The sequence below is a fragment of the Sphingomonas chungangi genome, assembly GCF_013778325.1.
Classification (GTDB): Bacteria; Pseudomonadota; Alphaproteobacteria; order Sphingomonadales; family Sphingomonadaceae; genus Solisphingomonas; species Solisphingomonas chungangi.
The window spans coordinates 222,705-451,583 of record NZ_JACEIB010000003.1 but is presented as its reverse complement, the minus strand read 5'-3'; the positions used below and the strand labels follow the sequence as shown (position 1 = coordinate 451,583).

Genomic DNA, 228,879 nt, shown 5'->3' with positions numbered 1-228,879 from the left:
GATCGCCCTGGCGCAGGACGTCACGGACGAGGCGGGATGGGAGGCGGTGATGCGCGCCGCCGCCGGGGCGTTCGGGCGGGTCGACGGCCTGGTGAACAATGCCGGCATCGTCGTGCTGGCGCTGGTCGAGCAATTGTCGATCGCCGACTGGCGGCGCCAGATCGACGTCAACCTGACGAGCTGTTTCCTCGGCTGCCGCGCGGCGTTCGCGCATTTTGGCGAGGGCGGCGGCGCGATCGTCAACGTCTCGTCGATCAGCGGCCTGATCGGATCGAACCGCACCACCGCCTACGGGGCGAGCAAGGGCGGCATGCGACTGATGACCAAGTCGCTGGCGATCGAGGGCGGCCCGCGCGGTATCCGGGTCAACACCGTTCATCCCGGCGTGACCGAGACGGACATGCAGGCCACCGCCCGCGCAGACGCCAGCGGCGATTCCGCCTCGATCGCCGCCGCGATCCCGTTGCGCCGCACGACCGGGCCGGACGCGATCGCCGCCGGCATCGCCTTCCTGCTGTCGTACGACGCCGATTACGTCACCGGCACCGAGCTGGTGATCGACGGCGGCCTGACCGCCCAGTAAGGAATCAGGCCTTCAGTCGGATCGCGCCTTCCGGCACCGCCGCATAGACCGCCCGCAGATCGCGCTTCAGGATCTTGCCCGAGACGGTGCGCGGCAGCGGCTTGCCATGCTCCACGACATAATGGGGCCGCTTGTAGTCGGCCAGCTCCTCCGTGCAGCGCAGGCGCAGCCCGGCGAGATCGAGCGCCCGCGCACCGTGGGCGACGATCATCGGCACCTCGCCCCAGCGCGTATCGCCGATGCCGATGACGGCGAACTCCTCCAGCCCGGGAACGCCCGCCAGCACGCGCTCCAGCTCGGCCGGATAGACGTTGAGCCCGCCCGATTTCAGCATGTCCTTGGTGCGATCGACGACGCGCAGAAAACCCTCCTCGTCGACCACGCCGGTGTCGCCAGTGCGCAGCCAGCCGTCCTGGATGGCCTTGGCGGTCTCCGCCGGGTCGTTGATATAGCCCTTCATCACGCCGGGGCCGCGCAGCAGTATCTCGCCCGCCTCGCCCGCCGGCAGCGCCGCGCCCCGATCGTCGGCGATGCGCAGTTCCATGCCCATGATCGCGCGACCCGACGAGCCGAGCTTGCGGATCGCATCTTCCTGGAACAACAGCGTGGCATGGCCGCCCGTCTCGGTGAGGCCATAGGCCTGCGTCACCCGCACGCCGATCGACTGCCAGGTCTGGAGCAGGTGCGCGGACGCCGCGCCCGTCACCGCCTCACGCAGCGCGGAGAAATCGGCGGTGCGGAAGCGCGGGCTCTGCGCGATCTTCTCGAACAGCACGACGACGGCGGACCAGACGCTGATCCGTTCCCGCTCCAGCACGTCGATCATCCGGTCGGGATCCGAGGTCGGCTCGATCACGACGGTGGTCGCCCCCATCGCCAGCCCCTCGCGCAGATACTGGCAGCTGCCCCAGGTGTAGGCGAGCGGCAGCGAGACGAGGATGCGGTCCTCGAAGGTCAGGCCCGACGGCACCGCGCAGGCGATGCCCGATTCGCGCAGATTGCCGTGGGTCAGCATCGCGCCCTTGGGGAAGCCGGTGGTGCCCGACGTGTAGCAGACCAAAGCCACGTCGTCGGCGCCGACCGCCACGTCCGGCACAGGCGCGTCGCTGTCGCCGAGCACATCGAAGGTCGGCCAGTCGTCGAACGGTTCGGTGCTGATCACGTCCAGCCCCGCCACCTCGACGACGGCGGCGGAGAGCGCGGGCGCGAGGCGCGGCTCGGTGACGATCAAGCGGATGCCGGCGTCGCGGATCGGGTGCAGCATCTCGCGCGGGGTGAAGCGGATGTTGAGCAGGGTCACCGCCGCGCCCGCCTTCATCGCGCCCAGCATCGTGTAGAGGAATTCGGGCCGGTTGCGCATCAGGATGCCGATGCGATCGCCCTTGGCGACGTCCCTCCCGGCCAAGCCGGCAGCGACGCGGTCGCTCAGGCGATCGAGCTCGCCCCAGCTGATGTCCGTGCCCGTGCAGCGCACCGCCAGCCGATCCGGCCAGCGCTTCGCCCAGAAACGCAGGATTTCGTGCAGGGTCACGCGTCGAGATCCTTCGCCAACTGGCGATGCAGGTGCTGGGCCGACTTCTCGTTGCGCCCGTAGCGGAAATGGCCCTGCGGCCGGGCCAGCGCATTCTCCTGGATCCAGACCTCCATCGGCCAGTCCTCCTCGGTCGCCGCCTCGCGCAGCACGTCCCAGCTCAGGTTGATCCGCGCCTCCATCTCGGGCGTCAGGATCTCGGGCCGCACGAAGAAGCGGATGCGGATCGTGCTCTCGCCCGGATTGGTGAGCGAGGGCCACACCGTCCACGCCTCGGTATGGTCGGGCGCGCCGATGAACATGGCGTTGGGATAGACCATCAGCAGGGACGAGACATATTTGCTGCTCGATGCCGGCGGATCGCCCGCCTTGATCAGCGTGCGCAGCTTGGCGCGGGGCTGGAAGAGCTTGCCGTGGCGGCCGAACTCCTTGAACACCGCGACGTTGGTGACGACCCGCGAGCCGACCCCGCCGGGCTTGGGATGCAGGAACTGCGGGTGGAGGCTGTCGATCGCGCCGTCCATCACCAGCTTCCAGTTCACCGGCAGGGTGAACGTCTTGTCGAGGTAGATGATCGTGTCCTCGAGCTTCCACGGATCGAGCTGGGCATCGACCTCGGCGCCGAGATAGTCGGCGATCGGCGTGCCGTCCCCGTCCGCGAGGCGCACATAGATCATGCCGTGGCGCACCTCGGCGCGGAAGCGGTGGAGGCCGTTGCAGGCATAATCGATCGGCCCGAAGGTCGCCTCGTAGGGCACGCTGTGCAGCGCGCCGTCCTCGGCCTTGTAGGACCAGCCGTGATAGCGGCACATGAAGATCGGCTTGCGGCCGCCCTCGCGCTGCTCGACCCGACCGCCGCGATGGCGGCACATATTGTGATAGGCGGCGATCGATCCATCCGCCTTGCGCACCAGCAGCAGCGCGATGCCGAGCACTTCGCGGGTGAGGAAGTCGCCCGGCTCCTTGAGTTCGGAAACGTGGGCGACGATCAGCGGCATGCGCTTCAGCAGCGCGATCTCGGCCGCCGCGCGATCGGGATCGATGAAATGCGCGATCGGCACATGCAGCTCGCTCTCCGCCTGATCGGTGCCGTCCGCGCGGATATAGTCGACCAGCCGATCGGCCACGTCGGAGTCGAGTGCCACCTTGCTGTCCGCGATATCCATGAGTCCCTCCAGTTGCCATAACCAAACACCGTTGGGTTGTTCGAGTCAATATCCAAACAGTGTTTGATTTTTGATCGAAAGCGCGCCAGACGATCGCCATGGCGAGGCCGAAAGAAGCGTTGATAGCGAAGGAGACGGTGGTCGAAACGGCCGCGCGGATCATGGCGCGCGACGGGTTCGAGGCGCTCAGCCTGCGCCGGCTGGGCGCGGAGCTGAAGGTCAATTCCGCCTCGCTCTATCACCATTTCGAGGGCAAGGACGATATCCTGCGCGCCGTCGCGCGCGCCGCCTTGAAGGCGATCGACCTGCCGCCGCCGAGCGCAGACTGGCGCGGCTGGATCGGCCGGGCGGCGGTCGGCTTCCGTCATCTCCTGATCGACCGGCCCTATCTGGTGCCGCTGATGCTCGGCCAGCCGCGCCCGCGCACGCTGGCGATCGCGGTGACCGACGAGCGGCTGGCGGAGGCCGGCGTCTCGCCCGCGATGCGCGCCGAATTCCTGCAGGCGCTCGACATGACGGTGATCGGCTCTGCGCTGGTGGCGATCGCGAGTGCCAAGGCGGCCGCCGCGCAGGGCGAGGAGGAACGTCCGGCCGCCATCGATCACGACGAACTGCTGCGCACCACGATCGGCATGTTGCTCGATCGCTTCGTGTCGACCAGCGCCGACGGCGCCTGACGGAGACATCATGACCCTATTGCTTCGTTCGATCGCGCTCGTCCTGCTGGCGCTCGGCCTCGCGCTCGGCGGAGGCGGCGTGCTGCTGCTGATCGCGGGCGGATCGCCAGCCTATATCTTCTTTGGGCTCGCGCTCTGCGCGACCGGCGTGCTGCTGTGGCGACGTTCGGGCTGGTCGCCGTGGGTGGCGGCCGCCCTGCTGCTGGGGGTCGATCTCTGGGCGCTGGGCGAGGGCGGCATGAACATCTGGGCCTATGCGCCGCGCCTGCCGATGTTCGCAGTCATTGCGGCCGTGCTCGCCCTCCCCGCGATCCGCAGGCGCCTGACCGGTGGCCCGGCGATCGGCATCGATGTCGGCCGCACATTGGCCGCAGCCGTCGCGCTCGTGACGCTGGCGATCCCGTGCGCCTCCGTGATCTGGCCCAATGCGGATTCCGCGACGCTGATCGCCACCGCGGCGCCCGGCGGCGGCACGGCCGGCGATGCGGCGGGCACCGAATGGACGAGCTGGGGTGGCACCCCCGCCGGCACCCGCTTCAGCGCGCTCGACCAGATCACGCCCGCCAACGTGAACAGGCTCAAGCTCGCCTGGCGCTACGATTTCCACGACAGTCAGCCCTACGGCCTGCAGGTGACCGCGACCGCTGCGGCAGGGCGGCTCTATATTTGCAACAGCACCGACGTCGTCGTCGCGCTCGATCCCGACACGGGCCGTGAATTGTGGAAGTTCGATCCGAAGATCGATCTCTTCCACGCCCCGTTCCGCGCCTGCCGGGGCGTGGGCTATTATGCCGTGCCGAACGCCATCGGCCCCTGCGCGACTCGCGTCTTCGTCACCACCGTCGATGCCCGGCTGATCGCGCTCGACGCCGTCACCGGCCGCCGCTGCAAGGGCTTTGGCGCAGGCGGCGACGTCGAGCTCACCGAAGGCCTCGGCAAGGTGCGGCCCGGTTATTACTGGTTCAACGGCGCCACCACGATCGCGCGCGACCGCATCGTGCTCGGCGCGACCATCGTCGACAACCAGATCTGGGGCGAGCCCTCGGGCGTGATCCGCGCCTTCGATCCGGTAACCGGCAAGCTCGACTGGGCCTATGACGTCGGCCACCCTGATCGCCACGGCGCGCCGCCGCCGGGGGAGACCTACACGCCCGCCACGCCCAACAGCTGGGGCCAGATGTCGTACGACGACGCGCTGGGCCTGATCTACGTGCCCACCGGCAACGCCACGCCCGATTATTTCGGCGGCCGCCGCCGCCCGATCGACGACGAGATCAGCAGTTCGGTGATGGCGCTCGATATCGAGACCGGGGAGCGGCGCTGGATCTTCCAGACCACGCACCACGATGTCTGGGATTACGACGTCGGCGCCCAACCCACCCTGTTCGATCTCCAGCAGAACGGCCGCACCGTCCACGCGCTCGCGCAGGCGACCAAGCGCGGCGAGATATTCCTGCTCGATCGCGTCACCGGCAAGCCGATCGCCCCGGTGGTCGAACGGCCCGCCCCCCAGGGTGGCGCGTCGGGCGAGCGACTCTCCCCCACCCAGCCCTTCTCGGTCGGCATGCCCTCGATGGCCGGCCCGCCGCTCACCGAGGCGCGGATGTGGGGCCTCACCCCGTTCGACCAATTGTGGTGCCGCATCACCTTCCGGCAGTCGCGCTACGACGGGCCGATGACCCCGCCGGGCCTCAAGCCGACGCTCGAATATCCGGGCTATCTCGGCGGCATGGACTGGGGCGGCGTCTCGGTCGACACGCAGCGCGGGCTGATGGTGATGGTCCACAATTACGTCGCCAACCGGGTGCGGCTGGTGCCCCGCGCGCAAGCCAACGCCGCCGGCGCCTTCCCGATGGGCGAAGGCCGCGACGGCGGCGCCGCGCTCACCGGCTATCTGGCGCAGGGCCGCACGCCCTATGCAGTGGACATCAAGGGCTTCCTCTCGCCCCTCACCGTACCCTGTCAGCAGCCGCCGTGGAGCCGGATCAGCGCGATCGACCTCGCCAGCCGCAAGGTCGTCTGGTCGCGCCCGCTCGGCACCGGCAAGGACAATGGCCCGCACGGCCTCGCCTCCCATCTGCCGCTGCCGATGGGCGTGCCCTCGCTCGGCGGCACGCTGCTGACGAGGAGCGGCCTCACCTTCGTCGGCGCCAGCACCGACAAGACCTTCCGCGCCTTCGACACCGCCAGCGGCCGATTGCTCTGGCAAAGCGCCTTGCCCGAATCGGGAAACGCGATACCTATGACCTTTAGGTCGCCGGCCAGCGGCCGCCAGTTCGTGACCATCGCGGCGGGCGGGCACAAGGCACTCGGCTCGCACGGCGGAGACAGTTTCGTCGCCTACACGCTCCCGTGAGAGGGGCTTCACATTCCAGGAGACCGGACATGGACATGCCGACCCTCGCCACCCAGACCGCCCAGCGCTTCACCACCCGCCAGCTGCTCCTGATCGACGGCGAACGCGTCGATTCGATCGACGGCGGCACGATCGAGGTGATCGATCCCGCCACCGAGCGGGTCATCGCCCATGTCGCCGAGGCGCGCGCCGCCGATATCGACCGCGCCGTCGCCGCCGCGCGCAAGAGCTTCGCCGACGCGCGCTGGCGCGGGCTGACCGGCGATGCCCGCGCGCGCGTCCTGCTGCGCTTCGCCGAGCTGATCGAGGCCCATGCCGAGGAGCTCGCCCATATCGACACGCTGGACAACGGGATGCCGCTCTACATGTCGCGCGGCGCGGTCGCCGGTGCGGCGCTGCAGCTGCGCGCCTTCGCCGGCGCCACGACGCGGATCGTCGGGCGCGCGGTGTCGAACGCGATTTCGCTGCCCGGCGAGTATCATGCCTATACCCGCCGCGAGCCGGTCGGTGTCGTCGGCCTGATCACGCCCTGGAACGGACCACTGCCGACGCTGATCACCAAGCTCGCCCCAGCGCTCGCCTCGGGCTGTAGCCTGGTGGTGAAACCGTCCGAGATCACCCCGCTCAGCGCCTTGCGCGTCGGCGAGCTGGCGCTGGAGGCCGGCGTGCCCGCCGGCGTTCTCAACGTCGTACCGGGCGTCGGCGGCGACGCCGGCGCGGCGATGGCAAACCATGGGGACATCAACAAGATTTCCTTCACCGGATCGACCGCGGTCGGCAAGGAACTGGTCCGCGCGTCCGCCGGCAACCTCAAGCGGATCACGCTGGAGTTGGGCGGCAAATCTCCCTGCATCGTGTTCGACGATGCCGACATGGCGAAGGCGATCCCCGGCGCCGCGATGTCGGTTTTCATGAACAGCGGCCAGGCTTGCATCGCGGGCTCCCGTTTGTTCGTGGAGCGCAAGGCGTTCGACAAGGTGGTGGACGGCGTCGCACAGGTCGCGAAGAACCTGAAGGTCGGCAATGGTTTCGAGGAGGGGATCGATCTCGGCCCGCTGATCTCGGCCCGTCAGCGCGACCGCGTCGCCTCCTATATCGAGGCCGGGCGCAAGGAAGGTGGCGAGGTGGTAACCGGCGGCGACAGCGCGGGAACCAGTGGCTTCTTTCTCAACCCCACCGTCTTCGCCAATGTCGGCCGCGATGCGACGATCATGCGCGAGGAGATTTTCGGCCCCGTCATCGTCGCGACCCCATTCGACGATGTGGAGGAGTTGGTCGAAGTTGCCAACGACACAAGCTATGGCCTGGCCGCCGGCATCTTCTCGACCAACGTCAACACCGTCCACAAGTTGGCGGCGCGGCTGGAGGCGGGCAACGTCTACGTCAACGGCTATGCGATGTTCGATCCGACGATGCCGTTCGGCGGCATGAAGCAGTCCGGCTGGGGCCGCGAGCTCGGCGAAGAGGGTATGGACGCCTTCTTGGAGACCAAATCGGTGTGGCTTGCACTCTAGAGCGAGTACATCCGGCATTCCGATCGCGTAAAAGGGCGGCGTGCATGTTCGCGATTGCCGTCTTGCCGACATTTCTGCATATATCGCTCGAACGTGCGAAATTGGAACTTTTAGGAGAAACCCGTGCCCGCTATCGATCCCGGTCGCTATGAGTGGATCAAGGTTGCGGTGGCGGACGGCGTCGCCACGCTGATGCTCAACAATCCGACGAAGAAGAACGCCGTCAGCCGCCCGATGCACCGCGAGATCGAGCGGATCTGGGACGATGTCGACGCCGACAACAACATCCGTGTGGCGGTGCTGACCGGTGAGGGCAACGCCTTTTGTGCCGGCACCGATCTCAGCGTGCAGGACGAGGACAATGCGCAGGGCCGGCCCAGCAGGCCACCCACGCGCTCGGCCCGGCGACTGTTCTGGAACATGCTCGATTGCGAAAAGCCGATCATCGCCAAGGTGCGGGGGCCGGCCTACGGGGTCGGCGTCAACATCGCGATGGCCGCGGATATCGTGATCGCCGCAGAGGGCGCGCGCTTCTGCGACAGCCACGTGAAGATGGGAATCGCGGCGGGCGACGGCGGCGCCGCGCTGTGGCCATTGCTGATCGGTTTCCATCGCGCCAAAGAACTGCTGATGACCGGCGATCCTGTCGACGCCAAGCGCGCTGCAGAGATCGGGCTGATCAACCATTGCCTACCCGAGGCGGAGCTCGATCCGTTCGTCGATGCGCTCGCCGCCCGTCTCGCCGCGGGCGCGCCGCTTGCCATCTCCTATACCAAGATGGCCGTCAACATGATGCTCAAGCAGCTTACCGCCGGTGCCTTCGAGACGTCTTTGGCCTACGACCAGATGACGCTCTTTACCGACGATTTCAGGGAAGGGACACGCGCGTTTCTTGAAAAGCGCGCCCCGAAATTCTCTGGCAAATGAGCAAACGGCAAACTCGATCAGCACAAGGATGGCGTGATGGGCTTGTCGAACGCCGATCCGACGATCACCGTCTGTTTCCCGACGGATGACTGGAGATCGGGTTTGAAGGAGCATGCGGATGTCCATCGACGAAACCATCATCGAGACGCCGGACGGACCGATGACCTGGGCCGAATGGAAGAAGAAGAACCCCGTTCAGGTTCCGTCGCGCCGGACCAAGGGGAAGGATCTACCCAACAAGGTGAAAATCCGGACGGACGAAAAGTGAGGTGAAGACGCCTTTGACGACCTCGTCCGGATCGATGGCATAGAGTCTGGAGAAGTCGGCCCGCGCGTACTCGCCGCCGATGCGGATGGATCGCCCTTCCCAGGGGCATGTACGGTCGGTCCACTGCCGGCTGCTGCTGGCGACGTGACGCCCGCGCATCGCAATCGTCGCATTGGTCATCCCCGCTCGCGTCAAGGGCGCTCGGGCCACGCAGTCATCGCGGTCTCCATGATTCCGCGCAAATCTTCACCGCTCGCGCCGTCCCGGGCTTGGTTCGCCATTCCCTGAAATACGCCGAAGTAAAATCGGCCCAGTTGCTCGACGTCCACCATCGCCGGCAATTCGCCGTCAGAGGCGGCCATCTCCAATCGCGAGATCAGATGGCCGAGGCACGAGGATCTGATTTCCCGCGCAACCCGCGCAATCGCGTCGGGCCATTCGTCGCCGAGCCCCGCGAGTGTCGACATGCAGCCAGCGGGTATCCCATCCGTGGCCGGCAGCGCTTCGGTGGCGGCCAGAAGAAAGGCCTCGACACCGGCACGCGCCGTCTTTGCGCCCTCAAGCTCTCCCCAAACGGCGTTTCCAATGGTCACGACATAGTGGTCGAGAGCTTCGAGATAGAGCCCCTCCTTGCTGCCGAACGCCGCATAAAGGCTCGGCGAGCGGATCCGCATGGCCGTGCAAAGATCGTTCATCGAGGTCGATGCGTAGCCCTTCGACCAAAACACACGCATCGCGTCGGCGAGCGCCGCCTCGCGATCGAACTCACGCGGTCTCCCCACGGACGTCATCAGCAACCTTTCTGTGCCGGACGACACATAATGCCGTTGACGGCGCGATCAACCCTCCTATCTAATTCTGTGTCGATTGGCACAGAAAAGGATTGACCATGGTTCTGACCGGCAAGCGCGCTCTCGTAACGGGCGCAAGCAGAGGCATTGGCGCCGCGATCGCGGGGGCGCTCGCCGCCGAGGGCGCGGACGTCGCCATTACCTACGAGAAATCCGCCGATCTGGCCGGGCGGGTGGTGGGTGAAATCCGCTCAAAAGGCCGCAACGCGGTCGCGATCCGGGCCGACAGCGCCGACGTGGCGCAGGTGCGGGCGTCCATCGCCGGAGCGGCCGACGCACTCGGCGGGCTCGACATCCTCGTCAACAATGCAGGCATCCTGCGCCTCGCGGGCGTGGCGGACATCGCGATCGACGACCTGCAGGCTCTCCTCGACGTCAACGTCCGCAGCCCGATCGTCGCCACCCAGGCGGCACTCCAACACATCGGCGAGGGTGGCCGCATCATCACCATCGGCAGCTATTTCGCGGATAGAATCCCTTCGCATCTCGTCGGCGTGTACGCCGCCACGAAATCGGCGCTGACCGCCTTCAACAAGGCTCTGGCACGCGAGATCGGCAGCAGGGGAATTACCGCGAATGTGGTCCAACCGGGCTCCATCGCGACGGACATGAACCCGACAGAGGGTCCCTTCTACGAACCGCTCCGCGCCCTCGCCGTCAACGGCCGCTATGGCACGCCCGACGAGATCGGCGATGCGGTGGCGTTCCTCGCCAGCGACAGGGCCCGCTACATCACCGGCACGACACTGACCGTGGACGGGGGCGCCAACGCCTGAGGCAGGACTTCGCCTAGGGCCTGGATCGCGTAGCACGGGAGCGGCGACAGGCCGGGCGCTGGACCGCCTCACCTCGCTCCAGCGCCCGGGCCGCTTTCTCTGAACGGAGCCCGATCGGTGCCGTCGAACGACAGGGCACGCCATCCCAACTGCCCACGTCCCAGGGGCGATAACCGGCGGTGATCTCGGCAAGCTCCGCCTTCAGCTCCTGCGAAAGATCGTGACCGGCCGCCGCGAGCGTTGGCTGGCGCGGCTGGCCCCGAGGATCACCGACGAGACCGCCGGATTCGCGAGAATCCAGGCAACGATCAACGATCAGAGTCGGCAGGGTCATGTCGGCCGTCCGGACTACCTCCTCGAGCCGCCGATCGTCTAGAACTCGCGCTGTTGCCAGTAGCCTGCCTTGCACATGGCGTCGAACTCGCCCCGGAAAACGCCGCCTGTCCGGATTTCGTCGAGCCGGCACTTGCCCTGGGCGTTCGGGGCCCCGTCCAACCTTCGCGGAGCACAGGCCTGCCTGCCGGCAGGTGAAATCATGCCTCCGCTGCCGCTATATCGGGTCATGACAGAAGATCGCCGACCACATATCGCCGCGATGCTGGGCGGTGGAGACTACAACCTCAATTCAGCGCTTCAGTCCTCCAATCTGCTATCGGCGGTCCCGCTGCTCGTCGAGGCCGCCCGGTCGATCGCAACCGGGCCAAGCCGGCCCATCGTGCTGGCAGATTATGGCGCATCGCAAGGCCGCAACTCGATGCTTCCCGTCTCGGCCGCGATCGATGCAATGCGGGCCGGATGGGAATCCGCCGGCCCGATCACGATCGTGCACACCGATCTGCCGTCGAACGATTTTGCCTCGTTGTTCGCGATGCTCGAAGAGGACGATGCCAGCTACCTGCGGGGTCGCGCAGGACTATATCCGGCGGCGATCGGCCGATCCTATTTCGACACGATCCTCCCGCCGGACAGCGTCGATCTCGGCTGGAGCTCCAACGCGCTGCACTGGCTGAGCCATAATCCGGTCGATGTGCCGGATCACGGATGGGCCATTCTCAGTGCGGACAAGGGCGCACGCGATGCGGTGGATGTCCTACTCGCGGAAGACTGGGAACGTTTCCTGCGGGCGCGGGCCGTCGAGCTGCGTTCCGGGGCGAAACTGGTCTGCCAGTTCATGGGACGCGGGCCCGACGGTCACGGCTTCGAATGGATGGCGTCCGCCTTCTGGGAGAGCTGGATGGATCTGGCGCGGGACGGCCTGCTGTCACCCGAAGAATTGCTCGCTATGACGGCACCCTCCGCGGGGCGATCGACGGCGCAGATCGAGCAGCCTTTCGCCGGCGGGTCGTTCGAGGGGTTGAGGCTGGAGTTCATCACGACGATCCAGGCGCCCGATCCCTATTGGGATGCCTATCAGGACGACGGTGACGCGGAGCAGCTCGGGCGATCCTGGGCGAGCATGATGCGCGCCGCGAACGGCCCGAACTTCGTATCGGGCCTGTCTCCGACGCGCGACAAGGCCGCCTTGCTGGACGCGATGAGCGACCGCCTGGCCCGGCGTATCGCGCAGGCGCCGCAGCGCAGCCGGTCCTACAACGTCATGCTGGTCCTGGCGAAGGATTGACGGCTCTGACCGGGCTCACTCCTGCTTGATCATCCCCGCTCCGCCCGACATCTTCAGTACGTCAGCGAACGGGGCTGCATGCGCCGTCATCCCGCCATCAACAGCCAGCGTGGCGCCCGTGATGAAACGCGCCGCATCCGACGCGAGAAACGCGACCGGCTCCGCAATATCCTGCGGATCGGCGACGTAGGGCGTCAGATGGTGGCCGGTGAACAGTTCCAGCATGGCGGGCTCGGTGGAAGCGGCGACGGGCGGCGTCATCACCATTCCCACGATCAGGGAATTGGCGCGAATGCCCTGCTTGCCATATTGCGTCGCGACGTTGAGCGCGAGGTTGATCAGCGCAGCTTTGGAAGCGCCATAAGCCGGCAGCCCGAGGTCCCCCTGCACGCCCCGGCCGGACGCGATCATGACGATCGATCCGCCACCGCCCTCGATCATGTGGGGAATCGCCGCCTTGCAGAGCAGCGCGGGCGCGATGGTGTTGATCTTCAGCACGCGCTCCCAGGTCGGGCCGTCCATCTCGGTGATGTTGGCATCCTTGGCGAGCGTCGCGGCGTCCGTAACGGCCGCGTTGTTCACGAGAACGTCGATCCGGCCGAACGCCGCGATCGCGGCCTCCACGATCTTCTGCGGGGTCGCGGTATCGGCGAGATCTCCGAATACCGGAGCGACATCGCCGCCTGCGGCCCGGATGGCGTCCGTCGTGCCCTGGGCGCTGGCCTCCCGGCTGGCCGAGACCACCACCTTGGCCCCACGCTCCGCCAGCACGTGCGCGATCCGCTGGCCGATGCCCGAACCCGCGCCCGTGACGATCGCGACCTTGCCTCTCAGAGACTCCATATCCCGCTCCATTCGTGATGATGGACCCTCGCTATCGTCGTCGGGCGCAAGCGTACCTCCCCGAAGATGGGTGGCACCTGGCCCCAGCGACCTTCAGATCGATCCGAAACGACGGGAGAGAGACGATGACGCGGGCGTTGGAAGGCAAGGTCGCGATCGTCACCGGTGCCGGGCAAGGGATCGGCACCGTCGTCGCGACGCTCCTCGCGCAACGGGGCGCGACCGTCATTCTCGCCGATATCGATGCCGATCGCGTCGAATCCTCCGCTTCCGCAATTCGAGAGGCTGGGCTCAAGGCGGTCGGTCTTTCTTTCGATCTCGCTCAGGAAGACGAGATCGCCGATGCCGTTCGCCGCATCGCCGCCGACCATGGCCGCATCGACATCATCCACAACAATGCCGCACTACAAACAGAGAGTCAGCGCAACAGGGATCTGGACGTCGTCCAGCTCGATACGCATGCGTGGGACATGGCCTTCGCCGTGAACGCGCGCGGCCCGATGTTGCTGTGCAAATATGCTCTGCCGACGATGATCGACGGCGGAGGCGGCTCGATCATCCATTCCGCCTCCGGTTTCGGTCTGCTCGGCGAGACGACGTTGACCGCTTATGGATCGAGCAAGGCCGCGCTGATCAACCTCAGCCGCTTCATAGCCACCCAATATGGCAAGCGCAGGGTTCGTTCGAACGTGATCGCGATCGGCTTCGTGCTGAGCGAGACCGCGATCGAGACGACGCCGCAGGCGGTCAAGGACATCCTGCTCGCGCATCACCTGAGCCCCGAGCTTGGCGCACCAATCGACATCGCCAACGTGGTCGCGTTTCTCGCGTCGGACGAAGCGCGTTTCATCAACGGCGCGATGATCCCGGTCGACGGCGGCTTCACCGCACACCAGCCGTCCATGGTGGATTTCGAGCGGCTGTTCGCGGCGGCGGGCAGCAGCAAGCTCTAGCGCGGTCGAAGAGGCACGCCCTATCCGTTCCCGCCCAGCAGGCCGGCGAGCAGGAAGTCGGCAAGCTCGCGGACCTGCCGCTGCGTCTGCCCAGGATCGCGCTCCCATTCCTCGCCGATCTTTTCGAGCATCGGCCGCGCGGCGAAGTAGAAGCCGGCCCCCTGCACCAGCATCACCATGAAGGCCGTCGACGAAATGCGGCGCATCGGATGCGACGCCGCAACGCTCTCGAACAAGGCGTCGAGCTGCTGCTTGAACGGGCGGATGTACGATTCGACCAGATAGTCTAGTCGCCAAGTGGCGCGTCGCCCCTCGGCATAGGCGATACCGACGAAATCCGGATTTTCTGCCGTCCAGCCGCAAAAACGTTCGACGACCAGCCGCAACCGCGCCTCGTCGTCGAGCGCTTGCTCGTCGAACGCGGCGAAGACCGGGCTACCAAATCGGGCGACCCGCGCATCGACCGCGCGGCGCCAGAGATCCGCCTTCGAGCCGAAGCGGACATTGAGCAGATTGTGGCTGACGCCGAGCTGCTTGGCGAGTTCGCGGACCGTCGTCCCCTCATAGCCCAGCGCGGCGAACGCCGAGAAGGCAGCGTCGAGCACGCGCTGCTCGGGAACGGCATGCGCCGCGTTGCTGGCCGGGCGGCCGCGCCGACGCACGACGTCGGGCTCTGGCGGAGCGGACGACGATGGACGCGATACGGGCGATGCGGCGACGGTCATATCTCCTCTTGACGATTAAATTGTCGTATGTCAATTTTGATCGATAGGAAGAGGGATGTTCATGGCGACTCGCGTCTCAGGTACATGGTGGACCGTCGCGCTGAGCGAGGAAGTCACCTCGAAGAAGCCGCTAGCGGTCGATATCGACGACCAGCCGGTGGTGCTGTGGCGCGACAATCAAGGCATGGCGCGCGCGCTGGAGGATCGCTGCCCGCACCGGCGCGCGCCGCTGTCGCTGGGCTGCATCCGGGACAATGGCTGGATCCAGTGCGGCTATCATGGCTGGAGCTACGACGGCGAGAGCGGCCGGCTCAAGGAAATCCCCAACATGAAGGACGACCAGCGCTTTCCGCCGGTCTATCGCGCCCGCGCCTTTGCGGTGGCGGAAAGCGGCGGCTTCGTGCGGGTGAGCCTGGATACCGATACGGTGCCGCCCGCCGCGACGGATCATGCGATGCCGCTGTCCGGCACGTCGCACGTCGCGCTGGGGCAATCGGCCTATCTCGATGCGCTCTACGATGCGCCGGGCCTGCTAATCGACATCAAGGGCGTGCAGTTCACGCCCTATCTGATGTCCGAGCTTCATGAGGAAGATGGGCTTCTGGTGATGGAGCGCAATTGCCAATGGGGCAAGCTGCACTGGCCGTCCTTCGCCAGCGCCGAATTCCCGATCACCGTTCTTACCCGCACGCACCCTGCGACCGGCGAGACCGAACTGACGCTGCGGGACGATGCGTTCAACACGCTGCTGACGGCATGTCTTGCTCCCGTCCCCGCCGCGCGGGGTGTGACGCAGGTGCGCTGGCGGGCCGAGATCGGCAAGACGCTGAAGGGCTATCATGCCAGGCGGCTCGGCCGGGGCACCCCCTTCGCCGTGCGCGAAGCGATCGATGCCACCGCGCTACGAGTCGTGAAGCCGTCCGTGTCGCTGCACGGCCATCAGTTGGTCGGTGCGATGGCTACCGCCGCAGACATATCCGCCGCCGCCTGAACCGCCGAGGAGAAGATGATGCTCGAAGCTGCTGATCGCCCGATCGAGGCCGACAACGATCCGGCTGGAGGCCCTGCCCGCCCGGCCGCGCCCAAGCTCAACGCGGTCAACAACTGGGTCCCGCACGACATCGTCATGCGCGACACCTGGTTCCCGATCGCGCATGCTCCGCATGTCGGCAAGAAGCCGCTGCGCCGGGCGGTCTACTCGCATCCTTATTTCGTATGGCGCGAGAATGGCGTCGCGGTGGCCTCCGAATTCCACCCCAACGAGATCGCGACCCGCGAGAAGAGCTCCTATACCGACGCCGCCGGCCGTTATCCGGTGATGGAGCATTATGGCGTGATCTGGGCCTGGTTCGGCAATCCCAAGGCAGCCGACCCCGCCCATCTGCCGAGCCTCCCCTTCCTCCCTCCCAAAGGTGGTCTGCCCGGCTACATGACCGCGACCGTGCGCTTCGATTGCTCGGCGCCGATCAGCCTGGAAAACCTGATCGACCTCACCCATGCCGATTTCCTCCACGCCGATGTCGTCGGCGACGAGAAGTCGGACAGCGAGACGATCGAGACCTTCTACGACAGCGAGACGATCACGATGGTGCGCACCTGCATCAACAAGTCGGTCGCGCCTGTGATGAAGTTCTTCTCGGGCATCCGCCAGCCGACCCAGAATATCCGGCAGGTCATCCGTATCTATCTGCGGAGCCATGCCGCAATCGCCTATGGCCGCTTCACGCCCGGCGACGATGTGCCGCTGTTCCACCCCTGCACGCCCGAGACGCGCGATCGGACGCGGATGGAGATGGTGATGAACACCTCCAACGCCGGTTTCATGTTCCGTCACGTCATGCCCAAGGCCGGCTACAAGGTATCGCGGCAGGACAGTTCGATGACCTCGCCCCAAAGCCCGCGCTACATGCTGCCGACGCCGCGCAAGGATCTCCATTCGAAGTTCGACCAGGCGGGGCAGCGTTACCGTCTGCTGATGATGGATCTGGCCGAGCGGCAAAAGGGCGGCGATTTCGACTATCGCGACAATGTCAGTGCCGATTGCAGCGACATCATCGGGCTGCGCAAGGAGCTCTTCCAGTTCTGAGCATGGTTCACCGCTGACCTTCGAGATGCCCTCCGTCGCAAATGGAGGGCATCTTCATATCATCTTTCCGCCGCCGATCGAAAGGCAGGGTCGCCGCGCGCCCGGTTCCGGCAGATCAGCCCCGCAGCAGCGGCGGTGTCGCAAGCACAGCCCACCAGGGAGAGGAACTCCATGTCCACCAAGGCCAATGCCGTCGGTGCCCCCCGCCGCTTCTGGGGCACCATGCCCGTGCTTCCCGGCCCGATGCTCACGCAGACGGTGCAGCAGATGGAGGCCAGCGGCTTCGAGGGCGTGTTCGTCCTGCAGATCTACGGCCCGCCCTTCGTGCCGCTCGCCGCCGCGTCCACCGTCACCGAAGCGCTGAAGCTCGGCACCGGCATCGCGGTCGCCGGCACACGCAGCCCGCTCGAGACCGCCTATGCGGCGATCGAGCTCGACCGGATCAGCGGCGGCCGTTTCATCCTCGGCCTCGGCAGCAGCATTCCTTCGATGGTCGAAGGCTCCTACGGCATGCCCAAGGCCAAACCGCTCGGCCATATCCGCGAGACTGTGGATGTGATCCGCTACATCATCGCCAACGGCCACAAGGGGCTTGATCCCTACCACGGCACCTATTTCAAGGCCGATTTCGCCGAGATGATGAAGACCGAGCCGCCGGTGCGCGAGCGCATCCCGATCTGGATCGCGGCGCTCCAGGAGAAGATGACCGATCTCGCCATCGAGATAGGCGACGGGTTGATGGTCCACGCGCTCTGGTCCGCCAATTTCACCGCCAAGGTGCAGAAGCCGGTGATCGAGGCGGCGCTCGCCAAACATGGCCGCAAGCGCGAGGACATCGAGATCAACGCCTGGCCGTGGATCGCGATCAATCCAGACAAGCAGCAGGCGATCGACGACGCGCGCGCAACCGTCGCAGCCTATTCGGGCTACAAGCAATACGAACCCTTCTTCGAGAAGCAGGGTTTCGGCGATCAGGCGCGGGCGTGCCAGCTCGCGCTCGGCGATCATGGCGACGTGTCTTCGGTGATCGGCAACGTACCCGACGAGATGGTGCTGGCCTTCTGCGCCTGCGGCCCCGTCGAGGAGGTGGTGGAACAGATCGAGCCCTATTGGGACGTGGTCGATTCACTCGCGCCGATGACGCCCTATCGCAACCTCTCGATGGAGAAGCTGCATTATTATTATGGCGGCCTGTTCGAGCTGGTCGCCGCCGCGCGGGCTTCGGCTCAATAGTAGATTTCCAGCCGTCCGCCGTCGACCAGCATATACTGGCCGGTGATGTAGCTTGCGAGCCTGGAACAGAGGAACACGCATAGCGCGGCGACCTCTTCCGGCCGGCCGAAGCGCTTCATCGGAATGCGGTCGATCAGTCCGGCCAGGAATTCCTCATAGCTTTGATTGACCGCCGCCGCACATACCCGAAAGAAATCCTCATAGCTCGCGCCGGTGTCGATGAAGCCCGGCGGCACCGTGTTGACCGTGATGCCAAACGGGGCAAGCTCGTCGGCCACGCTGCGGCTTAGACCGAGCCCGGACGGCCGCACCGTGTTCGCGAGCACATAGTCGAAGCCCAACGTCGCGCGGCGGCCGGGCAGCCGGCCGTGGCCGGAACCGACGGTGACGATCCGGCCCCATTGCCGATCCTTCATCGCCGGCGTGACCGCGCGGACGAAATGCGCGAAGCTGGTGACGACGTTGTGGAACGCCTCGGCGAAATCCGCGTCGGTCTTCTCGCTGAACTTGCCGGATGCCGGGCCGACCGGCGAGAAGATCGCGATGTCGGGTGCGTCGAACGCAGCCGTCGCCTGCTCGACCATATAAGGATAAGCCCCGGTTTCGGTCAGGTCGGCGGAGACGCCGGCCGCTTCGCCTCCTGCCGCCCGGATCGCGGCCACTGTCGCGTCGATCCGCTCCCGTCCGCGCGCGACCACCACGACACGGGCGCCGTTCCTGCCCAGTTCCTCCGCGATCGCACGTCCGATCCCGTTCGAGCCGCCGGTAACCAGTGCGGTCTTGCCTGCTATGCCGAGATCCATCTGCCTCACCTCTCTGCGTGGCGTGTCGTGGGCCGCCTTCCCGCCATCTCGAAGCAAGGTGATCGGGCCTCACCTGCCGTCGGTTAGGCGCGTGCGGGGCAACGCCGTGATCCCGTGGCGCAGGGAGAGCAAAATGACCGCGTTGCAGCTCGATCACGTCAATATCCGCACCGCGCGGCTGGCTGATTGCGTCCATTTCTACGGCTCCGTGCTGGGCCTGCGCGTCCAACCTCCGCCGATGGCGGATGATACGAGCAACGGCGCCTATGTCTGCGACGCAACCGGCCATCCGGTCGTGCACCTGGTGGGCACCGATATCGTCGTGGACGGGAACGGAACTGTTCGAGGCGCCGCGCAGCGAGGCATGATCGACCATTTCGCGCTGCGTTGTTCTGGCGATCCCGCACCATATGCGGAACGTCTCGTGGCCGCCGGCGAGACGTTCGATCGAATGGATGTGACGCAGATCGGCATGCATCTCATTTTCGTGCGCGATCCCAATGGCGTGATGGTGGAGCTCGGCTTCCCGCTGGCCGACTGATGCGCGCAGGCAGCATTTCCGAAACGAGGACCGACATGACCGACGCCTACGCCCAAGTCGCCGACAAGCAGGCGATCGCGGACCAGCTCTGCAACTATGCCCGCGCCATGGACCGCATCGATCGCGACCTCGGCTACGCCGTCTGGCACGATGACGGCACGGCGCGCTATGGTGAGATGTTCGAAGGCTCGGGCCGCGATTTCGTGGATTGGGTGTGCGGCACCCACGCGCAGATGATCGCGCATGTGCACCGCATCACCAATATCCTCATCATGCTCGACGGCGATAGCGCCGCGAGCGAGGCCTATGTTCATGCGACGCTGCGTTTCGAGCAGGATGGCGCATTGATGCAGGGAACTGTCTTCGGTCGGTATCTGGATCGATGGTCGCGCCGCGACGGGCGATGGGCGATCGACCATCGCGACTACCTCCAGGATATCGACGAGTTGCGCCGGGTGGAGGCGCCGCTCGTCGGCGCGTTCGGCGGGCGGCGCGACGGCGGGGACCCCTCCTATGCGGTACTCCGGCGCTAGACCGTCATGGCCCGCATCCGCGCCACCCTGTCGCCCCAGCTCTGGATATGCTCCCAGAACAACAGGCGCGTGCTGGCGAAATTGTGCATGTGCGCCATGCGCGGGCAGACGTAGACGCCGATATCGATCGCGCTCTTATAGGCTTTGGGCTCGGCCCATGGATCGGGCACCACGTCGCGCTCGCCCACCGCCACCAGCACCGGCACGAGGATCGATGCCGCTTCCAGCGCGACCGCCCCGGGGGCAACCATATATACGCCGCAAGGCGGAGTCGTGGCCGAGCGCCAGATCGGCAGCGGATCGACGGTGCCGGCCGAAGCCGCCATGTCGAGCGCGACGATGTCCGCCGGCTCGTCGTCATAATGGAACGACCATTGGAAGGGATGCTCGCCGCACTGCGCCGCCTTGCGGAGCGCTTCCCCGTCGCCCAGCTTGGCACCTTCCGCGGATGCCATGGCCGCCGCGTTCATCACCCTCGGGCTGTCGAGCGACTGCCGCCGCGAAATCCAGGGCCAGGCGGCCTCCGGCTGGCCCGGCCGCGTCGGCACGACGGTGTGGATGCCGCTATAACCGAGGATGCCCACCGCATCGAACGTCTCGTGGTTGCCCTGGGCGACGATCGTGAAGCACCCGCCCATCGACTGGCCGATGCCGATCTTCGTCGCCCCCGTGACGGGCTCGAGCCCCGGCGCCAAAGTACCCTTCTCGAGCCGCGTTATCACTTCGCGCACCGCAGCGTCGTTGGCCGCCGCGACATTGTCGAGATCGAGCGCATTGCCTTCCGGGATCGTCGATTCTCCGAAGCCGAGATGGTCGCACGCGACGACGATCCAGCCGCGATCGCAGTGATAGGCCGCCTCGCCGCCAGCCGAGCCGTCGAGCATGTCGTGCGTGTAGTAGCGACGATTATAGCCGCCGCCGGGATAGGCGAAGCAGATCACCGGCGGATCGGCAAGCGCGCCATCGTCCGGCAGGCACACGGTGACCGCGGTGTGCGCCGGCGTGCCGAGCCCTGCCGCCTCGGTCACGTCGATGGTCAGCTCGATTGGCGCCTTCATGTGTCATCTCCCATCATCGTTCAGCGCACCGCATCGACCAGCTTCGCGGTGTCGTGATCTTCATAGGCCGTGGTCAGACGAAGATGGTTCATCACGTTGATTTCCCACCCGTAATTCACCACTGGCGTGGTCAGCCAGCCGATATATACGCCCCACACGAGCGCGCGCCGATACTCAAGCCAGGACTCTTCGAAACCGGGCGCCGATGCGACGCCGGCCTGCGCCAGCCTGTCCAGATAATATGCGAGCAATTCCTGCTCGTGATTGCGCCGGTCCTCGATCGAAAGGCCGGTCGTGACGAAGTAATTGACGTCGTGCATGGGATACCCGCGCACCATCAGCTGCCAGTCGAGCAGACCGGCCTTGCCGCCCGGCAATTGGTATGTGTTGCCGAGATGAGTGTCGCCGTGCAGCAGCGTCTGCGGCAGACGCGACTGATGACGCTGGACCGCCTGCGTACCGGTGAGCAGATCGGCGGCGCTGGTCCGCAATCGCTGCACCATCTCGCGCTTGAAGTTCTCGGCCTCGACCTCGTGCGCGATATGGTGGGGCGCGAGGTTGTTCATGAGATGCGCGACATCGCCGCTCAGATGCGTCTCCACCCAGGCGAGATCGCCCGAGAAACGCGGAGATTCCCAGAAGCGGGCGTGCAGCGCGGCCAATGTGTCGAGCAATGCGCGGATGTCGTCCGGAGTGGTCCGGACGGTGGTATTGGGGAAGGTTGCGCCGCGCGCGGTCAGGTCCTCAAGGATCAGTCCGAAGCATGTCGTTTCGGGATCATAGCCGCCGCCGAAGCAGCGCGGCGCTTCGAGCGTCAGTTCCGGGCGGATGCGGCGATAGAAGGCGACCTCGTTGGCGTAGAACGGGCCCATGATCCTGTCGACGGCGCGCGTGAGCTTGACGACGAGGCGCGTCGGAAGATCGATCGGAGAGCCTGCGGCGTAACGAACGTCGATCACCACGCGGCCGGCCGTCGACACCATCTGTTCGCCATAGGTCTTGGCTTCGACGATCTCGACCGTTTCGATCACGGCACCGGGCGTCGCCTCGGCCAGCAGCCCGTTCAGGTAGCTGGGCGTTATACCCTCGTTAGATGTGGGATGCGCGTGCATCACGGCCATCATGCGCCTCTCTCCGTCGTTCGAGCAGATTGCAGCGCCCAGCCCGTTCGCCGCCTACCGAAGGATAGAGCCGCCGCGATCGGCACGGCGGATCAGCCGCTCGCGCCGCAACCGTCTGATCCGGCCGACAACGCTATCGACCCTATCATCGCAGCCGGCTAAGCCCGCCTCAGGTGACAGCCGCTGGTGGGAAGGTCGGCGTCGCCGCCAGCATGTTTGCGTAGAGTTCGGGCGCGAGCCAGACATGCTCGACATAGTGACCGAGCGTTGCGCGTTCGTCGGTATAGAAGAACCGCAGCTGATCGCCCAGCGCGCCCTCGAACACGATCGGATGTCGATCGAAATCGATCGAGGCCAAATGCGCGTCCCAATTGGCGAGCGGGCCGTCGATGCGGATCGCGACATGGTGGAAGCGGATCGCCAGCCCGGGGCCATCGGGCAGCACGTCCTTGAACAACGGCGCGGTATCCCCGATCGGTTCGATCAGTTCGATCTCGATCCCGCCGACGCGCGCGAGCCCGATCTTGAGCTGCGGGCCCCCCGCATCGGCACCGGTGCCGACGTTGGTGAACTGGTAGAAGCCGGGCGCGTCATATTCCTTCTGAAAGGCATCGGACGCGGCCTCGATGTCGTTGGTCACATAGGCGACCTGGCAATGCTGTGCATTGGGGCGAGCGAACATCTCGATCCTTTCGTTCTGCCGTTCCGGCTGGTCGTGCCGTCAGTTCGCCGTCATCTTGCCGCCGTCCACGACAAGCGTATCGCCGGTGTGATAGGAAGAGGCATCGCTGGCGAGATAGACGCAGGCGCCCTCCAGGTCGGCCGGCTTGCCGATGCGACCGAGCGGCGCCTTCGCGGAGACGGCCGCGGCAATCATTTCGCCGACCTCCTTGTTCGCGAAGGTCATCTCGGTCTCGATGAAGCCCGGCGCGATCACGTTGCAGCGTATGGCGTGCGGACCGAGCTCGGCGGCGAGGGTCTTGGCGAGCGAGTTGAGCGCGCCCTTCGCGATGGCATAGTGGGCCAGCGTCGGCACACCCTGGAAAATCGATCCGCTGCCGCAGACGATCAACGAGCCGCCGGGGTCGCCGGCTGCGGCACGATCTACCATGTGCTTTGCACCGGCGCGCAATGTGAACACCGCGCCATCGAGATTGATGTCGATCAGTTCGCGATAGGTGGTGCGATCCATCTCGACGAACGGCACCTGGGTTGCGATACCGGCATTGGCCACCACGACGTCGAGCCGGCCCATCTCGGCGACGATACGGTCGACCCCGGCGTCGATTGCGGCATTGTCCCGGACGTCGATCGCATCGGTCATCACGCGGACGCCATATGCGCGCAGCTTGGCGGCGGCTTCCTCGTTCTTGTCGGCGCGCCGGCCCCAGACGACGACGTCGCTGCCGGATCGGGCGAGGCCTCGCGCAAATCCGAAACCAAGCCCGGAATTGGCCCCCGTCACGAGCGACACCTTGCCCGTCAGATCGAAGATATTCTCAGGCACGCCGTCCTCCAAAACTCTGTCACCACCGTGGCCGGCGGATGCTGCCTGACGGTGTAGTGTGCGAGCAATGCGACAGTCTTGCTGCACTCCGCCATTGCCATCGCGCGACGGCCTCGCAGCTAGTGCTTGCGCGACTGGCGGAACTCCATCGGGGTAATCCCTACCGAGCGGCGAAAAGCCGCAGAGAAGGCGGCCGGGGTCTCGAAGCCGCACCGCCACGCGACTTCCTTGACGGCCGGCCGGGGCGAGGACAGCAATTGCTTGGCGCGATCGATCCGCTTCTCGGTCGCATATCCCGCCAGCGTGCGGCCAGTCGATGCCCGGAAGATGCGGAAGAAATGGCGCGTGCTGACATCGCACAGCTTGGCAAGTTCCGCGATCGTCGGAAGCCGGCCCGGCCGATCGATCATCTCGTCTATGCGGCGAAGCTGCGTCGTCGACAGACGCGACAGGCTGCCGGGCGAAGCCTCTCGCGGCCGCATGAGATATCGGTGGAGCTCGATCGCCAATTCGGTCCAGATCGCCTCGGCGAGAAGCGCGCTGCATAGCCCCGGATTCTCGATCTCGCGCGCGAGCCGCTGCAGCGCGTCGCGCACATAAACGTTACGGACGTCGAGCGAGGCCTCCAATGCGGCCGAATCCAGGATATGCCCCTCGCCGTCGACGTCGACCCGATCGAACGCGCAACAGACGGAGGTCTGCTCGCCTTCACCCCATTCGGTTTCCAGTTCCTGGTTGGCGGGGATGAAGATGATGTCGCCCAGCGGCTGCGGTGCGCTGCCGGCTATCGCCGGATACGCGCCCTGCGGCGTCCCGGGGCGCGGCGACAGCGCCAGATCGAGAAACCCCCGTCGCGATCGGAACACCCCGCCTTGCGGACCGCGGAAGCGGTAGTGATGGATTTCGACCGTCGCTCGCTCGAGCGCGATCCTCCCCGACACGCGGCATTCCATCGCCGTCGTTTCCGGGACATCGTACACATTCGAAATCTGGCCCATGGCGAAGCTCTCCGAATATTTTCGCCGATCTCCGCCGGCCGACGTCGAGCGCGACCATATCGCGCCAATTGCGGCAGCCGCAAGCGATGCGCGTGCCGTTTCACTCATCTTTAGAAAGGTTCGAGGGCATTCCGAACCTGCCATGCGTCGGGATCGTCGAGAGGAGAGAAAATATGCCGGAGCTTGTGGTCGTCACCCGGGAAGGCGAGGAAAAGACGCTTGATGCTGCTGCGGGCATCAGCGTCATGGAGGCGATCCGCGACAATGGCATCGACGAACTCCTCGCGCTGTGCGGGGGATGTTGCTCCTGCGCCACCTGTCACGTGCATATCGATCCGTCTTTCGCCGGCAAGCTTCCGGCGATGACGCCGGACGAGAGCGACCTGCTCGACGGTTCTGCTCACCGCGATGCCTATTCCCGCCTGTCCTGCCAGATCACCATGACCGATGCGCTGACAGGCATGCGCGTCGTCATTGCCGAGGAGGATTGACGCAGCGTCGAACCGCCACACATTTTTCCATGTACCTTCGTGTGGTTTATGCATAATGTCAGCGCAGCGGCGGCAGACCGCGGTGACAACTAGGGCCCGAGGATGCGTCGATGAGTATCGAGCAGAACAAGCAGGCGGTGCAAAGCTGGTTCGATGCGGTCAATCGCGGGGACGAAGCGGCCATCCTGGCGTTGACCGCCGAGGATTTCGGCTTTCGCACCATGGCCCGCCAGCCCGAATGGCTGCTCTATCACTGGACGCGCGAGGAATTCGCCAAGGTGCCGACGACGATGTCGCAGGTGCTGACCACGCCGATCCAACTCTCCGTCGTAGCAATGACCGCCGAGGGTGATCGCGTCGCGGTGGAGGCGGAGACGGACAGCGAGATGCTCAACGGCAAGCGATACAACAACGCCTATCATTTCGTGTTCACGCTGCGCGACGGCAAGTTCACCGAAGTGCGTGAATATAGCTGCAGCTACCTCGCGCAGAGCTGTTTCGGCGCGGTGGTGCCGGGCGACCCTGCCTCGACGGCGATGGCCGAAGCCTGAATGCTCTTGCCGGGTAGCCGGCTGCCCGTCCCGCAGCCGACAATTGTTGGAGATCAGCGATGACCGACCAGACGCTCACCCTCATTCACGAGACGATGGATGCCCAGCTCGGGCGCAAGGGCTATCCGGATGCCTTTCCCACCCTCCCCGAGGTACCGGCGTCCCGTTACTTCGATCCTGCTTTCGCCCAGCTGGAACGGGATCATCTCTGGAGCAAGTCCTGGCTGCTCGCGGGACTGGCGACCGATCTTCCCGGCGCGGGCTCCTATCTGCTGTTCGAGAAGCTGGATCGATCGGTCATCGTCAGCCGCGGCAAGGACGGTGAGATCCGGGCCTTCCACAATGTCTGTCGCCACCGCGCTTCGGCGCTGCTGCTCGAGCCCAAGGGCAAGGCGATGCGCTTCGTATGCCCCTACCATGCCTGGGGCTACGATCTCGAAGGCAAGCTGAAGTCCGTGCCCGACCAGCATGATTTCGCATGCCTCGACAAGAGCGAGCGCGGCCTCATCCCGGTTCGCTGTGAAACGTGGCGCGGCATGATCTTCATCAATTTCGATGACGCCGCCCAGCCGCTTGCCGAATTCATGGCCCCGGTCGCCCCGGAAACGGACGGTTACCCGCTCGAGAAGCTGGTCGTGAAGGATCATTTCCTCGTCCCGATGGAGACGAACTGGAAAACGGCCTATCACAACTTTCTAGAAATCTATCACGTGTCGATCGTTCACGCGAAATCACTCGCGCCTTATCTGGATTCACAGAGCTTCGTCGTCGCGCTTTACGAAGGCGGCCATTCGCGGTTCGCCACCCGCAAGCGCAAGGGCGACTCGATCTTCAAAAGCGGCATCGGCTTTCCGGAGGAGATGGGCGAGCTCTTCAAGGAATGCACCATCGCGCGGCCGACATTTCCCAACACCTTCTTCGCGCTCGATCCGATCGGCTTCACGCTGCAATGTTTCTGGCCGCACCCGACCGATCCGGACAAGTCGATCATGGAGGTGCGTCTCGTCGGATGGGAGTCCGATGCGGAAGAGGATCGCGCCTATTGGGCGGCGATGCGCCCCAATGTGGAGAGCATCCTCGCCGAGGATCTCCAGCTCTTCGCGAGCATCCAGCGCGGGTTGAAGAGCGGGCAGATGCCCAAGGTCATGATGGGCTACCAGGAGCGCGCGCTCTACTGGTTCGAGGAGGAAATCGATCGCCGCATCGGTGTCGAGAACATTCCCGAACAGCAGCGTGTGGTGCCGGTGCTGAGTGACTACGTCACGCGGTGAGTGTGCGAATTTGCGAGTGCCACGGACATGGCACTCGCCCACCCTGATCGCTCAGGCGAGTTCACGTTCGAACAGGCCGATCATCTCGGCATCGGCGCTTTCCGGGTACAGCGTGATCGGCAGGCCCTGAACCGTCGGGCCGAAGAAGTAGGCGTGACCGCCCGATTGCAGCGCGCGCGCGTGGCGGACCTTGAAGCCTGCCGCCTCGAACCCTCTCCTCGCCGATTCGACATCGCCATGCATGACGTCGATCGCGGCAAGCGGCAGCTCGAGATCATCGAGCAGCGCAGTAGGGCCTTCGATCAGCTTCACGCGATGGGATCCGGCCAAAGCACGTCGCCCGAGGCCGGCGGGATCGGTCTCGATGAAGTCCATGTCGTAGAATTTCTTGAGATCGGCGGCGAGTGCGTCGGCATCCGCGACCACGAGTTCCACGCAACCGATCTTCGGAGGGGCGGCCTCGGCCAGCGCATCGAACGGCGCTTCCGATCGGAGCTGGGCCTCGTTGACCCCCTCGGTGCAGGCGAGAAACGGAATGCCATGGAAATCGCGACCGAATAGATATTCGTTCACCGCCGGTACCGGCAGATAGCTGATCGCGGCGGGCTCGAACCCGGCGTCTCCCAGGCGCGCGCGCACCGCTTCCGCATCCGCCACGTCGATGGCGATCTCGATCAGACGCTCACCGCCGCCGAAGGGCAGGCCGCCGGGCCCGGGCTCGATCGGCTCGATGCCATGCTCGCCGAACATCACCTTGAAGCCGGCATCGGGGTAGAGTTCGGCGATGAGGCCCGGCGTGCGGAATCTGGCGCCGAGCAGATCCCCCATCTCGGCCGTGAAGCTTGTCATGTCATCGACGAGCCACGCCATCCGGCAAAATTTAGGCACCACGGTTCTCTCCGTCTCTCGGGTTCCGCGCCACATTCATAGGCGGCTGTGGCGCTATGCGACGCTCAGTTCGGCGTTGCGCAGCCTGGCATACACCTCTTCGCCCACCGGAAGCTGACAGACGCTGCCGATGCCGAGCGCCTTCAGGCCATGCCCCACCCCCAGCCAGATTCCGGCGAGGTTGACGATGTCGCCGATCTCGACGTCGGAGAAATTCGCATGCATGCGTTTCCAGAACGCGTCGTCGCCGTTCAGGCCATCGACCGCATTCGCAAACCGATCGACGAACTCGAGCGCAAGCGCCTCCCTGGCCGAAAATCCGGGCCACGCGATATTGCGTGCTTCCGCCTGCCGATAGAATTCCTCTTCGATCGGCTCGTCGCTGAAGCCGGGCCAGTCGCGCCACATGCGCATCGAATTGCAGATCGGGCAGCCCATCATCGCCGTCATCGGAAAGCGCATCGCCTCGCGCTCGCGCGGGCTGAGCGTGGTTTCCGGCGCGTCGTAAACAAGCCGGAACATGCGCTTGCGCGCATCGACCAGCATCGGCGTGCCCAGGTGGTTGAGGATATGCTCCAGGGCCTCGCTGTCGTCCGGAATTGCGACACGGTATGGCATCCGCACTCTCCTGTTCGACCTTTGTAAGGCTGTGAGGAGGCTACGTCCGATCCATACCTGCGTCAAGTTTATGCATGATATCCGTGGCAATGCATAAGCCGTCGGATGCGATCGGGAGAGTTACGCAGATGCGAGGGTCTGCGGACCGACGGATGTCTCTTCGAGGTGATGCAACATCGCTTGCTCAATATAGGCGACCGACTCCGCGTAATTGGCGATCGCCATCGCCTCGACCTTGGCAATGTCCCGTCGCAGCACCGCGTCCAGCACTTCGCGATGCATCGACAGATGCTCCAGATCCCAGCGCGCGAGCGCCAGGTACATATGACGATAGCGCATGTTCTGGGCGTAAAGCAGTTCCCACGACCACAGCAGCCACTTGTTCTCGCAGGCGCTCAGCAGGGCGTCGTAAAATCCCTTTCGCTCATTCGAGTAGGCATCAATTCCCACTGCGCCTGTGGAGAGTTGCTCGAGCGTAAGCACGCAACGGTGATAGGCTGCGGTTATCCGCCGTTCCCATTCAGGGTCGCCATTGGCGATCGACGAGCGGATACATGGCAGCTCGACGGTCATGCAGGCTTCGATCAACTCGCGAAAGCCGGTTGCCGAAACCGGGCTCACGCGAAATCCGCGATGCTGGTCGCTTTCGACGAGACCCTCCGCCGTCAGCCGCGAGAGCGCTTCCCGGACAGAAGCCTGGCTGAGTTCCAGCGTCGCTTGCAGTGAAGAGATGTTCAGGCGCGCGCCGGGTTTCAGTTCGCACCCGATGATCTGGGCGCGCAGGGTCTGATAGGCTCGTCTCGTGATGCTCATTTCGTTCACGGGAATGCCCTATCGAAGCGCCGGATGAACGACAAGACGTCGCGCGTCGCGCGGGCGCTCCGGATCCGATACCGGATCGGGCTTTTTGCAACACCGGATCCGACTTCGAACGCCGCCCTGCATTAAGATAGGTTTCGAAACTGCGTGTCACCGCAAGAGACGCGCCAGACGAGCATCACTCGATACAGAATACAGAACAAGCGTAAGGGAGGTAAAAATGCCGCTAGAACCGATCATCCGGAAAGCCCTGCTCGGCACAGTCGCGCTCGCGGTGCTGGCTCCCGCGGCGGCATTCGCGCAGGCCAGTGGCGCACCGGTCGCAGCCCCTGCCTCGCCGCCCCCGACACCCGGATCGCCAGCTCCCTCTGCGTCCGCCGCGACAGACAGCGGCACGTCGCAGAACGTCGGAGCGCCCTCCGCGGGGCCGGGCGATATCATCGTGACCGCGCGCCGGCGTGACGAGAAGCTCCAGAACGTGCCGATCTCGGTCGCGGCGTTCAGCGGCGCGACGTTGACCCGCAGCAGCGTCCAGACCATCGCCGATATCCGCACGATCTCCCCTGGCCTGACCTTCTCGTCGGAAGGCGGCAAGGACAACACCGCCGTCACCCTGCGCGGCATCGGCCAGATCCCGACCGGCGAAGTGACGCCCGGCGTGGTCACCTATTTCGCCAACGTACCGCTCGCGTCGCTCGGCTCGAACGTGCCAACCTTCGACATCGCGAACGTGCAGGTGCTCAAAGGCCCGCAGGGAACGTTGTTCGGCCGCAACACGCTTGGTGGCGCCATTCTGATCACCCCCCAGTCCGCATCGACGCGCGATTTCACCGGCTATCTCGAAGGCACCTACGGCAATTACGACTACAAGGAAGTCCAGGGAGCGGTGAACGTGCCGCTCATCAAGGACATCCTGGCCGTGCGCGTTGCCGGCCAGATCCGTCGCCGCGATCCGGAAATCTACGCCATCAACGGCGGCAACGGTTTCAACAACGTCCACCAGGATAGCGGCCGCGTATCCGTACTCTTCACCCCGACCGACTGGCTGAAGAGCACCACCACCGCCGATTATTTCAAGGCGCGTGAATATGGCTCGGGCTACTATCTGCTCCGCCAGAACTTCTCCTTCGGCGCGCTGTTCGGCCCGGGCGCGATCGCGGATTCGCTCGATCAGCAGATCCAAGGCTATCTGGGCCAGCAGAAGGCCAATTTCTATGGATCGTTTGAAGATAGCTCGGGCAGCGGTCGCGCCAATCGCCGCAACGAGGGCATCAGCAACGATACAAGCGCAACCTTCGGCAACTTCACGCTGCGCAACATCTTCGGCTATCGCAAGAACAAGAGCGACCAGCTGATCAATACGGCGGCGGTAGGCCCCACCTTCCTGCCCGGCGCGGCGGTCGGGAGTCCGGTCGACGTGCCGTTCACGATCTTCCACGCCGCCGCACTGATCGAGCGCCAGTATCTGACGAACGAGACGCAATTCCTGGGCACGTTCAATCGCTTCAACTTCATCGTCGGCGCCTTCTACAGCCACGATACGCCGGACGGCCCTTCCGGCTCGACCTTCGATGCCTTCACGACGCCCGGCGCGCCGGCATCGGTGGTGACGGCGAACGTCCGCAACACCAACTATGCGTTCTTCGGCCAGGCGACCTACAAGGTCACCGACACGCTGAACTTCACCGGCGGCATCCGCTACAGCTGGGACAAGGTCTCGGCTTGCGGCGGCGCGATCGGTACCACCTACGCCAGCGATGCGACGTGCCGGAGCATCGCCAATGACGGCAACACAACCGACGGCGTGGGCATCGTCAGCAACCGTGGCTCGGCGCCGAGCTGGACCGTTGGGCTCGACTGGAAGGCGCGGCCCAACCTGCTGCTCTATGTCGTCAGCCGCCGCGGCTATCGCGGCGTGAACGTCAACACGCCGTTGTTCGAGACACCCTTTACCACCACGAACAGCGCCAACAGCGTCGATCTGCGGCCTTTCCAGAAGACCGGAGAGGAGAAGCTGACGGACGTCGAGATCGGTGAGAAGTGGGACTTCAATGTCGCCGGCGCGCGGGGCCGTATCAACACGGCCGCCTACTATACCAAGTACAAGAACGCGCTGCAGTTCCTGAACGTCCAGGGTATCGTACCGTCGAACGCGCCGGACAATCCGACCAACGCCTCGATCGGCGTGAACGCGGCCGATCTCTCGATCTATGGCGTCGAGCTGGAGGCATCGGTCAGCCCGACGCGAAACCTCACGCTGTCGTTCAACGGCGCCTATACACATGTGACCGTCGACAGCGTCTCGCTGCCGCCGATCCAGGGAATCGTGTTCACCAAGGACAGCGTCAACAAATATGCACCGAGCTTCTCGGGCACGCTGAGCGGCAGCTGGACGCTTCCGTTCCGGCCGCTCGACAGCAACCTGACGCTGAGCGGCGACCTGTTCATGACCGCGGACTTCGGCGGCCAATATGGCGAGAAGCTGCCCGGCTACAATCTCGTCAATATGCGGCTCGATTGGGAGAAGATCGGCGGCACCGGCCTGGATCTCAGCGTCTTCGTCCGCAACCTGACCAAGGAGCGCTACTTCGCCGCGGCGGACGTGCTGCTGAACAGCTTCCCGGTCAATTCAGTCGCCGTCGGCGATCCGCGCACCTACGGTGTGACGGCCCGCTACAGCTTCTGATCCGATGCCCGCCGATGGCACCGTGCCATCGGCGGGCCCTCATGCCTTAGCACCGTCGCAGCTGGATCGTCCGTCCCGCGGTCAAGGCCTGCCGGATCAGCGGCGCGGACAGGAAGTCGTGGGGGAAGCCTAGATCGAAACGGCTGGCCTCTGCCAGCCGCGCGAGATGCTCCGGCTCGAGCTTCACGTCGAGTGCACCCAGGTTGTCTTCGAGCTGACGCTGCGTACGGGCGCCGATCTGCGGCGACACGACCGCGGGGTTGGCCAGCGTCCACGCGATCGCGACCTGCGCGGAGGTGACGCCGATCTCGTCGGCGACGGCCTTCACGACATCGGCGATCGCCGTCGCCCGTTCGGTGATCCGGCCGCCGGCGACGAGCATCGCTCCCCTTCCGCCAGCTTCATCCGGCGACGCGCCGGACGCATATTTGCCGGAGAGACGCCCGCTCGCCAGCGGCGACCAGGGCAGCACGCCGATTCCCAAGGACTGCGCCGCCGGAATCAGCTCGCGCTCGGCGGTACGCTCGATGAGGTTGTACTCAACCTGGAGGCCGGCCAGCTGTGTCCAGCCACGCAGCTCCGCCATCGTCTGTAGCCGCGCGATCTGCCAGGCGGGCGTGTCCGAAATGCCCAGATACAAGATCTTGCCCTGCGTCACGAGGTCGTCGAACGCCCGCAGGATCTCGTCGGCGGGGGTGGTATCGTCCCAGACGTGCAGGAAGAAGAGGTCGATGCGATCGGTGCGCAGCCGTCTCAGGCTCGTCTCGACCGTTCGCATCATGTTGCGCCGCCCGTTGCCGGCGCTGTTGGGATCACCGACACCCCGGACGAGCGAGTATTTGGTCGCCAGGACGAGCTGTTCGCGCTTCGACTCGGCGAATTTGCCGGTCAGCTCTTCCGATCTACCGTCCGCGTAGAATCCCGCCGTGTCGATGAAATTGCCGCCGCGATCGACATAGGCATCGAAGATACGGCGCGATTCCTGCTCCTCGGCACCCCATTCCTCACCAAACGTCATGCTGCCCAGTGCCAGCGGCGAGACGCGCAGGCCCGAGCGCCCCAGCAAGCGATAGGTTTCAAGCGAAAGCGGTGTCGTCATCATCCCTGTCCTCATCCGGTTTCGACCCGACATTGGAGTTCCCGCCGCGCGTTTTCCCCCTACCTGCGACAGGCACGCTAGTTTCCCTCAGCCCATACGGAGTGGCCATGCGCACCGCCAACATCGCCCGCGACGGCAGCTTTACGCTGGCCGAACGGCCAGCGCCGGAGGCGCGCGACGGTCACAGCATCGTCATCGTCGAAGCGGCCGGAATCGGCCCGACAGACCTGATGCGCGCGAAAGGCTTCTTCGGCCCGGTGGAGGCGGACTATGTGCCGGGCGGCGAAGGGGTAGGCCGGCTGGCAAGCGGCGAGCGCGTCTATTTCGGGCATAGCCTCCCGCCGTTCGGCGCGATGGCGGAGCAGACCCTCGTGGCGGACAGCGAAATCTGGCCCGTCCCTGCCGGGCTGGAGCATGATCAGGTCATCGCCCTCGCCATTTCGGGGACGGGCGCGCTGATCCCGCTTGAGGAAGCGCGCATCCGGCCGGGCGACGAAGTCCTGATCCTCGGCGCGACCGGGCCGGTCGGCCAGTTCGCGCTCCAGATCGCACGGATAGTCGGCGCCGGCCGCGTCGTGGCGGCGTCGCGCAATGCCGCCAAGCTCGCCGCGCTACAGGAACGCGGCCTTGCGGATGCCGTGGCGGTGATCGGTGGGGACGACGATGAAGCCGCGCTCAAAGCGGCCTGCAAACGGGGGTTCGATGTCGTGCTCGACGTGATCTACGGCCCGCCCGCCGAGGCGGCCATGCGTGCGACCGCGCCGGGCGCGCGGATGATGAGCATTGGGGTCCAGGCCGGTTCCACCGTCACCCTGTCGCTGCGCGATCTCGTCTTCCGAAGCCATGTCGGGGTCGGTACGGGCCAACGCCCCGCAACCGAGCGCCGCGCCGCCTACGACAGGTTGATGGGCATGGCGCTCGACCACGGCCTGCGTGCCGACACCGTACGTTTTCCTTTCTCGTCGGCGGCCGAGGCCTGGGCCGCGCAGGCGGGCAGTCCCTACGGCAAGATCGTGATCGATTTCTGAAGGCGAAACCTCGGCGTCGGGACCACTGAGTAGCTTTGTCGCAGCTAGGAGCATGACGATGGACGAGCGTGGCGATGTCGAACTGTTCGTGGTCGGCGATCTGCAATTGATGACGCGCGAGCCGCCCGCCAAACTGTTCGACCAGTCGACCCCGACACTATCCCGCGCGGACATCACCTTCGGAAACTGCGAATGGCCTTATGCCGAGGAAGCGGGCGATACGCATCCGGTCGAAGCGCATATCAACGACGATTTCGACAAGGGCGACCTGTTCGCGCCGGGCGCCCCGGAATCGATCCGGATGATGGGCCGCGCCGGCTTCGACGTGATGTCGGTCGCCAACAATCACACCATGCACGGCGGCTACCGCGCCTTTCTGCGGACGATCGCGCTGCTTCGGGAAAACGACATTGCGCCGGTGGGCGGCGGGATTGATATCGCGGCCGCGCGGGAACCCGCGATCGTCGAGCGCAATGGCCACCGGATCGGTTTCCTCGCCTGCACGTCCGGCTTCCTGCCCGGCGCCCATGCCGGCCGGCGCACCCCCGGCATCGTGCCATTGCGCCGCCACACCTATGCAGAGAATGCATCTTGGGACAATTGGGGGACCGAGCCGGACATCCGCACGCTGGTCAACCGCGAGGATCTCGGCGCGGTGATAGAGAGCGTCAGGGCGCTCAAAGCCGAGACCGACATCGTCGTACTGAGCTGCCACTGGGGCATCCTCGAGCATCCGTCGGCCATCGCAGACTATCAGCGCGAGGCGGCCCACGCCTTCATTGACGCAGGCGTGGACCTGATCGTCAGCCAGGGACCGCTGCCGATCAAGGGGGTGGAGGTCTATCGCGGCAAGGCGATCCTCTATTGCATGGGCAAGTTCGCGATGATCTCGCCCTGGTCGCGTGACGAGACCCCATCGGGCATATCGGCACCGCTGCTCGACGAGACGAGCCGAGGGCTTGCCGCATCGGTCACCATCTCGGGCGGCGCGATCACGGGCATAAGAATCGTGCCCGTCTATCTCGGCTCCGGCGGCTGGCCCCGGTTGCTTGCGCCCGGAGATGCCTATCATGACGACATCCTCGCGCTAGTCCGGGAGCGGACGGAGGCCGCCAAGCTGAACGGGCACATCGGCCCGGACGGCGCGATCGCGCTCACGTGACGGCCGAGCCCGCCTTCCCGGCCGACCGCTTGGCCGACTGGCTGTCGGCGCGTCTCGCGGGCCGGCCGCCCGTCGTCATTCGCGACGTCACCGAGCCCGCGCAGGGATTTTCCAGCCGCACCGTGCTGTTCACCGCCGCCTGGACAGACGACGGCGTAAAGCGCGAGCGCCCACTCGTCGCGCGGCTCCAGCGGGACGTCGCAGTGCCGATGCTCGCCGACGTGTTCCATCAGTGTCGCGTGATGCGGGCGATCACCGCCCATTCATCGGTCAAGGTGCCGACCGTCGAGTTCAAGGAAGAAGACCCGGCGGTTCTCGGCGCGCCCTTCTTCCTGATGGATCGGATCGACGGGCGTGTGCCGCCGGATTTTCCAAGCTACCATGCGCAAGGCTGGTTCGCGGAAGAGCTCGGCGCGGCGGATCGCGCGCGGCACTGGTGGAACGGCGTGCGCGAAATGCACAGGCTCCACGCGATCGACTGGCAGGCCTTTCCGTTTCTTGCCGACGGCGTGGACTCTGCACCCGGCGCGATATTCTATCTCACCAGGTTCGTCAGTCGCTGGTACGACTGGGCATCGGCCGGGCGGCCTTTCCCGATCATCGAAACCGCACTTCGCTTCCTCATCGCCAATCCCCCGCCCCTGCAGCGATCGGGACTCGTCTGGAACGACGCCCGGCTCGGCAACACGATGTTCCGGCGCGACGGCGAGGTTGCCTCGCTGTTCGATTTCGAAGTCGCGTCGCTCGGCCCGCCCGAAGCCGATCTGGCGCACTGGATGTACCTTGACGACGTGTTCAGCCTCAACTTCGGGGTCCAGCGAATCGACGGCATCCCCGACGAAGCAGCCGCGATTGCGGGGTTCGAGCGTATCTATGGCTGGCCGATGCCCTATTTCAGTTATTATCTGGCCGTTGCCGCGCTGAAGATCCTCATCCTGTCGATCCGCAGCTACGGCAACGAGAAGGCGATGCCGGCGCCGGATGCGCTACCCGATTTTCTGGTCGGCCGGGTCAGGCACTATGTCGATCGCTACGCGGATTATCTGCGGAGTTGAACCGGTCGGAGCCTCCACCCGGCCCCAGTTTCACCAGACCAGCGGCAGCGCGACGGGCTGGATCATGCCCATGTGGCAGACGACGGTATGGTCAGGCTTCAGCTTGAAAGCCGGAACACGCGCGAGAAATTCCTCCATCGCGATGCGCAACTCGCGGCGGGCGAGATGCATACCGATGCAGGTGTGGATTCCGAACCCGAAGCCGACATGGCGCGGCTTGCGATCCAGCCGCACGTCGGCCGGGTTGTCGAATTCCGCCGGATCGCGACCGGCAAGCGTCGTCGACATCGCCACCTTGTCCCCCGGCATGAAGCGGATGCCGGCGATCTCGGTTTCCTTCCTGCACGTGCGGAAGGTGGTCACCGCGCCATAGGCCCGCATCAGCTCGTCGATCGCGTGCGGTATCTCGGACGGATGGGCGCGCAGCCGGGCCTGATCGTCGGCATGGGTCGCGAGGTGCCAGAATTGCAGCCCCATGTTGGTCGAAACCGTGTCGAGGCCGCCGATGAACAGGTTGAACATGAAGCCGATCAGCTCGTCCTGGGTCAAAGGGCGATCGCCGATCTTGTTGTTGACGCCGAAGGTGATGAGATCGTCCCGCGGGTTCTGGCGCCGGTCCTCGATCTCCTCCGCGAGATAATCGACCACTTTCTGCGTCGCAGCCGCGATCTTGGACAGATCGTGATTGTGGAGCAGGTTCATTTCCCAGTCCATGAACTCGGCGACGCGATCGTGCGGCAGGCCCATGAGGTCCATGAACACCTTGATCGGGAACTCGAAGGCGAAGTCGGCCATGAACTCGCATTCGCCCTTCGCCGCGAAGGCATCGACATACTCCGCGGCATAAACGCGGATCTTGTCCTCCAGCGCGGCCATCGCCTTGGGCGTGAAGGCCGGGTTGACCATCTGACGGAACGGGCCGTGCGCGGGCGGATCGAGCTCGGCCGGCGAGTTGATCCAGTTGGCGCCGATCAGCTTCGAGAAGGGCGAGAAATCGGTCGACGAGAAATGCTCGGTATCCAGGTAGATGGTGCGCAGCGTCTCCATGCGGCGCGGCACCCACGCGGGCTGGCCGCCGGGATAGGCGAAGGGCGCATAGATGATATCCGGCCCTTCGTGGATCGATGCGGCGAGATCGTTGAACGGGTCCCTGTCGGTCGTCAGGCCGAAGATGAACGGGAAATCGGGCTTCACCAGTTCAGGCGGCACGTGGGCCGGAATGACCGGCTCGGGGAACATCATGTTCATCGGCATCTCTCCGCTAATCGTTCGGGACTCCCGCGATACTCCTGCGCGCGCACCTATCTTTAGAAGGAACGGGGCAGGCCCAAGCTCTCTGCAATGCCGTTACGCACCATCTCGTTGGTGATCGGCCCGATCCGCCACAGCCGGGAGTCGCGCCAGTAGCGCTGCATGTCGGTCTCGGCGGAATAGCCCATGCCGCCGAGGATCTGGATGCCCAGATCGGCAGCGGCGTTCGCGTTTTCGGAAGCCATCAGCTTGAGCATGTTCGCCTCTTGCCCGACATTCTCGCCACGGCTCTGCTTGTCGGCGCAATAATGCAGCATCAGCTCCGTCGTCTTCTGCATCGTCGCGATGTCGGCGACGTAATGCTGCAAGATCTGGAAACGACCGATGATGCCGCCGAAGGCCTTGCGCTGCTTCATATAGTCGAGCGCGTCCTCGAGCACGCCGTCGATGACCCCGAGGCAGAAGGCGCCGACCATGATGCGCTCATTGTTGAGTGTCGGAAGCAGCATGTACCAGGCCTTGTGCGGTTCACCCAACACAGCTTCGTCAGGCACGAAAGCGTCGTCGAAATGAATCGAGCACGAGCCCATGGAGCGCATGCCGAGCTTGGCGAGTGGCGTGATCGTGATGCCGGCGGTCTTGGTCGGAACCCAGAACAGGGTGAGGCCCTGATGCTTCTTTTCGGCATTCCTGTCGCTGCGCGCGATGACGAGGAGATAGTCGGCGACATGCGCCGACGAGCTCCAGATCTTCTCGCCGTTCAGCTTCCATCCGCCGGAAATCTTCTCCGCGGTCGTCGCCATCGCACCGAGCAGATCGGTGCCGCCAGCCGGCTCGGTGAAGGCGATCGCGGCCTTGAGCCGGCCGGTGGCGATCAGCGGCAGATATTCCCGCTTCTGTTCCGGCGAGCCATAGAGGCCAATCGACTTGGAACCGGCGAACGAGGTGATGCCCCAGATCCAGGCGAGGCCGCCGAGCGAGCGCGCCAGCTCGCGGGCGAGCAGCATCTGCATGACGACGTCGCCGCCCTGACCGTCATAGTCCTCGGAGATACCGATCCCGTGGAAGCCGGCTTCAGTGAACTTGTCCCACAAGGCGAACGGGTAATTGTGCTCGTCCTTCTCTAAGGATCGCGCCCACTCCTTGGGGACTTCCTTGTCGATCCACCGGCGGACCATATCCTGGAACGCGCGATATTCTTCCGGGAGCTCGAAATCCATCAGGCCACTTTCTTTGATTGGGGCTTGGCGGTGCTTCCGGCAGCCGTGGCGAGCTGGAACAGTCGCCTTGTCAGCCGGTCGAGATGGGAAAGCACCTCGGGATAGGCGCCTTCGCGGAAGGCGCCGAGCATGGCTTCATGCAATTGCAGCCCGTTCTCGGAGAGCGTCTCGCGCCCATGAAGCAGAATGAACCGCGCGATCAGGGAGCGGCGATCGAGCGTCGAGCGCAGCAGCTCGCCATTGCCGGACGCGGTGATGAACACGGTATGGAAGGCGTGCCCCGCCCGGATCGCGCCCAGAGCGTCGTCTTTGGAAAGCGCGACGCGATAGTGGCTGATCGCCGCTTCGAGCTCGGACTGTCCGGCCCGCCCTACCTTGGGCATTCCCCAGACGTATCCCAATCGCCAAAGCTCTCCCTGGACGAGGAACAGGTCCGCCATCGCCTTGCTGTCGATCGGCGTGACCCGCTTCAGACGGCGGGCTTCGATCTCGATCAGCCCTTCGGCCGCCAGATCGCCGAGCGCCTCGCGGATCGGCGTCGCGCTCACGCCCAGCCGGTTTGCCAGCGCGGTGTCACGCAAAAGCTCACCCGGCTTCAGCATACCGAGAATGATGGCATCGCGCAGACGCTCGATGACGGCCTGTCTCAACGTCAGGGGAGATGCACCCCATCCAGCAAACTCACCATCGCCGATCTGGTCCAACATCCATCCCCCCATCTGCGGCCCATGGAGCAGAACTCTGCTTTTCACAAGTATATTCTATAGAATATTTAATTTTGACGTGGTGCAGCGATCCGTCGGCCGCCAATCGGGCCGAACGCCCGTTCGGTCTCACGCAGATCCAGATATTCGCGGACGGCGACGACCCGGTCGGCCGTCAATGTGTACAGATGGTGATAGTGGTTCCGGTAGGCTCGGCCGTCCGCGAACACGAAGTTGCCGTGCGCCTCGACGGCGACGCGATCGTCTTCGGCGGTGGTGCCGATGATGTGCGTTTCCGCAACCTGGGCATCGCCCAGCAGGTGCTGCAGCTGCTGAATCACGTTTTCGCGGTCGAGCACGCCGACGCCGAGCACCCACCACGTCGCGGTCGGCGCGATGATCTCCCTGATCGTATCGGCGTCGCAGACGTCCATCGCGCGCATGAGCCGCAGGATGGTCGCCCGATTGCGATCGGCCAGCTCCTGCCCTCCATTTACGATCCCGTCATCAGTCATGCCGCTCTCCCTGTCGCCTAGCCTCGTAAAGCGCTTGCTGGAAAAGCCGCCTGCCCGACGTTAAGATCGGCTTGTGAGCCAAGCCACCTTCGTCGCGCGCCCTCGCGGTCGGCGCCCGTCGTCCGAAGGCCCCGCGCTCGATCGGGATCGTCTCGTGCGCGTCTTGCTGGACATGGCGCGAAGCGGCGGAATCGATGCGCTGAACATCCGTTCGGTCGCGCTGGCGCTCTGTGTGTCGCCGCGACTGATCTACAACCATGTCCGCGACAAGGAGGACATGCTCGCGCTGCTGACCGACGAAATCCTGCGGGATCGCATGCCCGACCTCAGCGCCACGGACTGGCGGACAAGGCTTCGCAATATCGCCGCCGCAGTCCAAAGTGCCTATCGCGACTATCCTGGTTCCGCTGCGTTCATCCTGTCGCGCAGCGCCAACCGCCTCGGGCAGCCCAACGCCCTTCGTGTGCGGACAGCGATCTTCGGCGCGCTCGAGGAGGCGGGGCTCGATAGGCATCGCCAGGAAGAAATACTGGTCCTGTTCTCGGTGATCGTGCTCGGTAGTGTCGTGGTCGCGGAGAGCCTGCCATCCGACGAGCGCGACATGGCGATTGCGCGCGCACGGGCGGAGATGGCGTTCGGACGCGGCACGGACATGCTGATCCAGGCAATCGAGCTCGAATCGATCGCCTGCCCGGGCTGACATCAGGTGATTTCGCCGAGGCGATCCATTCCGCGCACCGGATCGGTCGCCCCGTCCCATGAAAGATGCGCGCGGTGCATTCGACCCAGCGAATCCTCCATCGCTGGCGAAATCTCCATCAGCTCCACGTAGCTGCCGTCGGACGAGCGCGTATCAAAGAGGCAGAATCGTTCTCCGCTCGGCATCCGGCCGCTGAACGCGATCTCGTGGCCCTGACCGGACAGGCGCTCGACGCCCTCGTCGTAAGGCACGCGCAGCATGACATGATGATAGCCACGACCTCGCGCCTCGAGCATCTCTGTGAAGACCGATGGCGTATCGTTGGTCTGCTGGAGCAGCTCGATCAGCAGCCCGCCGGTGAAGCCGAAGGCGACGCGCATCGAGACTTCGGTGGGTCGTCCACGATATATCTGCCCAGGCAGAACCGGCACGTCGAACACGAAGAACGGTCCTGCCCCGATGGTCCGTGTCCAGTGATCCAGCGCCGCGTCGATGTCGTCGACGACTTGGCACAGTTCGAGCACGGTTCCTTTGGGCTGCATCGTCGTTCCTCCCCCGATCGAACCCCTATGGCAACCATTGGCCGGCGCGCGTCCGCGTACCGTGCGATCGGGCGCGCCGCGCAAGCTGTCGTCGTCGGCCCGCGATATCGATGCGCGGGACGGCGGCGTGAACGTCCGCCTCGATGCGGTCGAGTGCCACGACACGCGTTTCTCGCAGAAAACGCGCGGGATCGGCGGAGGCCGGCACGCCTTGCCAGCGGATCAGCATCCAGCCCTCGGCCAGGTTGGTCGTATCGATCCAGTTGGCGAGGCCCGGATCGACGGCGGCGAGCGCGAAGGTCAGCGTCCCGTCCGGATTCGGCTCGACCTGGCTCGTGTTGAGGCTCACCAGCCGTACCATCGGGTCCGGCGAGACGGTCCAGGGATCCGAAATCTGGAAGCCCGTGTAATAGGAGCCGGCCGGATCGGTGGTGACGATCAGCGCTTCGTCCGCCGCGAGCCGGAATCGACCGCCGGCAAGATAGCCCCAACCCCCGTCGCGCCCGTTCGGCCCGGCGAAGCTGTTGAAGGGAGGCGGACCGAGTAAATCGTCCTTGAAATGGCTCCAGAACGTCACCCATGCGGGCATGTCGGCAACCACCGTTGCGGCGATCTCGTCCTCCGTTCGCGGGGTGTGGTCTGTCGGCGGATCGAGGCGGCGCACCGAAACCTCCGCGGGCACTTGGTCCCAATCGCGCTGGCTGTCACGGGTATAGACCTGGATACGCGCTCCGGGCTCGGTCTTCAGGTGGAAGCGACCGCCCTCGCCCGGCCCGACGGTTATGATCACAGGCTCTCCCGGCGCCGAGCCCTCGGTCAACTGCTGGAGGGTGTAGGCCCCCAGGTTGCGACCCAGCCCGGCATGATGTTCGGGCTCGACCTCGCAGACGATGCTGAATTGCGGTGGATCGGCCGAAAAACGAATCGTGATCTCATACGTCCCGTCACCGTCGATCGGGATCTCGCGGTTGAAATTGTCGGGATTGTCGATCGCCACTGCGGCACCGAGATAGACATGGCCGTACCAGTCACGCGGCGCGTTGCTGATGTTCCACACAACCCTGGGATCGATCGTGTCGCCGTTGGCCTCCCGCATGACCAGCCCCAGAACCCACTGGTCGAGCGAGCGATCGAGGCCGGCGATGCCGTCGAGCGTTGCGGCGAGCGGGTCTTCGAGCATCGCGCGCCGCGCCGTTTCGCGCGCCGCGCGCACGTCCTCGCGCTTGATCAGTCGCAGGGCGAGTTTCTCGGCCGCCGCCTGATCGTCGGTCCAGAGCGGGTTCGCGGTCACGAGATCGTCCCCACGCGCCCGCCCTCGGTGAACACGGTGCTGCCGGTCGTGTAGCTCGATCCGTCGCCCGCCAGCAGGATCGCGGCGCCAACCGCCTCATCGGCCGCGCCGAAGCGCTTGATCGCATTGCGCTCGGCGAGGCCAAGGCCCTTGTGAATCTCGGCCTCCTGCCCGTCCGGACTCATCGAACCGACGCACAGCGCATTGACGCGGGTGTGCGGCGCCAGGGCCTTGGCGAGCGAGCGGGTGAGGAACGCGAGCGCCGCCTTGCTCACGCCATAGGCCACCGCAGGCGGGATCGGCGTGAAACCTCCGCAGCTTTGCACCGAGATGATGCTGCCCTTGCCGTGGGCCTGCATGTCGTCCGTGGTCATCTCCGCCAGCCGCCAGGTGGCCATCAGGTTGACGTCGAGCGCGGTCTTCCACACGTCGTCGGTGTTCGCCCACAGGCCGCCGTCCCTCGCATAGACGACACCGGCGGCAGCATTGTTAAAGACGATGTGGATCGGCCCGAAATGTTCGTGCGCGGCATCGACGAGCCTTTGCAGGGCCGTCCTCTCGCCCGCGTCGACCGCCACCGCGCGGGCCCGGCCGCCGTCGAGTGCGTTGATCTCGGCAGCGATGCGATCGAGCTTGTCCTGCGAGCGTGCCGAGATGACGACGTTTGCGCCGAGCTCGGCGTAGGCCTTGGCGACATGCTCGCCAACGCCCGGGCCGACGCCGGTCAGGATCGCAGTGCGACCGTCGAGCCGGAAGCGGTCAAGTGCGCTCATGCCGTCAATCCTTTTGGGCGGGCGTCAGGAAATGGCCGAAGCGCTCGTAATAATCGGCCAGGCGTTCGTGGACCTCGTCGGGGTCGATGCCATATTCGGCGGGGCTGTGCTTATGACGACCGAGCCGGCCGGCGCTGGCGCTCTCCGAGCGGAAGCGGACGATCCGCGCGCGATGCTCGTCGGTGAAAGCCAGGCCGAAGCGATCGTAGATGCGCTCGATCGCTCCCACCGGATCGGCGACGATCTCCGCATGGCCGAGGTCGATGATGCGGCTCTCGATGTCCGGATGGTCGAGCCGCGCCCGCGTGCCGCGCGCAAGCCCGGCGCTCCACATGTCGAAAACGCCGCGCCCTATCGCCGTCTTGTCCTTGTCCGCTCCGAAAGCAGCAAGGAAGCCGGCGATCATGCTGGAAAGCGACGAGAGCGTGAGCACCGGATCACGATGCGTCCACACCAGCATGGCGCCGGGATACGCCTCGACCAGCCCCGGCAGATCGAACAGATGCTGCGGCGATTTCAGGGTCCAGCGACCCTTCGGGCCTTTCCACTGGAATTGCTGGAGCAGCCGCTTGTGACTGACATACTGCCCCTCGGCCACCGTCTCCCGCAGCCATTTGGCGAAATCGGGAACACCGAACTCGGCCGGGAAATTGCTGCTGGCGAAATGATACATCATGCCGTGATTGCACTCGCCCGGCTGCGTGCAATCCATCCGCTGGATGTCGGCGAGCTGCGGCGCGTGTTTCAGCCAATTCTCGTAGATCGCCTGCACCTGCGCGATCCGCGGATCGCTGTCGAAGGTCGCGATCTCCGGTGCGGGCCAAGGAACGTACCATTCCCATTCGGTCGGCGCGCGCGCGGCGGGATCGAGGCAGAGCAGATCGTAGGTGATCGTCGTGCCCGTGCGGGGCAGGCCGCAGACGACCAGCGGAACCCCGACATCCTGCCGCGCGATCTCGGGATGAAGGCGATCGTCCTCGGCGAAACGCAGCCGCGTTTCGAGCAGCGCGAGAATGCGGTGATGCGCGGACGCCCGCAGTTGTGGCGGCGGGTCCATCGCCTCCACGGCTTCCACCAGCTTGCGATAGCCGGTCAGGAAACTTCGATCCGCGCCGAAATCGTCGAGCGCGGTATTCGCCCTCGCCTCCGCGATCAGCGCGTCGGCGTCGAGCGCCGTCGACGGCTCCGCCGTTTCAGCATCCGCCATGCAGCATCCTCTCCATCGCTCGGCCGATCCTTCGCCCGGCTCTTTATCAACAGCGTTTATTTATGACCCGCCACCGCTGGTCAAGCAACGGCAGAGTCCCGAATCAGAGACCCTTCGCCGCCAGGGCGCGTTTGAGCTCGCCGACCAGCGGACCCATGTCCTTGGGGGAGGATCCGTGCAGCAGGATTTCGTCGGCACCGGCGTCGAGATAGGTCATGAGCTGGTCGGCGCATTGCGCGGCGGTGCCGACGGCGGCGCCTTCGTCGATCCACTTCTGCGGGAGTATTTTGCCGACTTCGACCAGTTCCTGACGGGTATAGGCCTGGTCCGCCGGCTTGCCGTTGAGCGAGGCGATCTGCGGGTGCGCGCGGATCTGATCCAGCACCGCCTTGTCCCAGCCGTTGATGTCGACGATCATGTCGCCGAAGCCGGGCAGCTCGAAATAAGTGATCGCGCGGCCGCGCACGACCGCGGCCTCCTCTTCCGGCGGGAGATCGGGCGCGACGATGATATTGTGATAGATCCGCACCGACATCGGGTCTCGGCCGGCCTTTTCGGCGGCATCGCGCACGATCCTGGTGCTGTTGCGTACGCCGTCGGGTGATACGAACGGGTGCAGCAGAACGCCGTCGCAATGCGTGCCGGCAAATTCTAGGGACTTAGGGCCGATCGCGGTGAAGATGATCGGCGGCGTCGACCCATCATGCTTGTCGGTCAGCTTGATCGCCGGGAATTTGCCGAGGATGCCCTCGTAGTTCACCGTCTCGCCCGCCCACAACCGGCGGATGATCGAGATGGCGTCGGCCAGCCGCTCCATCGTCACCGCGGGGGCGCCCAGCATCTTCATGTAGGCCGGCACGGCGCGCGCGAACATCAGACGGAAGCGATCGCCGCTCATCGCCTGCATCATGTTGGCGACGCTGGCGGTGACAAGCGGGTGACGCATGGTCGCATAGAAGGTGCCGGTGATGCGGATCTTGGAGGTCGCCTCGCTGACCGCACCCGCGAGCACGGCCGGCTCCTTCAGGGCATAGCGTTCGGATATCCACACGCAGCCGAGGCCGATGCGCTCGGCCTCGATCGCCTCTTCGATGCCACGGCGGGGATCGTTGACCCGGCCGGGCAGGATATAGGTGCCGAACTTGTCGAACAGCGCCCGGGCGCCGGCTTCCTCGCTCATCATAGATCCTCACAGCTTCTCATCGCCGCGCGATGGGCGCACCGCCGCCCGCGCGCGCCTATCCCGCGGCAGGCTCGGGGTGGACTTCTACATGAAGGCGCGTCAGCTGGAGATGCGCGATCTTCCAGGCGCCATCCCGCTTCACGTAGCGTTCGCGATAGTGGCCGTAGCCGGTGATCGAGGCGACGCCGGGCACGGGGCATTTGCCCGGTGCCCAGACGACCCGGTCCTGCATCGGGGTGATCACATCGGCAGCATCCTCGCCGTCCAACGTGATTTCCGAAAAGTGGATCTGGTGCGCGGACTTGGCATCGGCGACCGACCAGCGAATGCAGTCGATCGCGGCTTCCCGCCCCTCGAAGGGGGGCTTTCCGGTATCCTCGGACACATCGAGCACGATGTCTGGCGCAAAGATGCTTTCCAAGCCCTGCCAGTCCTTGCTGTCGAGGAAGCGGCAATATTTGGCCTTCACGGTGCGGATCGCGTCATATGCTTCCAGCTTTGTCAGGACGTCCATTTGCCTCTCCTACCAGAGCGTGCGCATGTGCCCGTTGATGCGCCGCCGGCGGAGCATCGCATCGCGCTCTTCGGTCGATACCTTTCTTGTGCCGGGCGGCAGGTGCGACAGGACCTCGTCGACCTTGACCTTCTTGATCGCCGGCGTCGGCCGCTGGTCGGTATCGAACCAGCGTCCCTGTATTGCACCGCGCGGATAGCCGGCGGTGTCCAGCCAGTTGTGCACCCCCGGATCACGCGCGGAGATCACCGCGCGGAAGACCCGATCGCTGTCGACCACGGCCTGCGCGTCGTTAAGGCTGGACTGGTTGTTGTACCAGTCGGTCGTCTCGTACAGTTCGTTGGTGAGGATCAGCGACCAGTAACCCACCTCGTCGGGGATCGCGACCTCGGTGATCAGCGCCTCGTCCTCGGCGAGATCATAGGCACCTTCGTAATAGGATTGGCGCTGCAGCCCGCTCATCTGCGAGAAATCGACGACCTGGAGCTGGTTGAGCAGCGTCTCGCGCATCTTCTCGACCTTGTCAGGGAAGGCGAGCGCGCATGTGCGCGTGGTGAAGGGAATCTCGGCGAAGCGCGCGGCGAGCTGGGCGAGGCTGGGACGCCCCTTGGGAGCCGGTGTGTCCAGCCGGTCGATGCCGAAGCGCGGCTCGCGCTCGTCGCCCCAGCGGCACCCGACGATGCGCAGCATGAACTTCTCGCACTCGGGGTGCAGCGGCCACCACGCGCCGTCCCAGTCAGTGGGCTTTTCCGGCGAGATGACGACATCGAAGCGGCCGTCGGAATCGAGCGGAAGCGTCTTGAAATCGTTGGTGTCGAGCGCGGGATGATGCTGCCCAGTGCGCAGCGTGTCGGGGCCGAGTTGCGCGAGCACCATGAGCCGCACGTCACCACGCTCACCGTGCAGGCGATAGCTCCCGCCCTTGCCGATCAGCGCGGCCTTGTAGATCGTGTCCGAGTTCGGCTGGAAGATGTTCTGCACGATGTTGAGCTCGGGCACGAACATCGGATGCTCGCGATCGTGGATGATCGCATCGTTGGTCGTCCGCAGCAGGCCCATCAGCAGGAGCCGGACGGACTCCTGGCGGACATGGGGATCGGCCCGCAGCCGTTCGGGCAGGCGTTGGCGCATCTGCTCGCCCAGCGGACGGAGATCGTCCAGCAGCTGCTCCCATTCATAGACGCCCTGCTCGTCGCTCATCGCTGCCTCCGACCGAATCTGAAACGTCAAACCTCTAAGGCGGCCTCGCCGGCGACCCAACCGCCAACGAACGCCCCAACCTGCCACCTCTGTCGCAATGCTGCCCGCCGGCCTAGCCGACGTAGATAAAGGGGCCGCCCTTTTCGATCGTGGCGCGGAATGCGGGGCGGGCCTCGAGCCGCTCCAGCCAGGCGACTATGTTGGGATAAGCGGCGATGGAGCCCAGGAACCGTGCCAGCGCGGGAACGAAGCTGGCCTGGATGTCCGCCGCCGAAAACCGATTGCCGAGCAACCAGGGCCCGTGCGCGAGGATGCTTTCGAGATAGCCGAGCACCAAAGCATATTCGCGCTCGGCTGCTGCATCGAGCTCACCTGTCGGCAGGCCCGCCATGCGGGCATAGACGCTCAGCAGCACGGGCGTCATGCCGCTCGCGACACCGATCTCGAGCAGTTCGAGATAGCGCATATAGTCCTCGCCGGTCGGTGCCGGCGCGAGGCCTCCGTCCCCATAGCGGGACAGTATGTATTGCGTGATCGCGCCGGATTCGACCATCCGCCGTCCTTCGTCTTCCAGGATCGGCGCCTTCCCTATCGGATGCAGCGCCTTCATTTCCGGCGGCGCCGCCATCGTCTCAGGAACGCGCTGGTAGCGGACGAGGCGATAAGGCAGACCAAGTTCCTCCAGCAGCCACAGGGTCCGTTGCGACCGGGAATCGCTGAGATGATGGAGCGTGAGCATGGTCGGGCGTCCTCGGCAAAGAGTGAACGTATCGTGATGCAGCGCATTCTTTGGCGAGCGAGCCGCCTTTCCAAAGGCAGGTACTCCATGCACGGGCCTGACTAGCGTGCACGATCGAGAAGAGCGGCCGACCACGGCTGCCAAACGACGGAGACCCTATGAGCGCGCAATGGGATGCCATCATCGTCGGTTCGGGCGCGGCCGGGCTGACCGCCGCCGTCACGGCCGCGCGCAAGGGCCTCAAGGTTCTGGTGCTGGAGAAAACCGACCTGTTCGGCGGCACCACCGCCATCTCCGGCGGTGGCATCTGGATCCCCGGCAACCATCACCAGATCGCGGCGGGCATTCCCGAGCCAGCCGGCGCGGCGCGCAACTATGTCGCGACCCTCGTCGGCGAGGGCCTGGAGGGCGAGGTGCTCGACGCCTATCTGCAGGCCGGGCCGGAGATGGTGCGTTTTCTCGAGGACAAGACCGAGGTTCGGTTCGCGCTGGCCGATCACTCGCCCGACTGGCATCCCGAGATCGAGGGCGCGAGCATGGAAGGCCGCCTGCTGCGCCCGCTCGAATATCGCACCCAGAAGCTCAACGGCTATCTCGACGAATTGCGCGATCCGCGCAGCGAGTTCAACGCGCCGGTCGGTTTCATGGTCGATCTGCCCGATCTGCCGCATCTCGATCAGATGAAGTCCTCGCCCAAATCGATGATCTACATGATGAAGATCGTCGCCCAATATGCCTGGGACAAGATGCGCGGGCGGCGGCGCGGATCGCGCATCACGATGGGCAATGCCCTCGCCGCGCGGCTGTTGCGCTCGGCCCACGACGCAGGCGTGACGCTCTGGCGCAATACCTCCGTTCTCTCGCTCGATACCGGCCCGAACGGCGTTACCGGCGTCACCGTGAGCCGTAATGGCAAGACTGAGACCCTGAAGGCGACGCGCGGCGTCGTGCTGGCGACCGGCGGCTTCTCCAGCAACGAGCAGTTGCGCCGCGCCTACATGCCCTATCCCGATCAGCACATCTCGATCATGGCCGGCTGCAATACCGGCGACGGCATGAACATGGGGCTGGAAGCCGGCGGCGTGACCGGCGGCGAGAATGTCGCCAACGGCGTCTGGTCGGTGGTCTCGACGATGAAGAAGCCGGACGGCTCGACCGCCATCTATGCCCACCTCATCGACATGTCGAAACCCGGCTGCGTCGCCGTCGACAAGAGCGGCCAGCGCTTCGGCAACGAGGCGTCGAACACCTTCGTCGACTATATGCACAAAGCCGGCGCGGTGCCGGCGCATCTCGTCGCCGATGCCGCGTTCGTCAAGAAATACGGTTTCGGCCTGTCCCTGCCGGGCGGCGGCGCGATCAAGAAGCTGGTCGCCGCCAGCTATCTGATCGAGGCGCCGACGCTGGCCGAGTTGGCCCGCAAGATCGGTGTCGACGCGGCGGGGCTCGAAGCGACCGTCGCCAAGATGAACGGCTATGCCGTGACCGGGATCGATCCGGACTTCCACAAGGGCGACAGCGCTCTCGATCGCGATCTGGGCGATTATCGCCACGCGCCGAACCCCTGCCTCGGCCCGATCGCGAACGCTCCCTTCTACGCCATCCGGATTTTCCCGGGTGACGGATCGACCACCGTGGGGTTGCGCATCGATGGCGAGGCGCGCGTGCTCGATGCGCAGGGCGAGGCCATTCCCGGGTTGCGCGCAGCGGGTCTGGATGTCCATTCAATCTGGCGGGGCAAGGCGCCTGCCCACGGCTGCAATGTCGGGCCGGCGATGACGCTGGGCTATATCGCGGCGAGAGGGCTCGCCGCCTGAGGGGCCGCCCGTCACGGGATCGTGTCGAGCCGAGCCACCTTCAACCGGCGCGAAACGACGGCGCGCCCCCGACAGGACTTACTTCCCCTTGGTGACCTGTGCGTAAGTCAGGCTGGTCACGAAGCTCGTTCCATTGGTCGAAGAGAGAGTGGACACGGGAACGTAGAGAATCCCTTGGTCGCTGAACAACTCGGCCGTGATCAGAGTGCCGTCCGGGCCCTTGTCCAGCTGATCGATCCGCCCAAGCCGGTGACCGTCGGAAGAAGACAGCATTCGACCAACCTTGACGACCGCCGCAGTCGCGGGTGCTTGCGCGATGGCGGCCGCAGGATAGGCAAGGGCAAAGCCGAGGAAAGCCACTTTCAGCACGTTATGCATAATTTGTCTCCATGTTCATTTGTCGCGATGCACAAACAAACATCGAGATGCAATGAAAAAGCCATGCGTCAGTCGCGTGCGACCGGGTCATCTGTTCTGCGGGATCAGGCCGCTGATTCCATGAAGGCCCTCAGATCGGCATAATGAGGCTGATGAACCAGGCCGCCGCCGGAGATCGAGATGTTTTCGCCGGTAATGTAGCGAGATTCATCCGATGCGAGGAAAACCACGAGCGCGGCGATATCGTCCGGCGTGCCGAATTCCGGCGTCAGGATATGACGCTTGATGATGTCCTTGAGACCCGGCACCGTCTTTTCGAGCGCTTCGGTCAGCACCACACCGGGCGCCACGCTGTTGCAGCGGACGTTCTGCGCACCGTGCTGCGTTGCGACATAGCGGGTGAGCGTGATGATCGCACCCTTGGTGGCGCCATAAGCGATGCGCGCGAGATCGCCGGCGCTTCCCGAGTTCGAGGCGGTGTTGACGATCGAGCCGCCGCCGCCCGCGACCATGTGCGGGATCGCGTATTTGCAGCCGAGCATGTAGCCGGTGAGGTTGATGTCGAGGATCTCCTGCCAGATCGGCAGAGGGATATCGACGGTCGTCGTGTCCTGCGGAGATTTGACCGGATCGGTCATCGCGGCATTGTTGTGAAGGATGTCGAGCCTGCCGAAATGCGAGACCGTCTTCTCGACCATCGCCTTCACCGACTCGGCGCTGGCCGCGTCGAACTGCACGGCGAGCGCGCTGTCGCCGAGCGGCTCCGCGACCCGGCGGGCGGATTCCTCGAACACGTCGGCCACCGCGACCCGCGCGCCTTCCGACACCATGCGCCGCACCACGGCACCGCCGATCCCGCCACCGCCGCCCGTGACGATTGCGACCTTGCCTTCCAGCCTCTTCATATCATCCGCTCCTTTGCTCGAGCATGTGCGCGCCCGCCGATGGCGGCCCACGCCCGCTTCGCCACCGACGTCCGCATCCTGGTAACTGGAGGCGAGCCCGGTCGATCCGCGCCCGCCGACCGACAGGCTTCAGCCTTCCTTTTTCTTGGCGACGTTGGCCTTGGCCGCCTCGATGCCCCGGTACAGCGCCGTGGTGTTGCCGGCGCCGGCGTAGAACAGCATGAACAACGGGATCAGCGCGAGCTGCTCGGGCGTGAACTCCTCGTTGATGAGCGCGCCGGTCATCTGCACCTCGATCAGGTCGGCGCGGCCCAGCATCGTGGTCGCGCCCAGCACCATCAGGCGCTTGTCGCGAACCGACATCGCCGGATCCGCCCACAGATTGCCGAACTGGTTGGCGACGATCTCCTGATTGAAGCGCACGTCCTTCAGCGGCTCCATCATCTTGTTGAAGCCGGGACCATAGACCTCGTCGACGACCGCGAGGCCCTTCTGCCACTGCTCTTCCGTCATCGTCATGCTTTCTCTCCCATCACGTCGGCGAGCCCGACGACCGCCATATCGGTCGCCTTGGTAAGCTCGATCAAAGGAACGCTGAAACCGAAATCCGCGGCTGCGGCGATCGCCGCGTCGAGATCCTTGATCATCAGTCCGCGGGTGTATTCGCGCAGCCCCGCCTCCTGCTCGCTCGCGGCGGGATCGGGGCGCGTCATGAGCATGAGCGGGCCGCCCACGCCTTCGCTGCTCGCATCGATCGCGTCGCTCAGCCGGTGGATATCGACGCCGGTGTTGCGGCACATCACCGCCGCTTCGTAGCCCGCGCGAAGGCAGCCGAACACGATCATGTTGCGCGCGATCTTGGCGGCCATGCCCGCGCCCGGTCCTCCCATGACGGCAACGAGCTTGGCAAAGCCTTCGAGCACGGGCCGCACGGCCTCCACCTCCGCGTCGGCGCCGCCGACCAGGCAGACGAGGCCGTTCTCGCGTGCCTTCTGGCCGCCGGTGACGCCGCAATCGATCAGCGCCACCCCGACAGCGTCGGTGATCTTGCGGATTTCGACCAGATCGTTGAGCGCGACGGTCGCGACCAGCACGATCTTGAGCCCGGGCCGCGCCTTGGCCAGCACGCCATCCGGGCCGGACAGGACATCGAGCGTCTGCTTCGCGCTGACAACCGCGATGATCACGACGTCCGCCGCCTCGGCCACCGCCGCCGGCGAAGCGGCGACCGTCGGAACGCCGTCGAGGCTTTCGGCCGCGTCCGGCCGGATATCGAAGACCGCGGCCAGATGTCCGCTGCGTGCAAGACAGAGGGCGACGCCGCTGCCGATCATGCCCAAGCCGATTACGCCCGCTGTCGTCATCAATGCCTCGTCCTTCATCGCTGCGTTCCGCATAGCGCCTGTCGAGAATCCGTCGCGGCCTGATTCGATCGCCACAACGGCAAATGTCGTTCATGGCTGCCATGCTCGCGACCATCTGCTCCCGCTGCATGCAGGACCGGGCGGCGCGCACGGCACCTTCCATCGGGCAGGTCTATCCGGATCAAGCCTTCTGAATGCTGTGGCCGAAGGAGAGATCATATGGCTGAAACATTGGCGGCAAGACCCGCGGCGATCGACCCGAACGTCGTTCCCCGGCCGTATCCGAGCCGCACCGATCCGCTGCCGAAGGGACGCTTCACCCCGAGCGCGGAATGGCTCGGCGGGCTCATGGCGAACAAATATCCCGACATCGTGGCGCACTCGATGGAGGTCGTGGAACTGTTCGACAGCCACACGACGAAGCTGCGCGTCGCGGTCGACTGGAATGGCGCCGGCAAGGCCGCGGGGCTGCCGCGCAACCTGTGCATCAAGTCGAACTGGTCGGGCCTTTTCGGCAACGTCGATATTCATGCGCTCGAAGCGCGCTTCTATCATTTCCTGACCGACAAGATGACCGCCACCACGGCGACCTGCTATTATGCCGACTGGGACGACGATGGCACCGGCCAGGGCGTGATCGTCCTGGAAGACCTGATCGATCGCGGCGGCAAGTTCGGGCACAGCACCCAGCATGCGGGAATTGACGGCGTCGCCAGCGGCCTCGCCGACGTGGCGAAACTGCACGCCGGCCTTTGGGACAGCCCGCTGATCACGCCCGAAGCGGCACCCTGGCTGCCGACCTCGATGGACGTGCCCGTCGATTACGATCAGGTGCGCATCATGTGGGAGTGGATCGAGAAGAATCTCGAAGATCCCAATTTCCGCGCGATCGCGCCGAAACATTATCTCGACGATCCACGCCGGGTCGAGCGGGCCTACGATCGGCTCGTGACGTTTGAACGCAACTTCCAGTCGCCTTATTGCGTGATCCTTGGCGATTGCCATCAGGGCAACACCTACATCCTTCCCGACGGCGAGCGCATGTGGCTTGATTGGCAGCTCGGCCGGCGCGGCCATCCGTGGCGCGACCTCACCTATTTCACCGTCGGCTCGCTGACAATCGAGGAGCGGCGCCAGAGCCACCGCGATCTCCTGGCGCATTATCGCGATTGCCTGATCAAGGAAGGCGCGACCAACGTCATCGGCCTTGACGAGATCTGGGATCAGATGCGGCGCTGGGTGATGTACGGCATCCAGGCATGGGTGGCGAACATGGATCATTGGGGCCAGAACGGCCTGCCGATGAACGAGCGGTTCTTTACGGCCGGCGAGGACCTCGGCACCTGGGCGCTGCTGGGCGAATGAGCGAGGCGACCGGTGCGAAGCCCGGCCGCTTCTTCGTCGGGCAAATAAAAAGGGCGCGCCCAACGGCGCGCCCTTGGCGTTTCCCGGAAGAATGAAGCGTCTTACTTGTAGGGATCTACCGGCTGCGGGACCTGGATCACCTCGAGGTCCTTGAGCATCGTCAGCACGTCCGAGATCGAATAGATGTGATCGATCTTATCGCCGCGGAAGCGCAGCCACGAGAACCAAACCACGTTGAGCTCGTTGCCGGTCGGCTGGACGCCCATGTAGGGGCCGCCGGTGTGCTTGCCATGGTGGTGGCACAGCACGCAAATCTCGTCCTCGCCACGGCCCCACGCCTTCAGCGTGCGATAGATCGATGGCGGGAATGTCTTGTAGAGGCCTTGCGGCGAAGTCTTCCAGACCTTGTACGTGCCCAGATCCGGACGGTTCGGGTTGTCGTAGGTCATGGTATCGACGTTGAAATACTCGTCCATCCCGTCCCAGTCGCCACGGTTGATGACCTCGTGCAGGTTCATCCAATGCTCGACCATGAACTTCTGGCGTGGCGTCAGCCCCGCGGTGATCTCGTCACGCTTTTCCTGGGACAGGACGAAATCGGCTTCGGTGAAGGCGGGAAGGCCCATCATGATCTCCTTGAAGCGCCGGGCTGGCGCGGCTTTGACGCGGCAGATCGCCGACGAACCGGATTTCTTTGAACAGTGGGCAAGGTCGGGCAACCTACCTTTGGAAAGGCCTCCCGGGCTTAGCTGCGTGCGACCTATACTCCCACAATATACCGACAAGCGGGAAAGGGTGCGGGATGAGCCTCAGCGTGCAGGAAATGTCCGATCGCTTCGAGATTCAGGATCTGCTCGTGGGTTATTGCTACGCCGTCGATTCGCGCGATTTTGACGCGCTGGATCGCTATTTCACCCCCGATGCCGTGATTGACTACAGCGAGATGGTCGGGTTCAGGGGCAGCCTCGCCGAAACCAAGGATTTCCTGCGCGGCAGCTTCGCCATCGTCACCGCCGCGCAGCATGCCGTATCGACGACGCGCTACGAATTCGACGGCGACATGTGCCGCACGAAGACGGTCTGCTACAACCCGATGACGGTCAGCAACGGCGCGCAGGAAGACACCGTGACGTTCGGCCTGTGGTACGTTCACGATCTCGTGCGCACCATTGATGGGTGGCGCATCGCGCGGCTCTATGAAGAAAAATGCTACCGGCTGAACATTCCTGAATGGCTGAGCGAAAAGGTCGCCTGATTTCCGTGGCCTCCATGGTCCGCTTTGCTCTCAACGCGGCTTTCCTCCTGATCCTCGCGGCGAGCGGGGCCGCCCTGCTTTGGATCGGGGGCAAGCTCGCCTTGTTGGACGGTTCGCCCTGGTATCTTGTTACCGGAGCGGTGATGGTCGCCACGGCGATCCTCGGCGCGATGCGCCGCCGCGCGGCGATCTGGCTGTTCTGGGTGTTCCTCGCAGCCAATCTTGTCTGGGCGCTGCAGGAGGTCGGGCTCGACGGATGGGCATTGGCCCCGCGACTGGCCATGCCGGTGTGTCTCGGGTTGTGGATGCTGACACCGTGGTTTCGCCGTCACATTGGCCTTGTCGCGCCACTTCCGGGGGGAAGGCTGCTGTGGCCGTCCCTTGCTCTGGCGATCCTGCTGATGGTCGGCACCACATTCTGGCTCGACCGAGATCCCGCCGCGACGACCACCGCCTATGGTCTGCCCCCCGCCACCACCGCCGATGGCGACTGGATCGCCTACGGCAACGATCGCGGCGGCTCGCGCTGGTCCCCGCTCCGGCAGATCACGCCGGCCAATGCCGCCGGCCTCAGGGTCGCCTGGACCTACCACACAGGACCGATGCCGCAGGGCGCGCATTCCGCCTTCGAGGCCAATCCTCTCAAGATCGGAGAGCGGCTCTATTTCTGCACCGGCTATAACGATGTCGTCGCGCTCGATGCCGAAACCGGGAAACAGCTTTGGCGCCATGCCGCGAAAGCCGACATTCGCGGCGTTTACGGTCTCTCCTGTCGCGGCGTAACCTACTACAAGGTGCCGAACGCGACCGGCTCGTGCGCCGAGCGTATCTATATGGCCACGGTGGACGCCCGGCTGCTCGCGATGGATGCCGCCACCGGAGCATCATGTCCCCAGTTCGGACAAGACGGTGCGGTCTCACTGCTCTCCGGCATGGGGCGGGTCGACAAGGGCTATTATTTCGTCACCTCGCCGCCAGCGCTGGTGCGCGGCAAGCTGGTGCTCGGCGGCTGGGTGACTGACGGCCAACGCGTCGGTGAGCCCGCCGGTGTGATCCGCGCCTACGACGCCGTGTCGGGCGCATTTGCCTGGGCCTATGATCCGGGCAAGCCGGATGATCATGCCGAGCCTTCCGCAGGCTCAAGCTACACGCGCGGCACGCCCAACAGCTGGGCGCCGATGAGCTCGGACGAGGCGCTGGGGCTGGTCTACGCGCCGATGGGCAACGCCACCCCCGATTATTACGGCGGCCATCGGACGCCGCTCGACGACCGCTTCTCGAGCGCCGTCGTCGCGCTCGACGCGAACACGGGCGCGGTGCGCTGGTCGTTCCAGACAACGCACCACGATCTGTGGGATTATGACGTACCGGCCCAGCCGACCCTGGTCGATCTTCCCGGCGGTGTGCCGGGGCTGATCCAGCCGACCAAGCGCGGCGAGATTTTCGTGCTCGATCGTCGCACCGGTCGCCCCGTCTTCCCGGTGAAGGAGCGCGCGGTGCCGCAGGGTGGCGTTCCCGGGGAGCGGCTGGCCGCGACGCAACCCTATTCCGTCGGCCTCCCCTCCTTCGGCGGCCCGAAGCCGAGCGAGGCAGGCATGTGGGGCCTCACGCCGATCGATCAGGCGCTGTGTCGCCTCCGGTTCCGCGAGGCACGTTTCGAGGGCGACATGACGCCGCTCGGCACGCACCAGCCGACGATCGTGTGGCCGGGCTATCTCGGCGGTGTCGACTGGGGCGGCATATCGGTCGACAAGGCGCGCGGCCTCATGATCGTCAACAACAACCAGGTCGCCAACTACGATCGGCTGATCACGCGCGCCGACGCCGATCGGATGGGCGTAAAGCCGATGAACGCCGAGCATATGAGCGACGTCGGTGGCCCGGTGGCGCAGCTGGGCGTGCCTTATGCGGCGCACATCATGCCCTTCCTGTCACCGTTGGCGATACCCTGCCAGCAACCGCCTTACGGCCGGATCAGCGCGGTCGATTTGCGAACCGGGAGGATCGCGTGGAGCCACGTTTTCGGCACCTCACGCGACAGCGGCCCGATCGCGCTGCCCACCTTCCTGCCGATCCCGATGGGCGTTCCGAACATCGGTGGCTCGGTGGTGACAGCGAGCGGCCTGATCTTCGTCGGAGCCACGCAGGAGCATGCCTTCCGCGCCTATGACGTGAGGACGGGCCGTGAGCTATGGAAGGCTCGCTTGCCGGCCGGGGGCAATGCTTCCCCGTCGACCTACTGGTCACCGAAAAGCGGGCGACAGTTCGTCGTGATCGCTGCCGGCGGACATGGCGCGATGCTGTCGGGCTACAGCGACGAGATCGTCGCCTACGCACTGCCGAAACACTAGCCAGGTCAGAAGGCGAGCGGCAGCCCCGGCGTATCCCAATCGAGCATGGCGACGCGTCCGCTGCTGCCGAGCGTGACATAGGCAGTCGTCAGGTCCGCCCCGCCGAAGCAGATGTTGGTGGTCAGGAAGTCGGGCATGTCGATCGCCATCGGCGCGCCTCCCCCCGCCGGAAAGACCAGAATCGCGCCGATGCCGGGCGAGGCGACGCATATTCGGCCCTGGCGATCGATGGCCAGGCTGTCGAGATACTGGCCCGCACCGGCCCGCCCGACGATCGTCGCCCCGCCCGGCATCTGCCCTGCCGATCGATCGACCACGCCGGGGGCCGAGAGCCGGAAGCTCAGCAGGTGCGCTTCGTAGGTCGTCGCGACGTACAGCGTCCGCCCGTCGGGCGAGAGGCCGATGCCGTTGGGCGCGTCGATCGGCGCGATCACTTCGCGAATGCCGCTGCCATCAGCCCGCGCATAATAGACCGCGCCGCGCATCCGGACGCGTCCGCGATCACGGCCGAAGTCGGTGAACCAGAAGCCGCCATCACGATCGAACACGATGTCGTTCGGGCCCCAGAAGGGTGTCGCCTCGCCATGCGCATAGAGCATCTCGAAAGCGCCCGTCGCCAGATCGACGACCTGGATCGATCCGGGCGGCGTGTCGATCGGCGCCTCCTGCGGCACGAGCGCACCGCCTTCGAGCTCGATATGGTCGAGGCCGCCATTGTTGCAGACGTAGCAGCGGCCGTCCGGGCCGATCGCGGCGCCGTTCGGCCCTCCGCCCAGCTCCGCGACGACCGATCGTGCACCGTCGGGCGCAATCCGGGTCAGACGGCCACCCAAGACCTCGACCACCATCAAAGACCCGTCCGCGAGCGCGATCGGGCCTTCCGGCAGCATCAATCCGTCGGTCAGGAACCGCATGCCTCTCGCCTCCGCATCGTCCGGCACCGTTCGCTACCAGCGGCGGCGCAGTTGCACCCCGGTCCGCCGCGCGCGAAGCCTGCGATCGCGTTCCTCCGCGCCGATGGTCGGCGTGTCAGTGGGCAGGTGGTCGCGAAGCGAGCCGATCGGGATCAACGTCAAAGTCGGCGCCGGCCCGCTCGACGCCTCGGTCCAGCGCAGCATGATCGCGCCCTCGCGCCAGCCGCCGGGATCGAGCCAGTTGGGGACGCCGGGATCGTCGGTCGCGATCACCGCGCGGAACTTGCCATCGCTGTCGATCGTCGCCTGGCCGCCGTTGAGGCTCGACTGGCGGTTCATCCAGTCGATCGTGTTCCAGACGAGATCACCCAGCTGCACGTTCCAGTAGCGCACGGTCTCCGGCAATTCGCTCTCGAGCAGCAGCACATGGCCCGGTTCGATGCGAAACAGGCCTTGGTAATAATGCTGCCCGGCGACCCCGCCCCGACCCGCCCAATCGTCATGCTCGAAGCGGTTCCACAACCCCTTGGCCGCCTGATCCTTGACGACGTTCATCCAAAGCCCCGCATAGCGCCGCGGATAGCCGGCGAGCGCCGTCAGCCGCTCCGCGATCTCGGCGGCCGTCCTTCGGCGCGGCGCGATCGGCTTGTCGATCCGCTCGATCGCGAAGCGCCCGTCGCGCCCGTCCCCCCAATCGTAGGCGGCCTGGCGCAGGTTCAAGGTCACGGCACGTGGATCGAGCGCGCGCCAGTTGCCCGTGCATCCGTCCGGCCGCTCCTGGCTCAGTACGAGTTCGAAGCGGCCGTCAGGCTCGATATCGATCGAGTCGAGGTCGATCGTGCCGCAGGACGGCCCGAGCTTGTCCATCACGCCTAGACCGCCTGCGGCGATGTCGATCAGCACGAACAGGCCATCGCCGCGCTCGCCGCTGATACGATACGCGCCAGCCCCGTCGATCGATGCCGTCGCATAGACGAAATCGGGATTGGTCATGCTGCCGTTGAGCACGGTGTTCACCGCCGGCACGAAATCGGGCAGGTCGGGATCGGCGAAGGCCGTGAAGAAACCGCCGGACAGGCCAAGAAACAGCAGCCGCAACGCCTCCTGCGACAGATCGGCGTCGACGCGATCCTGAAGCAGGTCGAGCACCTCGCCCGCACCTTCCATCGTGGCCAGATAGTCCAGCCAGCCGGGAAAATCCGCCATCAGATATACTCCCGGTAGGCGTCGATATAATCGCCATACACGGCGCGGACGTCGTCCTCCGTCAGCCCATAGTCGCTCAAGGCATAGACGTGCTTGCCATGCTTGCCCGCCGGGTTGTCGGCCAGCCAGCCGCGCACGCCGCGCTCGGTCTCCGGAGTGAACGGAATATCGGCAAAGGCGTAAACATCCTGCACTGCCCGCACCGGATCGGCGACGAGATCCTTGTAGCGCATGTCATAGACCGGCTTGTAAGGATGGGCCTTGCGATAGGCCATCATCCGCACCTGCCCGTCATGCCAGAGATGGAGCAGTTCCTGCCCGAGCGCGGCGCGATCCTGATCGGGGATGGCGACGCTGCGCAGCACCTCGAACAGACGGCAAATCGACGCCTGCACGGTCACCGGGTCGCGATGCGGCTGCACCAGCATCGCGTCAGGATAGATCGCGAACAGCGACGGCAGATGATTGGCATGCTCCTGCACCTTGAGCACCCAGCGATCCCGCGGATTGCGCCATGCGAGATGTTGCAGGAACATCTTGTGGACCGTGTAGGCGAACCGCGAATCCTGCTCGAGATACCAAGGGTAATAGTCCGGAATGCGGAACATGGTCAGCGGGTTGAGGCTCTGGAACGAGGTTTCCAGGATCATCCCGCATTCCTGCGGGATCCATGCCCCGATCGGATGCGCCTTCAGCATGTCCGCCCATTTACCGACGAAGGTGGCCGCGACATAATCGTCGAACGCCTGCGCGCGCGGGTCGTTGGCGAAGGTCGCGGCCTCCGGCGGGGGTGACGGGTTGGCGACCTCCCACGACATCGGCGTGCGCACCCCCGGATCGGCGCCGATCAGCGCATGGAGCAGGCTGGTGCCGCAACGGGGCAGGCCGAGGATGAACACCGGCCGGTCGATCACGACCTCGGCGATCTCGGGATGGCGGTGGCGATCGCCGTCGATCGCGGCGAGGCGGCGGAGATTGTCGCGAAACAGGCCGATCGCGGCGGCACGCCCTTCGGGGCTCAGCCCCGGCTCCGCATCGAGCGCGCGGAGCATCGCGTCGACACCCGGCATCACGCCTTCGCGCAACGGCTCGGACAGATCGAACTCGTCGACCAGCGCCATGGTCGCCACCGACGTCGCCAACATCCGTTCCTCCCTAGTCTTTCAAGCCATCTATCTCCGGCTTGGCGCCATGCGACCCACCTTCGGGCAGGTGAGTCAGCGGGTCGGCCACGGGCTTCTTGCGGTCGCGGCCGGAACATGCGGCGGCCCCTCTTGGACGTCCTGCTCCTGCAACATCGCAACGCTATCGCAGTCGAAAACGGAGAGACGAACAATGACCGAAGCTCTTTCCAGACTGAACTTCCGCGATGTCGGCGGCATACCGACGGCATCGGGCGGGATCGTCCGCCCGGCCATTCTGTATCGATCCGAAGGGCCGGCGAGCTTCGACGACGATCACCGCTCCGAATTGGCGGCGCTCGGCATCAAGCTCGTCTGCGATCTGCGGTCGGACTCGGAACGCGACAAGGATCCCAACGACTGGGCGACCGCCGCGCTATTGCTCAACATGGACATCACGGCCGATCTGCGGGTGATTACCAATGCCGGCTGGGCCACGTTGAAGGACAACCCCACGCTAGAGGCTGGCAAGCGTGCGCTCGCCACCAACTATTCGGAGATGCCGGCACAGATCCTGCCCAATCTCAAGATGCTGGTCGATGCAATCGTGGGCGGGGGCACCCCCATTCTGGTCCATTGCACCGCGGGCAAGGACCGTACCGGCGTCATGGTCGCGATCTTGCTCGCGGCGCTTGGCGTGCCGCGCGACCTGATCGTCGCTGACTATCAGCGATCGGAGGTGTTCGCGCTGAATATGCGCGCACGCGGTGGCGTGCCCGAGAAGTTCGAGGAGCATTTCGGCTTCCGCCCGAGCGAGGAGCTGATGGACGCGATGATCGGCGTCGATCTGGAATTTCTCGACGCCGCGCTCGACGCGGTCACGGCCAAATGGGGCTCGATCGAAAGCTTCTTTGCCGCCGGTGGCGTCGATGAGGCACAGCTCGATCGCTTCCGCGCCGTCTTCGTCGCCTAGACGGACGGCCGTCCTTACCGCCCGATCGGATAGAAGATCGACTTCTCGTTCTGATACTCGCGCAGCCAGTCGGGGCCATATTCCCGTCCGATCCCCGATCGCTTGTAGCCGCCGATCGGGGCATAGGTCATTTTGCCGGTACCGCCGTTGATGGCGACCGAGCCGGCACGGATCTGGAGCGCCATCTCATAGGCCCTGGCCGCGTCGGTCGTCAGGATGCCCCCGTTTAGGCCGAAGCGGCTGTCGTTGGTGATCGCGATCGCCTCCGCGTCGGTATCGAAGCCGATGATCGCGCCGACCGGCCCGAATATCTCTTCCTGCGCGATCGTCATGTCGTTGGTGACGTCATCGAACAGCGTGAGATCGGTGAAGAAGCCTTTGGGCAAGCCTGCCGGACGGCCGCCGCCATGAACCAGGCGCGCACCCTCGTCGCGCCCCTTCTGGACGAAATGCTCGACCTTGGAGCGTTGCTGCTCGCGGATCAGCGGGCCCATCAGCACCGACGGGTCGGCCGGATCGCCGATCTTCCATTGCGCGGCGATGGCGGTCGCCGCCTCCACGAATTGCGCGCGGATGGAGTTGTGGATCAGCAATCGTGTGAGCAGCGCACAGCCCTGCCCGCAATTGACCGACAGCACCGCGACCGCGCTCATCGCGGCGCGCTGGATATCGGCGTCGGCACGCACGATCAGCGCGGATTTCCCGCCGAGCTCGAGATGCACGCGCTTCAACGTCGGGGCTGCCTGCGCCATGATCGCGGCGCCCACGCCTTCGGAGCCCGTGAAGCTGACGAGATCGACGCGCGGATCCGTGGTCAGCAGCGTGCCGACATCGGGGCCACCCGTAATGACGTTGAGCACGCCTTTCGGCAGGCCCGCCTCCTGCACGACCTCGCCGAACAACAATGCGGAAAAGGGCGTGAACGGCGATGGCTTGAGCACCAGCGTGTTGCCGGCCAGCAGCGCCGGAATGATCTTGGCGAGATTGAGCAGGAACGGGAAATTGTATCCCGTGATGCCGGAGACGACGCCGACCGGCTCGCGCACCACGGTCGTGCCGCCGATGATCCTCGGTCCGCTCGGGTCCATCGGGTTGGGAACGGTCTCGATCGGAAGGCGCACGCTGTCGTCGCGGTCGGCGTGGGTGATCGCGGAGAAGAGATGGCCGAGCGGCGCGTCGACCTGCATCGCGTTGGTGATGCCCTGCGCGCAGCCGACCTCGGCGACGATCAACTGCACGATGCGGTCGCGACGTGCCAGCAGCGCCGCGTGCACCCGGCGCATCGCATCGCACCGTTCCGCCATCGTCAGGCGCGGCCAGGGGCCATGATCGAACGCATGTCGCGCGGCCGCGATCGCGGCATCGGCAGCGGCGGCATTCCCGACGGGCGCCTCACCGATCACCGCCTCGGTCGCGGGATTGATCACGGCCTCCCGCCCACCGCCGGCGGAAGACCATTCTCCATCGATAAAGAGCTGGTCGATGTCGGTGAAGGGAACGTCCATGATATTGGTCCTTTATCGGCCAAAGCGGATCAGGTCTGCCGCGCGCAGCCCGATCGCCATCGCCGGCGCATTGGTGTTTCCGGAAACGATCGTCGGCATGATCGAGGTATCGACCACCCGCAGGCGATCCACGCCGCGCACGCGCAATTGGGGATCGAGCACGGATTCGGCGTCCGATCCCATCCGCGCGGTGCCGCAGATATGGAAGGACGTGCCGCCCAGCGACGTCAGATGGGCGAGGACGTCCTCGTCGGTCCGGATCGAGGGGCCGGGCAGCGTCTCGCGAACGATCCACTTCGCCAGCGCGGGTGCCTCGCCGAGCCTGCGCAGCCAGCGGAACAGCGAGACGGCCGAGACCCGGTCGATCTCGGCGGAGAAGTGGTTGGCATCGATATAGGGTTTGGCGTCCGGGTCGGCGGACTGGATGCGCAGCTCGCCCTGGCTCTCGGGACGAGCGAAATAGCCGAGGATGGTGAGGCCCGGGAAACTGTCGATGGCAACCCCCTTAGGTGTCGCGTTGATCGAATAGAGGCCCATGCCGATCTGCGCGTCGGTGTGATCGAGGCCCGGCCTCGTCTTCACGAAGCCGCCGACCTCGTGCGCGCTGTGGGTCAGCGGGCCCTTCGATCGCAGGAAATAGGCCAGCACCGAACGCAGCAGGCCAAGCCCCTGGAAGCTGGAGTTCAGGCTTGCGCCCTTCACCTGGTATTGCGTCGAAAGATAGCGGTGCTCGCGAAGGTTGCGGCCCACGTTCGGCGAATCGAAGACGACCGGAACGCCAAGCGAACTCAGCAGCGCCGCCGGCCCGATCCCCGACAACTGGAGCAGCTTGGGCGACTGTATCGCGCCGGCCGCGAGAATGACCTCGCGCCGCGCCGATACGGAGCGCATGCCGCTCTTGTTGCGGATCGCCACGCCGGTCGCGATGCGATCGGTGATCTCCACGCGCAGCACGTCGGTCTCGGGCAGCACGTCGAGATTGGGCCGGTTGCGCACCGGCGTGAGGAAGGCGCGCGCGGCACTGAAACGCTTGCCACGGTAGGTCGTGGTCGGCTGATACGCCATTCCGCCGTCCCGAACGGTGGCGACATCATTCTCGTCGGCAACGCGCGGCGTGCCGATCTCCTCCGCGGCATCGAGCACCGCCTCGCACAGCGGGTTGCCCGAAGGATGGATGGTGATCTTGAGCGGGCCGCCCGTCCCGCGCCACTCGCCCGCGCCGAGCGGATGATCCTCGAGCTCGACGAAGCGGCGCCCCATCTCGGACCATCCCCAGCCGTCGCAGCCGAGTTCCTCCCAATGGTCGTAGTCGCGCGGCGCGCCGCGGACATAGACCATGCCGTTGATCGAGCTCGAGCCGCCCACGGCGCGGCCCTTCAGCCATGTCTCCGCCGGCGCGTTGCCGCCAGGGGAAACCTGATAGTCCCATACGTGGGGATTGCCGGGCGCGAGCAGCTTGCCGATGCCGCGTGGCATATGGACGAGCGGGCTGGTGTCGTCAGGCCCGCTCTCGAGCAGCAGCACCGTGGTCGCCGGATCCTCGGACAGGCGGTTCGCCAGCACGCAGCCCGACGAACCGGCCCCCACGATGATATAGTCGTATGCGTCGCGCATGCCTTGTCCCGATACCGATTGCCGGTCTGCTAAAGCGGGCCGAGGCGCGCGAAACCGCCCTCGATCCAGCCGAGGGGATCGCCGCTGTCGCCGCCGGAGATCACCTCGAACACTTCGCCCACGAAAAGCTCGTGCGTGCCGAACAGAAGGGTCTTGCTGATCGTGCAGAAGAGATTTGAACAGGCGCCCGCGAGATACGGCAAGTCGCCCGATCGCAGCCATTCCGGGCCGGAAAAGCGCCTTTCGCGCATATCGCTGCTGGAAAACAGTCCGACAAGAGCCGTCTGCTCGGTGCCGAGCAGATTCACGCAGAACTTACCGGCCCGCTCGATCGCCGCATGCGCGCTCGCATTGCGATTGATCGATATGAGCATCGACGGCGGCTCCATCGACACGGGGATCACTGCGGATGCGGCCAGCCCGGCCGGCTGACCCGTCTCCGGATCGATCGTGCTGATGAGCGCTACGGCGCCTGGCATGCGGCGCATCGCCGATTTGAGACCCGCCGCAATCTCCGCCACCCCCATCGCTACGCCGTCCGCCTCACCCATCGATAGTCACCCGTAAGACCTTCCCTCGTCCCGTCGCGATAGCGTGCCGCCATTGTTGAAGGGCCTATCATCGGGTGGGCGCTGCGGCGTCGATCACGTCGCCCGGCCGGCAGACCAGCGCGCGATCACCTGCTCGACGCCCGTTTCGTAAGGCTCGGAGATGGCGGGAGGCGTCCCGGTCATGCGCGGTGCCGCGGCGGGTTGTGCGATCGCGCCGCGACAGATGAACGAGCCCCGTGCCCGGTTATGGGGATGATCGGGCGCCTCCGCCATCGAAAGGACGGGCGATACACAGGCGTCCGTCCCGGCGAACAGCGCCGCCCAGTGATCGCGCGGCTGCTTCGCGAAGGCACTCGCAAAGTCGACCTCCATCGCCGCCCAGCCGGCCCGGTCGTTCTGATCGTAGCTGCGATCCTCGAGGCCGAGTCCTTTGATCATCTGAGCAAAGAATTGCGGTTCCAGGCAGCCAACCGCGACGTCCTTGCCATCCGCGCAGCGATAGCAGCGATAGAAGGGCGCCGCGCCATCGAGCAGATTGGACGCCGGAGCATCGCGCCAGAGCCCCTTCGGCTCCCAGGCGTAGAACAGGCTCATGAGCGACGGCACGCCGTCGGTTATGCAGGCATCGACGACCTGGCCCCTGCCCGTCACCTTCGCAGAGAGCAGGGCCGCGAGCAGGCCCGCGATCAGGAACATGGCGCCGCCGCCATAGTCACCGACCAGATTGAGCGGGACGGGCGGCGGGCTCTTGCCGTCCCCCATGGCATGCAGCGCGCCGGTGATCGACAGATAGTTGATATCGTGCCCCGCGCGCAGCGCCATCGGCCCGTCCTGGCCCCACCCGGTCATCCGCCCGAAGACGAGACGGGGGTTGCGCGCAAGGCAGGCGTCTGGCCCAATACCGAGGCGCTCCATCACGCCCGGGCGATAGCCCTCGATCAGCGCGTCCGCCGCACCGACCAGCGCCAACAGCTGGTCCCGATCGCCGGGATCCTTGAGATTGAGATAGGCGACGCCCCGGCTGCGGTGGAGCACGTCGCCACCGACATCGTCCCACGCGCCGACGCCTGCACTCGGCGGGCGGGCGATGCGAATGATGTCGGCGCCCATGTCGGCGAGCAGCATGGCGGCCAGCGGAACCGGACCGATCGCGTCGATCTCGACCATACGGACGCCCGCGAGCGGCCCGCCGCGCTCCGTCATCGGATATTGGTCCGGTCAGCGCCCTTCAGGTCGAGGATCGCTCGCGCTTCCTCGGGCGTCGCGATCTCCAGTCCCATGCCTTCGAGAATCTGCCGTGCCAGCGTCACCTGCTGCGCGTTGGTTTCGGCAAGCTTGCCCCGGCCGGCCCACAGGGAGTCTTCCAGCCCGACGCGGACATTGCCGCCCATCGAAGCGGCCATCGCGACCACGCTCAGCTGGCGCGCGCCCGCGCCCAGCACAGACCATTCATATTGATCGCCGAACAAGCGGTCCGCCGTCCGCTTCATGTGCATGATGTCATCCGGATGGCTGCCGATGCCACCGAGGATGCCGAAGCACGTCTGGATGAACAACGGCGCCTTCACCAGGCCTCGATCCAGAAAGTACTTTAGGTTGTAGAGATGGCTGGTGTCGTAGCACTCGAACTCGAAGCGCGTGCCGAGCGGCGAGAGGATGCCGAGCAGCTTCTCGATATCGGCATAGGTGTTCTTGAACACCAGATCGCGCGAGGCCTCGAGCGCGGCCGGCTCCCAGGCATGCTTGAACTCCTTGAAGCGGTCGAGCATCGGGAACAGGCCGAAGCCCATCGTGCCCATGTTGAGCGAGGCAACCTCTGGCGCAAAGGTTTGCGCGGGCCGAATCCGCTCCTCGACCGGCATCGAGGGATGGCCGCCGGTGGTGAGGTTGATCACCGCGTCGCTGCGTTGCTTGATGACCTTTAGGAAGGGCTCGAACAGATCCGGATTCTGATCCGGCCGGCCATCGATCGGGTTGCGCGCGTGGAGATGGATGATCGCGGCGCCCGCCTCCGCCGCGCCGATCGCGGATTCGGCGATTTCTTCGGCCGTGACCGGCAGGTAGGGCGACATGGATGGGGTGTGGATCGCGCCGGTGACGGCGCAACTTATGATGACCTTGCCTTTTGCCATGAAATCCCTGCCTTATCTCCGGAGCGGAACGCCGCGCGAAGCTGGACGTGGCAAGCTCCGGCGCTGCGTGGACCTGACCTGCGGTAGGTTCACACGGATCGGCCGAACGGGACTGGAAGGCCAGCCTCAGGCCAACAGCCCGAACTGCCTCGCGCGCAACACAGCCTGGGGCCGTCGCCGAACCCCAAGCTTGTCGTAGATCTGCTGCATGTACCATTTGACGGTGCCTTCGGTGAGACCGAGGCGTTCGCCGATTTCCCGATTGCGCAAGCCACCGCCGACCATGGTGAGAATGTCGATCTCACGGTTGGCGAGGCGGCTGGAGAGGCCGAAGCTCTCGTCATCCTCCTCTTCCTCCGCGCCAACCGCAGGGCCACCGTTGACAAGGGAGACGAGACGAGCGGCGAATTTGTCGGCCGGCGTGTCAAGCAATGGCCCATGAGCGTAGGCCTCCGACAATAGGGAGGAGATCACTTCGCCCTCGTCCAGGAACAGTCGGACCCAGCCCGCCGATTCGGCCATTTCGACCGCCGAGCGAACGGCTCTGCGAGCTTTGGAACGATTGCCCTGCAACACGGAAATCTCTGCGAGCAGCAATTCGAAGGTGACTGCTGACCGGATCGCGCCCGTCCGCTTCAGCAAATCGAGCCAGCGCGACGCGACCTTCCGTGCGCGCACCAGGCGATGTCGCTGCATCTCGATGCGGATCCACGCGATCGCGACACTCTCGTTCTGCCTGGTGGGATTGAGCGTCGGCACGGGCTCGCAGTCCGTGCCGACATCGCCTGCCACCATCGCGGCCTCTGCTTCCGAAAGCTGGCCGCTCTTGATGAAAATGCGAACCTGCTCGGCGACGACAAAAGCACGCAGCCGGTCCAATCCGCATTCGATCGCGATGAGATGCGCCTCGTCAAGCCCCACGAGCGCCGCGTTCGTATCCCCGCGGGCGAATGCCAGCTTTGCGCGCACCAGGAATCCGGATGCCAGCTGATCGACGAAGCCCCATTGCCGCACCGCCGGCAGATAGCGCTCCACCAACTCACTCGCCTGATCCAGCTCGCCGGCTTCGTAGAGCAGCTCCGCCAGCGGCAGGGCAGGCAGAGCGGCAAGGCCAAAGCCGAGATCGTCGCGCTGCTGCGCCGCTGCAAATGCCTCATCGAGACAGCGGCGCGCGACGGCGGTGTTACCGCGCGCCATCAGCGTCGGCGCGATCGACGATTTCAGCGCGATCGCGGCGAAGCGCGTGTTCGCACGATCCAACGCGCGGCGTGTCTCCGCTTCCAGCTTCAGGATGTCCTGGAAGTGATAAAGCTCACGTCGGGCCGCCATAAGCTGCGCCAGCAGCGTGCAGCTGAGATAGGGGTGCTCGTCGCCCAGATCGTAGAGCAACTGCTCGGCGTCCTGTTCGATCGCGGCCATATTGTCCCGCGCCGCCTCAAGCATGAGCCGGCGATGGCGCAACAGCAGATCGAACGTCTCGGCCGCATGCGCGTCCAACAAGCCTTCGACGAGCCTTTCGTCACGCACGGCGACCGCAGCATCCAGCAGGCGCGAGGCAGAGGCAAAGGAGAGCCGCCGGATACGCCGCCACGCGAGCGCGAGCAGGAGCGTCGGGCGACTGCGCATCACGGACCAGGGGATATCGGCGCTCAGTTCCTCGATGCGGTACAGGTAACCCGTATAGATAAGATCGTTGGCGACGGCATCGAGCTGATCGGCCAGAAAATCCTTGTCGGCGCTCGCCTGCGCATGGTGGAGCGCCGTCAGATTATCACCTTGGCCGGCGAAATAACGGCTCGCCCTGCGATGCAACTCGGCCGCGCGCGCGGGTGCCCTTTCGGCGAGCCGGCCCAGCACCATCTCCTTGAACAGCGGATGATAGGCATAGCGGCTGCGCTCTTCGTCGATCGCGTTGAGGAACAGCCCGGCGCGGTACACATCGTCCAGCATGGCGCGGGCATCGTCGTCGTCGGTCACGGCAGCGCAGGCAGGCGCGGTAAGTTCGGCCAAGATGCTCGTGTTGACGAGGAAATCGCGGATCGCCGGAGTCTGGAGGCTGAGCACCTCCTCGTGAAAATAGCTGGTGAATTCGGAGCATAGGTTACCGAGCAGCGGCTTCCATGCGGAACCTCGCATGGCGTCGCGTCGATACAGTTCTCCCGCGATCACCAGCCCGGATGCCCAGCCGTGTGCATCCTCGATGATCTGCTGCATCTCTTGGGCATCGAGCGGCGCACCGACCGTGCGGGACACCAGCTCGATCGCTTCCTGACGATCGAAGCGCAAGTCGGCGGCGCCAACCTCGACGAGAAAGCCCAACGCCCGGGTGCGAGCGACCGGGATCGCCAAAGCCCCCCGCGAGACGATGATCATCGTCACGGCATCACGTGCGCTGGCGACGGCCTGGGCAAGGAACTCAATCGCCACGGGCGGCAACAGCTGCGCATCATCGATCACGAGGACGGGACGCGCATCCCCGGCCCGGGCTTCCGCCAGCGCCGCGAGCCAGGCATCGTCAGGGCCGTGCGGATCGAGGTCCTGCCAGGGAAGGCCAGCCTCGACGCCCGCCGACCGGAACGCGAGCAGAAAGGAGGGCAGATCACGAATGCCAGCACGCACCGCGAGCCACATTCCCGGGCGGCCCGCCCCCTTCAGCCGATGGAACCACGAAAGTGCGGCGGTGGTCTTGCCACTGCCGGCAGGCGCAGTGACCATGGTCAGCCGCGACCGGTCGATGGCCTCGAAAAAAGCATCGAGCGTCGGGCGCGCGACGATGATGTGACTGGAACGCGGCGGCACGATCGTCGTGGGAACAAGGCCCATGGTCGTCAACCTCTCCTGGTCGCCCCTTTTTTGGAGCGATTCTGTTGAATGCAGAGATAGTTTCACGGAATTGGGCAAGAACGCAATATGTTTTCCTATCGCACGATAGGCTGTCATGCCAACTTGCATCTTCCCCCCCTGCCCGTTGACAGGTTGCGCGCGCTCCGTAAGCAGCCATTCACGACGAAAATCAGGGTTTCCGGCCGTCTAACGGCCTACCAAGGAAGGCTTTCATGAAGGCTTTGTATCTCGAACAGGCCAACGGCTTCGACAGCGTCTCGGTCAAGGATGTTCCCACGCCGACCGCGGGCCCTGGCGAAGTGCGCGTGGCCATCAAGGCCGGCTCGCTCAACCATCGCGAACTGTTCATCGTGCACGGCCAATATCCGGGAATGACTGTGCCGACCATCATGGGCTGTGATGGTGCGGGTATCGTCGATCAGGTCGGCGAAGGTGTCACGGGGGCGAAGGTCGGCGACGAGGTCGTCCTCTATCCCGCGCGCAATTGGGGTGCCGATCGGCACGCGCCCGCCGCGGATTTCGGCCTGCTGGGCATGCCCTTCCCCGGCACCATTGCGGAGCACGTCTGCGTGCCGGTCGAAAACCTCGCTCCGAAACCTGCCTTCATGTCCTTCGAGGAAGCGGGCGCGATGCCGCTGACCGCGCTGACATCCTGGCGGGCGCTGATGTTCAAAGGTCAGCTGAAGGCCGGCGAGACCGTACTGATCAGCGGCGTCGGCGGTGGCGTGGCGACCTTCGGCCTCGCCTTCGCCGTCGCCAAGGGCGCCAACGTCTATGTGACGGGTGAGAGCGATGAGGTCCTCAAGCGCGCCTACGATATGGGGGCCAAGGGCGGCCTGCTGTTCACCGATCCGGAATGGCGTCGACAGATCGGCAAGCTGACCGGCGGCATCGACGTCGTGCTGGACGGTGCGCCGAGCCCGAGCCTTCCCAACTATATCCGCGCGATCAATCCCGGCGCGCGGATCGTGATCTACGGATCGACGGCAGGCAACGAGATCAAGTTCAACGCCACCGACCTCTTCCTGAAGAGCGCGAGCATCGTCGGCAGTCAGGTGGGCGATCCGCAGGATTTCAGGGACATGCTGGCGTTCGCCGGGGAGCACAGGATCAAGCCGGTGATCGAGCGGACGTTTCCGCTCGCGGACGCCAAGGAGGCCCTGCTGCACCTGCGCGACGCGCACAGCTTCGGCAAGACAGTGGTGGTCATGTGAGCGGGGACCTGTTCGACCTGACCGGGAAGTCGGCGCTAGTCACAGGCGGCGCCCAGGGGCTCGGGCGGATGATCGCGGAAGGATTGTTGCGCGCGGGAGCAACCGTCGCGATCACATCCCGCAAGACCGACGTCTGTGAGGGTGCAGCCGCCGAAATGGCACCGCTCGGCCGCTGTGTCGCGCTGCCTGCCGACCTCTCTACACCGGAAGCCGCGGTCGATCTCGTCGCGCGCTATCGCGAAGCCGTCGGCCCCTGCCACATCCTGGTGAACAACGCCGGCAAGACCTGGGGCGGCGCGATCGACAGCTTCCCCGACAAGGCCTGGCCGGGTGTCATGGCCGTCAACGTGCAGACGCCCTTCACGATGGTGCGCGAGTTGCTGCCCGAGCTGGCGGGGGCGGGCACGGAGGACGATCCGGCGCGCGTGATCAACATAGGCTCGGTGGCCGGCGTCAAGACCGAGCGCCTGAATGCCTACAGCTATGCCGCGTCCAAGGCGGCGGTCCACATGATGACCCGCGATCTGGCGGGCGATCTGGCTGAGCGCAACATCACGGTCAACGCCGTCATTCCCGGGTTTTTCCCGACCAAGATGACGGCGCATTTCCTCGACGAGGAGAAGGTCGATCCAGCCCTGCTCGCGCACATCCCGTTGAAACGTCTCGGGAAGCCGGACGATATCGCGGGCCTCGTCGTCTTCCTGTGCTCCCGCGCCGGTGCCTATATCACAGGCGCGCAGATACCGGTCGATGGCGGCATTGTCGGCTGCGGCTGATCGGCCGCAGCTCGATTTCACCAGGCGAGTTGGAGCTCGTCGATATGGATGACGTTCCCCAGGAAGAAGGGGACCGAAAAACCGGGCGCGATGCCGAAGGTCGGGACAGACGCAAGAAACTCCTGCAGGGCGATCTGCAGCTCCCGACGCGCGAGATGCTGGCCCAAGCACCGATGGATGCCGTAGCCGAGCGTGACATGGGCAGGCTTCCGGTCCAGCCGCACCTCCTGGGGCGCATCGTAATATTCGGGATCGCGGCCGGCGAGCGGGGTCGACATGGCGATATAATCCCCCGGCATGAAGGTGGCGTCGCCCAGCGTGTAGGGATTTCGGCAAAGCCGCGCGGTGGTGACCGCAGGGTAAGCGCGAAGAAACTCCTCGATCGCGATCACCATCTGCTTCGGGTTTTCCCTCAGATAGGTCTGATGATCGGGCCTGGTCGCAAGATGATGCATATGGAGCCCGATATTGGCGGTCACCGTGTCGAGGCCGCCGAGATAGAGGTTGAAGCAGTGGCCGAACACTTCCTCGTCGGTCCACTTGCGGCCGTCCACCTCCAGAGTCAGCGCCACGCTGATCAGATCGGTCCCGGGGTTCTTCTTGCGATCGGCGATGGCGCGCAGCAGATAGTCTTTGACCGCGTGCACGCTCGTGATCCGGTCGCCGTTGGTGGGCGATCGTAACAATGTCGTCTCCCACTCCAGGAACTGATTCATCTCCTCCTGCGGGAATCCGAGCAGATCCAGGAAGATCGTGACCGGAAACGGGATCGCGAATTCACCGATGAATTCGCACGAACCGCGATCCTTGAAACGATCGATGAAGACACGCGCCCGCTCGCGCACCCGGCTGTCGAGCTTGGCCATGTTGCTCGGCGAGTAGACCGGGTTCAGCGCGGCCCGGAAACCGGCGTGACGCGGCGGGTCGAGCTCGGTCGGGATGATGTCCCAATCTTCGCCGATCATCGCGGCGAACTGGGTGTTTCCCTGCTTGTAAAAATTTTCGGTGTCGTTGTAGATCGCCCGCAAATCCTCGGCCCGGCGAACCACCCAGCCCGGCACCGGCCCCGGAGTGACGTTGGCCGCATAGAAGACCCGCGGGCCTTGATGGATGGCAGGCAAGATAGTCTCGTACGGGTTTTCGGTGACTGTCATGCGATCGAAGATGCGGCACGGCAGCACCAGATCCGGCGGGACGTGGCTCGGAATAACGGGCTGCGTCTGCACGTGTCTCTCCTTATCTGTCTTGCTCGGCGATATGGGCGTTCCGGCACGGTAGGTCCCTCGCGGCATCCGGCATCTATCGCCCGGCAGGTGGGTGAAAGCCTCAATCCGGGTCCCGCACGATGTACGTCCAAATGGTCGTCTCGTTGGATGCGCTCGCGCCGTTGACGTGCCGGTTCCAGCAGATCCGCCGAGCCGTCCCTATGCTGCCGGCAGGCCGGATCGGGAAGCTGGGAAAACAGCGATCATGCAGGGCACAACTCAAAAACGATTGCCGCCGAACTCGGCCTACCACGGGATAGGCCGCGCCTCGCATCGGGCCAACTAGTGTCCGCTTGCCACACAGAAGGCGGCATTTCACGAGTTGCCTTGCTAAGCAGAAGGACATCACGATGGCTTGGAAAGAAGCGATCCGCGAGCAGATCGACCCTCAGACCCTCTCCGACCTGACGGATCGCCAGAAGTTTCTCGCACAGATCTGGGTCGACAATCAGGAAACGCTGAACCGCGGCGAGTTCGACAAGATGGACCGCTATTTCCACAAGGACTTCCGGTACGGCAATCCCAACCGGCCCGATCTCGGCACGTACGACGAGTGGAAGACGTCCCCCGTCGCTTTGTACAAGACGTTTTTTCCCGCCGCGTACAAGACGATCGACATCGTCGGCAAAGGCGACGACGAAATCTGGATCTACGCGACGCATTACTGCAAGCATGTCGGCGGCCCCTATATGGGCATCCAGCCGACGGGCAACGAATTCCAGGTGAACTGGTTCTCGATCGTCAAGTTCAAGGACGACAAGATCGTCCATATCTTCAGCATTTCGGACGTGCTGTCGATGCTGATCGACATCGGCGTGCTGCCCGAGCGCCAGCCCGTCGACCCCTACAAGTGAAAGCCTCGCAGCATGATCGCCTTGGAGGCGGACATGCTGCGAAATCGCCGAACCGGCGATCGCAAGCATGAGGGCGGCTGCCCCAAACCTGCCATTTGCAAATCCTGGTGGATCGCATCGCCAAGTGTGAAGGACTCAACCTCCATGCCCGTTATATCGATCGGGGCGCGTGCATGAGTGGCCGATGCTGCCGCCGACCAAGCAAAGCACGCCTCACAGGGACCAGCCACCTCCGGCGACGATGACCTGGCCCGTGATATAGTCGGCTTCGGGCAGACACATCAGGTAAACGGCACCCGCCGCCTCCTCGGGGGTGCCGGCACGACCGAGCGGAATGCCCCTTTCCATTGCGTCGAGGATTTCCTGGCTGACCCCGGCCTTGATTTCCTTGCCCTTCATCGTAATCGTCGACTTGCCCGCCTCGCCGGCCGTCATCCGGGTCATGATCGCACCGAACGCGATTGCATTGACGGTGACGTTGTAGCGGCCCCACTCCTTCATCAGCGTCTTGGTGAGGCCAACGATGCCCGCTTTGCCGGCAGCATAGCCGGCTTGCCCGGCATTGCCGCCCAGACCGGCGACCGAGGATATATTGACGATGGTGCGGCGGGTGGCCCGCCCGCCGTGCGCAATCTCATCCTTTGCGGCAGCGGCGATGACGGGCTGCGCGGCGCGAAGAATGCGGAACGGTGCGCTGAGATGCACCTCGATCATCGCCGCCCACTGCTCGTCCGTCGTTTTCTGGACCACCGAATCCCAGGCGTAGCCGGCATTGTTGATGATGATATCGATGGTCCCGAAGGCATTGACGGCGGCCTCGACGAACGTCTCACCGAAGCTCGGTGCGGTGACGTCGCCGACGCATACCACCGCGCGGACGCCCAGTGCGCCGATCTCGTCGGCCGTTGCCTGCGCGACTTCCGCATCCAGATCGTTGACGACGATGTTGGCCCCCGCCCCAGCGAGCTTCAACGCGATAGCCTTGCCGATCCCCCGCCCAGAACCCGAAACAAGCGCGACCTTGCCTTCCAGAACCTTCAACGATCATTCCCTTCGTAAGCGTCACCATCCGCCCGACACGCGAAAAGCGCCCTTGCCGGTATTGGGTTCGGGCCGTGCCTTTCCTAAGATAGGCATTGGGCGGCGGGGCGAAGTGCCTCCCGTCAGCCCTCCCCAGTCGTCGTCGCCGACCAACCCGCAAGGCGAGCTTTGCCGACGATGATGCCAAAGCGACGGAGCAGCCTGCAGAAGGATAGGCCTCGGCACATCGGCTGGCTCTATCCTCTGGCGCCCGTACGGCCCGACGCCGTTCGAAAACCATGGAGTCGAAGCTCACCATGACACATTCCCGAAGGCGTCGATTCCATGGCGATGGCGTCATGCTTTGCGCCGACGAGCACGGCCCGCCCAATGGATTGCCGGTCCTCTTCTTCCATGGTGGCGGGCAAAGCCGTCGATCGTGGAACAGCGCGGCGCGCATGGTCGGCGCGGCAGGATATCGCGGGCTCAGCTTCGATCTGCGCGGGCATGGCGAAAGCGGCTGGGCGGAAGACGGCGACTATATGCTGGACGCATTCGCCCGCGATGTCGCAGCCCTGATCGACGGGTTCGACGAACCGGTCGTGCTGGTCGGCGCATCGCGCGGCGGACAAGCCGCTCTGGTCGGCGCATCGCGGCGCCCGGGGCGGGTGGCGATGGTGATGCTCGCGGATGTCGCCCCGCTGCTTCGCGATTCGGGTGTCGATGAGTTTCGTGGTTTCTTCCGGGCCAGCATGGGCGGCTTCTCAACCCTTGACGAAGCTGCCGATGCCCTCGCCACCCATCTCGATCGCCCCCGGACGGCCGACGCATCGCGCCTGGCCAAGACGATGCGCACCGGAGAGGATGGCCGGCTGTACTGGCAGTGGGACCCGAAAACAGTTTCGCCCGAATTTCTCAATCCGCCTTCGGAGACGATCGCACTCGAAGAGGCAGCAGCGCGGATCAAAGACCCGGTAATCCTCGTGCGCGCGGAATTCAGCAATATCGTCAGCGACGCGAGCGTGGACCTTTTCCGCAGGCTTACGCCGCAGCTGGAAGTGATCGAAGCGAAGGGCGTCGGGCATATGATCACCGGAGACCGCAACGATGCGTTTGCCGAAACGCTTTTGGATCGCCTCGGCCGCCACGCGCAAATCGGAGGCCGACCCGATCCGCGCTGACTGTTCGACGTTGCCATGCACCACGCGCCGCTTTATGCATTTTGTATCGGCTGAACGCATCGTCGAACAGCGAACCATCGGCCTCGAGAGCCGAGTACCAATGAGAGGACACCCATAGCGATGAGCACGTCGAGCGAGACCGCGACCCCGGCAGAGAGCGCAGACCAGTATGCGCGCATCACGAAATGGGCGGAGACGAATTTGGGTGGCAGGGTGACGAAGATCGAGCGGCAACGCCGCTGGCGGCCGGTGTGGCGCGTCACCATGGACGATGCCGGCGCGACCAAGGATTATGTCTTCAAGGCCGATCGGGCCTGGGCTGCGCACCCCTACCCTCATATCCACGAAATGCACCTTCTCAACGTGCTGGCCGCGAACGATATTCCCGTTCCGCCCCAGCGCGGATTCTGCAGCGATCCCGAAACCATCGTAATGGATTGGGTGAAGGGCGGTCGCGATCCGGGCCTGGTGATGGAGGCGGTGGAGAGCGCCTCAACCATGACACCGGACCGCTGGTCCGCCTCCCTGCAATATATGGAAGTGCTGGCGGCGATGCATCGCATCCCGGCCGACCAGATCGAGGCGATCGGCTGTTACCGCCCCCGGAATGCGAACGAGATCGCGTTGCAGCATTATGAACGCTTCTACGACATGCAGAAGGCGCATGGCATCGTCGATCCGCTGATGGACTTCGTGACGCTGTGGCTTCGCCGCAATGTGCCCCAGCATCGCGACCGGATATCGCTCGTCACCGGCGATTGCGGCCAATTCCTGTCGGACGGCCCTGACCTGACCTGCGTGCTCGATGTCGAGATCGGCCATCTGGGCGACCATCTCCACGATCTCGCCTGCTTCCGCGGTCGCCATCCGGTCGAGAATATGGGCGATCTGCCGGCGCTGTTCGCGCATTACGAGCGCGCGCTCGGCGAACCGCTCGATCTGCGCGTGATTTCCTATCACACCGTCGCATTTCTGGGCGTCGGCTATTTCGGCCCCTTGTTCGCGCTCGCACGCACCGATCCCGGTGGCGACTGGGTGGAAGCCGCCGTGCAATGCGCGTTCATCGGCCGGCGTTGCATCGAGGCGCTGGCGGAGTTCATCGGTGTCGAACTCGAGGATTTCGACCTGCCGGCGCCTCGCCCTTCGCCGATGGAGGAGATGGCGCTCGAGAAGCTCGGCGCCGATCTTCAGCGCCTGCCGCTCACCGACACCTTCGCAGGGTGGCAGCGTGGCGTGCTCGCCTCGGTGCCAGACTATCTTCTGGCCCAGACCCGCCACCGTCGCTGGGCGGAAGACGCCGACCTCGACGATCAGGAAAGGCTGCTGGGCAACCGCCCCCGGGACATGGCGGACGCGGATCGGCAACTTGCGGCTTTCGTCGCCAACGCCGGGCCGGAACATGACGAGGCACTGACCCGCTTGCTCTATCGCCGCTTCCTCCGGCAGTGCCTGATCATCTCCAACGGCGACGTCGATCATCTGGCCATGGCCAAGGTCGAGCCGATACTCGATGGCCGCATGGACAGAGCACGCGAGAGCATGGCGGTCGCGGTGCAATAGCGCCGCGATCCGTGGCGCAATTCCTATCGGCTTTCCAAAGGGCATCTCATGGATCTTGGCATAAAGGGAAAAGTCGCGCTGGTGACGGGCGGAACGCATGGCATGGGGCGGGTCGTCGCCGAAAAGCTCGGTGAAAACGGTGCGAGGGTCGTCGTCGTGGCCCGAGGCCGTGCCGGGCTTGACGACACGGTCAGGGCAATACGCGCCGGTGGCGGCGAAGCCATCGGCGTGTCTGCCGATCTCACGGATTTGGGCGCCTACCCCTTCATGGTCGAGGAAGCGCGCAAGGCGTTCGACGCGCCGGACATTGCGATCTTTACGCCGGTCGCGCCCCCATCCGGCAGCTTCGACGAGTTCGACGACGAGGCCTTCGATCGGGCCTATGCATATATCGTCAAGGCCTTCGCGCACTTCGCCCGCGCGGTGAAGCCCGCCATGAAGGAACGCGGCTGGGGCCGGATCGTGACGATCGGTTCCGGAGCAGCCAAATCGCCCGCGCGCGCCTCGATCCTCAATTTCGACTACGTGCTTGCCAACACCGTTCGCCCCGCCGGCCTCGGCCTTAGCCGCAGCCTTGCCGACGAACTGGGTCCTTTCGGGATAACCGTCAATACGGTGCCGCCCGGCTTCATCGACACCGGCGAGGCCTACAAGGCATTCTTCGAGAAGTGCGCGCGGGATGCCAGCATGGACTACGACGCATTCATGACCGCTTTCATGCGGCGCATTCCGGCCAATCGCTTCGGCCGCCCGGAAGAGGTCGGTTCACTGGTCGCTTTTCTGTGCTCGCAGGATGCCGGCTACATTACCGGCCAATATATAGTGGTCGATGGCGGCTACATGCAGATATACCACTGACGGCCCTTCGCGCGACGGCCTGTCATCGAAAAAGAGGGGGACGGCGGCCATGGCGACCGCCGTCCCCCAATCGTTTCTGGAGATGGCTATCAGAAGTGGATCGCGGCCGTACCACCGTAGGTGCGCGGGGCGCCCTGGAACTGGGTGGTGGCGCCTAGACCCGTATAGCTGTTGAACACGTTGGTGTACCAAGGCTTGTTGGTCAGGTTCTTGCCCCAGATGCTGAACTCGAGGCCACCGCGGAAGGCGAACGTGATCGTCCCGTTGACCAAGCCGTATGCCTTGATCTTGGACGCCTCGTTCTCGATCGCAACGACGGGCTCCTGCGCAGCGTCGGCCGCCGTCGCGGAATCGAAGTAGCGAGACGAAATGTATGAGTAATCGGCATGCAGGGACAGCTTGCCGGACTCGAACTCGAACGTCTGCGTCGCTCCAATACTGGCCGTCCACTTCGGCGCCTGGGTGATCGGCTCGCCCGAACGATCGACCTCGACCAACGCTCCGGCGGAGTTCAGCTCGCTTTCGATCCGGCTGCCCTTGACGTAGCGTGCATGCAGGTAGGCGAAGCTGCCATCGATGGCCATGCCCTTCCAGGGAATGACCGTGCCCTCGAACTCCACACCGTAGGTATGCACCTTGCCGTCGTTGCTGACATATTGCGACAGCGTCGGCGGCGTCCCGAACACGGTGTTGACGATACGCTGAACATCCTTCTGCCACGCATAGAAAACGGCGACGTTGGTGCGCAGGTGGCGATTGAAGAACTCGCCCTTGAAACCGCCTTCCACGTCACGCACCGCTTCCGGCTTGAAGGAAATCGACGCGAACGATGGTACCGGCCGAGCGTTGAAACCACCCGATAGCGAGGCGCCGCTGGTCTTCACGTAAGCGAACACGTCCGAGCTCAGCTTGTAGTCTGCGCCGGCAGTCCATGCGGGATAATGGAACTTCGCCTTGGACGGCGCCGTGCATTCGGCGACGCTCGCGGGTTTCCCCGAATTTGCGCCGACGGCGCAGATCGGATCCGGGACTGTGAAGTCCACGACGCCATGTCGATCGATGAAGCGGCTATCCCAGGTGTAGCGGATACCTCCAGTCAATCGCAAAGCATCGGTGACGTGATAATTGACCTGCGCATAGGCGCCCTTCGAGGACGATACGAAGTCCGCGAAGTTGCGGTTCCTAGTGCCGAACGGCGTATTATAGAAGATGTACGAGTCCGAACGCTCGTTACCCGCCTCCCGGAAATAATATAGACCGCCAATATAGTCCAACCTTCCGATTTTCCCGGATACTTGCAGCTCTTCAGAAAACTGATGCTGTTTGTACTCGCTGGCGAATGCACCGCCACTCGTAGGCGTGCCGGTCAAATCGAGACTGTCCCCGGTATCCGACAGGCGATAGCCGGTGATCGACTTGACCGTCACCGAACCGAGATCGACGACGAGGTTGGCCGTTGCCGAGCCGGCGCTGTTGAAGTTGGCGAGATTATCGATTTCCGGGTCACCTGTCGTCGGGTGACCGTAGGTGTCGCGCCAGCTGTTCGACGCGATGGGATCGGTGTGCGGGAATTGCGTGCCGATGAACTGCGTGATCGGAGCAGCACCGGGTTGGTTGACGCCCGTGAAGCCCGGAACGCCGGCGGCGCTAAGCCCGGAGAAGGTCGCCAGTGGGCCGGTCGGATTGATGGCGGCGACCGAATTGGCGTTTCCGTGGTCCCGATAATGGGTGTAGTCGCCACTGACCGTCAGCGTCACCGGCAGCGAATTGGGCGCCCACTTGATCGTCCCGCGGCCGTAATATTCACCGGCTACGTCACCCTGCGCGTGACCCAGATAGGGGTTCGGAAAGTAGCCGCCATGCTTGTCGTACCGGCCGGCGAAACGCGCTGAAAGGTCGCTGGTCATCGGCACGTTGACCACGGCCTCCGCGACGCGCTGGTCGAAATTGCCGACACCGGCCTTCACATACCCTTCAAACTTGTCGGTCGGCTGCGCGGTGGTGAGATTGAGCGCGCCGGCCGTCGTGTTGCGGCCGAACAGCGTGCCCTGGGGGCCACGCAGGATTTCGGCGCTCGCCATGTCAAGGAAACCGAGGTTGCCCACCAGGGGACGCCCCACATAGACACCGTCGATATAAATGCCAACCGCGTTATCCGAGAAGGAGTTCGGGCTGTTCTGGGCTTCGCCGCGAATGGCGAGATATACGATCGAGGCCGGTCCGGTACCACCGGTGCCGATGCTGAGCGCGGGTGTCGAACGAGCGAGGTCGGTCACTGCCGCGATCTGCTTGGTCAGCAGCATCTGATTGTTCAGCGCGGTCACCGCGACCGGCGTCGTCTGAAGCTTTTCGTTGGTCCGGCGTGCCGTGACGATGATATCCTGAAGACCGCCCGCCCCCTTCCCCGCAGGTTGCTGGGCAGTAGTCGTATCGGCTGGAGCAACGGCTGTCGGCGGCTCCATCGTCGTTCCCGAAGCGGGGCCACCCGTCTGAGCAAGCGCCGGCGAAATAAAGCCAACCGCAAGAAACGGAGCAACGCTAGACAAAAGGCGGATTTTACGGACTGAGGCCGTCATAGATGTTCCCCTCCCTATGAGCCGCAGGTTCTTTGCCCCTTGGTCTCTCGGTGAAGCCGTGACTTCGAGTGGTAACAACCTCTCTCGATGCCCATCAGCTTCGACTATCATGGCGAGGGAAGACTCCCGTGCTACCTATCGAAGTGCAGGGTATCGCGCCGAACAAAGCAATCTCGGGAGTGCGACAAATTTACATCGGCATGCGTGCGCTTGGGCGTCGTCAATCAAGCGATGCAAGAACGTCGGCGGTATAGGGAGTGTGATGAACGATCCCTCCATCGACCGAAATGATCTGGCCGGTGATGAAACTCGCAGCATCCGAGGCGAGGAACACGACGGCGCCTGCAATATCATCCGGGCGACTGAAACGCGGCAGCAATACATGCCGCTGAATCATGTCGATCTGATCGGCCGTCATCATTTCACGAGCCAATGGCGAAAGGACGAGGCCGGGGGTTATCGCGTTGCAGCGGATGTTGAAGCGGCCAAACTGCACCGCCGCGTTGCGGGTAAGCGCATTAACCGCTGCCTTCGACGACGAATAGGACGGGTTGAAAATGTCGCCAGTCAACGAAACGCCGGTCGATGTATTGATGATGCTGCCTCCGCCGGCGGCGATCATGTGGGGCGCCGCATGCTTGATCATCAGCATCGTGCCTCGTGCATTGATCCGGAACGCTCTGTCCCAGACCGCGGCATCGAGCGCCGCGATCGATCCGTCGGCGTGCATCTGCGCCAGGCTGGTGTCGGCCGCATTGTTGTGGAGGATATCGAGCCGCCCGAAACGTGCGATGGCGACATCGATCAATTCTTCGATGCTGGCTTCCTCGGCAAGGTCGAGCGCCTGCGCCATCGCCATGCCGCCGTCGGCGACGATCTCCCCGGCCACCCGCTCCGCGCCGACAATATTGATGTCGCCCAGAACGACGGAGGCGCCCGCCGCTGCCAATGCGCGGGCACAGGCCTCGCCGATATTGGCGCCCGAGCCGGTGATGATGGCCACGCGCCCCGTCAGATTCTTGTCCAAGTGGATGTCCTTCCACACTTTCGCGATTGCGCACCCCTCTGCGGTGCCACGATCGGGCGTGATGCCTCCATGCGCGCCTGTCGGCAGGCAGGCGGGAGCCGGGGCATGAGGCGCCTGCACTTGGATAGGTGTAGAAACGGCCGGTGCCGCAAAAGGCTTGCCGAGATAGCATCCCGGGGAGTGGCATGGATTTTTCGTTGAGTGAGGAGCAGGCGTCTTTCCAGGAAATCGTGCGCCGCTGGGTGAATGCGGAAGCGCCGAAGGACTGGATGCGCCAGCTGGAGGCCGACGAGGAGAATTACCCCTACGCCCTGTGGGACAAAATCGCCGAACAGGGTTTTTTCGGGATCGGGATTCCCGAAGAATATGACGGCCTCGGCGGCGACGTGACGATGCAGATGATCTTCGCGCGCGAGTTCGCGAGGACGGCTGGTGGATTGCTGTGGGTATGGGGGCTGACGTCATTCGGCGGCGCCAAGACGATCGCGTCGGTCGGCAGCCCCGAGCAGAAGGAGCGCTGGCTGCGGCCGATGGCCCAGGGCAAGCTGCGCGTCTCGCTCAGCATGACTGAGCCGGATGGCGGCACCGATGTACTCGGCGCTATGAAGACGCATGCCGAGAAGGTCGATGGCGGGTGGATTCTCAACGGCGCGAAGATGTGGACAACGGCCGCCAAGGCCGCCGACCGTCTGTTGGTGCTGGCGCGTACCGACAAGGATGTCGAGAAGAAGCATCAGGGTCTGACGATGTTCTTCGTCGATGCCAAGGCGAAGGGTATCACCGCCTCCTTGCTGCCCAAACTCGGAATGCGCGCGATGGGATCGTGCGAGGTCCATTACGAGGATGTGTTCGTCCCCGACGAGGACGTGCTCGGTGAGCCCGGCAAGGCCTGGTACGCGATGCTGCCGACGCTCAACAACGAGCGGATCATGGTGGGTGCACAATGTCTCGGCGCGATCGACGGCGTGCTGGAGGATGCGGTCGCCTACATGCTCCAACGCAAGGCGTTCGGCGGTATCATCGGTCGATTCCAGGCCCTACAGCATTACGTTGCCGACATCGCGACCTGGCAGAAGACCACCGAATTGCTGCTCTATAACGTGGCGTGGATGCAATCGAACGGGATGCCATGCGGCGTCGAGGCCAATATGCTGAAAATGGTCGCCACGGAAAATGCCGTGAAGGCTGCCGATCTGGGGATCCAGATCCTCGGTGGCATGGGTTATTCGGCAGAGACGGACATGCAGCGCTACTGGCGCGATCACCGCATCCTGCGCATGACACCGATCTCCAACGAAATGGTCCGCAACTCGATCGCCGAAAGCCTCGGCCTGCCAAGGTCCTACTGATGAGCGACGAAGCCACCCTGCCCCCCGCCCCGGACGTCGCTGGCGTTTCGCTGGACGGCACCAAGGTGTTCACCATCACCGCGGAGGAGAACGCCCGGCTCTGCGCCTCGACCGGGACGACACCCGCGACGGACGGAACTGCGCACCCCATATATTATTATATCGCCACCCAGGTCGCGATGGGGAAAACCGTGGCCGGAGTATGCGAGGCGTGCGAGTTCGACGTCGAGGACGGCCCGATGATGGGAAGCTCGGGCGTCCGCTTCGCCCACCCGCTCATGATCGGCGAGAGCTACAGGGTCACCGGCGAAATCCTCTCGCTCGTCCGCAAGCGCAGCCGCAAGCTCGGCGTGATGGACGTGCTGACCTATCGGCTGAGGCTCCTCACGCTCGACGGCACGCAGGTGCTGGAAACCGACAATGTCTGGGTATTGCCGCGCAAGGAGTTGGCATGAGCTACGCCGTTGGAGATGCGCTGCCATCGTTCGCGATCCCGAGCGTCAGCCCGGAGGCGATGAAGGACTGGGCCGTGTTCCTCGCCGATCCCAACCCGATCCACCTCGATGTTGAAGTGGTGAAGGCGAAGGGGCTCGGCGACAAGGTGATCAATCAGGGGCCGATCAACGTGGCCTACATGATGAACATGCTAATGGCCGCATTTCCGGGTGCGACGATCGAGGCGATGGATTCTCGCTTCTTGGATAACGTCTACGCAGGCGATAAGGTGATTGCCAGCGGCAGCATCGTCGCGATCGATGGCGCACGGATCGACTGCGAGTTCAGCCTCGATGCCGAAGGGCGCGGTACGGTCAATTCCGGCACCGCCACCATCCGGCTCGCTTACTAAGGAGATTTGATATGCCGAGCGGTCCTTTTTCCCACGTTTGCATGGTGGTTCGCGATCTCGACAAGGCTATCGAGGACTGGACCAAGATCCTGCGAGTGCTCGATCCCAAGAGCCTCGAGAAGCGCATCGTGAAATATGACGAATTCTCGTCCGGCGCCGATGCCGGGATGAAGTGGGCGACCTTCGTCAACGAGGAGTCGACCGAAATCCAGTTCATCCAGCCCGCCCCGGGCACGCCTCTGGGCGACCGGCTCGACAAGGTCGGCGAGCACGTCCATCATCTGTGCTACACGACGGACGACGTGCCCGGCGCGATGGAGAAGCTGAAGGCCGAAGGGCTGCATCTGCCCGGGGGCGGACAGACCTTCAACGACCCCGACATGACCTGGCAGAAATGGAGCTGGGTCGGCCCGAAGAGCACGCATGGTTGCCTGATCGAGGTCGCTTCGCCCTATGAAAGCCGCAACGATGGCCGCTGGCATCATGCGCCGGGCAAGTTCGCCTATGCGGGGCCGGGGGAGCATCCCGTCTTCGCCGAGATCGTGCCGCCGACCGCCGTCGCCGCCGAATAATATCGTCATGAGCGAGGCGGAGCGCGCAAGACGGTGAGCGCCGCCTTCGTCATCGGCGGAAGCGGAGGGCTCGGCAGCGCGATCTGCCGGGCGCTCGCCGCCGAATGGGACCATGTCGTCGTCGGCTATCGCAACGGGCAGGACGCGGCCAAGGAGACGGCCGCTGCGATCGACGGTGGTGTCGCGATGCGCTGCGACGTGACCGACGCCGACAGCGTCTCGTCCTCCATCGCGGACGCGGCGGCGCGCTTCGGCGGTATCGGCACCGTGATTTTCGCCGGCGGCGTTGCCATCGGCCAGCCCTTCGTGAGCCGGATCGACGAGGCCAGCTGGCGCGAAGTCATCGAGACCGAACTGATCGGCTTTACCAGGGTGGTCGCCGCCGCCCTGCCTGTCTTCCGCAGACAGCAGGGGGGCAACTTCGTCTCGGTCGTCTCGGTAGCCAATTACAGCTATCCGCCCGGCGATTCTCTCTCCTCGGTGCCCAAGGCGGGGATCGAGGCTTTGGGTCGCGCAATCGCCAAGGAAGAGGGGCGCTACGGCATCCGGGCGAATATGGTCGCGCCAGGCATCATCGATGCGGGACTGGGCGCCGCCTTCCTGCAGACGCTCTATTCACCCGAGATATGGGAAGCGCAGAAGCAGCGCATTGCGCTGCGCCGGTTCGGCAGCGGCGATGAGATCGCCGAGGCGGTTTCCTTCCTGGCCTCCGATCGCGCACTCTACATAACCGGGCAGACGCTGATCGTGGACGGCGGCTTCAGCCTCTGATCATGGCCGTCGTCCCCCTCGCCCGGCAGGTGAGGTGGCTGGCGAACCCGCGTCCCCTTGAGCTCGCGACCGCACGGCGTCGCGGACGAGGAGGCGAATGTGCTGATCGATCTCGATAAATTGTTCCGTCTCGACGGGCGCTCCGCTATCGTCACCGGCGCCGCGCAGGGCATGGGCGAGGCGATCGCCCGCTATCTGGCGGGCATGGGTGCCCGCGTCGCCGTGGCGGACATCAACGGCGAAGGTGCGCGTGCCGTCGCGGGCGCGATCGTGGCCGAGGGTGGCCAGGCGCGAAGCTGGACGATCGACATGGCGAGCGAAGCAGCGATCCTCGCGCTGGTCGAGGAGGTGCATGATGCGTTCGGCCGCATCGATATCCTGGTCAACAATGCGGGCGTGCAGAACCGTAACTATCTGGAGGATACGACCGGCGATTTCTGGGACAGCGTGCTCGACGTCAACCTGCGCGGCCCAGCTATCGCGATTCGCGAGGTCGTCAAAAGGATGCGTGCCGATAGGATCGACGGTCGGATCGTCAATATCGCATCGAACAGCGCCTTCCACGCGACCACGCCCAGCCTCTACGCCTACTCGACGTCCAAGGCCGGTGTCGCGGGCCTTACGCGCGCTGCGGCGATGGAGGTGGTGAAGGACGGCATCCGCGTCAACGCCATATGCCCCGGAAACACCGCGACGCCCGGCCAGATGACCTCGACCGGCCCGGGCTTCAGCCCGGAGACCATCGCCAGGTTCGCGCCGCCGATCGGTCGCCAGGGTCGTCCAGACGACATCGCCGCCGCCGTGCTGTTCGCCACTTCGGATGCTTCTGCCTACATGACGGGCCAGACGATCGTCGTCGATGGCGGATGGCTGACTTGTTGAGCGTTGCCGCGCTTCAGCCTCGTTCGACCAATGTTTCGCGAAGGGTTGCGCGTCTAGCCGCGTCGATTCCGGCAGCCTCGAAATATCCCTCGATCGAGCCCCAGCGCCCCGTCACGGCATCGAATGCGGCATCGAGGAAGTCCCTATCCACGCCGGTCATTGCCTCAATCGTGTCCTCGCTGGGCGTGAAACCAAATGTCTCTTCGAAAGCATGCGCGATGGCACCGCCGAGCCGGAGGTTTCGGGCAAAGACGTCCGAGCGAAGATAATCCTCGACGACCTGATCCTTCGGAACTCCCAGCAAGAGCAGAAGCAGCGCCACCAGAACGCCGGTCCGGTCCTTACCGGCCGTGCAGTGAATGAGCACCGGCGTCTCGCCGGCAAGAATCGCATCGGCGAATGGTCGCAGATGGGGCAACAACGCGCCGGGAATAGCGGCGTAGTTCGTCCGCATGGCCTTGCGTGCACCGGCAGGGCTTGGATCATCCTTGAGCGCAGCCCACCCCTCGTTGGTCTCGGCGCGAAGATCGTTGGTGATGTCCAGATTGAACAAACGGGCGGTGGTCCAGTCGTTCGGCGCCTTGTCCCGTTCGACTTCGGAACGCAGATCGCAGACCAGCCTGATGTCTAGCGCGACCAGTTCCCGCCGATGGTCATCGGACAGGCTGGCGGGCCCTTCGTTGCGGTAGAGCAGCAAGCGCCGTACGACGCCGCCGTCTCCTGCCGGAAGGCCCCCGAGATCGCGAAAATTGAGCTTCGACAAAGCCTGAGTCATTCCTGTCTCCGTGGGTTGGCAGGGCATGGATCGTCATGCCTTTGCGCCCCGGCAAGGCCTCAACCAAGAGCCAACAGCCTTGCCCTGTCTTCGGTCGGGTGGTCCATCGAGCTACCTCTCGAACGGCGATTCCGAGGACCTGGCAGGCGATCCAGTCTTTTGGCGCATCTGCGACATCGCCCGCAATTGCCACGATCGGCATTCTGCCGTTTGCTCCATGCGAACATAAGGCAGAAGAGACATGAGCATGACCGCGCGACGGCAACAGAAGATCGACATCACCGATCTGCACGATCCGGTGCTGACCGAGCTCCAGGCCGGTGCGCGCGCCGCCGCCGCGGCTCACCCGGTTTCCTTCGAGATCGAGACGATCTTCGCGGACGCCCGGGCGCAGACCGGCCTTTCGGATTTCGGCGAAATGGACTTCGTCGAGCGGCTCAAGGTCTGGCTGCAGGCGATTGACGAGGATACCAACGCGTCCGCCGTCACCCGCCACAACCTCTACACGATGACGGTTCGCTTCGCGGCGACGCGGCTGCGGCTGGAGGACCTGATCCGGCGGCATCCGGAGATCCTCGATATCGAGATCGATCGCCCGATCATCGTGGCCGGCCTACCGCGCTCGGGCACCACGCATCTGCTCGGTCTGCTCAGCGCCGACACGCGGCTGCGTTCTCTGCCCTGGTGGGAGGCGATCGCGCCGGTGCCCGCTCCCGGCGACGAACCGACGCCGAACGACGCCAATCCCCGCCGCACCCGCGCCGAGGAAGGCTGGAAAGGCATGGCGGCGGTGCTGCCGTACATGGCGATCATGCACGAATTCTCGGCGGACCACATCAGCGAGGACATCGAGCTCCAGGCGCTCGATTTCTCGTCCTACCTGATCGAATGGCTGGCCCATGTGCCGCGCTGGCGGGACTATTATCTGGCGGAGGATCAGACCGGCCCCTATGCCTATCTCAAGAAGGCTCTGCAGGCGCTGACCTTCCTGAACGGCCCGAACCGCTGGGTCATCAAGTGCCCACAGCATATGGAACAGTTGCCCGTCCTCTATAAAACATTCCCGGATGCGACCTTCGTCATCACCCATCGTGATCCCGTCGGCTCCGTTCAATCACAGCTTACCATGTACCATTATGCGGCGCGTATGCTGCGCGAGAAGATCGATCCCAAAGAGGCGCTGAACTACTGGCCCGACCGCTACCGCCGCCTGCTGGAGCGTTGCGTCCGTGACCATGACATTCTGCCCAAGGCGCAGACGCTCGACGTCTACTTCCACGAATGGATCCGCGACCCCGATCCGATCCTGCGGAAGATCTATGCGCTCGCCGATATTCCGCTGACCGACGCGGCGCTCGCTCAGCTTCACGCCTATCTGGCGGCGCACGAAGAGAAGCGGGACGCCAAGATCGCCTATAATCTGGAGCGCGATTTCGGCGTCACGGCGGAAGAGCTGCGAATCCCCTTCCAGTTCTATTTCGATCGCTTCCCGGTTCAGATCGAGGTCAAATAGCCCGCGTCAATGGCCGAACAGCGACGCGGTGATCGCCTGCACCGCCAGGATGCGATCGCGCCTGATGTCACTCTGACGCAAGGCCTCCTCGGGCGTGGGATCGAGCGGGTAAACATGGCAGGGCGCGCCCGCCCGCATACGTTCGAGCGCGGTGCGCGCCACTTCGTCGGCAGAGAGCATGCCGGGTATCTGCATATCGCCGAGCAACTCGCGGAGGGTGGGCGTGTCCATGATCGGCGCGGCGATCCCGATCACATCGACACCGCTCGCCCGCCACTCGCCCCACAACGACTCCGCAAGGTTGAGCACGAACGCCTTCACGCCCGAGTAGGTCGCGACACCCGGTTGCCCGCCGAGGCCGGCGCCCGATCCCATCAGAACCATCCCGCCCCGGCCTCTCGCCACCATCGGCGCGCCGAACAGCTGGCAGGCATCGACGACGGTCACGACATTGCGCGCGATCAGGTTGTGGATCGTCTCGGTCGATTGATCGAGGAAGTAACTCCCGCCCTTCTCCGCCCCGGCGTTCGAGATGTAGAGGCCGACTTCCTTGCCCTCGGCGGCCTGCGCCATGCGTTGAGCTGCGTCAGGCGCGTTGAGGTCGAGTGACAGCGTCTGCACCTCGACACCGTGGGCCTGTCGCAATTCCTGGGCGAGTCCCTCCAGCGGGCCCGGCCGACGGGCGACGAGGAGAAGGTTGATACCCGAAGCGGCGATGTCGCGGGCGAACGCCGCGCCGGTGCCGTCCGATCCTCCCGCGATGACCGCCCAAGGCCCATATTTGTCGCGATCCAGCACGGGGCTCGCCGCCATCATCCTTATCCTTTCGCCATTTTGCCTCTCATCGCGCGGGTGCCCGGCATCCGGCCCTACCGTCGGCTAGGAACGCGCCTCACCAGGGAGCGCGCGTGCGGCCAGAAGATAGTGGGCGATCGCCCAGAGCAGCACGATCCCGGCCAACAGCATCGCATGCTGGAGCCCGGCGGCCGAAGCCTGCAGGCATCCGGCCGAGATCGGCTGGGCGCCTTTGCCGATACAGGTCGCGCGATAATCGCCGTGATACGCGAGCCGCGCGAAGCGATCGCTGAGCGAACCGAGCAGCACGGAGCCGATGCCGAGGCCCGCCACGGTCTGCCCGAAGGCGTGAATCGCGGCGGCCGAAGCGCGCATCCGCGGCTCGACGAGCCGCTGCGTCACGGTCATGATTGCCGGGAGGAATGCGTAGAGCGCCGCGCTCGCCAGAAACATCAGCGCCATGAAGGCGCGCCAGTCCGACTGCAGCAGAGCGACCCAATAGAGCGGCAGCGCGATCGCCATCAGCAGGGCCGGCGTCCAGCCGAACCAGCGAATGTCCCGCCGCCCGAGCGCATCCGCGACGAGGCCGCCGAGCAGCGAGCCGATCGCAATGGCAAGGCTGGACGAGAAGGCGAATATCCCGCCCGCCTGTGGAAGGTCGAGCCCGTAGCGCCGCACGAGCAGCGGAATCATGAACAGATTGAGCCCGTAGCCGACCATTCCCACCAGGCCGCTGCCGACGGTGAGATGAACGAAGGCGCTGGATCGCGACACCCGCCGCAGCACGGCGCCGAAAGGCGGAGCTGCGGAATCTCCGGCATCGTGGCGCGGTGGTTCCGGAATCGTCGCAATGACGAGCAGAGCGAGCAGCAGCCCGGGCACACCCAGCGCCAGGAACGCCATCCGCCAGCCGTAGAGCTTGGCGATCAGGCCGCCCGCCGTCGCCGCGATCGCCGCGCCGGTCGGCACACCCAGGGCGATGATCGAGAACGCCGCCGCTCGACGCTCGGGAGGGAAACGATCCGACAGCATCGACACCAGCGCGGGCGTGAAACCGGCCTCTCCAATTCCCACACCCATGCGGCACACCAGCAACTGCACGAAGCTTCCGGCCATTCCCGAAAGGGCCGTCATTACCGACCAGATCGCTGTCACGGCGGAGATGATGCCGATGCGGCTCCGGCGCTCCGCCAGCCGCGCCAGCGGGATACCAAGCGCGGCGTAGAAGAGCGAGAAGCTGAGGCCGCCGAGCATGCCGAGCTGAAGGTCGCTCAGGTGCAGCTCGCGACGGATCGCTTCGCCGACCACGGAGATGGCGGTGCGATCGACGAAGTTGAACATGTAAACCAAGCCGAGGACCAGCAGGAACCACCAGCCACGCCCCGTCCGTGTCGCCCCCGGCCCCACCGCGTTACTCAACAGGATCCTCGACGGGTACGAGGTTGCGCATGAAGGCTCGGAAATCGTCGCCCAGTTCGGGCAAAGGCAGGCCGAGCCGTTCGGCAAGATAGAGGGTCATCAGATTGTTATCGAGCGACGTGTTGGTGGCCGGGATGTTGCCCAGCGCAACCTGCCGCTCGAACGCGCCGGCGGCCACCAGCGCCATGCGCAGGGCCGCTACGACATCGTAATAGTCCATGTGGCGGACCGTGCGACCCGATGCCTTTTCGTAAATCGCGATGCTCTCTTCGCGGGTCGGCAGGCCCTTCAGGCGCGTCACGCCGAAGCGGCGGCTGAACAGGTCGTCGAAATAAAGCCACCACGCGAGATCCAGCTCGGGCGGCCCCATCGCCGCGAGCTCCCAATCGATCAGCGCGGCAACGCTGCCGTCGGGCGTCCACATCGTGTTGGACGGCGTCGGATCGCCCCACAGCACGCAGACTTCGGCATCGGACGGGCGATTGGCCAGCACATAGGCCATGCCCGCATCGAGGATCGGCTTGTCGCGGCCGACTGCCGTCTTGCTGTGCCATTCGACGAGGTAGCCGAGATACTGGTCCAGCCCCGGCGCCCCCCATTGCGGCCGATCGAGAAACTGGAACCCCTCCCGCCAGTCGATCGCGTGCAGCTTGGCCAGCGCCTCGAACGCGGTCGTGAAGGCATGGCAGCGCTGATCGGGCGCATAGTCGAACAACCAGCCTTCGAGATTGTAGTTCGGTCGCTGGGTTGCGGCCTGGCCGTCGACCTTGCCCATCACCAGGAACGGCGCACCCAGCACCGACGGGTCCATCTCGATACCGACCCAGGCCGGCACCGGCACGTCGCCTCGCGCATCGAGCGCGGCCATCATGTTCGCCTGCAGCGTCAGGTCGCTGCCGAACACCACTTCGAACGTCTGCGGCTGGCGGCGGACGACCAGCGTGCGCTGTTGGTGACCGTCGGCATCTACATAGCTCACGTCGACGAAAAAGATCTCGGCGGAGAATCCCGATCCGAGCTGCACGTTCAACGGCGCCAGCCGCAGATCGCGCCAGTCGGGCCTGGCACTCTCGAGCCAGGTCGTCAGCCGATCGTGAATGTCGAGCGATCCGAGCATTTCCGCCATTCCGGGTTCCATTATATCCGATGACGGCGACCCAAGCCGCACATAACGGCTGAGCCACCTATCCAAGTGGAGGCCGTCAGGCGCGACGTACGAGACTGACGCTGCGATAGGCAAGCACGGGTTCGCCGCCGTCGCGCATCAAAAGATAGTCGTGGCCGACGATTCCGCGTCCGGCGTCCTTTTCGGACGGACGGAGCATCACGATCTCCGAGGAGAGCGACAGGCGATCGCCGGGAAGACCCGGCCGCAGGAACCGCACGTCCTCGAACGCGACACCGCAGATGTAGGCGATCTCTCCGTTCATCGCATGATCGAGCGCGCGGGCGATGGCGAGCAGGTGCATGCCGCTTGCGATCAGCATACCGAATGGCGAGGCTCGGGCCGCGATGGGATCGACGTGGAAATATTGCGGATCGAACTGCCTGCCGAAAGCGATGATCTGAGATTCATCGAGCTGCCATTCATCGGAGTGGCGACGCTCGCCCAGCTCCAGCATGTCGTAGGTCCGCATGGCGACGTCCATGCCGAAATCCGGTTGTCGGCGGAAGGACAAAGCGCCGCGCCGCCGACATAAGGCGCCTGCCTTCCGGCAGGCGGCGCGACGTGTGTATCCGACGATAAGCGGCGCGATCAAAGGGGAGGACTATGAGCGACGAGTTCGATGTCGTGATCGTGGGCGCCGGCCACAACGGCATGGCGGCCGCAGGCTATCTCAGCCGCGCGGGCAAGCGCGTCGTGGTGGTCGAGCGGCTTGGCAAGGTCGGCGGCATGACCAGTTCCGGCTATCTCATCCCCGAAGCACCGGAGCATCTCGTCACGCCCTGCGCGGTGGAGCTGCTGTTCGTGCGGGGCACAGGCCTGATCGAGGATCTGGAGCTTCCCAAATATGGCCTGCGCACCATCGATCCCGATCCCAGCTATGCCTATCTTCACCCCGACGGCAGCTCGATCGCCATATTCCGCGACGCCAGACGGACCGCCGAGGACATGGCGCGGCTCAACCGAAACGACGGCAAGGCCTATCTGAAGTTCGTGGAGTTGCTCGACGCGCTGATGGACATCGGCTTCCCGATGATGAAGGCCGAGCCCGGTCGCCCCGACCGAGCCAACCTTGGCAAGATGATCGGCGCGCTCGTCCGCAACCGCAAGCTGCGCGAGGAGCTCACCATCCTGGCGAACGGCACGTCCGATCAGATCGCCTGCGAATGGTTCGAGCATCCGGCGTCGATCGCGTTGCTGACGGGCATCGCCGCCGGCGCCGGGCCGATCGACGAGGACGGCAACTCGGCCGCCTACATGATCCTCTCCGTGCTCCATCGTCTCGGCACCGGCAAGCCGGTCGGCAGCCTCCAGACCTTCGCCGATGCCATGAAGAACAGCATCGAAGCGTCCGGCGCGACGATCATGCTCAATACGCCGGTAGCCGAAATCATCATCGATGACGGTGCGGCGCGCGGCATCAGGCTGGAAGACGGCCGGGTTTTGCGCGCGCCCGCCGTGATCGCCACCTGCGACCCGCAGACGATGATCGAGCTCACGACTCCGGGCCAGGTCGAGCGGCGACTGGTACAGCGGATCGAGCATGCTCCCGTCAGTCGCTGGGGCGGCGCGCCGCTGCTCGCCAACATCGCCATGTCGGGCCAGCTGACACTGAAGAAGCATCAGGACCTGCGCCACGACGACGCCGATCTCAACAAGGCGGTCGGCTTGATCGGGACGCCCGAGGAGGTGCGCGAGGCCTTCGCTGCAACGCGGCGCGGCGACATTCCCGTTCGTCATGCCGTTTCGGTCACGCCGATGTCCAACATCGATCCGAGCCAGGCACCGTCCGGCGGATCGGTCGCCTACGTCTATCTGCCCTCGATGGTGGTCGATGCGCGCGAGGGCTGGTCGCCCGCGCTGAAGGACGAGACGATGGCCAGCATCATCGACCACATGTCCGAATTCTACGACGGCTTACAGACCGAGATCGGCCGATGGGTGGAGACGCCGCGCGAGCGGGAGATTCGGCTGAACGCGACCAACGGCTGCGTGACGCACATCGATTTCGGCTCGATGCGATCGGGGACCAAGCGCCCGGCAGTTGGCTTCGGCGGTCCCAAGCCCGCCATCCCCGGGCTGTTCATCGGCGGTGCCGGAGCCCATCCTGGCGGCGGCATCTCGGGCATTCCCGGCAAGGTTGCAGCCACGCGCGCCCAGCGCCTCCTCAAGAAAATCAAGCGCTAGTCGCACGAAACGGGCGGCATCGGAGATTCTCTCCCATGTCTCCTGCTCTCGCCGACCCAAGCCCCGATCGGGCGAAGCGAAGCCTCGCCGATCAGGACTCGCACACGTCCAGCACCGTCCGCTTGACCAGCGAGCGGACGTAGCTGGTGATCGGTGCGGCAACGCCGGCATCGCTGGCCAGGCGCTCGGCAAGCGTGAGATCCTTCTCGCCGATACCCGCCTGCACCGCCATGAGCCCGCGACTCTTCTCGTCCCCGGGGTTGCGCGCGAACGCCATGAAGCCGGCCATCGGCGGGCTCATCACGCCGTTGCGGTTCATCACCGTCAGCAGTTTCTCGATCGGCACGCCGGCGGCAGTCGCCAGTTTCTGGCATTCGAGGCCGAGCATGATCTCGCACCACGAAACAAGATTGTTGGAGATCTTCAGGGCCATCGCCGACCCGAGCGGACCGACATACATGGTGTTGGTCGAATAGGCATCGAGCACCGGCTGGACCCGCGCCATCTCCGCTTCGTCGCCGCCGATCATGCAGAAGACGAAGGGGCCATCCTGGGTCATCTCGGTCCGGGTGACCGACGCTTCGAGCAACTTGATGCCACTCGCTTCGGCCTTCGCGGCTACCGATTTTGACGTGGCCGGGCTGATCGTGCTGTGGACTAGGATCGTCGATCCCGGCTTCATGGTCGGCAAGAGCTGATCGACGCAGTCGTTCACCTGTGCGTCGTCCTGGACGCAGATGCCGACAACGTCGCTCACTCGGCCGAGATTGCCGATCGAGCCCGCCAGCTCGGCCCGCCCCTCGAACGTGCGCATCGCGGCGTCCGACACGTCATAGACGGTGAGCGGCGTCGCAAGCTTCGCCAGCTCGCGGGCCTGCGCCCCGCCCATGCTGCCCAGGCCGATGAAGCCGATCCTGTTAATCTCGTTCGACATGCGTGTACTCCGTCAACGGGGGTCTGCCGGCCGGGGGCCGGCATGGACCGGGGCTACCGATCCTGATTACGAGCGGCGATCCGCTTTTTTCACCACTGCAGCTCGAGCTCGGGAACATGCTGGATGTTGCCGACGAAATAGGAGACATCGAACCCGTCCTTGATGCGGAATTCGGGCAGCGACTTCATGAACTCCTCGACCGCGATCTGCAGTTCCAGGCGCGCAAGATGCATGCCGAGGCATTTGTGGATGCCACCGCCCAGCGAGATGTGTGGCGCCTTGCGATCGAAACGGATTTCCTGAGGATTTTCGTAATAGGTCGGATCGTAGCCCGTTACGGGCGTGGCGACCGAAATATACTCTCCCGGCATGACCTTCTGCCCGCAGATCTCTATCTCCTTCGCAGCGATCCGGAAGGCGGTGACCGGTGCGAACGCGCGCAGGAACTCCTCGACCGCGAGGACGATCTTGCCAGGATTCTCGCGCAGTTCCGCCTGGCGCTCGGGATAGCGGGCAAGGAAACAGAAGATGTTGCCGAGCAGCGACGTGACCGTGTCCAGCCCGCCGAGATACAGATTGAAGCAGTGGCCGAAGACCTCGTCCTCGTTCCATTTGCGGCCGTCCACCTCGAAATCGAAGATGCGGGTGATGTAATCGTCACGAGGATTCTTGCGGCGATCCTCGATCTCTTCGAGAAGATAGTTCTTCACCTGCCGAACGGCGTTGCCGCGCACCTCCCAATCGTTGGTGTGCAGCATCTCCTTTTCCCAGACGAGGAATTGCTCCATCCGCTCCTGCGGCAGGCCGAGCAGATCGAGCACGATGTTGATCGGATACTTCTCCGAAAACTCGTCCACGAAGTCGCACGACCCGCGATCCTTGAACTTGGCTATCAGCGTCTGCGCGCGCTCGCGAACCTGATCGCGCAGGGCGGACATCTTCTGGGGCGCGAAGCTCGGGTTCAGCGCCTTGCGATAATCGGTGTGGATGGGCGGATCGGCTTCGGTCGGAATGACGAGCCAGTTCTCGTTGATGTTCTGGGCCCATTTGCCCATCCCGTTCTTGGTGAAGTTGTCGGGATCGCGCAGCATCTCCATCGTATCTTCATAGCTCTTGACGAGCCAGCCCGGCTGATCGCCCGGAAAGATATTGGTGACGTAGCAGATCGGCGGCAGCGTCGCGTGCATTTCGGGGATCAGCGTCTCCTGCGGGCACTCCGAAACGCGCTTGCGGGCATAGAGCGGCAAAGCGACGGCGAGTTCCGGCGGGACGTGCGACGGCAAAGTCGAAGCGGGTGCGGTAGCCATGATACAACTCCTCGGTTTGCCCGCACATCGCATGCGCGGACTGGCTCGCCCCCTAACCAACGACAGGGCCGGCAGCACTTCAGCCAACCGTCGCCACAGGGAGCTGGTTGAAATCGCGCCGCATCCGGGCGGCATTGCCCGTATCCCGAGATTCGCGGCAGGCGACGAGAGGCCATCGTCGTTCGTCAGGCGGCGCCGAGCTTGTCGGCACCGCCGGTCTTCACACGGTCGCCCATATGCGCCCGCGCGCGCTCTTCCTCGGCAAGCGCGGCAGCGGTGGGATGCTGGACAGCATCCTTGGTGATCCTGTCGGTGACGCGATCCCAGTGGGTGAGGACGGCCCCGCCCTCCGTCAGCAGGCCGGAGTTGAACAGCGTGGCAGGCGCGCCGCGCCACGCATCGACCGCATCGGGGCCGCTGACCCGGTAGATGCCGATGTAGCGATGATCGGGCCGCGAAGGGATCATCTGCCCTTCCGGTCGGTACATCAGGAAGGCGCCCGACTTCACGCCCGGCCGACGCATCGCCTGCGACAGATATTCTGCGCCATACCATTCGCGGAACTCGGCCTCGCGGCCGTCGACGGGGCGGAGCTGCTCAAGGATCACGCCTTCCGCATGTGCCACCGCCGGATCGCGATCGACGAAATTCAGCGGGTAGTAATGATAGTCATACAGCACGCTGTCATCTATCGCCTCGGTGACCTTCATGCGGCTGGTCAGCGCATTTTCCCAGTGCTCGCTGCTGAAGCGCTGGGGATCGAAGACGTCGTAAAGGGCCAGATATTGCCAATCGAAATCGGGCGGCGGCGCGGGCTGGCTGGCGCTCCATCGAAAACGCTGCGCGGTGACCGACCCGCGAAACCGCAAGGCGTCGCGGATATGGATATTAGTGTACCAGTCGTCCATGTCGCTCTCGAGGCCGGGAACGGCCTTGGTCAGCACGACCAACACGGCTTCGATCATATGCCCTCTCCGATCATTATTGTCTGATTGGCCGTCCGATCATCCCGCAGGAGGCCCGACGAATTCCAAGGGCGAGCCCATCGTCGCTCGATAGGAGACCGGCTGCTTCCCGTCCCTGTCCCGGATGCCGTAGCGTTCGCCGAGTTCGGCACCGATCACCGCCTTTCCCGACATCGCGGCAAGATCGGGATCGCGCGCCAGGGCGTCGATGACGAGCGCCGAAAATTCGGGCGTTTCCCAGAGCGGCAGCATCGCGCGGAGCTGTTCGGGGATCATCTCGGTCGGCATCGCCTTGATCGCATCGGTGAGGATGAATCCCGGCCAGAAGGACACTGCCGAAACTCCATGCGGCGCGAGATCGACGGCCATGTCGGCGGTCATCTTGTCGGTGCCGGCCTTGGCGGCGCCATAGGCCGGCCCGTGGAAATAGGAAACGGCGCCATAGAAGGAGATGCTTGCGATCAGCCCGCGCCTCGCCCCGACCATCAGCGGGGCCGCATGATAGGCCGCAACATAGTTGGAGCGAAGCCCGACATCGAGCATATCGACCAGCTTGAGCGGTTTCTCCCAGAAAGGGCCTGGCGCAACGAGGTCCTGACCGTAAACGGCAGCAGCGTTGTTGACGAGGATATCGAGCCGCCCGCCGGTCTCGGCGGCCAGTCGATCGAAAGCGGCCTTCGCCTGCGCATCGTCGCGATGATCGCATGCCAACGCCATGCCACGGCCGCCGCATTCGGCGATTTCGGTGACGACACTCGCCAGCGCACCCTCGTCGCGCCCGGTGACGAAGATGGTTGCTCCGGTCGACGCGAAGCCCCGTGCGATACCACGCCCGAGGCCGCGCGTCGCACCGGTGACCATCACCACCCTGTCCGCCATCCGATCGACTCCTTTCGCGCTCTCTTTGATCCCGATCTTGCGGGGTCCGTGCTGCGACAACCCTATCCGAAGGTAAGCAAAAGGCCTTCGAGGGGATGCGCGGGGAGATTCGCCATCGCATGCCGCGGCTGATAGGTTCTCGGATAGAACCGCACAGCGGGCACGGAGAGGAACTGGAGCGACGATGACGTCGGGATTTACCGCCAAACCGACCTTGGGGCACGCCGCCGCTGATAGTGAATTGACCATGTGTCGCCCGAGGACGGTGTCGCATTTCGAGATCGAACATGCGCTGCTGGCCAATGGCATTCATGCCGATATCCGCAGGTTCGGCTGGGATCGCAGCTGCAAGGGGCGTTTCAACGCCGAATCCTACTATATCGACTACTCGCTGACACCCCGCGCGCAAGGTTCGCGACTGCTCCACGATGGGCACCGGGCGATGCCGCCGCCGGGCGAGATCGTCTTCCTTCCGCGCGGCAGCGCATTCGAAGCGGAGTGCAATCCGTGCGAGCAGCACCTTCTTTGCCTCACCTTCGACAATGACCGGGCGAACGACCTGTTCGAGAGCGATGCGGCCGTCAGCGATCTTGCACCCTGTTTCGACGTGCGCGCGCCGCGCGTGCGCCAGATACTCGCCAGACTGGTCGAAGAAGTACGGGCGCCGGGCTTCGGGGCCGACGTGTTGATCGAGTCCGCCTCGTTGATGCTCGTCGTCGAACTCTGTCGCCACCTGCAGGAGCGGCAATCGGCCGATCACGCCTGGCGCGGGCGGATCGCCGACTGGCGCCTGCACCGCTTGAAGGACCGGATCGAGGCCGGGCTGGGCGAGCCGATGTCGGTGGCGGACCTGGCCGCCGAATGCGGGATGAGCGCGCGCCACCTGATCCGCACGTTCAAGAACACCGTGGGCATGACGCTGACGGAATATATCGCCGCCGCCCGCATCCGCCGCGCCCAGGAGGAACTGGCGAAAGAGGATGCGCTGATCAAGATCGTCGCGTTCAATTGCGGCTATCAGAGCGCTGCCGCCTTCTCGGCATCCTTCCGCAAGGCGACCGGCTTGTCGCCGAAGCAATATCGCCAGGAGCGGTTCCGCTACGCCACCTGATCGCTTTGTGGCGATCTGGCGACAGAAGGGCGGGGCCTCGGGCACCACCACGATGTACCTCCCCCTCCCCGCCGCTCTAGGAATCGGGCCGGACGGCAGGGAATGGGGTGTTAATGAGCGACTATTACCAACGGCTGCTGGCCGATCCGACCTCGTTTCACGATGCCTGCTACGATGATGGCTTCCGGCTCAGCATCGAGCAGATCGAGCGCCTGCATCTGGAAGGCGCGCGCAAGCGGTTCGCCGAACTCCGGCCGGGCCTTTCGGTTCTCGACAAGCTGGCGCGCGAACAGGGCATCGACGCGATCGGCACGATCGACGATATCGCACCCCTTCTGTTTCCGCACACGGTCTACAAATCCTATCCGATCAGCTATCTGGAGCGCGCACGCTTCGACAAGCTGACCAAGTGGCTGGCCGGCCTCACCACCACCGACATCTCGAATGTCGATGCCAGCGGGATCGTCTCGATCGACGATTGGCTCGACCTGCTCGATGCCGAGACTCCGCTGACCGTCGCGCACACCTCAGGCACCACCGGCAAGCTGTCCTTCGTGCCGCGCACCAAGGTCCAGTGGCGCCAGACCATCGTCCACAGCGCGATCATCCTGCGCGACTGGTGGGGCCCCGGCACCGGGCCGGACATCCTGGCGGACAAGATGCCGATCATCATTCCCGGCTATCGCTACGGCGCGGCGGCACAGCAGCGCGGTAACGGTATCCAGATCGAACTGTATGCGGGCGGGCCGGACAATGCGCTGTTCATGTACCCGGACAGCCGCTTCAGCGCCGACGTCGCCTCATTGGCCGGGCGCCTGCGCGCGGCCGAGGCGCGGGGCGAAGCCGGTATCGGCGACATCCCGCCCGTTCTGCTCGAACGGCGCGACGCGCTGCTGGCGCTGGAGCAACGTCGGCCGGAGGATGTCCGTCACTTCTTCGCGGAAGCGCAGCGGCGCTTCGGCGGCAGGGATGTCTATGTCACCGCGATGTGGGCGATCCTGTTCGACTGGGCGGAGGAAGGCCTGAAGCGGGGGATCAAGGGCATTTTCGGGCCCGGCAGCGTGCTCCTCACCGGCGGCGGCAAGAAGGGCAAGGAGATGCCCGACGACTGGCGCGATCAGGTGCTCGAATTCCTCGGCTTCGACAATTTCTACGAAATGTACGCGACCAGCGAGATGATGGGCCTCTGCATGATGTGCAAGAATGGCAATTATCACGTCCCGCCAATCATCGTGCCCTTCCTGCTCGATCCCGAGACCGGCCGCCCCCTCCCGCGCAAGGACGGCACGACCGGACGCTTCGCCGGGCTGGACCTGATGCCGCAGACCTATTGGGCGGGGCTCATCACCGGCGACGAGGTGACGCTCTCGGGCTGGCAGACGCCCTGCGCCTGCGGGCGGACCGGGCCGCATGTCGTGCCGCCCGTTCGCCGCTACAGCGAGAAGGAAGGTGGCGATGATCGCATCGTCTGTGCAGGCGCACCGGAAGCGCACGACCGCGCGCTGGAATTCCTTGCCGAACTGTCGATGTGAGGCCTGCAGATGAGCACAGAATTCGACGTGCCGCTGATCATCCGCGGCGAGATCATCGAGAGCGACGGGATCGAATATGGCGGTCGTCGCGGCGGCGTCGCCTTCCGCACGCCAGACGTCGCGGCGCATATCGCCAAGCTGCCGTTGCGCACGCCTTCGATGATGGCCGATCTCTATGCGCTCCGCTTCGAGGATATCCTCGATTTCCTGGTGGCGCTCGGCGATCGTCTCGATGTCGCGCAGAACCGGCACATCCAGCAGGCGTTCGCGCTCTCCTGCCGGACATCCGGATTGTCGGAAAGCATTCTGCGCCACCATTATGCCCATATCGGCGCCATGTTCGATCGCACCGAGATGCGCGCGATGATGGAGCGATCCTGCGGCGTCGATTATCTCGAAGGCTGGGTCGATCAGGGGCCGAGCCGGTTTCCGGGCCTGCAGGCGCGAACCCGCGCGTTCGGATCGCGCTGCGTCCACGTCATCGCGGGTAATGCGCCGATCGTCAGCATCCTGACGGTGATCCGCAACGCACTCACCCGATCCGATGCGATCATCAAGACGCCGTCCAACGATCCGCTCACCGCCGCGGCTATCGTGCGGACGATGGCCGAGATGGCACCGGACCATCCGGTTACCAAGCACATCACCGTCGCCTATTGGAAGGGCGGCGACGAGCGGATCGAGCAGGCGCTCTACGATCCTCGCGGCGTCGAGAAGATCGTCGCCTGGGGCGGCTTCGATTCGGTGAAGCACATCACCCGCTACCTCCAGCCCGGCATCGATCTGATCACGCAGGACCCCAAACTGAGCGGCACGATCATCGGCAAGGAAGCGTTCGCCGACGACGCGACCTTGGCGTCCGTCGCCCGCCGGCTGGCGCTCGATATCGGCGCGCAGAACCAGGAAGGCTGCGTTTCGGCGCGGGTCATCTATGTGGAATCGGGGACGGACGAAGAGGGACTGGAGCGTGCCAATCGCCTCGGCCAGCTCACCTTCACGGCGTTGCAGGCATTGCCCGAGCACCTGAGCACGCCGCACAAGGCCTTCGATCAGGCGCTCAAGTCCGAGATCGACGCGATCCGCCTGCAGGACGAAGATTTCCGCGTGTTCGGCGGCCGCGGCAACGAAGGGGCGGTGATCGTCAGCCAGGAGGATTATCCGGTCGATTTCTCGCGGACGCTCGCCTGCCGGGTCGGCAACATCGTGCCCATCGATTCGGTGGAAACGGCGGTCCGCTCGGTCAACGCCTACACGCAGACGGTCGGCATCTATCCCGAAGCCTTGAAGACCGCGCTGCGCGACAGGCTCGCTTTCCAGGGTGCGCAGCGCATCGTCTCGCTCGGCGGAGCGGCGACGATGCAGCACAATATGGAGCGACAGGATGCGATCGAGCCGGTGCGCCGCATGTGCAAGTGGGTCACCGAGGAAGAGGCCGATGGGCGCCAGCTCGAGACGCTGGCCGGCTGAAGGTCAGCCGCGCGGCACAACCGTCGTTCCGGCGGTCAGCGCGTCCCGGATGAACGGGAATTTCAGGAAATCGTGGGGAAAGCCGAGATCGATGCGGCTGGCCTCGTCGAGAGCCGCGAGATGCTCTCCGTCGAGCCGGAGATCCAGCGCACCGATATTGTCCACGAACTGGCGCAGCGTGCGGGCGCCGACCAGCGGTGCCACCACTGCCGGATTTGCCAGCGTCCATGCCAGCGCCACCTGGGCCGAGCTTGCCCCGATCGCATCCGCAACGTCCTTCACCGCGTCGGCGATCGCCACGGTGGCCGGGTTGACCCTGCCGATCGCGGTCATCATCTGGGCACGCCCGCCCTCGGGATCGTCTGGCTGCAAGGCGCCGGTCGCATATTTGCCGGAGAGCAGCCCGTTGCCGAGCGGCGACCACGGCATGACGCCGATACCGAGAGCCCGGGCGGCCGGAATCAGATCGCGTTCGCCCGTTCGCTGGAGCAGACTATATTCGACCTGGAGCGCGGCGAACTGGGTCCAGCCACGCAACTCCGCCATCACCTGCAGCCACGCGATCCGCCACGCGGGCGTGTCCGAGATGCCTATGTAGAGGATCTTGCCCTGCCGCACGAGATCGTCGAACCCGCGCAGGATCTCGTCGGCCGGCACCATATCGTCCCAGACATGGAGGAAGAGCAAATCGATCCGATCCGTCCGCAGACGCCGCAGGCTGTCCTCCACGGCGCGGACCATACTCCTTCGGCTGTTGCCGCCCGCATTGGGATCGCCGGGTTCGACCGCGAGCGAATATTTGGTCGAGAGCACGACCCCATCGCGTTTCCCGGCAGCGAACTTGCCGGTCAGCTCTTCCGATCGGCCCTTGGCGTAATATCCGGCGGTATCGACGAAGTTTCCGCCCCGATCGACATAGGCGTCGAAGATGCGACGGGATTCCACCTCTTCCGCGCCCCAGGTCTCTCCGAAGGTCATCGTGCCGAGCGCGAGCGGCGACACACGCAGGCCCGAACGGCCGAGCAGGCGATAATGATCGAGTGGCATGGTTACCCTTCAGCTCCAGCTTCCGCGACGACCCAATGCATCATGCGATGGACCGGCCATCCGCCATCGTGCGGCAGACCGCCAAAACGCCCGGCATGGATCCCGCCGAGCGCGGTGATCCGCTGAACCCCGGCGCTGGCAAGACCGTCCCTCAGCTCCGCAATCCGTGCCGGTGGATAGATCCCGACCGACTGGGTCGCGACCGTGACATGCGCGATCGCATCGGCCAGCACTGGGACTTCCACGACGTTGACCAGCTTGCCGCCGGGATTGAAAGCGACGGGCTCGCTCGAACGGACGACCATGCCGCTGCCATCGGGCGATCCGAACACGCGATAGATGGGCTCCAGCATTCCCAGCATGTCAAGCTCTTCGAGCACGGGCGCGGGCGGTGTCGGCCCGTCCGGGCCGGCGCCGTAGCGGCTTTCGCGGCCCATCGCATCGACCAGCTTCCGGCAATAGGCATCGACGTCCTCGGTGCTGCCCTCGACGAACTGGAAGCGCGCGCAACTGCACGCATCCTGGTTGAACGCCACCACGTCGGCCGCGCCGGCTGCGGCAACCCTGCCCAGCGCTTCGTCGGATGCGAACGCCTCGCGTCCGATCAGCGAGATCGAGACCTTGGGATCGAACGAGATCACCTCGAACCCTGGCGCCACATATTTCATCGCGTGACGGACCGCCGCGTCGCCGCCCCACACCACCAGCTTGTCGTAATATTGCGAGCGGAAGATATTGCCCTCGATCCGATCGTCGCCGCCGCGCCAATAGGCTGCAGAGAAAGAGCGCGTCACCGGATGGTTGGGGCCGACATCGGCCAGCGTGCGCAACAGTGCCGTCGCGGTGAACAGGTCGTTGGACGGCATCTTGAGCAAATGCACGCCCTTGCTGATCGCGCCCCGCACGATCGAGATCGGCGGCACGATCGGCGCGTTGCCTGCAAGGATGTGAACGATGCGCGGCGGGAACGCGCGGACATGAACGGTGCGCCCGCGCACGGCGCGCGCGCGCCAGCCGTCAACCGCGTCCAGCGAGCCGAGCGCCTCGGTGGCTTCCGCCTCGATCGCGTCGCGATCGAAGAAGCGGGCGATATCGCGGTAGCAATTCTCCAGAATGCGGGCGCCCAGCGTTCCGAAGCGCGCGTTGTGGGCGGCCGCCTCCTGAAGATGCGGGTTGCGATCGAAATCGAGCGCCTTGCCGACCTCGACCAGGAAATCCACGATCTCGGCGATGGGTGTGTCGAACGCCGGGCCGGGCGCGTTGCGCGGCCAGATCAGCGTGTCGAGATCGATTTGCGGCGTCATCACCACATCGCCAGTGGCGCGGCTGCGATGTTCCACCTGGGCTTCGATGATCGTCTCGCCCTTGATCACGTGGGGCACGAGGACGTTGCGGCTGTCGTCGAGAATGTCGTGAAGCATCTCGGGTCCTCGTGGTCAGGCGGCGATCGCGCCGCGGACGTAGGAGTCGATCGATCCGGCGCAGGTCAGCTTGTCCTCGCCCTCGGCGAGGTCCTGGTAGCGCGCGACCGAACGGACGATCGGCGTCTTCACGCCATCGAGGCCCGAGCCGAACTCGACCTGCACCTTGTCGCCTGAGATGATACCGCCCCACCGCGCATCGGCCAGGATATCGAAAAAGGCCATCCGTCCTTCGGCGATGCCTCTGCCGTCGGCCGGATTGAGCAGCTTCTCACCGGTTTTGTCGAGCACCAGCGGCACGATCCACGGCGGGATCGCATACACGCCGTGCGGCTGGATGAGCGCGCAGAAGCCGCTCATCTCCACCATCGCATAGCTGTTGGGCAGCCGATCCTCGGTGAGGCCGAAGAAGCGCATGATCTGATCGCGATAATCGTCGGGCAGCACCGCACCCTTGGTGCCGCCGCCGACGGACATGATCATCTCGGGATGGAAATCTCCATCCCTGATACCCCGCGCACGGAGCTTCTCCACCACCTGCCAGGCGACGCCCCACATCATGCCGACATAGAGCGGCCCGTGCCGGCGACTGATCAGCTTGTCGAGCCAGACCTCCATCGCCTCGGCACGGCGATGCCGCTTCGCCACCATCTGCTCTTCGTATGCGGCGATCTCTCCGGGGCCGACCTTGCCGGCCGCGAGCATCCGGCGCAGCTGCGCCGGGCGCATCGAGTCCATCGCGAGGATCGGCTCGTCACTCAGCCGGTGCAGTTCTCCCGGCGCCGCCCAGCGGCTGAAATGCGCCGTGCTCACCTCGGTCATCTTGTGCGTGCCGCGCGACGGCATCATCGTGAAAACAGAGCGATCGTGGTTCGGCCTATAGTTGGGCGTCGAAAGATCGAACGCGTTGAGGCAGGCCGGGATCGCGGCATCGCGGTCCTTCTGCGACTGATCGAGAAAGGACGATTTGCCCGAGGTGCCGCTCGAGGCGAACAGGTAATGGCCGGCCGCTCTGGCGCGGTCGAGCCAATCGTCCACGTCGCGCACGCCGTTCACGTCGATGTCGTCGGTCGGATAGGTGCACAACGTCCTGAGCCAGGCGTTCATGTGCTTCCATCGGCCGGTATCGATGAACGCCTCGGGATAGCTCTTGTAGTTGGTGTGGGCGAACAGCAGCGGCACGACATCGGCCAACGTGCGGATCTCGGTGACACCCGTCTCCTCGGCCCGCTTGTCGAGCGTGCGGATCTGCTGGCGTCGCTCCGCGAAACGCTCCCGAATGGCGGCCATCTGTAGCTCGGCCAGATCGTCCGGCGCGGTGCGGAACGGATCTGGCTTGGTGGCGTAGGCGATGAGTTGGTCTGCAGCGGTCACCGGGCGTTCCTGTCGTCGGTCGCGGCGACTGTAGGTCGGCGACCGAACGGCGGGGGCGTCGTTTGTTCATTTCCCCGGCCAAACTGTCTGTGTCGCGCCGCGATCGGTCCCGCACGCTTCTCAACTTGCGCGTGCCGGCCGCCTCGGCACCTCACCGCCGTCTCCGGAAATCTGCCGGATGAACCGTCCCACGGTATCCTCGAGCGAGCGAATGGTGCCCGATAGGGCTCCGAAAGCCGATTCCGCCTCGATCATCTTTTCGGCGGCGATGGCGCTGACGGCGCCCATGCTCTTCGTTGTCGAGGCCGTCCGGGTCGCGGAACGAGCGGTATTGTCGATCAGATGGCTGATTTGAGACGCCGTCTCCACCTGCTTGTTCATCGCCAGATGGATGAACTCGCTCGATTGCTGGACGGTCGCCACGGCACCGCTGATCGATGCCATCGCGTCGATGGACGCGCTTGCGGCCACCTGGATGGAATGGATCTGCGCGGCGATCTCACCGGTCGCGCTCGCCGTCTGGGCGGCCAACGACTTCACTTCGGAGGCGACGATGGCAAAGCCGCGGCCTGCTTCGCCGGCGCGGGCCGCCTCAATGGTCGCGTTGAGCGCCAGCAGATTGGTCTGCGCGGCGATCCGGCCGATCAGGCCCAAAATCGAATCGATGGCAATCGCGTGGGTCGACAGGCTCGATGTGCTTTCGGCGGCGGTCTCGACCTGTCGGGCAGCCCTGTCGGCGACCGCGGCAGCTTTCTCCGCGCTGTCGCGTGCGTCGACGATGTTGGCCAGCAATTCCGCGGTGGTCTCCGCAGCGCTGCTCATGAGGTCGGTGGTTTCGCTTGCGGCAAGCGCGATGTCACGGTTGCCGTCGAGGATGGTCTTCGTGCAATCGGTGATGACCTGCACCCGATCACGGACGTCCTCGCTTTTAGCGCCCGCAGAATAGACGGTCTCCGCGACATCCGTGCGCAGGGTCTTGATCTGCGCGCTCAGCTGGTCGGCGGCCAGGCGTTTCACATAGCTCAGATGGGCGTGCGAGATCATGAGATCCTGCACCGCTGCGAGTTTCATCAGCACTGCCATCAGGCGCCCATATTCCGATGGATCGCCGCACCGTTGATGCAGGATCTCGGCAAGGAACAGGTTTCCCTTGGTCTTCATCGCGCTGAGCGGCAACGTCGGCGCCCCGATGCCGACGTGACGTACGATCAGACCGTGGCAGCGATCGATCCAGGCCTGCCCTATGCCGTCGCACAGCCAGATGCGAAACGAGCGCGCCATTTCGCTTTCGCCGGGCGCCTGAGGCTCGTCAGCATCGGTCGGCCCGGCCGCGCGTATCTTCGCGACACCATCCGTCATGAACTGGTGTATTTCGGACAGGTCGTCGCACACCAAAGCATAGATTTCATTGCGACCGCGATCGAAGACATCGTCAAGATCGAAGGCGTCTTTGACCGCGATGAAATCGAGCCCGGCATCCGGATTCAGTGCATCGGTCTGCACGTGCGTGCCTTTCCTCAATCCATATTGTTTTTTCGATTATATCGTGCCGGTGGTTAACGCTCGGCCACACAAATTCCCCGCCCCCTTGATGTGAACGGCGCTTCAGTACGTCTGCGGTAGAACGACATGCTCGGCCGCCTCGCCGATCGATGTCGGCCCGTGGACCTGCATGCGGCGGCCCTCGATCCGGCCGAACAGGGTGATGAGATCGGAATCCCGTTCGGGGGGGGCGCGCCGCACGAAATCTTCGAGCGCAGCCTCTGCGGAGGCCCAGTCCGGGAACGGACGACCGAGCAATGCTGCGACATCAGCGATATCCTGTGCGACTATGCCCGCGCCGAAGTCATCGGCGCGCGACACCCATTCGATCAGCTCGATCGCCTGTGCTTTCTGCGCCTCCGCGCCGGGATCGGCGGCGGCAATGCCGGATACGGTATCGCGCAGCTTTGCGATCAACGCCGCGTTGTCGCCAACCCGCGCAGGCAGGGGCGAAAGCTCCGGCAACGGCACGCCGGAGAGTCTCGACAGAGCGAGCAGGACCGATCGCCGCAGCGATAGGTCGAACTGGAGGTAGACGGAATGCGGATCGCCGGGACGCGGCTCGGCCACGGTGCCGGCGAACTGCATGGTCCCGAGCGTGGAGAATTGCAGGACGTGAAACAGGATCGCGTCGTGATCCACCGGCTTGCCCGTCGCCTCTTCGTAATAACGCACGAGCTCGGGGAGCGGCGCGCCGAGCGGCTCGTAGCTGTTGCGCATCCCCATCGTCGCCAGATCGAACAGCGGATCGCCGATCATGCTGAACTCGAAATCGTAGAGCTGTGTCATGCGGCCGTCCTCGACGAGGAACTGGCCGGAATCGAACTGGATGAAGGAGGCTTCGGTGCGATGCCGGGGCACGTTGCGCTGGATCCAGCCAATCACGAAATCGAGCATCGGCTCGGCCTTGCGGCGGGTGCGCAGGTAATGGGGCAGATAGGCCCGCAGGCCGACCAGCGCGATATCCTCCGCCCCCTCCGGTCGCTCCACACCCTTCTCGACGAACGGCGCGAGCGGGACGGCATGCATCGCCGCGACCGCTCTCATATATTCGCGCCCTACCAAGCCCAACGTCTCGGGATCGAGCCCGGACAGGTCGCGCGTTCCCCTGATCGATTCCATCACGATGCAGGGAGGGTCCGCGAGATAGCCGTAGATCCGCGGCACCGGCAGACCCTGCCGATGCAAGATGGCGATGATGTCGGCCTCGCGCCTCAGCTCGGGGAAGATCGCGACATCCCCCGCCCTGTCCCCTCGCAGGTGCAGCGGAATGATCGCACCATCCTTCTCGACATCGGCGAACCATGCCGGGCGCCAGCGCACCTGCCGCTCCATGCGGACGATCCGGCCGCCCGTAACCTCTTCTACGAAAGCGCGTATGCGCGCGACGGCCGCATCGTCGTAATCGGGAACCCCGAAGCCCGTATCCGTCATCGTGGCTCTCCTATCGGCCGGTTATCCGAAGGTCGCCGCGGCCAGGCGGGTGTCCATATATTCCCGCCCCTCGACGATCTGGCCGTCACGGATGACGAGCAGGTTGTGATATTCGTTGCGATATGTTCGATCGGGAAAGGTCATCTCGCTGACCGCCTCGACCGCGACGCGATCGCCTTCGGCCGTCAGGGTGATGATCTCGACATGGCGGCGCTCGGCCGTCAGCAAGCCGCTCTTCACCGAGGCGATGAAATCCGCGCGCGACATGTCGCCGTAGCCGAGGATCCACCACGTCACGTCGGGATGCTGGAGGCTCTCGATCGTCTCGGCATCGCCATCGACCACCGCCTGCATGTATCGGCGCGCGACGGCCTTGTTGGCCTCGATATCTGCCATGTCACTTGCCTCCCGAATAGAAGAGATCGGCGATGCCGGCCGAGTAGAAATCGATCTTGTCCTGCGCGAGACCATAATGGGGGATCACGGGCGTGCAGGCATCGGCATACTCAGTGCGCGCTCGGAAACGGCGCAAAACCTCGTCCTTGCTCCCGACCAGCGCGATGCTCTCCACCATCTCGTCAGTGCAGGCGGCGATCATGCCGGGAATATCTCCGACAGCAAAGCGCTCCTGTAGCGCGCGGGCCGGCGCGCCCATCCCGATCGCGTCGAAATAGCGCAGATATTGCGGGGACTGGCTGTAGAAGGCGATGTTCGCACGCGCGTCCTCGATCGCCTCGCGTCGATCGTCGTTGACGGCGACGAACATCTGAAGGTTGAGCGTCACCGCGCCGCGGGGCCGGCCCGCCTTGTCGAGCCCCCTCTTCATTGCGGGCAGGGCCTCGTTTGCGATCCACTGCTCGTTCCATAGCGGATGACCTAGCAGGCCGTCGGTGATCTCGCCGGCCATCGCGCAGGCATTCTGGAACACTGCCGGCAGAAAGATCGGGATCGCGGTGCGCACCGGCGGCGACAGTGTTCGGAAATTTCGCAGGTCGAGTGTGTGATACTCGCCCTCCAGCAGCCCGAGCTCACCGGTATGACCCTTCGCGACGATCGCGCGGACGAGGCCGATCACCTCGCGCATGTGGGCGAGCGGCTTGCCGTACGTCGCGCCGAACGCCCCCTCGGTCAGGCTCGCCGCGCTCGATCCCAGGCCCAGCACCGCACGGCCGTCGCTGATCAGGTCGAGGTCCATGATGTTGCACGCCGTCTCCAGCGGACTGCGCACGAAGGCGAGCGCGATGCCCGTGCCGAGCTTCAGCCTCTCGCTGACCGCGGCCGCGGCCGACAGAGGGAGAAACGGCGCGCCGAAGGTCTGCGAAGACCATATCCCCTCGAGCCCGGCCGATTCATACGCCGCCACCGCGGCGACCAGCCGCTCGCGCGGCATCGGGGGCAGTTGCGCCCAGACCTGCGTTTCGGCACCCATCGGTCGCCTCCCCTGCTGCATTCCGGCTTTACGGCATTGATGCGTCCGTATCTGCCGCCACCCAGCCGGAACCTGTCGGGCGATATGGCTGGCGCCTGTTTGGCGACGTGGTGCGGATGCTCAAGCCGTGCCCGGATGCGTCGTCTGCGCACGCGCAGTCATCGCATCGACATGGTCCTGCATGTCCATCACATGCGCGTGATGCGCGGACATGCCACCGTCGATGGTGATCACCTGGCCGTTGACGTAGCCGGATTCGTCTGCCGCCAAATAGGCGGCCAGCGCCGCGACATCCTCGGGCTTGCCCGGCTCGCCCATGGGGTTGTGGCGCGCGATGATCGCGAACTCCTTGGCGAAAGCCTTCGAGTTCGGAGTGACGATCGGCCCGGGGGCGATGGCGTTGCAGCGTATCCGCTGGCGCCCATGCTGGGTCGCGATATATTTGGTCAGTGCGATCACCGCCGCTTTCGACGTTCCATAGGCGATGCGCGCGTGATCCCCCGCCACGCCGGCCCCGGACGCCATGTTGACGATCGCGCCGCCGCCCGCCGCCGCCATATGGGGGATGGCGTGCCGGCAGCCGTAGAGGAAACCGTTGACGTTGACCTGCATGGTCCGCTCCCAGACGCGATTGGGGATATCGACCACGTTGGAATCGTATTGAAGGGACTCGGCGTCGACGAGCGCAGCATTGTTGAACAGGATGTCGAGCTTGCCGAAATGCGCGACGGTCGCGTCGATCGCGGCCTTGAACGCCGGCTCGTCGCCGATATCCAGCGTGAACGCGATCGTCGCCGGGCCTATCTCTTCGGCCAGCGCCCGGGCGCGGGCGCCGTCGATGTCGGCGATCGCCACGCGCGCGCCTTCCGAGACGAACCTGCGCACCGTCGCCGACCCGATGCCGCCTGCGGCGCCGGTCATGAATGCGACCTTGTCTTCCAGCCTTCTCATCGACATCCATCCTCTATCTGTCCGACTCTCGGCGTACGCCGGTTCAGATCTTCGGCATGATCTCCTCAGCCACCCATTGCAGGCGATCGAGATATTCCTGCTTGCCGCCGATGCCCGGCGGCAGGGGAACGATCGTCTCCGTCACGCCGAGTTCCTTCAGCCAGCCGATCTGGTCGAAGATCGTCTGCAGGCTGCGCGTGCCCGGCGCGCGCGGATCGTCGAGCACCTCGTGGTGAGCGCCGACGTTGAGCATCTCGAGCGCGAAGAACACCTCGATCTTCCGCCCGTCATATTCGGGCCGGCTCTTGATGAAATCGATGCATTCCGGAAACTTCTCGGGCGCCGTCCTGAACGGAGACCAGCCGTCGCCGAACTTCGCCACGCGCTCCAGGACGGGCGCGGCATCGCCACCGAACCAGATGGGAAGGCCCGGCTTCTGCACCGGCTTCGGCGCGAACCCGATGTTGCTGAACTTGACGAACTCGCCGTCGAATTCCGGCGTGTCGGACGTCCAGAGCTCCTTCATCGCCGCGACATATTCGTCCGCCATGCGCCCGCGCTTGTGGAAGTCCACGCCGAGCAGATCGAACTCCTCCTTAAGCCAGCCGACGCCGAACAGCGCCTCGGCGCGGCCTCCGGTCAGCCAGTCCATCGTCGACCACGCCTTCGCCTGGACGATCGGGTTCTGCAGCGGCAGGATCGAGACCGACGAGGACAGACGCAGCCGCTTGGTCCGCCCGCCCAGATAGCCGAGCGCGACGACGACGTGGAAATAGTGATCGCCGGAAAGCTGGATATGCTCGTTGGGGATCACGAAATGCTCGCCCAGCATGCACTTGTTGAAGCCGAGCGCGTCGGCGGCGGCGGCAAGATCGCCAACATCGCCGCCGGAGAGATCATGTTCCCACGGCTGAGTCATCGCCGCGACATGCATGCTGTTCGGCACGCCCACGTTCAGCTTCATCGTCCCTCCTCCATCCGGCGCACCCGAATGTGTTTGTTCGCGGAGCCGACAATGCGGGATCTCGGATGGGTTCCACCTTCCCTAGGGAAGGCGATGCACGACGGCCGCGAAAAGCAGCGTCAGCCCTGAGGCGCGACGAGCTCCCCCGTGATCCGGATGCCGGCGCCATCGACCTGATAGGTCTTGTTCATGAAGATCAGGATCGAGGTGAGCGCTTCCGCCGCCGCCGAATTCACCAGCGCCCCGGCATGAAGCCCGCGAAGGCCCATCGCGTCGGCCAGGGCGACGACCTTGCCGCGCGCCGCCTTGTCGTCACCGAAGACGAGCACGTCGCAGCCCACGTCGATATCCTTCGCCAGCTTGTGCGCGGCGACATTGTGGAAGGCCGACACCATCGTCACGCCTTCCCCCAACAGCGCCTCGGCCCGCACGGCAGCGCTGCCCTCCCCAGGCAATTGCACGCGCATAACCTTCGGCGGCACCAGCGGCACGGTCGTGTCGACGACGATCTTGCCGGCGACATGCGGCCTGATGTCGGCGAGCGTGGCCTCTTGCGCGGCAAACGGCACGGTGACGATGATCAGCCCCGCCGCCGCCGCCGCATCCGCATTGGCCATGCCCTTCAGGCCATGGCCGAGTTCCGTCGCCTTCTCACGGGCAGCTTCCGCCTTGCGCGAACCAATGACGACGTCGTAGCCGGCGCGCGCCAGCCGCCAGGCGATCGCGGCGCCGAGGTTGCCGGTGCCGCCGACGACGGCGATCGTATCCCCACTCATACTCTGACTCCGTCAATCGCCGGACTGTCCGGCACCCGATCGTAAAGCGTCGTCCTCTGCCGCACGGGACGGCCGATCGAGGCGCCTAGCACCTGCATCTCCGCAGGTCCGAACTCCTGGCCGTTTACGCCGCCCGCCGCGCGCGTGATCGATTCATCCATCAGCGTACCGCCAAGGTCGTTGGCGCCAGCGCGCAGGATCGCACGTGCCCCCTCGGTGCCCATCTTCACCCAGGACACCTGAATGTTGCGCACGACGGGATGCAACACGATGCGCGCGACGGCATGCATCAGCACCGCTTCGCGGTAGCTCGGTCCGGAACGGGCGCGTCCCTTGCGCCAGATCGGCGCTTCCATATGGACGAAGGGAAGCGGCACGAATTCGGTGAACCCGCCGGTCTCCTCCTGCAGCGCGCGCACGCGCTCGAGGTGGCGCGCCCAGTGCCGATAGCCCTCGACATGGCCGAACATGATCGTCGCGGTCGAGCGAAGGCCGATGCCATGAGCGGTCCGCATCACCTCCAGCCATTCGTCGGCGCTGACCTTGTCCGGGCAGATGATCGCCCGGATTTCGGGATCGAGGATCTCGGCCGCCGTACCGGGCAACGTCGAAAGCCCCGCCGCCTTCAGGCGCCCGAGAAAATCCTCCAGCGACAGCCCGAGCGTGCGGGCGCCGTGCGTCACTTCGAGCGGCGAGAAGGCGTGGATATGGATGCCGGGCGCGGCAGCCTTCACCGCAGCCAGAACCCCCAGATAGGTGTTCCCGTCATATTCGGGATGAATGCCCCCCTGCAGGCAGACCTCGGTGGCGCCGCGCTCGACCGCTTCGGCCGCGCGCCGCCCGATCTCGTCGAAATCGATCCGGTAGGCGGGCCCGCGCATCGCCTTGGTGCTGCCCTTCGAGAAGGCGCAGAAACCGCATTTGTAGAGGCAGATGTTGGTGTAATTGATGTTGCGGTTGACCGCAAAGGTCACGGTCTCGCCCACCGCTGCCTGCCGTAATCGATCGGCGAGCGCGACGATGCCGTCGAAATCCTGACCTTCGGCCTCGAACAGCCGCGCAATATCGGCCTCGGGCAGCCGGTCGCCCTTCGCTGCCCGCGCAAGGATCGCTCCGATCTCAGCCGTGGATGCGGCGGCCCGGAGAACCGGAAGATCGTCACCATGTCCCGCCGACCAGCCGTCCTCGTCCTTCGGCAGGCCGACCCCGTCGATCGCGCGCAGCACGAGTGGTGTGATGGCAGCGTCCGTCCACTCGACCGCAGCGAGCGCATGGCGCGGCCCGATCGCCAGCCGCTGCTTCAGCACGCGGCCCGCAGCGGCCGTCTGCTGGTCGAGCATGTCGAGATGCGGCCACGGCGCCTCGGGATTCACATGATCGGGCGTGACCGGTGACACACCACCCCAATCGTTGACGCCGGCGCGGATCAGCGCATCGAGTTCCTCGGGCGCATGCAGGTTGGGCGGCGCCTGGATCGTCATTTCCGGCCCAAGGATCAGGCGCGAGACCGCGATCGTCCAGAGATGCTCGTCGAGCGAAGGTTCGGCCAGATTGGCCATCCGCGTGCCGGGCTTGGCCCGGAAATTCTGGACGATGACTTCCTGGATATGGCCGTAGCGTGCGTGCAGATCGCGGATCGCGAGGAGCGCTTCGATCCGTTCCAATCGGGTCTCGCCGATGCCGATCAGCAGCCCGGTCGTGAACGGCACCCGGGCGCGGCCGGCAGCCTCGATCGAGGCAAGACGCGCGGCCGGCACCTTGTCCGGCGAGCCGTAATGCGGCCCGCCCTTTGCGCACAGGCGTTCCGAGCTACTTTCCAGCATGATGCCCATCGAAGCGGAGTGCGGGCGCAGCATCGAATAGTCGGCGTCGCCCACCAAACCCGGATTGAGATGCGGCAGAAGCCCGGTCTCGCCGAGCACGACCTGCGCCATCTCGGCGAGGTAGGACAGCGTGGTGTCGTGGCCGAGTGCAGCCAGCGCGTCCCTCGCCGCAGCGTAACGCCTCTCCGGCTGATCGCCGAGCGTGAACAGCGCCTCCCGGCACCCGGCGGCCGCCCCGGCACGCGCGATCGCCAGAACCTCGTCACGCGACAGATAGGCGGTGGCGACATTCGCCGGCGTCGTCGCGAAGGTGCAATAGTGACAGACATCGCGACAGAGTTGCGTCAGCGGGATGAACACCTTGCGCGAGTAGGTGACCCGCACGCCGTGGCCAGCGAAGGTGAGGGCTTCGGCCTGCGCCATCAGGTCGGCGAGATCGATCCTCTCGTATCGCGCGAGCAGATCGAGCGACTCGGCCGTGTCGGGAACCATGGCTTTCCTCACATCGCGTTCCGTGCGTCCGCCAAGCCGCGAATCGTCTCCAGTGGCGCCGCATGACCCGGTAGCGCGGCGATGAAGGTGGAGACACCCATTTCATCGAGCGCACGCAGCATGGCGGTGGCATTCTCCACCGGGCCGGCCAGCGTGTCGAACTCGGATAGAAACTCGGTCAGCCCCAGCTCCTGCATCAAGGCGACATTGCGCCCGCCTACGACGACATGTTCGGTCGGGTCGTAGCGCGCCTGAAACTCGCGGACCTTCGCCTGAAACTGCGTCGGTATGGTCGCGAACGTCTCGGGCGTGCGGAACGCCATCGCATTGACCGCGATAAAAGCGCCGAGATCGTCGATCGCCTGCTGCCGGGTCGAGCGAACCGAAGCGTAGGAGACGACCCAGATGTCGACCTCCTCGGGATCGCGCCCCGCATCGGACGCCGCCTTGCGGAGCGCTGCGATCCGCTCCGCCAGACCATCGAGATGTTGCTCGCCCGCAAACAGGATCGCGCCGTCCGCCTGCTCTCCGGCAAGCTGGATCGCCTTCGGCCCGAAAGCGGAATAATAGATCGGGATCGGCCGGGGAAAGCGCAGGGGCTTCACCGGCGCGCCGTTGAACTCGGTCGGCTGGCCGGCGAACAGATCCTTGAGCGCCTTCAGCTCCGCGCGCATCTCCACTTGCGTGGCGGGCATCCGCCCGATCGCCATGATCGTGCTGCCGCCGGTCGCCGCGCCCAGCGCCACCCGGCCGCCGGACAGCTCATCGAGCGTGCACAGCGCGTTCGCCGTGACGATGGGGTGACGCATGAACGGCGACGTCACCAGCGGCGCAAGCACGGCGTCGGGCGCCTCATGGCTGGCAATTGTCAGCGAAATATAGAGTTCGTGCCATCCCGCAGGCGAATCCCCGACCGTCACCAGCTCGTACCCGAGATCGGATGCGAGCCTGACCTGCTCGCGGAACGCCTCCAGGCTTGGCCCCCAAAGGCTGCAGATGCCAAGCTTCACAGGGCCCGTCCCGTCATCCCACCCTCATCGAGTTTACCGTCGCTGCGGCTTGCGTGTCTTGTGGGACAGCAGAACCCATCCCAAGATAGGTGGCCCGGACGCACTGGCGCACGAGCCTCCCGGATGATCCGACAGCCCGATGATTGCGCAGCCTCTTGCCTGGCGAACCAGTATCCGTAGCGGAGGCAGACCGCATAATGGTACGAAAACCACCCGATCTCCATTCGATCCTGCGCGTTCTTGCCGAGCCTCGACCACCTCTGCCGGTGGGAGAGAGCTGGTTTGTGGGGTGCCAGAATCAGGGAAATGCGTATGGCACTTTGTTCGGCGGCCAGCTGTTGGGCCAAGCCGTCCTGGCGGCGTCGGAAACGGTGCCGGATCGGCTGATCCATTCCGTGCATGCCTATTTCCTGGCGCCAGGCGTCATCGATCGCCCTGTCCGATATCAGGTCGAGAACGGTAGAGAGGGTCGCTCGTTCGCGCATCGCCGCGTAACGGCCTCGCAAGACACGGCCATATTTTCGATGAATTGCTCTTTCCGATCCGCCGAGATCGGGTGGCAGCATCAAACTCCGATGCCCGATGTCCCTCCCCCCGAAGATCTGGAAGAAATTACCGCGATCGTGGCGAGACGGGACCCTGGACTGCTCGACCAGTGGATTTCCCATTTCGCGGGAAACAATCCGATCGATCTCCGTCCAGTGCGAAGCGATCTCGCGTTGGAGCGTCAATCCACGACCCGGCGACAGACCTGGGTGCGAATCCCCCTGCTCTCCGGCACCGACGATCAGGCGATCCACCGTGCGGGGCTGGCATGGCTGTCGGATTATTGGGTCAGCAGCGCCGGGCTGGTCCTCCATCGACACCCTTTGCCCGGCCCGGACGTCCTGCTCGCGAGCATCGATCACGCTCTATGGATCCACCGCCCGGTGCGCGTCGACGACTGGCTGCTCTTCGATGCGGACAGCCCGGTCGCTCAGGACGGCACGGCTCTGGTACGAGGACAGATCTACGACAGGAGCGGTGCACTGATCGCCAACGTCGCCCAGGAATTGCTTCAGCGGCTTCGGTAGCGTCGGGGCGCGCCGAGCTTCAGACTTCGATGCAGGCCTGCTCGAAGCCGAGACGCGGATTGCGTGGAAACAGGCCTCCGTCGGTGCCGTATCCAATATTGCACAGGAAATTGGCTTTCCAGCGCCCGTTCGGAAAGAAATCCGCGTCGAGCGTCGCCGCATTGAACCCCGACATCGGCCCGGTATCGAGTCCAAGGGCGCGGGCGGCCATGATCAGATAGGCACCCTCCAGCGTCGAGCTGCGCCGGGCGACCTCGTCGATCAGCGCCGGCTTGCCGGCGAAGGTGCCGCTCATGTCCCGGGACGGGAAAAGCTGCGGCATGAATTCGTAGAAGCGGGTGTCGTAGGCTATGATCACGCAGCAGGGCGCGCTCATCGTCTTGTCGAGATTGCCCGGGCTGAGGTGCACAGCGAGTCGCTCGCGCCCGGCGTCGCTTCGCACGAAGACGAAGCGTGCCGGGCTGGAATTGGCTGTTGTCGGCCCCAGCGACGCAAGCTCGTACAGGCGCCGAACGGTGGCATCATCGAGCCGCTGGTCCGACCAGCTATTGTAGCTGCGCGCGTCGAGAAACAATTGCGCGATCGCATGCTCGTCCAATGGTTCGCGTTGCATCGTCATCCTCTTTCAGATTCCGCCGAACCGCTTCGTGATCTCGATGCCGAACGTCCTCGGCTCGCCGGGCACGACATAATTGTAACCCAAGGCACTCTCCAGACTGATCGCCGACGCGAGATAATGCTTATCGGTGACGTTCTTACCGAACAGGGCGATCTGTGCGTTCCAGCGGTCGAGATCGAGCGTGGCCCGGAGATCGAGCAATCCATATTCGTCCTGCGTAACCTGCGACAAGGTGGGCGCACTGGGCACCAGATAGACCTTGCTCTGCCAATGCAGGTCCGCCTGCAGAGCCGCTTCGCCCCATCCTGTCGGCTGGGTCAACCGGGCGCCCGCGCTGGCGGTCCATTTCGGAACGTCGAAATGCTCGCCCGAGCGGTCGCCGGTGAGATCGACGAACTTCTTGTACTTGGCGTCGGTCAGCCCGGCGCTGCCGTTGAGCGTAAATTGGTGCGAAACGCGCAGCGTCGCTTCGGTCTCGAACCCGTTGATGCGGGCCTTGGCCGCGTTGGTGACGATGGTCGCCGGCGCGCCGCCCGATGTCGGCACGGTGATCGATCGCTGGATGTCACGGTAATCGTCGTGATAGGCGGCGACATTGAAGCGCAGATGCCGATCGAACAGCTCCGTCTTCGCGCCGACCTCATATTCGGTGACGATTTCCGGCTGGAACGACGCGAAGGTCTCCGCCTCGTTGGCACCGCGATAGTTGAATCCGCCGGTGCGGTATCCGCGCGAAACCTTGGCGTAGCCCAATATGTCGCGCGTGAACTGGTGATCGATCGACGCCAGCCACGACGGTTTCGAGAAGGTCTTCTTGAACGTGCGCGGGCATTGCGAATCGCCGGGTGGCGTGGATTCGACGCCGGGCGCCGGCACGACGCAAACGCCGGCATTGGTGTTGAGCGAGATGATCTCCCGTCGATCGGAGGAATAGCGGGCACCGCCGGTCAGGCGCCATCCATCGATGAACTCCCAATTGGCCTGGGCGAAGACGGCGCCGCTGCGATTGCGGACGAAGGCGTCGAAATCATTGGGGTTTCCGGGATTGATGTCGGCCAGGATGGTGTTGACCGAATATTCCTTGCCGCGCTCATCGCCGCCGTAGAGGCCGACGACCCAGTTGAACCGCTTGTTGCCGCCGAGAAGCTGGACCTCCTCGCTCAGATAGCGATCGTAGGTGCCGAGCAGCGAGGTCAGGATATTGACAGGCGTGCCATCGAGATCGCCACCCGCCGTTCTACGGAAGTGTTGGTAGCCGGTAATCGATCGCAGCGTGATGCCGCCACCCAGATCGGCCTTCACGTCCAGTCCGGCCTTCTCGCCTTCGTAGCGGGATGCGCCGCGCGCGGTGCCGTTGGTGTCGTAGAAACCGTTCGTACGGGTATAGCTTTGCAGCTGGCCAATAGCGGCCCCGATACCGGCGTTGGACAAATCGCCATTTTCGGCTGCCGCCTCGATCGTCGCCGCGCCGCCCGGCGGCGAGCCTTGTGAAATGCCGGCAAACTTGGCGATCAGGCCGCCGGTCTTGTTCTTCGAATAATCCCCCCACAAGGTCGCCGTGACGCGCGATCCGATCCGGCTCTTCAGCGTGGCGCGCAGATACGTGCTGGCCTCGTCATCGAGATCGCGGCCGAGCGCGTCATGGCCGTAACCGTCATGTTCGCCGCGCTGGCCAACGATCCGCAGTCCGATGCCGTCGCCCAACGGCGCGTTGAGAATGCCCACGACGTTCCAGGCGCCGTAATTGCCGCCCGTCACATCCACGGAGGCGCCCAGCTTGTCGGTGGGATCCTTGCCGAAGAAGCTGATGGCGCCGCCGGTCGTGTTGCGTCCGTAGAGCGTGCCCTGCGGCCCGCGCAGGACCTCGACCCGGTCGAGATCGACCAGCGCACTGGCCAGCCCGTAGGTGCGTGGCACGTACATGCCGTTCACATAGATGCCCACGGACGGATCGAGCGTGAGCGGAAGATCGTCCTGCTTCTGCCCCCGGATCGCGACGTAGAAAGCCTGCGGATCGTTCGAACTCTTCTGGATGTAGAGGTTCGGCACCTGGCTCTGCAGATCGTTGGTCGTGCGGATCGATGCATTGGCCAGCGCCGCACCGTTCAATGCGGTGACGGCGACGGGCACCGACTGCAGATTCTCGCTGACCTTGCGCGCCGTCACCACGATGTCCTCGACAGTGTCCGACGCGGCAGGTCGGGCCGACGGAGGCATATTCGCCTGCGCGAAGGCGGCATCCGTGCCGAACACCAAGGTCGATGCGGTAACGAGAAAAGCGAGCCTGTTCATCATTCCCTCCCGAGCGGCTTCTATCGAGCCAGAGCATATCTATCGCGTATCAAGCATACTCTCGATAATCCTTATTCCTATCGCCAGATAGGGCATCCGGCGATATGGTCACGCAACCTGGGCGTTCCGATCATTGGGAGCAGTAAATTGATGACGAACGTAGAGGCTCAGCTGGACGACCGCCCAGGGCCGCCGACGGCGGAGGCGAACGTGACCAACATGGCCTATGAAGCGATCCGCCAGGATCTGCTCGTTTGTCGTCTGGCGCCAGGCGCGCGTGTCAGCGTGCTGGGCCTCAGCAAGGTCCTGGGGGCGAGCCAAAGCGCCATCCGCGAAGCCTTGTCGCGCTTGACGGCCGAAGGCCTCGTGGTGATCGAGCCCAACCGCGGCTTCATCGTCACACCTATGTCCGTCGGTCGCTTCGCCAGTCTTTCCAAGGCGCGCACTGCGATCGACGCCCTGTGCCTGCGCGACTCGATCGCAGCCTACGACGTCGAATTTGAGGTTGAATTGGTCGCAGCCTCGCATCGCGTGCTGCGGCGATTGGAACAGATGGACGACAGCGAGGCCGCGATCGCTCATTACGTGAGCGCGCATGCGCGATTCCATGAGGCGATGGTCAGCCGCTGCAGCAATCCCTGGCTACTCTGGATGCGCGGACTGCTGTTCGCCCAATCCGTTCGCTATCGAAATTTCTGCCTGCCCTTCGCACGCGACAAAAGCGACTTCTACTCCGCCGAAGGGCCGTTCCTTCGAGCGATTTTTTGCAAGGACAGCGACACCGCCGAACGATTGCTCATCGAGCAATATGAGCGCGTCTGCGCCCTGATCTGTAAGCGATTGGCAAAATTGCTGCCCGACTGAGACCGCTCCAGCCGGTCGGCGTGAAAGCCGCGATTACCCTGTCGCACGATAGGGGTGAGGGGCGCACAAAACATGCTGCACCTTGGCGGCATTCGTGAACGACACGCTGTCGAGAGCGAGACCATCATGTACAGGATATCGCCGGACGTCTGGAAATCTGGGTTTCGGCATGTCTGCTTGCTCAACGGCTGCGCGTTGTTGATCACGGGCGCCATCGTGGTCTTGATCTGGTAGCAAACTTGTTCTGCAAGCGACGATCCGCCATTTCTCATATTCATCAGGCGACGAAGCCCTATCGGCGGGTAGGGTGAATTTTCATGCCACACCTTATCGATGCTCAGAAAATGAAGAGGTCGGATGAGGATGAGCTCGAGAACAAGTACGTTTCGCTGGTCATGGCTCGTGGCAGGCTCCTTGCTATGGATCTTTGCTGCCTATCCCCTATGCCTGCTGGCATTTGGGCGCAATCTCCGACACGGCTGGGAGATCGCCGCCTCGCAATGCGGTCTGCTGCAAAGTTATAACGGCTATGCTTACGCCCAGTGCATGCACGACGCTGCAGACGCCAACGCCGCTCAAGGCGGCAGTATTTCGGCAATGGCCGCGCTCATTGCCATCGGCCCGGTGCTACTCCTCTGGCTCGCCATCATTCTGGGTCTTTTCGTGCGGAGTTGCAGGACGGTTGACGAAACGTGCGCGACGCCCGCCAGCTTCTACAGAAATGCGCAACGTCGCCGCTGGAAAGGTTCTTGAAAATTCGCGTGCGGCGCAAATGGCTTGAGATACCCGAGTAGTCGTCTGATCCGAAGTAACAGGTCGGCTCACACGGCAGATCGACGCGACCTGCTGAGGTCAGGTCAGGTCTCTCGCTCGAACGGCACAACCGGTCGGTATCTGCGTGGTCACCATGCTCGAAGGGTACGAAGGCCAATGGGTCGGCCACTGACCCGATCTTGCTTGGCACGGCCGCAAGCTCATTATGGCGTAAATGGAGCATTTCGAGCCGAACCTTGCACATCCGGCATGACATTGCGTTCCCGCCCCGATGGCAGGGGCGGCGTTGGAGGAATTTGACGTGGATCAACCCGACGTGTTTCGGCAACGCTACGGCAGGTGGGCGCTGATCATCGGCGGGTCAGATGGTCTGGGTGCGGATTTTGCACGAGACATTGCCAGACGGGGAGTCAATTGCGTGCTGGTTGCACGTCGGCTTCCCGTGCTCGAAGCGATGGCCGCGGAACTGAGGGCAGAGACGGGAGTAGATGTTCGCACCGCTGCCATCGACATCGCGCAGAGCGATGTCGTGAACCAATTGGCGGCATTGGTCGAAGACATCGACCTCGGCCTGGTAGTGTTCAATGCCGGTGCAGATTCCTCCGGAAGCACCTTCCTCGGCTCGCCGCTCTCGATGTGGCAAGATATCGTGCGTCGGAACGTCAACGTGCTGACCGAAGGACTCTACCATTTTGCCGGTCGCTTCGTCCGCCAGCGTCGCGGCGGCCTTCTGATCGTGGGCTCGGCCGCCGCTTTCGGAGGCGGCGCCCGTGCGGGCATCTACACCGCCACCAAAGGCTTCGGTCTCAATCTGGGCGAATCGCTGTGGGCGGAACTGAAGCCACATGGTGTCGACGTGCTGACACTCTGCTTTCTGGTCGGCGACACCCCAGTGCTCCGGTCAGCACTCGCGCGAAATGCGATCCCGGTCGAGGCGGTGGGCGCAGCGTCGACCAGAGATCTCGCGAAGGCGGCGCTCGACGCCCTGCCCGATGGCCCGATGCTGAATTTCGACGAGGATCTGGCTGCGCCCAATCCCCTCACGTCGGCTGCGGCACGGCGCGAGCACGTCCTCCAGGTCAGTGCCGGCTTGGAGCAATTTTATGGCGCGCCGGAGCCCATATGAGTCAATACTGGGTCAGCTTCGGCGCATAAAGCGAAGGCGAGGGTGCCGCAATCTGCTCGCTTGGTTGTGTTCGCTGGCGCTTTCATCGCATCTTGGCGTTTACGCCGTGAACGACCGCGATGCGCGGCGGCCGGCATGACCCAAGTCCCAGCGGAGAACCCCCGATGAGCGTTACCGACACCGCCCCGCCCGGCATGCACGATTGGCAGGAACGACATCTGCGTCGCTATCTCCAGTCCGGCGGCACGGAAGGCCATATTTTCGATTTCGGTCCGATCAACGGCGAGGGCTATCAACCGATCTGTCTGATCAAACATGTCGGCCGCAAGACCGGCCGCACCCTGATCCTGCCGCTCATCTATGGAATGGTCGAAGGCGAGATCGTGATCGTCGCCTCGAAAGGTGGCGCGCCGTCGCATCCAGCCTGGTATCTCAACATAACAGCTTCGAATGACATCGAGGTCCAGGTCGCCACACAAGCCTTCCGTGCCACCTGGCGCGAGCCCGCCGCCGCCGAGCGGCAGCGGATTTGGGATCAGATGGTCGCAATCTATCCGCCTTACGCCGAATATCAAGAGAGTACGCAGCGGCTGATCCCGCTCGTGCTGATGAAGCCGGTGGCCGCCACACCGGTCTTCAAGGACACCGAACTCGATCGCTGAAAACTGCCACGGCCGCCGAGACGCGACGGGCGCCTCGCCTTCCGACCGCCGACGATCCCGGTTTTCAGGCCCGCCTAGGATCAGCCGAGGCACAGGATCGCCGGAAGGACCGGTTGCCATTGCGAGAGTTTGCGTGCGATGACTGCGCGACAGACATGGTTCCCTCGCTCGAAAGCTACGCCCCTGGAGCGCGCAAGATCATCCTCGCCGCCGAGGAGTTGATCGCGGCACGTGGCTATGAGGGAACGTCTCAACGCGAAATTCTCAGGACCGCGGGGCAGGCCAATAAATCGGCTATTCGCCATCACTTTGGAACGAAACATGATCTCGTGCGGGAGATCTTCTATATCCGGCAGGGGGAAATAGACGAACACCGGCGACGACGGACGGCAAAGATCGAACTTGCCCTTGCAGAGCGCAATACACTCATGGGCTTTATGCTGTTCCCCATACTCGATGCCTTCCAAGGGCGTGCACGCGAGGTTTTTGCGAATTTCGTTCTACAATTGATGCTTTCCGCGCGGCAGACGTCGATGTTTGCGATGGAATACGAAGCACCGGTTACCCGCGAAATCCGCTTGGCACTTCGCCTAAAGTACGATCATCTTCCGGACGATATTTTTACCATGCGGCTTTCGCTGGCTGTCGTGCTGTTCTTGCAGGGGATCGTACAGCACGAGCGATTATCGCACGACCCCCACGGCAGCTACGTTTCGAATCCCTACTTCTGGGATGAACTCTTTAGCGCAGCACTAGCCGTGCTTGATCGAGACTTTCCCCCGCAACATCTTGACTGACGGCGGGACCACGCAGAAATCTTGCATCGTCTGATCGATATCGGGTAGCGATTCTATCGACTTGCTCACGCCGCCTTTTGCATCACTCTTGTTGCCGTGACCGAACCATTGGACATTGGTCTTACCACCGCAAATTTTATAAGCCGTTCATCCAAGTCGGATAGCGGGAGCCGTTACCAAAATACGGCAGAAAAGATATGTTTAGTATCGGGTTTGATGCCTCACGCGCGCTCGTTCGTGCCAAAATGTGGGGATTCATGGACATCGGCGAGGTCGCTGAATTCTCCCGGCTGGAGCAGCAGACGGTCGTGGAAGCGGGTCTCGGGTCCGGCGAATTTCTTCTCCTGATCGATACCGAGGGTGCCGTCATTCAATCCCAGGAGGTGGTCTCCGCGTTCATGGGCATCGTCGCCAATTCCGCCTTGAAAGCGCGCAGGATCGCCGTGGTCAGGGGCGGTTCGCTCACCCGGATGCAGACCCAGCGCATTCTCATGATCCGCGAGGGCACCGCCATGTTCCAGACGCTCGCGGCGGCGGAGCAGTGGCTCTTCGCGCCCGAATTACCGTCTCACGATCAACTCTGATCGCCGACGACGGTCATCCAGGCCTGCCGACCGGCGTCAGGGTGGCACCGCGCCGGGCGGTGATGACGAAACCGATCGCGAGCGCGAAACCTGCGGCTGCAAATAAGCGGAACACTGCGGCCGGCCCCGCGAAATGCATGATGAGCTGCGCGACGAAGGGGAAAACGGCCTGCGCCCCGTACATCGCGGCGCTCGCCACTCCAAGCGCACGCCCCTTGGCCTTGCCCGAGATCTGGGCCACCGCCGCGCTCAGGTTGGGCGAGAATAGCGAGGCCCCGATCGCGGAGCCCGCCATCGCCACGCACATCATCGCAACCGAATCCACGCTCCCGGCCAGCATGTTTCCCGCCGCGCCGATGGCAATGGCGAGGGCAAAGGTCCACCGGATGCCTACCCATCGATTGATGGTGCTGAACAGGGCGCTCGCGACGAGCGCCGTGGCGCCCATGGTCGTGAGCGGCAGCGATTGCTCCGCTGGATTTGTGATGCCGATACTGCCGAGGAAAAAGGGCGAGAAGATAGGCCCTACGATGCCCGCCATGCCCATGAACGCCGCGACGAGGAGCAGCGACACCGGCAGCCGCGAAGCGGGCAGGATGGTGTCTTCCTTGTGGTCCACGGTCCGCTTGGGATGCTTGGGGAGGACGGCGAACAGCGGCACGAGCACCAGGCCGACGATATGCAGGGCAAAGGGCCATCGCCAGCCAAGCGAGGCCAGCGCACCAACCGCAGGATAGACGGCCATCGCAAGCGCGCCGCCGACAAAAGTCTGCATGCCGTACAGCCGCACCCGCTGAGCATGATTGAGCAAGCCGATGCCGGTCAGCCCCGACACGAGCGTGCCCGCGACGGTGAAGCCCAGCAGCACACGCGTCGCGAGGATCAGATACAGGTTGTCGACCAGCCCCCCGGCCCCGCCAATCACCGCAAAGGCGACCGATGACAGCATCAACACCCGCCGATAGCCCAATCGATCGATCATCCGTCCGACGATCGGCGATCCCAACGCGAACGCGAGTCCCACGATGGCGCCGATCAGCTGGCTGACGAGCACTGCTCCGGGCTCTGCGGCAAAGGCCTTGGCGATGACCGGCAACGCGACCCCGAAACCGTATAGCGCCAGAACCGGGAAGATTGCCGTCGACAGCAACGCGACGCTCGCGATCCAGGTGATCGGCGCTGCGGTCTCCGCCTCGGACGGAGGGGCGCCATCCATGTCGATGCCCAAGGCGGCCATTCTACTCTCCTCGACGGCCTTGCCTTGTATCCGGCGAGCCATTTGCCCTGATGCCAGTGCGGGCAGCGATGCAGACCTGCCTAGCGGCAGGTTGATCGAGTGAATGCGATCATATGTCTCACGAGACGGCCTGGGCCTCCCAAAAGCGGGCTCGGTTGCCAGATCAGCCGCCGGCCGAAATAGCCGGGCCGGCTTCAGGGAGAAGAATATGCGCCTGACAGCTATGCTCGCCCCGGCAACCGTCATCGCCACCTGCATGATTCTCGCGGCGAGCGGAAAGGCCTCCGGCGCCGGTCCGTCCTTCAATGCGCCGAAAGACGTGGCTGCGATCAAAGCGCTCGAAAACTATATCCAGACCGAAACCGACATGGACAAGCTCGCGCCCTACTACGCGCCGGATGCCCTCGTGCTCGATATCTACGCGCCCGGCATCTATAAGGGACGCGAGCAGATCAAGGCCGGGTTCGCGCCGCAGCTCGCGACGATCCGCAGCATGAAGCACGACATGGCGGAAATGAACGTGGCGACGAACGGGCGCTTCGCCTGTGCCGCCATGCAGATCCATTTCGACACGGTCCTGAAAAGCGGCCAAGCGCTCAAGATGAGCGTCCGCGAGATCGACGCCTTCAAGAAGATCGGCGGCAAATGGCAGATCGTCCAGCAGCATGTCTCGCTACCCGTCGATGCGAAGACCGGAATGGCGGTGGTGGACGGGCCGATCAAGGCGCAAGGCCCGATCACGTGGTCCGCCCACCCCCTCCCCACGCCTTCCACCACGCCGGAGCAGGCCAAGCGCGAGATCCGCCGGTTCATGGACGTGGGCGGCGTTTCGACCAGCCTTGCCCAGCTCATGCAGTATTACGGGCCGGGCGACGACACGCTGGTTTACGACACATTCTATCCGGGCGAGCTACGCGGGCTGAAGCAGATCAGCGGCTATTACGCTGGGATGATGGGCGGAATCGCCCACAGCACGCTTACCATGCCGGAATTCGTCGCAGATTCCGACGGCGGCTTCGGTATCCAGGCCGACACGCAGGATCTCAAGCTGACGCTGAAGGATGGCAGTACCAAGCGGATCTCGATCCGGCAGAGTGACTGCATGCGTCGCGTCGGCGGCAAGTGGTACAGCTTCTTCGAGATGATCTCGTTCCCGATCGATATGGCATCGGGGAAGGGCATCATGAGCAACCCGGCCCTGGCGCGCTGAGCAAGGACGCGGAGGCAACAGTGGCGACATTGACCGGCAAAGTGGCGGTGATCACGGGCGCGTCGGCAGGCATCGGCGCAGCGACGGCGCGGGAGCTGGCATCCGCCGGTGCGCGTCTGGTGCTGACTGCGCGAAGGACGGAGCGCCTGGAGGCGCTCGCCGCGGAACTGGAGACCGAAGTCGCCGTCCTGGCGGCCGATATCGCCGACCCGGCGACTCCCGAAGCCCTGCTTGCGCTGGCGCACGAACGGTTCGGGAGCGCGGATATTCTCGTCAACAACGCCGGCATCCTGCGGGTCGGGGACCTCGACGCCTTCGATCTCGACGGGCTCGAAGGCATGGTTGCTGTGAACTTCAATGCCCCGGTGCGCGCCAGCTACGTTTTCGCGCGCGCGATGAAGGCGGCCGGATCGGGTGCCATCGTCAACGTCTCGAGCATCGGTGCACATGTGAATGCCGCCGGCATGGGGGTCTATGGCGGGCTCAAGCGCGCGCTGGAGGGGTTCACCGACTCGCTGCGCGTGGAACTCGCCGGATCTGGTGTGCGCGTCGGCCTGGTCGCACCGGGCACGACCAGCACAGAGATTTTCGACGACATGAAGGCGCACGGCCGCCAGGGCTGGGACGAATATCTCGTTCCCCTTCAGCCGGAAGACCTCGCCCGCGCCGTGCGCTTCATGCTGGAACAGCCCCCTCGCGCCAACGTCCCGCGCATCCACGTTTATTCCAGCGCGGATGCCTTCTAGGAGAGACCATGCTCGATATCGCCGATCAACTCGCCATACAGGATCTGTTCGCGAACTACTGCCACCGCGTCGATCATGGCGATGCGGCGGGATGGGTCGCGCTGTTCGCGCCGGACGGAAGCTTCGAAGTGGCGGGAGCACTGAAGCTCGAAGGCGCGGACCGGTTGACGGCGATGCCGGGTATTGTTGCGCAGCAAGGCAACGGAAAATGGCGTCACCAGATTACCAATATTGTCGCACGGCCAGGCGACGACGAGAGAACGGCCCATGTCGTCGCGTACGGCTTGGTGACCGATTGGCAGGATGGCGGAAAGCCCGCCAGCTTCACCGACTACGATATCATGCTGCGCCGCATGGACGGCGAATGGAGGATCGCACGACTCGTAGCCACGTTGGTCTGACGCGCGCTTTTCGCGGTTCGGTACCGCAAGCGACAGCTCAGATTTCCTCGACCGCCAGAGCGGATTGCGGACACGCTTCGGCGCCTTCGCGTGCCGAGTCTTCCAGGCCTTCGGGCACGATCGGATCGTCCACATAGACGATCCCGTTGGCGTCCAGCTTGTAGACGTCGGGACAGATTTCGGCGCAGAGGCCGTAGCCGCAGCATGCGGGCTTGTCGATGACGACGCGAAGACGGGTCATGGCTCTCCTCGGGGTTTTGCCTCAAATACATCTTGAACAGATTATGGTCAATCTGTATTGCTCGTTTCACGCCGACTACGACTCGGGAGAGGAATATCATGCTCCAGAAATCGCGCCTCGTGCTGCGGGATGGCACGACCCTAGACGAGCTTATCGACGTCGACATGAACGAGGTGTCGATGCGGGTGATGAGCGACGAAGAGCTCTACGCCCACGAGATGGAGCGGATCTTCGCGAAGACCTGGCTGCTGCTCGCCCACGAGACGGAGATACCCAATCCCGGCGACTTCGTAATGCGCGACATGGCGGAGGACAATGTGATCGTCAGCCGCGATCGCGCCGGCGAGATCCACGTGATGCTCAACGTCTGCCCACATCGCGGCATGAAGGTCTGCCTCGCCGAGGCCGGCAACGCGGCATCGCATCGCTGCATCTATCATGGCTGGGCGTTCAAGTCGGACGGCAGCTTCCTCGGCGCTCCGGTCGAGCGCGAGCGGATGCACGGCGACAAGCGCGGCAAGGAAGAGCTCGGCCTGAAGAAGGCGCGCGTCCATGTCTATGGCGGCCTGATCTTCGCCACCTGGAATTACGAGGGACCCACCTTCGAAGAATTCCTCGGCGACACCAAATTCTACTTCGATCAGCTCTTCTGCCGCACCGACGGCGGGCTGGAGATGCTCGGGCCGCCGCAGCGTTTTGTCCTTCCGTGCAACTGGAAGATTCCCGGCGAGCAATCGGGCTCGGATGGTTTCCACACGCTCACGCTTCATCGCTCGCTGATGGAAGGCGGAATCATGGGCGGTACTGCGGAATCGATCTACGATAACGCGCCCGGCATGTACGGTGTCGATATCAGCTGCAAGCAGGGCCACTCCCTGCGCTGCCTCGAGGCCGCCCTCACCTTCAAGATGTTCTCGAACATGAGTTTCGAGGGCAAGACCGTCGACGAGCGGCTTCACATGCTGCCCCCGCCCGGCATCACGCCCGAGCTGATCCCGCAGCTCTACAAGCATCTGTCGCCGACGCAGATCGAGCAACTGGCGACCTGCCCGCCGCAGGTCGGCGGCATGTTCCCGAACATCCTGTTCGCTTTCATCTTCGCTCCCCGCACCGATGGTGGCGCGTCGGGTGCGCTGGCCCTGCACACCTACGTGCCGAAGGGACCGAACCACGTGGAGTTCGTGAACTTCATCTTCGCCGAGAAGGATGCGCCGGAGCAGGTCAAGCGCGACATGCTGCAGAATTCGATTCAGCAGACCGGCACCTCGGGCACGATCGAGCAGGACGACGCGGATACCTGGCCGCAGATCATGCGCAACGCGCGTGGCGTGATGGGCAAGGGCATGACGCTGAAATATCAGGCGCTGACGGGACATCAGAAGCCCGAGGGTTGGTATGGCGACGGTCTGATCTATCCGGGCTTCACCAAGGACGACACTCAGTGGAACTGGTGGCTGGCCTATCGCGACCTGATGTCGGACGCTTGAGCCCTGCCCTTCGACCGAGAGGATAGACGATGACGAATTATGCGACGGCGGCGGTCGACAAGAGCGCCGTGATGAGGGGTCTCACGTCCAAGACCAGGGTCCCGCTGGGCTCGGAAATCTACAATCGCATCCTGGAGACGCTGTACGACGAGGCGGCCGCGCTCGACGAGCGTCGCTTCGACGACTGGGTCGCCATGTTGCACCCCGAGCTGATCTACACCGCGCCGATCCGGCTCACCCGGACGGGGCCGAACCGAGATCGCGATGTCGTCCGCACGATGAAGCATTTCGACGACGACTATAATTCGATCCTGATGCGCACCGGGCGCCTCGGCAAGAGCGCCTGGGCGGAGGACCCGCCCTCGCGCTGCCGCCGTTTCGTCACCAACGTCCGCGTCGCCGAGACCGAGACGCCGGACGATTACGAGGTGGTGAGCTATCTCTTCGTGGAGCGCAGCCGCGGCGACAACTGGGTCAACGAGCGCCTGACCGCCGAGCGTCGCGATCTGTGGCGATTTGCCGACGGCGGATACAAATTGGTCCGCCGGGAAATCATCGTCGATCAATCGACGCTCTCGATGTCAAACTTCGCGATCTTCTTCTGATCCGATGAGCGGACCTGCCCCGATCCACGTCGTGGTCGTCGGCAGCGGACTGGCGGGGTATGGCGTGCTCAGGGAGCTGCGAAAGCTGGCTCCGGATGCCACGCTGACCCTCGTCACCGCCGACGATGGCCATTTCTATTCGAAGCCCGCTTTGTCGACGGCGCTCGCGAAGGGCAAGCATGCCGACACGCTGGTGACCACGCCGGCCGCGAAAATGGCGGCGCAGCTTCGCCTCGATCTTCGCGCCGGTCGAGGCGTCGAGGCGCTCGATGCCGGGGAGCGCGTGCTCCTCACCACGGGCGGGCCGATCCCCTACGACAAGCTGGTGCTCGCAATGGGCGCCGATCCCGTCAAGGTGACGATCGAGGGCGAAGGCGCGACCCGTGCCCGCCCGGTCAACAATCTCGACGACTATCGGGCTTTTCGCGAGAACCTGCCGAACGGCGCGCGCGTGCTGGTCATGGGGGGCGGTCTCGTCGGCAGCGAGTTTGCCAACGACCTGTCCGGTGCGGGCTACAAGGCCGTCGTCGTCGACATGCTCTCCCATCCGCTCGCCCAGCTGGTGCCCCAGCAGGTCGGCGATGCGATCCGCGACGCGCTCGCCGCCCAGGGGGTGGAATGGCATCTTGGCCGCAAGGTCGTCTCGCTCGATCGCGCCGACGCGGCGACGATCGCGACGCTCGACGATGGGACGCGGATCGAGGCCGACGCGGTTCTTTCGGCTGTCGGCCTGCGCCCGCATATCTGGCTGGCGCGCGATGCCGGCTTGGAAACGGCACGGGGTATCAAGGTGGATGCCACGGGCCGAACGAGCGATCCACACATCTATGCGATCGGCGATTGCGCCGAATATCCGCGCGGACTCGCCGCTTACGTCACGCCGATCATGGCGGCGGCGCGGGCGATAGCACCGAGCGCGCTCGGCACACCCACGGAGATCCGCTTCCCGCCGCTGTCGGTGCAGGTGAAGACCACGGCCTATCCGGTCGTGCTGCTGCCGGCGCCGATAGGGGTAAAGGGTGGCTGGCGAAAAGTCTCGGACGGCTCCGACGGACTGAAATATCTGTTCGAGGACGAAACCGGCCGGACGCGCGGCTACGTACTGACCGGATCGCTGTGCGAAGAGCGAATGGACATGGACCGCTCGCTCAGCGCGGCCGAAGCCGAGCGGGAGGCTGCATGATGGGTTTGTTGGACGGCAAGGTTGCGATCGTTACCGGCGGTGCCAAGGGGCTCGGCGCCGGCATCTCGCGGCGCATGGCGCGCGAAGGTGCGAAGGTCGTGATCACCGGTCGGGATGGTGTTGCTGCCGAGGCTGCCGCCGAAGCCATCACCCGCGATCACGGAGTCGAGGCGCTCGGTTTTTCCTGCGACATGGGCGTGAAGGACGAAGTGGAGGCGATGGTTGCCCGCGCCGTCGAACGGTTCGGCCGGCTCGATTCACTCGTCACGAACGCGTCGTTGCTCTCGCCCAACGTCCTGCTCGAGCACAAGACCGACGAGATGCTCAAGCAGACTTTGGAGATCGGCACCTGGGGCACCTGGTGGGCGATGCGGGCCGCGTTTCCGCACCTGAAGGAGCGTGGCGGCACGATCGTCAACTTCTATTCGATCGACGCGCAGACCGGCGCCTGGCTGCACAGCGACTACAATATGAACAAGGGCGCGATCCTCGCCCTGACGCGCAGCGCCGCGGTCGAATGGGGCCGCTTCAACATTCGGGTGAACGCCATCGCGCCGACCGGTATGGGCCAGGTCTTTGCCCAGCTCGCCAAGGATGTGCCGGGTTTTCTCGATATGGCCACCGCCAACAACCCGCTGCTGCGCGCCGGTGATCCGGACGACGATATCGGGCCGGTGGTCGTGTTCCTCGCTTCCGAAATGTCGCGCTTCGTCACGGGCGAGCTGATCAATGTCGATGGCGGGCAGAACCTGCCCGGCTATGTCAGCAAGCCGCACAACCTCGCCGAGCTCGAGGGGTCTGCATGAACATCTTCACGCCGCTGTCGACGACCACCGATAGCCCGCCGTCGCGGGATGGCGGGCGGTTGCCGACCAGCGTCGTGAAAATCCTCGAAGGAGCCTTGCGCGGTATCGCCAGCCGTGGGGCCAGGCGGCTCTCGATGAGCGACATCAGCGACGCGAGCGGCGTCTCCCGTGGCACCCTGTATCGCTATTTCTCCACCAAGGAGGAAGTCATGGCGGCTGTCGCGGAGTTCGTCTGCACGAATTTCGAGACGGGCGTGCTGGAAGCCGCCGAGCAACATGACGACCCGATAGAGCGCTTCCGAGCGGTGATGAAATTTTTCTCGCGGTTCACCGTCGAGCGGTCGCCCGAGCGCATGCTCGAGATCGAGCCGAGCTTCTATCTCGAGTTTTTCAACAGTCATTTCGCCCGTCACAAGGCCGCCGTCGAGGCCGCACTCGGGCGGACCTTCGATTATTTTGACGAGCAGTGGGGCCACCCGATCAATCGGCAGGCGACGGCGGAAGCGCTCGTGCGCATGCAGCTCAGTTCGCTGATCGTGCAGACCGACGCTCGCTGGGCCGAGCTATGGGAAAACGCGCCCGATCACGTGCATCACTGGATCAGCCAATTCGCGGGCAAGATTGCCCCATGCAAGGAGAAGTAGCCATGGCGACCGCAGCCAAGATCAGTTCGGAGCCCGCGAACTTCGGCGATGCCGAACAGTTCATCGCGGCCGCCCGCGATCTGCGTCCGCTCCTGAAGGCCGAGGCCGCGGAGGGCGAGCGACTTCGGGCGCCGACCGCAAAGGTCGACAAGGCGCTGAAGGATGCCAATCTCCTCACCGTGCTCCTCCCGAAGCGCTGGGGAGGCGGCGGTATCTCGTTCAGCGATTTCGCCCGCATGGAGATCGAGCTCGCCAAGGGCGATCCGGCGATCGCGTGGGTCTCGCAGATCGTCAACGGCACCACCTGGGTGGCCAGCCTCACGTCGGACGCCACGCAGGAAGCGTTGTTCGGCCAGGGGCCCAAGCTCGTCTGCGGCGCCTATAACCCGCCCGGCAAGGCGAAGCGCGTCGATGGCGGCTGGATCGTCAACGGCGCGTGGCCCTACACATCGGGCTCACGTCAGGCGGACTGGGCGCAGGCGGGTTGCATCCTGGAAGGCTATGAAGGCCCCGTCGTGCCCGGCATCAACATGGTCTACATCCCGTTCAGCGCGATCGAGATGCAGGACACCTGGTACATGACAGGGATGCAGGGCACCGGCTCGGACACCAGCGTGGCGAAGGACGTGTTCGTCCCCGATCACCTGATGGTGATGATGGACAAGCCGTTCGGGCATGTCGAGCCCAACAAGCGGCACTGGGGCGCTCCCTCCGACAATCTGCCGGTGGTGCCGGTGGTGCGCGCCACGGGCCTCGCCCAGCTGGTTGGCGCGGCGGAGGCGATGCTGGAGATCGTGGAAGCGGACTCGCAGAAGAAGCCGATCATCACCACCTTCTTCAAGACGCGGACCGAATCCGGCGCCGCCATGCAAGAGCTCGGCCGGATCGCGGCGACGCTCGACACCGCGCGCGTGCTGCTGTTCCAGGCGACCGGCCTGATCGACGAGATCGCGCTGACGGGACGCGAGTTCCCCTTCTCCGAGCGTGCGAAGCACAAGGCGCAGTGCGCTCAGATCGTGAATCTCATTCACGATGTGATCGAATCGCTGATGTTCGTGGCCGGATCGTCCGCGTTCGCGCTGTCGAACCCGCTCAGCCGCTACTGGAAGGACGTCCACGTCGGTCTGCGCCACGTCACCAACATCCCGATGCTCGGGTACGAGATCTACGGACGCGATCGCATGGACGTGAACCCCAACATCTCGCCCCCGGGCGCCTACTGATCCGACGCACGACGGCTCGGCGATCGGACCCTTGATCGCCGGACGTCGTGTCGGGTGTCAGCCGGCCCGGGTCGCGGCTTGCATCCGAAGCATATCGGCATAGACCGGGGAATGGCTGGTAAAGCCACCGTCCACCGGAATCGTCGCGCCGGTGATGAAGCTTGCCTCCTCGGACAGCAGAAACGCGACGACGCGCGCGACGTCCTCGGCACGTCCGAGCGTCGGAGTCAGGTGATGCTCCAGCATCAGGGCCTGCGCCTCGGCCGGCATGTTGGCATCGAGCGCTTCGGTCATCACCAGGCCGATCCCGGCGACGTTGGCGCGAATGCCCTGTTTTCCATATTGCGCGGCGATATAGCGGGCGAGGCTGGCAAGCCCCGCCTTGGACGCGCCATAGGCCGGAAAATCGACATCGCCCTGTGCGCCCTTGCCCGAACCGCTGAACACGATCGCCCCGCCACCGGCCTTGAGCATTTCGGGAATGGCGTGCTTGGCGAGTAGCGCGTTGCCACGCAGGTTCACCGCCATCGCCTTGTCCCAGGTCGCGGGATCGAGATCGGCGATCAGCATGTCGCCCCCAAGCGCCGACGGATCGGTCGCGCCGGCATTGCCATGGACGAGATGGAGACCGCCGAACGCCGCGACGGTCTCCGCCACCAGATCCGCGATCGCGGCTTCATCCAATACATCCGTTTCAACGGCGATCGCCTTACCCCCAGCATCGCCGATCGCGGCCGCGACCTGGCCAAGCATATCCGCCCCGAGTCCGGCGACCACGACCTTCGCGCCTCGCGCAGCGAGCAGGCGAGCGCTCTGCGCACCGATACCGGAACCACCTCCCGTGACGATCGCAACCTTGCCGTCGAGCCGAAACAGATCCTTCACGTCATTCTCCGTCGAAACCATCTCGCGTGCCGGAGCCGCCATCGATCACCGTCACGCCCCGCGCAGGCACGCTTGCCCGGAAACGCAGCGCCGTACCCTCTGACCACATTTCGGTCAGGATGACATCACCGGGAAATGCCGGGGCGGTGAAGCGCAGCCTCATGGCGGACAATCGGCCCGGATCTCCATCGCAGGCAAGATGCACAAGTGCGCGCGCCGCCACCCCCATCGTCGCCAGGCCGTGCAGGATCGGCCTTTCAAAGCCGCCGGCCGCGGCCGTTCCGGAATCGACATGGAGCGGGTTGCGATCTCCGGTCAGGCGGTAAAGCATGGCCTGATTGCGATGGGTCGGGAGAGCAAGCGCCGCATCCGCCGCGCGATCGGGCATAGGCGGCAGGGCCGGCGCGAGGGCGATATCGTCGCCGCCAAATCCCCCTGCGCCGCGCAAGACCCAGATCTCCTCGAGCAAAGCGATCTTCGCGCCCGTCACACCATCTGAAAGCTCTCTCGTACAACGAAGCATGGCCGGTCTGCCCCGGCCCTTGTCGGAGAGCTCGCCAATCGTCGTACGCCCGATGATGTCGCCTTCCGGCGGCAGGGGACGGAACAGCCTGAACGACTGCTCGCCATGCAGGATACGCGGCCAATCCAGGCCCGTCGCGCGGTCCATCAGCCAGAAGCCTGGCGTTCCCAGCACCAGTGCCATCGTCGGCAGCGCCAGCAGGTCGCGCTCGAAAACCAGATGGGTCTCGTCGACATCGGACAGGCCGGCCCCGACGCCCAAAGCATAGAGGATCGTGTCGCGTCGATCATAGCGATCTCGGGTCTCAGGAACGCGGTAGGCCCGCAGCCTCGCCTCGTCGAGCGGCCCGCTGGCATTCGATAGCGCCGTGTTCACGATATGCGCCTTCACGCCGAAGGGGATGGAACCGCCACCGCAAGGCAGCCTAGCTGAGCTTGCGCTCGTCGAGGCCGAGGCTCCGCCCGATGATCTCCTTCATGATCTCCGAGGTGCCGGCGAAGATGCGGCTGACACGTGCATCGGTGTACATCCGGCTGATGCGATATTCCTCCATGTAACCCGCACCTCCGTGAAACTGGACGCATTCGTCCATCACGCGCCCTTCCAGCTCGCTGGTCAAGAGCTTGGCGGCAGATGCATCCTCGGCGGCCAGCTCGCCGGCGTTGAGCAGCAGCACGCACTGATCGACATAGGTCTGCGCCATATCGAGCTGGGCACGCATCTCGGCCATCTTGAAGCGCGTGTTCTGGAACGCGCCGATCGGCTTGCCGAACGCGCGACGCTCCTTCACATAATCGAGAGTCAAGTCGAACGCGGTCTGCGCCGTCGCCAGGAAGCCGATCGCGGCCACCAGCCTCTCCTGCGCGAGGAACTGGGCAAGATAGCGGAAACCCGATGCCGGATCTCCCAGCACGTTCGCCTTGGGCACCTTCACGTCGTTGAAGAACAGTTCTGCGGTGTCCTGCGCCTTCAGCCCCATCTTGGCGAGCTTGCGCCCGCGCTCGAAGCCTTCCATACCGCGCTCGACGAGGAACAGCCCCAGCCCATGCCGCGCATTGGGATCGGTGCGCGCCGCCACCACCACGACATCGGCAAGCAGGCCATTGGAGATATAGGTCTTGGCGCCGTTGAGCACCCAGTGATCGCCCTTGTCGATCGCCGCGGTCCGCATCCCCGCCAGGTCCGAGCCGGTCGAGGGTTCGGTCATCGCCACGGCGAGGATTTTCTCGCCCGAAACGATGCCCGGCATCAGCCGGTCCTTCTGCTCGTCCGTGCCCAGCTTGGCGATGTAGGGCGCAACCAGATCGTTGTGCAGGTTGATGTAGAAGCCCACGTCGCCGTGGCGCATATTCTCTTCGATGATGATCTGCTCGAAGCGGAAATCATCGATGCCGGCGCCGCCATATTTCTCGTCCGCCCAGGTGCAGAGCAGGCCCTGCGCCCCGGCCTTCAGATACAGTTCGCGCGGCACCACGCCCTCGGCACGCCACCGCTCCGCGTGCGCGCCGACCTCGGTCTGCATGAACCTGACAACAGTGTCGCGGAACTGCTCGTGCTCCGGCTCGAAGATCAGCCGTTTCATGCAGTGACTAGCTCTTCGACCGGCGCGGGCTCGGAACCCGGATAGAAGCTCTCGCCCTTCGCGGCCTTGTCGCGCAGCCAGGCCGAAGGCAGAAAGCGCGGGCCATATTTCTGGGCGAGACTGTCGGCATGCGCAACGAACGTCTCTATCCCGACCGTGTCGATGTAGCTGATCGTGCCGCCGGTCCAGCTCGGGAACCCCCAGCCGTAGATCGAACCCAGATCGGCATCCTCGGCCGTCTCCAGCACGCCCTCTTCCAGGCACCGCGCCGTTTCCATCGCCTGCGCGTAGAGGAAGCGCTGCTTCAGTTCCTCGACGTCCCAGCCCGCCTTGACCGGAAACTGTTCGGCGAGCCCCTTCCAGAGGTGCTTCTTGCCACCTTCCGGATAGTCGTAGAAGCCGCCTCCTTCCTTGCGGCTCGGCCGCTTGATCTCGTCCTTCATACGGCGCATCACCGCGGTGCCCGCCGGCGGCGTGTAGCGATCGCCCTCCTCCGCGATCGCCTGATCGACGATCTTGAGCGGCAGATCGACGGTCAGCTCGTCGAGCAGCGCCAGCGGGCCGACCGGCATGCCGACTGCCTTCGCGGCATTCTCGATGACGGCGGCGGGCACCCCTTCCGCCAGCATCGCCGCGCCTTCGTGGATCAGCATCTGGAACACGCGGCTGGTGTAGAAACCCCGGCTATCGTTGACGACGATCGGCGTCTTGCGAAGCTGGGCGATATAGTCGAGCGCGCGCGCCAGCGCCTCCCTGCCGGTCTGCTTGCCCATGATGACCTCGACGAGGCCCATGCGATCGACCGGCGAGAAGAAGTGGATGCCGATGAACTGGTCCGGTCGCTGACTTGCCTCGGCGAGTTGGCTGATCGGCAGAGTCGAGGTGTTCGACGCGAACACCGCGCTCGCGGGGATCACCGCTTCGGCCTTTCTCGTCGTCTCGGCCTTGATGCCCGTGTCCTCGAACACGGCCTCGACGATCAGATCCACGCCTTCGAGGAGGGCGAAATCATCCGTGGGCGTGATCCGTGCGAGCAGGGCATCGGCCTTGTCCTGGGCGATCTTGCCCTTTTCGATCAACTTGCCGAGTACCTTGTCGGAATAGGCCTTGCCCTTCTCCGCCGTCGGCACGTCGCGATCGAGCAACACCACTTCGATGCCGGCATTGGCCGACACATAGGCGATCCCCGCACCCATCATGCCGGCACCCAGCACGCCGACTTTCTTGACTTCCGATTTCGGCACGCCGGCCGGGCGGCGCGCGCCCTTCTCGGCCGCCTGCTTCGAGATGAAAGTGGTGCGGATGATGTTGCGCGCGATCGGATCGGTCAGCAGCTTGGCGAAATATTTGCCTTCGACCGCGAGCGCCTTGTCGAACGGAAGCTGAAGACCCTCGAACACCGATGACAGGATCGCTTGGGGTGCCGGCGAATTGTAGCCCTTCAGTGCGAGGCTGCCGGTTGCCATCATGTAACCCATGGAGTCCTCGGGCACGGTCATGCCCTTCTTCTGCGGCGGCACCCAGCCCTTTACGTCCCAGCGCTTGACGGGATCGGGACTGGTCGAGAGCCACGCCCGCGCGCGATCGATCAACGCGTCGGCAGGCGCCACCTCGTCGACGATCTTGAGCTTCAACGCTTCGGCGGGGCCGACCGAACGGCCGCTCAGCAGCAGGTCGAGCGCGGTCTTGGCGCCCGCGATCAGGCCCAGGCGCACCGTGCCGCCTGAACCCGGCAGCAGCCCCACATTGACCTCTGGCAGCCCGACCACCGCCTTCGGGTCATCGACCAGGATGCGATAATGACAGGCCAGCGCCAGCTCGAAACCGCCGCCCAGTGCCAGCCCGTTGATCGCCGCGACCCACGGCTTGCCCGATTGCTCGATCGCCCGGTGCATCGCGGTCGCGCGCTGGGAAAAAGCGAACGCCTCCTTCTTGCTGAGCTTTCCGTAGCCCTGGACCAGCTGCTTGAGGTCCGCGCCCGCCATGAACGCTTTCTTGGCGGAGGTCAGGATAACCCCCTTGATGCCCTCGTCGGCGGCGATCGTCTTCGTCGCTTCTTCCATGTCGGCGATGAAGGCGTCCGACACGACGTTCATCGACTCGTCGGCATTGTCGAGAATGAGGGTGGCAAAGCCGTCGGCCGCCGCTTCCAGTTTCAGATGGCGCATGGTGTTCCCGCTGTTCGGTGTGTGCTTAGACGCGTTCGATGATGGCGGCGGTGCCGAGGCCGTTTGCGGCGCACAAGGTGATGAGCCCGGTCTCCAGATCGCGGCGCTCTAGTTCATCGAGCACGGTGCCGAGGATCATCGCACCCGTCGCGCCCAGCGGATGGCCCATCGCGATCGCGCCACCGTTCACGTTGATCTTGTCGTCCGGGATGTTCATTTCCCGCTGATAGCGCAGCACGACGCTGGCGAACGCCTCGTTGAGTTCCCAGAGATCGATATCCTTGTCGGTCATGCCGCCGGCCTTGATCGCCTTGCGGGACACCGCGGCCGGCGCCGTCAGCATGATCGTCGGTTCGGAGCCGATGTTCGCGTAGGAGCGGATCCTGCCCCGCGCCTTGAGGCCGGCTTTCTGGCCGAACTCCTTGGATCCCACCAGCACGATGCCCGAGCCGTCGACGATGCCCGAGCTGTTGCCGCCGTGGTGAACGTAGCTCAAATCCTCGATCTCGGGGTATTTCGCTTTGGCGACCGCTTCGAAACCGGCCTTGCCGAAGCCCTCGAAGGCGGGCTTCAGCTTGGCCAGGCTCTCGACCGTGGTGCCCGGCCGCATATGCTCGTCATGGTCGAGCACGACCTCACCGAGCGCGTCGACGACCGGCACGATCGATCGCCTGAAATACCCATTTTCCCAGGCGTTGGCAGCCTTGCGCTGGCTCTCGACCGCAAACTGGTCGACATCGTCACGGGTGATGCCATCGAGCGTGGCGATGATGTCCGCGCCGATACCCTGGGGGGCGTAGTAGTTGCCGAACGCGACCTTGGGATCGGATGTCCACGCTCCGGAATCATAGCCCATCACGGTGCGGCTCATCGATTCCACGCCTCCGCCGATACCCGCCTGGATCATGCCGGAATGGACCTGCGCTGCGATCAGGCTGACGGCATCGAGGCCGGTTGCGCAGAACCGGTGGATCTGCTGGCCGGCGACGGTCTGCGCATAGCCGGCCTGGAGCACGGCCGCGCGCGCCAGCACACCGCCCTGCTCGCCGACTGGCTGAGCCATGCCGATGATCACGTCGTCGAGCAGCGAGGTGTCGAGATCGTTGCGATCGCGCAGCGCCGTCAGCAGCTGCGTGACCATTTCAACGGACGTGATCTCGTGCAACGCGCCATCCGGGCGGCCCTTGCCGCGGGGGGTGCGGACATGATCGTAGATATAGGCTTCCATCGAGCGTGTCCCGTCAGGAGAGATTGACCAACAAAATATGGGTCGGCTTTTCGACCGCACGCCCCTCTCTGCACCTATCCGACGAAAGGCGCCGCAGCGGCGACGGACTGCGATCAGCTGCATCACAGTGACTAAGAACAGGGAGCGGGACCAAGGTGTGTAAACAGGGCGAGGATTATGCGTCCCTACGCATCACGGCTACGACGCTCGGCGATCTGCTGCTCAATGCATGGGACAAGGTCCCGGACAAGGAAGCGCTGGTCTTTCCCGAAGGGCGCAAGACCTACGATGAGATCGTCCAGGCGGTTTTTCATAAGGCGCGAGGCTTGATCGCACTTGGCGTCAAGCCTGGCGAGCATATCGGCATCCTGCTGCCATCCGGTATCGCATTCGTGGAAACGCTGTTCGCCTCTGCGATGATCGGTGCAGTCTCGGTGCTGATGAACGCGCGCTACAAAGCGCCCGAAATGACCTATGTGGCGGAGAATGCCGATCTCGTCGCGATCGTGACCGACGACACGGTTTCCGAGCATGTCAATTTCATGGTCCGTCTCGGTGAGGCCCTGCCCGGACTGGCGGAATCTCCCGATCCCAAGACGCTCGCGCTCGACGTCGCTCCGCTGCTCCGGCGGATCGTCCTGCTCGGCGGCGGGGAGGTGCCTGGTTTTGTTTCGCAGGCCGCATTCGACGAGGTCGCGGCATCGATCAGTGATGAAGAGCTGCATCGCCGCCGCCTCGGGGTCCGTATTCGCAGCACGGCGATGATCCTCTACACTTCGGGCACTTCGGCCAACCCCAAGGGCTGCCTGCTGAGCCATGAGGCGGTCGTGCGCGAATCGATCAACCTCACGCAGCAGCGGTGGCGCTTCACAGAAGACGAGCGCGCTTGGTCGCCGATGCCCTTGTTTCACGTCGCGGCGATGCTCGCGATGCTCGGCGCCGTCAGCGTCGGCGGCACCTTCATCGGCCAACCCCATTTCGATCCGGGCGAGAGCCTTCGCCAGATCGAAGCGGAGAAGGTGACGATGATGTTCCTGCCGTTCGTCACCTTCCATCAGGCGATGATCGCGCATCCCGATTGGGACAAGACCGATATGAGCTCGGTCCGCCTTCAGAACAGCTGCTTCGCCTTCATGCCCGATCGCGTCGGTCAGGCCTATGCCGAGAAGGCGCCGAACATGTTGCAGGTCGGCACGATGGGCATGACCGAAGCCACCGGCATCGTCACCACCGGCGGCTACGAAATGGATCGTCAGCTCGGCCTCACCAAACTCGGCTACCCGCTGGCGGGCATCGAACTGCGCATCGTCGATACCGAAACGGGCCGAGATCTCGGTGCGGATGAGCGTGGCGAGATTCTGTTCCGCGGCTACAACCTGTTCGACGGCTATTACAAAGATCCCGAAAAGACGGCTTCCGCGATCGACGCAGATGGCTGGTATCATTCCGGCGACATCGGCTCGCTGGACGCAAATGGGCACGTCATGTTCCACGGCCGCTTCAAGGACATGCTCAAAGTGGGTGGCGAGAACGTCGCGGCTGCGGAGGTGGAGGCGGTGCTCGCCAGCCATCCCGCCGTCCGCCTCGCTCAGGTCGTGGGACTGCCCGACGAGCGGCTCGCGGAGATACCCGCCGCGTTCATCGAGCCGAGCGGTGACGGCGAGGTCGATTTCGAGGAGCTGATCGCTTACACCAAGGCGCGGCTCGCCTCGTTCAAGGTGCCCCGCCATGTCCGCTTGATCGAAGAGTGGCCGATGTCGGCGTCCAAGATCCAGAAATTCAAACTCCGCGTCCAGCTGATGGACGAGCTCGGCCTTAAAGACTGACGGGAGCCTTTCGATGCGTGTCGTCATTACCGGCGCAGCGAGCGGCATAGGCCGCGCCTGTGCAGAGCTGCTCGTCAAGGGCGAGATCATTCCCGGCGAGCACAAGATGCTTCTCGTCGATCGCGATGCCGCCAATCTCGGTCAGGTCGCAGAGGCCGTCGGGCCGTCGGCAGGGCGCGCGGTGGTCGATTTGTCCGATCGGGATTGCGGGGATCGCATCGCCGAGGCGGCGATCGCGCATATGGGCGGGATCGATGCGGTGATCAGCAATGCCGGCATCATCATGGGCGGTGCACTGGTCGATCTCGGCCCGGACGATTTCGACAGGATCTATGCGATCAACACGCGCGCGTCTTGGGCCGTCGCCAAGGCATGCTATCCTCACTTGAAAGAAAGCCGTGGCGCGTTCGTGGCGACGGCCTCGATGTCCGCGACGCAGCCGACCCCTGCGCTCGGTTTCTATTCGTCGAGCAAGGCGGCGCTGCTGATGCTGGTCCGTCAATTGTGTATCGAGTGGGGTCCCGACGGGATACGCTGCAACACCGTGTCTCCCGGCCCCACATACACGCCAATGACGGCCGCCGGTTATTCGGATCCCGCACGTCGCGACCAGCGCGAGGCCAACATCGCGCTGCGCAAGCTCGGCCTGGCGGAAGATGTCGCCGGCGCCATCCTCTTCCTGATCGGCCCGCATGCCGGTCACATCAGCGGCATAGACGTCCTCGTCGATGGCGGCATGTCGAACATGCTGATGCCGGCATCGGGGGGCGGCACCGGCCAGACGAAACAGAAGTGATGATGTCAGGCCAGCAACGGTCAGGCCGATGACTGAACGAACGGGCGACCGTTGGGATATGGGCTTATTTGCCGGTTATTGAGGAGATTTGAGATGCGTGTTGCGAAAGTTTCCAGGGGTGACCGGATCGGCGTGGCGGTGCGGACGGGTGCCGGCATCAAGGCCGTTTTCGGCGAAGCAACCCTGTCCGATCTCGATGCCCTGATATCCTCGGGCACGGGTCTGGCGAAGGCTGCCGAGGCGGCGTCCGGTGGCGAAATCGTTTCCGAAGACGATCTCACCTTCCTTCCGCCCCTGGTGAAGGCGCCGAAGATCATCTGCCTGGGCCTCAACTACAAGGATCATGCTGCCGAGGGCGGCTTCCAGGTTCCCGAATTCCCGACCATCTTCGCGCGGTTCAGTTCCAGCCTGATCGGTCACGGCGCGCCGATCATCAAGCCGCCTTTCTCGGAGCAGCTCGATTATGAAGGCGAACTCGTGGCGGTGATCGGCAAGGGCGGCAAGAACATCGCCAAGGATGCAGCGCTCGACCATGTCGCCGCCTATTCCGTGTTCAACGACGGATCGGTGCGCGATTATCAGATGAAGACGCCACAGTGGACGGCGGGCAAGAATTTCGACGACACCGGCGCCTTCGGCCCCTGGCTCGTCACCCCGGACGAGCTTCCCGCCGGCGCGACCGGGCTCAAGATCGAGACCCGGCTGAATGGCCAGACCGTCCAGAGCGCATCGACGTCGGACATGGTCTTCGACGTCGCCGACACCATCTCGCTGCTCTCGACCTTCCTGACGCTGGAGGCCGGTGATGTACTGGTGATGGGAACGCCCTCGGGCATCGGCCTCGCCCGCAAGCCACCGCTGTTCATGAAGGACGGCGACATCTGCGAGGTCGAGATCGAGAAGGTCGGCCTGCTGGTGAACCCGATCAAGGCGGCCTGAGAGCGGCAACGGAAGAGGAGACGAGAAAATGGACGCGAACGGCAAGGGAGGACGGCGACCGAACGTGCTGGGCGTCCATTCCATCGACCACTTCGCCCTCGAAGTTCCCGATCTCGAGGAAGCGAGGCGCTTCTACGCGCTGTTCGGCCTCGACGTGCGGGACAAGGATGGCACGGTCGAGCTCTACACCAAGGGAAACCCGCACCGCTGGGCGATCCTGTCCCAGGGCAATGGCCCCAAGCGCCTGCGCTACCTGAGCTTCGGCGTTTTCGACGATGAGATGGACGCCTTTCGCGCCCGCCTCGATGCGCAGGGCGTCCGCTACATCGATGCGCCGGCCGGCGCGGAATCGAACGGCTTGTGGTTCGAGGGCTTCGACGGCCTGCCCGTGAACGTCCGCGTCGCGGACAAGAGCACGCCGGACGAGAAGAGCCAGTTCGGCTTCACCAGCGCGGCGCCCGGCACCTCCGGTGCGGTTCCCAACTCGAAGGCGCCGAAGGTCTATCCGCGCCGGCTGTCGCATTTCGCGCTGTTCGCATCCGACGTACCCGCCGCGATCAGCTATTACGAGAAGACGCTGGGCCTGCGCCTGTCCGACAAGAGCGGTCCCGCGGTGGCGTTCCTCCACGGCGTTCATGGCAGCGATCATCATCTGCTTGCGCTGGTGATGTCCGATCGGCGCGGCATGCACCACAACAGCTGGGATGTCGGCTCCGTGGTCGAGGTCGGCCTAGGCGGCGCGACGATGGAGCGTGCGGGCTACGGCCCCGGCTGGGGCCTCGGCCAGCACGTGCTCGGTGCGAACTATTTCTATTACGTGCGCGATCCCTGGGGCAGCTACAGCGAATATTCCGCCGACATGGATTTCATTCCGCACGACGTCGATTGGCCGGCGGGCGATCACCCCCCGGAAGACAGCATGTTCCTGTGGGGCCCCAACCCGCAGCCCGAATTTATCCAGAATTTCGAACCCGCCCCCGGCACGGAGACCGCAGCATGACCACCTTCGTTCTTCTCCACGGCGGCGGCATGGGCGGCTGGACCTGGAAATATGTCCGCGAGCTGCTCGAGGCCAAGGGCCACAAGGTCTATACGCCGACCTTCACCGGCTTCGGCGAGCGGGAGCATCTTATGAGCCGCGATGTCGATAACGCGACCAATGTCGCCGACATTGTCAATGTCCTCAAATATGAGGACCTGCACGATGTCGTGCTGGTGGCGCACAGCTATGCCGGCACGGTGGCACCTGGGATCGTCGCTGCTGCGGGCGACCGCATCCGCAGGATCATCTACCTCGACGCCATCGTACCCAAATCGGGCGAGCGCATCGCCGCGCTGATGGGATATGCCAAGGAGGAGGAGATGGCCGGGCTCGACGCGATGCTCGCCGCCGGCGAGGGGCCGATCGGTTCCGGCGTCCACGAGATGCAGCGGGCCGCCGCCAAGGAGCATCCGCACATCATGGCGCCCGAGCGCCAGGATTGGCTGCTCGCCAACCTCTCCGACCAGCCGATGCGGGTCACGGCCTGCGCGATCCCGGTCGGCGCCGAGACGATCGACAAGCCGGTCGACTATATCGCCGCCCAGCACACGGTGATGACCGCGATGCACGATCGCGCGCGCGCGCTCGGCTGGCCCGTGCACGATCATCCCGGCGACCACGCATTGCTCGTCGGCGACCCCGAAGGCACGGTCGATCTCATCCTCGCCATCGCGGGCGACAAATGATGGACGTCTCCGATCTCTTCTCGATCAAGGATCGCGTCGCGGTGGTCACCGGCGGCAGCGCCGGCATCGGCCGGCACATCGCGCTCGGCCTCGCCGCCGCGGGCGCCAAGGTCTATATCTGCGCGCGAACCGAGGCGAAAGTGAAGGCCACCGCCGAGCAGCTTGCCGCCGAGACGGGCGGCACCGTTATCGGCCTGCCCGCCGATCTCTCCTCGACCGCCGGCATCGCGGCGTTGGTCGCTGCGGTCACCCAACGCGAGGGCGCGCTGCACATCCTCGTCAACAATGCGGGCACGATCTCGGAAGCACCGATCGACGACTATACCGAGGAAGGCTGGGATCAGGTGATGGACCTGAACCTGAAGGCGCCCTTCTTCACAACGCAGAGGTTTCTCCCGCTGCTGCGCGCCGGCGGCACCGCGGATCATCCCGCCGCGGTGATCCACATCGGATCGGTCGGCGCGCTCAAGATCGGGCCGAAGGAGGTCTACGCCTATCAGGCCTCGAAAGCGGCGATCCACTGGCTCGCCAAGTCGATGGCCAAGCGGCTCGGGCGCGACGCCATCACGGTCAACGCCATCGCGCCCGGCTTCTTCGAATCCGACATGACGGTGATCTCCTCGGACGAGATGCGCAAGATGGTGGTGGGTATGGTCCCCCGCGGCCGGACGGGCGCCGCCGAAGATGTAGCCGGCGCGGCAATCTACCTGGCCTCGAAGGCGGGCTCCTACGTCACGGGTTCGGTCATCCCGGTCGAGGGCGGCCTCTCGATCTGACGTTTTTCAGGTTGCCGGACACGAGGCCGCCTCCGGCATCCATTCCCAGAAAGACCGTCTCCAGGGAGTGTGACGCATGAATTCGACAAGAGCACAGCCAATTACCGATCGCGCCGGCACGGATCTCGCCCCTCTTTTCCGACCGCTCAAGCTCGGCGCGCTGTCCCTCCCCAACCGCTTCGTGATGTCGCCCATGACGCGGCAACACTCGCCGGACGGCGTGCCCGGCGAAAATGTCGCCGGATATTATCGCAGGCGCGCCGAAGCCGGGGTTGGCCTGATCGTCACGGAGGGCATCGGCGTGGATCAGCCCGCGGCGATCGGCGCGGGCAGCATGGGCGAAGACAATATTCCGTTGCTGCATGGCGATGCAGCGCTCGCAGGCTGGCGCCGCGTGACCGATGATGTCCATGCCGCGGGCGGGCTCATCGTGCCGCAACTCTGGCACATGGGCGTGATCCGCATTCCGGGGACCGGCCCGGTTCCGGACGCGCCGAGCCTCCGCCCGTCCGGAATCTGGGGGCCACGCGACAAGGCGATGATGCCGCCGCCCTATCTCGAGGCGATGGCCGAGCCCACGGCGCCGATGAGCGAAGAGGACATAGCCGACGTCATCGCCGGCTTCGCCCGGAGCGCGGCCAATGCGAAGGCGGTGGGTTTCGACGGCATCGCGATCCACGGCGCCCACGGCTATCTGCTCGACAGCTTCCTGTGGGCTGCCACCAACCACCGCGCGGATCGCTGGGGTGGGGATATCGCCGGCCGCACGCGCCTTGCAGCAGAGGTGATCCGTGCGATCCGGCAGGCCCTGGGGCCAGAGTTGCCGATCTTCTACCGCTGGTCGCAATGGAAGCTCCACGACTACGATGCCGCGAACGCGACCAGCCCGGAGGAGATGGAGGCGCATCTCGCGCCGCTGGCCGAGGCGGGCGTCGATTGCTTCGACATCAGCACGCGCGTCTTCTCGAAGCCGGGTTTCCCGGGTTCGAACCTGACGCTGGCCGGCTGGGCAAAGAAGCTGACCGGCAAGACGGTGATGGCGGTCGGCGGCGTCGGGCTCAGCAAGGATCTGCAGACCTCGTTCGGCGGCGGCACTGTCGCGATCGACAATCTCGGCGAGGTGGCTTCGCGTGTCGAAGCCGGCGAATTCGATCTCATCGCGGTCGGCCGCTCGCTGCTCGTCGATCCGCGCTGGGTCGAGAAGGCACGCGCCGGCGAGCCGTTCGAACCCTTCTCGCTCGCGGCGTACGGCGGCCTTTCGTAGCTGGGCGAGTCCGCCGCCCTTCGGGGCGGCTGGTCAAAAAGACGGTAGGGACGATACGCCGGGCTCCGGCGCATCGTCCCCGATATGATGTTAGCTGCCGAAGTGGTAGCGGAGCTGGACACCATATTGCCGGGGCGCGCCATAGATGTCGCCGACGAAGCCGATGCCACGGCCAGATGCGCCACCGATCGCCAGGTATTTCTTGTCGAACAGGTTGGTCGCGAACACGCTCAGGTCGACCGGTTTACCCATGACATTGTTCCAGGACACCCTGGCGTTGAATAGATCATAGGAAGGTTCCGCAAAATCCGCCTCGGAAACCTTGCTCGAATAATAATAATCGAGATTGAAGTCGAGGCTGCCACGATCCGCGAGATCGTGATGGTAGGCGGCACCCGCGGTGACGGTTTGCTTGGCAACCTTGTAGAACGGAATGCCGCCGGTCGGGATGTAGTTCAGAACCGCTGGATTGACGTCGAGCTTGCGTTGCTTGGGATCGATGATCGTCGCACCGAACGTCACCGAGAAGTCGTGGTAGGCGATGCGGCCATCGAGATCGACGCCGGGCACCTTGGTCTTGCCGGCATTGACGAGCAACGTGCCGCTGGCGGGATCGTTCTGCGGATTGCAGTCGCCATCGGGCGTGTATGGCGAGCCTGGTGCACCGAAGACCGGATCGCCCGCGATGCAGCCGGGCGCCGTGACCTGCACGCCGGTCAGGACGACCTGGACCTTGTTGTACCAGCCGATGAACCCGGACGCGTTGAGACGAACCTTGACGTCGCCGACATTCCAGTCCGAGCGGATGCCGGCCTCCACGTCCGTGACCGTTTCCGGATCGAACACCTGGACGGAGGCCAGGGTGCCGCCGAGCGTCGGCGAGTTGACACCACCCGAGCGATAGCCGCGCCGTGTGGTGACGTACGCGAAGAGATCGCGGGTCGCCTGCCATTCGAGCCCAAATTGCCACGTCGGCGCGGAAGACTTGGCGCGCGTTGTCGCGGGGTTGATGAGATTGGGATTGCCGGCGACGCAGTCATCCGGGTTCTGCGTGCCCAGCTGATGAATGTCGGCGGCAGTGCAGGATTTCACATTGTCCCAGGTATAGCGGAAGCCGGCATTGGCCCGCAGGCCCGTTACCAGCCAGCCGAGATCGTAGTTGAGGTTAGCGAAAAGCGCCTTGCTGCGCTCCGAATAGAAGGAATAGTTGAAGTTGCCCTCGGTGAAGCCGGGGACCGTCCCGATCCCGGCGAAGGTGCCGGTCGGGCCGATCGGGTCGCTCTTCAGCCAGAATCCGCCGATCAGCCAGCGCAGCTTGTCGCCGCCGATCCTGCCCTTCAACTGCACCTCGTCGGTGAACTGCTCGACATTCTGCGTGGCACCGGCGTCGAGCAGGTTGAGCGGCGTGCCCGCTGGAATGCCCGGCACGCTGCCATCACTCGGCAACGGCCCGACCGCGTCGACATTGGCATCATACGATACGCGCGTGCGCCGATAGCCGAAGATGTTGACCAATTGAACCGGATCGCTGATGTCGATGTCGGTCTTGTTGGTGACACCCATCCGCTTGACCCGTTCGGGTCGCGTCATGTCGTCATCGACAACGCGCGGTCCGTTCTTCTTCTGCTCAGCCAGCGCCGCCTCGAGGGCCGGGCGCAATCCGAGCGCATCGACCAGGCTCGGATTGTCGTAAACCTGGATGAGCGCGAAGGCATCGCCGTTATAATAATTGCGATAATAATCGTAGGTCGTGACGTTGTGCAGCCAGTCGGTCGGCTCGACCTTCAGGCCGATGCGGAAGGCGCGCGAATTGGCGTCGTCCAGCGTCGAGAAACCGGTGCCGATATTCTTGGTCCAGCCATCCCGCTTTTCGTACTGGCCCGACACCCGAAGCGCGACATGCTGATCGATGATCGGAACGTTGACGGCGCCCTCGAGAACCCGGTCGTCATAATTGCCGTAGGTCCCCTGAAGATATCCGTTGAGCTTGTAGGTCGGTGCGGTCGAGTAATAGAGCACCGCGCCGCCGGTCGTGTTGCGACCGAACAGCGTGCCCTGCGGACCCTTCAGAACCTGGACCGACGACAGGTCGAACGTCGCGACGCCGCTGCCGAACGTGGGCATGGGCACGTCGTTGAAATAACTGACGACGGCTGCGGCGCCCGGGCCGCTCAATGCCTTCGACTGGCCGCGGATCGAGAAGATCGAGTTCTCGCGACCACCGGAACCGCTCAGGAAGACGCCGGGAGTCTTCATCATCAAATCCGCCGTCTTGGTAATGCTGGCAGCGCGCAGCGTGGTCGGGCTGAACGCCGTCACCGAAACCGGAACCGACTGGATGTTCTCGCCGCTGCGGCGGGCGGTGACGATGATGGCATCGGATGGCGCGGTGCTGGGTGCTGCCGGTGTCGCGGCGGCAGGCGAAGGCGCGGTCTGAGCCATCGCAGCCGAAGCCAAGCCGACAGCGAGTGGCGCAAACGCGATCGACAAACGGAGACTTACTTTCATCATTCCGCCCCTTTGCAATTCGCTTTCGGGATCGCCCGTCGCGATTTTTCTGGTGTTCTCGTAGGAGCGACATAAGGCATTAGCCTTATGTCGCTCCTATCGATGGGTGGGTGGGTGATCATTTCCGTGATCCGACGGATCGGAAGAGCCGCGTTGCAATCCTGCCGCGGGCCTGTCGGGTTGACGGGACAGGATCGGCGTCACAGGAGGCCGCTCGAACAATGGGCACGAGGGTCGCGCACCGGTCATGATCGAAATCCTGCCGCTTACCGACATCGGCGAGGTCTTGCCGGGGAGTGATCTCGCTGCTGTCCTGATTGCGGCGCTCAACGAGGCCCGCATCGAACCGACGGCCGGCGACGTGCTCGTGGTCACTCAGAAAATCGTGTCCAAGGCGGAAAACCGCTTCGCCGACCTGTCAGCCGTGGTGCCAGGCGAACGGGCGGTCGCGCTTGCGAAGCAGACAGGGAAGGATCCCAGACTCGTCGAGCTCGTGCTGAGCGAATCGAGCGAAGTGCTGCGCTCGGTGCCCAACGTGCTGATCACGCGGCAACGCGCTGGCCATGTCATGGCCAATGCCGGCATCGACCGTTCGAACATTGGCAGCGCGACAGGCGAACAGGCGCTCTTGCTGCCGGAGGACAGCGACGCTTCGGCCGAGAGACTGTGGGTATCACTCGGAAAGCGCTGTGCTGTGGTCATCTCGGACAGTTTTGGACGACCTTGGCGCCACGGCGTGGTCAATGTCGCCATCGGTGTGGCGGGCATGCCATCGCTGATCGATCGCCGCGGCGACCTCGACCGCGACGGGCGGCGGCTCGAGGTGACGCAGATCGCGCTTGGCGACATGATCGCAACCGCTGCCGGGCTCGCCATGGGCGAAGGCGCGGAGGGAGTGCCCGCCGCGCTCATCCGCGGCGTCCGATGGAGCGGCCCCAACTCGCCGGCAAGCGCGCTCGTTCGCCCGCTCGAAGAGGATCTGTTCCGATGAGCCGTGTCGTCGTCCTGACCGGCGGTGTGGGCGGAGCCAAGCTGGTTCTCGGACTGTCGCGCATGATGCCGCCGGAAGACATCGTCGCGGTGGTCAATACGGGCGATGATTTCGTCCATCTCGGCCTGTCGATCTCGCCGGATATCGACACCTTGCTGTACACGCTCTCCGGAAAGGCCAACACCGCCCAGGGGTGGGGCCGTGAGAACGAGAGCTGGGGCTTTCTGGCCGCGCTTCGCGAATTGGGCGGCGAAGACTGGTTCGCGCTCGGCGACGGCGATCTGGCCTTGCATGTGCTGCGTAGCCATGCGCTGCGGCACGGTGAGCCGCTGTCCGCGATCGTCGGCCGATTGGCGCGCGCGTGGGATATCGGCACGACTATCCTGCCGATGAGCGACCATCCTGTCGCAACGATGGTGGATACGGACGAAGGCACCCTCCCCTTCCAGCGCTATTTCGTAGCTCGGCGATGCGAGCCGATTGTGAAAGCCGTGCGTTTCGAAGGAGCGCAAGCAGCCGTGCCGGCGCCGGGTGTTCTGGAAGCGATCACCGATCCGACAAACAAGGCCGTGCTGATCGCTCCGTCAAACCCGTTTCTGAGCGTCGATCCGGTGTTGGCGGTGCCCGGTATCCGCGAGGCGCTGGTACAGACGACCGTTCCTGTCGTCGCTGTGTCGCCGATCATCGGCGGAGAGGCCGTAAAGGGGCCGACGGCCAAGCTAATGCGCGAGCTCGGCATCGCAGTGAACCATCGATCGATCGCCGACCACTATCGAGACGTGATCGATGGGCTCCTCGTCGACGAGCGCGATACGCCGATCGATCTGCCGGTGGCGCACGCTTTTGCGGACACACTGATGCAGAGCCTCAACGATCGGATCAGGGTCGCCCGTGCGGCCATTGCGCTGGCGGACGCGCTACGCGCTTGACCTGGGCCGCGCTCGTCCCGCTCAAGGCGGAAGTTGCCCGCAAGAGCCGCCTGGCGGCGCGGCTTGCGCTAAACGACCGGATCGCGTTGAGCCATGCGCTGCTCGGGAGGTTGACAACAGCGTTGCACGCGGTGCCGCGGATCGGTTCGATCGCCCTGCTGACGGACGCGCCGCCCGTGGGCTGGAACGAACGCTGGATCCCGGATCGCAATCGCGGTCTCAATGCCGAGCTTGAGGCGGCGCGCTCCCTTTTGGAAACGCCGCTCGTGGTCATCCACCCCGATCTGCCGCTCGTGGAGCCGGGCGATTTGGAATTCCTGCTCGATATGGCCGAGGAAACCGGTTGCTCCATCGCGCCCGATCGCCATGGCGAAGGCACGAACGCTCTGGCGATGGCTCGGCCGGCTCCCCTGACTTTTCAGTTCGGCGCCCACAGCTTCGCCCGCCACTGTGCAACGCCGGGCATCAAGCTCACGAGCGTCGGGCGGCTCGGACTGTCGCTGGACTGCGATACGCCGGACGATCTCGATCGTGCGATCGCCGGAGGGTTCGTCCTCCCGTAGATCGGCGTTGAACGCAGGGCCTGATTTTCCGGCCTGCAGGTGCTGCAGCTCCTGCCGACGTCAACGCTTGGGCTCTCTTTGTCGAACGGCCGGTTTCAGCCTGCGGCCCCGGCCTGCTCGAGCTCCAGCTTCGCGGCATCGAATTCCGATCGGAATGACGGCTGCTCCATCAATCGCTCCGCAACCATGAGCCCGTAAGCCTCGCCTGCAGTCACATCGCCCGGAAAGTGGACCTCGCACACCAGGCGATTGTGCGCATAGTCCGCAGCGCGGGCCATGATCGCCGGGGCTTTGGCCGGCACGAGGCGAGCCAGGATCGCAGCCATCGAGAAGCCCATAGTGACGTGCCCGCTCGGATAGCTGCTCTGTGGCTCGTCGTCGGTGGCGCACGGATGCAGCGACGGATCGGTGACCCACGGGCGATTGCGCTTGAAGTGGTCCTTGGCCCGGTCGGCTGCGGCCTTTTCTTCTTCCCTGACGGTGTGGAAAAGAGCCTTCGTCGCCGGCAATTTCTCGAGATCGAAGCGCGCCCCCATGACCGCCGTGAAGATCGAGACGCTCTTTACGGCGTCGTCCGCCTTGGCGCGTGCCAACTCGTCGGGCGTGCGCATCCTGTCGATGACATGAAGCTGGGCGAGTTCCGCCTTGCCAAGCGCGGTATCGTCCTTTGGCGGCTCAGGAAGCAGCAGCGCCGGATCGAAATTGCCGGGATTGAGCAGCAGCGGGCCTTGCGGCGCGTGCTTGGCCGCCACGAGCATCGTGGCGGCGGCGAGAAGCATGAGACGGCGCATCAGAAGCGCACCGTCAGGTCGCCGGTGATCTGCCGGCCGGGCTGGAAGTAGAATTGGTCGCCCGTCTGGTTGTAGGCGCTGCCCGGATCGGCGGCGCCCGACAGGCCGAGATTGGTGATCTTAGTCGTGTTGAACAGATCGGTCACTTCCACACCTACTCTCAGGTTACGCCACTCGTAGCTCGCCGCGACGATCGTCGTGTTGTAGGATGCGATGCGCACGACACGGCCGCCGTCTTTCGCCGCAACCGAATTGAGGCCGGTGACGGGATCGAAAGTTTCGTTGATCGCATATTGGGGGCCGGTCCACTTGTCGATCAGCGAGAGGCGGATGGGGCCAGACTTGTAGAGGATGCCGCCCGCCGCCGTAGCCTTGGGTGCGTTGGCGACCTGGATATGCGTGGTTTTCTCCTTGGCATAGTTCAGGGAGCCGTTGGCGAAGACCGCGAGGCCGTGACCGACCACATAGGTCGCCTGCCCCTCCACGCCCTTGTAGATCACGCCACCCTGATTGTACCAGGCGGTGTCCGTGCTCCCGTCATCGAGCGTCACTGTCCTGCTCTGGAACTTGTTGTTGAAGTCGATGTAATAGGCGTCCGCATCGAGGCTGAGACGCGAGCCGTGGTAGACGGCGCCGGCCTGATAGTTGGTCGATGTCTGCGGCTTCACGGTCGAGTTGTTCGGGCTGGCAACATAGAGAACAGTCAATGACGGCGCGAGAAAGCCCTTGGCATATTGGCCATAGACCGAAACCTGCGGCGTGATCGCGTAGTTGATCGTCGCGAACGGCAGGTTCTTCTGATAGTCATGGCTGAACGCCTCGGCGTAGCGTGTCGTCTGGTTATAGAGCGCATTCACCTTTCGCTCGAAATCGACATGCTTGAAACCCGGCGTGATCGTGAGCCCAGCGATCGGGCGCAGCTCCAGTTCGACGAACTCCTCGGTATGGTTGCCCTCGGAATTCTGGTTGAACTTCACATATTGCGGTGTCTTGGCGCCCGTCACCGGATTGGTCTTCGCCTTCTCGGAATAGTTGAAGCCACCGGTCAGCAGGTTGACGTCGGTCTGCTGGCGGAAGGTGTCGCTATGCTCCAGCCAGAGGCCGGCGGTCAGCGCACCAAGGCCGAAGTCGACCCTGATCTTCGGGATGTCGCCCCAGACGCGATATTTGTTGGTCTTCGTATAGCCCGGGACGCCCGGCGCCGACGTGCCGTCGGCGAGCTTCACGCCCTTGGGATTTACTACGCCCGTCGGCATCGTCGTCGCGTTGGCGCCGCTCAGCGTCTCGTTGTCGTAATAATATGTATAGGCGGTGTTGGTGAATACCGAATTGGGTGCGATCTCCGCATCGAGCTTGGCGATCTCGAAGTCGGTCGTCTTCGTCGTGACATTGTACTTGTAATAGCTCAGGCTGGTCGGATCGTTGTTCAAGCTGTAATCCTTGCCGAACGCATTGACCTCCTGCAGCGTCGAGCCGTCCTTGTCGGGCTGGTTGAAGTGGTTCTTGTTGTAGGTCGACAGCAGGGTCAGCTTCACGCTCGATCCGATCGGGATCATCACCTTGCCGAAGAGATTCTTCTGGTTGTAGCCCGAATAGGTTAGGCGCCCGTCGGTCTTGATATACTGGCCGGACAGGGCGAACTCCGTGCCACCGAGCTTGTCGATCGCGCCCGACTGGGCGACGCCCCGGAACATGTAGGTATTGAAGCTGCCGTAGGTGCCCTTGAGCTCGACCGAGGGATCGGCGCGGGTCTCGCGCGAGAACATGTTGATATTGCCGCCGAACGTTGCCTGGCCGAGCTGGCTGGCATTGCCGGGGCCTCGATCCACCACCAGCGTCTCGATCGTGTTCGAGGGGAAGAAGGTGTTGGAATGGTGGGTGGGGTCGTTGGTGTCGCCGAACGGGACGCCATCATAGGTGATGTTGTACTCCCCGTCCTGGAAACCCCGGATCTGGGTCTTGGATTCGTTCAGGCCGACGCCATTGGTGGCACCCGAATTGCTCACCGATGGCGAGATCAGCGCGATCTGGTTGAAATCAGCACTTGCCGGCAGCGAATCTTCGATAAACGAGCGGGATACGATCGAGGCCGGCTGGGTTTCCTTGAGCGACGCCGTCACCGGCGCGATCTCGTTCGCCTTGGTAGCGGTCACCAGAATGTCCGAGCCCTCGGCGATGCCGTTGTCGGGAGTGCCCGGCGGCGCGTCGGCGGCGCGCGCGCCCTGGCTCGCGAGAGCGATCGTCAATGCGAAGACCGACGCAAATCGGGAGGTATGCGGTCGCCAGCGGAAAGCGGTCATGTCGTGTTGTCCCCGAGCAGTTGGTGCAGTGTTGGGCTGCGGGGTAGGAACGGTCCGTGACAGTTCGGCACGAATTCGGCCTCGAACCTTGCACATCTGCAACCTTGTAAATTTGCAATCCTATACGAGGAAGTGACGATATCCGCCGAATGCGCGGGCGCGTTCAGGAAGCGCGTGGCATTCCGCCCCGAACCGAGGCGTTCTGATCGTCGTTCGCCGGGATCCTTACCCTCACCTCAAGACCAGGCGATGCGTCGACAAGTTCGAGACTGCCGCGATGGAAGCGGGCGATGGCGCTCGCGATCGCCAGGCCGAGGCCGCTGCCCGTCCGCGCCGACGCGGCGCTGCCCCGCTCGAACGGCTTGGTGATCCGCACGAAGTCTCCCGTCGCGAGACCGGGTCCGTCATCGCACACGGTGATCATCGCACCGGATTCACCGCTCTCGAGCGCCAGGGTGACGTTTGTTCCTCGAGGCGTATGGGTCGCGACGTTTTCGATGAGGTTGATCATGAGCTGGTTGATCAGGTCCGGGTCGCCCGTGATCGTGACATCGTCGAGCTGACGGACCGCGAGGGTGCCGCCGCAATCGTTGATCACGGGCTCCATCGTGTCCGCGATGTCCTCCAGCAAAGGCCGCAACGAGACCTGAGCCATCGCGGTCGGATGCTGTCCGGTCTCGATTTCGGCGAGCCGAAGAAGCGCATCGAAGATGTTGATGATCGAAGTGCATTCGCGCTCGGCGCGCTCCAGGAGCGAGGGAAAGGTCACCTGATCATCCCGAGACGCGGTTTCGAGCAGGCTGCGCAGGCGCATCAGCGGCGTTCGCAGGTCGTGTGCCAGATTGCTGGAGAAGAGCTGCTGCGCCCGAACCAGCTCCTCCATGTGATCGAGCATCTGGTTGAGGCTCTCGCCCTGCTCGGCGAACATCCCGTCGAGCCGATCCATCGGAATCCGGCGGCTCAGGTCGCCGGCTGCGATGGCGGCTGCGATATGCTGTGTTTCGGACAGACGTTCGGCGGTCAGCTTGGCGAAGAGAAACGTCGCCGACACGCCGAGCACCAAGGCTACCAGACAGATCGCCAGCACCGCCCAGGGGAGGATCGCGTGCAACCCTTCGGCCGCTTCGCTGTGCTGGACGACGACGAACAGTCCGCCTCTTGGCAGCCGCTTCGCGAGCGCGCGTCCCTCCTCGACGTGCCGTCCGCCGCCCGTGAAATGAACGTAGGAGAAGCCGGCGGGCGGCGGCCTGATATCGAGACGGCCGGCGATCCGCCTGTCGTTCCGGTCGAACAGGATGTAGGTCCGCTCGCTGAGTACCTTGCGGTGCTGCCATTCCAGGATCGCTGCCTGGAGATGCATTTCGGCGGAAGGGTCACCCTCCACCTTCGCGACATATTTGTCCGCATGGTAGGTGAGGGACTGGTCGATGCGACTCGACACCCAGTGGTCCGCAAGCCCGAATCCGATTACCCCGATCGCGATCATGGCGATGGCGAAGGCCAGGCCAAACTGTATTGCGAGCCGGCCGAGGCGTGCGGGTCGCGCCAACGCGTCGCTGATCAAGCGCACCGTTCGGACCGCAAGATATAGCCGGCGCCGCGCTGCGTCTCGATCGGGTCGCACCCGATCTCCTGCAACCCGGTCCGCAGCCGACTCATGTTGCTCTCGATGATGTTGGTCGCGGTCGAAAAGGAATAGGACCAGACGGCTTCGAGCAGCATCGCCTTCGTGACGATGCGGTCTGCATTGCTCATGAGGTGCGCGAGCAGGGAATATTGCTTGCGGTTGAGCGCTGCGGTCTTGCCGCGAAAGGATGCGCGATGGCTGCTCGCATCGAGCTGGAGGCTTCCCACTTCGAGGCCGATCTTTCCAGGCCTCGACGTGCCCCGCCGGACCAGCGCATCGAGCCTGGCGGCAAGCTCGTCGAGGCTGAAAGGCTTGGCGAGGTAGTCGTCCGCGCCCCTCTGCAATCCCTCGATCCGGTTCTTCACCGATCCGAGCGCGCTCAGCATCAGGACCGGCGTGGTACTGCCGCTGCTGCGCATGTGGTCGATGACCGACATGCCGTCGATGTCCGGCAGCATCCGGTCAAGCACCACGGCGTGATGCGATCGCTCGGTCCATGCCTTGATCGCCTCCGCGCCCGTCCGGGCGAGCGTGGCGCTATGCCCGATATGGCCGAGTCCGGACACGATGTGATCCGCGATGACATGATCGTCTTCGACAATGAGAAGATGCATGGCGTACCCCTACGCGCGCATCTCATCGACAGCTTGTATGACGGATTGATGTCACGCCAGGCGTGCGGCCTCCGTGCACATTGGTGCGACCTCGTTCAACGCCCCTCCCCCCGAGATCGCTGGGCGAAGCGCTTGGGGGTCGCGCCGATCGAGCGCCGCGCCTGCTGAACGTATTTGGTGCGGTTGACGACGGCGATCGTCGCACGTGTCAGCAGTCGGCCGCGCCAGCGCATCGGCCGCATGACTTGGATGAAAAGCACTGCACGCGGCCTGTCGCTGTCGTTCCAGACTTCATGGTGGAAGCTTTCATCGAACATCAGCAGGTCGCCTTCCCCCCATCCGTGATTTTGATCGGCGACCTGGATACGGCAATCGCCGGCCTTGCCGGGAATGCGCAACCCGAGATGGATGTTGAGCAGTCCCTTGCTGAAGCCCCGATGACGGGGAACATGGGTCCCGGCGTCCATCACCGAATAGAAGGCGGTGACCAGATCCGGGATCGTGTCGAGCAGCGCCGCCGTGGCGGGGCAACGCGCCCGGTTCGAGACGACCTCGTAACCGTGCGCCTCGAAGAAGAAGCTGCGCCATTTGTCGTCGGGCGCGATGCGGCGGTGGTAGGACGCGATCCGGCCCAGCGAGGGAATCGCGTCGCGCTCGCCGAGCAGCAGGTCGCACTCGGCCTGGATCGTCCGCCACTCCGACGCCAATCGCTCGGTCCATGCGAGCAGCGATGGATCGAGGATGGGCGTCGTCGGGATCAACGACGCTGCTTCGATCCAGCTGTTCAACGTCGGGCGTAATTTCTTGCCAAACCGGAGGAATGCGGAGCCAGATCGCTTGACGGAAACGTCGGTCATAAGGTTCTGCCATGTCCCCGGAATGTTTCGGCGCCATCGTGCCATATCGAGCCATACCGGGCATCGAGCGGAATCAGTGTATCTGGCGGAGGTGACCGCCATTTGCCAGCCCCTGCAATCGCTTTGATCAGGAAATCAGATCGAACACCAGCAACTTGAGCGTACCGGGCCGCACTTTCGGCCTGCCGCGGCCTGATCCTATCTGGTCAGACGGCTCACTCGGCGTCGTGGACAGCCGAGCGTGTCTTCCAGGGATCGTCGGCTCTCAGGACGCAATTCCGGAAGACATGGTCCCACGGCACGACGAAGGGGAATATAGCGGCCATCAGGATGGCGCTTGCCATGGCGGCGCTGGCAGCAAGCGTGAGAAAGCCAAAGCGGTAGCGCAACGCGGATCAGCCAGATCGCTTTCCAGGTCATTCCGAAGAAAAGCAGCGGCAGCGTTTGCAGTGGGTAGCGCAGCCCAAGCAGTACCACGATGCCGACCGCTCCGAGCATACTGATGATCACACCCCGCATCAGCGCCAGCATATAGCTGAGATCGAGAATCTCCGGCCAGATTGTCAGCCGAGCCCGATGGTCAGCAGGAGGTAGCCCGCGCGTAACAGGTTGATTCCTCCTATATCGTCCAGGCGCTGTTCGGCATTCCGGGGCCGCTTGCGACCTCACCCTTCACGCCGACGACTTTGCCCAAGATCAAGGGGAGCCGCCCGTCCTTCGAGGCGAGCGTCTCGTTCAAGCCGAGCAATCAGATAACGACCTACGCCACGATATCGACCGGATATCGCGCGCCCTACCAGAACGCTAATGTCGGGTATGTCAGCCAGGTCAATCCGAACGACATCGCCATTCCGGCCGGCGCGACGTCCGACAAGCTGACCAACTACGAGGTTGGCGCCAAGGGTCGCTTCTTCAACGGACCGCTCAACGCCGCCGTTTCACTCTACTACATCACCTGGAACAATATCGAGGTCAACGCGAACCGGGTGTCGGACCAGATCCAGTTTGCGACTAATATCGGCGGCGCCAGGAGCCGCGGCATCGAATTCGACCTGGCATCGAACCCGAACAAGCTGTTCTCGTTCGGCGCCAACGGCTCCTATGGCGGCACGGAGATCACCAAGCTTACTGCCGAGCAGGCTTCGATCTCCGGCGCGGTGAAGGGCGATCGCCTTTCGGCGTCGAAATTCTAGGGGGCTGCCTACGCCCCGGTGAATTTCGACCTGCACGACATCCACGGAGATTTCCGCGCGACGATCGAGCATGTCAGCGCCTTTCCGAACGCTCTGCGAAATATCCTCGGGCAACCCGGCGTACAGAATCCGGCCTACGGCTTCACCGATACGTACAACAACGTGAACCTCGCGGTCGAGCTCAAGAAGGGCCTATACTCGGCAACTCGATCATCTATTTGCACCCTGTAGAGTTCATCAATGCGCGGGCGACAACGCTCAGGCCGCGGACGATTGGTGTTCGGCTGGGGTACAATTTTAAAAAATAGGCGATACCCATTATCGGAGATCACGAGCTACCCTCCGACCATTGCGCTTGGAGGGTAGTTCGCGTCTTAAACCGCCTTTCCCTCTTCGATCCATCCGCTCAACCGAATTGATCGAAGATGAGCACGGCCTTGTTCGGTTCGACAGGCTGCGTACCCCCGGCTAGAGGCGTCCAGTAGTAGTAGGCCTGATTTGAGATCAATCGTTTCGATTTCCGACACCACCAACCTGCCTACTTAAAACGAACGGATTAAGAGGACGGCCGGCCGTAGCTGCCTTTCCCGAAAAGGTTGGTTGACGGGATACGATGGCCGGATCGAACTTCGCCAACCGGCTCGCCTGGTTGGGCCTATGGACAATTAGGACGTTGATCGTGCGGTTCTCCCCGAGTTATCCGCTGAACACCTCGCGCGCTGTTAAGGCGTAATGGCGGGGTGTTCGGCCGGTTGTTCGCTTGAACGCGGCCCTGAACGCGCTCGGAGATTTGTAACCCAGCGAATAGGCCACGTTGTCCAGAGGCTCGCCGCGTGTCAGCCTCCGCCCGGCCAGGATCATCCGCCAGCGTGTCAGGTATTCGATCGGACCATCACCGACGAGTTGCACGAAGCGCGCCGCGAAGCTGGATCGTGACATACCCGCCTCGAGCGCCAGACTCGCCACCGTCCACCGCCGCGCAGGCTCGCGATGGATCGCCGCGATGGCGGCGCCCGTGCACGGGTCTGAAAGAGCAGAAAACCATCCGACCCCGTTCGACCTGTCCAGGTGCAGGCGGAGCGCCTGGATGAGGATCATGGCGGCGAGTTGTTGCGCCATCAGAAAGCCCCCCGGCTTACGATCCTTCAGTTCCTGGCGCAGGCGGTCGAACACCCAGCGCAGGGCTTCGCGCTCTCCGGGTCGGTGCAGATGAACGATGGGCGGCAGGATACCGTAGAGCATCTCCACCTGTGGCCCGACGAGGTTGAAATGCCCTCCAAGGACGGTCACTTCGCTGCCGCCGTTCAAAGTGACGAGGGACCCGTCCTCCGCGGTGCAGAAGTGACGTTTCCAATCGTCGGATGGATCATCCAGATCGCTGCCGATCCGAAACGGCTGCCCACGAGGAAGCAGGAAGCAATCCCCCTCCTCCAGCCGAACCGCTCTCTCTGCGCCATCGACCATGATCCAGCATCCGCCCGAGGCGACGGCGTAGCATTTGACACCCTCGTGAGCCTCGAAGCTGACCGACCATCGACCGCCGGCGGCGAACCCTCCGACAAGGTGGTTCCGAAGCTCCAAGGCTGAAATGACGTCCGATAGAGGATCCATGCTGGACGACCTCATACAAAAGACGGACGTTGACGCATAGATCGTCTGTCGAACCTCGGCTAGCCTCAGTCCATAATCGGCAGCGATCGAAGGGCGTGACCTCGTTTCGCGAGCGGGTGGAGTTGAGCGATGGCGGATGAAGCGGTGTTCGTGGTGGTCGAGGTTCTTTCTGTTGAAGATCCGGCCGGATTTCAACGCTACGTCCGGGAGGCCAGTGCGCTGATCGGGGCGCGAGGCGGCGAGCTCGTCGGCCGAGGGAGCAAGCCGGTCGATGACGAGCCGGGCTTCGGCCCGCTCGTCATCCAACGTTGGCGCTCGGAAATTGCCCTTCGCGCATGGTTCGAAAGCGACGCGTATCAACCGCTCAACGCATTGCGGCAGGCGAGCGCAAAGATGCGGGTCACGATCGTACCGAGCCTTGCTGTTTCGGGAAGCTGATCCGGGAGGAATAGCTGTCTTAGATAGGGCGTTCAGTCTCTTTTGTCGAAGGCCGTTCGGGCCCGCTCGACCTCCAAAAGATTCTCGCTTGCCCATATCCACACGCCGCAGAAGGCCGCCCCCAGTGTCACCCCGAGATCGGTGAGCGCATATTCGACCTTCGGCGGTACGACGGGGTAGACGGTCCGGTTGACGAGGCCATCCCGCTCCATGGCGCGCAATGTCTGCGTCAGCATCTTCTGGCTGATATTGCCGACAGCTTCACGGAGGCGGCTGAAGCGAAGCGTTCCTTGATCCGCAAGGGCCTCCAGGATCAACATGGTCCATTTGTCGGCCACCCGGCCGATCAGGTCGGTCACCAGCGCTTCTATGCGCGGATCGATTTCCACCGGCGGGGTCATCGCCGCGTATCGTTTTGCCGCCTCAATCTGCTTCACCGTGAACTTGGCGTTGCCCACCATCTCACTGTCTCCCTCAGGTAAGTATGGCACAAATTTGTGCCTTCTTTCCAAAGGAGAGTATGCCGATCACATGTGTGCCGACAGTCTCTCTTGAAAGACAGGCATCATGAAACTCTCTGGCAGAACGATCCTGATCACGGGCGGCAGCAGCGGTATCGGATTTGAATTGGCGGTTCAGCTGCTCGCCCGCTCCAATGTGATCATCATAACCGGGCGGGACGAGCAGGCTTTGAACGACGCCAAGCGCCGCTTTCCGGAAATCGAGACGATCCAGAGCGACGTCAGCGATCCCGACGCCATACGCGCACTGTTCAAAACCGTGATCGAGCGCTTTCCCCGCCTCGACACGCTGGTGAACAACGCGGGCATCATGCGTAATCTGAAACTCGGCGAAGAGCGCTCGATAGAGAACGTCACGCTTGAGATCGACGTCGATCTGAACGGCCCGATCCGCATGGTGCAGCAATTCCTGCCGCATCTCTTGAACCAGCGCGATGCGCTGATCCTCAACGTGTCCTCGGGATTGGCGTTCGTGCCCATGCCAATCTCGCCCGTTTACTCGGCCGCCAAAGCCGCGATCCACGCCTACACGCGCTGCCTGCGGGTCCAATTGGAGAAGAGCACCGTCTCGGTGGTCGAACTAGCGCCGCCCGCGACCGAGACGCCACTCTTCCGGGATGAGTTCGCCGAAGAGATGAAGGGACAGAAGGGTATGCCCGTGGATGTTCTCGTTCGCCGCGCAATCGACAGCGTGGAGGCTGGCAAGGTGGAAATCCGGCCGGGGCTGAGCAATATCCTCAAGATCGCCAGCAGGATCGCCCCAGGCGTCATCTTCAGGCAACTCGGCAAGGTTGGACGGCCGTAACTCGGCAGCTCCGCCCAGCATCCGAATGAGCGCCAGCCAAGCATCACGTTACGTCGCGGACAAGGTTGACGGCCGCAGGTGGCGCAACGTCGCCAGGCCGTGAAATCATAAGCGGCGGGCGAATACGCGTCGTGTGCCTCGAGGCACGACGCTAAGCGAGCATACCACCGTCGATCAGAATCTGAGCGCCCGTGATGTACGCTGCAGCCGCCGAAGCGAGGAAGGCGACGAGTTCGGCGACTTCCGCCGGCTGTCCGTAGCGCCCTAGCGGGACCGCAGCCTTGATCGCTGCAGCGCGCGCGCCTTCGTCAGGGTTCGCGTCCGTTTCGATAGGGCCCGGTTCCACGCAATTCACCGTGATCTGTCTCGACGCCAGGTCCCGCGCCCATCCCCTGGTCATCCCAGCGACGGCATGCTTGGTCATCCCGTATGCGCTGGCGCCGGGATACGGCACCCGCTCGCTGAAGAAGCTGCCGATATTGATGATCCGTCCGCCGTCGCGGAAATGATCGAGCGCCGCCGCGGTCGTGTGCCATACGCCACGCAGATTGACGTCGATCTGCCGATCGAGCGACTGGTCGGACAAGACTCCGATGGCCCCGTGTTCGGCGAGCCCGGCATTGTTGACGAGGATGTCGAGCGCACCGCCGAGCTGATCGACCGCGTTGCGCACCCCGGCCTTTACGGTTTTCGCATCCCCGGCATCCACGTTCAGGGCAAATGCGGTTCCCCCGGCGTTTAGGATCGCGTTCACGAGCGAGTCAGCCGGCTCGGCGCTTTTGGAATAGGTCAAAGCAACGGCCGCGCCGCGTTCCGCAAGCAGCCTCGCACAAGCCGCGCCGATGCCGCGGCTGCCGCCGGTCACGAGCGCCGTTTTACCCGCCAGGTCGAGCTTCTGCATGGTCACGTCGCAATCCTTCGTTTTCTGTCCGAACTCCGCTGCGTTGCTGCTCGCGCCCCAGGCACGCGCAGTCGAAGCGGTATGCCTGCCAATATACGGATCATTGTTCCGTTTTCAACATCGAAAGTGGATCGACGTTGTTCAGGCGCTCATTTGTCCAGGATTCGGGCGGATGCGCTCTCAGCATCGATCATCTGCTGGAGCTTGCGCCTGACCCTGACGGAGCCTTCGTCGATCCGCAGCATCAGCGGCTGCAGATCCGCGAGATCGCGCTCTCCGATCCGATCCTGCTGCGCGGCGATCATCGGTTCGTCCTCGGTCGTGAAGATCCGATAGCGCGTCTCGGCGAAGCGGGCGTTGAATTCCGCATCGTCGACCGCGAAGTCACGGGTACTGGCGAAGAAATAATGGGTGGAGCGGGCAGTCTCGGGCGTGAAGATGTGCACGTTCATCGTGGCCATGGCGTCGAGCGTCCCATCGCGCGGAGCGCCAGCCGGCAGGTTGCCCCCGCGGAGGGTAAGGATCGCGGGCGCGAACCACTCGACCGTGTTCCAATAGTCGACACGATCCTCCTCGGTAATGCCCCGGAACACGCGCATCAGGGGCGTGGGCACCTCGTTCCGGCAATCGCGCAGGACGGTGATCCGATCCGCCGCCTCGGTGATCCTGGCCCGCGTGCGCGTGAAGGCGCCCGAGCCAAGCGTGTCGGCGTGGAGATAATCCGCATGGGTGAGATCGAGAATGTTGTCGACGAACAGCTGATAATGTCCCTCGCCGTGCAGATAGCCCTTGCTGAACGCCGTGTCAGGGGCTTCATCTAGGAAGCCCAGATCGCATAGACGATCCACCCGCGCGTCGTCCGCATCGCCCATCCAGATCCAGATCGCGCGATAGGCCTCGACCAGCGCATAGCGCCTGACCGCCATCGATCCGACGACGGGTCCGTGCGGGTTGCGCACGCATCGACCCGAGCCGTCAAAGGCGAGCCCGTGATAGCCGCAGGACAGAACGCCATCCCCAAGCCTGCCCCGGCTGAGCGGCGCGAAGCGGTGCGGGCAGCGATCGTTCAGCGCCTGAACCCGGCCCTCGCCGTCGCGGAAAATTACGATGGGTTCGTCGAGAAAGCGTCGCGCGAGCAAGGCGCCCGCCGCGACTTCATCGGACCAGGCCGCGAGATACCAGCAATTGCGAAGATAGGACATCAGGGGCGTCCAGACGCGAATGCTTCGGGACGGATCGAACCCGTGGCATCGCCATCCGCCGCAGCATGGCGCGATCGCTCGCCGATCGCCCGGCCAAGGCCCAGCAGGACAATGCCCGTCACCAACCCCGGCACGGCCGCCGCCATGAATACCTCACCCGGGTTCCAGCCCCTGGCGAGCGCGAGCCCCGCGAGCACCGGCGCACCGCTCGCGCCGATCCGGCCGACACCGAATGCCCAGCCATAGCCCGTGCTTTTGATCGTCTCGGGATAGGTCTCGAGCACGAGGAACATCATGCCCGCATTGTAGGCGCAGATCGCCGCCGCCACGACGAAGATCAGGATCGGCGCAACGCCCGCCGCGAGCAATGCGGGCAGGAGCAGCATCGCCGCTATATATAGGGCGATCTCGGCGGTCATCACTTTGTAGATGTTGAACCGCGTGGCGAGCCAGCCTTGGCCCAGCGTGCCGAGCGCGCCGCCGATGCCGAACATCGCGGCGGCGTTGAGGCCGGCACTCGACGAAAGGCCCGATTTCAGCAGTAGCGACGGCGTCCAGTTCATCACGAAATAGAGGATCGCCTGGTTCATGATGAAGCCGAGCCAGAACAGCAGCGTGAGCCGCCACAAGGGTGCGCCGAACAGGCTGGCGACTGGTTGCTTGCTGTTGCGCTGCGCGCCGACATCATCCGCATCGACGATGACGCTCGTCACGCTGCGATCGGCGAACAATCGCGCTACGGCAGCCACCGCGCGCCGCTGATCGCAGCCCGTTCGGACCAGGAAATAGATAGACTCCGGCACCATGATCGCGGCAAGCAGCGTGAGAGCTAGCGTTCCGCCTCCGGCCAGCGCCAGCACGACGCGCCAGCCGGCGCTTGCTTCCGCCGCTCTCGCCAGCACACTACCAAGCAACGAACCGAGCGGCACGAAGGCCACCATCAGCGAGACGACGCGACGGGATACGCGTCGGGGCGAGAATTCGGAGGCCAGCGAGATCAGGTTGGGGAGCGCCGCCCCCAGACCCGCCCCCGTGACGAGCCGGATGGCGACCAGCCCGTCCAGCGTCTCGGCGCGCGCCGTCAGCATCGTGCAGAGACCGGCAAGCCCCATGCCGATCAGGACGACCCGCTTGCGGCCGAGCCACCGGTCGGCAAGCGCGCTCATCGTGAGCGAGCCGATGATCGCCCCGACGAGCGCGGCGGAGAAGACCAGGCCGAATCGCTCGATCGAGATGCCGAGATCGTGGCTCATGTCGTGGGCGATCAGTCCGAGCAGTTGGTTGTCCATTCCGTCGAACAGGACCAGCACGCCCAGCATCAGGATGACGAGCAGCTGTCGGCGGTTGAGGCCGCCGTCGCGCAACTGCCGCGAATAATCGAACACCGTACTCATCGGCCGCCTCTTCCCAACGCCCCGCGTCGCACCCTCGTGACATCCCCGTCGGATCTGCGTGGCGCGCCACAGACCGTCAAAACTTGGTCGATACCTGGACCGCGATCGAACGCGGCCGATCGACGATCGCCGTCACGGCGTTCGATGCCGTCGAACTCGCACGATAGGATGCCGTCACCTTGTCCGTCACGTTCTTCGCGATCACCGCGATCTCCCAACGATCGCGCTCGTCGCTGATCGCCGCCCGCAGATCGAGTTTACCGTAGCCGGACTGGTAATAGAGCGGATCGTGAATCGGCTGCTGGTAATAGCCGCTGGTAAAATAGACCCAGGCAGCGAGATCGGCCTTGAGATTGCCCGTCAGCGCGAAGCTATAATCGACGTTGACGCTGCCGCTCCAGTCGGGCGCATAATCCTTGCGCTTGCCCGCGAGATTCTGGGTGCAGCTTTTCCCGAGCGCAACGACCTGGAGCTGTGTGCAGGGCGCGTTCGGATAAGCGAGATAGCGCGCATCGAGATAACCGAGGCTCGCGGTGATCGACAGGCCCCGCAGCGGCACGGCTCGGACGTCGAGATCGACACCGCGCGACCGCGCCTTGCCGACATTGGCGATCGTCGAGACGGGCACGCCGGCGGCACTGTAAACCGTCGTCGATTCCTGCAGATCCTTGTAACGCGCATCGTAGAGCGCAATATCTGTGGTGAGCAGCTTGTCGAACCAGGAGGCCTTGAGGCCGAGCTCGTAGGACTTGACCGATTCCGGCCCGAACGAGTCGACGCCGTTGCCGATCGCCCAGCCGCCGGCCTTGAAGCCCGTCGTGTAGGAGGCATAGGCCATCACGTTGCGGGTGAGGTCATATTGCGCGTTGATCGACGGCATGAACTTGTCGTCGGTGCGATGTTTGACGAGGTAGTCGCCCGCCGGGAAGCCGATCGCGGTGAAGGCCGTGGTTGCGGCCGGCGACAGTTCGGTGCCGGGGATGACGCGGCCGTAGTCATCGCCCTCGCCGACGATCGTGGTGCGGTCGTTGGTCTTGTGGATCGAGCTGTAGCGCGCGCCGAGGTTGAGCCGCAGCTTGTGCGTCAGATGCAGCGTCGCTGCAGCGAACACCGAGCGGTTCTGCTGGTGCTGGTTGGCCGTCACCAGTTGAGCGATCGGCTCGGTCGGGCTGACGCCCGGCAGGCGCGCACCGAACGGCGCGAAATAGAAGCCGTAGGATTCCGATCCGACCAGATGCGAATTGTCGTAATAGGCGCCCAGCGTATATTCGAGGAACTTGCCGCGCTCGGACTCGAAGCGGAACTCCTGGCTGAACGAGTGGAACCGCTCGGGCTGGGTGATCGGGAGGCCGCTGGTGCTGTGGACGGCGACCACTGCGGACTGGGGCACCGCCTGGCCGACGAAGCGGTTGATTTCGTGCCAGTAATAGCCCGTCGTCGAGGTCAGTGTGCCGGCGCCCGTCGTCCAGGCCGCACTCAGCACGTTGTTGACGGACTTCAGGTAGAAAAAGGAATCGCCGGCAGCCGTGTGATAGTCGAGCTTGTTGTCGGCATGTCCTTCGGCAATCAAGCTCGCGCAGCCTGCCTGGGGTGCGCCATAGCCGGGCGCGGGCGGACAGTTGAGCACCTCCTGCATCTCGTCATGCTTGTCGTGCAGACGGGTGAAGTCGGACCGCAGATTGATGTCGAGCGTGCCCGGCACCTGATAGCGGAGCGCAAGCCGGCCCTGGAAATCCTGGTTGTCCGGTCCCTTCTTGTCGATGCGATAATTGTAGAGATAGCCGTCCATGCCGGAGACGCGCGCCGCCGCCCGCGCCGAAAAGCCGTCGCCGATCGGCCCGCCGACCGCGGCCTGCACGTCATATTCGCCGTCCGACGGCGAATAGAGGCCAGAGGCATAACCTTCGAAGGTCGAGGTCGGCTTGCGCGTGGTGACGTTGAGCGCGCCGGCGATCGCATTGCTGCCGAAGAAGGTCGATTGCGGGCCCTTCAGCACCTCGATCCGGTCGAGATCGAGGAAACCGGCGCGGGTCGACTGGGAGCGGCTGATGTACACGCCGTCGATGAAGGTCGCGACCGACTGTTCGAAGCCCATGTTGAACCCCGAGCCGATGCCGCGGATGTTGAGCGCGTCCGACGGGCCGCCCTTGTTGACCTTGATTCCGCTCAGGCGATTGCCGAGATCGTTGAAATCGGTGATCTGGGCCTTGCGCATCGTGTCGCCGGTGGCGACGGCGACCGCAACCGGCACATCCTGCAGCCGCTGTTCGCGGCGCTGCGCAGTGACGACGATTTCCGCGCTCGCCGCCGACGCAGACGCGCCTGCAGCCTGCTGCGCGAAAGCCCCAGCAGGCGCCAGAATTCCGGCAGCCACGATGGCACCGAGCGCGACCCCGCTCCGATAAAGCCTCGCTTGCGTCATGATCTTTCCCCTCTCCGCGCGGCCTTTGCCAGGCTCGATCCGAATCCTCGGAGACGAGCTATAGTCGCCGATATTTTGTCATGCAAGCATAAGCTATGGCATCATAACATATCAAGTCCGATAACCGGCTACACCTTTGGCGTGTTCGTCCCAGAGCACCCAGCCGCAGCCTGCAGTTGCGATATGCGCCGGGAAATAATCGACGATCTCGCAACGATGACGCGCCTGTACGGCCGCCATCGCGCCCGCCGTCACCAGCCAGGTGCGAAGCTCGCCCGTGCCCGAATCGGTCGCCGCCGAGCGGAACAAGAAAAGCGATTGCAGCGCGTCGAGGTCTCCCTCCTCCAGGCATCGCAGCACCCAGCGATCGAGCGGCTCGTCGACCCAGCCCGACAGCGGGCCCGAAGGATCGTGCGACATTCCGCCGCTGCCGTAGATCGCGATCGGCTCCGGCCACGCTGCGCAGATCTCGCCAATCGCACGGCCGAGCGCGAGGCAGCGCTCGCCGCTCAGCACGGCCTTGGATCGCTCGATCGTCTTGACGATGATCGGCACCACCGGGATGTCGAGCTTTGGCATGATCAGCGGCAGCGGCCTCGTCAGCGCATGCGGGGCACGACGTTCGGGGCGCCCTTGCGGATTTATCGCGCGGCTGATCGCGACATCGAAATCCTGCGCCACGAGCGTGCGCTGGAGGTGGGCGGCCAGTTCGGTCGCCGTCTCGATATGAACGCCGAAGCGGCCCGCATCTTCCCAGAAGCGTAGTGGCGGGTCGGCATCGAAATCGCCGTAATTGTGGAAGCCGTCGATTCCCGCTTCGCCCGAATAGATCATCACGTTGGGCAGGTTCGCGGGCGAGAACCATTCGTCCTGATCGCCGGCGACGACGATCATCGCGGCCGGCGCCGCCTGGGCGGTGGCCGCCTGTAGCCGGGCGAAGGCCCGATCGCGACGCATGATCCAGTCAGCGACGCACGCTTCGTCCTGCCGGAACGTCTCGATCGGTTGTGGGATGCCGCCACTGATCACCTCGAAATAACGTTGCCAGCCCGCGAAGCTGTCTTGGAACAGGCTTGGAAAGTGGGACGATGCCATCCCCAAGGTAATCGGCATGGCTCAGCTCTCCCAACGGACGAAGGCGATGCCGGCAGCGGCGTGGTGGACCGGCAGATAGTCGATGACACGTGCCCGGCAGCCTGCCTCCTCGAACGCGGCCGCGGCGAGCGTCCACAGACGCAGCTCACCGGAACCTCCCTCAAGCGTCCGCGAGCGTGCCGCCCAGATCGTTGCGATCTCCCGGGACTGGCCCCGGACGAGGCGGGTCAGCATCCACTGATCAAGGACGTCGTCGATCCACCCGGCCATCGGACCGCCCGGATCGCCGGACATGCCGCCCGTGACCAGCAGACCGATGCGCCGGTCGGCAAGCGCCGCCGCCGCCGCGAGCGCCCGGCCGAACGTCGCGAGCCGGCGACCGGTCGGCATGGGATCGACATGACAGTTGATGTGCAGCGGGATGATCGGCACGCCCCCGCTCAACCGTGACACCGCCTCGCTGAGTGCCGCGGCGGCTCCCTGGCGCGGATCGCCAATCGGCCTGAACGCCCCACGCGCTTCTGCGACATCGAAGCCCGCCGCAACGAGTTCCTCGATCAGAAGCTCCGCGATCGCCTCGTCGCAGAGGTGGCTGTGCCGACGGGAAGGCTCGTCGAGGGCGGCGATCGCCGGGTCGCCCCAGATCTCCCCACCGACCTGGATGTGCATCTGGGGGATGTTGGACGCATCGAATACGGTGCCGCGATCGGCGTGGAGAACGATCAACGCGTCGAGCGATGCTTCCGCTATCGCCCCTGCGAGCGCGGCCAATCCGGCATCGATTCGCCGCGCATAGTCGTCGAGCAGCGCCTCGCCCTCGAGCGCGCGGCGCGCCGGCTGCACGACGGTCCCGACCAGATAGCTTGCCACGGCAGGCCATTGGTCGCGCGGCCTGTACATCAGGGGCGAATAGCTCACTCCCGCTCCGAGCACGATCGGCATCCCGCCTCCTCATCTTCGCGGCGCTCGCCGCCTGTTTCTCCACGCCGTCCCTCTTCGGGTTGACAGCATAATACTTTGCTAACATAACTTATGTGGCAACAGCAACAGGCGGCGGCATATGGCGCGTCGGACGAGAGAACGCTGAAAGGGCAAGGCATGAAACGCGATTCGATTGATCCGCGGCTGGTCGCTGCCGGGTCGGGACTGATCGACAGGTCGATCTTCGCCGATCAGGAGATTTTCGAGCAGGAGATGCGGGACGTCTACGGCAAGTCCTGGTTGTTCGTCGGCCACACCAGCCAGATCCCCGATAAGGGCGACTATTTCGTCTCGCAGGCGGGACGCGACGCGGTGGTTGTGACCCGCGACGCGGACGACCGGATCAACGTCCTGCTGAACGTCTGCACGCATCGCGGCATGCCGGTCTGCCGGTACGACAAGGGCAATGCCAAGCGCTTCACCTGTCCCTATCACGGCTGGACCTTCGCCAATACCGGCGACCTCACAGGCCTGCCACTCTCCAGCGAAGGCTATGGCGGGAAACTCGATCGCAAGCAGTGGGGTCTCATCAAGGCGCGCGTGGCGATCTTCCACGGATCGATCTGGGCGACCTTCAGCGACGAGGCGCCCTCGTTCGACGACTCGCTCGGCGACATGGCGCTGATGCTGCGCGAATTCATGCAAGGGCCGGACGGCGAGGATGACGGCCTCGAGACGATCGAGGGCATCCTCAAATACGAGATCCACAGCAACTGGAAGTTCGGCGCCGAGAACAATGCCGGCGACCTGTACCACGATGTCAGCCACAATTCGGTCCAGCGCGTCGGCCTCGCGCTGTCGGGCCTGCGCGGGCGCCACGTCTGGGATGCCGACAAGCAGACCTTCAAGATCCTGAACGTCGCCTACCCGGCCGGTGGCCATGCCGCGCGCGTGAGCCTCTACGACAAGGCGGGCCGCGACTATCAGTCGCAATGGGCGATGCTGCCCGAGGTCGACGAATATTTCCGCGACGCGCATTACAAGCGTCAGGAAAGGCTTGGCGAGCAGGGGCGCATCCTCAACCGCGGCGGGATCGTCTTCCCCAATATCGCCTATAATTCCGCCGGTCGCTGGCAGATCACCATGTGGGTGCCCCGCGCGCCCAACCGCACCGAAGTCTGGAAATGGTATTTCGTGCCCAAGTCCGCGCCGCAGGCGGTCAAGGACGCGCTGCGCCATTACCTGCTGCGCTATGGCGGGCCGACCGGCATGGTCGAGCAGGACGATATCGAGAACTGGGCCTCGGCCCAGATCGGCGCCGAAAGCGAGGCCGCGCGCCGCCTGCCGATGAACTACACGCTGCACATGGGACATGCGCAATGGGCATGGCCGGAGCCTTGGCTGGGCGAAGGCGCCTATGTCGACGAGGGCGTGTCGGAACACGCGCAGCGCGTCTTCTACCAGCGCTGGGCGGAGATGATGGGCGGCGTCGTCCACGCCCGCGAACTGGAGGCGAGCCTGTGATCGGGGATATCGAACGCGAAGCGCCCGTGACGACACTCGATCATCGCGCGCCCAGCCTCAAGGAGCGGATCGAGGATTTTTTCGCACTCGAAGGCGAACTGCTCGACGAGCGGAATTTCGACGCCTGGCTCGAACTGCTGGCGGACGACGTCCGCTATTGGATGCCGGTTGCGCGCAACATCAAGCATGATGCGCTGGAGACCGAATATACCCGCGAGCGGCAGGACGTCGCCTGGTTCGACGAGGACAAGCACACGCTTCTCCAACGTGTGATGCAACTCCAGGGCGGCGACCATTGGGCGGAGGAGCCCTTTTCACGCACAACGCACATCACCACCAACCTGCGGATCGAGAGCGTCGCCAACACCGAGATCACCACGCGCTGCCGCTTCATCGTCTATGTGAATCGGCGCGAGCAGGAGATCCGGCTTTTCGTCGGCAAGCGCACCGACGTGCTGCGTGTCGACGGCGATGGCTTCCGGATCGCGAAGCGTTCGATCTTCCTCGATCAGAGCAAGCTGCTCTTCAAGAACCTCACGACTTTTTTCTAGGGGCGAGCGCCGGAGCATGGCGGCTCAAGGCCTCACGCTCCGTCGCCGCCGGATTGGGCGGCCGCTCCGGTCTCGATCTCGACGAACCGGTCGATGTTCGAATAGCAACGCTTCAGAAAGTCGGTGAATTGCTTCACCTCGGCCTTGGAAAATCCGTCGACAAGCGCACCGAGGAACTGCTGGCGCCGCTCCGCGACCTTCTCGGCGAGATCCTTCCCCCTCGGCGTCAGGAAAACCAGCGTCTTGCGACGGTCGGTCTTGTCGGTCTTGCGCCGGAGCAGGCTGGCCGTCTCCATCGCGTCGATCGCCTTGCCGATCGCGGCATCCTTGAGATCCAGCCGGATGCCGAGCTCGCGCTGCGACATGCCGTCGGCCGCGCGCAGCACCGCCAGCGGATACCAGGCGCTCAGATTGAGCCCGAATGGGCTCAGCATGATCTCGATCGCGCGCACCTCGCGGATGCGGATGGTGCGGACGAGATAGTCGATTTCGCCATCGAACAGCGGATCGAGCGCGGCATGCGTCGCCTGATATTTGTGCGGCCCCGCCACCCCGGTCGCGGATTTCGACGGTTTTTTGGAACGGACGGCCAAGGATATCTCTCCGCTGGTGAGAATGGACGAAAAATGCTCTGCTACCATAATTTATCCATCCGGCAACGCCCTTCCCGTCTAGTGGCATCTGGGTATTTGCAGCATGATCGGAGAATGGCCATGGCCGGAAGCGCAAGGGGCGTGGCAACGACCTCTGGAGGTGGCTCGTGAACGCGCCGGCCGGTCAGGCCTATGACTATATCGTGATCGGCGCGGGATCGGCGGGCAGCGTCATCGCCAATCGGCTGAGCGAGGATCCGGTCGCGCGCGTGCTTCTGCTCGAGGCCGGCGGCGAGGCGCGCAGCCTCTACATCGCCATGCCGCTCGCCTTCCGGCTGCTGCGGACCAAGAATCTGTTCGACTGGGGCTATCAGTCGGCGCCCGAACCCATGGCCGATCACCGCGTCCTGCCGGTCGCGCGCGGCCGCGTGCTCGGCGGGTCGTCGTCGGTCAACGGCATGATGTATTCGCGTGGCCATCCCAGCGACTACGACCTGTGGGCGCAGAGCGGAGCTCGTGGTTGGAGCTTCGAGGACGTGCTCCCCTATTTCAGGAAGTCCGAGCGCAACTGGCGCGGGGAGACGCCCCGACATGGCGGTTCCGGCCCGCTGGCCGTGTCCGCGCCCGACGGATCCGACCCGCTCACCCATGCCATGCACGACGCCGCGCGCAATCGCGGCTATCGGGTGGTCGAGGATTTCGAGGCCGACGATCCTGACGGCTTTTCGCTGCCCGACCTGACGATCGACCGAGGCCGCCGGGCGAGTACCGCCGAAGCCTTCCTGAGGCCCGTGCGCAGGCGGGCAAACCTCACGATCGAGACCCACGCGCATGCGACGCGCGTCCTCATTGAAAATGGCCGCGCGACGGGCGTGGAATATCGGCAGGGCGGAAAACTTCGAACCGCACAGGTCGACTGCGAGGTCGTCCTGAGCGGCGGCGCCTTCGCCTCGCCGCATCTGCTCATGCTCTCGGGCATCGGCCCGGCGGCGCACCTGCGCACGCACGGCATCACGGTCGTGGACGATCTCGACGGTGTGGGTCGCAACCTGCAGGACCATGTCGTCGCGCCGATGATGTTTCGCGGCAAGCGGCGTTTTGCCTTCGGCGAGGGGCTGCGTGCCGATCGCCTCGCTCTGGCGGCTTTGCGTTGGCAGTTCACGGGGAAAGGCCACGCGGCGAGTGTCCCGCTCACCTCGATCGCCTATTGGCGCTCCCGCCCCGATCTCGCGCAGCCCGACATGGAGAATATCTTCGTGCCGACGAGCATGGCCGCCCAGATCTGGTTTCCCGGATGGCGTTCGCCGATGCCCGACATGCTGACCTCGCTGAACGTCGTGCTGCGTCCGGCGAGCCGCGGGTTCGTCGAGCTGGCCTCCGCCGATCCGGTGGCCGGACCGCGCATCCAGTACAATCTCCTCGCCGAACGCGAAGACGTCGAGCGGCTGCGGATGAGCATCGAGTGGACGCGCTCGCTGATGCGCGAGAGCGCGCTGTCGGACTTCATCGGCGAGGAGAGTTTTCCAGGCGCCGCCGCCGAAGGCGACGCCGTCGACGCCTATGTCCGCAAGGTGGTCGGCACCGCGCACCATCCGGGCGGGACGTGCGCGATCGGATCGGTCGTCGATCCGGAGCTTAGGGTCGTCGGCATCGATGGCCTGCGCGTCGCCGACGCCTCGGTGATGCCGGAGCTTGTCGGCGGCCACACGAACGCGGTCGCCATCATGATCGGCGAGAAGGCGGCGGACATGATCAAGGCGCGGCGGGGCTGAGGCCCTCCGGCTTAAGCCAGCCGCGCGATCACCGACTTGGTCTCCAGGAAGGCGCCGATACCCTCCGCTCCGCCCTCACGACCCCAGCCGGATTCCTTGTAGCCGCCGAACGGCGTCCAGAATTCGGTCGGCCGGTGGGTGTTGATCCAGATCGTTCCGGCCCGGATCGCACGCGCAACCGTATGTGCCTTCGACAGCGACGTGGTATAGACAGCGCCCGCCAGTCCATAGCGCGACCTGTTGGCCTCGGCGATCGCCCAGTCGAGATCGTCGAAGGGCATGGCCGAAAGCACCGGGCCGAATATCTCCTCGCGCACCACGGTGGCGTCCGCCGGGGCGTGAGAGAGAATGGTCGGCTCGATGAAATAGCCCGTCGTGCCGCGGCGCTTGCCGCCGATGGCGATCTCCGCGCCGTCCGCGACACCACTGTCGATATAGGACATCACCGTATCGAACTGGCGCTGCGAGATGACCGGCCCCATCTGGGTGCGCTCGTCCATGCCGTCGCCGACGACCAATTTCTGCGCGAGATCCGATACCGCGCGGATCAGCCGATCGTAGATGCCGCGCTGCGCATAGAGGCGCGATCCAGAATGGCAGGCCTGGCCCGAATTGCTCATGATCCCGCCCAGGATCGCGGGCGCCGCCGTCTCGATGTCGGCATCGTCGAGCACGATGACCGGCGACTTGCCACCCAGCTCGAGCGAAAGGCGCTTGAGGTTGCCGACCGACGCTGCGATCAGCCTGCGGCCGGTGGCGGTCGATCCGGTGAAGCTGATCTTGTCGACATCCGGATGGTCGGCGAGCGCCTGCCCCACCACCGGTCCGAAACCGGTGACCATGTTCACGACGCCTGCCGGCACGCCCGCGTCCATCGCGATCCGCACGAGGTTGACCGTGTTGAGCGACGTATCCTCGGCGGGCTTCACGACGACGCTGCAGCCGGCGGCAAGCGCGGGCGCCAGCTTGTGGCACGCCAGCATGAACGGCCCGTTCCACGGCACGATCAACGCCGCGACGCCGACCGGTTCCTTCAGCGTGTAGCCGAAGAAGGCATCGCCGACGCCGATCTCGCCGGTCTGGCCATGGATCTTGCCGATCCACCCGCCGAAATAGCGGAACGCCTGCGCGCCGTTGGCGATCGTCATGCGGGCCATGGCGATCGGCATGCCGTTTTCGCGGGTCTCGTTGATCGCGAGCTGCTCGGCTTCGGCCTCGATCCGGCTGGCGATGTCGAACAGGATCTTCGCGCGCATCGGATAGGGCAGCCCGATCCAGCGCCGATCCTCGAAGGCGATCCGCGCCGCGCGGACGGCCGCATCGACGTCGGTGGGATCGCCTTCCGATACGTTACCCATGCTCTCACCGGTGGCGGGGTTGATGCTCGCGAAGGACGCGCCGGCGCCCGTACCCCGCCACTGGCCGTCGATCAGGAGCGTCGACGCGGCTTCTGCCGTCGCCACCACGCGTTCCCGCAGGTCGCTCGATTGCATCACACTCTCCTAGATCCGCTCATGACGCCGGTTCGGTTTCGAACACATCGGCGCAGAAATCCATCGCATCCGCTCGCCAGCGCCCGCCGGCCCTGACCGGAAGATCTAGTGACAGATGCTGTTCCGCGCCAAGCTCGAAACGCGGCCATTTCGTCAGTCCGGGCGCATTGGGCCGGCCGCTTTCGGCAAAGGCCAGAAGATAGCTCTGTACTGTCTCCGCCATCTCGCCGTCGTCGGGGCCAACGTGAGGTCGGGTGTCGAGAAACGTCTCGGCCTCCTCCGAATGGGTCGGCGGCTGGGTCGTCTCGCCGTGGCGATAGGAATAGACGAAGCGATATGTATTCGGTTGCCGCCGCGCGAAGGCGCGAGCCACCTTCTCGGTCGGATGGTTGATCGACACATCGCCATAGGCCGCCGCCACGGCTTCGCCGACCTCCGCGTCAGAACCGGCCGGGTAGCGCTTCATGGCCTCGGCCGCATAGTCGCCAAACGTGCTCTTCAGGTAGGCAGCATAAGCTTGCTGCGAACCGATCCCCATCCGGCGTGTAAAAAAGCGTCCCTCATCCTCGTTGGTGCCGATGATCGCCGGGATCGCATCGAAACCGTCCCGTTCATAGGCGCGATCGGTATCGATCAGCCAGCCATCGACGATCGGCCGCACCGGCCGCGCCACCGACAGGTTGGAAGGCGCGGCGGAGAGTGCCTTAGTCGCAGCCAGCAAGGCATCCGCCGGCATCGACCGCAGGTCTTCGACGGAGCCTTCGAGCCCTGCGGCGGACCGCTCGGCCTCCTCTAGGGTCAGCAGCGGCGCGATCGATCCGGGCGAGAGGAAGATTGCGTGGTCGAACAGACGGCGCTCGATCGGCGTGGTAAGCAGCAGCAGGCCGGCCGCCGCGCCCGACGATTCCGCCATATAGGTGATGCGGCCGCTGTCGCCGCCGAACGCCGCGATATTATCGCGCACCCATTTCAGCGCCGCGACGTGATCCATCAGCCCGTAATTGCCCGAGCTGCCCGTCGGGGATTCGGCGGTGAGCGCAGGATGCGCGAGGAAGCCGAACAGACCGAGCCGGTAGTTGAACGACACGACAACCGCACCGCGTGCGGCCAGGCGCGCCAGATCTTCGACCACGAACGATCCGCCCCCGGTCGAGAAAGCGCCGCCGCCCGACCAGACGATGACCGGCCAGCCGCCTCCCCGCCGCTCCTCGGGCGCCCAGACGTTGAGATAGAGGCAGTCTTCGGATTGCCCCGGCGCCCGCGTCTCGCGGAGGCCCGCCACCTGGATGGCATCGTGTCCGAACGCCGTCGCGTCGCGCACGCCCCCCCAGCCCGCCGCCGGCTGCGGCGGCTTCCAGCGCAGCGCGCCGACCGGTGCCGCTGCGTAGGGAATACCCCGGAAGCCGGCAACGCCCCCGCCGAGCGGGATACCCCGCACCGATCCGGAGCCTGTTTCGATGATGGGATCCGACATGATCAGCCCTCAACCGCCCCGAACATGGAATTCGACCTGCCCGAGCCTCTGCATCTCCAGCCGCACATGCTGGCCGGGCGCGAGCGGCTCGGCGGCGGTGGCACCGCCCGCCATCACCACGTCACCCGCCTGCAGCGGTTCGCCGGCCCGCGCCGCGAGCCGCGCCGCTGCGACGAGCGAGCGGATGGGATTACCTAGGATCGACGCGGTCGATCCGATCTGCCGCGCCTGTCCGTCGATCTGGAGGATCAGGCCAAGGTTCGAGAGATCCGTCGACGGATCGGCCCAGGCCCCGGTGACGAACGCCGAAGACGAACTGTTGTCGGCGATCACGTCGGTGAGCGAGAATTTGAAATTCTCATAGCGGCTGTCGATGATCTCGAGTGCCGGCGCTACACCGGCCAGCGCAGCCCGCGCCGCCATCGGGGTGATCGTCTCGCCGAGCGGCGCGGCGAGCAGGAAGGCCACCTCCGGCTCGACGCGCGGGTGGACGAAGGCGGGGAAATCGATCGACCCGCCGTCCTCGACGAGCATCGCGTCGGTCAGCCGACCCCACAGCAGATCCTGGATGCCCATCTGCGCCATTTTCGCGCGGCTGGTCATGCCCATCTTGATGCCGATCCGCCGCTCGCCGCGCGTATAGCGCAGCGCCATCGACTGGGCCTGCACCGCATAGGCATCTTCGACGTTCAGTCGCTCGACGAGCTGGGGCGTGGCGGTCGCGTTGCGCGCAGCACCGTCAAGGCGCGCGGCGAGGTCCGCGATCAGCGTCATCACGCCTCCTCCCTCTGCTTGAGCATGTCGAGCGCGACATCGACGATCATGTCCTCCTGACCACCGACCATTTTTCGGCGGCCGAGTTCGACAAGGATCGCGCGTGTATCGATGCCATAATCCGCCGATGCCTTCTCGGCATGGCGTAGGAAGGACGAGTAGACGCCTGCATAGCCCAGCGCGAGCGTCTCGCGGTCGACGCGCACCGGGCGGTCCTGCAGCGGCCGGACGAGGTCTTCGGCCGCGTCCATCAGCGCCATGACATCGCAGCCGTGGTTCCAGCCCTTGCGATCGGCGGCGGCGACGAACACCTCGAGCGGCGCATTGCCCGCCCCCGCGCCCATGCCCGCGAGGCTGGCATCGATGCGCACCGCTCCCTCCTGCGCCGCGACGATCGAGTTGGCGACGCCGAGCGAGAGGTTGTGGTGCGCGTGGATGCCGCGCTGTGTCTCGGGCTTCAGGACGCGATCGTAAGCGCGCAGCCGCTCCCGCACCCCGTCCATGTCGAGCGCGCCGCCGCTGTCCGTTACGTAGATGCACCGGGCCCCGTAGCTCTCCATCAGAAGCGCCTGGGCGGCGAGCGCGTCCGCCTCGATCATGTGGCTCATCATCAGGAACCCCGAGACATCCATCCCGAGATCGCGTGCGATGCCGATGTGCTGCTTCGAAACGTCCGCCTCGGTGCAATGGGTGGCGACACGGACCGAACGGACGCCGACATCGTAGGCGCGCCGCAACTCCTCGACCGTGCCGACGCCCGGCAGGATCAGCGTCGTCAGAACCGACCGGGTCAGCACGTCGGCGACGGCCTCCAGCCACTCCCAGTCGGTATGGGCGCCGAACCCGTAGTTGAAGCTGGCGCCGTTGAGGCCGTCGCCATGCGCGACCTCGATCGCGTCGACACCCGCCTGATCCAGTACTTGCGCAATCGCCCGGACGTGATCGATGCCATACATGTGGCGGATGGCATGCATGCCGTCGCGCAGCGTCACGTCCTGGATGTACAGACGGTCCTTTGTAACATCGAACGTCATGCCGCGACCTTTCTCGACAGGATCTTCCCGGCCAACCGCTCGCCCGTGGCCTTCGCGGCGGCGGTCATGATGTCCAGATTGCCGGAATAGCTGGGCAGATAGTCGCCCGCCCCTTCGACCTCGAGGAAGATCGAGGTCTTGAGGCCGGTGAACTCGCCATGCCCCGGTATCTTCAATCGGTCGTTGTCGCCGTAGCGCTCGAACTGGACCTGTTGCTTGAGGCGGTAGCCCGGCACGTAGGACTGCACCTTCTGCACCATCTCCTCGACGGATGCCCGGATCCGATCCTCGTCGGCGCCTTCGGAGAGAGTGAACACCGTGTCGCGCATGATCATCGGCGGTTCCGCGGGGTTGAGGATGATGATCGCCTTACCCTTGGCCGCGCCGCCGACCTTCTCGATCGCCGCTGCAGTCGTGCGTGTGAATTCGTCGATATTGGCGCGCGTCCCCGGCCCCGCCGAGCGCGAGGACACCGAGGCGACGATCTCGGCATAATGGACGGTCGCGACCCGGGAGACCGCCGCCACCATCGGGATGGTCGCCTGCCCGCCGCAGGTGACCATGTTGACGTTGGGCTGGTCGAGATTGGCATCGCCGTTGACCGGTGGGATGATGAACGGGCCGATCGCGGCGGGAGTCAGGTCGACGACCTGCTTGCCGTCCGCGCGCAACACCGCGTCGTGCACCTTGTGCGCATAGGCCGAGGTCGCGTCGAAGACGATGTCTATCTGCGGATAGGCGGCAAGGCCCTTCAGCCCGTCGATACCGAGATGCGTGGTCTCAATGCCGTACTCGCGCGCCATCGCGAGGCCCTCGGAAGCCTCGTCGATGCCGACGACCGCGACCAGCTCCATATTCTGGGGATATTTGACCATCTTGATCATCAGGTCGGTGCCGATATTGCCCGAACCGATGATGGCTGCCTTGATCCTTGCCGTCATGCTGCCCTGCCCGATCCTGCTTGCTGTCCGAAAGTCACGCGAACCCTGCCGATGCCGTCGATCCGCGTCTCGAAGGTATCGCCCGGATGCGCCTCGACCATCGGGCCGAGTGCGCCCGACAGGACGACATCGCCCGCCCGGAGAGGCCGGCCGACACGCGCGAGCGTCCGCGCCAGCCATCCCAGCGCGTGCAGCGGGTGCCCAAGGCATGCGGCCCCCGCGCCGAAGCTGACGGGATCGCCGTTCTTTTCGAGCACCATCCCGCAGAGCCTGAGATCGACCGCGTCGAGCGCCACGGGTCGCGTGCCCAAAGCGAACAGCCCGCACGAGGCGTTGTCGGCGACCGTGTCGACGATTCCGATGTCCCAGCCGCGGATGCGGCTGTCGACGATCTCCAGAGCCGGCAGTGCATAATCGATCGACGAGAGGATTTCGGCGGTAGTCAGCCGCTCCACGTCGGGCGTGCGCGCCATGACGAAGGCGATCTCCGCCTCCACCTTGGGCTGTAGCAATATTCCGGCCTCGATCGTCGCCCCATCCTCGATCGCCATGTCGGCGAACAGCACGCCGAAATCGGGCTGATCGACGCCGAGTTGTTTCTGGACAGCTTTCGATGTCAGGCCGGTCTTGGCACCGACGATGATGCGGCCCTCCGCCAGCCAGCGGTCGGTATTGACCGATTGGATCGCATAGGCGTCATCGATCGTGGCGGCGCCCGCTTGATCACGGATCGGTGCAACAGCGCCCGCGCGATAAGCCGCCGCAAGGCGGTCCGCATGCGCCTGCATCCCGGAGGCGCTTCCGGCGGGAATCACGCCGCATCCTTCCATTCGACATCTCCAAAACAGAGGAATTGCCACATGCGCTCGTAGATGCTGCCGGATCCGGTGGCCCGTCCCCGCACCTCCGACTCATCGAATTCGATCGGCTCGATCCCGGCAGCCCGGGCGGTCATTAATGCGAGTTCGATCCGCGCTGCATCCTCAAGGAAGAAGGCGTGAGCACAAGCCATCTCGATGTTGAGGCCCGTCGTCACCGCCCCGTTGCCGCGCAGCACGATGGCGTTTGCGCCGTCCAATGTCTCGGCGACTCGCGCCGCGGACACGTCGTCGCGGATCAGTGCGGTTCCCCACCAGATCGGCGGGGACGGCGCGAAATAGACCCCTAGGCCGTGCACGGCGCGAGGAGTTCGCCCCACGGCCGAGAGCGCCATCAGCGCCGGGGGCTGCACACGACAGATCCCGCCGACATCGGCCCTGCGCCGATAGATCTCGCGGTGAATTCGAACCTCTCCGAGCACCCCGGCCGGCAGCGGCGCTTCGATTGAGACCACGGTACCGCGCGCGTCGACGGGCACCGTCGACAGCGGCCGAGGCGGCCCGACCAGAAACGTCTGGTCATCGATCCGGCTGCTGACATGTCCGTAAGCGTGAGCGAGACCATGGCGGCCCATTGCGCGCGCCGCCAGTCTCAGCCCGAGGTGCGCTTCAGCCGACATTGGCAAACTGCGGCTGAGGCGCCTCGCACGCGGACGGCGCCTTGAATTCGGCGATATCGGGTTTCGATCCCCACATGCAGTAGCTGCGTGGCTCGCGCGGGAACTGCCGCGGCACGTGATCGCGATCCTCCTCAGGCGTAAAGATTCGAACACCGCACGAATATTCGTAGATCATGCCGTCCGGGCCGTAAAAATAGAGGAAGCGAGCGCCCGACGTCGCGTGCCGCCCCGGCCCGAAGGCGATCCGCACGCCTTGCTCGCGCAGGAAATACCAGGATGACATGATGTCATCGACTTCGGCGACCTGAAAGTTGATGTGCTGGACGCCGGGGACAGGCGAAGGGAACAGGGCGATCTTGTGGTGCACCCCGTCGATCCGCAGCAGTGCGGCATCGCCGATCCAGTCGCTGACCCGCGCGCCAAGCCGCTGCGTCCAAAAGGCCTCATCAGTCGCTGCGTCGGTCGTCCGCATACCGACATGGCTGAAGGATGTGATGCCGGCGTCGCGCGACGGGAAATAGCGGGTTCCGCTGGCGTCCGGCCGCGCCACCAGCTCGATCCGATTGCCGCTGGGATCGGTGAAGCGGATCATGTCGCGGACGCGGCGCTGCTCGCATTCCTCCGCGCGCCCATGATGGACGGCGATGCCCGCGTTCTGGAGTTCGGTCGCGACGCGATCCAGCAGCGACGACGACTTCATCTCGAAGCCAACGGCGTGCCCGGACCCCTCGCCCTTCACATAGCAGACGTTGTGATCGCGATCGTCGCCCCGCAGATAGGCGGCATGTGAATCGCGCGCGACGAGCTCCAGTCCGAGGATCCGCGTGGCGAACTCGACGCTCTCGTCGAGCCGCTCGGTGCCGACCCGGACGTAGCGGATATCGTGAAGATCGGTCATGGCTCAGCCCTTGTCAGCGGCGCGGGCGCGGGCACCGACGGACTCGCCGGCGATGAACCAGCGTTCGGTCGGGATCTCCGTCACCACGATGCGGATCTTGTCCCGCGGCGTCGCGAGCGCGACCGAGATTGCCTGGGTGACGTCCTCGGCCATCCGCGAGATCATTGCCTCGCTGCGACCTTCCAGGATGCTGATCTGAGCAAGTGGCATCTCACACCTTCACGCAGATGTTGGTGATCTCGGAATAGAAGGCGATGGAATGCGCGCCGCCTTCCCGCCCGAAGCCGGATTGCCTGGCACCGCCGAACGCCGTTCTCAGGTCGCGCAGGAACCAGCAATTCACCCAGCTGATGCCGACCGCCATCGCCCGGCCGACGCGGTGCGCGCGGGACAGTTCGCGGGTCCACACGGAAGAGGCCAGACCGTAATCGGTATCGTTGGCGAGGCAGATCGCCTCCTCCTCGCTGTCGAAGGGCGCGATATGGCAGCAGGGACCGAATATTTCCTCACGCGTGACGCGCGCAGTCTGCGGGAGCCCCGTCCAGATGGTCGGCTCGACGAAATAGCCACCTGCGGCCGCGCCGGTGAGATCGGGAACGCCGCCTCCCGTGACCAGCTTGGCTCCCTCTTCGATCGCCAGACTATAATAGCCCAGCACCTTCTCGCGATGCTCGTGCGATATCAGAGGGCCGAGATCGGTGCTCTCGTCGTGAGGCAGACCTGGCCGCAGTGCCTCGGCCCGTTCCTTCATCGCGGCGACGAAACGCTCGAAGATCGGGCGCTCCACGTATATCCGCTCCGGCGCCAGGCAGACCTGTCCCGTATTGAGGAAGGCCGCCCGCGCCAGGCCCGCCACCGCCGCGTCGAAATCGCAATCCGCAAAGACGATCGCCGGATTTTTGCCGCCGAGCTCGAAGGACAATGCCTTGGTGGTTGACGCGGCGGAACGCATGATCGCGGCACCCGTCCGCGTCTCGCCCGTGAAAGTGATGGCGCGCAGCCCGGGGTGTGAGGTCAACCGCTCGCCGGTCGAATTGGGGCCGAAGCCGTGAAGGACGTTGAAGGCGCCGGCCGGGACGCCGACCTCGTTCATCACCTCGGCAAGCAATGTCGTGGTCGAGGGCGTCTCCTCGGACGGCTTGACGATCACCGCGTTGCCGCACGCCATCGCCGGGGCGACCTTCCACGTCATGAGCAGCAGCGGCAGGTTCCACGGCGCGATCACGCCGACGACGCCCAGAGGCTTGCGGACCGAATAATTGATGGCCCGCCCGCCGTCGGGCGTGTCCATCTCGAATGCCTCGTCGGGAAGGCTGGCGATGAAGTCCGCGAACACACGGAAATTCGCGGCGCCACGCGGAATATCGAGGTGGGCCGCCATCGCGCGGGGCTTGCCCGTATCGGCGATCTCGGCCTCGAGGAACTCGTCGAAGCGCCGCTCGATGCCGTCCGCGACCTTCATGAGCAGGGCGCGCCGCCGGGCGAGCGGCATATGCCCCCACTCCCCCTCGACGCACTCGCGTGCCGCGGCAACCGCCGCATCGACCATCGCCGCATCCGCCTCGTAAGCCACGGCATGCACATCGCCCGTCGCCGGATTGCGGACGTCGAATGGCGCCCCGCCATCGACGAAGCGACCACCGATGAAATTTGGCAACCGGGTCTGCGCCTGCACGCGGTGCGCACCGTCGGCCGACAATGTCGCTGCGTCCATCTGCCTCTCCTCGCGGCCATCGCATGGCCGTCGGAGGGAGACATACACATCAATCGGAAAGCGTCAATATGTTATGCTATGATAATTTATTTAGACATAGCTTATGGAGGAGGTGCACTGGCCTGCACACGCAGCCCGTCGATCAGGAGATTCAGCATCGTCTGGAGGTGAGCGCCGGCATCCGCGCCGGTTGCCGCCGACAGATTCCCGACGGCCCGCAGAATGTCGTAGGCCGCAATATCCCGACGGACGTCCCCAGCCGCAGCGGCTGCGTGCAACAGAGTCGTCAGGGCGGGTTCGAATCGCGATCTGAAATAATCGGGAAGCGCATCATAGGCCGGATCCCCGGAGTGGAGAGCCGCCGACAACCCCTTCTTCGTCGACATGAACTCGACATAGCGGCGGAGCCACAGGACGAGCGCTTCCATCGGGCCATGATCCCGCGCGAAGCTCTCCGCCGCGTCGCCACACGCGTCGATCTCGCGGCGGAACACCGATGCGATCAGATCGGAACGCTTTGGGAAGCGTCGGTACAGCGTCCCCAGTCCCACGCCGGCCGTGCTGGCGATGGTGCGGATCGGAGCATCGACGCCGTACTCCACGAAAACGCGAGTGGCGGCTTCGAGGACCGCTTCTTCACTGCGCTGGGCGTCGGCGCGCAGGGCGCGCGTCGCCTTAACCGTCCCAAGTTCCTCGCCCGCGCTGCTCGTGGCGCTATCCAAACCCACCTCCACTATTGATAAACGGATCAATGTTCCGTATCTCTGATTCGGATCAGCGATCCGATTCCATTCTAGGCGCGCGGGCGCCGGGCGCCAATGCGTAGCAAGGATGATCCATGAACCACCTTATCGACACAGCCCAACATCTGCCGGTCCGCGAGTGCTTGCAGACGATATCGATCAGCCCGATACGGCTTGAAGCGGCGTGGCGTCCCTATCCTCTCGAACTCAGGATCACCGCGCCCGTCTCCGGCTCCGATCTGCCTATCCTCCTGCTGTCGCATGGCGATGGCCCGTCCCTCTATCTGCCCTCCAAGGACGGCTATGGGCCGCTCGCCAACTTCTATGCGGAACAGGGCTTCGTGGTCGTGCAGCCGTCTCATGCCAATTCGAAGATCGCGGGCCTCCCGCGCGATCGCCCAGGCGCCCCGCTGTTCTGGCGAGAGCGCGTGCAGGAGATGACGCTCATCCTCGACCGCCTGGAGGATATCGAAGCCGGCACCCCTGCTTTTACGGGGCGGTTCGATCATGACCGGATCGCGGCGGTTGGTCACTCAATGGGCGGACAGACGGTCGGGATGCTGCTCGGCGCCCACCTGACCGATCCGAAGGACGCGACCGCGACCGACGTCGATATGTTCGAGTCGCGCATCAAGGCCGGCGTGCTCCTGACGCCTCCGGGTCGAGGCGGCGATGATCTGAGCGATTTCGTGCGCGAGAATTTCTCGTTTCTGAACCCCGATTACACCCATTTGAGGACGCGCGCGCTGGTCGTCGTCGGAGACGCCGACACCAACCCCTTCATGACCGTGCGTGGGCCGGAATGGTATGATGCGGCATATAACGATGGTCCGGCTTGTGATGCCAAGCTGACGATACATGGAGGGCGGCATGGGATTGGCGGGATTGCCGGATACGATGCCAAGGAGACCGACGACGAAGATCCCGACAGGCTGGCCACTGTACAACGGATGACGAGCGCTTATCTGCGGTCGGCGCTTTATGTTGACGACCTATCTTGGCCGGAAGCGTGCACCGCCCTCACGGATAAAGCGGGAAACTTAGGCCACGTCGATACGAAGTTCGTGGGATGAATAGTGCTTTGAAGATGACCGGGACATCGAGCCTATATCGATCGTGCCGTTCCTGCTCAAGATTCGCCATGAAATCTGCCATCGCACCGAATGGCAGCGCGGAGTGATGCCTGACCGTCGTCCGGTCGCGCCTAACGAGGATGAACTCGATATGCCCTCTCTATCGAGCTGAATTCTCTCCGCTTCGATGACCGGGGGCTCTAGCTGTATATGGCGTGCGTCCGATATGACCCCTCGTCCTGGAGGTCGTCTCGGGTATCTTCAACCAGATTGGCTGCAACCCCCCGAGGATGCCTCAGATTTCGTTGATAGCCATAAACGCCCGAAGGGTCCTGAAATCAGCGCAGCGAGGCATCGAACGCGCAATGCGAAGCGATCCGCCACTGGATATCGCTCCCAAACCGCCAAAGGCAAATCGTCCAGCAGTGACCATTGCTGCGCCGGTATCCTCGATGCAGACACGCCAAAATCGGCGGCACTGAGCAGGGAGCGACAGCGAAAGCTATCGCGCGAACGCTTTTGCGCCGCCCCGGCCGATAGCCCATGGTACAACTGGCCCTTCAGACTCTGATATCAGGACGGCTTGGCGGTAGATCAAAATCCTTCGAGAACGATCTTGCCTTTCATTGCGCCGCTTTCGACCAGCGCATGCGCTCGTTCGAGATTGGCGGCGTTGATCGGCGAAAGACGCGCGGTCAGCGTCGTACGGATGCTACCTTCGTCCACGAGGGCTGCGATGTCGTTCAATATCCTCCCTTGTTCGGCAATATCAGGCGTTTCGTAGAGGGATCGCGTGAACATCAGTTCGGGATGGATGGACACCGCCTTGGACTTGAACAGCATGATATCGAGACCCTGATCGTCGATGAAGCCGAGCCGTCCCTGCGGCGCAATCAGCTCGGCGATCTCGGCGGCATGCTGGTCGGTGTGCGTGGTCGAAAAAACGAAAGCCGGTGCGGTGATGCCGAGATCGGCCAGTTGGGCCGTCAGCGGCTTCGTGTGATCGACGACGTGATGTGCGCCGAGCGAGAGCACCCAGGCTTTGGTTTCGGCCCGCGAAGCAGTGGCGATGACGGTCAGATCGGTTCTCTGACGTGCGATCTGGATCGCCATCGAGCCGACGCCGCCTGCGCCGCCGATGATCAGGACCGCAAGCATAGCGCCCGGCACCGGCTTCGTCACATCGATACGATCGAAGAGGGCCTCCCAAGCCGTCAGCGCAGTGAGCGGAAGCGCCGCTGCTTCCGCCCAGTCGAGGGTGTTGGGTTTTCGGCCGACAATACGCTCGTCGACGAGATGAAATTCGGCGTTTGTGCCCGGTCTGGTGATCGTGCCCGCATAGAAGACCTCGTCGCCCGGCCGGAACGAGGTCGCATCGGGCCCCGCCGCGTGGACGACGCCGGCAGCATCCCAGCCCAAAACTTTCCAGCCATCTGCTTCGGGCGAAGTGCTGAGGCGAACCTTATAGTCGACCGGGTTCACGGAGACGGCCTTCACCTCGACCAGGATGTCGCGCCCGGCCGGTACGGGCTTCGGCAATTCGATGTCGACGAGCGAAGCGTCGCCCGTGATCGGGCCCGGTGTTTTGTATCCAACAGCTTTCATGGCTTTTCTCTAGCTAGAGGAGCGCGCATCCAGAGCGCCGCATCGTGATCCGTGAAATTCGATGCTCCGGCACGAATGAAGGGCGATCGATCGAGATCAGCGGGCTTCAGCATGGTCCAAATAGCCCTTGGCATCGTCTTCGGCGTCATAGCCGTAGAGCCATTGTTGCTTGTCCCGACCAACGCCTGACAGGCCAGCCGATCCAAACGCGGCGTCCCGCGCGCGCTGTTCGTCTCCGTCGGGAAGGTGGAACCTCGTGTTATTCGCAAGCGAGGTCGCCTGGATCTCGCTCGATCGAGCACGCCTGATCGCGTCGTAAGCGATCAACGCGTTCTCGCGGGCGCCCAGACGCTGTAGGCACGTCGCGAGCACGACCGCGTCCTCCACGGCCTGGTTGGCGCCCTGCGCCAAAAACGGAAGCATCGGATGAGCGGCATCACCTAGGAGCGCCAACCGCCCGGAATAGAAACTTTCGAGCGGGGCTCGGTCGTAGAGGGCCCAGACCGAGACCGCGTCGGCCGCCTCGAACACATGCAGCAGATCCGATGTCCATCCCGAATAGGCATCGAGCAGGTCACCGATCTCGCCAGGCTCGTTCCACGATTCCCGGCCCGACCGCTCCAGCGGAAGCGTTGCGGCAAAGCTGATCGTCCTGCCTGCGGAAATCGGATAGCAGCCGCAATGCTGGTCAGGCCCGAGCCACAGATTGACGTTTCCCAGGAAACGTGGGTTCGAGATACGGTCGGCCGGAACAAGGCCCCGGAACACGCTCTGACCCGAATAGCGCGGAAGATCTGCTGCGATCGCGCCGCGCACCACCGAATGGATGCCGTCGGCCCCCACTACGATTTGCGCTTTCACCTGACGGCCGTCGGCGAAGGTCAGCCGCGGCTCGCCGTCCTGCCCATCGAGCTTCACGATCTCCGCGCCGGTCTCGACGACCCCCTGCGGGATGGCATCGAGCAGCGTCTGATGCAGGTCGGCGCGGTGGATCGTTACGTGGGGCGCACCGAACGTCGACGCAACCTCGCGCAACGATGTCGTCGCCAGGGAGCTGTCGTCGTTCCAGCGCGAAAAGATCTGCGCCTTGGGCAGGACACCAGCCTTTTCCAGTCGCTCGCGCAATCCGAGCCGGTACAAAAGCTTCGAGGCGTTGGGCGCAATCTGAATGCCTGCGCCGACCGGGCCAAACCGGGAGACCCGCTCGTAGACACGCGCCTCGACGCCTGTTCCCTGCAATGCGAGGGCCAGGGTGAGGCCACCGATCCCGCCTCCGATGATCGCGACGTCCACGCTTTCCATGGTGCTACTCCTTCAAGCGACCTGATGGCGGCTGTCCATAAGGACTCGCCGTCGCATGGTTGGTAGCAGTTCAAGTTCACTTGAGGTCAAGCCGCGTTCGACACGCCCCCGCCTGTGGTCGGATGCCGGCCGCGAAAGGCGGATCGCGTCGCTAACGGTATTATCCGCCGACCGAGAGCCCTATTCAATGGGGTTCGCCGGCGAAATCCAACCAACATGGGCGTACCTGCCTTGCCGGCGTGGACAGCTCCTTCAGCCGCGCTTTGCTCGACTATATATCGGCACTCGAAGGGATCAGCCAAGTCGCTCTGACGAAAGCCATGCGCCGGCTGGAGCGATATCGCCATTCAATCAAGTCGATTGGCGTCGCGCAGTTTTCAGGAAACGGCATCCCAGATAGCCGACGACGACGACGATCCATCGTAGGATCATGGTTGGCAGCGACCGCACTACGAGCGCGGCGACGAGCACGGCTGGCACCCCGCCTGCAGCCAGTCCGATCGCCACCGACCGATCGAAGGCGCTCGATCTGATGATGCGAGCCGCAGAAACCGGCATCAGCACGGCGCACGAACCCATCATAATTGGAAATGCCGCTGCCGTATTCATGCCCAACAGGCTCACCAGAATCATGCAGGGCCCATAAAGCCCGACGCCGAACACCATCAGCATACCGAGCAGGACATTGCCGCCAACGGCGGCCGCCAGTCGCACTCCGGTCAGGCCGGTCGCATCGCCACCCAATGGTAACCAGCCCAGATTTGTCAGAACCATCATCGCGGAAGCGACGAGCAGCGCCAGCCCTATGCAGAGCCGGATCACCCGAACCGATGTCTTCGGAAGGAGCATGGCCCCCAGCCATGCGCCCACCACCGCCGCAACGATCATGAGAGTTAGCGTGACCCGATCGACTTTCACCGCGGCGATGAAAACCGCTGCCTGCGCGAACACCGGCAATGCGTGCCCCACGATCAGGGTGCCGGGGATATTCCTATCGTCGGTCAGGCGGAAGGATTTCAAAGCGACGGTCGTCGTAGCGAACGAGCCTATGCCGAATGTGTCGAAGAAGTTCGTGATGGCACCCAACGTCACGTAGCCGGCCATCCGGGCGCGAGGTGGCGCTCTCGTATGGTCTGCGGGAGGGCCGCTCATCGTGGCGTCTGCTTCGCTCCGGCGGGTCCTGATACGGTTCCGGCCGCCGGCTTCACATACCGGTCGAGCCAGTCGGTCATCTGCCAGAGCGTTTCCTGGGTGGATTCCTCCGCCTCGTACCAATGCGCCTCGTGCGGCAGCACGACGTAGCGCACCGTTGCCCCCTGCCCCTTCAACGCAGCGTACATGCGCTCGGATTGGATCGGGAACGTCCCCGGATTGTCGTCGGCCTCGCCGTGCATCAGGAGGATCGGCGCCTTGATCCGATCGGCGAAGTTGAACGGCGACATCGCGCGATAGACGTCCGGCGCCTGCCAGTAGGTACGCTGCTCGGCCTGGAAACCGAATGGTGTCAGGGTGCGGTTATAGGCACCGGACAAGGCCAGTCCCGCCCGGAAATAATCGGTGTGAGCCAGCAAATTGGCTGTCATGAACGCGCCGTAGCTATGCCCCCCGACCGCGATGCGGCCGCGATCGGCGATGCCCAGCGCGACCACCGCATCGATGGCCGCTTTCGCGTCGGCGGACAGTTGCTGCACGTAGGTGTCGTTCGGCTCGGCACCTTGCTCACCGACGATCGGCATCGCCGGATCGTCGAGCACCGCATAGCCCCGTGTCGCCAGATAAAGGTCGCTGAACCAGCGTGGACGGATAAAGCGATTGCCATCGTCGACCGTCTGGCCGGCGACCGAAGCATCGGTGAACTCGGCCGGGTAGGCCCAGAGCAGGGTCGGCAGCGGTCCGTCACGCGTGGAGTCGTAGCCCACCGGCAGGTAGAGCGTGCCGGACAGCGGCAATCCGTCCGACCGTCGATAGGTCACCGACTGCCGGCGCACCCCGGCGAAGTCCGGCATGGGATCCGCGAAATCGGTTACGCGCCGGGGGGAGGCGTCGGTACCGGAATGAACCATATAATTCGGTGGCTCGGTCGCACTCTCGCGCCGCGTCAGGATCTCGGTGCTGGCCGGATCGAGAAGCGCCATGACCTCTTCGTAATAAGGCGGCTGCGCCGTCCAGAGCCGCCGTTCGCTGCCACCGGCCAGGGGCGCTTCGGCAAGGAATGGAAAGGCGCCCGCCTTGCCCGCGCCGACGCCGGTCATGAACAATCCCGCATGATCCGGCGTGAACTGCATCACCGGCATGCCCGCTGCGTTGGCGCGCAGGAGCGGCATGCCAGGATCACCATATTGATCCTGGTAATTCCATGTCAGGAACAACCGGGCCGCGGCAGGCCGGCCCGGTGCGATCATATAGCGTGTTTCGGTCCGCGACTTCCATTCGCGGTCGATCGCCATCGCGACGCCGTCATCGCCCCAGAGCAAGGCATAATAACGGCTCCTTAGATCGACGAGCTTGACTGGCGCCGCTGAAAATGGTGCCGCCTGCTCCAGAAGGCGATCATGATACGGAACGGCCGCCTTCGGATCGCCGCCATCCTGCGCTTCAACCCATGCCAATGTCGCGGGCGCGTCAGAGCGCCACTGTTCCTCGCGCGGACCACGGGCGCGGGCGTCGAAATCGACGGGCAGATCGTCGGCCAGCGGCCGGTCTGCGATCAGCCGAACACGCTGACCCTGCATGGTCGACACGGCGATCTCGGTCGGGAAGAGATTGGCCGGCAGGACGTAGCTGTAAGGCCGCTTCAGCCGCTCCGTGAGCAGGTAACGACCATCCGGCGAGATCGAGAAATTCTGCCAGAGGCCGGTCGCGGTAATCGACGTCTTCGGCCCGCCATCGACGGGAACACGCTCCAGACGGCCGGAGAAGTAGAAATCGAACAGCGCCTCGTCCTGCTTGTTCTGGAGGAGGTCCTCGAACGTCCATGCGGCGACGGCGCGGCCGTCATTCTCCTGGACGACCGGGGCGTTCGCCTCGGCTTGCGCGGGCGGCGACGCCGCCCGGTCGGGATTCTGCACGCGGACGACGAGCGCCTTGCTGTCCGGCGACCAAACGTAGGGCCAGCCTTCGAACACTGCGTTCACGCGCCCGATCAGCTTTCGGGCGACGCCATTGCGATCGGCGATCCAGAGCGCAAGCCCGTCTTTCTCCTGCACGACGAACGCGAGATGGCGACCGTCCGGCGACCAGCCTGGTGCCATGAAGCGGGTATCGGGCGGCAATGCGACCTTCACCTCGCGACCGTCCGCGATCGAGCGGAAGGCAAGGCTGTCGAGCCAGTCGACCCGCTCCTCCGCCGGCCCGTCGGTCGCGGGATCGATACGCGTGCCGGCGAGGCGCAGGATGGGCTTGGCCAGTGTCGCGATGTGGGGCAGCCCCTCCCGTCCGATGATCGCCAGGCTGGTCTGGTCGGGCGAAACCAGCACCCTGGGCATCGGCTTGGCGTCGATCATCGCCGCGATCGGCGACGGCGCCCGATGATAACCGTCCGCGATGGGCGGAGCCGCCCGCGCTGCGGTCGCGAGAAGGATTGCCGGGGCGATCTTGCTGAACCTCACTGCTGGCTCCTAGATTCAGGCATCGGCGCTCAAAATTCTCGCGGTCCCGGCTTGAAATTCGTGGGCACGGGCTGCCCGGCGAGGTTGGAGACGAAATAGTCCCACGCCCGCTTCATCACGTAGCTCGGCATCTGGTGGCCGGCGTCGGTCGCCATCAGGAAGTCGAAATCCTTGCCCTGCTTCTCGAGCGCATCGACGAGGCGCAGTGTCTCGGATGGCGGGTTGTTGCAGTCCATATCGCCGTGGACGAGGAGCAGCTTGCCCTTCAACTGATCGGCATATTTGTAGTTGGCCTGCGCCTCGTAGCGGGCATTGTCGGCCGCCGTTTCGAGCGGGCCCTGATACTGCTCGCCCCAATACCAGCCGTAGATGCGGAAATCGTGATTGCCGGCCTCCGACACGCCGACTTTGAAGAAGTCGGGATAGTGGAGCAGGCCCGCCGCCGCCGCATAGCCGCCGCCTGAATGGCCGAAGATGCCGGCGCGGCTCGCATCGATCCAGGGATAGCGGGTGGCCAGCTGGCGGATCGCGGCGATCTGGTCCGGCAGGCCGTTGTCGGCGGCGCGGCCATAGAAGAAATCCTGCATCGCCTTGGATCGCTGGGCCGATCCCAGCGCGTTCAGCTTGATGACGATGAAGCCGAGATTGGCGAGCGACTGCCCCATGCCCTCGCCGTGGGTCGCCATGCCGGTCATGTCCTCGGCATGGCGCTCGAAATTGTCCGCCCCCTGGAATTGCCAGACCTTGCCGACGCTGCCCATGAACGGCCCGGGATAGACGTTGGTGACGATCGGATACGTCTTCTTCGGATCGAAATCGACGGGCCTGTACATCACGCCCCAGAGATCGGTCTTGCCGTCGCGGGCCTTGACCGTGAAGGTTTCGGCCGGGCGCCAGCCCAGCCCACGCAATGGCGTCTCGTCGCCGCGTGAGACGGTCATCATGGGCGTGCCGTCGAGGTGAAGGATGCTGGTGACGGGCGGCTTGTCGATCGCGGACAGCGTGTCGATGAAATAGCTGCCGTCCGGCGCCGCATGGATGTCGTGGTCGCCGGGCGCGTCGGTCAGCGCGGTCAGGCCGGTGCCGTCAAAGTGGATGCGATAGAGGTGACGGTAATAGGGATTGCCCGCCGTCTTGCCCCAGGCGGTGAAATAGATCCACTGCGCCTGCGAATCGATCCGGACGATCTTGTCGACCGAATAGTCGCCCTTCTCTACCTGGTTCTTGAGCGTTCCGTCCGGCCCATAGCGGTAGAGATGCCCCCAGCCGTCGCGTTCGGAGAACCAGAAGATGTCCTGCCCGTCGGGCGTGACCGCCACGACATTGTCCTCGCCGCCATTGCTCATCTCGGCGAACGTTTCGGAGCGCTCCTTGATCAGCGCGTGCGCCACGCCGCTGGCCGGATCGACCTTCCAGAAATCGATCTCCTTCGGGCCGCGGTCGGCCGTCTGGATCAGCAGCGCGCGGCTGTCGGGCGACCATTGCGCGGCATTGGGCATGAGGATCAGCCCCGTCGGCGGGACATCGACCTTCACCGAACGGCGGCTCGCCACGTCGAGCAGGTAATAGGTCGCCTGGGGGATCGCCTTGTCGCCGGGCACCGCATAATAATAGCTGTGATCCACCGGCGTCGTGCTGGTCGAAGAATAGAGCGGATAGACGCGGACGCCACGGATATCGCTGCGACGGACGAGCAGGCGCCTGGAATCGGGCGACCAGGCGAACTCTCCCTTGGTCGGCCGGTACCGATCGGCGTCGAGAGTGGCGACCTCGGTGCCCATCTTGAAGCGCGGCCCGTAGCTCCAGAGGGTTTCCCCATCGGTCGTCAGCGCGATCGATCCGGCAGGCGGCGGAGCGAATTGCGGGTTTGCGGGCAGGTTAGGCCCGACGGGCGCTCCGAGATCGCAGCCCTCGCGCTGGCCGGTCGGCAGGAAGGCCGCATCCGCGACGTCCCCGAAGCTGCTATTGCCGTCCGTCGACGAAAGCGGCCGGAGCGGCGGCAACGCGCCCGCCTGTTCGTCCCTCACCGCCACGACATAGGCATTGTGATTCCATACGAAGGCGTCCCATCGCCCGTCGGGCGAGCGGACGGCCCAGTCCGGTACGTCATGGGCACGCTCGGCGGCGATCTCGGCGGCGGTGGCAGGGGCGCAGGTGCTGTCGGTCAGCGCACAGCGATATTCGCGCTCGCGGATCCGCACGGCGAGCCGCGTGTCGCCATCGACCAGCGTCCAGTCCGGCAGCGCCATGGCGTCCACGCGCGTGCCGCCCTCGCGAGACAAAGTCTTTGCGATCGCGACCGCATCGAACAGTGGCGCTTTTGTGCCGGCCTGCGGATCGACCAGGAAGACCGTGCCGGGCTGTTCGTTCAGCCCGAAGGAGCGGAAATAGAAGCGTCGCCCGTCGCTTAGCCAGTGCGGGAAGATGAGTCCGCCGACCTTCCGCTCGTCGAATGCCCGCAGCCGATCGGCTTTGGCATAATCCGCCGCGCTGGCGGCGAGCGCGGCGCCGTTCGCGCCGACGATAGTCAGCGCGGCCAGGGAGATGGCAATTCGGAACGTCGTGGCTCGCATGGACTAACCCTTGATCGGAGACAGCACTTTTCCGGCATCGGCGCCGATGGATGCCGACTGGCTCCGTTCCCACGCCGCGACGGCCGCGGCCAGATCCGCAAGCGCGGTCCCGACCGATTTGAAGATGGTGATCTCGTTAGCCGAGCCGCGCCCTGCCCGGCCCGAGATCAATGCGGCCAGATCCCCGGCGATGGCCTCCCGGGCCAGCACGCCCCGTTCGATCGGATCGATGAGATCGCCCGCTTCGGCGAGCGCGCCTTCGATGCTGTCGACGAAGATCGGCCCACGGGTGATGCCGTGATCGTCGATCTCGCGCATGTCGGGCCGATAGCCGCCGACCAGATCGACGTGCACGCCGGGCGCGAGCCATTCGCCGCGAATGAGCGGCGCGGTTGCACGGGTGGCGGCGCTCACCAAATCGGCGGAGCGAACGGCGCGCTCGATATCGGTGCAGACCTCCACCGGAACGCCGCCGAGATCCTCGCGAACGCTGGAGGCGACACGCTCGGCCTGGTCCGGCCGTCTCGCCCAGATCGCGATATGCTCGATCGGGCGGATGCGGGCATGGGCTGCGGCAAGGTAAGGCGCGAGGTGCCCCGAGCCCAGGACGGTCAGCCGGGTCGCATCCGGCTTCGCCAGCGCATCCGCCGCGATCGCCGAGACGGCGGCGGTCCGCCATGCGGTCAGTTCGCCCGCATCCATGGTCGCGAGCGGCGCGCCACTTTCGAAGTCGAACAGCAGGAACAGGCCCGAGATCACCGGCTCGTCGATCGTTACATTCTCTGGAACCACGGTGAGTATCTTGACGCCCGCGAACCGGCCGGAATACGCCGGCATCACCAGCAGTTCCCGCCTGCGCGAAGCGTCGAGCCGCTGGCGAACCGGGACCGCCGCCGGCTGCACGAAAGCCCGGGCGACCCGACGGTTCAGATCGCCCTGCGCGAGCAACCCGACAAGCGCCTCCCGATCAAGATGCACGGGCACTCAGCATCCCCCTGCTATACCGGTGTTCCGGAGCAAGGCCGGGGACGACGCCCCCGGCCCGGCCTCACATGCTCCAGTCAAGGCTCAGTCCTATCATCCGGGGCTGAATGTAGAACCGGATCGGCGCATCGCCGAAGAAGTCGGCGGTGGCGACGCCGCGCTTGTCGGTCAGGTTCGTCACGAACGCCTGGGCATCGATGCGGCCGAAGCGGGCGCCGACGCGCAACGCCAGAGTGTTGTAGCCGCCCACCGAATCCAGCGGCGTGAAGTTGTTGGTCGCATGCGAGATATATTGATGCTGCAGGGTGACGTAGGGCTCTTTCGGCAGATCGAAATGGTAGGTCGCGCTTTCCGACGTCGACCAGTGCGACGCACCGGGAAGGTTCTCGCCCTTGGCGAGTTCCGATCCGTCGCCCAGCTCCAGCGTCTTGGAAATCTCTGCGTTGAGGTAGGTCACGTTGGCGTGGAAATCGAGATTGTGGTTCGGCCGCCAGGTGATCGCATTTTCCAGGCCGTAGCTCCGCGCCGATCCGGCATTGGCGACGTAGGATCGGCCGTCGGGGCGCGCCAGTCGCAGCTGGATGTTGCTCCAGTCGACGTAGAAGGCGGTGGTGTCGATCAGCAGCGTGCGATCGAACAGCGAGAAGCGAGTCCCGATCTCGTAGTTGAGCACGCTGTCCGATCCGTAGGTGGCCGGCGTCGGGAAGCTCGGGATCGGCGCGACCAGATTGACGCCGCCCATGCGGAAGCCCTTTGAAATCAGGCCGTAGATCATGAAGTTCTTGGACGGTTCGTAGGTGATCGATCCCTTGGGGCTGAAGCCGTGGCCCTTCTGCTTGCCGACCGTCGTCGATTCGTCGCCCGGCTCGCCCTGCGTCGTGCGGGTGCTGAGATCGATATCGTAATAGCGGCCGCCGAACGTCGCGCGCAGCGTGTCGGTCAGATGGTAGGTCGCTTCGCCGAACACCGACTTCTCGTGCGATTTGTAGCCGACGGTGAAATCGTAGATATCGACGCCGTTCTGGAAGGTCGGGGTCGGATAGCCTTCGTTGGTACGATCGTAATAGGCGCCCAGCAGCCATTCGAATCGCTGTCCGCTCGGGCTGGTCAGCCGCGCCTCGGCCGTCTGCGAGTGATTGCGCGCATTGGCCGGCCCGATCGTGGGGTCGCCATAATAGGGCGTGAGATCGCCCCAACTGTTCTGCTTCTTGCGCGAATCCGCCGCCGACACGGTGAGCGAGGCGAAGCCCAGATCGCCGTCGAGTTTCATGTTGTGGACCCGCGTAATGAAGGTTGCCGTCTCGTTGATGATCGTATCGCGCTTAAGATCGCCGATATCCGGAAACGAATAGAATCCATCACCGTTGTGCGCGTGATCGTAGAAGAAGAAGTAGCTCAACTTCAGCGCGTCGCTGATCTTCAGCAGGGCGTTCACGTGCACGTCGTTGACGCGATGCGTGTTGCTGTCCTTGTCGCCCGTGCCGACATTGTCGAGATAGCCCGGATCGGAACGGTGCGAGGCAGTTACGCGGATGCCGAACACGTCCTTGACGATCGGCACGTTCAGCGCGGCCTTGGTGGTGAAGCCGACATCCGAGCCGCCATGGATGCCGTAGAGGCTGACCTGCGCCTTCGCCTGGATGTCGGTCAGCGACACCGGGTTGTAGATATAGTTAATCGCACCGCCCAGCGTCGCCGCGCCGAACAGCGTGCCCTGCGGGCCGCGCAGCACCTCGACGCGCTGCAGATCGAACGGATCGAGATCGGGCACCGACAAGGCGAAGCCCGGATCGGTCAACGGAATGTCGTTGATGTAGATGCCGGTCGTCGCCTGCCCCTGATCGGGGTAGATGGTCGCGGTGCCGATGCCGCGCAGCGTCACGTTGGAGACGCCGGGCGTCGACTGCTGGAACTGGACGCCGGGAAGGCCCGACAGATAGTCCTTGAAGCTCTGCGCACCCAGCGCGGTGAGTTGGTCGCCGGTGAGCGCCGTCACGGAATTGGCCACGGACCGCAGCGCCTGCGCGCGCTTGTTCGCGGTGACGATGATCTCGCCGCTGGTCGCGGCATCCGCATCCCCGCCGGACGAGACCGCAGCCGGGGCAGCGGCGTCACTGGACTGGGCGACTGCCGGCGATACTAGCCCGGCCATGGCCGCCGCACCCGCCAACAGAACGTACGCGGCACGCCGCGCGACCCGCCCGCCCCCATCGCTCACGTTCGCTCGTCCCTGCTCAGCCCGGACCATATGCCACCCCCTTATTATTTGGAATGGACGTAACAAAACATAAATTTTCCATATTGTCTATATGTGGACTAAAAGGAAATTAGATGGGCATTCGACCGCACGGCCCGGTGCCGCTTGGGTTATGCGCATCGGATGCTTCCGGTCATCCCGGGTCGTTGAGAGACGGGCAATTTATGCCTATAAGTGGGCAACATAGACGATGAGGAAAGCGGCGTTGACAGCCATCGAGGATACGGAACGGTCACGGGCCACGCTGGGCGAGGCGCTGCGATCGATACGCAAGGAGCGCGGCTGGAGCCTCGCCGACGCTGCGGCGGCGACGGGCTTTTCGATCTCGATGCTGTCCAAGATCGAGAACGGCCAGCGATCGCTCACCTACGACAAGCTGGTGCAGCTGGCCGAATCGCTCTCGATCGACATTTCGAGGCTTTTCACGTCGGGCGGGGCCAAGCAGAATCGCGATCACTTCGCCGGCCGGCGAAGCGTTCATCGCAATTCGGACGGCTTCGAGATCGAGGCAGGCGTCTACACCTATCACTATCTCGCCCACGATCTGATCAAGAAGCGCTTCACCCCGGTGATCATGGATATCCACGCGCGCAGCGCCGCCGAGTTCGACGGGCTGATCCGTCACGAAGGCGACGAATTCGCCTATGTCATCGAGGGGGAGATCGAGGTCCACACCGAAACCTACGCTCCTCTGCGCCTGAAGATCGGTGAGAGCGTCTTCTTCGACAGCCAGATGGGCCACGCCTACGTCAATGCCGGCGAAGGCGCGGCGCGCATCCTGTGCATCGGCACCGACGCCGAGCGCAAGGACACCGACGACATCATCCCCTTCGTCAAGCGGGCGCTGGACGCCCGGCAGGAGCAACCTTCGACGGTGGCCGTCGGGAAGCGCCAGCGCGCATCGTGAGGGCGGCGGCCGCGATGTCAGCATACAGCAGGACGATTGACAATTTGCGCGGAATTATTGACTGTATGGCGAAATAATTATCCATATCGTCAAGGCGACAAATGCTGACATTATCCATCGCCGAGCAGGCGATGCTCGACGGCCGCGAAGGCCCCGCAGCGGCGCTGGCGCTGCGGGTGATCGCCGACGCCGGCCGCATGATGGGCGCCTCCGAACTGGTGACGATCGAATCGGCGCATATCGACGGATGCCTGTATCATGGCGAAGCGGGCGTTCTGTTCGCCGAGCGGCTGGTGCATGACGGCGGCCGGGTGGCGGTGCCGAGCACGCTCAACGTCGGCGCGCTCGACCTGCTGCATCGGGATCGCGAGCGCCTGTCGCCCGAAACGCGGATGATGGCCCACCGCTTGGCGCAGGCCTATGTCGATCTCGGCTGTCGCCAGACCTGGACCTGCTCGCCCTATCAGGCCGGGCACCGGCCGACGTTCGGAAGCCATGTCGCCTGGGGCGAGAGCAACGCCGTGGCGTTCTGCAATTCGGTGCTGGGCGCACGGACCAACCGCTACGGGGACTTCCTCGACATCTGCGCCGCCATCTCCGGCCGCGCCCCGCTCATGGGCCTCCATCGCGACGCCGCGAGGCGCGCCACGATCCTGATCGACGCAATGGGGCTCGAACCCGATTTCCTTGCCGCCGATATCGCCTACCCCATCCTCGGCGCGTGGCTCGGCCGGGAGGTAGGCGAGGCGGTCGCTGCCTTCGTCGGGCTGGGCACGCCGGGCGAGGACCGATTGAAGGCGCTCGGCGCGGCGGCGGCCTCCACCGGTGCGGTCGGCCTGTTCCATGTCGTCGGCTCCACACCCGAAGCGCCGACGATCGCGGCCGCGACGCAGGGTGCCCCGCCCGAGCGGATCATCCGCCTTGATCACGCCATGCTGCAGGAAGCCTGGAGGGGCCTGTCGACGGCGGAGGGACGGCCCGGCGCACCGATCTCAGGGGTCGCGATCGGCAGCCCCCATCTGTCCGCCGCCGAGCTCTGCCTGCTCGACCGGTTGCTCGGCGAGCGACGTTGCACCGTCCCCCTCTACGCGTGTACCGGTCGGCATTCGCTGCGCGAGGTGGGCAAGGCACTGTCGGAGCGGCTGGCGACGCGCGGCGTCGAGATCGTCGCCGACACTTGCGTGGTCGTGACGCCGATTCTGCGCGACACCAGTGGCCTGATCGTCACCAATTCCGGCAAGTTCGCGCATTACGTGCCGAGCAACACCGGCCACGAAGTGATCTTCGCCGGGCTGGAGACCTGCGTCGATTCCGCCGTCGCCGGCCGCTTCTTGCCGGGAGACCAGGCGTGGAGGTGAAAGCCGAGCTGCTGCTGGCCGCCTTCCCGGCCGGGCCCCGCACCGCACCGATCCTGCAGCTGCGCGAACCGCTCAGCTTCTGGGGCGGAGTCGACCCCGCGACCGGCCGGCTGATCGATCCCCGCTCGATCGACCACGACAAGGATCTAGTCGGCCGGATCGCCCTGATCCACGAGCTTCGCGGGTCATCCTCGGCCAGTTCGGTGCTGCTGGAACTGATCCATGCCGGGCGGACCCCGACAGCGATCATCGTTGCCAAGCCCGATGCGATTCTCGCTGTCGCGGCGATCGTCGGGCGGGAAATGGGCTGGACCGTTCCGCCCATTCTCAGGCTCGACGTCGACGATCTGGAGCGCCTGCCCGACGGCGCGCCGGCGACGGTGTTCGAGGATGGGATGGTCCGGCTCGGCTGATCGGAGGGCAGTTGGCAATCCTCGCCACACATTGGACAATTAGGATATAGATTGACTTATAGTACAATTTTGATGCACTAATGGCGCATGATCAATCGATAGGCGGGGACATGCCTTCCATGATGCCGAACCGCTTACCCATCCGCGCGGCGCGGGGTTCCGAGTTGCGCTGCAAGGGCTGGCGGCAGGAGACGATACTGCGCCTGCTCGAGAACAATCTCGAAAATGCCGAGAATCCTGCCGACCTCGTGATCTACATGGCGTGGGCCAAGGCCGCCCGCGACTGGGCGAGCTTCGACCAGGCGGTCGCCGCGCTGCGCCGCCTGGAGGAAGACCAGACGCTCGTCATGCAATCCGGGCGGCCGGCCGGGCTCTTCCCGTCGCAGGGAACGACCCCGCTCGTGCTGATGGCCAACGGCAATGTCGTCGGCGGATGGGCGGGCGACGACGATTACCGCGCGCTGGAGCGCAAGGGCTTGACGATCATGCCCGGCATGACCGCCGCTGCCTGGCAGTATATCGGCAGCCAGGGCATCCTGCAGGGCACCTACGAAACCTTCACCAGCGCCGCCCGCGGCCATTTCGGCGGCACGCTGGCCGGCCGGCTGATCGTCACAGGCGGATGCGGCGGGATGAGCGGCGCGCAGCCGCTCGCCGGCCAGCTCGCCGGCGCGGCGACCCTGGTGGTCGACGTCGACGAGGCGCGCATCCGCCGCCGCGTCGCGTCCGGCTATTGCCAGCGTTTGACCGAGAGCTTGGATGAGGCGCTGGGCTGGTGCGCGGAGGCGCTGGCGCTGCGCGAGGGGCGGTCGGTGGGGCTGGTCGGCAACATCGCGGACGTGCTCGCCGAACTCATCCACCGCGAGGTGACGCCGGATATCGTCACCGATCAGACGATCGCCGATCCGGTCAACGGCTATATCCCGAGCGGCCTCTCGCCCGCGCAGGCGGCGGACCTCCGCCGGAGCGACCGCGAGGCGCTGAAGCAGCGATCCTACGAGACGCTGCTGCGTCATGTCGGCGCGATGCTGACGCTGCAGGATCGTGGTGCGCTGGTCTTCGAATATGGCAACAACCTGCGCAAATACGCGGCCGAAGCGGGCCTTGCCGATGCCTTCCGCTTCCGCTCCTTCGTCGATCTGTTCATCCGCCCCCTGTTCTGCGAAGGCGTCGGCCCGTTCCGCTGGATCGCGGCATCGGGCGAGCCGGGCGACATCCACGTGATCGACGATCTCATCCTCGATCTCTTCCCGCCCGATCACCGCATCGCCAGCTGGATCCGCACGGCACGCGAGCATGTCCGGTTCACCGGCCTGCCGGCGCGGATCGGATGGCTGGGCTTCGGCGAGCGGCGGCGGCTGGCACTGGCGGTCAACGCGATGGTCGCCGACGGTACGTTGAAGGGGCCGATCGCCTTCACGCGCGATCATCTCGATTCGGGATCGGCCACCCTGCCTCATCGCGAGACCGAGAATATGGCCGACGGGTCCGACGCGATTTCCGACTGGCCGATCCTGAACGCGCTGCTCAACTGCGCCTCGGGCGCCGACCTTGTCGCGGTGCACGGCATGGGCAATTGGGCTCAGTCGGCCGGCGTGACGACGATCGCGACCGGCACCGAGGACGCCGCGCACCGCCTCGCCCGGGTGATGGACAACGACACCGGCATCGGCGTGCTGCGCCACGCCAGCGCCGGCTACGACACCGCGATCCGCAAGGCGCAGGCGAACGGCCTCGGCATACCCGAGCAGTTCGACCGGCGGGGGGACGCGGCATGACGATGATCCTGCTCCCCGGCGCCGTCTCGCTCGGCCAGCTCGAGCAGCTTTACTGGAGCGGCGGCGCCGCGCGTCTGGCGGGCTCGGCGGACGCCGGCATGGAGCGATCGGCCCGGCGGATCGCGGCGATCGCCGGCGGAGACACCGCAGTTTACGGCATCAACACCGGCTTTGGAAAACTGGCCTCGATCCGCATTGCTAAAAGCGACATTGTCGAGCTCCAACGCAACCTCATCCTGTCGCATTGCTCCGGCGTGGGCGCGCCACTGGGCACGGACATCGTGCGGCTGATGATGGCGCTCAAGCTGATTTCGCTGGGGCGCGGCGCATCGGGCGTGCGACTGGAGATCGTGCGCCTGATCGAGGCGATGCTGGAGCGCGGCGTGACGCCGGTGGTGCCCGAACAGGGATCGGTCGGCGCGTCGGGGGATCTCGCCCCGCTCGCCCATGTCGTCGCGACGATGATCGGCGAAGGCGAGGCCTGGCTCGACGGCCAGCGGATGCCGAGCGCCGCCGCATTGGAGCGCGCCGGTCTCGCGCCCGTGATCCTCGCCGCCAAGGAAGGCCTGGCGCTGATCAACGGCACCCAGACCTCCACCGCGCTGGCGCTCGCCGGCCTGTTCCGTGCGTTTCGCGGCCTGCAGGCCTCACTCGTCACCGGCGCTCTCTCGTCGGACGCGGCGATGGCCTCCACCGTGCCCTTCCATGCAGAGATCCACGCCCTGCGCGGGCATCGCGGACAGATCGATGTAGCGAGCGCGCTACGCGCACTGCTGGAAGGATCGGCGATCCGCGACAGCCATATCGAAGACGATCCCCGCGTGCAGGACCCGTATTGCCTGCGCTGCCAGCCCCAGGTCGCCGGCGCCTGCCTGGACCTGCTGCGGACGGCGGGGCGCACGCTGGAGGTGGAGGCGAACGCCGTCACCGACAACCCGCTGGTGCTCTCCGACGAGACGGTGGTGTCGGGCGGCAATTTCCACGCCGAGCCGGTCGCCTTCGCCGCCGATCAGATCGCGATCGCGGTGTGCGAGATCGGCGCGATCGCGCAACGGCGCGTGTCGCTGTTGGTCGATCCTAGCCTCTCCTACGGCCTGCCAGCCTTCCTCGCCGGCCAGCCCGGCCTCCATTCGGGCCTTGTCGTTGCAGAGGTCGCGTCGGCGGCGCTGATGGCCGAGAACAAGCAGATGGCTCACCCCGCCTCGGTCGATTCCACGCCGACCTGCGCCAATCAGGAAGACCATGTCTCGATGGCCTGCCACGGCGCGCGGCGACTGCTCGGGATGACCGGAAACCTGTTCAGCCTGATCGGCATCGAGGCAGTGGCGGCCGCGCAGGGGATCGATTTCCGCACCCCGCTGGCGACGTCTCCGGAACTGGCACGCGCGATGTCGGCGGTGCGCGGCAAGGTCGCGTGGCTCGACCGCGATCGCTATCTGGCCCACGATCTCGACGCCGCCCGCGCGCTCGTCGCAGACGGCGCGCTTGCCGGGGCGGTGTCCGCCGGCATCCTGCCCGGGCTCGCAGCATGAGGCGGCAGCTGACAGGCGAGGACGTACCCGCCGCGATGATCGGCGGCCTGCTGCTGTCGGCCGGCGGCAGCAGCCGGACACGCTCGCTCGAACGGCACGATCTCGCCGCCGACGTCGCGCTCGGCTATGGCGAGGTGACGCTCGCCTCGCTCGATACCTTGCCGGAGGACGGTTACCTGCTGGTCTCGACGTCGGTCGGCGCGCCCGGCTTCGCCGAGCCCGAGCTGCATCTACGCGATCATGTCGAGGCGGCTCGGACGCTCGTCGCGCGGATCGGCAGGCGGCCCGCCGGCGTGATCTGCGGCCATGTACCGGGCTTCAACGCATGGCTGGTCGCCGCCGCGCTCGACATTCCCTATGTCGATGCCGCGGCGAACGGGCGCGGGCACCCGACCGTCAAGATGGGCGGCATGGGCCTCGCCTCGCGATCCGACATATCGATCATCCAGGTGGCGCAGGCGGGCTATGCCGAAAGCGGCTCCCGGCTATCGGTGGTCGCCGAGGGCAATCTCGTGAAGACGTCGCAGACGATGCGCCACGCCGCGATGATCAGCGGCGGCCTCGTCGCGTCGGCACGCGGGCCATACGAGGTCGGCTTCGTGGCGCACAACGGCGCGTCGGGCGCGATCGGCTTCCAGCTGGCGCTGGGCGAGGCCATGCTAGGCGCGGCGCCGGGCATCGGGCGCATCGAAGCCGCCACCCGTTTCCTGAGCGGCGAAAACCTGCTGACCGGCACGGTGACCGCCAACGACGTGGCGTATCGCGACGGTTTCGATGTCGGCTACGTTACCGTATCGCACGGCACGCGATCCGTGCGCCTCGGCGTCTTCAACGAATTCATGACCGCCGACGACGGCGACGAGCGGCGCGCCACCTTCCCCGATCTGATCTGCGCGCTGGAACCCGATACCGGCGAGCCGCTGGCCATCGCCCAGATGCCGATCGGGACGGCAGCGGCGATCGTGATCGCCGACCGCCGGGGTTTTCCGCTGGGACAGGGCGTGTTCGACCCGCTGGTCTTCCGCGAAGTCGAGGGCGGTCTGGAAACCGAACTCTACGCGCACCTAGATCTCAACGGCGAGAAGACGCGGCCATGCTGAAGCTCCACGACAGCCGGCTGTCGGGCAACGCCTGGAAGATCCGCCTGCTCTTCGCGCATCTCGGCATCGCCTACGAGCGGGTGACGCTCAACCTCGCGGAAGGTCCGCACAAGGCGCCCGGGTTCGTCGCCGTCAACCGCTTCCACCGCATTCCGGTAGTTGAGACGGAGGACGGTGAGTTCCTCGTCGAATCGTGCGCCATCCTCCTCCATTTCGCGGACGGCACGCCGTTGCTTCCCGCAAGCGGACCGGATCGCGCCGCCGCGATCGAATGGCTGTTCTACGAACAGAGTGATCTGGCGCGCTTCCTCACTTATCCGCGCTTCTTCGCGATGACCGGACAGGCCGAGCGTCAAGCGACGGTGATCGCGCACTATCGCAATATCCTCGCCGATGCGCTGCGCCCCGTCGAACGGGCGCTGGAACGTGGCGCGTGGCTGTTGGGCGACGATGTCGTCGTCGCCGACTTCGCGCTCTACCCCTATCTCAAGCTCTCCCCGGAAGGCGGCCTCGATCTCGCGCCGTGGCCCGCGATCCGCGCCTGGTTCGACAGGTTCGAGTCGCTTCCCCGCTACGAGCCGCTCCTCCCGACCCTATGAGGTGAACACCATGTCGAACAAGGTCTTCGTCGGCACCGTCGTCCTGCCGGACAGGATCATCGAGCATGGCTGGGTGCTCGCGTCCGGCGGGCTTATCCGCCACGTCGGCGAAGGCCCGCCGCCGGCCGGCGAGCGGCACGGCGGCGCGGGCATGCTCGTCCTGCCCGGCGTGATCGACGCGCAGGTGCACAGCCGCAGCCAGAAGGATCAGGAGGATTTCATCTGGTCGACGCGCAGCGCGGCCGCCGGCGGCGTGACGACCATCGTCGACATGCCCTATGACGACGGCGACCTCATCTGCACCGCCGAGCAGCTGACCCGCAAGGCCGAGGAAGCCGCCGCGCAGGCGCGGGTGGACTTTGCGCTCTACGCCACGATCGATCCGGTTGAAGGCAGCACGCGGATCGACGAGCTGGTCGAGGCGGGCGCGGCGGCGTTCAAATTCTCGACCTTCGGCACACACCCTCAGCGCTTCCCGCGCATCGCGCCACACCTCATGCACGATTGCTTCGCCGCGATCGCCCGGCACGGGCTGATGGCCGGCGTCCACAATGAAGACGACGAAACGGTGCGTGCCATGACCGAGCGCGTCCGCGCGTCGGGGGAGACGGGCTATGCCGCGCACGGCAAGGCCAGGCCCCCCATCTCCGAAGCGCTGGCCACCGCGCAGGTCTACGAGATCGGAGCGTCGACCGGGTGCGCTGCGCATATCGTGCATTGCTCGATCGGGCGGGGCTACGAACTTGCCGCCGCCTATCGCGCGCAGGGTCATACCGCCACGATCGAGGCCTGCATCCACTATCTCATGCTCGACGAGGACGACGTCGCGCGTCTCGTCGGCCTCGCCAAGGTCAACCCGCCGCTTCGCACCGTGCGGGAGCGCGAGGCGCTGTGGCGGCATCTCGCGGTCGGCAACATCACCGTGGTCTCGACCGACCATGTCAGCTGGTCGCTCGATCGCAAGAGCGATCCGGACATGCTGGCCAATGCATCAGGCATGCCGGGCCTCGAAGCCTTGCTGCCGTTGCTGATGAAGGGGCTGGACGAGCGCGGCCTCCCGTTCAGCCACGCCGCCCGCCTGCTCGCTCACAATCCGGCCGGCCTTTTCCGGTTGGGCGGAGCCAAGGGCGCGATTGCCGTCGGCACCGACGCCGACATCTTGCTGATGAGCCGGTCCCCCTATCGCTACGATCCCGCCGCCTCGGGCAACAATGTCGTCGGCTGGAGCCCCTATGCCGGCATGGAGATGCCCTGGCGCGTCGATGCAGCCTATTTGCGCGGCGAACTGATCTCCGCCGATGGCAAGGTCGTGGCGGAGCCGGGAACAGGCCGGTTCCAGCGGCCCGGCCGCAGGGCCGCCTGAGGCGATGCGGATCGATCCTGCCCGGCTCTGGGACGACCTGATGGCGATCGGCGCGATCACCGAGCCCGATCGGCCGTGGACGCGCCGCTCCTTCTCGCCGCTGTTCCTTGAGGGACGGGCCTTCCTGCGGGATCGGCTCGAAGCGGCCGGCCTGCAGGTGCGCATCGACACCGCCGGGAACCTGATCGGCAGGCTGGAGGGGCGTGAGCCGGGCCTGCCCGCCATCGCCCTGGGATCGCACAGCGATACGGTTCCGGCCGGCGGCCGGTTCGATGGGGTTGCCGGGGTGATCGCCGCGCTGGAGGTGGCGCGCGCGATCGCCGAAGGCGGCGGCCTCAGCCACCCGATCGAGGTAATCGACTGCCTGGCCGAGGAACCCAGCGACTTCGGCCTGTCCTGCATCGGTAGCCGCGGCATGACCGGGCAATTGACTGTCGAGATGCTCGCCATGGCGGACAAGTCAGGTCGCACGCTCGGCGATGCGCTCGGCGCGGTCGGCGGCGATCCCGGCGCGATCGCGTCTGCCGAACGATCCGATCTCGCCGCTTTCCTCGAACTCCATATCGAGCAGGGCCCGGTGCTGGAGGCCGAGCGGATCGATCTCGGCATCGTCACCGCGATCGTCGGCATTCGCCGTGTCGAGGTCGAGTTCGCCGGTGAGGCGGCACATGCCGGGACCGCGCCGATGCACCTGCGCCGCGATGCCGGCTATGCGGGCGCGCGCACCATCGTGCGCATCCGCGAGCTGGCCGAGATGCTGGCAGCGACGCCCGAAGCCTATTTCGTGGCCACGGTCGGCGTCGTCGAACTCCGGCCCGGCGGCTCCAACGTCGTGCCCGGCTTCTGCCGGCTGGTGGTCGACGTGCGCAGTTCCGACACGGCGTTGACCGATCTCTTCATGCGGACACTGGCGCACGACACGCTGGAGATCGCTGCCGCCGCGCGCGTCGAACGGTGGCGGCTGGAGGTGCTGTCGGACGGTGTCCCGGCCGCGTGCGACCCGCGCCTGCGCGCGGTGATGGAGGAAGCCGCCGACGCGCTGGGGCGAAGCACGATCGCCATCGCCAGTGGCGCGGGCCACGACGCGGCGTTCATGGCGCGCGTCTGCCCGGCGGCGATGATCTTCATTCCCTGTCTTAAGGGGATGAGTCATAATCCGGCCGAATATAGCAGCCCCGAACAGGTGGCGATCGGGACGGAGACGTTGCTGGAGACGGTGCGGCGGCTGGACCGGATCCTGTGACCCGCCTGCCCTGCGGTGACGAGGAGACGACATCGTGATCGGTGGATCTTCAGCGCAGGCGGAACTGGCCACGCTAGCCTCATGGGCGGACCAGGCGTCGCCTATCTCGTCTGACGAACGCGAGGCGCGGATCGAGCGCGCGCGTAGGCTGATGGCGCAGCATGGCATCGACGCTTTGCTCGTCGGTGCCGGTCCGAGCCTCGCTTATTTCACCGGCATCGGATGGGGGATGATCGAGCGCCTGGTGGCGATGCTGCTCGGCCCGGACGGCCGCCGCTGGATCGTCTGCCCGGCATTCGAGGCGGGATCGCTGCAGGCCGTGCTCGGCATCCCCGACATCCGCTTGCTGCTCTGGGAGGAGCATGAGGACCCGTCACAGCGCATCGTCGAAGCATTGCGCGAAATCGGCGGCGCGACGCTCGCCATCGATCCCACCCTCCCCTTCGGCATGGTCGAGCGCCTGCGCAAGGCAGCGCCTTCGGCAACGTTGGTCGATGCCGCGCCGGTCACCGACGGGTGCCGCGCGATCAAGTCGCCGGCCGAGCTCGCGCTGATGCGGCAGGCCAAGCAGATGACGCTGGAGGTCCATCGTCGCGTCGCGCGGATTCTCGCGCCGGGCATCCGGGCGAGCGAGGTCGCCGCCTTCATCGATGCCGCGCACAAGGCGGTCGGCAGTCGCGGCAGCACGTTCTGCGCCGTCCAGTTCGGCGCCTCCTCGGCCTATCCGCATGGCCTGCCCGGCGACGACGTGCTGCGCGAAGGCGACATGGTGCTGATCGACACCGGCTGCAGCGTGCAGGGCTATCAGTCCGACATCACGCGGAGCTACGTCTTCGGCACGCCCGACGACGAGCAGCGCCGGATCTGGGCCATCGAGCGGGAGGCGCAGCAGGCCGCGTTCGACGCGGTGAGACCGGGCCTCCCTGCGAGGAGATCGATGCGATCGCGCGGCGCGTGCTCGAACGCCACGGCCTCGGCCCCGGCTACGCGCTGCCGGGCCTGCCGCACCGCACCGGCCACGGAATCGGGCTCAGCATCCACGAGGCGCCCTATCTGGTTGGCGGGGACACTACGCCGCTTCGGCCCGGCATGTGCTTCTCCAACGAGCCGATGATCGTCGTGCCGGGCCGCTTCGGCGTCCGGCTGGAAGATCATTTCCACGTCACCGAGGACGGCGCCGCCTGGTTCACCGAGCCATCACCCGGTCTGGAACAGCCCTTCTAGCGCTCCATCGTCACCAGCTGCACACCTCGCCGGCATTCTGGCGCTGCAGCCAGGCCATCAGCGGCCGGTAATAATCCAGCATCGCGTCGCTGCTCACCTCGGCCTTGCCCGTCATTGCGCGCACCGCCTCCAGCCACGGGCGGGAACGGCCCATCTCCAGCATGCGGCGGAGATGATCGCCGACCACGCGGTTGCCGTAGAAGGAGCAGCGATGGAGCGGCCCTTTCCAGCCCGCCATGGCGCAGGCTGACTGGAAGAACTGGAACTGCAGCACTCGCGCCAGGAAGTAGGCCGAATAGGGCGTTACCTCCGCAACGTGATACTTCGCCCCCGGATCAAACGCGTCCTGCGACCGTGCGCTCGGCGGGACGACGCCCTGATAGGTGCGCCGCAGATCGTTCCAGGCGCTCTCGTAGCGGTCCGGCGTGATCGATCCGTCGAACACGCCCCAGCGCCATTTGTCCATGACGAGGCTGAACGGCAGCAGCGTGACCTTCTCGAGCGCACTGCGCAACAGCAAGGCTATGTCCTGATCGGCGCCCGGCATCTGGTCCGCGCGGAGGAGTCCGATCTTCGTCAGATAATCGGGCGTTATCGACAGTGAGACGAAATCCCCGATCGCCTCGTCCACCCCACCGTTGGCCGGCGCCTGGTACAGGAACGGCTGCTTGTCGAAGGATCGATAATAGAAATCGTGACCGAGCTCGTGATGGACCGTCGCGAAATCCACCGCATTGACCTTCAGACAGGTCTTCATCCGGATGTCGTCCGGATTGTCGATCCACCATGCGGAGGCATGGCACACGACCTCGCGGTCGAGCGGCTTGGTAAACTGGGAACGTTGCCAGAAACTGTCGGGCAGCGGTTCGAAGCCCAGAGACCGATAGAAATGCTCGCCGGTCCTGACCATCTTCAGCGGATCATAGCCATGCACGTCTAGCAGGCTCGTCAGATCGTAAGTCGCACCACCCGGCGCCGGAGGCGCGACGATGTCGAAGATATTCTCCCAGTCCTGTGCCCACATGTCGCCGAGGAGATCGGCACGGATCGGTCCTTCGGGCTTCTGGACTTCGGGACCGTATTTCTCGGACAGGCGGCGACCGACATAGCAATGCAGTTGCACATAGAGCGGCCGCACCTCGTTCCACACTTTATCGAGTAAGGCGGTGAATTCCGCAGGCGGCATGTCGTAGCTCGCCCGCCACATCGCGCCGGTATCGGCATAGCCCAGCTCGCGAGCGCCCTGATTGGAGATTTCGACGATGCGGCCGTAATCGGGCTTCATCGGCGTGCCGACCTGGTCGTGCCAACTCGTCCACATCTCGGCGAGCTTCGCGGGATCCCGCTCGGTCCCCATCGCCGCCTCGATGTCCGTTCCGCTGATCGGCCGGCCGCCGAGCGTGCCCTGCCCGCGTCCGTAGATCGCGGTGAGCTTCGCGGTCAGATCGCCGAGCGTATCGGCTGCGCCCGGCGTCGAAGGAGCGGGAAGCGCGATGTCCTCGCGGAGCAGGTCCAGCTTCCGTCTGGTGTTGAAAGAGAGGCCCGGGATTTTCGCGTAGCCTGCCGCCTTCTCCGCCCATCCGACCTGGGCCGTGGTGAGCGTCGCATTGGCGCGGGCCGCGATCGCGGCGGTATCGTCGGTGATGTCGGTCCAGCTGACCCAATTGGCCTGGTTCGCGGCCTGGGTGAGCGGAACGCTATCCGCCTCCACCTTTTGGACAAAGGCATCGACCACCGCAGGCGACGACGGGGGATCGCTCCGAGCGGCCGCAATGGCCGGTCGCCCGATCGATATTGCTGCGAGCAGGACGGCCGTCTTCGGAATGCCCATGGCGTCAACCCACGCGAATAGTAATTTCCAATTAGTCTATTTTTTTCCTATATGTCAAACATGCGTAGTGGAAGAAATTGCCTTGCGGCCAAATCAGACTGTTGCCGGCCCATTCGAGGCGCAAGAGCCAAGTTCGATGATCCACGCATGCGACGGATCGTTGGTGAACTTCCACGCCTTGATCGGCCCGGCCATGACGTTGAGATAATAGAGATCGTACCCGTGCGGGACGCCGACCGGATGGTAGCCGCGCGGCACCATCACGACATCGCCATCTTCGACCGTCATCGTCACGTCCAGCGAGCGATCGTCGGTATAGACGCGCTGAACAGCGAAGCCCCCTGGCGGCTTCAACCGATGATAATAGGTCTCTTCCAGCGCGGTTTCCTGTGGCCATGAATCGAGTTCGTGCTTGTGCGGCGGATAGCTCGACCAATGGCCGCCGGGGGTTATGACCTCGACGACGAGCAGCCGCTCCGAGATATCCGATGCGTCCGACAGGATGTTGCGCACGTATCGTGTGTTGCTGCCTCGCCCACGCGCTTCCAGCAAGCTGTCCTCGGGCGCGATCAGGCGAACCTCGCGCGTCGTTTCGGCCGGTGCGGTGCAGATGGCGAGTTCGATATCGGTGACGGCTTCGATTTCGCAGACCACGCCGGACGGCAGATAGACCGCGGTCGGCGCACCGTCGAAGGGTGTCGCCCTTCCGCCCAGTCCGTTGAAGCACGCCGCGCCTGCCGAGACGTGGCCCGTGCCGGTGACGAAGACCAAGCACGTCTCGCGATCAGCCTCATGAAACGTGCGTCGGGTGCCGGCGCCCAGCCTTTCCAGACGAAAGCCGACATAGTTCCAGCCCGCGCTTTCGGGCGTGACCTCGACGGAGACGCCGTCGTCGCCCGGCGTGCGCGAACGAACGAGCAGGGTCATACAGTCAACTCCGCCTGCCGGGCCAGCCTCTTGACCGTATCGAGCCCGACTTGCTGGTACTGCCGGGGATCGGCGATACCAGGATCCTGCTCCGCCTCGACCACGATCCATCCATTATACGCCGTCGCGGCAAGGGCCCCGAAAAAGGGCGCAAAATCGTAGTCGCCGTCCCCGGGCACCGTGAACATGCCCTCGATCACTCCGTCGAGGAAGCTGCGACCGGACGCATGAATCTGGCGCTGCACCACCCGCCTCACGTCCTTGCAATGAACATGCGCGACGCGCTCCGGATGTTCGCGCACCAGCGCTGCCGGATCGATCCCGCCGTACACCGCATGCCCGGTGTCGACCACGAGGCCGACCATGTCGTCGGTCACGTCGATCAGCCGGCGAAGCTCAGCCTCCGTCTCGACCACGGTGCCGAGATGGTAGTGGTAGGCGAGCCGCAGGCCGGCATCGCGGACGTGGGCCGCCACGCCGTTCAGCCTCTGCCCGAAGCCCGGCCAGTCGGCCGCGTCCAGCACCGGATGGCGGTCAAGCCGGCTGGCGCGATCTCCGTGCACCGCGTTCGAAGTCTCGGCGATGATGAAGACCTCCGACCCCATCGCGCGAAGCAGAGCCAGATGCGGCTGCAGCGCCTCGATCTCGGCATCGGCATCGCACCGGAGGAGCTGGCTGCCATACCATCCACCGATCAGCGCGAGATCGTGACGCGCCATGATCGGCCCGAGGGTCGCGGCATCGCGTGGAAACTTGTTGCCGAGCTCGACGCCGTCGAAGCCGATGTCGCGCACCTCAGTGAGCAGCGTCTCGAGCGTCGTGGCACCGCCCAACTCCGGCATGTCGTCGTTCGACCAGGCGATGGGGCTGACGCCCCAGCGGATCGTCATAGCCATGCTCCTTCGTTGATCCGTTCGTCATAGGCATCGCGGGCAGCGCGTACTTCCGGCCGATCCGATATTTCGGGGACGGCGACATCCCACCACCATCCCCCCTCATCCACGGTAGCGCGGGGATCGGTGTCGATCTGGATGAGGTAGCTGATCGGGTTCCCCGCAGCCCGACCCAGCGCGGCTTCGAGCTCGGCGATCGTCGTCACCTTCTCCGCCGCCGCGCCAAGGCTGCGGGCGTGCTGAACGAAATCGATCGCCGGCGGCTCAACGTGACGGGCATCGGCCAGCAGATTGTTGAAGGGCCGCCCGCCGGTCGCGCGCTGCAGCCGGTCGATGCAGCCGAACCCCCGATTGTCGAGCAGCACGATCACGAGCTTGAGGCCCAGCATGACCGAGGTCGCGAGCTCGGAGTTAAGCATGAGATAGCTGCCGTCACCGACCATCACGACCACCTCGCGACCGGGGCCCGCCATCTTGACGCCCAGGCCGCCGGCAATCTCGTAGCCCATGCAGGAATATCCGTATTCGACGTGATAGGTGCCTGCACTCCTCGGTCGCCAGAGCTGGTGCAGCGCGCCCGGCAGACCGCCCGCCGCACAGACGACCACCGCATCGGCATCGACCGAGCGCCACACCGCACCGACCACCTGCGCATCGCTGGGAAGGCGCCCGTCGGACGCCATCGCACGGTCCGCAACGCGGTTCCATTCGCCGACCGCGGCGCGGCACTGCTTCTGCCAGGCAGCCGGCATACGACTGCCCGCCAACGCCGCGCGCAAAGCCGCGAGCACTTCGCCGGCATCGCCCACGACGGGTTCAGCCCGCTGCTTGGCCGCATCGCCCGGCGCGACATTCACCTGGAACAGCCGCCCGGCCAGCAGCGTCCGCGATCCGGTCGTGAAATCCTGCAGTCTCGTGCCGACTCCCATGACCAGATCGGCCGCCGCGGCGGCGTGATTGGCCGCCGCGCTCCCGGTGACGCCGACCGCACCGAGCGCCATCGGATGCTCCCACGGCATCGCCCCCTTCCCGGCCTGCGTTTCCGCCACCGGAATCCCCATGTCCGCGGCAAACATGGCGAGCTCCTGCTCGGCCCGCGCATAGAGCACACCCCCGCCGGCAATGATCAGCGGGCGATCGGCCTCACGAAGAGCCGTGGCGAGGACATCGAGTTCCCGTGTGTCGGGCCGGATCCGTCGTGTCCGCCACGTGCGTCGCTCGAAGAACGACACCGGATAGTCGTAGGCCTCGGCCTGGACATCCTGACACAAGGCAAGCGTCACCGGGCCGCAGTCGGCGGGATCGGTCAATATCGCCATTGCACGAGGGCCAGCGTCCAGGATCTGCTCGGGGCGGGTGATGCGATCGAACAGGCGACTGACGGGACGGAAGCAATCGTTGGCGGTCACCGTCGCGTCGGCGAAATTCTCGATCTGCTGGAGCACGGGGTCCGGGCGCCGGCTGGCGAACACGTCGCCCGGCAGGAAGAGCACGGGGAGTCGGTTGACGTGCGCCAGGGCGGCCGCTGTCACCATGTTGGTCGCGCCCGGGCCGATCGAGCTGGTGCACGCCATCGCCCGCTGGCGACGGCAGGCCTTGGCATAGGCTATGGCGGCGTGGGCCATGCCCTGCTCGTTGTGCCCACGATAGGTCGGCAGCTGATCATCGACAGCGGCCAGCGCTTCGCCGAGCCCGGCGACATTGCCGTGCCCGAAGATCGCCCAGATTCCGGCGAAATAGGGCATCTCCACGCCATCGATCTCGACACGCTGGGCTATCATCCAGCGAACCAGCGCTTGCGCCATCGTCAGTCGGATGGTGCTCATCCAGCCGTCGCCTGCTGCCGGGCCTCGTGCCATCCGGCGATCAGCGCTTCGAAGTTCGTGGCCAGTCGATCGACCGCCTCCTCGTCGCCGATCGCCCCTGCGAACCAGTGGCGCGCGACGTCGTGCCAGATCGTCCGCCCGACCGCGAAGCCCTTGACCAGCGGACAGGCGGCGGCAACCGTAAAGCTCGCGAGCAGATCCGCCTCCGGCGCAGCGAGTCCCAGCAGGATGATCCCCCGGCATTCCGGATCACGCTCCTGGATCGCTGCCTCGATCGCCGACCAGGCCCGGATATCGGCGCTGGATTCCAGCTTCCACCAGTCCGGATACACACCGAGATCGTAGATATGCCGGATCACGGTCGAGACGGTATCGGGTCCGATCGCGCCGTGGCCCGAAGCGATGATTTCCAGCAGCAGTTCGTGACGGCTCGCGCGGCACGCGGCGGAGAGGCGCAGGATCTTCTCGTCCTGCTCCGCGCGGAGCACGGGAGGATCATCGGGATGGTAGAAGACCAGGCACTTGACCGCCTGACCAGCCGGCCATGCCTTCAGTGTCTCCTCAACGCTGGCCGCGCCTTCGAACCGCAGCGGGCGCGAGCCCGGCTCCTCAATGGGACGACCAATCCAATAGGGCAGCCTCCCAGCTCGCTCGAGCACGCGCACGCCATAGCGGTCGTCGATCAGCACGCCGACTCCGGGGCGGTCCCCCGTCGCCTGCTCGACCGCCCGCAACGCGAGCGCCTTGAAGCGTGATATCCGCTCGGCGTCCGCCTGCCCCGCCGCCAGTTCCTCGAACTGGCTGCGATGGTCGATGGCGAGCACGCAGAGGCTGTCATATGTGCCTGTACGGGTGGACGACCAGTGCTTCTGCTCCAGCATAGGGCTGTCGCGGAGACGTGCCGGCCAATCCTGGCGGGAGAGGAACAGCATCAGCTCGTCCCAACTGGGCGCGGCCGGAGCGCAGCCGTGGCGCGAGACGACGAGCGCCCCACAGGCATTGGCCCACGAGCAGCAGGTGGCGATATCCTCGCCGCGCAGCCAGCCACGCAGGAAGCCCGCCATGAAGGCGTCGCCCGCGCCGAGCACGTTGAACACCTCGATCGGGAATCCCTGCCCGACGCATCCCTCCTCCAGCGAGGCCGGTATCGCGCCGGGGAACGCGACGCAGCCGTGCGCACCCCGCTTCAGCACCAGCAGGGCGTGGGACCGCCGCCGTATCCGCCGCAGCGCCGCGAGGGTGTCGGTCGTTCCGCCGAGGATATGGATTTCTTCCTCGGTGCCGACGATCAGATCGCAGAGCGGCAGCATCTGGTCGAGTGCGGCCGTGACGCCCGCATCGGCCACGAACCGGTCTTCGCCCCGATCGCGCGGTGTCAGTCCCCACAATACGGGACGATAGTCGACGTCGAGGATGATACGGCCACCCTGCGCCTTGACCAGTTGCGCCGCCTTGACGCTCGCCGCCCGCACGCCGGGGCGCGACATGTGGGTGCCGTTGATCAGCAGGGCATCGGCGCGCGTCAACAGGGCCGGATCGATATCCTCGGTGCAAAGCGCCATGTCAGCGCAATTCTCGCGATAGAAGACCAGAGGGAAACTGTCGGGATCACGGATTCCCAGCAGGACGAGCGCCGTCAGCCGCTCGCGATCGGTGAGCACACCCGCCGTCTCCACGCCCTCCCGCGTCAGCTGTTCGCGAAGGAAGCGCCCCATATGGTCGTCGCCGACACGGGTCAGCAGGGCGGTGCGCAGACCGAGCCGCGCGCCGCCGACAGCCGTGTTTGCCGGGCTGCCGCCGAGATATTTGGCGAAGCTCGTCACGTCCTCGAGCCGTCCGCCGACCTGCTCGCCGTAGAGATCGACACCGGCCCGCCCCATCGCGATCAGGTCCAGCCTGCCGGTTCCCGGTTCGGCTCTCATGCCCGATCCAGACGCACTGGCGCATTGGTGGCCATCGATCGCGCCGCCGCATCGGCCAGCGCCAGCGCCGCGATGCCGTCCGCGAACCTGGCCATCGGCTGGGCGCGCCCAGTCACGACGTCCGCGAAATGGGCCATCTCCGCCCGGAAGGCGGCCGCGTAGCGTTCGAGGAAGAAGTTCTGCAACGCAGGCCCGGTAGCGCCGTCCTGCCGCCACAGCCGCAGCGTGGTTTCCGTCACGTTGTCGGCGGAGATCATGCCGCCGGAGCAGAAGGCCTCGATCCGCTGATCGTAGCCGAAGCCGCTGCGGCGGCTGTTCGCGATCGTGCAGATCGCGCCGTTCGCCGTCTTGAGCATCACGCGTGCGGTATCGATGTCCCCCGCTCCCCCGATCGCAGGATCGACGAGGCAGCTTCCCCAGGCGAAAACCTCTACCGGCTCGTCGCCCAGCAGAAAGCGCGCCATGTCGAAGTCGTGGATCGTCATGTCCTTGAACAGGCCGCCGGACCGCGCAACGTAATCGATCGGCGGCGGCGCCGGATCGTTGCTGACGATCTGCAGCGTTTCGAGCTTGCCCAACTCACCGGCCCGCAGCCGCCGTTCGAGCGCGGCGAAGCTCGGATCGAAACGGCGGTTGAACCCGACGAACAGCCGTGCCTCGGCCAGATCGGAGGCCGCTGCGACGGCGCGACCGAGATCGAGATCGACCGGCTTTTCGCAGAAGATCGCCTTGCCAGCAGCGTGTGCGCGGAGAGCGAGATCAAGATGCGTGTCGGTACTGGTGGCGATGATGACGCCCGCGACATCGGGATCGCCGAGCACCGCATCCACCGTCGCGACCTGCGCACCGCAGGAACGAGCCAGCGCCTCCGCGACCCCCGGCGAGGCGTCGGCGACATAGCGCAGGCAGAGTTCTGGCTGGGCCATCAGGTTCGCAGCATGGATCCGCCCGATGCGGCCGGCACCCAGCAGGGCTATGTCATGGGGCACGATATGCCTCCCGCACCGGCATCATTCCTCGCCCCTTGCGATGGTGCGCAGCATGATCGGGATATATTCGTCCCACAATTCGGGGACGGGGGCGTGGCCCATGCCTCGATAAATGTGGACCTCGGCATGCGGAATGAGGCGGCCCAGTTCCAGCGCCGCTTCCGGCTTGATCAACCGGTCGGTGCGGCCATGGATGATCGCCACCGGGCAGCGGATCCGCCCCAGCTCGTCGCGCCACCCCCCGGCCCTCGCCACCATGCTCGCCTGGCGGAGGGCGCCATCGGGGCGATAGCAGCGGTCATAGGCCAACTCCTTCGATCGCCGGTACCAGGCCTCGTCGAACGGGTAATCGCTCGCTGCCGAAACCCTCTCCGCCTCGATCATCACGGCGATGGCCTGATCGCGCGACAGATCGAACAGAGCGGGAGGCGAGCCCAATCTCTCGAGAAGCTCTTCCGTCAGGAACGCGGGGTCGAAGCCGGGCGAGGTATAGAAGAGAGTGGCCGAGCGGACACAATCCGGGCGCGTGATGGCCATGCGTTGGGCGATGCCACCACCCATCGACTCGCCTGCGACATGCGCCGACGGCAGTCCGAGCGTATCGAGCACGCGGCAGGCATCGTCGGCCAGCGCATCGATGCCGTAGTCGGCGACATGCACGTCGGCTCCTGCCATCTTGTCAGACAGACCGACGTCGCGATTGTCCAGCCGCACGACGAAGAGATGCCGATCGACCAGCTGCTGCACGAAGGCTTCGCGCCAGCCGACCATCTGCGCACCGAGGCCGGCGATGAGCAGCAGCGGCGGATCGTTCGGATCGCCAAGCGTCTCGAAATAGATGCGCGGCTCAGAGCTGGTATGCGGCACGATGCCCTCCTCGGTTCATTGGGGAGCGTTCACAGGCAAAGAAAGCCCCGATCTCTTCCCGGACACGGCGGGATTCGGGGATCCAGGTCAGCAGCGGATAAGCGTGCATGAGGCCGGGCACCTCGATATAACGGATCCGCTCCGGCACGATGGCGGCGAGCCGACGCGCATCCGCCACCAGGATGTCCCGCGTTCCACAGATCAGCAGCGCCCGCGGGAAATCGCTCAGATCGCCGAAGAGCGGGCTGACGAGCGGATCGTCGAGCGGCCGGCCATGTGCCCACCACTTTCCCCAAGTACGGATGGTCGAGCTGTCCATCAGCCAATCGTAGCGCTCAATCGCCGATTGCGACGGATCGCTGGCCCCCGCATCGAGCCAGGGCGCGATCAGCACCAGCCGCGCCGGTTTCGTCCCGACCGCCTGCCAGGTGGCGACCGCAAGCCCTCCCCCGGCCGAATCCCCTCCCATATACAGTTGGTCGGCACCATATTCGGCGAGCAGGTCACGGTAGATGCCGCTGGCGAAGGCGATGCCCTCCGCGCAGCTGTGCTCGGGCGCGAGCGGATAGAGCGGGACGGTGCAGGTAATTCCCAGCTCATCGACCAGGGCTGCGACAAAATACCAATGGAGGAAGGCCGGCGGGTGGCAATAAGCGCCGCCGCACCAATAGAGCAGGTGACCTGCGTTCGCCGCGGCGCCACGCTTGCTGAGCGTGTAGACGGGCCGCCCCCGCACCGTACGCTGCCGGACATCGACCTTACGGCGGACATGCGGCGGAGGATGTCCTGCGGTCGGGCGTCGCGTCGTCGCCTTGAGCAGCCCCTCCTCGTCATGCGCCTTCGTCGCGGACGTGATCATGCGCACCGCAGTCTGCGTGACCCGAGCGGACAGACTTACCATCTCGCCGGGCCTGCCAGCCGCGCGTTCCTGATCAATCGTGCCTGCACCAGCATTACCGTCAGAACTTGAAGGAGACACGTCCGCCGATCTCGCGCGGTCGTGTGTATTGATCGAGGATCAGGCCGAAGCCGAGCGCGTCGCTCGCCCGATTTTCGAGCGCGCGGTTGTTGGTCAGGTTGTCGACGAACAGCATCACCTCCAGCCCGTCGCGGAAACTCAGCCCGCTCAGAAGATTGACCTTGGCATAGCCTTTCTGAGAAAACGGCCCGATAGATGAGACGGTGCGGGCGTCGTCGAAGAAGATCTTGCTCTGATACCGTACGTCCCCATGTGTCTTCCATGACACGGCGGAATTCAGCGGAATATTCGTGTCCACTCCGAGGAAACCCGAGAAGGCGGGCGTAAACGTGAAACGCTGCCCAGCATAGTTGATGGTCGTGCTCGGATCAGCAAGGTTAGGGATGCCGGAGTCGAAATCGTGATAGCGCGCATCGTTATAGGCAGCGTTGGCGGTCAGTGTCAGCCACGACACAGGCTGCGCGGTCAACTCCACCTCAACGCCCTTTACGCGTGCCTTACCAGCATTGGTGATGACATAACCTAGACTGGTGCTGAGCAGTTGGCTGACCTGGAGGTCCGAATAATCCATGTAATAGGCGGTCAGATTCAGGCCGAGCTTCCCGCCTGCGAAGCTGGTGCGCAGGCCGGCCTCGAAATTATTGACCTTCTCGGGATCGAACTTGATGTTCGGTGTGGTGGTGATGTCCGGATTCCAGCCCCCCGATTTGAAGCCGCGGCTGAATTTTATGTAGGTCGTCACCGCGGGTGAGAATTTGTAGCTGAGCGATGCCGTTGGAGAGACATCGGTATCGGTGAAGTGATCCTTGATGTTGTAATCCGGGTAGAAGAAGCCCGGGATACCCGTTTGCACGAAGTCGAGCCTTTTATGCTCCGAAGTGAATCGCACGCCGGCGTTGAGCGTGAGTTTGTCGGTCAGGTGATAGTCGCCGTTCGCGAACGCCGCGAAGGAATCGGTCCAGACCATCACATTGTCGGCGACGACGCCTTGAGCCGGGAAATCGGTGGATAGGGTGATCGGTCGCACCGAACTTAGCCGCTGGTGAAAATAATAGCCGCCGACGATCCAACTGAACCGGCCAGTCGAGGGCGAGGCCAGCCGCACCTCCTGGGTGACCTGCCGCGACTTGTCGAGGAACCTGTGATATACGGCGTCGAGCGGGCTGGAATCGTCATCCCCGCCCGAAAAGTCGCGAATGGCGCGCCAAGCCGATATCGATGTGAGCGTATAGCCGCCACCGAGATCGACATCACCGGTCAGGGAAACGCCGCCGCTCTTCTCGTGGTTGAACGTGTCACGATCCTGCGCGATTTCGTCCCGCCCAGGCGCGAACGCCGCAGCGAATCCGGCCACCGGCTTGGCAAGCGGGGGCAGGCCGTCATCCCAGGTGTAGTCGCCGCGCAGCGAGACATCGAACGGCCCGGTGGTCAGGCGAATCTCGCCACGGCCGCCCGCCGAATCGTAATTTCCGAAGGGCACTCCGTCGAGCACATTGCGCCCATAGCCGTCCGACTTGCGCCGGAAGCCAGAAAGCTTGATCCCCAGCGTGTCGGCGACTACCGGGCCGGCGACATAACCGGCGACGCGCAGATCATTCTCCTCGCCATATTGGACCTCGCCGCGCCCGGTCCAGCTGTCGCCCGGCCGCACCGTGACGATGCTGATCGCGCCGGCGGTGGTGTTCTTGCCGTAGAGCGTCCCCTGCGGGCCGCGCAGCACCTCGACCCGTTCGATATCGGTGAGGTCCTGGTTGTTGCCGATCGGACGGCCCTGATAGACGCCGTCGATATATTCGGCCGCACCCGCCTCGAAACCTACATTGCGCGCTGTCGAACTGATCCCGCGGATGGTCAGCGTGCCGTCGTCGCCGACATGCAGGTTCGGCGCGGCGCCGTTCAGGTCCTCGAGTGTCTTGGCATTGAGGTTGGCGATCTGGGCCTTGTTGACCACCAGGATCGACGCCGGCACGTCCTTGAGATTCTCGCTGCGCTTGCGCGCCGTGACGATGATGTCGGCGGCACCGCCGGTGGATGAAACGGAGGCGGCCGACAGCTGCTCGACCGCCTCCGCGGCCGCCGGCATGATGGCGGCAATGGCCAGCATCGAAGCAGCCCCGTAACCCACTCGCCGGAACGAATTCCTTGTCATCAGCCTCTCCCCATCGTGAAGGCGTCTCGATGCGCCATTGTCGATCGGACTTCATGTTACTCACTAGTAACTCCATGTGCAATATCGAATCTCGGACCTCTTGCCGGGAGATCGATTTCGGCTAGATTTCAACCGAAGGAGAGCGTTGCACGTGGCTAGAATGAAGACGGTGAAATCCCCATGGGCTGGGCGGGACAGGAATGCGGAGCGCGAAGAGAAGCGGGAAGCGGTCCTCCATGCCGCAGCCGAGGCCTTCGCCGAGCGCGGTTATCATCGGACCTCACTCGACGACATCGCCGCGCGCCTCGGCATCACCAAGCCGACGCTCTATTATTATGCGCGAAACAAGGATGATCTAGTCAGCGCCGTCGCCACGCGCGCCCTCGACCGCATCCTGGAGGCGATCGAGGGCGACCGTGAATCGACCGCCCTGGCGCAGCTACAGCACCTGCTTCGCCACTATGCCGAGGTAATGGCTACCGATTTCGGGCGCTGCATCATCGTCGTTCTGGATGCGCATATTGGCGGCCCCGGTGGCGATCTGATGCAGCGTGGCATGCGCCAAATCGACGCGCGCATGCGCGAACTGCTGGCGCTCGGCACCGAAGACGGCTCGATCGCCCGCGGCGACCCCAAGCTCACCGCCTTCATGATCGCAGGTGCGCTCAACGGCATCGCGCGCTGGTTCGACGAAGGAGGCGCGCTCAGCGCTGCGATGGTGGCGGAGAAGTTCGTAAACCAGCTGACGGCAGGCCTCGCCCCACGTCGATAAATTTTTCATTGATACCCATTGGTAACACTGATACCCAGCTTTCCAGAAAATGAGTCGCTAGACGCCGAAAGCGTCGGCGGGCGTCACAAGGAGAGCCGATATTGACCGATAGGTCATCCTCGCGAGCCGGAAGCCCTTGGATGGACGACGAGCTCGCCATGCTGGGCGAGCAGGTCGCACGCTTCCTGGGCGGCGAGCTGGTCCCGATGGCCGCCTCCTGGGAGATTTCCGGCGCCGTGGACGCCGCATCGTGGCGCAAGGCGGCCGAGGCGGGCCTGCTCTGTGCCGGAATTCCAGAAGCTTACGGCGGCGGTGGCGGCACCCGGGCCCATGAGGCGGTCATTCATCAGGAGATGAGCCGCGCTGGTCTCGGCGGCAGTTTCGGCGTCGCCAACATGGTGAGCTCTTCGATTGTCGGCCACTACATCCTTGCTTACGGCACCGAGGAGCAGAAGAAGCGCTGGCTTCCCTCCATGGCGCGCGGTGAAAGAATCGCCGCCATCGCCATGACCGAGCCGGGCGCCGGATCGGACCTGCAGGCGGTGCGCACGACCGGCAGGCGCGTCGAGAGCGGCTTCCTGCTCAACGGGCAGAAGACCTTCATCAGCAACGGCCAGACGGCCAGCCTGATCGCCGTGGTGGCGCGCACCGAGGCCGGGACCGGCGCACGGGGGCTGTCGATCCTGATGGTCGAAACGGATGGCGCCGCCGGATTCTCGCGAGGTCGCAAGCTCGACAAGATCGGCATGCACGGCCAGGACACCTCCGAACTGGCGTTCGACGATGTGTTCGTGCCCGAAGCGAACCTGCTGGGAGAAGCCGGTGGCGGCTTCACCCAGCTGATGCACCAGCTGGCGTGGGAGCGGCTGACGATCGCGCTCGATGCGGTGGTCAACATCGAGCGCGCAATCGATCTCACCGTCGCCTACACGCGCGAGCGCCAAGCGTTCGGCAAGCCGCTGTTCGAGCAGCAGAACACGCAGTTCGTGCTCGCCGACTGCAAGGCGCAGGCGCTGGCTGGACGGACGCTGGTCGATGCGATGATGGTGCGGCTTCTGGCCGGCGATCTCGATCCTGCCACTGCCGCCGCCGCGAAGCTCTGGACCACCGAGACGCTTTCGAAGGTGGCGGACGCCTGCCTGCAGCTGTTCGGCGGCTACGGCTACATGACCGAATATCCGATCGCCCGCCTGTTCGCCGACGCCCGCGTGTCGCGGATCTACGGCGGTGCCAACGAAATCATGAAGCTGATCGTCGCCCGGTCCCTGTGACCCCGGGCGCGCAAGGAGTGAGGATATGACCAAGGCACGTATCGCCGGCGTCGGGATGATCCCCTTCGCCAAGCCCGGCCAGAGCGAGGACTGGGACGTGATGGCCGAGAAGGCGATCCGGCTGGCGCTCGCCGATGCCGGCATCCGCTACGATCTGATCCAGCAGGCCTATGCCGGCTACGTCTATGCGGATTCGACCGCGGGCCAATCAGCACTCTATCGGGTCGGCTGCACCGGCATCCCGATCGTCAACGTCAACAACAATTGCTCGACCGGATCGACCGCGCTGTATCTCGCGCGGCAGGCGATCGAGCATGGTGTGGCGGATTGCGTGCTGGCCGTGGGATTCGAGCAGATGCTGCCCGGCGCGCTCGGCATGGTGTTCGCCGATCGCAAGCGGACGCTCGATTATCACCTTTCGAAGCAGGTCGAAATCCAGGGCTGGGACGACACCGCGCCGATGGCCGCGCAACAATTTGGGGGCGCCGGTGTCGATTACCAGCAGCGCTACGGCATCGTCGACGAGGTGTTCGGCCTGATCTCGGTCAAGGCCCGGCGCCACGCCGCGAACAATCCGCTGGCTCTGCTGCGCGCACCGATCACGATCGAGGAGGTGATGGGATCGAAGCATCTCTATGGCCCGATCACGCGCTTCCAGGCGTGTCCGCCGACCTGCGGCGCAGCAGCTGCGCTGCTGGTCTCGCCGGCCTTCGCGGCGAAGCATGGGCTGGATGCGCCGGTGGAAATCGCCGCGCAGGCGATGACCACGGATTATGCCGATACATGGGAAGGCCGATCGATGATGTCGGTGGTCGGGTACGACATGTCGAAGGCGGCGGCGCGTCAGGTCTATGAAGCCGCCGGAGTGGGACCAGGCGACATCCAGGCGGTCGAACTGCACGATTGCTTCGCGCCCAACGAACTTATCACCTACGAGGCGCTGGGCCTGTGCCCGGAGGGCGGCGCCGAGGCCTATATCCGCGACGGCCGAAACAGCTATGGCGGCGATCACGTCA

At 64.8% G+C, this 228,879-nt stretch carries 209 protein-coding genes and 1 pseudogene (2 of these 210 running past the window's edge); 92 read left to right on the top strand and 118 right to left on the bottom strand.

Annotation, left to right across the window (positions count from 1 at the left end):
- A protein-coding gene (locus HZF05_RS06445) for an SDR family NAD(P)-dependent oxidoreductase (protein ID WP_160363538.1) crosses the window boundary here: on the top strand, positions 1 to 583 show its 3' portion. It extends 191 nt beyond the left edge of the window; only the last 583 of its 774 coding nucleotides appear in the window; its start codon lies off the left edge, out of view; it ends in the stop codon at positions 581 to 583.
- A 4-nt stretch (positions 584 to 587) separates the two neighbouring features.
- On the opposite strand, the gene HZF05_RS06440 is transcribed toward HZF05_RS06445, so the two are convergent.
- Complete coding sequence (locus HZF05_RS06440) at positions 588 to 2,114, bottom strand: AMP-binding protein (protein WP_160363537.1); 1,527 nt, start codon at positions 2,112 to 2,114, stop codon at positions 588 to 590.
- Positions 2,111 to 3,280 (bottom strand): aromatic ring-hydroxylating oxygenase subunit alpha, encoded by a 1,170-nt coding sequence (locus HZF05_RS06435; protein ID WP_160363536.1) that lies wholly within the window; start codon positions 3,278 to 3,280, stop codon positions 2,111 to 2,113. The genes HZF05_RS06440 and HZF05_RS06435 overlap by 4 nt, the downstream gene beginning before the upstream one ends.
- A gap of 98 nt (positions 3,281 to 3,378) precedes the next feature.
- On the opposite strand from HZF05_RS06435, the gene HZF05_RS06430 reads away from it, so the two are divergent.
- From HZF05_RS06430 to HZF05_RS06410, 5 genes are all read left to right on the top strand, one after another.
- A complete protein-coding gene (locus HZF05_RS06430; RefSeq protein WP_160363535.1) occupies positions 3,379 to 3,957 on the top strand; it encodes a TetR/AcrR family transcriptional regulator in 579 nt (192 codons plus the stop codon).
- A gap of 10 nt (positions 3,958 to 3,967) precedes the next feature.
- Entirely contained in the window at positions 3,968 to 6,313 is a 2,346-nt protein-coding gene (locus HZF05_RS06425) for a membrane-bound PQQ-dependent dehydrogenase, glucose/quinate/shikimate family (protein ID WP_160363534.1), read from the top strand.
- Between the two features lie 29 nt (positions 6,314 to 6,342).
- On the top strand, positions 6,343 to 7,827 hold the full coding sequence (locus HZF05_RS06420; RefSeq protein WP_246331645.1) for an aldehyde dehydrogenase family protein: 1,485 nt from the start codon (positions 6,343 to 6,345) through the stop codon (positions 7,825 to 7,827).
- A gap of 123 nt (positions 7,828 to 7,950) precedes the next feature.
- The gene (locus HZF05_RS06415; RefSeq protein WP_220129725.1) at positions 7,951 to 8,754 is read left to right on the top strand and encodes an enoyl-CoA hydratase/isomerase family protein; all 804 of its coding nucleotides are present in this window, start codon (positions 7,951 to 7,953) and stop codon (positions 8,752 to 8,754) included.
- 118 nt (positions 8,755 to 8,872) lie between these two features.
- Positions 8,873 to 9,022 (top strand): hypothetical protein, encoded by a 150-nt coding sequence (locus HZF05_RS06410; protein ID WP_181638807.1) that lies wholly within the window; start codon positions 8,873 to 8,875, stop codon positions 9,020 to 9,022.
- Between the two features lie 191 nt (positions 9,023 to 9,213).
- On the opposite strand, the gene HZF05_RS06405 is transcribed toward HZF05_RS06410, so the two are convergent.
- Positions 9,214 to 9,813, bottom strand: a complete 600-nt coding sequence (locus HZF05_RS06405) for a TetR/AcrR family transcriptional regulator (protein ID WP_160363533.1) — start codon at positions 9,811 to 9,813, stop codon at positions 9,214 to 9,216.
- Between the two features lie 98 nt (positions 9,814 to 9,911).
- Here HZF05_RS06405 and HZF05_RS06400 point away from each other — a divergent pair, with 98 nt between their 5' ends.
- The 3 genes from HZF05_RS06400 (at position 9,912) to HZF05_RS06390 (ending at position 12,270) form a co-directional block, all read left to right on the top strand.
- A complete protein-coding gene (locus HZF05_RS06400; RefSeq protein WP_160363532.1) occupies positions 9,912 to 10,649 on the top strand; it encodes an SDR family oxidoreductase in 738 nt (245 codons plus the stop codon).
- 220 nt (positions 10,650 to 10,869) lie between these two features.
- Positions 10,870 to 11,025: a hypothetical protein gene (locus tag HZF05_RS06395; RefSeq protein ID WP_160363531.1), complete on the top strand. Its 156-nt coding sequence runs from the start codon at positions 10,870 to 10,872 to the stop codon at positions 11,023 to 11,025.
- Between the two features lie 186 nt (positions 11,026 to 11,211).
- Positions 11,212 to 12,270, top strand: coding sequence for a class I SAM-dependent methyltransferase (locus HZF05_RS06390; RefSeq protein WP_160363530.1), 1,059 nt, complete (start codon positions 11,212 to 11,214; stop codon positions 12,268 to 12,270).
- A gap of 15 nt (positions 12,271 to 12,285) precedes the next feature.
- Here the strand turns inward: HZF05_RS06390 and HZF05_RS06385 are convergent, their stop codons facing one another.
- Positions 12,286 to 13,113, bottom strand: a complete 828-nt coding sequence (locus HZF05_RS06385) for an SDR family NAD(P)-dependent oxidoreductase (RefSeq protein WP_160363529.1) — start codon at positions 13,111 to 13,113, stop codon at positions 12,286 to 12,288.
- A 125-nt stretch (positions 13,114 to 13,238) separates the two neighbouring features.
- Between HZF05_RS06385 and HZF05_RS06380 the strand changes: the two genes are divergently transcribed.
- Entirely contained in the window at positions 13,239 to 14,066 is an 828-nt protein-coding gene (locus HZF05_RS06380) for an SDR family NAD(P)-dependent oxidoreductase (protein ID WP_160363528.1), read from the top strand.
- A gap of 20 nt (positions 14,067 to 14,086) precedes the next feature.
- Here the strand turns inward: HZF05_RS06380 and HZF05_RS06375 are convergent, their stop codons facing one another.
- Entirely contained in the window at positions 14,087 to 14,791 is a 705-nt protein-coding gene (locus HZF05_RS06375; RefSeq protein WP_160363527.1) for a TetR/AcrR family transcriptional regulator, read from the bottom strand.
- Positions 14,792 to 14,852: 61 nt separating this feature from the next.
- On the opposite strand from HZF05_RS06375, the gene HZF05_RS06370 reads away from it, so the two are divergent.
- The 3 genes from HZF05_RS06370 to HZF05_RS06360 all read left to right on the top strand — a co-directional run bounded on the left by HZF05_RS06370 (position 14,853) and on the right by HZF05_RS06360 (position 18,110).
- Positions 14,853 to 15,782 carry a Rieske (2Fe-2S) protein gene (locus tag HZF05_RS06370; RefSeq protein WP_160363526.1) on the top strand — a complete coding sequence of 310 codons (930 nt, stop codon included), beginning with the start codon at positions 14,853 to 14,855 and terminating at the stop codon, positions 15,780 to 15,782.
- An 18-nt stretch (positions 15,783 to 15,800) separates the two neighbouring features.
- On the top strand, positions 15,801 to 16,877 hold the full coding sequence (locus tag HZF05_RS06365; RefSeq protein ID WP_160363525.1) for an aromatic ring-hydroxylating oxygenase subunit alpha: 1,077 nt from the start codon (positions 15,801 to 15,803) through the stop codon (positions 16,875 to 16,877).
- 171 nt (positions 16,878 to 17,048) lie between these two features.
- The gene (locus HZF05_RS06360; protein ID WP_160363524.1) at positions 17,049 to 18,110 is read left to right on the top strand and encodes an LLM class flavin-dependent oxidoreductase; all 1,062 of its coding nucleotides are present in this window, start codon (positions 17,049 to 17,051) and stop codon (positions 18,108 to 18,110) included.
- On the opposite strand, the gene HZF05_RS06355 is transcribed toward HZF05_RS06360, so the two are convergent.
- Positions 18,104 to 18,913: an SDR family oxidoreductase gene (locus HZF05_RS06355; protein ID WP_160363523.1), complete on the bottom strand. Its 810-nt coding sequence runs from the start codon at positions 18,911 to 18,913 to the stop codon at positions 18,104 to 18,106. The genes HZF05_RS06360 and HZF05_RS06355 overlap by 7 nt on opposite strands.
- 133 nt (positions 18,914 to 19,046) lie before the next feature.
- Between HZF05_RS06355 and HZF05_RS06350 the strand changes: the two genes are divergently transcribed.
- Both HZF05_RS06350 and HZF05_RS06345 read left to right on the top strand, forming a co-directional pair.
- A complete protein-coding gene (locus tag HZF05_RS06350; RefSeq protein ID WP_160363522.1) occupies positions 19,047 to 19,454 on the top strand; it encodes a VOC family protein in 408 nt (135 codons plus the stop codon).
- 35 nt (positions 19,455 to 19,489) lie between these two features.
- Positions 19,490 to 19,987, top strand: a complete 498-nt coding sequence (locus HZF05_RS06345) for a nuclear transport factor 2 family protein (protein ID WP_160363521.1) — start codon at positions 19,490 to 19,492, stop codon at positions 19,985 to 19,987.
- Here HZF05_RS06345 and HZF05_RS06340 read toward each other — a convergent pair.
- From HZF05_RS06340 to HZF05_RS06320, 5 genes are all read right to left on the bottom strand, one after another.
- Positions 19,984 to 21,045: an alpha/beta fold hydrolase gene (locus HZF05_RS06340; RefSeq protein ID WP_160363520.1), complete on the bottom strand. Its 1,062-nt coding sequence runs from the start codon at positions 21,043 to 21,045 to the stop codon at positions 19,984 to 19,986. The two genes, HZF05_RS06345 and HZF05_RS06340, sit on opposite strands and share 4 nt — an antisense overlap.
- A 20-nt stretch (positions 21,046 to 21,065) precedes the next feature.
- Positions 21,066 to 22,169, bottom strand: coding sequence for an ecdysteroid 22-kinase family protein (locus HZF05_RS06335; RefSeq protein WP_246331643.1), 1,104 nt, complete (start codon positions 22,167 to 22,169; stop codon positions 21,066 to 21,068).
- A 166-nt stretch (positions 22,170 to 22,335) separates the two neighbouring features.
- On the bottom strand, positions 22,336 to 22,848 hold the full coding sequence (locus HZF05_RS06330) for a VOC family protein (protein ID WP_160363519.1): 513 nt from the start codon (positions 22,846 to 22,848) through the stop codon (positions 22,336 to 22,338).
- A 39-nt stretch (positions 22,849 to 22,887) separates the two neighbouring features.
- On the bottom strand, positions 22,888 to 23,673 hold the full coding sequence (locus tag HZF05_RS06325; RefSeq protein ID WP_160363518.1) for an SDR family oxidoreductase: 786 nt from the start codon (positions 23,671 to 23,673) through the stop codon (positions 22,888 to 22,890).
- 119 nt (positions 23,674 to 23,792) lie between these two features.
- Positions 23,793 to 24,671, bottom strand: a complete 879-nt coding sequence (locus HZF05_RS06320) for a helix-turn-helix transcriptional regulator (RefSeq protein ID WP_160363517.1) — start codon at positions 24,669 to 24,671, stop codon at positions 23,793 to 23,795.
- Between the two features lie 173 nt (positions 24,672 to 24,844).
- Between HZF05_RS06320 and HZF05_RS06315 the strand changes: the two genes are divergently transcribed.
- The 3 genes from HZF05_RS06315 (at position 24,845) to HZF05_RS06305 (ending at position 26,984) form a co-directional block, all read left to right on the top strand.
- Entirely contained in the window at positions 24,845 to 25,162 is a 318-nt protein-coding gene (locus HZF05_RS06315; protein ID WP_160363516.1) for a 2Fe-2S iron-sulfur cluster-binding protein, read from the top strand.
- 110 nt (positions 25,163 to 25,272) lie between these two features.
- Entirely contained in the window at positions 25,273 to 25,713 is a 441-nt protein-coding gene (locus HZF05_RS06310) for a nuclear transport factor 2 family protein (protein WP_160363515.1), read from the top strand.
- A 59-nt stretch (positions 25,714 to 25,772) separates the two neighbouring features.
- Positions 25,773 to 26,984, top strand: a complete 1,212-nt coding sequence (locus HZF05_RS06305) for an aromatic ring-hydroxylating oxygenase subunit alpha (protein WP_160363514.1) — start codon at positions 25,773 to 25,775, stop codon at positions 26,982 to 26,984.
- A 51-nt stretch (positions 26,985 to 27,035) separates the two neighbouring features.
- Here HZF05_RS06305 and HZF05_RS06300 read toward each other — a convergent pair whose 3' ends face one another.
- The 3 genes from HZF05_RS06300 to HZF05_RS06290 form a co-directional block, all read right to left on the bottom strand.
- A complete protein-coding gene (locus tag HZF05_RS06300) occupies positions 27,036 to 27,875 on the bottom strand; it encodes a hypothetical protein (protein WP_160363513.1) in 840 nt (279 codons plus the stop codon).
- 51 nt (positions 27,876 to 27,926) lie between these two features.
- Complete coding sequence (locus HZF05_RS06295; RefSeq protein WP_160363512.1) at positions 27,927 to 28,490, bottom strand: carboxymuconolactone decarboxylase family protein; 564 nt, start codon at positions 28,488 to 28,490, stop codon at positions 27,927 to 27,929.
- 120 nt (positions 28,491 to 28,610) lie between these two features.
- Entirely contained in the window at positions 28,611 to 29,303 is a 693-nt protein-coding gene (locus HZF05_RS06290; protein ID WP_246331730.1) for a GntR family transcriptional regulator, read from the bottom strand.
- Positions 29,304 to 29,529: 226 nt separating this feature from the next.
- On the opposite strand from HZF05_RS06290, the gene HZF05_RS06285 reads away from it, so the two are divergent.
- The gene (locus HZF05_RS06285; RefSeq protein ID WP_160363510.1) at positions 29,530 to 31,995 is read left to right on the top strand and encodes a TonB-dependent receptor; all 2,466 of its coding nucleotides are present in this window, start codon (positions 29,530 to 29,532) and stop codon (positions 31,993 to 31,995) included.
- 46 nt (positions 31,996 to 32,041) lie between these two features.
- Here the strand turns inward: HZF05_RS06285 and HZF05_RS06280 are convergent, their stop codons facing one another.
- The gene (locus HZF05_RS06280; protein ID WP_160363509.1) at positions 32,042 to 33,094 is read right to left on the bottom strand and encodes an aldo/keto reductase; all 1,053 of its coding nucleotides are present in this window, start codon (positions 33,092 to 33,094) and stop codon (positions 32,042 to 32,044) included.
- A gap of 107 nt (positions 33,095 to 33,201) precedes the next feature.
- Here HZF05_RS06280 and HZF05_RS06275 point away from each other — a divergent pair, with 107 nt between their 5' ends.
- The 3 genes from HZF05_RS06275 to HZF05_RS06265 are packed head-to-tail and all read left to right on the top strand — an operon-like array spanning position 33,202 to position 36,339.
- Complete coding sequence (locus HZF05_RS06275; protein ID WP_160363508.1) at positions 33,202 to 34,122, top strand: quinone oxidoreductase family protein; 921 nt, start codon at positions 33,202 to 33,204, stop codon at positions 34,120 to 34,122.
- A 58-nt stretch (positions 34,123 to 34,180) separates the two neighbouring features.
- The gene (locus HZF05_RS06270) at positions 34,181 to 35,284 is read left to right on the top strand and encodes a CapA family protein (protein WP_160363507.1); all 1,104 of its coding nucleotides are present in this window, start codon (positions 34,181 to 34,183) and stop codon (positions 35,282 to 35,284) included.
- Complete coding sequence (locus HZF05_RS06265; protein ID WP_160363506.1) at positions 35,281 to 36,339, top strand: phosphotransferase; 1,059 nt, start codon at positions 35,281 to 35,283, stop codon at positions 36,337 to 36,339. Before HZF05_RS06270 ends, HZF05_RS06265 begins: the two co-directional genes overlap by 4 nt.
- A gap of 30 nt (positions 36,340 to 36,369) precedes the next feature.
- On the opposite strand, the gene HZF05_RS06260 is transcribed toward HZF05_RS06265, so the two are convergent.
- The 4 genes from HZF05_RS06260 to HZF05_RS06245 all read right to left on the bottom strand — a co-directional run bounded on the left by HZF05_RS06260 (position 36,370) and on the right by HZF05_RS06245 (position 40,029).
- Positions 36,370 to 37,587, bottom strand: coding sequence for a cytochrome P450 (locus tag HZF05_RS06260; RefSeq protein ID WP_246331641.1), 1,218 nt, complete (start codon positions 37,585 to 37,587; stop codon positions 36,370 to 36,372).
- A 59-nt stretch (positions 37,588 to 37,646) separates the two neighbouring features.
- Complete coding sequence (locus HZF05_RS06255) at positions 37,647 to 38,810, bottom strand: acyl-CoA dehydrogenase family protein (RefSeq protein ID WP_160363505.1); 1,164 nt, start codon at positions 38,808 to 38,810, stop codon at positions 37,647 to 37,649.
- Positions 38,810 to 39,517, bottom strand: coding sequence for a GntR family transcriptional regulator (locus tag HZF05_RS06250; RefSeq protein WP_246331639.1), 708 nt, complete (start codon positions 39,515 to 39,517; stop codon positions 38,810 to 38,812). Before HZF05_RS06250 ends, HZF05_RS06255 begins: the two co-directional genes overlap by 1 nt.
- 65 nt (positions 39,518 to 39,582) lie before the next feature.
- Positions 39,583 to 40,029 (bottom strand): nuclear transport factor 2 family protein, encoded by a 447-nt coding sequence (locus HZF05_RS06245; RefSeq protein WP_160363504.1) that lies wholly within the window; start codon positions 40,027 to 40,029, stop codon positions 39,583 to 39,585.
- Between the two features lie 154 nt (positions 40,030 to 40,183).
- Here HZF05_RS06245 and HZF05_RS06240 point away from each other — a divergent pair, with 154 nt between their 5' ends.
- Positions 40,184 to 40,729 (top strand): TetR/AcrR family transcriptional regulator, encoded by a 546-nt coding sequence (locus HZF05_RS06240; protein WP_343046842.1) that lies wholly within the window; start codon positions 40,184 to 40,186, stop codon positions 40,727 to 40,729.
- Positions 40,730 to 40,731: 2 nt separating this feature from the next.
- Here the strand turns inward: HZF05_RS06240 and HZF05_RS06235 are convergent, their stop codons facing one another.
- From HZF05_RS06235 to HZF05_RS06200, 8 genes are all read right to left on the bottom strand, one after another.
- Positions 40,732 to 41,271 (bottom strand): VOC family protein, encoded by a 540-nt coding sequence (locus tag HZF05_RS06235; RefSeq protein WP_160363503.1) that lies wholly within the window; start codon positions 41,269 to 41,271, stop codon positions 40,732 to 40,734.
- Between the two features lie 25 nt (positions 41,272 to 41,296).
- On the bottom strand, positions 41,297 to 42,562 hold the full coding sequence (locus tag HZF05_RS06230; protein WP_160363502.1) for a hypothetical protein: 1,266 nt from the start codon (positions 42,560 to 42,562) through the stop codon (positions 41,297 to 41,299).
- Entirely contained in the window at positions 42,559 to 43,335 is a 777-nt protein-coding gene (locus tag HZF05_RS06225; RefSeq protein ID WP_160363501.1) for an SDR family NAD(P)-dependent oxidoreductase, read from the bottom strand. Before HZF05_RS06225 ends, HZF05_RS06230 begins: the two co-directional genes overlap by 4 nt.
- 4 nt (positions 43,336 to 43,339) lie before the next feature.
- The gene (locus HZF05_RS06220; protein ID WP_160363500.1) at positions 43,340 to 44,542 is read right to left on the bottom strand and encodes a sulfotransferase family protein; all 1,203 of its coding nucleotides are present in this window, start codon (positions 44,540 to 44,542) and stop codon (positions 43,340 to 43,342) included.
- Between the two features lie 103 nt (positions 44,543 to 44,645).
- Positions 44,646 to 45,722, bottom strand: coding sequence for a TIGR03857 family LLM class F420-dependent oxidoreductase (locus HZF05_RS06215; protein ID WP_160363499.1), 1,077 nt, complete (start codon positions 45,720 to 45,722; stop codon positions 44,646 to 44,648).
- Positions 45,723 to 45,780: 58 nt separating this feature from the next.
- On the bottom strand, positions 45,781 to 46,239 hold the full coding sequence (locus HZF05_RS06210) for a nuclear transport factor 2 family protein (RefSeq protein ID WP_160363498.1): 459 nt from the start codon (positions 46,237 to 46,239) through the stop codon (positions 45,781 to 45,783).
- A 9-nt stretch (positions 46,240 to 46,248) separates the two neighbouring features.
- The gene (locus HZF05_RS06205) at positions 46,249 to 47,439 is read right to left on the bottom strand and encodes a DUF1214 domain-containing protein (protein WP_160363497.1); all 1,191 of its coding nucleotides are present in this window, start codon (positions 47,437 to 47,439) and stop codon (positions 46,249 to 46,251) included.
- Between the two features lie 112 nt (positions 47,440 to 47,551).
- Positions 47,552 to 48,178, bottom strand: a complete 627-nt coding sequence (locus HZF05_RS06200) for a glutathione S-transferase family protein (RefSeq protein WP_160363496.1) — start codon at positions 48,176 to 48,178, stop codon at positions 47,552 to 47,554.
- 158 nt (positions 48,179 to 48,336) lie between these two features.
- On the opposite strand from HZF05_RS06200, the gene HZF05_RS06195 reads away from it, so the two are divergent.
- Positions 48,337 to 49,995, top strand: a complete 1,659-nt coding sequence (locus HZF05_RS06195; RefSeq protein ID WP_160363495.1) for an FAD-dependent oxidoreductase — start codon at positions 48,337 to 48,339, stop codon at positions 49,993 to 49,995.
- Between the two features lie 78 nt (positions 49,996 to 50,073).
- Here HZF05_RS06195 and HZF05_RS06190 read toward each other — a convergent pair whose 3' ends face one another.
- From HZF05_RS06190 to HZF05_RS06175, 4 genes are all read right to left on the bottom strand, one after another.
- A complete protein-coding gene (locus HZF05_RS06190; RefSeq protein ID WP_160363494.1) occupies positions 50,074 to 50,373 on the bottom strand; it encodes a hypothetical protein in 300 nt (99 codons plus the stop codon).
- Positions 50,374 to 50,477: 104 nt separating this feature from the next.
- Complete coding sequence (locus tag HZF05_RS06185; RefSeq protein WP_160363493.1) at positions 50,478 to 51,278, bottom strand: SDR family NAD(P)-dependent oxidoreductase; 801 nt, start codon at positions 51,276 to 51,278, stop codon at positions 50,478 to 50,480.
- Between the two features lie 129 nt (positions 51,279 to 51,407).
- Complete coding sequence (locus HZF05_RS06180) at positions 51,408 to 51,797, bottom strand: carboxymuconolactone decarboxylase family protein (RefSeq protein WP_160363492.1); 390 nt, start codon at positions 51,795 to 51,797, stop codon at positions 51,408 to 51,410.
- Positions 51,794 to 52,675, bottom strand: coding sequence for an NAD(P)-dependent oxidoreductase (locus HZF05_RS06175; RefSeq protein ID WP_160363491.1), 882 nt, complete (start codon positions 52,673 to 52,675; stop codon positions 51,794 to 51,796). Before HZF05_RS06175 ends, HZF05_RS06180 begins: the two co-directional genes overlap by 4 nt.
- A gap of 186 nt (positions 52,676 to 52,861) precedes the next feature.
- On the opposite strand from HZF05_RS06175, the gene HZF05_RS06170 reads away from it, so the two are divergent.
- Complete coding sequence (locus tag HZF05_RS06170; RefSeq protein WP_160363490.1) at positions 52,862 to 54,007, top strand: protein kinase family protein; 1,146 nt, start codon at positions 52,862 to 52,864, stop codon at positions 54,005 to 54,007.
- 101 nt (positions 54,008 to 54,108) lie between these two features.
- Here the strand turns inward: HZF05_RS06170 and HZF05_RS06165 are convergent, their stop codons facing one another.
- A complete protein-coding gene (locus HZF05_RS06165) occupies positions 54,109 to 54,636 on the bottom strand; it encodes an ester cyclase (RefSeq protein WP_246331635.1) in 528 nt (175 codons plus the stop codon).
- 173 nt (positions 54,637 to 54,809) lie between these two features.
- On the opposite strand from HZF05_RS06165, the gene HZF05_RS06160 reads away from it, so the two are divergent.
- The gene (locus HZF05_RS06160) at positions 54,810 to 55,262 is read left to right on the top strand and encodes a nuclear transport factor 2 family protein (protein WP_160363488.1); all 453 of its coding nucleotides are present in this window, start codon (positions 54,810 to 54,812) and stop codon (positions 55,260 to 55,262) included.
- 14 nt (positions 55,263 to 55,276) lie between these two features.
- Positions 55,277 to 57,613: a membrane-bound PQQ-dependent dehydrogenase, glucose/quinate/shikimate family gene (locus HZF05_RS06155; RefSeq protein WP_160363487.1), complete on the top strand. Its 2,337-nt coding sequence runs from the start codon at positions 55,277 to 55,279 to the stop codon at positions 57,611 to 57,613.
- Between the two features lie 5 nt (positions 57,614 to 57,618).
- Here HZF05_RS06155 and HZF05_RS06150 read toward each other — a convergent pair whose 3' ends face one another.
- Genes HZF05_RS06150 through HZF05_RS06140 form a run of 3 tightly spaced genes read right to left on the bottom strand, consistent with a single transcriptional unit; the run spans position 57,619 to position 60,878 of the window.
- Complete coding sequence (locus HZF05_RS06150; protein ID WP_160363486.1) at positions 57,619 to 58,527, bottom strand: SMP-30/gluconolactonase/LRE family protein; 909 nt, start codon at positions 58,525 to 58,527, stop codon at positions 57,619 to 57,621.
- Between the two features lie 33 nt (positions 58,528 to 58,560).
- Positions 58,561 to 59,733 (bottom strand): hypothetical protein, encoded by a 1,173-nt coding sequence (locus HZF05_RS06145; protein WP_246331633.1) that lies wholly within the window; start codon positions 59,731 to 59,733, stop codon positions 58,561 to 58,563.
- Positions 59,733 to 60,878 carry a sulfotransferase family protein gene (locus tag HZF05_RS06140; RefSeq protein WP_160363485.1) on the bottom strand — a complete coding sequence of 382 codons (1,146 nt, stop codon included), beginning with the start codon at positions 60,876 to 60,878 and terminating at the stop codon, positions 59,733 to 59,735. Before HZF05_RS06140 ends, HZF05_RS06145 begins: the two co-directional genes overlap by 1 nt.
- Positions 60,879 to 61,068: 190 nt before the next feature.
- Between HZF05_RS06140 and HZF05_RS06135 the strand changes: the two genes are divergently transcribed.
- A complete protein-coding gene (locus HZF05_RS06135; RefSeq protein WP_160363484.1) occupies positions 61,069 to 61,827 on the top strand; it encodes a tyrosine-protein phosphatase in 759 nt (252 codons plus the stop codon).
- 14 nt (positions 61,828 to 61,841) lie between these two features.
- Here the strand turns inward: HZF05_RS06135 and HZF05_RS06130 are convergent, their stop codons facing one another.
- From HZF05_RS06130 to HZF05_RS06105, 6 genes are all read right to left on the bottom strand, one after another.
- Positions 61,842 to 63,332, bottom strand: coding sequence for an aldehyde dehydrogenase family protein (locus HZF05_RS06130; protein WP_160363483.1), 1,491 nt, complete (start codon positions 63,330 to 63,332; stop codon positions 61,842 to 61,844).
- A 12-nt stretch (positions 63,333 to 63,344) separates the two neighbouring features.
- Positions 63,345 to 64,946: a GMC family oxidoreductase gene (locus HZF05_RS06125; RefSeq protein WP_160363482.1), complete on the bottom strand. Its 1,602-nt coding sequence runs from the start codon at positions 64,944 to 64,946 to the stop codon at positions 63,345 to 63,347.
- 29 nt (positions 64,947 to 64,975) lie between these two features.
- Positions 64,976 to 65,497 (bottom strand): flavin reductase family protein, encoded by a 522-nt coding sequence (locus HZF05_RS06120; protein WP_160363481.1) that lies wholly within the window; start codon positions 65,495 to 65,497, stop codon positions 64,976 to 64,978.
- A 93-nt stretch (positions 65,498 to 65,590) separates the two neighbouring features.
- On the bottom strand, positions 65,591 to 66,700 hold the full coding sequence (locus tag HZF05_RS06115) for a CaiB/BaiF CoA transferase family protein (RefSeq protein ID WP_160363480.1): 1,110 nt from the start codon (positions 66,698 to 66,700) through the stop codon (positions 65,591 to 65,593).
- On the bottom strand, positions 66,697 to 67,629 hold the full coding sequence (gene kce / locus HZF05_RS06110) for a 3,5-dioxohexanoate:acetyl-CoA acetone transferase (protein WP_160363479.1): 933 nt from the start codon (positions 67,627 to 67,629) through the stop codon (positions 66,697 to 66,699). The genes HZF05_RS06115 and kce overlap by 4 nt, the downstream gene beginning before the upstream one ends.
- Positions 67,630 to 67,755: 126 nt before the next feature.
- Complete coding sequence (locus tag HZF05_RS06105; RefSeq protein ID WP_160363478.1) at positions 67,756 to 70,452, bottom strand: winged helix-turn-helix domain-containing protein; 2,697 nt, start codon at positions 70,450 to 70,452, stop codon at positions 67,756 to 67,758.
- A gap of 233 nt (positions 70,453 to 70,685) precedes the next feature.
- Between HZF05_RS06105 and HZF05_RS06100 the strand changes: the two genes are divergently transcribed.
- The gene (locus HZF05_RS06100; RefSeq protein ID WP_160363477.1) at positions 70,686 to 71,687 is read left to right on the top strand and encodes a zinc-dependent alcohol dehydrogenase family protein; all 1,002 of its coding nucleotides are present in this window, start codon (positions 70,686 to 70,688) and stop codon (positions 71,685 to 71,687) included.
- Positions 71,684 to 72,463 carry an SDR family oxidoreductase gene (locus HZF05_RS06095; protein ID WP_160363476.1) on the top strand — a complete coding sequence of 260 codons (780 nt, stop codon included), beginning with the start codon at positions 71,684 to 71,686 and terminating at the stop codon, positions 72,461 to 72,463. Before HZF05_RS06100 ends, HZF05_RS06095 begins: the two co-directional genes overlap by 4 nt.
- 17 nt (positions 72,464 to 72,480) lie before the next feature.
- Here HZF05_RS06095 and HZF05_RS06090 read toward each other — a convergent pair whose 3' ends face one another.
- Complete coding sequence (locus tag HZF05_RS06090; RefSeq protein ID WP_343046841.1) at positions 72,481 to 73,689, bottom strand: cytochrome P450; 1,209 nt, start codon at positions 73,687 to 73,689, stop codon at positions 72,481 to 72,483.
- 389 nt (positions 73,690 to 74,078) lie between these two features.
- Between HZF05_RS06090 and HZF05_RS06085 the strand changes: the two genes are divergently transcribed.
- Positions 74,079 to 74,582 (top strand): ester cyclase, encoded by a 504-nt coding sequence (locus HZF05_RS06085; protein WP_160363474.1) that lies wholly within the window; start codon positions 74,079 to 74,081, stop codon positions 74,580 to 74,582.
- A gap of 213 nt (positions 74,583 to 74,795) precedes the next feature.
- Here the strand turns inward: HZF05_RS06085 and HZF05_RS06080 are convergent, their stop codons facing one another.
- The gene (locus tag HZF05_RS06080) at positions 74,796 to 75,623 is read right to left on the bottom strand and encodes an SDR family NAD(P)-dependent oxidoreductase (protein WP_160363473.1); all 828 of its coding nucleotides are present in this window, start codon (positions 75,621 to 75,623) and stop codon (positions 74,796 to 74,798) included.
- 278 nt (positions 75,624 to 75,901) lie between these two features.
- On the opposite strand from HZF05_RS06080, the gene HZF05_RS06075 reads away from it, so the two are divergent.
- From HZF05_RS06075 to HZF05_RS06065, 3 genes are all read left to right on the top strand, one after another.
- Entirely contained in the window at positions 75,902 to 76,783 is an 882-nt protein-coding gene (locus tag HZF05_RS06075; protein ID WP_246331631.1) for an alpha/beta fold hydrolase, read from the top strand.
- A gap of 120 nt (positions 76,784 to 76,903) precedes the next feature.
- Positions 76,904 to 78,343, top strand: a complete 1,440-nt coding sequence (locus tag HZF05_RS06070; protein ID WP_160363472.1) for a protein kinase family protein — start codon at positions 76,904 to 76,906, stop codon at positions 78,341 to 78,343.
- 48 nt (positions 78,344 to 78,391) lie between these two features.
- A complete protein-coding gene (locus tag HZF05_RS06065) occupies positions 78,392 to 79,201 on the top strand; it encodes an SDR family oxidoreductase (RefSeq protein WP_281367481.1) in 810 nt (269 codons plus the stop codon).
- 89 nt (positions 79,202 to 79,290) lie between these two features.
- Here HZF05_RS06065 and HZF05_RS06060 read toward each other — a convergent pair whose 3' ends face one another.
- Together HZF05_RS06060 and HZF05_RS06055 are read right to left on the bottom strand one after the other, a co-directional pair.
- Complete coding sequence (locus HZF05_RS06060) at positions 79,291 to 81,777, bottom strand: TonB-dependent receptor (protein ID WP_160363470.1); 2,487 nt, start codon at positions 81,775 to 81,777, stop codon at positions 79,291 to 79,293.
- A 220-nt stretch (positions 81,778 to 81,997) separates the two neighbouring features.
- Positions 81,998 to 82,804 (bottom strand): SDR family NAD(P)-dependent oxidoreductase, encoded by an 807-nt coding sequence (locus tag HZF05_RS06055; RefSeq protein ID WP_160363469.1) that lies wholly within the window; start codon positions 82,802 to 82,804, stop codon positions 81,998 to 82,000.
- Positions 82,805 to 82,989: 185 nt separating this feature from the next.
- Between HZF05_RS06055 and HZF05_RS06050 the strand changes: the two genes are divergently transcribed.
- The 6 genes from HZF05_RS06050 (at position 82,990) to HZF05_RS06025 (ending at position 87,225) form a co-directional block, all read left to right on the top strand.
- Positions 82,990 to 84,153, top strand: a complete 1,164-nt coding sequence (locus HZF05_RS06050) for an acyl-CoA dehydrogenase family protein (protein ID WP_160363468.1) — start codon at positions 82,990 to 82,992, stop codon at positions 84,151 to 84,153.
- Positions 84,153 to 84,608 carry a hypothetical protein gene (locus HZF05_RS06045; protein WP_160363467.1) on the top strand — a complete coding sequence of 152 codons (456 nt, stop codon included), beginning with the start codon at positions 84,153 to 84,155 and terminating at the stop codon, positions 84,606 to 84,608. The genes HZF05_RS06050 and HZF05_RS06045 overlap by 1 nt, the downstream gene beginning before the upstream one ends.
- Entirely contained in the window at positions 84,605 to 85,000 is a 396-nt protein-coding gene (locus HZF05_RS06040) for a MaoC family dehydratase (protein WP_160363466.1), read from the top strand. The genes HZF05_RS06045 and HZF05_RS06040 overlap by 4 nt, the downstream gene beginning before the upstream one ends.
- Before the next feature lie 11 nt (positions 85,001 to 85,011).
- On the top strand, positions 85,012 to 85,572 hold the full coding sequence (locus HZF05_RS06035) for a VOC family protein (RefSeq protein WP_246331629.1): 561 nt from the start codon (positions 85,012 to 85,014) through the stop codon (positions 85,570 to 85,572).
- 33 nt (positions 85,573 to 85,605) lie between these two features.
- Positions 85,606 to 86,343, top strand: coding sequence for an SDR family oxidoreductase (locus HZF05_RS06030; protein ID WP_160363465.1), 738 nt, complete (start codon positions 85,606 to 85,608; stop codon positions 86,341 to 86,343).
- 99 nt (positions 86,344 to 86,442) lie between these two features.
- Positions 86,443 to 87,225, top strand: a complete 783-nt coding sequence (locus tag HZF05_RS06025) for a glucose 1-dehydrogenase (RefSeq protein ID WP_160363464.1) — start codon at positions 86,443 to 86,445, stop codon at positions 87,223 to 87,225.
- Between the two features lie 13 nt (positions 87,226 to 87,238).
- Here the strand turns inward: HZF05_RS06025 and HZF05_RS06020 are convergent, their stop codons facing one another.
- Positions 87,239 to 87,988 carry a tyrosine-protein phosphatase gene (locus tag HZF05_RS06020; RefSeq protein ID WP_246331627.1) on the bottom strand — a complete coding sequence of 250 codons (750 nt, stop codon included), beginning with the start codon at positions 87,986 to 87,988 and terminating at the stop codon, positions 87,239 to 87,241.
- A gap of 253 nt (positions 87,989 to 88,241) precedes the next feature.
- On the opposite strand from HZF05_RS06020, the gene HZF05_RS06015 reads away from it, so the two are divergent.
- Positions 88,242 to 89,513 (top strand): sulfotransferase family protein, encoded by a 1,272-nt coding sequence (locus HZF05_RS06015; protein ID WP_160363463.1) that lies wholly within the window; start codon positions 88,242 to 88,244, stop codon positions 89,511 to 89,513.
- 6 nt (positions 89,514 to 89,519) lie between these two features.
- On the opposite strand, the gene HZF05_RS06010 is transcribed toward HZF05_RS06015, so the two are convergent.
- From HZF05_RS06010 to HZF05_RS05995, 4 genes are all read right to left on the bottom strand, one after another.
- Positions 89,520 to 90,326 carry an SDR family NAD(P)-dependent oxidoreductase gene (locus HZF05_RS06010; protein WP_160363462.1) on the bottom strand — a complete coding sequence of 269 codons (807 nt, stop codon included), beginning with the start codon at positions 90,324 to 90,326 and terminating at the stop codon, positions 89,520 to 89,522.
- Positions 90,327 to 90,392: 66 nt separating this feature from the next.
- Positions 90,393 to 91,727, bottom strand: a complete 1,335-nt coding sequence (locus HZF05_RS06005) for a spinster family MFS transporter (RefSeq protein WP_246331625.1) — start codon at positions 91,725 to 91,727, stop codon at positions 90,393 to 90,395.
- Complete coding sequence (locus tag HZF05_RS06000; RefSeq protein ID WP_246331623.1) at positions 91,720 to 92,853, bottom strand: phosphotransferase family protein; 1,134 nt, start codon at positions 92,851 to 92,853, stop codon at positions 91,720 to 91,722. Before HZF05_RS06000 ends, HZF05_RS06005 begins: the two co-directional genes overlap by 8 nt.
- A gap of 76 nt (positions 92,854 to 92,929) precedes the next feature.
- A complete protein-coding gene (locus HZF05_RS05995; protein WP_246331621.1) occupies positions 92,930 to 93,376 on the bottom strand; it encodes a MaoC/PaaZ C-terminal domain-containing protein in 447 nt (148 codons plus the stop codon).
- A 122-nt stretch (positions 93,377 to 93,498) separates the two neighbouring features.
- Here HZF05_RS05995 and HZF05_RS05990 point away from each other — a divergent pair, with 122 nt between their 5' ends.
- The gene (locus HZF05_RS05990) at positions 93,499 to 95,079 is read left to right on the top strand and encodes a phytoene desaturase family protein (protein ID WP_160363461.1); all 1,581 of its coding nucleotides are present in this window, start codon (positions 93,499 to 93,501) and stop codon (positions 95,077 to 95,079) included.
- Positions 95,080 to 95,170: 91 nt separating this feature from the next.
- On the opposite strand, the gene HZF05_RS05985 is transcribed toward HZF05_RS05990, so the two are convergent.
- The 4 genes from HZF05_RS05985 to HZF05_RS05970 form a co-directional block, all read right to left on the bottom strand.
- The gene (locus tag HZF05_RS05985; RefSeq protein WP_160363460.1) at positions 95,171 to 96,013 is read right to left on the bottom strand and encodes an NAD(P)-dependent oxidoreductase; all 843 of its coding nucleotides are present in this window, start codon (positions 96,011 to 96,013) and stop codon (positions 95,171 to 95,173) included.
- Between the two features lie 89 nt (positions 96,014 to 96,102).
- Positions 96,103 to 97,320: a cytochrome P450 gene (locus HZF05_RS05980; RefSeq protein WP_160363459.1), complete on the bottom strand. Its 1,218-nt coding sequence runs from the start codon at positions 97,318 to 97,320 to the stop codon at positions 96,103 to 96,105.
- Positions 97,321 to 97,505: 185 nt separating this feature from the next.
- Positions 97,506 to 98,285, bottom strand: coding sequence for a hypothetical protein (locus tag HZF05_RS05975; protein ID WP_160363458.1), 780 nt, complete (start codon positions 98,283 to 98,285; stop codon positions 97,506 to 97,508).
- 39 nt (positions 98,286 to 98,324) lie between these two features.
- Positions 98,325 to 99,164, bottom strand: coding sequence for an SDR family NAD(P)-dependent oxidoreductase (locus HZF05_RS05970; RefSeq protein ID WP_160363457.1), 840 nt, complete (start codon positions 99,162 to 99,164; stop codon positions 98,325 to 98,327).
- A 247-nt stretch (positions 99,165 to 99,411) separates the two neighbouring features.
- Between HZF05_RS05970 and HZF05_RS05965 the strand changes: the two genes are divergently transcribed.
- The 3 genes from HZF05_RS05965 to HZF05_RS05955 all read left to right on the top strand — a co-directional run bounded on the left by HZF05_RS05965 (position 99,412) and on the right by HZF05_RS05955 (position 103,274).
- Positions 99,412 to 100,275 carry a helix-turn-helix domain-containing protein gene (locus HZF05_RS05965; RefSeq protein ID WP_246331619.1) on the top strand — a complete coding sequence of 288 codons (864 nt, stop codon included), beginning with the start codon at positions 99,412 to 99,414 and terminating at the stop codon, positions 100,273 to 100,275.
- A 113-nt stretch (positions 100,276 to 100,388) separates the two neighbouring features.
- Positions 100,389 to 101,807 (top strand): phenylacetate--CoA ligase family protein, encoded by a 1,419-nt coding sequence (locus tag HZF05_RS05960; RefSeq protein ID WP_160363455.1) that lies wholly within the window; start codon positions 100,389 to 100,391, stop codon positions 101,805 to 101,807.
- A gap of 9 nt (positions 101,808 to 101,816) precedes the next feature.
- Positions 101,817 to 103,274 carry an acyl-CoA reductase gene (locus tag HZF05_RS05955; RefSeq protein ID WP_160363454.1) on the top strand — a complete coding sequence of 486 codons (1,458 nt, stop codon included), beginning with the start codon at positions 101,817 to 101,819 and terminating at the stop codon, positions 103,272 to 103,274.
- A 3-nt stretch (positions 103,275 to 103,277) separates the two neighbouring features.
- Here the strand turns inward: HZF05_RS05955 and HZF05_RS05950 are convergent, their stop codons facing one another.
- The 12 genes from HZF05_RS05950 to HZF05_RS05895 form a co-directional block, all read right to left on the bottom strand.
- Entirely contained in the window at positions 103,278 to 104,321 is a 1,044-nt protein-coding gene (locus HZF05_RS05950) for an aldo/keto reductase (RefSeq protein ID WP_160363453.1), read from the bottom strand.
- A gap of 2 nt (positions 104,322 to 104,323) precedes the next feature.
- Complete coding sequence (locus HZF05_RS05945) at positions 104,324 to 105,742, bottom strand: acyl-CoA reductase (protein WP_160363452.1); 1,419 nt, start codon at positions 105,740 to 105,742, stop codon at positions 104,324 to 104,326.
- 15 nt (positions 105,743 to 105,757) lie between these two features.
- Positions 105,758 to 107,116 (bottom strand): hypothetical protein, encoded by a 1,359-nt coding sequence (locus HZF05_RS05940; protein ID WP_160363451.1) that lies wholly within the window; start codon positions 107,114 to 107,116, stop codon positions 105,758 to 105,760.
- A 120-nt stretch (positions 107,117 to 107,236) separates the two neighbouring features.
- Entirely contained in the window at positions 107,237 to 108,619 is a 1,383-nt protein-coding gene (locus tag HZF05_RS22265; protein ID WP_160363450.1) for a methyl-accepting chemotaxis protein, read from the bottom strand.
- A 102-nt stretch (positions 108,620 to 108,721) separates the two neighbouring features.
- Positions 108,722 to 110,092 (bottom strand): phosphotransferase, encoded by a 1,371-nt coding sequence (locus tag HZF05_RS05930; RefSeq protein WP_160363449.1) that lies wholly within the window; start codon positions 110,090 to 110,092, stop codon positions 108,722 to 108,724.
- Between the two features lie 21 nt (positions 110,093 to 110,113).
- Positions 110,114 to 110,488: a nuclear transport factor 2 family protein gene (locus HZF05_RS05925; RefSeq protein WP_160363448.1), complete on the bottom strand. Its 375-nt coding sequence runs from the start codon at positions 110,486 to 110,488 to the stop codon at positions 110,114 to 110,116.
- Position 110,489: 1 nt separating this feature from the next.
- Positions 110,490 to 111,521, bottom strand: coding sequence for an LLM class flavin-dependent oxidoreductase (locus HZF05_RS05920; protein WP_160363447.1), 1,032 nt, complete (start codon positions 111,519 to 111,521; stop codon positions 110,490 to 110,492).
- A 120-nt stretch (positions 111,522 to 111,641) separates the two neighbouring features.
- A complete protein-coding gene (locus HZF05_RS05915) occupies positions 111,642 to 112,472 on the bottom strand; it encodes an SDR family NAD(P)-dependent oxidoreductase (protein WP_160363446.1) in 831 nt (276 codons plus the stop codon).
- Between the two features lie 43 nt (positions 112,473 to 112,515).
- Positions 112,516 to 113,436, bottom strand: coding sequence for a TIGR03619 family F420-dependent LLM class oxidoreductase (locus HZF05_RS05910; protein WP_160363445.1), 921 nt, complete (start codon positions 113,434 to 113,436; stop codon positions 112,516 to 112,518).
- 119 nt (positions 113,437 to 113,555) lie between these two features.
- A complete protein-coding gene (gene npdG / locus HZF05_RS05905; RefSeq protein WP_160363444.1) occupies positions 113,556 to 114,212 on the bottom strand; it encodes an NADPH-dependent F420 reductase in 657 nt (218 codons plus the stop codon).
- Entirely contained in the window at positions 114,209 to 116,527 is a 2,319-nt protein-coding gene (gene cofH / locus HZF05_RS05900) for a 5-amino-6-(D-ribitylamino)uracil--L-tyrosine 4-hydroxyphenyl transferase CofH (RefSeq protein ID WP_160363443.1), read from the bottom strand. The genes npdG and cofH overlap by 4 nt, the downstream gene beginning before the upstream one ends.
- Before the next feature lie 8 nt (positions 116,528 to 116,535).
- The gene (locus HZF05_RS05895; RefSeq protein WP_160363442.1) at positions 116,536 to 117,537 is read right to left on the bottom strand and encodes an LLM class flavin-dependent oxidoreductase; all 1,002 of its coding nucleotides are present in this window, start codon (positions 117,535 to 117,537) and stop codon (positions 116,536 to 116,538) included.
- A gap of 197 nt (positions 117,538 to 117,734) precedes the next feature.
- Between HZF05_RS05895 and HZF05_RS05890 the strand changes: the two genes are divergently transcribed.
- The gene (locus tag HZF05_RS05890; protein ID WP_246331617.1) at positions 117,735 to 118,610 is read left to right on the top strand and encodes an acyl-CoA thioesterase; all 876 of its coding nucleotides are present in this window, start codon (positions 117,735 to 117,737) and stop codon (positions 118,608 to 118,610) included.
- Between the two features lie 19 nt (positions 118,611 to 118,629).
- Here the strand turns inward: HZF05_RS05890 and HZF05_RS05885 are convergent, their stop codons facing one another.
- Both HZF05_RS05885 and HZF05_RS05880 read right to left on the bottom strand, forming a co-directional pair.
- Positions 118,630 to 119,223, bottom strand: a complete 594-nt coding sequence (locus HZF05_RS05885) for a malonic semialdehyde reductase (protein ID WP_246331615.1) — start codon at positions 119,221 to 119,223, stop codon at positions 118,630 to 118,632.
- A 12-nt stretch (positions 119,224 to 119,235) separates the two neighbouring features.
- Positions 119,236 to 121,521 carry a TonB-dependent receptor gene (locus HZF05_RS05880; protein WP_160363439.1) on the bottom strand — a complete coding sequence of 762 codons (2,286 nt, stop codon included), beginning with the start codon at positions 121,519 to 121,521 and terminating at the stop codon, positions 119,236 to 119,238.
- A gap of 150 nt (positions 121,522 to 121,671) precedes the next feature.
- Between HZF05_RS05880 and HZF05_RS05875 the strand changes: the two genes are divergently transcribed.
- The 6 genes from HZF05_RS05875 (at position 121,672) to HZF05_RS05850 (ending at position 126,328) form a co-directional block, all read left to right on the top strand.
- Positions 121,672 to 122,385 (top strand): GntR family transcriptional regulator, encoded by a 714-nt coding sequence (locus HZF05_RS05875; protein WP_160363438.1) that lies wholly within the window; start codon positions 121,672 to 121,674, stop codon positions 122,383 to 122,385.
- A gap of 357 nt (positions 122,386 to 122,742) precedes the next feature.
- The gene (locus HZF05_RS05870) at positions 122,743 to 123,138 is read left to right on the top strand and encodes a hypothetical protein (RefSeq protein ID WP_160363437.1); all 396 of its coding nucleotides are present in this window, start codon (positions 122,743 to 122,745) and stop codon (positions 123,136 to 123,138) included.
- Between the two features lie 322 nt (positions 123,139 to 123,460).
- Positions 123,461 to 124,285 (top strand): SDR family NAD(P)-dependent oxidoreductase, encoded by an 825-nt coding sequence (locus HZF05_RS05865; protein WP_160363436.1) that lies wholly within the window; start codon positions 123,461 to 123,463, stop codon positions 124,283 to 124,285.
- A 119-nt stretch (positions 124,286 to 124,404) separates the two neighbouring features.
- Positions 124,405 to 124,947 carry a nitroreductase/quinone reductase family protein gene (locus tag HZF05_RS05860; protein ID WP_220129720.1) on the top strand — a complete coding sequence of 181 codons (543 nt, stop codon included), beginning with the start codon at positions 124,405 to 124,407 and terminating at the stop codon, positions 124,945 to 124,947.
- Positions 124,948 to 125,102: 155 nt separating this feature from the next.
- Positions 125,103 to 125,744 carry a TetR/AcrR family transcriptional regulator gene (locus HZF05_RS05855; protein WP_160363435.1) on the top strand — a complete coding sequence of 214 codons (642 nt, stop codon included), beginning with the start codon at positions 125,103 to 125,105 and terminating at the stop codon, positions 125,742 to 125,744.
- A gap of 257 nt (positions 125,745 to 126,001) precedes the next feature.
- Positions 126,002 to 126,328, top strand: coding sequence for a hypothetical protein (locus HZF05_RS05850; RefSeq protein WP_160363434.1), 327 nt, complete (start codon positions 126,002 to 126,004; stop codon positions 126,326 to 126,328).
- 13 nt (positions 126,329 to 126,341) lie between these two features.
- Here HZF05_RS05850 and HZF05_RS05845 read toward each other — a convergent pair whose 3' ends face one another.
- The gene (locus tag HZF05_RS05845; protein ID WP_160363433.1) at positions 126,342 to 127,565 is read right to left on the bottom strand and encodes an MFS transporter; all 1,224 of its coding nucleotides are present in this window, start codon (positions 127,563 to 127,565) and stop codon (positions 126,342 to 126,344) included.
- A gap of 208 nt (positions 127,566 to 127,773) precedes the next feature.
- On the opposite strand from HZF05_RS05845, the gene HZF05_RS05840 reads away from it, so the two are divergent.
- From HZF05_RS05840 to HZF05_RS05830, 3 genes are read left to right on the top strand one after another with little or no spacing between them, the layout of a single operon-like run.
- Entirely contained in the window at positions 127,774 to 128,775 is a 1,002-nt protein-coding gene (locus tag HZF05_RS05840; RefSeq protein WP_160363432.1) for a YybH family protein, read from the top strand.
- A 20-nt stretch (positions 128,776 to 128,795) separates the two neighbouring features.
- Positions 128,796 to 129,521 carry an SDR family NAD(P)-dependent oxidoreductase gene (locus HZF05_RS05835; RefSeq protein ID WP_160363431.1) on the top strand — a complete coding sequence of 242 codons (726 nt, stop codon included), beginning with the start codon at positions 128,796 to 128,798 and terminating at the stop codon, positions 129,519 to 129,521.
- 8 nt (positions 129,522 to 129,529) lie between these two features.
- Positions 129,530 to 129,922, top strand: coding sequence for a nuclear transport factor 2 family protein (locus tag HZF05_RS05830; protein WP_160363430.1), 393 nt, complete (start codon positions 129,530 to 129,532; stop codon positions 129,920 to 129,922).
- Positions 129,923 to 129,959: 37 nt separating this feature from the next.
- Here the strand turns inward: HZF05_RS05830 and HZF05_RS05825 are convergent, their stop codons facing one another.
- Positions 129,960 to 130,163, bottom strand: coding sequence for a ferredoxin (locus tag HZF05_RS05825; protein WP_160363429.1), 204 nt, complete (start codon positions 130,161 to 130,163; stop codon positions 129,960 to 129,962).
- A gap of 98 nt (positions 130,164 to 130,261) precedes the next feature.
- Between HZF05_RS05825 and HZF05_RS05820 the strand changes: the two genes are divergently transcribed.
- The 6 genes from HZF05_RS05820 to HZF05_RS05795 are packed head-to-tail and all read left to right on the top strand — an operon-like array spanning position 130,262 to position 136,111.
- The gene (locus HZF05_RS05820) at positions 130,262 to 131,650 is read left to right on the top strand and encodes an aromatic ring-hydroxylating dioxygenase subunit alpha (protein ID WP_160363428.1); all 1,389 of its coding nucleotides are present in this window, start codon (positions 130,262 to 130,264) and stop codon (positions 131,648 to 131,650) included.
- Between the two features lie 29 nt (positions 131,651 to 131,679).
- Positions 131,680 to 132,255 (top strand): aromatic-ring-hydroxylating dioxygenase subunit beta, encoded by a 576-nt coding sequence (locus HZF05_RS05815; protein WP_160363427.1) that lies wholly within the window; start codon positions 131,680 to 131,682, stop codon positions 132,253 to 132,255.
- A 4-nt stretch (positions 132,256 to 132,259) separates the two neighbouring features.
- Complete coding sequence (locus HZF05_RS05810) at positions 132,260 to 133,438, top strand: NAD(P)/FAD-dependent oxidoreductase (protein ID WP_160363426.1); 1,179 nt, start codon at positions 132,260 to 132,262, stop codon at positions 133,436 to 133,438.
- Positions 133,435 to 134,244 (top strand): SDR family NAD(P)-dependent oxidoreductase, encoded by an 810-nt coding sequence (locus HZF05_RS05805; protein WP_160363425.1) that lies wholly within the window; start codon positions 133,435 to 133,437, stop codon positions 134,242 to 134,244. Before HZF05_RS05810 ends, HZF05_RS05805 begins: the two co-directional genes overlap by 4 nt.
- Positions 134,241 to 134,888 carry a TetR/AcrR family transcriptional regulator gene (locus tag HZF05_RS05800; protein WP_160363424.1) on the top strand — a complete coding sequence of 216 codons (648 nt, stop codon included), beginning with the start codon at positions 134,241 to 134,243 and terminating at the stop codon, positions 134,886 to 134,888. The genes HZF05_RS05805 and HZF05_RS05800 overlap by 4 nt, the downstream gene beginning before the upstream one ends.
- A gap of 2 nt (positions 134,889 to 134,890) precedes the next feature.
- Positions 134,891 to 136,111: an acyl-CoA dehydrogenase family protein gene (locus HZF05_RS05795; protein ID WP_181638806.1), complete on the top strand. Its 1,221-nt coding sequence runs from the start codon at positions 134,891 to 134,893 to the stop codon at positions 136,109 to 136,111.
- Positions 136,112 to 136,168: 57 nt separating this feature from the next.
- On the opposite strand, the gene HZF05_RS05790 is transcribed toward HZF05_RS05795, so the two are convergent.
- The 5 genes from HZF05_RS05790 to HZF05_RS05770 are packed head-to-tail and all read right to left on the bottom strand — an operon-like array spanning position 136,169 to position 142,497.
- The gene (locus HZF05_RS05790) at positions 136,169 to 136,996 is read right to left on the bottom strand and encodes an SDR family NAD(P)-dependent oxidoreductase (RefSeq protein ID WP_343046840.1); all 828 of its coding nucleotides are present in this window, start codon (positions 136,994 to 136,996) and stop codon (positions 136,169 to 136,171) included.
- 1 nt (position 136,997) lies between these two features.
- Positions 136,998 to 137,894 carry a MaoC/PaaZ C-terminal domain-containing protein gene (locus tag HZF05_RS05785; RefSeq protein WP_160363421.1) on the bottom strand — a complete coding sequence of 299 codons (897 nt, stop codon included), beginning with the start codon at positions 137,892 to 137,894 and terminating at the stop codon, positions 136,998 to 137,000.
- 49 nt (positions 137,895 to 137,943) lie between these two features.
- Positions 137,944 to 139,101, bottom strand: coding sequence for an acyl-CoA dehydrogenase family protein (locus HZF05_RS05780; protein ID WP_160363420.1), 1,158 nt, complete (start codon positions 139,099 to 139,101; stop codon positions 137,944 to 137,946).
- On the bottom strand, positions 139,098 to 141,269 hold the full coding sequence (locus HZF05_RS05775) for a 3-hydroxyacyl-CoA dehydrogenase NAD-binding domain-containing protein (RefSeq protein ID WP_181638805.1): 2,172 nt from the start codon (positions 141,267 to 141,269) through the stop codon (positions 139,098 to 139,100). Before HZF05_RS05775 ends, HZF05_RS05780 begins: the two co-directional genes overlap by 4 nt.
- A 25-nt stretch (positions 141,270 to 141,294) precedes the next feature.
- On the bottom strand, positions 141,295 to 142,497 hold the full coding sequence (locus tag HZF05_RS05770; RefSeq protein WP_160363419.1) for an acetyl-CoA C-acetyltransferase: 1,203 nt from the start codon (positions 142,495 to 142,497) through the stop codon (positions 141,295 to 141,297).
- Between the two features lie 155 nt (positions 142,498 to 142,652).
- Here HZF05_RS05770 and HZF05_RS05765 point away from each other — a divergent pair, with 155 nt between their 5' ends.
- The 7 genes from HZF05_RS05765 to HZF05_RS05735 all read left to right on the top strand — a co-directional run bounded on the left by HZF05_RS05765 (position 142,653) and on the right by HZF05_RS05735 (position 149,826).
- A complete protein-coding gene (locus HZF05_RS05765; RefSeq protein WP_160363418.1) occupies positions 142,653 to 144,323 on the top strand; it encodes an AMP-binding protein in 1,671 nt (556 codons plus the stop codon).
- A gap of 13 nt (positions 144,324 to 144,336) precedes the next feature.
- The gene (locus tag HZF05_RS05760) at positions 144,337 to 145,119 is read left to right on the top strand and encodes an SDR family NAD(P)-dependent oxidoreductase (protein WP_160363417.1); all 783 of its coding nucleotides are present in this window, start codon (positions 144,337 to 144,339) and stop codon (positions 145,117 to 145,119) included.
- Between the two features lie 93 nt (positions 145,120 to 145,212).
- Positions 145,213 to 146,058 (top strand): fumarylacetoacetate hydrolase family protein, encoded by an 846-nt coding sequence (locus HZF05_RS05755; protein ID WP_160363416.1) that lies wholly within the window; start codon positions 145,213 to 145,215, stop codon positions 146,056 to 146,058.
- Positions 146,059 to 146,086: 28 nt separating this feature from the next.
- On the top strand, positions 146,087 to 147,058 hold the full coding sequence (locus HZF05_RS05750; protein ID WP_160363415.1) for a VOC family protein: 972 nt from the start codon (positions 146,087 to 146,089) through the stop codon (positions 147,056 to 147,058).
- Entirely contained in the window at positions 147,055 to 147,786 is a 732-nt protein-coding gene (locus HZF05_RS05745) for an alpha/beta fold hydrolase (protein WP_160363414.1), read from the top strand. The genes HZF05_RS05750 and HZF05_RS05745 overlap by 4 nt, the downstream gene beginning before the upstream one ends.
- The gene (locus HZF05_RS05740) at positions 147,786 to 148,562 is read left to right on the top strand and encodes an SDR family oxidoreductase (protein ID WP_160363413.1); all 777 of its coding nucleotides are present in this window, start codon (positions 147,786 to 147,788) and stop codon (positions 148,560 to 148,562) included. The genes HZF05_RS05745 and HZF05_RS05740 overlap by 1 nt, the downstream gene beginning before the upstream one ends.
- A gap of 76 nt (positions 148,563 to 148,638) precedes the next feature.
- Complete coding sequence (locus HZF05_RS05735; RefSeq protein WP_160363412.1) at positions 148,639 to 149,826, top strand: NADH:flavin oxidoreductase; 1,188 nt, start codon at positions 148,639 to 148,641, stop codon at positions 149,824 to 149,826.
- A 90-nt stretch (positions 149,827 to 149,916) separates the two neighbouring features.
- Here the strand turns inward: HZF05_RS05735 and HZF05_RS05730 are convergent, their stop codons facing one another.
- Positions 149,917 to 152,268: a TonB-dependent receptor gene (locus tag HZF05_RS05730; RefSeq protein WP_160363411.1), complete on the bottom strand. Its 2,352-nt coding sequence runs from the start codon at positions 152,266 to 152,268 to the stop codon at positions 149,917 to 149,919.
- A 313-nt stretch (positions 152,269 to 152,581) separates the two neighbouring features.
- On the opposite strand from HZF05_RS05730, the gene cofE reads away from it, so the two are divergent.
- From cofE to cofC, 3 genes are read left to right on the top strand one after another with little or no spacing between them, the layout of a single operon-like run.
- Positions 152,582 to 153,325: a coenzyme F420-0:L-glutamate ligase gene (cofE, locus tag HZF05_RS05725; RefSeq protein WP_160363410.1), complete on the top strand. Its 744-nt coding sequence runs from the start codon at positions 152,582 to 152,584 to the stop codon at positions 153,323 to 153,325.
- On the top strand, positions 153,322 to 154,254 hold the full coding sequence (gene cofD, locus HZF05_RS05720) for a 2-phospho-L-lactate transferase (RefSeq protein ID WP_160363409.1): 933 nt from the start codon (positions 153,322 to 153,324) through the stop codon (positions 154,252 to 154,254). The genes cofE and cofD overlap by 4 nt, the downstream gene beginning before the upstream one ends.
- Positions 154,251 to 154,817 (top strand): 2-phospho-L-lactate guanylyltransferase, encoded by a 567-nt coding sequence (gene cofC, locus HZF05_RS05715; RefSeq protein ID WP_160363408.1) that lies wholly within the window; start codon positions 154,251 to 154,253, stop codon positions 154,815 to 154,817. Before cofD ends, cofC begins: the two co-directional genes overlap by 4 nt.
- A gap of 95 nt (positions 154,818 to 154,912) precedes the next feature.
- Here the strand turns inward: cofC and HZF05_RS05710 are convergent, their stop codons facing one another.
- The 6 genes from HZF05_RS05710 to HZF05_RS05685 form a co-directional block, all read right to left on the bottom strand.
- On the bottom strand, positions 154,913 to 155,596 hold the full coding sequence (locus HZF05_RS05710; RefSeq protein WP_246331611.1) for a phosphatase PAP2 family protein: 684 nt from the start codon (positions 155,594 to 155,596) through the stop codon (positions 154,913 to 154,915).
- Positions 155,597 to 155,607: 11 nt separating this feature from the next.
- A complete protein-coding gene (locus HZF05_RS05705) occupies positions 155,608 to 157,908 on the bottom strand; it encodes a TonB-dependent receptor (protein WP_160363406.1) in 2,301 nt (766 codons plus the stop codon).
- Between the two features lie 163 nt (positions 157,909 to 158,071).
- The gene (locus tag HZF05_RS05700; protein ID WP_343046839.1) at positions 158,072 to 159,349 is read right to left on the bottom strand and encodes a sensor histidine kinase; all 1,278 of its coding nucleotides are present in this window, start codon (positions 159,347 to 159,349) and stop codon (positions 158,072 to 158,074) included.
- A gap of 119 nt (positions 159,350 to 159,468) precedes the next feature.
- On the bottom strand, positions 159,469 to 160,149 hold the full coding sequence (locus tag HZF05_RS05695; RefSeq protein WP_160363405.1) for a response regulator transcription factor: 681 nt from the start codon (positions 160,147 to 160,149) through the stop codon (positions 159,469 to 159,471).
- 95 nt (positions 160,150 to 160,244) lie between these two features.
- Entirely contained in the window at positions 160,245 to 160,910 is a 666-nt protein-coding gene (locus HZF05_RS05690) for an aspartyl/asparaginyl beta-hydroxylase domain-containing protein (RefSeq protein WP_181638804.1), read from the bottom strand.
- A gap of 294 nt (positions 160,911 to 161,204) precedes the next feature.
- Positions 161,205 to 161,537, bottom strand: coding sequence for a hypothetical protein (locus HZF05_RS05685; protein ID WP_160363403.1), 333 nt, complete (start codon positions 161,535 to 161,537; stop codon positions 161,205 to 161,207).
- A gap of 155 nt (positions 161,538 to 161,692) precedes the next feature.
- Between HZF05_RS05685 and HZF05_RS05680 the strand changes: the two genes are divergently transcribed.
- A complete protein-coding gene (locus HZF05_RS05680) occupies positions 161,693 to 162,199 on the top strand; it encodes a TonB-dependent receptor domain-containing protein (protein WP_160363402.1) in 507 nt (168 codons plus the stop codon).
- An 18-nt stretch (positions 162,200 to 162,217) separates the two neighbouring features.
- A complete protein-coding gene (locus tag HZF05_RS05675; protein WP_160363401.1) occupies positions 162,218 to 162,430 on the top strand; it encodes a hypothetical protein in 213 nt (70 codons plus the stop codon).
- A 465-nt stretch (positions 162,431 to 162,895) separates the two neighbouring features.
- Here HZF05_RS05675 and HZF05_RS05670 read toward each other — a convergent pair whose 3' ends face one another.
- Positions 162,896 to 163,810 carry an AraC family transcriptional regulator gene (locus HZF05_RS05670; RefSeq protein WP_160363400.1) on the bottom strand — a complete coding sequence of 305 codons (915 nt, stop codon included), beginning with the start codon at positions 163,808 to 163,810 and terminating at the stop codon, positions 162,896 to 162,898.
- 129 nt (positions 163,811 to 163,939) lie between these two features.
- On the opposite strand from HZF05_RS05670, the gene HZF05_RS05665 reads away from it, so the two are divergent.
- The gene (locus tag HZF05_RS05665) at positions 163,940 to 164,248 is read left to right on the top strand and encodes a DUF1330 domain-containing protein (RefSeq protein WP_160363399.1); all 309 of its coding nucleotides are present in this window, start codon (positions 163,940 to 163,942) and stop codon (positions 164,246 to 164,248) included.
- A gap of 32 nt (positions 164,249 to 164,280) precedes the next feature.
- On the opposite strand, the gene HZF05_RS05660 is transcribed toward HZF05_RS05665, so the two are convergent.
- Complete coding sequence (locus tag HZF05_RS05660; protein ID WP_220129746.1) at positions 164,281 to 164,649, bottom strand: winged helix-turn-helix transcriptional regulator; 369 nt, start codon at positions 164,647 to 164,649, stop codon at positions 164,281 to 164,283.
- Between the two features lie 166 nt (positions 164,650 to 164,815).
- Between HZF05_RS05660 and HZF05_RS05655 the strand changes: the two genes are divergently transcribed.
- Positions 164,816 to 165,574 (top strand): SDR family oxidoreductase, encoded by a 759-nt coding sequence (locus HZF05_RS05655; RefSeq protein WP_160363397.1) that lies wholly within the window; start codon positions 164,816 to 164,818, stop codon positions 165,572 to 165,574.
- A 151-nt stretch (positions 165,575 to 165,725) separates the two neighbouring features.
- On the opposite strand, the gene HZF05_RS05650 is transcribed toward HZF05_RS05655, so the two are convergent.
- From HZF05_RS05650 to HZF05_RS05625, 6 genes are all read right to left on the bottom strand, one after another.
- Positions 165,726 to 166,475, bottom strand: a complete 750-nt coding sequence (locus HZF05_RS05650; protein WP_160363734.1) for an SDR family NAD(P)-dependent oxidoreductase — start codon at positions 166,473 to 166,475, stop codon at positions 165,726 to 165,728.
- A 149-nt stretch (positions 166,476 to 166,624) separates the two neighbouring features.
- Positions 166,625 to 167,677, bottom strand: a complete 1,053-nt coding sequence (locus tag HZF05_RS05645; RefSeq protein ID WP_160363396.1) for an aromatic ring-hydroxylating oxygenase subunit alpha — start codon at positions 167,675 to 167,677, stop codon at positions 166,625 to 166,627.
- Entirely contained in the window at positions 167,677 to 169,071 is a 1,395-nt protein-coding gene (locus tag HZF05_RS05640; protein WP_160363395.1) for an MFS transporter, read from the bottom strand. The genes HZF05_RS05645 and HZF05_RS05640 overlap by 1 nt, the downstream gene beginning before the upstream one ends.
- A 76-nt stretch (positions 169,072 to 169,147) precedes the next feature.
- The gene (locus HZF05_RS05635; RefSeq protein ID WP_160363394.1) at positions 169,148 to 171,493 is read right to left on the bottom strand and encodes a TonB-dependent receptor; all 2,346 of its coding nucleotides are present in this window, start codon (positions 171,491 to 171,493) and stop codon (positions 169,148 to 169,150) included.
- Between the two features lie 111 nt (positions 171,494 to 171,604).
- On the bottom strand, positions 171,605 to 172,606 hold the full coding sequence (locus HZF05_RS05630; RefSeq protein ID WP_160363393.1) for a DODA-type extradiol aromatic ring-opening family dioxygenase: 1,002 nt from the start codon (positions 172,604 to 172,606) through the stop codon (positions 171,605 to 171,607).
- A gap of 3 nt (positions 172,607 to 172,609) precedes the next feature.
- Positions 172,610 to 173,530, bottom strand: coding sequence for a DODA-type extradiol aromatic ring-opening family dioxygenase (locus tag HZF05_RS05625; RefSeq protein WP_160363392.1), 921 nt, complete (start codon positions 173,528 to 173,530; stop codon positions 172,610 to 172,612).
- A gap of 156 nt (positions 173,531 to 173,686) precedes the next feature.
- Between HZF05_RS05625 and HZF05_RS22110 the strand changes: the two genes are divergently transcribed.
- Both HZF05_RS22110 and HZF05_RS05615 read left to right on the top strand, forming a co-directional pair.
- Entirely contained in the window at positions 173,687 to 175,033 is a 1,347-nt protein-coding gene (locus HZF05_RS22110) for an aromatic ring-hydroxylating oxygenase subunit alpha (protein WP_281367464.1), read from the top strand.
- A complete protein-coding gene (locus HZF05_RS05615; RefSeq protein ID WP_181638819.1) occupies positions 175,030 to 175,584 on the top strand; it encodes a 3-phenylpropionate/cinnamic acid dioxygenase subunit beta in 555 nt (184 codons plus the stop codon). Before HZF05_RS22110 ends, HZF05_RS05615 begins: the two co-directional genes overlap by 4 nt.
- Positions 175,585 to 175,616: 32 nt before the next feature.
- Here HZF05_RS05615 and HZF05_RS05610 read toward each other — a convergent pair whose 3' ends face one another.
- A complete protein-coding gene (locus HZF05_RS05610; protein ID WP_160363389.1) occupies positions 175,617 to 176,177 on the bottom strand; it encodes a MarR family winged helix-turn-helix transcriptional regulator in 561 nt (186 codons plus the stop codon).
- A gap of 167 nt (positions 176,178 to 176,344) precedes the next feature.
- Between HZF05_RS05610 and HZF05_RS22260 the strand changes: the two genes are divergently transcribed.
- Positions 176,345 to 177,949, top strand: a complete 1,605-nt coding sequence (locus tag HZF05_RS22260) for a GMC family oxidoreductase N-terminal domain-containing protein (protein WP_160363388.1) — start codon at positions 176,345 to 176,347, stop codon at positions 177,947 to 177,949.
- 11 nt (positions 177,950 to 177,960) lie between these two features.
- Here HZF05_RS22260 and HZF05_RS05600 read toward each other — a convergent pair whose 3' ends face one another.
- The 11 genes from HZF05_RS05600 to HZF05_RS05550 form a co-directional block, all read right to left on the bottom strand.
- On the bottom strand, positions 177,961 to 179,442 hold the full coding sequence (locus HZF05_RS05600) for an aldehyde dehydrogenase family protein (RefSeq protein ID WP_160363387.1): 1,482 nt from the start codon (positions 179,440 to 179,442) through the stop codon (positions 177,961 to 177,963).
- Between the two features lie 19 nt (positions 179,443 to 179,461).
- Positions 179,462 to 180,916, bottom strand: coding sequence for a carboxylesterase/lipase family protein (locus tag HZF05_RS05595; protein WP_160363386.1), 1,455 nt, complete (start codon positions 180,914 to 180,916; stop codon positions 179,462 to 179,464).
- 9 nt (positions 180,917 to 180,925) lie between these two features.
- On the bottom strand, positions 180,926 to 181,690 hold the full coding sequence (locus HZF05_RS05590; RefSeq protein WP_160363385.1) for a 2-keto-4-pentenoate hydratase: 765 nt from the start codon (positions 181,688 to 181,690) through the stop codon (positions 180,926 to 180,928).
- Complete coding sequence (gene dmpG, locus HZF05_RS05585; RefSeq protein WP_160363384.1) at positions 181,690 to 182,724, bottom strand: 4-hydroxy-2-oxovalerate aldolase; 1,035 nt, start codon at positions 182,722 to 182,724, stop codon at positions 181,690 to 181,692. Before dmpG ends, HZF05_RS05590 begins: the two co-directional genes overlap by 1 nt.
- Complete coding sequence (locus tag HZF05_RS05580; RefSeq protein ID WP_160363383.1) at positions 182,721 to 183,665, bottom strand: acetaldehyde dehydrogenase (acetylating); 945 nt, start codon at positions 183,663 to 183,665, stop codon at positions 182,721 to 182,723. The genes dmpG and HZF05_RS05580 overlap by 4 nt, the downstream gene beginning before the upstream one ends.
- Positions 183,662 to 184,453, bottom strand: coding sequence for a 2-keto-4-pentenoate hydratase (locus HZF05_RS05575; protein WP_181638816.1), 792 nt, complete (start codon positions 184,451 to 184,453; stop codon positions 183,662 to 183,664). The genes HZF05_RS05580 and HZF05_RS05575 overlap by 4 nt, the downstream gene beginning before the upstream one ends.
- 23 nt (positions 184,454 to 184,476) lie before the next feature.
- Positions 184,477 to 185,163: a class II aldolase/adducin family protein gene (locus HZF05_RS05570; protein WP_160363381.1), complete on the bottom strand. Its 687-nt coding sequence runs from the start codon at positions 185,161 to 185,163 to the stop codon at positions 184,477 to 184,479.
- Positions 185,153 to 186,061 (bottom strand): VOC family protein, encoded by a 909-nt coding sequence (locus HZF05_RS05565; protein WP_160363380.1) that lies wholly within the window; start codon positions 186,059 to 186,061, stop codon positions 185,153 to 185,155. The genes HZF05_RS05570 and HZF05_RS05565 overlap by 11 nt, the downstream gene beginning before the upstream one ends.
- A 3-nt stretch (positions 186,062 to 186,064) precedes the next feature.
- On the bottom strand, positions 186,065 to 186,271 hold the full coding sequence (locus HZF05_RS05560; RefSeq protein WP_160363379.1) for a tautomerase family protein: 207 nt from the start codon (positions 186,269 to 186,271) through the stop codon (positions 186,065 to 186,067).
- A 1-nt stretch (position 186,272) separates the two neighbouring features.
- Positions 186,273 to 187,775 carry a 2-hydroxymuconic semialdehyde dehydrogenase gene (locus HZF05_RS05555; protein ID WP_160363378.1) on the bottom strand — a complete coding sequence of 501 codons (1,503 nt, stop codon included), beginning with the start codon at positions 187,773 to 187,775 and terminating at the stop codon, positions 186,273 to 186,275.
- A gap of 101 nt (positions 187,776 to 187,876) precedes the next feature.
- On the bottom strand, positions 187,877 to 188,497 hold the full coding sequence (locus HZF05_RS05550; RefSeq protein ID WP_160363377.1) for a TetR/AcrR family transcriptional regulator: 621 nt from the start codon (positions 188,495 to 188,497) through the stop codon (positions 187,877 to 187,879).
- Positions 188,498 to 188,613: 116 nt separating this feature from the next.
- Between HZF05_RS05550 and HZF05_RS05545 the strand changes: the two genes are divergently transcribed.
- Positions 188,614 to 189,591: an alpha/beta hydrolase family protein gene (locus HZF05_RS05545; protein WP_160363376.1), complete on the top strand. Its 978-nt coding sequence runs from the start codon at positions 188,614 to 188,616 to the stop codon at positions 189,589 to 189,591.
- 594 nt (positions 189,592 to 190,185) lie between these two features.
- On the opposite strand, the gene HZF05_RS05540 is transcribed toward HZF05_RS05545, so the two are convergent.
- The 7 genes from HZF05_RS05540 to HZF05_RS05510 form a co-directional block, all read right to left on the bottom strand.
- Positions 190,186 to 191,196: a zinc-binding alcohol dehydrogenase family protein gene (locus tag HZF05_RS05540; RefSeq protein ID WP_160363375.1), complete on the bottom strand. Its 1,011-nt coding sequence runs from the start codon at positions 191,194 to 191,196 to the stop codon at positions 190,186 to 190,188.
- A gap of 96 nt (positions 191,197 to 191,292) precedes the next feature.
- The gene (locus tag HZF05_RS05535) at positions 191,293 to 192,498 is read right to left on the bottom strand and encodes an FAD-dependent monooxygenase (RefSeq protein ID WP_160363374.1); all 1,206 of its coding nucleotides are present in this window, start codon (positions 192,496 to 192,498) and stop codon (positions 191,293 to 191,295) included.
- 351 nt (positions 192,499 to 192,849) lie between these two features.
- Entirely contained in the window at positions 192,850 to 193,602 is a 753-nt protein-coding gene (locus HZF05_RS05530; protein ID WP_160363373.1) for a sulfite exporter TauE/SafE family protein, read from the bottom strand.
- A gap of 44 nt (positions 193,603 to 193,646) precedes the next feature.
- Entirely contained in the window at positions 193,647 to 196,106 is a 2,460-nt protein-coding gene (locus HZF05_RS22255) for a S9 family peptidase (protein ID WP_343046838.1), read from the bottom strand.
- A gap of 29 nt (positions 196,107 to 196,135) precedes the next feature.
- The gene (locus HZF05_RS05520; protein ID WP_160363372.1) at positions 196,136 to 198,679 is read right to left on the bottom strand and encodes a S9 family peptidase; all 2,544 of its coding nucleotides are present in this window, start codon (positions 198,677 to 198,679) and stop codon (positions 196,136 to 196,138) included.
- A 3-nt stretch (positions 198,680 to 198,682) separates the two neighbouring features.
- Positions 198,683 to 199,663, bottom strand: a complete 981-nt coding sequence (gene lhpI / locus HZF05_RS05515; RefSeq protein ID WP_160363371.1) for a bifunctional Delta(1)-pyrroline-2-carboxylate/Delta(1)-piperideine-2-carboxylate reductase — start codon at positions 199,661 to 199,663, stop codon at positions 198,683 to 198,685.
- Positions 199,664 to 199,727: 64 nt separating this feature from the next.
- The gene (locus HZF05_RS05510; RefSeq protein WP_160363370.1) at positions 199,728 to 201,881 is read right to left on the bottom strand and encodes a TonB-dependent receptor domain-containing protein; all 2,154 of its coding nucleotides are present in this window, start codon (positions 201,879 to 201,881) and stop codon (positions 199,728 to 199,730) included.
- Between the two features lie 244 nt (positions 201,882 to 202,125).
- On the opposite strand from HZF05_RS05510, the gene HZF05_RS05505 reads away from it, so the two are divergent.
- The 10 genes and pseudogenes from HZF05_RS05505 to HZF05_RS05460 all read left to right on the top strand — a co-directional run bounded on the left by HZF05_RS05505 (position 202,126) and on the right by HZF05_RS05460 (position 213,437).
- Positions 202,126 to 202,827 carry a helix-turn-helix domain-containing protein gene (locus HZF05_RS05505; RefSeq protein WP_160363369.1) on the top strand — a complete coding sequence of 234 codons (702 nt, stop codon included), beginning with the start codon at positions 202,126 to 202,128 and terminating at the stop codon, positions 202,825 to 202,827.
- 101 nt (positions 202,828 to 202,928) lie between these two features.
- Positions 202,929 to 204,185 carry an aconitase X gene (locus tag HZF05_RS05500; RefSeq protein WP_160363368.1) on the top strand — a complete coding sequence of 419 codons (1,257 nt, stop codon included), beginning with the start codon at positions 202,929 to 202,931 and terminating at the stop codon, positions 204,183 to 204,185.
- The gene (locus HZF05_RS05495; protein ID WP_160363367.1) at positions 204,176 to 204,598 is read left to right on the top strand and encodes an aconitase X swivel domain-containing protein; all 423 of its coding nucleotides are present in this window, start codon (positions 204,176 to 204,178) and stop codon (positions 204,596 to 204,598) included. The genes HZF05_RS05500 and HZF05_RS05495 overlap by 10 nt, the downstream gene beginning before the upstream one ends.
- A gap of 110 nt (positions 204,599 to 204,708) precedes the next feature.
- Complete coding sequence (locus tag HZF05_RS05490) at positions 204,709 to 206,376, top strand: S-methyl thiourocanate hydratase (protein WP_220129719.1); 1,668 nt, start codon at positions 204,709 to 204,711, stop codon at positions 206,374 to 206,376.
- Positions 206,373 to 207,908, top strand: coding sequence for a histidine ammonia-lyase (gene hutH, locus HZF05_RS05485; RefSeq protein ID WP_160363366.1), 1,536 nt, complete (start codon positions 206,373 to 206,375; stop codon positions 207,906 to 207,908). The genes HZF05_RS05490 and hutH overlap by 4 nt, the downstream gene beginning before the upstream one ends.
- On the top strand, positions 207,905 to 209,008 hold the full coding sequence (locus tag HZF05_RS05480; protein WP_160363365.1) for an S-methyl thiohydantoin desulfurase: 1,104 nt from the start codon (positions 207,905 to 207,907) through the stop codon (positions 209,006 to 209,008). The genes hutH and HZF05_RS05480 overlap by 4 nt, the downstream gene beginning before the upstream one ends.
- A complete protein-coding gene (locus HZF05_RS05475; RefSeq protein ID WP_160363364.1) occupies positions 209,002 to 209,607 on the top strand; it encodes a glutathione S-transferase family protein in 606 nt (201 codons plus the stop codon). Before HZF05_RS05480 ends, HZF05_RS05475 begins: the two co-directional genes overlap by 7 nt.
- Positions 209,608 to 209,617: 10 nt before the next feature.
- Positions 209,618 to 210,970 carry a dihydroorotase gene (locus tag HZF05_RS05470; protein ID WP_160363363.1) on the top strand — a complete coding sequence of 451 codons (1,353 nt, stop codon included), beginning with the start codon at positions 209,618 to 209,620 and terminating at the stop codon, positions 210,968 to 210,970.
- Between the two features lie 4 nt (positions 210,971 to 210,974).
- Positions 210,975 to 212,213 (top strand): Zn-dependent hydrolase, encoded by a 1,239-nt coding sequence (locus tag HZF05_RS05465; RefSeq protein WP_160363362.1) that lies wholly within the window; start codon positions 210,975 to 210,977, stop codon positions 212,211 to 212,213.
- Between the two features lie 31 nt (positions 212,214 to 212,244).
- Positions 212,245 to 213,437: pseudogene (locus tag HZF05_RS05460) on the top strand (M24 family metallopeptidase).
- Positions 213,438 to 213,447: 10 nt separating this feature from the next.
- On the opposite strand, the gene HZF05_RS05455 reads toward HZF05_RS05460, so the two are convergent.
- The 9 genes from HZF05_RS05455 to HZF05_RS05415 all read right to left on the bottom strand — a co-directional run bounded on the left by HZF05_RS05455 (position 213,448) and on the right by HZF05_RS05415 (position 225,775).
- A complete protein-coding gene (locus tag HZF05_RS05455; protein WP_160363361.1) occupies positions 213,448 to 215,268 on the bottom strand; it encodes a M2 family metallopeptidase in 1,821 nt (606 codons plus the stop codon).
- Between the two features lie 93 nt (positions 215,269 to 215,361).
- On the bottom strand, positions 215,362 to 216,195 hold the full coding sequence (iolB, locus tag HZF05_RS05450) for a 5-deoxy-glucuronate isomerase (RefSeq protein WP_160363360.1): 834 nt from the start codon (positions 216,193 to 216,195) through the stop codon (positions 215,362 to 215,364).
- Positions 216,192 to 217,085 (bottom strand): myo-inosose-2 dehydratase, encoded by an 894-nt coding sequence (iolE, locus tag HZF05_RS05445; RefSeq protein WP_160363359.1) that lies wholly within the window; start codon positions 217,083 to 217,085, stop codon positions 216,192 to 216,194. Before iolE ends, iolB begins: the two co-directional genes overlap by 4 nt.
- Positions 217,082 to 218,914 (bottom strand): 3D-(3,5/4)-trihydroxycyclohexane-1,2-dione acylhydrolase (decyclizing), encoded by a 1,833-nt coding sequence (iolD, locus tag HZF05_RS05440; protein WP_160363358.1) that lies wholly within the window; start codon positions 218,912 to 218,914, stop codon positions 217,082 to 217,084. Before iolD ends, iolE begins: the two co-directional genes overlap by 4 nt.
- On the bottom strand, positions 218,911 to 220,836 hold the full coding sequence (locus HZF05_RS05435) for a bifunctional 5-dehydro-2-deoxygluconokinase/5-dehydro-2-deoxyphosphogluconate aldolase (protein WP_160363357.1): 1,926 nt from the start codon (positions 220,834 to 220,836) through the stop codon (positions 218,911 to 218,913). The genes iolD and HZF05_RS05435 overlap by 4 nt, the downstream gene beginning before the upstream one ends.
- Entirely contained in the window at positions 220,833 to 221,825 is a 993-nt protein-coding gene (iolG, locus tag HZF05_RS05430) for an inositol 2-dehydrogenase (protein ID WP_160363356.1), read from the bottom strand. Before iolG ends, HZF05_RS05435 begins: the two co-directional genes overlap by 4 nt.
- Before the next feature lie 21 nt (positions 221,826 to 221,846).
- Complete coding sequence (locus tag HZF05_RS05425) at positions 221,847 to 222,692, bottom strand: alpha/beta fold hydrolase (RefSeq protein ID WP_160363355.1); 846 nt, start codon at positions 222,690 to 222,692, stop codon at positions 221,847 to 221,849.
- On the bottom strand, positions 222,673 to 223,551 hold the full coding sequence (locus tag HZF05_RS05420) for an alpha/beta hydrolase fold domain-containing protein (protein WP_246331690.1): 879 nt from the start codon (positions 223,549 to 223,551) through the stop codon (positions 222,673 to 222,675). The genes HZF05_RS05425 and HZF05_RS05420 overlap by 20 nt, the downstream gene beginning before the upstream one ends.
- 100 nt (positions 223,552 to 223,651) lie before the next feature.
- Entirely contained in the window at positions 223,652 to 225,775 is a 2,124-nt protein-coding gene (locus tag HZF05_RS05415; RefSeq protein ID WP_181638803.1) for a TonB-dependent receptor, read from the bottom strand.
- A 205-nt stretch (positions 225,776 to 225,980) separates the two neighbouring features.
- Between HZF05_RS05415 and HZF05_RS05410 the strand changes: the two genes are divergently transcribed.
- The 3 genes from HZF05_RS05410 to HZF05_RS05400 all read left to right on the top strand — a co-directional run.
- Positions 225,981 to 226,592 (top strand): TetR/AcrR family transcriptional regulator, encoded by a 612-nt coding sequence (locus HZF05_RS05410; RefSeq protein ID WP_246331688.1) that lies wholly within the window; start codon positions 225,981 to 225,983, stop codon positions 226,590 to 226,592.
- 140 nt (positions 226,593 to 226,732) lie between these two features.
- Positions 226,733 to 227,863, top strand: coding sequence for an acyl-CoA dehydrogenase family protein (locus HZF05_RS05405; RefSeq protein WP_160363351.1), 1,131 nt, complete (start codon positions 226,733 to 226,735; stop codon positions 227,861 to 227,863).
- Between the two features lie 25 nt (positions 227,864 to 227,888).
- Positions 227,889 to 228,879, top strand: the 5' portion of a protein-coding gene (locus HZF05_RS05400; protein WP_160363350.1) for a lipid-transfer protein. The gene runs 194 nt beyond the window's last position; 991 of the gene's 1,185 nt are visible here — the first part of the coding sequence; it begins with the start codon at positions 227,889 to 227,891; the stop codon falls past the right edge of the window.

Bases quoted from the DNA above. Each gene is read 5' to 3' on its own strand.
- HZF05_RS06435 (WP_160363536.1), bottom strand. From the start codon at position 3,280: ATGGATATCGCGGACAGCAAGGTGGCACTCGACTCCGACGTGGCCGAT.
- HZF05_RS06430 (WP_160363535.1), top strand. From the start codon at position 3,379: ATGGCGAGGCCGAAAGAAGCGTTGATAGCGAAGGAGACGGTGGTCGAA.
- HZF05_RS06425 (WP_160363534.1), top strand. From the start codon at position 3,968: ATGACCCTATTGCTTCGTTCGATCGCGCTCGTCCTGCTGGCGCTCGGC.
- HZF05_RS06420 (WP_246331645.1), top strand. From the start codon at position 6,343: ATGGACATGCCGACCCTCGCCACCCAGACCGCCCAGCGCTTCACCACC.
- HZF05_RS06410 (WP_181638807.1), top strand. From the start codon at position 8,873: ATGTCCATCGACGAAACCATCATCGAGACGCCGGACGGACCGATGACC.
- HZF05_RS06405 (WP_160363533.1), bottom strand. From the start codon at position 9,813: ATGACGTCCGTGGGGAGACCGCGTGAGTTCGATCGCGAGGCGGCGCTC.
- HZF05_RS06400 (WP_160363532.1), top strand. From the start codon at position 9,912: ATGGTTCTGACCGGCAAGCGCGCTCTCGTAACGGGCGCAAGCAGAGGC.
- HZF05_RS06390 (WP_160363530.1), top strand. From the start codon at position 11,212: ATGACAGAAGATCGCCGACCACATATCGCCGCGATGCTGGGCGGTGGA.
- HZF05_RS06385 (WP_160363529.1), bottom strand. From the start codon at position 13,113: ATGGAGTCTCTGAGAGGCAAGGTCGCGATCGTCACGGGCGCGGGTTCG.
- HZF05_RS06380 (WP_160363528.1), top strand. From the start codon at position 13,239: ATGACGCGGGCGTTGGAAGGCAAGGTCGCGATCGTCACCGGTGCCGGG.
- HZF05_RS06375 (WP_160363527.1), bottom strand. From the start codon at position 14,791: ATGACCGTCGCCGCATCGCCCGTATCGCGTCCATCGTCGTCCGCTCCG.
- HZF05_RS06370 (WP_160363526.1), top strand. From the start codon at position 14,853: ATGGCGACTCGCGTCTCAGGTACATGGTGGACCGTCGCGCTGAGCGAG.
- HZF05_RS06365 (WP_160363525.1), top strand. From the start codon at position 15,801: ATGCTCGAAGCTGCTGATCGCCCGATCGAGGCCGACAACGATCCGGCT.
- HZF05_RS06360 (WP_160363524.1), top strand. From the start codon at position 17,049: ATGTCCACCAAGGCCAATGCCGTCGGTGCCCCCCGCCGCTTCTGGGGC.
- HZF05_RS06355 (WP_160363523.1), bottom strand. From the start codon at position 18,913: ATGGATCTCGGCATAGCAGGCAAGACCGCACTGGTTACCGGCGGCTCG.
- HZF05_RS06350 (WP_160363522.1), top strand. From the start codon at position 19,047: ATGACCGCGTTGCAGCTCGATCACGTCAATATCCGCACCGCGCGGCTG.
- HZF05_RS06345 (WP_160363521.1), top strand. From the start codon at position 19,490: ATGACCGACGCCTACGCCCAAGTCGCCGACAAGCAGGCGATCGCGGAC.
- HZF05_RS06340 (WP_160363520.1), bottom strand. From the start codon at position 21,045: ATGAAGGCGCCAATCGAGCTGACCATCGACGTGACCGAGGCGGCAGGG.
- HZF05_RS06335 (WP_246331643.1), bottom strand. From the start codon at position 22,169: ATGATGGCCGTGATGCACGCGCATCCCACATCTAACGAGGGTATAACG.
- HZF05_RS06330 (WP_160363519.1), bottom strand. From the start codon at position 22,848: ATGTTCGCTCGCCCCAATGCACAGCATTGCCAGGTCGCCTATGTGACC.
- HZF05_RS06320 (WP_160363517.1), bottom strand. From the start codon at position 24,671: ATGGGCCAGATTTCGAATGTGTACGATGTCCCGGAAACGACGGCGATG.
- HZF05_RS06315 (WP_160363516.1), top strand. From the start codon at position 24,845: ATGCCGGAGCTTGTGGTCGTCACCCGGGAAGGCGAGGAAAAGACGCTT.
- HZF05_RS06310 (WP_160363515.1), top strand. From the start codon at position 25,273: ATGAGTATCGAGCAGAACAAGCAGGCGGTGCAAAGCTGGTTCGATGCG.
- HZF05_RS06305 (WP_160363514.1), top strand. From the start codon at position 25,773: ATGACCGACCAGACGCTCACCCTCATTCACGAGACGATGGATGCCCAG.
- HZF05_RS06295 (WP_160363512.1), bottom strand. From the start codon at position 28,490: ATGCCATACCGTGTCGCAATTCCGGACGACAGCGAGGCCCTGGAGCAT.
- HZF05_RS06290 (WP_246331730.1), bottom strand. From the start codon at position 29,303: ATGAGCATCACGAGACGAGCCTATCAGACCCTGCGCGCCCAGATCATC.
- HZF05_RS06285 (WP_160363510.1), top strand. From the start codon at position 29,530: ATGCCGCTAGAACCGATCATCCGGAAAGCCCTGCTCGGCACAGTCGCG.
- HZF05_RS06280 (WP_160363509.1), bottom strand. From the start codon at position 33,094: ATGACGACACCGCTTTCGCTTGAAACCTATCGCTTGCTGGGGCGCTCG.
- HZF05_RS06275 (WP_160363508.1), top strand. From the start codon at position 33,202: ATGCGCACCGCCAACATCGCCCGCGACGGCAGCTTTACGCTGGCCGAA.
- HZF05_RS06270 (WP_160363507.1), top strand. From the start codon at position 34,181: ATGGACGAGCGTGGCGATGTCGAACTGTTCGTGGTCGGCGATCTGCAA.
- HZF05_RS06260 (WP_246331641.1), bottom strand. From the start codon at position 37,587: ATGAACATGATGTTCCCCGAGCCGGTCATTCCGGCCCACGTGCCGCCT.
- HZF05_RS06255 (WP_160363505.1), bottom strand. From the start codon at position 38,810: ATGGATTTCGAGCTCCCGGAAGAATATCGCGCGTTCCAGGATATGGTC.
- HZF05_RS06250 (WP_246331639.1), bottom strand. From the start codon at position 39,517: ATGTTGGACCAGATCGGCGATGGTGAGTTTGCTGGATGGGGTGCATCT.
- HZF05_RS06245 (WP_160363504.1), bottom strand. From the start codon at position 40,029: ATGACTGATGACGGGATCGTAAATGGAGGGCAGGAGCTGGCCGATCGC.
- HZF05_RS06235 (WP_160363503.1), bottom strand. From the start codon at position 41,271: ATGCAGCCCAAAGGAACCGTGCTCGAACTGTGCCAAGTCGTCGACGAC.
- HZF05_RS06225 (WP_160363501.1), bottom strand. From the start codon at position 43,335: ATGAGCGCACTTGACCGCTTCCGGCTCGACGGTCGCACTGCGATCCTG.
- HZF05_RS06220 (WP_160363500.1), bottom strand. From the start codon at position 44,542: ATGGCGGATGCTGAAACGGCGGAGCCGTCGACGGCGCTCGACGCCGAC.
- HZF05_RS06215 (WP_160363499.1), bottom strand. From the start codon at position 45,722: ATGAGCGAGGAAGCCGGCGCCCGGGCGCTGTTCGACAAGTTCGGCACC.
- HZF05_RS06210 (WP_160363498.1), bottom strand. From the start codon at position 46,239: ATGGACGTCCTGACAAAGCTGGAAGCATATGACGCGATCCGCACCGTG.
- HZF05_RS06205 (WP_160363497.1), bottom strand. From the start codon at position 47,439: ATGAGCGACGAGCAGGGCGTCTATGAATGGGAGCAGCTGCTGGACGAT.
- HZF05_RS06200 (WP_160363496.1), bottom strand. From the start codon at position 48,178: ATGCTCACGCTCCATCATCTCAGCGATTCCCGGTCGCAACGGACCCTG.
- HZF05_RS06195 (WP_160363495.1), top strand. From the start codon at position 48,337: ATGAGCGCGCAATGGGATGCCATCATCGTCGGTTCGGGCGCGGCCGGG.
- HZF05_RS06190 (WP_160363494.1), bottom strand. From the start codon at position 50,373: ATGCATAACGTGCTGAAAGTGGCTTTCCTCGGCTTTGCCCTTGCCTAT.
- HZF05_RS06185 (WP_160363493.1), bottom strand. From the start codon at position 51,278: ATGAAGAGGCTGGAAGGCAAGGTCGCAATCGTCACGGGCGGCGGTGGC.
- HZF05_RS06180 (WP_160363492.1), bottom strand. From the start codon at position 51,797: ATGACGATGACGGAAGAGCAGTGGCAGAAGGGCCTCGCGGTCGTCGAC.
- HZF05_RS06175 (WP_160363491.1), bottom strand. From the start codon at position 52,675: ATGCGGAACGCAGCGATGAAGGACGAGGCATTGATGACGACAGCGGGC.
- HZF05_RS06170 (WP_160363490.1), top strand. From the start codon at position 52,862: ATGGCTGAAACATTGGCGGCAAGACCCGCGGCGATCGACCCGAACGTC.
- HZF05_RS06165 (WP_246331635.1), bottom strand. From the start codon at position 54,636: ATGATGGGCCTTCCCGCCTTCACCGAAGCCGATTTCGTCCTGTCCCAG.
- HZF05_RS06160 (WP_160363488.1), top strand. From the start codon at position 54,810: ATGAGCCTCAGCGTGCAGGAAATGTCCGATCGCTTCGAGATTCAGGAT.
- HZF05_RS06155 (WP_160363487.1), top strand. From the start codon at position 55,277: ATGGTCCGCTTTGCTCTCAACGCGGCTTTCCTCCTGATCCTCGCGGCG.
- HZF05_RS06150 (WP_160363486.1), bottom strand. From the start codon at position 58,527: ATGCGGTTCCTGACCGACGGATTGATGCTGCCGGAAGGCCCGATCGCG.
- HZF05_RS06145 (WP_246331633.1), bottom strand. From the start codon at position 59,733: ATGGCGGATTTTCCCGGCTGGCTGGACTATCTGGCCACGATGGAAGGT.
- HZF05_RS06140 (WP_160363485.1), bottom strand. From the start codon at position 60,878: ATGTTGGCGACGTCGGTGGCGACCATGGCGCTGGTCGACGAGTTCGAT.
- HZF05_RS06135 (WP_160363484.1), top strand. From the start codon at position 61,069: ATGACCGAAGCTCTTTCCAGACTGAACTTCCGCGATGTCGGCGGCATA.
- HZF05_RS06130 (WP_160363483.1), bottom strand. From the start codon at position 63,332: ATGGACGTTCCCTTCACCGACATCGACCAGCTCTTTATCGATGGAGAA.
- HZF05_RS06125 (WP_160363482.1), bottom strand. From the start codon at position 64,946: ATGCGCGACGCATACGACTATATCATCGTGGGGGCCGGTTCGTCGGGC.
- HZF05_RS06120 (WP_160363481.1), bottom strand. From the start codon at position 65,497: ATGGGTGAGGCGGACGGCGTAGCGATGGGGGTGGCGGAGATTGCGGCG.
- HZF05_RS06115 (WP_160363480.1), bottom strand. From the start codon at position 66,700: ATGACGGAGCGCGGCGGGCCGCTCGCGGGCGTCCGTATGGTCGAGATC.
- kce (WP_160363479.1), bottom strand. From the start codon at position 67,629: ATGGCAAAAGGCAAGGTCATCATAAGTTGCGCCGTCACCGGCGCGATC.
- HZF05_RS06105 (WP_160363478.1), bottom strand. From the start codon at position 70,452: ATGGGCCTTGTTCCCACGACGATCGTGCCGCCGCGTTCCAGTCACATC.
- HZF05_RS06100 (WP_160363477.1), top strand. From the start codon at position 70,686: ATGAAGGCTTTGTATCTCGAACAGGCCAACGGCTTCGACAGCGTCTCG.
- HZF05_RS06085 (WP_160363474.1), top strand. From the start codon at position 74,079: ATGGCTTGGAAAGAAGCGATCCGCGAGCAGATCGACCCTCAGACCCTC.
- HZF05_RS06075 (WP_246331631.1), top strand. From the start codon at position 75,902: ATGGAGTCGAAGCTCACCATGACACATTCCCGAAGGCGTCGATTCCAT.
- HZF05_RS06070 (WP_160363472.1), top strand. From the start codon at position 76,904: ATGAGCACGTCGAGCGAGACCGCGACCCCGGCAGAGAGCGCAGACCAG.
- HZF05_RS06065 (WP_281367481.1), top strand. From the start codon at position 78,392: ATGGATCTTGGCATAAAGGGAAAAGTCGCGCTGGTGACGGGCGGAACG.
- HZF05_RS06060 (WP_160363470.1), bottom strand. From the start codon at position 81,777: ATGACGGCCTCAGTCCGTAAAATCCGCCTTTTGTCTAGCGTTGCTCCG.
- HZF05_RS06050 (WP_160363468.1), top strand. From the start codon at position 82,990: ATGGATTTTTCGTTGAGTGAGGAGCAGGCGTCTTTCCAGGAAATCGTG.
- HZF05_RS06045 (WP_160363467.1), top strand. From the start codon at position 84,153: ATGAGCGACGAAGCCACCCTGCCCCCCGCCCCGGACGTCGCTGGCGTT.
- HZF05_RS06040 (WP_160363466.1), top strand. From the start codon at position 84,605: ATGAGCTACGCCGTTGGAGATGCGCTGCCATCGTTCGCGATCCCGAGC.
- HZF05_RS06035 (WP_246331629.1), top strand. From the start codon at position 85,012: ATGCCGAGCGGTCCTTTTTCCCACGTTTGCATGGTGGTTCGCGATCTC.
- HZF05_RS06015 (WP_160363463.1), top strand. From the start codon at position 88,242: ATGAGCATGACCGCGCGACGGCAACAGAAGATCGACATCACCGATCTG.
- HZF05_RS06010 (WP_160363462.1), bottom strand. From the start codon at position 90,326: ATGGCGGCGAGCCCCGTGCTGGATCGCGACAAATATGGGCCTTGGGCG.
- HZF05_RS06000 (WP_246331623.1), bottom strand. From the start codon at position 92,853: ATGGCGGAAATGCTCGGATCGCTCGACATTCACGATCGGCTGACGACC.
- HZF05_RS05995 (WP_246331621.1), bottom strand. From the start codon at position 93,376: ATGGACGTCGCCATGCGGACCTACGACATGCTGGAGCTGGGCGAGCGT.
- HZF05_RS05990 (WP_160363461.1), top strand. From the start codon at position 93,499: ATGAGCGACGAGTTCGATGTCGTGATCGTGGGCGCCGGCCACAACGGC.
- HZF05_RS05985 (WP_160363460.1), bottom strand. From the start codon at position 96,013: ATGTCGAACGAGATTAACAGGATCGGCTTCATCGGCCTGGGCAGCATG.
- HZF05_RS05980 (WP_160363459.1), bottom strand. From the start codon at position 97,320: ATGGCTACCGCACCCGCTTCGACTTTGCCGTCGCACGTCCCGCCGGAA.
- HZF05_RS05975 (WP_160363458.1), bottom strand. From the start codon at position 98,285: ATGATCGAAGCCGTGTTGGTCGTGCTGACCAAGGCCGTTCCCGGCCTC.
- HZF05_RS05970 (WP_160363457.1), bottom strand. From the start codon at position 99,164: ATGGCGGACAGGGTGGTGATGGTCACCGGTGCGACGCGCGGCCTCGGG.
- HZF05_RS05965 (WP_246331619.1), top strand. From the start codon at position 99,412: ATGTGTCGCCCGAGGACGGTGTCGCATTTCGAGATCGAACATGCGCTG.
- HZF05_RS05960 (WP_160363455.1), top strand. From the start codon at position 100,389: ATGAGCGACTATTACCAACGGCTGCTGGCCGATCCGACCTCGTTTCAC.
- HZF05_RS05955 (WP_160363454.1), top strand. From the start codon at position 101,817: ATGAGCACAGAATTCGACGTGCCGCTGATCATCCGCGGCGAGATCATC.
- HZF05_RS05950 (WP_160363453.1), bottom strand. From the start codon at position 104,321: ATGCCACTCGATCATTATCGCCTGCTCGGCCGTTCGGGCCTGCGTGTG.
- HZF05_RS05945 (WP_160363452.1), bottom strand. From the start codon at position 105,742: ATGCTTCACGACATTCTCGACGACAGCCGCAACGTCCTCGTGCCCCAC.
- HZF05_RS05930 (WP_160363449.1), bottom strand. From the start codon at position 110,092: ATGACGGATACGGGCTTCGGGGTTCCCGATTACGACGATGCGGCCGTC.
- HZF05_RS05925 (WP_160363448.1), bottom strand. From the start codon at position 110,488: ATGGCAGATATCGAGGCCAACAAGGCCGTCGCGCGCCGATACATGCAG.
- HZF05_RS05920 (WP_160363447.1), bottom strand. From the start codon at position 111,521: ATGGGTGCCGAAACGCAGGTCTGGGCGCAACTGCCCCCGATGCCGCGC.
- HZF05_RS05915 (WP_160363446.1), bottom strand. From the start codon at position 112,472: ATGAGAAGGCTGGAAGACAAGGTCGCATTCATGACCGGCGCCGCAGGC.
- HZF05_RS05910 (WP_160363445.1), bottom strand. From the start codon at position 113,436: ATGAAGCTGAACGTGGGCGTGCCGAACAGCATGCATGTCGCGGCGATG.
- npdG (WP_160363444.1), bottom strand. From the start codon at position 114,212: ATGAGTGGGGATACGATCGCCGTCGTCGGCGGCACCGGCAACCTCGGC.
- cofH (WP_160363443.1), bottom strand. From the start codon at position 116,527: ATGGTTCCCGACACGGCCGAGTCGCTCGATCTGCTCGCGCGATACGAG.
- HZF05_RS05890 (WP_246331617.1), top strand. From the start codon at position 117,735: ATGGTACGAAAACCACCCGATCTCCATTCGATCCTGCGCGTTCTTGCC.
- HZF05_RS05885 (WP_246331615.1), bottom strand. From the start codon at position 119,223: ATGCAACGCGAACCATTGGACGAGCATGCGATCGCGCAATTGTTTCTC.
- HZF05_RS05880 (WP_160363439.1), bottom strand. From the start codon at position 121,521: ATGAACAGGCTCGCTTTTCTCGTTACCGCATCGACCTTGGTGTTCGGC.
- HZF05_RS05875 (WP_160363438.1), top strand. From the start codon at position 121,672: ATGACGAACGTAGAGGCTCAGCTGGACGACCGCCCAGGGCCGCCGACG.
- HZF05_RS05870 (WP_160363437.1), top strand. From the start codon at position 122,743: ATGAGGATGAGCTCGAGAACAAGTACGTTTCGCTGGTCATGGCTCGTG.
- HZF05_RS05860 (WP_220129720.1), top strand. From the start codon at position 124,405: ATGCGCGGCGGCCGGCATGACCCAAGTCCCAGCGGAGAACCCCCGATG.
- HZF05_RS05855 (WP_160363435.1), top strand. From the start codon at position 125,103: ATGGTTCCCTCGCTCGAAAGCTACGCCCCTGGAGCGCGCAAGATCATC.
- HZF05_RS05850 (WP_160363434.1), top strand. From the start codon at position 126,002: ATGGACATCGGCGAGGTCGCTGAATTCTCCCGGCTGGAGCAGCAGACG.
- HZF05_RS05845 (WP_160363433.1), bottom strand. From the start codon at position 127,565: ATGGCCGCCTTGGGCATCGACATGGATGGCGCCCCTCCGTCCGAGGCG.
- HZF05_RS05840 (WP_160363432.1), top strand. From the start codon at position 127,774: ATGCGCCTGACAGCTATGCTCGCCCCGGCAACCGTCATCGCCACCTGC.
- HZF05_RS05830 (WP_160363430.1), top strand. From the start codon at position 129,530: ATGCTCGATATCGCCGATCAACTCGCCATACAGGATCTGTTCGCGAAC.
- HZF05_RS05825 (WP_160363429.1), bottom strand. From the start codon at position 130,163: ATGACCCGTCTTCGCGTCGTCATCGACAAGCCCGCATGCTGCGGCTAC.
- HZF05_RS05820 (WP_160363428.1), top strand. From the start codon at position 130,262: ATGCTCCAGAAATCGCGCCTCGTGCTGCGGGATGGCACGACCCTAGAC.
- HZF05_RS05815 (WP_160363427.1), top strand. From the start codon at position 131,680: ATGACGAATTATGCGACGGCGGCGGTCGACAAGAGCGCCGTGATGAGG.
- HZF05_RS05810 (WP_160363426.1), top strand. From the start codon at position 132,260: ATGAGCGGACCTGCCCCGATCCACGTCGTGGTCGTCGGCAGCGGACTG.
- HZF05_RS05805 (WP_160363425.1), top strand. From the start codon at position 133,435: ATGATGGGTTTGTTGGACGGCAAGGTTGCGATCGTTACCGGCGGTGCC.
- HZF05_RS05800 (WP_160363424.1), top strand. From the start codon at position 134,241: ATGAACATCTTCACGCCGCTGTCGACGACCACCGATAGCCCGCCGTCG.
- HZF05_RS05795 (WP_181638806.1), top strand. From the start codon at position 134,891: ATGGCGACCGCAGCCAAGATCAGTTCGGAGCCCGCGAACTTCGGCGAT.
- HZF05_RS05780 (WP_160363420.1), bottom strand. From the start codon at position 139,101: ATGAAACGGCTGATCTTCGAGCCGGAGCACGAGCAGTTCCGCGACACT.
- HZF05_RS05775 (WP_181638805.1), bottom strand. From the start codon at position 141,269: ATGCGCCATCTGAAACTGGAAGCGGCGGCCGACGGCTTTGCCACCCTC.
- HZF05_RS05770 (WP_160363419.1), bottom strand. From the start codon at position 142,497: ATGGAAGCCTATATCTACGATCATGTCCGCACCCCCCGCGGCAAGGGC.
- HZF05_RS05760 (WP_160363417.1), top strand. From the start codon at position 144,337: ATGCGTGTCGTCATTACCGGCGCAGCGAGCGGCATAGGCCGCGCCTGT.
- HZF05_RS05755 (WP_160363416.1), top strand. From the start codon at position 145,213: ATGCGTGTTGCGAAAGTTTCCAGGGGTGACCGGATCGGCGTGGCGGTG.
- HZF05_RS05750 (WP_160363415.1), top strand. From the start codon at position 146,087: ATGGACGCGAACGGCAAGGGAGGACGGCGACCGAACGTGCTGGGCGTC.
- HZF05_RS05745 (WP_160363414.1), top strand. From the start codon at position 147,055: ATGACCACCTTCGTTCTTCTCCACGGCGGCGGCATGGGCGGCTGGACC.
- HZF05_RS05740 (WP_160363413.1), top strand. From the start codon at position 147,786: ATGGACGTCTCCGATCTCTTCTCGATCAAGGATCGCGTCGCGGTGGTC.
- HZF05_RS05735 (WP_160363412.1), top strand. From the start codon at position 148,639: ATGAATTCGACAAGAGCACAGCCAATTACCGATCGCGCCGGCACGGAT.
- HZF05_RS05730 (WP_160363411.1), bottom strand. From the start codon at position 152,268: ATGGCTCAGACCGCGCCTTCGCCTGCCGCCGCGACACCGGCAGCACCC.
- cofE (WP_160363410.1), top strand. From the start codon at position 152,582: ATGATCGAAATCCTGCCGCTTACCGACATCGGCGAGGTCTTGCCGGGG.
- cofD (WP_160363409.1), top strand. From the start codon at position 153,322: ATGAGCCGTGTCGTCGTCCTGACCGGCGGTGTGGGCGGAGCCAAGCTG.
- HZF05_RS05710 (WP_246331611.1), bottom strand. From the start codon at position 155,596: ATGCTTCTCGCCGCCGCCACGATGCTCGTGGCGGCCAAGCACGCGCCG.
- HZF05_RS05705 (WP_160363406.1), bottom strand. From the start codon at position 157,908: ATGACCGCTTTCCGCTGGCGACCGCATACCTCCCGATTTGCGTCGGTC.
- HZF05_RS05695 (WP_160363405.1), bottom strand. From the start codon at position 160,149: ATGCATCTTCTCATTGTCGAAGACGATCATGTCATCGCGGATCACATC.
- HZF05_RS05685 (WP_160363403.1), bottom strand. From the start codon at position 161,537: ATGCTGGCGCTGATGCGGGGTGTGATCATCAGTATGCTCGGAGCGGTC.
- HZF05_RS05670 (WP_160363400.1), bottom strand. From the start codon at position 163,810: ATGGATCCTCTATCGGACGTCATTTCAGCCTTGGAGCTTCGGAACCAC.
- HZF05_RS05665 (WP_160363399.1), top strand. From the start codon at position 163,940: ATGGCGGATGAAGCGGTGTTCGTGGTGGTCGAGGTTCTTTCTGTTGAA.
- HZF05_RS05660 (WP_220129746.1), bottom strand. From the start codon at position 164,649: ATGACCCCGCCGGTGGAAATCGATCCGCGCATAGAAGCGCTGGTGACC.
- HZF05_RS05655 (WP_160363397.1), top strand. From the start codon at position 164,816: ATGAAACTCTCTGGCAGAACGATCCTGATCACGGGCGGCAGCAGCGGT.
- HZF05_RS05650 (WP_160363734.1), bottom strand. From the start codon at position 166,475: ATGCAGAAGCTCGACCTGGCGGGTAAAACGGCGCTCGTGACCGGCGGC.
- HZF05_RS05645 (WP_160363396.1), bottom strand. From the start codon at position 167,677: ATGTCCTATCTTCGCAATTGCTGGTATCTCGCGGCCTGGTCCGATGAA.
- HZF05_RS05640 (WP_160363395.1), bottom strand. From the start codon at position 169,071: ATGAGTACGGTGTTCGATTATTCGCGGCAGTTGCGCGACGGCGGCCTC.
- HZF05_RS05635 (WP_160363394.1), bottom strand. From the start codon at position 171,493: ATGACGCAAGCGAGGCTTTATCGGAGCGGGGTCGCGCTCGGTGCCATC.
- HZF05_RS05630 (WP_160363393.1), bottom strand. From the start codon at position 172,606: ATGCCGATTACCTTGGGGATGGCATCGTCCCACTTTCCAAGCCTGTTC.
- HZF05_RS05625 (WP_160363392.1), bottom strand. From the start codon at position 173,530: ATGCCGATCGTGCTCGGAGCGGGAGTGAGCTATTCGCCCCTGATGTAC.
- HZF05_RS22110 (WP_281367464.1), top strand. From the start codon at position 173,687: ATGAAACGCGATTCGATTGATCCGCGGCTGGTCGCTGCCGGGTCGGGA.
- HZF05_RS05600 (WP_160363387.1), bottom strand. From the start codon at position 179,442: ATGCAATCGAGCGACCTGCGGGAACGCGTGGTGGCGACGGCAGAAGCC.
- HZF05_RS05595 (WP_160363386.1), bottom strand. From the start codon at position 180,916: ATGTCGGATCCCATCATCGAAACAGGCTCCGGATCGGTGCGGGGTATC.
- HZF05_RS05590 (WP_160363385.1), bottom strand. From the start codon at position 181,690: ATGACGCTGATCGCGGACCTCGCCGCGCGCCTTGACGGTGCTGCGCGC.
- dmpG (WP_160363384.1), bottom strand. From the start codon at position 182,724: ATGACGTTCGATGTTACAAAGGACCGTCTGTACATCCAGGACGTGACG.
- HZF05_RS05580 (WP_160363383.1), bottom strand. From the start codon at position 183,665: ATGACGGCAAGGATCAAGGCAGCCATCATCGGTTCGGGCAATATCGGC.
- HZF05_RS05575 (WP_181638816.1), bottom strand. From the start codon at position 184,453: ATGCAGGCGCATGCGGACCGCCTTGCGGCGGCTTATCGCGCGGGCGCT.
- HZF05_RS05570 (WP_160363381.1), bottom strand. From the start codon at position 185,163: ATGTCGGCTGAAGCGCACCTCGGGCTGAGACTGGCGGCGCGCGCAATG.
- HZF05_RS05565 (WP_160363380.1), bottom strand. From the start codon at position 186,061: ATGACCGATCTTCACGATATCCGCTACGTCCGGGTCGGCACCGAGCGG.
- HZF05_RS05560 (WP_160363379.1), bottom strand. From the start codon at position 186,271: ATGCCACTTGCTCAGATCAGCATCCTGGAAGGTCGCAGCGAGGCAATG.
- HZF05_RS05555 (WP_160363378.1), bottom strand. From the start codon at position 187,775: ATGGACGCAGCGACATTGTCGGCCGACGGTGCGCACCGCGTGCAGGCG.
- HZF05_RS05545 (WP_160363376.1), top strand. From the start codon at position 188,614: ATGAACCACCTTATCGACACAGCCCAACATCTGCCGGTCCGCGAGTGC.
- HZF05_RS05540 (WP_160363375.1), bottom strand. From the start codon at position 191,196: ATGAAAGCTGTTGGATACAAAACACCGGGCCCGATCACGGGCGACGCT.
- HZF05_RS05535 (WP_160363374.1), bottom strand. From the start codon at position 192,498: ATGGAAAGCGTGGACGTCGCGATCATCGGAGGCGGGATCGGTGGCCTC.
- HZF05_RS05530 (WP_160363373.1), bottom strand. From the start codon at position 193,602: ATGGCCGGCTACGTGACGTTGGGTGCCATCACGAACTTCTTCGACACA.
- HZF05_RS05520 (WP_160363372.1), bottom strand. From the start codon at position 198,679: ATGCGAGCCACGACGTTCCGAATTGCCATCTCCCTGGCCGCGCTGACT.
- HZF05_RS05500 (WP_160363368.1), top strand. From the start codon at position 202,929: ATGCTGACATTATCCATCGCCGAGCAGGCGATGCTCGACGGCCGCGAA.
- HZF05_RS05490 (WP_220129719.1), top strand. From the start codon at position 204,709: ATGCCTTCCATGATGCCGAACCGCTTACCCATCCGCGCGGCGCGGGGT.
- hutH (WP_160363366.1), top strand. From the start codon at position 206,373: ATGACGATGATCCTGCTCCCCGGCGCCGTCTCGCTCGGCCAGCTCGAG.
- HZF05_RS05480 (WP_160363365.1), top strand. From the start codon at position 207,905: ATGAGGCGGCAGCTGACAGGCGAGGACGTACCCGCCGCGATGATCGGC.
- HZF05_RS05475 (WP_160363364.1), top strand. From the start codon at position 209,002: ATGCTGAAGCTCCACGACAGCCGGCTGTCGGGCAACGCCTGGAAGATC.
- HZF05_RS05470 (WP_160363363.1), top strand. From the start codon at position 209,618: ATGTCGAACAAGGTCTTCGTCGGCACCGTCGTCCTGCCGGACAGGATC.
- HZF05_RS05465 (WP_160363362.1), top strand. From the start codon at position 210,975: ATGCGGATCGATCCTGCCCGGCTCTGGGACGACCTGATGGCGATCGGC.
- HZF05_RS05455 (WP_160363361.1), bottom strand. From the start codon at position 215,268: ATGGGCATTCCGAAGACGGCCGTCCTGCTCGCAGCAATATCGATCGGG.
- iolB (WP_160363360.1), bottom strand. From the start codon at position 216,195: ATGACCCTGCTCGTTCGTTCGCGCACGCCGGGCGACGACGGCGTCTCC.
- iolE (WP_160363359.1), bottom strand. From the start codon at position 217,085: ATGACGATCCGCTGGGGCGTCAGCCCCATCGCCTGGTCGAACGACGAC.
- iolD (WP_160363358.1), bottom strand. From the start codon at position 218,914: ATGAGCACCATCCGACTGACGATGGCGCAAGCGCTGGTTCGCTGGATG.
- HZF05_RS05435 (WP_160363357.1), bottom strand. From the start codon at position 220,836: ATGAGAGCCGAACCGGGAACCGGCAGGCTGGACCTGATCGCGATGGGG.
- HZF05_RS05420 (WP_246331690.1), bottom strand. From the start codon at position 223,551: ATGATCACGTCCGCGACGAAGGCGCATGACGAGGAGGGGCTGCTCAAG.
- HZF05_RS05415 (WP_181638803.1), bottom strand. From the start codon at position 225,775: ATGCTGGCCATTGCCGCCATCATGCCGGCGGCCGCGGAGGCGGTCGAG.
- HZF05_RS05410 (WP_246331688.1), top strand. From the start codon at position 225,981: ATGAAGACGGTGAAATCCCCATGGGCTGGGCGGGACAGGAATGCGGAG.
- HZF05_RS05405 (WP_160363351.1), top strand. From the start codon at position 226,733: ATGGACGACGAGCTCGCCATGCTGGGCGAGCAGGTCGCACGCTTCCTG.